The sequence below is a fragment of the Cypionkella sp. TWP1-2-1b2 genome (assembly GCF_049896245.1).
Taxonomy (GTDB): domain Bacteria; phylum Pseudomonadota; class Alphaproteobacteria; order Rhodobacterales; family Rhodobacteraceae; genus Cypionkella.
Genome location: NZ_JAFCTX010000007.1, coordinates 1 through 175,775, shown reverse-complemented (window position 1 = coordinate 175,775; position 175,775 = coordinate 1). Strand labels below are relative to the sequence as shown.

Sequence of the window (175,775 nt, the reverse complement as noted above, 5' to 3'; positions counted from 1 at the left end):
AGCGCCTCATCGACCATGCGCCTTTTGGCCACTGGCATACCCAGACCTTCATCGCGGGCCTTGGCTGTGACGGCCTGATCGCCCCTTGGGTTCTCGACGGCGCGATGAACCGCGACAGTTTCGACACCTACATTGTGCATGTGCTAGCCCCGGCCCTCAGGCCCGGCCAGATCGTCATCGCCGACAACCTGTCCTCCCACAAATCCAGCCGCGCCATCGAACTCCTGCGCGCGCAAGGCAACGACCTCATCTTTCTGCCGCCATATTCGCCCGACCTGAACCCGATAGAAATGGCCTTCTCCAAGCTGAAAACACTCATACGCAAGGCCGCAGCCAGAACGTACCAAGCCCTCTGGACCGCCGTCGGTGCAGTCTGCGATCTATTCCATAGCCAGGAATGCAGAAACTACTTCAAAGCCGCAGGATATGGTCCCGATTGAAGGTGACTTGCTCTAAGCGCGTGACAAATGCCGTCACCGCGATTTGGCAACTTTACAGGACCAGCGCCGCGCCGCATCTTTGGCGCGTGATTTCAACCCGGGGCTTTGACATGCTGCGCCTGTCGCTTTTGCTTATCCTGATGGCTTTGCCTGCGGTGGCGGCTCCATTGTCGGGGGTGAAAACTGCCGAACTGTCAGCGCAACTTTATGCGGCGGGGGTGGCGGCCGATGATCCCCTGTTGCTGATCGCAGCGGCGAAGCTGCGCAAGTCGGTAGCGTTTCGCGGCGAGGGTGAGGCTCCGCTCGGATGGGAGGCGATGCTGGCTGCAGCCGAGGCTTTGGTGGCGGATGATGCGGCGCTGCTCGGACTGATCGGCGATGTGCGGGCCGAAGGGATAAAGGGCGTCGCCTCGGGGCCGATGTACAGCATTGGCACATTGGCAAACGGCGGGGTGGATCGCTTCCCCAGCGTCGGCTTTGCAGCGGGGGATTATGCCGAGATTTATGTCGAGGCGCAGGGCGAGGCCGATCTGAACCTGCGGGTGTTTGACGCGAAGGGCCAATTGGTCTGCGCCGACACCAACCCTAGCCCGATTGCGTATTGTGGCTGGACGGCGGCGGGCAGCGAGGGGTTTGTGATGCAGGTGGAAAACGCGGGCCCGCAGGATACGTCTTACGCGCTTATGACGAATTAACGCCATGGCCCTGAAAGCAAAACTGCGCGCGGGGGTTAAGGGATTGGTCTTGGCGCTGCTGGCTGCGCCCAGTTTCGCGCGCGAGAATTACGCACTGCTGATCGGGGCGGCGGAATACAAGAACCTTGATCCGAAATACTGGCTGAAGGGCCCTGCCAATGACGTGCGGCTGGTGCGGACTTACCTCACCACCTCCAGCCCGGTGAAGTTTGCGGCGCAGGATGTGATTGTGTTGGCGGATGGGGTGCAAGGCGCGCAGGCTCCGACACTGGCGGCGATCCGGGCGGCGGTGGCGGATTTGACGGTGCGGGTGCGGCCCGGTGATTTCGTCTATCTGCATTTCTCGGGTCATGGCTCGCAATCGCCGGCTTTGCACCCTGAAACCGAGTTGGATGGGCTGGATGAGACCTTCATGCCCTCGGACATCGGGCCTTGGGATGATGCGGTGGGCCATGTGCAGAATGCGCTGATTGATGACGAGATTGGCACGATGATCGACGGGTTGCGCGCCAAGGGGGCGGATGTCTGGGCGGTGTTTGACAGCTGCCATTCCGGCACGGTGACGCGGGGGATTGAGGAAGACGATGTGCGGTTGCGCGCGTTACCGCCCGACGCTCTGGGAATTCCGGCAGAGTTGATGCAAGTTTCAACGCGGGCTTTGCCTGCCGCCGAAGCGCCGTTTGATGAAAGCGCAAAGCCCGGCATGGGCAGTTTCGTGGCGTTTTTTGCGGCGCAGACCAACGAGGTGACGCCCGAGAAGAACCTGCCGAAAGGCAAACCGGGGAGGGTGCCGCAGGGCGTGTTCACTTATACTCTGTTCGAGATATTGGCGCAGAATCTGGGGGCCAGTTACGGGCAGATCGGGCAGGAAGTGCTGCGGTCTTATGCCACGAAGCGGCTGGCCACGACGACGCCGCTGTTTGAAGGCGATCTGGACCGGGTGGCGTTTTCGGGGGTAGCGCAGGCGCGGGTTTCGCAATGGAGCGGTGAGCTGGAAGGGACGGAGTTTTCCATCCCGGCGGGGTCTTTGCATGGGCTGGCTGAGGGCGCAGTTCTGGCGGTGATGGCCAAGGCGACCGATGCGGATACAGCGGCTTTGGGGTTTGTGAAGCTGACTTCGGTAGAGACGTTTTCGGCCAAGGGCGTGGCGGTGGACACCGGGCTGCCTGCAGAACTGCCGAAGGGATTTTTACTGCGTAAGATCGGCAGTGATGTGGATTTCACTTTGACGGTGGCTTTGCCGAAGGTGGAGGATTTCGCCGTGGTTGCCGCCTTGACCCAAGCGATGGAGGCACTAAAAGCGGCCTCTGGCCCTCGACTGGTCTATGTCGCTGCGGGTGAGGAAGCCGATCTGCGGTTGGCTGTGATCAACGACAGCCCGCGGCCAGATGCGATCTGGGTGCTGCCGCCGACTGGACTGATTGCGGATTTCGCCAGCACGCCTTCGGTATCTACTACGGATAAGACCCCGCAAGCGCTTGGGGAGGTCTTGGCCGATACCCTGACCACGATGGCGCGCGCGATCAATCTGCAAAAGCTGGGCACGGCGGTCGGGTCCGGCAGTTTGAATGTCGATGTTGAACTGCTGACGGGCAAGGATAAGGCCAGTTTGAAGGTGGCAAAGGCGGCGGAAGTGCCGCGCTTGGTGCCAGATGATCAGGTGCACATTCTGGCGCGCAACAATATGGATCAACCGGTTGATATAAACGTGCTTTATATCGCTGCGGACTACGCGATCAGCCATTGGTTTTCGGGTCGGTTGCAACCCGGTGACACGCTGAAAAAAGGCCTGTTCAAGATCGGCACGGATGTTTTGGGCGATGAGCGGATGATCGTGGTGATGACCCCTGCTCTGCCGCAATCGCCAGTCGAGGATTTGAGTTTCCTCGCGCAAGACGCGCTGGATACCGCCCGCGGCCTTGGCGGCTCGACTTTGTCGGTGGCATTGTCCGAGGCCGGGTTCGGGCAGACCACCCGGAGTGCGACGGCATTGGAGGATGACTCCAGCGGCCGCGCGCCGGGAATCATCGAGTTAGAACTGCGTACGGGATTGGCGGAGTAGGTTCCGGGTATTGCTCTTTTTGAAATACTCCCGCCGGAGGCTTCCTGCACGGATGTCGGATGCGCGCCGCGCGGGGATATTTATGCCAATGTGAAATACAAAGCGCGGCAGAGTTTCCCCTGCCGCGCTTTGTCTTGTCAGACCGAAGTTACAGCACTTCGGACATTTTCACCACGCGGCCCTCGGCCACGGATTTCAGCGCGGCATCGGCCAAGCCCAAAGCGATCAGGCCATCTTCGCCCGAAGGCTCGGCTTTGCCCTTGCCACCCAGCGCCGCGATGAACTGGGCAATCTCGGCGGCATAGGCTTCGGTGTAGCGGGTCATGAAGAAGTCGTGCAGCGGCGGGCGGGTGTAGCCTGCGGCGGTGGCGACTTCGATGGAAACCGGGCGCTGGTTTTCTGCGGAAACCGCACCCAGCGAGCCGTGGACTTCGATGCGTTGGTCATAGCCATAGGTGGCGCGACGCGAGTTCGAGATCATCGCTTGTCGTCCGGATTTGGTCTTCAGCATGACTTGCACCGAGTCATAATCACCCGCTTTGCCGATGGCCGGATCGACCAGCACGGCGGCGGTGGCGACAACTTCGGTGATTTCCTCGCCCAAAAGGAAGCGGGCCATGTCGAAATCATGGATCGTCATATCGCGGAAGATCCCGCCCGAGCGTTTGATATAATCCACCGGGGGCGCACCCGGATCGCGCGAGGTGATCACCACCATTTCCGGGGTGCCGATGGTGCCTTTGTCAATCTCGGCGCGCACAGCTTTGAAATGCGGGTCAAAGCGGCGGTTGAAGCCGACCATCAGCGTGCCTTTGTGGGCGCGCACAACTTCGAGGCAGGCTTTGACGCGGGCGAGCGACAGGTCAATCGGCTTTTCGCAGAATACCGCTTTGCCCGCTTTGACGAATTGCTCAATCAGGTCGGCATGGGTGTCGGTCGGGGTGCAGATCACCACGGCGTCAATGTCTTTGGACGTCAAGATCGCGTCGATGGAGCGGACTTCGCAGCCGTATTGATCGGCAATCGCTTGGGCGGCTGCCGCGAAGGCATCGGCCACGGCAACGAGTTGCGCACCCGCATCGCCTGTGACGGCTTTGGCATGGACCTTGCCGATGCGGCCCGCGCCCAAAAGCCCGAATTTTACTGTCATGTCGTCCTCCTAAAGCAGCAGCCCCGACTGGGTTTGCGTTTGCAGAACTGATATTCTATTTGCCGCCAAGATCAATCTGATATTGCCGAGAACGCGGCATAGCGCGCAAATTCTCGGCAGAAATCGGCAGAAACTAGCGTGTCAAAGGCGCATAGTCTAGAATATATATTCCACAGCGTTATTCCTGCGACCGCAATACCTGCGCCGGGCGGGCGGCAAGCGGGCGCAGGACGAAGATCAGGCTGGCAAGCAGCGTGGCCCCGATGCCGCCCAGAACGATGGTGAGGGCCGACACAGGCTCGAATGCATAAGGGCTGTCCATCACAAAGCGCATCACCGCCCATCCGGCAATGCCGCCCGCGATGATGGCGACGATACCTGCTGCGGCCCCCATCAGCGCGGCGCGTAGGGCGAAGCTAAGCAGGATGCGGGCGCGGGATGCGCCGAGCACTTTCAGCACGGCGGCCTCGTAGACACGGGCGCGCTCACCCGAGGCGGCAGCACCAATCAGCACGACAAACCCGGTGAGCAGGGTTGCCATGGCGGCGATGGTGGTGGCTTGGGCGATGGCGGTGAGCGCTTCGGTGACGCGACCGATGGCGGCTTTCACGCTGATTGCGGTGATGTTGGGATAGGCGGTGGCGATTTCGCGCAGAATTGACGCTTCCGCGCCGGGGTCGGCCCCCGGATTGACATAGACGGTGGCGATGTCGGTGTGCGGCGCGCCGGCGACGGCGGCGGGGTCGAGGGTCAGCACAAAGCCCATACCGGCGTTGGAGAAATCGACGACGCGCAGGCTGGTGATGCTGGCTGTGATGTCGCGGCCAAGGATGTTGATGGTGAGCTGATCGCCGAGTTTCAGGCCGAGTTCTTCGGCTTCCTCTGCCGCGAAAGAAATTTGCGGTGGGCCCTGGTAGTTATCGGGCCACCATGTGCCTGCGGTCAGCTTGGTGTTGGCGGGCTGGCTTGCGGCAAAGGTCACGCCGCGGTCGCCAGACAGCACCCAATGCTCGCCCGCGACGCGGCGCGCGTCTTGGCCGTTGATCTGGGTGATGATGCCGCGCAGCATCGGCGCAGATTCTACCTTGGTGACGGCGGGGTTGGCGGCAAGTTTGGCGCGAAAGCCGTCGATTTGATCGGGCTGGATGTCAACGAAGAAGAACGCGGGTGCGCGGGTGGGCAGATCGCGACTGATCGCCGCGCGCAGGTTGGTGTCGATTTGGCCGACGGCGGCGAGGACGGTGAGGCCAAGACCGAGGGCGAGGACGACTTGCATGGTTTCGGCCCTTGGGGCTCCGATCGACGCAAGGGCGAGGCGCATCGTGACCGATCTGCTTCGGCGCGCAAGGCGGCGGGCAAGGCGGGTCAGGCCCCAAGCGGCGCAAGCGAGCACTATGAGCGCGCCGATCACGCCGCCTGCTGTGCCGAGGGCGAGATTTGCGGTGCCAGACAGTAAGACTGCGCCGCCGACCAAGAGCGCGGCCAATGCCAATATGGCGAGAGCATAGCGCGCGCGGGGCCAGCCGCCTGTGAGGCCGCCGCGATACAGCGCTGCGGCGCGGACCTGTTCGCTGCGGGCGAGGGGCCACAGCGCGAACAGGAAGGCCGAGGTGATGCCGTAGAATGCGGCCTCGATGATCGGGCGGGGGTAGAGGGCGATTTGGGCGGGGAATGGCAGGGCGGCTTGGATGGGTCCGGCGAGGACGATCGGGACCGCAATGCCCAAGATCAGGCCAACGGTGACGCCGAGGGCTGTGAGGACGGCGATTTGAATGAGGTAGCTTTGGAAGATCAGACCGCCGGTTGCGCCCAAGGTGCGCAGGGTGGCGATGGTGGCGATTTTCGCATCCAGGTAGGATCGCACGGCGGCAGCGACGCCTACTCCACCGACCGCAAGACCAGCGAGGCCGACAAGGATCAGGAACGCGCCGATGCGGTCGACAAAGCGGGCGACACTTGGGGCGGCTTTGCGGCTATCGCTCCAGCGCAGGCCGGAATCGCGGAATTTGGCTTCGGCCTCGGTTTGCAGGGTGGCGAGGTCAGCGTTGGGGGGCAGCAGCAGGCGATAGGAGGAATCGAACAATGTGCCGGGTTCGAGCAGGCCAGATTGGGCGAGGTCTTGGGTTTTTACGATGGTGCGGGGGGCGAGGGCGAAACCGCTGGTAGCGGAGTCCGGTTCGCGCAGGATGCGGCCTTGCAGGGTGAACTCTTGCGCGCCGAGTTTGAAACGGTCGCCGAGTTTCAGCCCGATCTGGTCGGCGAGGATGCCGTCCATTGCAGCACCGGTGCCGCTTAGCGCCGTTGCCAGATCGCTGGCTTCAAGCTGCACCGAGCCGAGAAGCGGGTAGTTGTCATCCACCGCTTTCACTTGGGTCAGCACATGCGCAGCGCCGGCCACGACCATCGAGCGGAAATCGACAATCTCGGAGGTTTTTGTGGCGATCTGATCTAGGAAAGCGCGCTCCTCTAACGTGGCGAAACGATAGGTAAATTCCACCTGCGCATCACCGCCCAGCAGCACCGCGCCTTGATCGGTCAGCCCCGCTTCAATCGCCGAACGCACCATGCCGACGCCCGCAATCGCGGCCACACCCAACGCGAGACAGGCGAGAAACACCCAGAAGCCGCGCAGACCGCCACGCAATTCGGCCCGCGCGATGCGGGCGGCAAGCGCGAAGCTCATGCTGGCGTTCCGTCAATGCGGCCATCGACCAAGCGGACCACGCGGCTACAGCGCGCGGCCAGTTCCGGGGCATGGGTGACCAGCACCAAAGTCGCGCCGTGGCGGTCGCGCAACCCAAATATCAGCTCCATGATCGCGGCGCCATTGACAGAGTCAAGGTTTCCGGTCGGCTCATCGGCGAGCAGGATCGCCGGACGCGGGGCGGCGGCGCGCGCCAAAGCCACGCGTTGCTGTTCGCCTCCAGAAAGCTGGGCGGGATAGTGCTGCATCCGCGCGCCAAGACCCACGGCGTCAAGTTCATCTTTCGCGCGGGGGAAAGCGTCTTTGACCCCGGCAATCTCCATCGGCAAAGCGACGTTTTCTAAGGCGGTCATGGTGGGGATCAGGTGGAAAGATTGAAACACCACGCCCATCCTGCCCCGGCGAAACTTGGCCAGAGCGTCTTCATCAAGCCCAGTGATGTCTTGGCCCAAGGCCAAAACCCGACCCTTGGACACCCGCTCCAAGCCCCCCATCAGCATCAGTAACGAAGATTTGCCCGAACCGGAGGGGCCAACCAAGCCTAGGCTCTCGCCTTGCCCGACGCTGAGAGTTATGCCCTTGAGGATATCGACGCGGCCTGCAGTTCCGGCCAAGGTCAGCCAAGCATCCTCTAACGCCAGAACGGTCTCAGTCATGTTTCACTTCCTGCTGCCCCGCTTCACATATGCGCCGCTGCGGGCGTTTCGCAATGTGGCGGCGGGGATTTTTCTGCTGATGTCGCCCGCTTACGCCGAAACCACCGTGCTGGCGCTGGGGGATAGCCTGACGGCGGGCTACGGCCTGCCCAGTGATCAGGGCTTTGTGCCGCAATTACAGGCATGGCTGGCGGCGAAGGGTGCGGATGTAAAAATCATCAACGCGGGCGTCTCGGGCGATACCACGGCGGGCGGGCTGTCGCGCATTGATTGGTCTCTGAGCCCTGATGTTGATGCGGTGATCGTCAATCTGGGCGGTAATGATATGCTGCGCGGGATTGATCCGGCCAGCAGTCGCGCCAATCTGGATGCGATTTTGGCCGAGCTGCAGGCGCGGGGGCTGCCGATTTTGTTGGTGTCTTTGCGCGCGCCGGGGAATTACGGCGCGGATTTCAAGACAGCGTTTGATGCGATGTACCCCGATCTGGCGGCGAAATATGGTGCGGTGTTGGCGGATAACTTCTTCTTCCCGGTGATCAACCAAGAAACCCGCCTGCTCGATCCGGAATATATGCAGGCAGATGGCATTCATCCCAATGCCAAGGGGGTGGCGAAGATTTTGGATACGCTGGGGCCGAAGGTGCAAGAATTGCTGGCAAAGGTGGCCAGCTAGCCGCTCCTCAAGCCTTACGGCTTTCCTCGCTTATTGGGATGGCAATGCGAAGAAAGCAGGCTGCTTGATGAGCGCCCTTGCGTCCGCTGAGGCTTAAGTGAAACTGCGCTGAAAACACCGGAGACGCAGATGAGCCTTCTGACCGACATGACCGAGGCGCTTGGGGCCGCCCACGTGATTACCGGGGTTGATCTGGAGCGCTATCGTTCGGATTGGACAACCCATTACACCTCGGACCCGGTGGCCGCCGTGCGCCCCGGATCGACCGCCGAGGTGGTGGCGGTGATGCAGATTGCGGCCAAGCATGGCGTGGCGGTGGTGCCAGTGTCGGGGCGCACCGGACTGGTTGGTGGTGCGATGACCCATGGCGGGTTGATGCTGTCGGTGGAGCGGTTGAACCGCATCCGCGAGGTCAAAGCCGGTGCGCGGATTGCGGTGGTTGAGGCAGGCGTGGTGATCGACCGTCTGCACGAGGCCGCCGAGGCCGAGGGGCTGTATTTTCCGCTGTGGTTTGGCGCGCGCGGATCGGCGATGATCGGCGGCGTGCTTTCGACCAATGCGGGCGGCTCGAATGTGCTGCGCTATGGCTCGACGCGGGCGCTGTGTCTCGGGTTGGAGGTGGTTTTGCCGGACGGGCGTGTGCTGAACCTGATGAGCCAGTTGCACAAGGATAATTCCGGCTATGATCTGAAACACCTGTTCATCGGGGCGGAAGGCACGTTGGGAGTGATCACTGCTGCGGTGATGAAGTTGGTGCCACGGCCGCGTGCTTATGCGACGGCCACGCTGTCGGCGCGGTCTTTGCCAGATGCTTTGGTGCTGCTCAATCGCTTGCAGGTGGTCTCGGGCGGTTTGGTGGAAGCCTTTGAATATATGCCGGAAACCTACATGCGCAGGCTGGCTGAGGCGCGGCCGGATATTCGCCAGCCGTTCAGCCCCCGGCAAGCGGTGAACATTTTGGTGGAACTGGGCAGCACCCGTCCGGCGGATGGTTTGACGGGTGCCGAGGGGGTTTTGCCGCTGGCCGCGATGCTGGAGGAGGTGCTGGCCGAGATGCTGGCCGAGGGGATGATTTTGGACGCCGAGATCGCAGCATCCGAGGCGCAGCGCCGCGCGATGTGGCAAAGGCGGGAGTTGGCGGCAGAGATCACCGTGGCGCGACAGCCAGCGATTGACACCGACATTTGCCTGCCCGTCGATGCGGTGGCTGTGTTCTTTGAGCGTATTCATGCCCGCCTGCCCGATCTTGACCCGGGGGCAGAGACGCTTTCAGTGGCGCATTTGGGCGACGGCAATATCCATTTCACAGTGTTCGGTTCGGACGATTCTGCGGCTTTGTATGACCGCGTGGTCGGAGCGGTGGAGGATGAGGTGCAGGCTTTGGGCGGCAGTTTCTCGGCCGAGCATGGCGTGGGGCTCTCAAAGCTGGCCTCAATGCGGCGGCGGAAAGACCCGGTGGCGCTGGAAGTGATGGGCCGCGTCAAGGCGGCGCTGGACCCCGAGGGACGGATGAATCCGGGGAAAGTTATTCCTGCGGTTTGACCTGAAACAGGAGCCACCTCGGGCCCCATCGAGGGGCCGCTCGGCGGCGCTGCCGGGGGATGGATATGACGGGGTGCGCTGGGGGATAGGGCGGAGCCTCCGGCGGGAGTATTTTGAAAAGAGCAATTTGGTAGGGGCGCTTTTCGGCGCTTGGGGGCAAGCTTGCGAATGCCGCCAACCGTGGCAACGCCGTTGCGTGGCCCCTCGATGGGGCCCAAGACGGCACACCGGTTTGGTTTCGTGCCGCGTGATCTGGACTTCCCCGCCCTGTCTCGTTAGCGATAGCACGTTGTGTTCGGAAAGCCTGCCTTGTCCGCCCTTGTCCTGATCTTTCGCCAACCCGCGCTGCGCATGATCTTTCTGGCGCTATTGCTTTTGGGCGCGCATAATGCCTCGGTCTACCCCTATCAATCACTGATCGCGATTGAGCGGATTGGTCTGAGCAAGCCCGCGTTTGCGCTGGTTCTAGTGCTGGCCTCGATCATCGCTGTCAGTGCTTCGGTGCTGTTTGGCATCTTAGGCGATCAGCGCGGCAATCGGCGGCGGATTGCTTTGGTTGCGACGATGGCGAGCTTGATCGGGCTGGTGCTGATGATCGCGCTGCCCGGCAAGATCAGCCTGATCCTGTGCCACGGGATTTTGCTGCCCGTTGCCTCTAGTCTATATGGTCAGTTGTTTGCGCTGGCCCGCCTTGCCACCCCCGCCAGCCACAGCCGCGATACGGTGCAGGCGGCGTTACGGTCGGCAATGTCGATCAGCTTCCTCGCGATGTTGGTGTTCTGGACCTTTGGCTTTGCCGCCCGGATTGACGTGCTGGCGATTTATCTCAGCGCGGGAATGGCGAGTTTTGGGCTGGTGGCTTTGGTGTACTTTAGCTGGCCAAGGGATGGGGCTACCGACTGGGCGGATCAGCGATCAGGGTTGAACTTTACACAAGCGTTTAAGGAAATCGCGCATCCGAGCATCCTGTTGCGCTTACTGCTGTTGGGGGCGATCAGTGCCACGGGTATCCTGTATATGGTGCTGATTTCGCTGGTGTTTGAGGACTCACCCGTCCGCGATGCGTCGGATGTCGCGCTCTATGTCGGGCTTGTGGCTGGCTGGGAGGTTCCGTGCCTGTTGCTGCTGTCGCGGGTCGCGGGCAGGTTCCGCCGCGCGAGCTTGCTGGCGGTGGGAGGCGCGGTTTACACTCTGCATCTGCTGGCGTTGCCGATGCTGTGCGATAGCGCTTGGATCTGGGTTATGCCGCTGGTGGCTGGCATTGGCGGCACCGCGATCATCAGCCTGCCAATCAGCTATTATCAGGATTTGATGCACAGCCGCCCCGGCACGGCAGGCGCGATGCTTGCACTGCAAAAATTGGTGTCTGATGTGCTGGGGGCTGCGGCTTTTGCGATTGGCACGACGATGGGCGGCTATGAAACCGTCGCCATCATCGGCAGTGCGCTGGCGTTGCTTGGGGGGGCCGGGCTGCTTTGGGTGGATCGTCAGCACAACCTGCCCGTGCGGCAGAGCTAACTATCGCCCGCGTCTAACCATCATACCGGGTTGCCCCGCGACGATGCGCGTCAATCGGCTGGGTCAGGATCGCCGCGTGATGCGCGCGCTGATCGCAATGCGCGCGTGGGCAAATCCGACAGTTGATGCCGATCTGGGTGATCGTTGCATGCGCCATGTTGAAGGTTTCGGCATAGCCGATCTCGGGCGTGTGTTGCACCGCACAGCCCATCGCCACCGCCAAACGGTTGTCTTGGCTGTGACGCTCCCATGTCGGGCGATCTACGGTGCGGGCGAATACGAAGAACTGGCTGCGATCCGGCATCTCAACAAACTGCGGGATGATCCGCCCCGGCGTGCGGAAGCTGGTGTGTACATCCAGTCGCGGGCAGGCGCCGCCGTATTCGGCCAGATGAAAATCGGTGGCGTTGAAGCGTTTGGAGACATTGCCGCCCTTGTCGATGCGCAGGAAGAAAAACGGCACGCCCATAGCACCCTCGCGTTGCATAGTGGTGGCACGGTGGCAGGCTTGCTCAAAGCTGACGCCAAAGCGGGTGGCGAGATGGTCGAAATCATATTTCGCGGCGCGGGCTTCTTGCAGGAAGCTGGCGTAAGGCATCAGTATGGCGGCGGCGAAATAATTTGCCAGCTCTACCCGCAGCCGGGCGGTGCCGCGCGGATCAATGATGCCGGATTTTTGCACCAAAGTGTCGATCAGCAGGCGCTGTTCCAGCAGGCCCAGCATATGGACCAGTTGGAAGACACGGTTCGGGTGATCGAGAGCTTCGGAGAGCAGGATTTCACGCCGCATCTCGTCATATTGCCGAAGCGCGCCGGGGAGATCTTCGACGCGGACCAGCCGCACTGTGACGCGCAGCTTTTGGGCAAGGCGCTGTTTAAGGGCGGTATAGACATCATCGCGCGGCACGGCGGCGCTGCCCCAGAACGCTTCGGCTGCGGTTTCCAGTGCGGCAAAGTGGTTGCGATTGCGGCGAAACACGTCATGTACCGCCGCCTCGGGCGAGGTCGTGGTCTGCGCGATGTCATTTTGCGACAGCGACATCAGTTGATCGCCGACCGATTGATAGGCGCGATAGAGCGTCAGGAACGCCTGAACCACTGCAGGCGCATGCACAATCGCCGCGCGGATTTGAGCGATTTCTGGTCGAATTTCTGTAAACAAGGGATCACCCATGACCGCGCGCAGATCGGCCAACTGGCTGGTGCTGTCTTCTTCCGCGATATCGCGCCAATCGACACCATAGATATCGAACAACCGCAGCAAGATCGCGACAGATACAGATCTTTCATTGTTTTCCAATAGGTTGACATAAGATGCCGAGATGCCCAAAGCCCGCGCCATCGCGGCTTGGGTTTCCGAGCGTTCCAACCGTAAACGCCTTAAATGCGGGCCAATGAAGGTCTTCTGCATACAGTCGCACACAATCCATAATTTGTCAGGTTTACAATATTACAGATTTGTACTTTTGTAAACTTTCGCATTCACAGCACAACCAATTTTCATTTTGCACAATTTTTTATCAATGCCATCACAAGGCAACAACTGTGGGGGCACATGCGTACTGGCATCAATCATCTTTTCATTCCCGGCCCGACCAACGTGCCGGAAGTCGTGCGGCAAGCCATGAATGTGCCGATGCAGGATCAGCGCGCACATGATTTTGGCGCGGGCAATCTGGGGCTGTTCAGCGATCTGAAAAAGATTTTCCGCACCGCGAGCGGAGAGGTGATGCTGTTCTCAGGCTCTGGCACCGGGGCTTGGGAAGCGGCGATTACCAACACGCTTTCGCCGGGTGATAAGGTGTTAATGGCGCGGCATGGTCAGTTTTCGACCCTTTGGGTTGATATGGCGCAACGGCTGGGGCTGAATGTCGAGGTGATCGACCTCGCTTGGGGTGCGGGCGCGCCGATCAGCGAATTTGCCCGCCGTTTGGGGGCGGATAAGCGCGGTGAGATCAAGGCGGTGTTCCTGACCCATAACGAGACTGCGACGGGGGTAACTTCGTCGGTGGCGGCATTGCGGCGGGTTTTGGATGAGGCAATGCATGATGCGTTGTTGTTCGTCGACGGCGTATCCTCGATTGGCTGTCTGGAATTTCGGATGGAGGATTGGGGCGTCGATCTGGCAGTCACTGGCAGCCAGAAGGGCTTCATGATGCCTGCCGGTTTGGGGATTTTGGGGGTCAGTGAGAAGGCTCTGGCCGCCAGCAAAACTGCCACCGGACGCCGCTGCTATTTCGATTTCGCCGATCAGTTGAAGCACAATGTCGGCGGCTATTTTCCCTACACCCCACCGACGCAACTGCTGCACGGGCTTCGTAAAGCTTTGGACCGTATGCTGGAGGAAGGTCTTGAAAACATCACTGCGCGCCATCACCGACTTGCCGCAGGCGTCCGCGCCGCTGTCAGCGCTTGGGGTCTGCAAACTTGCGCCGAGCATCCGTCGCTGGCCTCTGATACCGTCACCGCCATCCGCACCCCCGAGGGTGTCGATGCCCGCGAAGTGATCCGCATTGGCTATGACCGCTACAATGCCTCGTTCGGCTCGGGCCTTGGGCCACTGGCGGGAAAAGTGTTTCGCATCGGCCATATCGGCGATCTGAACGAGGGCACCTGCCTGACCGCGGTTGCTTTGGCCGAGCTGGCTCTGGTTCAGGCGGGGGTCAGTCTGACCTACGGCTCGGGCGTCGCGGCGGCGCAGACCGTCTTCGCGGCAGCCGCACAACCCATTCACCTTGCAGCAGAATAACCCGGAGATTACCGATGAGCCACACGCTTTACCCGCTTCGCAAACCCCGGCTGCAACGTTCCGAACTGGCGGTTCCGGCCTCGAACCCCACGATGATCGACAAGGCCGCCGAAGGCCCCGCCGATTACGTTTTCCTAGATCTGGAGGATGCGATTGCGCCTTCCGAGAAAGAACAGGCGCGCAAGAATGCAATTCAGGCGTTGAATGACATTGATTGGGCAGGCAAGGGCAAAACAGTTTCGGTGCGGATCAATGGGCTTGATACGCATTATATGTACCGCGATGTGGTCGATGTGATGGAGCAGGCAGGGTCACGCGTGCATACATTGCTGGTGCCAAAAGTTGGGGTCACCGGCGATCTGTATATGGTCGAAGCGATGGTCAATCAGATCGAGCAGGCCAAAGGACTGACCAATCGCGTGGGCCTTGAGGCGCTGATCGAGACCGCGCTCGGCATGGCCAATGTTGAGGCCATCGCGCAGTTTGGCGGGCGGCTGGAGGCTTTGCACTTTGGCGTCGCGGATTTCTCGGCCTCGATGCGGGCGCGCACGACCAATATCGGCGGCTTGAACCCACATTATCCGGGTGATCAGTGGCATGCCTCGATCAGCTGGATGGTGGTGGCTTGCCGGGCGTATGGCTTGCGCGCGATTGACGGTCCGTTTGGCGATTTCAGCGATCCTGAGGGCTATAAAGATGGCGCGCGTCGGGCAGCGGCGTTGGGCTGCGAGGGCAAATGGGCGATCCATCCCAGCCAAGTGGCCTTGGCGAATGAGGTGTTCTCGCCGCCGGATACCGAAGTTACGCGTGCGCGGCGGATCATTGAGGAATTGAAGAAGGCGGCCGCGATGGGCAAGGGCGCTGCATCTTTGGATGGCCGAATGATTGATGCGGCGTCTGCGAAAATGGCAATGAACGTGCTGGTGCTTGCCGACGCGATTGCGGCGCGCTGAAACCAATCGCTTGTCGGTCCCTGCGGTCCCTCTGCGCTGCGAAAAGCGCCCGCAGGAAGCGATGAGCCCATCCGGGAGGAAAACATGGACATTCACGAGTATCAGGCCAAGGAAATTCTGGCGCGTTTCGGCGTTCCCGTGCCGCGAGGTGGCTTGGCTTACAGCCCGGAACAAGCAGGCTACCGGGCGCGGGAGTTGGGCGGCAAAGCTTGGGTGGTCAAGGCGCAAATCCATTCCGGTGGGCGCGGAGCTGCGGGCGGGGTCAAACTGTGTCGCACCCCCGATGAGGTGCAGGCTTTCGCCGGAACTTTGTTCGGCAAGCAGTTGGTTACCAAGCAGACCGATGCCAAAGGCAAGGGGGTTTACCGGGTTTGGGTGGAGGCCGCGTCCGAGATTGCGCAGGAACTTTACCTAGGCTTCGTGCTGGATCGGCAATCAGAACGCATCATGATCGTGGCCTCGGCGCATGGCGGGATTGAGATTGAGGATCTGGCCGAAAGCGATCCGAACAGCTTGCGGCGGATGACGATTGATCCGGCGGTGGGGTTGTCGGAGTTTCAGGCGCGGGAACTCGCGTTCCAGCTGGGGTTGAAGGGGGGCCAGATCGCGCAGATGGTTGCGACTCTGCGCGCGTGCTACCGCGCCTACCGCGATCTGGATGCGGTGATGGTGGAAATCAATCCGCTGGTGATCACCGGCACCGGTGATCTGGTGGCGCTGGATGCGAAAATGTCGTTTGACACCAACGCGTTGTTTCGTAGGCCCGAAATTGCCGAGTTGCGGGATCGTAGCCAAGAAGACCCGCGCGAGTCCACGGCGGGCGATCATGGGCTGTCTTATGTCGGGCTTGATGGCGATATAGGTTGCATCATCAACGGCGCGGGTCTGGCGATGGCGACGATGGATATGATCAAGCTGGCGGGGGGCGAGCCTGCCAATTTCCTCGATATCGGCGGTGGGGCCAGCCCCGAGCGTGTGGTCCGCGCCTTTCGCACAGTGCTGGCGGATGGCAATGTCTCGGTGATTTTGGTCAACATCTTCGCGGGGATAAACCGCTGTGATTGGGTCGCTGAAGGGGTGGTGCAGGCTTATCGCGAGGTCGGGCTGACGATCCCCGTCGTGGTGCGTTTGGCGGGCACCAATGTCGATGAGGGCCGCGCGATCATTGCGGCGTCAGGCTTGCCGCTGATCTCTGCCGACACTTTGGCCGAGGCTGCGGCCGCCGCCGTCGCCGCCTCGACTTCCCGCCCCCGTCAAGCTGCATAGGAGGAACTCATGGCCATTCTCATCACAGAAGCCACCCGCGTTATTGTGCAAGGCATGTCGGGCCGCATCGGCAGCTTTCACGCCGCCGACATGATCAAATACGGCACCAATGTTGTTGGTGGCGTCACCCCCGGCAGGGGCGGCGAGACCCATCTTGGCCTGCCTTTGTTCAACACCGTGCGTGAGGCCGTGGAGGCGACCGGGGCGGAAGCAAGCCTCGTATTCGTCCCGCCGCCCTTCGCCGCCGATGCGATTATGGAGGCTGCCGATGCGGGGATTAAGACGGCGGTTTGCGTGACCGACGGTATCCCCAGTCAGGACATGATGAAGCTGAAGCGGTTTTTGCGCCGCTATCCGGCGGAGCGTAAACTACGGCTGATCGGGCCGAATTGCGCGGGGGTGATTTCGCCGGGCAAGGGCTTTATGGGCATCATGCCACCGCATATCTATTTGGCCGGACGGATTGGCATCATCGGGAGGTCTGGCACTTTGGGCTATGAGGCGGCGAGCCAGTTGAAGGACCTTGGGCTTGGGGTTTCCACCTCTGTCGGTATTGGCGGCGATCCGATCAATGGCTCCAGTTTCCGCGATATTCTGGCGCTGTTTGAGGCTGACCCCGAAACGGATGCGGTGATGATGATTGGCGAGATTGGTGGGCCACAAGAGGCGGAAGCCGCGATCTATGCCCGCGATCATATGAAAAAGCCTGTGGTCGCCTATATCGCTGGGCTGTCGGCACCGAAAGGTCGCAAGATGGGCCATGCCGGGGCGATTGTCAGCGCCTTTGGCGAAAGTGCGCAGGAAAAGGTGGTGTTGCTGGAAGCCGCAGGCATCACGGTTGCGCCGAACCCGTCCAGCATGGGCGAGACAATGGCACGGCTGCTGGCCTCGCGCGCCATGGGGGAAGTCGCTTAAAGCGGTTCAGGTTTATAAGGATCGAAAGTATCTGCTTCTCGCGCTGCGTAAACGCGTTTTCGATGCTGAGCCGCCATAAGAACCCAAGCCGTGCAAATCGCGCGGCTTGGCGGCAAAATAAGATTTTTGTAAGCTGAGGCCTCGGCTGACTTGCTGATTGAAGCCCACAAAGACCCCTTGCGCAGTCTTAGGCCCGTGACAACGCCATGCCGCTTTGATGGAACACATGTGCCTTGTCGCGATCAATGCGCAGACCAACCGGGGTGCCGGGCCTGATACCCTCCAACCCATCGGCTTCAACAATCACCTGCCCCAACGCAGTTTCAATATAGGCGTAAGACGTATTGCCCAGATATTCGACCAGCAAGGCCTTTCCCGCAATATCCCCGGCCCCAGCCGCCACCAGGTGCAGATGCTCGGGGCGGATGCCAAGTTCGACCGATTGCGGCGTTGCCATGATGTGCGCGGGCAACTCCACCCGCGCGGTATCAGCCAGAGTAAGACTTAGCCCCAACGCCGATGGTTCGGCTTGTCCGCGCAGAAAATTCATCCCCGGTGAGCCGATGAAGCTGGCGACAAAGCGATTGGCTGGCTTATTGTACAACTGCCAAGGCGAGCCGACCTGCTGGATTTTGCCCTTTTCCAGCACCACGATCTGATCGGCCAAGGTCATCGCCTCGACTTGATCATGCGTTACATAGATCATCGTGGTTTTCAGATCCTTGTGCAACTTGGCCAGTTCCAGCCGCATCTGCACCCGCAGCATGGCGTCAAGGTTCGACAGCGGCTCATCAAACAAGAACACTTCCGGGTTGCGCACCAAGGCCCGGCCAATCGCGACGCGCTGGCGCTGCCCGCCGGAAAGCTGCGCCGGGCGGCGGGCCATTAGCGGTTCCAGTTGCAGCATCTTCGCCACTCCGGCGGCGCGTTCTTTTTGCGCGGCTTTCGGCATCCCGGCCAGCGACAGCGAGAAGCAGACGTTTTCTTCCACCGTCAAATGCGGGTAAAGCGCGTAGGATTGGAACACCATCGCCACTTTGCGCCGCGCCGGTTCCTCATCAGTGATGTCAACGCCGCCAATCAGCGCGCGGCCTTCCGAGATCTGCTCCAGCCCCGCGATCATCCGCAGCAGGGTGGATTTTCCACACCCCGACGGCCCTAGCAAGGCGGTGAACGAGCCATCCGACACAGTCAGGTTCAGATTGTCGATCACCCGCAGGCCGCCGAACACCTTGCTGATATTTTGCAACTCGACCGAAGCCATCAGGCGCACTCCCTTCGCAAACCATTCATCCCTTAATCCCCGCCGTCAGCATGATCGCCTGCGTCACCCGGCGTTGAAAGATCAGGTAAACCAAGGCCACCGGCAGCCCCGCCAACACCGCCGAAGCCAGATCGCGGGCGTATTTCACCCCGAAGGCATCGGTGACTTGGGTGATCCCAACTGTGACGTTCATCTTGTCTTGCGTGGTCACCGCAAGGAAGGGCCAGAGAAACTGGTTCCACGCACCGATGAAGGTGATGATCGCCAAAGCGGTGGTGATGCCCCAGTTCATCGGCAGATAGAGACGGAACAACAGTTGCATTTGCGTCGCACCATCCATCACCGCCGCCTCGCGAAACTCTTTGGGAACGCTGTCGAAAAACTGTTTGTAGATCATCACGGTGACCGGGGCCAAAAGCTGTGGCAAGATCACCCCGGCCCAAGTGTTCAGCAGCTTGAATTGGCTCATCAGCACGAAGTGGTTCACGATCAGCGCCGGGATTGGCACCATGAAACTGGCAAGGATCAGCCACCACAGCACCCTGCGGCCCGGAAATTCCAGTTGCGAAATGGCATAGCCCGCAGCGGCACTCATCAGCACCACAGCGAAGGTCACCGAGCCCGCCGTCACCAATGAGTTCAGATACCATTGGCCGATCTGGGTGTTGAACAACACATGGGTATAAGCGTCAAACGTCAGTCGATCCGGCCACAGTTCAATACCGGGGCGCACGATGTCTTGCTCGGGTTTCAGCGTTGTGACCAGCACCCAGTAGATCGGGAAGGCCCAAAAGATCGCCGCCAGCACGATCAGCGCCGTCAAGGCACCGGCAGCAAGGTTTATCCGGCGGATGCGGCGGGCGGCGGGGTTGGCAATCGCCGTCATTTCTCACCCCGTGCGCGCAAAAGTTGATATTGCAGCACCGACAGCACCACGATCAGCAGGAACAGGATCAGCGCGACCGTCGCACCATAGCCGCCCTGATTTTTCTGGAAAGCCGAGCGGTAGATCAGTTGCACCAGCACCATGGTGCGATCCGCCTGCCCGCCTTGGGCGAACAGATAGACCTGATCGAAAATCTTCAACTGCATGATCAGTTGGATGGTGGCCACCAGCACGGTGATCGGCCAGATCAGCGGCCAAGTGATGCGGCGGAACATCTGCCAGCGGGTCGCACCGTCCAAGCGTGCCGCCTCGTATATCTCGGACGAGATATTGCGCAGCCCGGCGATGAACAGCAGGATGTTAAAGCCGATCAGCCACCAGACCGTGATCCACGCCACCGTTGGCATGAACAAGGAAACCGTGCGGAAGATCGGCACGTTGCCGCCAACGATCATCGCGATGGGGTATTGTGCGATGCCAAACTGGCTGTCGAGCATCCAGTTCCAGGTGCGATAGACCACAGATACCGGCAAGATATAGGGGATGAAAAAGCAGGCCAGCACCACGCTTTGCAACCAGCCTTTCAGCCGATTGACCCCCATTGCCACAAACAGCCCCAGCAAGGTCGAGGGGATCACCGTCAGTGCCACGAAATAGAAGGTGTTGGTGACGGCGCTGAAAAACAGCTTGTCCTTGAACAGCCGGGCGTAGTTCTTCAGGCCAACCCATTCGCCTTCGCCAATCAACGGGGCCTTGGTGAAGGTCATCGCCACCATTTTCAGCGTCGGATAGACGAACAAGACCGCATAGACGATCACAAACGGTGCCAGCAGCACACAGGCGGTCATCACTTCCGAGCGGCGATATTTCGACATGGGCAACCCCTGAATGAAGGCCGAAAAACCCTGCTGACGCGGGAGGTTACGCCAGCAGAGCCGATAGGTCAGTGGGCTATTCGGCCTGACCGTTCAAATCGTCACGCATGGCTTCCATGGCTTCTTGCGCGGTCATCTCGCCATTCACCGCAGGCATCAGGAAGTTGCCTGCTGCATCGTAGACAGGCGAGGCCACACCCGCCAGAACCGAAGACGGATCAAAGATCGCGGTATTGGCCAGTTTGGCATAGGTGGCATTCGGCTGCATGTTGCGGAACTCGTCAGTGTCCCGCGCCGGGCTATAGGCGGGCAGATGGCCAGCAGTTGCCCAGAAAGTCGAGTTCTTGTTCATCCATGCGATCACTTCCAGCACGGCCTTTTTCTTCTCGGGCGTCATCGCTTTGCCGACGTTGTTCGGGATGGCAAAGGCGTGGCTGTCGGCCCAAGTCGCGGGGTGATCAAAGAACGTCGGCAGTTGGATCGCACCCCATTCAAACAACTCACCCTTGTCCTTCAGGTCGGTCATCGTCGGCACTTCCCAGACACCATTGATGTGCATCGCCGCTTTGCCACCAGTGAACAGCGCGATGGAGGCCGGGTATTTGATCGAGGCTGGGGCATAGCCGTCTTTCACCCAGTTCTGAATCACTTCGGTGGCCTTCACCGCTTTGTCGAGGTTGTCCCCGGCCAAGAAATTCTCGTCGGTCAGGAATTTTCCGTCCTGCTGACCAAACAGCGAATAGAAAATCCGCCACAGCGAGTCGCCCGCGCCATCGTGGATCGAGATGCCGTATTCCGCGCCGCCCTCTTGCAGCTTTTTCAGCGCGGCGGTGAAGTTGTCGATGCCATCCAGCCCGGTTGGCAGCCCATCCGTGCCGATCAACCCGGCTTTGGCCAGCATATCCTTGTTATAATACAGCACCGCGGCGTGCATATCGAAAGGCACCGCGTAAAGCTTGCCATCAACCTGTGCTGCTTGAAAGTTCGCCGCGGCATAGTCTTCGGCCTTCAACCCGACCGAGGCCAGATCTTCCGCCGTAATCTCGGACAAAGTGCCCGTCGAGACGCCCAACGGCAGCCGCGACAGATGATAGGTCATCACATCGGGGCCTTCGCCGACCGCAGCGGCAGTTTGCACTTTGGTGTAAAACGGCACGCCCCATTCCAGCGTGGTGGACTGAATTTCGATGCTGTCGGCATGTTCAGAGTTGAACTTGTCGATCAGCGTCTTCATCCGCGCCCCGTCGCCGCCGCTGAGGAAATCCCACCAGACCACGGTTTCCTTCGCCATCGCCGCTTGCGCCAACATCATGGCAGACACGGCAACCGCACTCAAAAGCTTCTTCATCGCATTTTCCTCCCTGCGTAGTGGGGCATATCGCCCCTGCGCCGTTAGCCCTTGTCGCATCCCGCTGGCGCCGCGGGGCAAACTGTCACGGGAAGATGATTTGGGCCGCGCGCCTCCTCGCACGCAAACCCGGCTCCTCGTTCAACCCAAGATTAGGGATGCTGGCGCGGACGTGTCAACCATCTTTTCCGATATATATCTATTCAGGGGATACTCATTTCATGGGATACTCGTTGCCGATCCGTCGCCGTTTGCGCCGCCAAGCCGATCAGCGCCTCCAGCAGGTATTGCGCCACCGGATCAACCCCCGGCGCATCATTGGTCAGGCGGAAAGTGGTGGCGACCAAACCGCCGCGCCCGATCCGGCGCTCTGCGATCAGGGCGGCGGGTTTATGCGCCCAGCCAACTACGATGCCAGCATGAACCGGGCCGCCATATTCCCAAGCGCGAAAGCCGGTCAGCACATGATGCGGGATCACCCTATCCAGCGACAGATCGACCAAAGGCCCACCCGGCATATCGGCAAACACCCCGTCACGCCTGATCCACGAAAAACCCGCAATCCAATCGCCTCGCCACATCGAGCCATGCCTTGCGTGCAGCACCATGTTCGGCAACTGACCCTCTATGCTGCCGGGAAGCCCCGGAACTTCATCGATAATCGGGATGAACGGTTGCTCCCGCCGAGGTGGATCAAGGCGGATTTTCCCATTCGCATCAGGATGTTCACCTGCCACCAACAGATAGCGCGCACCAGCCTGCATCCGGGCGATATCGGCTGCATCCAGCGCCCGCACCACCGTCACATCTGCCGACTCTGCATCCACCACCATACAACCCAGCGCCGCACAATGCGCCGCAAAAGCCGCGTCCGTGGTCGCGATCTTCGGCAAGCCCTTCGCCGTCGGCTTATTATAAACCGCTATCTCAATCTGGTTGCGCGCAAGTTCTACCCCAGCGCTTTCCAGCACAAATTCCACCAGCAGCATACGGTTGGCCCCCGCTGCGATCTGCAAACCGATCTGCCCCAGTTCCACCACCTGATGCGCTTGCCCCGAGACAGAGATCTCGCCGCTCTGCGCCTCGGCCCGCCAGCGCAGCGCCGCACCGTTCACTGCCTTCCCCCCCGTCGCAAGTGCCAAGCCGAACAGGAACGCCTCTCCCACCCGACCCGCATAATGCGTGACCTTTGGCACGATCACCAAATCAGCGTTAATTTGTGGGAATCGGTCGTGAAACACCCTGGGGTTGCGGTTCATATCCAGAAGTCCATTAGACTCCCAATGCACATCGGTAAATTCGGTGATCACATAGCCGGTGATCTGCGGCCAAGACCGCATCACCTCGATCTGATACTTCAGATTGGCGAATTGATACCACTGCGCAGCTTGAACAAAGCGGTTGAAATCGCCGAACACTGTCGCAAGCCGCAGGGCGTCAAAACGGTTTTCGACGCCATGCGGATAGGCCGTACCCTCCCCCCAAGCGCCGCCGGTTTCCATCCACCATGGTTCGGCCCCACCCAACTGCACCTGCGCCGGGTCGGGCAGCCCCCAGACGCCAAACTCTGATACCACCAGCGGCTCGGACCCGCTGCGCTGGCCATCACTGAACGGTGTGTAGGTCCAATCCGCGCCCGCCGCGAACTCGGCAGTCAGCGCATCCCATTCGCGGCGGCGCTCTGGCACCGAGCGGTAATAATGGAAATCATTGATATCAGTTTTCACATGGAAATTGCCGTGGCAGGGTGAGTTGTCGACCACCAGCCGTGACGGATCGCGCTGCTTTAACCAGTCATATTCTGCTGCCAGCCAAGCCCGATGCGCCGGATCTTCACAGAGCCGGGTGCCCCAATCTTCGTTGATCAGTGTCCAGATCACGATACAGGGCGCGTTGCCGTCGCGTTGCAAAATCCCCTCCATCGTCTCACGCATCCGCCGCGCCGAGCCTGCGGTGAACTGGCCAACATTTGGGATTTCCGTCCAGATCAACATGCCCAAGCGATCCGCCACTTCATAATAGCGCGGGTCCGGCACCTTGATGTGACAGCGCAGCATATTCAGCCCCAGCGCCTTGGCCTTGCGCAACTGATCCTCCAGAAACCCCAACGACGGCGGGGTGCAGATGCCCTCGGGATAATAATCCTGATCCAAAGCCGCGCGCATGTAATAGGGCTGACCGTTCAGGAAAAACTGCCCCGCCCGCGTTTCAAAGCTGCGAAAGCCAAAGCGGTGCAGGGTGGTGTCGCAGGCCAAGCTGACCCGCAGATGATAAAGATTTGGCTGATCCGGCGACCACAGCGCCGGGTTTGTCACCAGAAGTTGCGCCTCGGTTTCCCCAGCCACAAGCCTGCCCTCGGCTACCACCCGGCCCGCTTCATCCAGCACCTCAAGCCCCGCCGCAGCCTGCCCCGACACCTCCAACACAACCGCTACGCTGCCCGAGACTTGCGCCGAGATCGCGCAATGCCGCAGATGCACGGGTGCGCGCAATTCCAGCCTGACCTGCTGCCAGATGCCGCCAATCGGACCATACCAGCTTTGCTTGCCATGTGGGATTTCGGCGAAAGCCGGGACGGTATCGGCATCGCCCGGCACCGAAACCCTCACCTCTATCTGATTGTTATCTTGTAGCATTTCATCCGTCAGCACGAATTCAAACGGCAGATATCCACCCTCGTGCGACCCCAACAAATGCCCGTTCAACCAAACCTCGGCCAGATAGCTGACGGCCCCAAAGCACAGCACCGCCATCTGCCCCGTCAGATCAAACCGGGCAAATTCGCGACGATACACCGCACGCCCCGACGCGTGCCGCAGATCGGCGAATTGCGCCTGCCACGGCCCCGGCACCACCGCCTCACGCCAAGCGCCGCCTTCATGCGAGAACTGCCAAACCCCGTCCAAGCTGATCTGATCGCGTTGTGTCACAGTTGCCTCTTCGTCATGATAATATTTTACTAATAATATTATCACTGGCATCTAACAAGCCGATTCGTCACAAGCATCTCAGACAGCAGCGGACCCAAGTGATGACCAAACGCGCCACGATGAGTGATATCGCCCAAAGGGCCGGGGTGTCGCAGGCCACGGTTTCGCTGGTTTTGGGTGGGGTGAAGAACGCGCGCATCTCGGAAGACACCCGCGAAAAGGTCCGCGCGATTGCTGATGAAATGGGCTATTTGCGCAAACTCGGCCTTGCCCGCTCCAGCGATGTGAAGCTGATCGGCCTGCTGATTGACGAGGTAATGGCCACGCCTTTTGCCACGCAATTCATCGAAGGCGCGCGCTTGGAAGCCGCCCGTCAAGGCGCGCTGGTGGCGATCTATTGCACCGGGGGGGATGCGCAGACCGAGGCTGCGGCGCTAGAGGTTTTGGCGGGCAGCGCCCTGATCGGCGTGCTTTACACCTCGCTGATGACGCGCACCGTGCAGCCGCCTGCGGCACTCGCCAACCTGCCGGCGATCCTGCTGAACTGCCATGCCGCGGGGGCCAGCTATGTCTCGGTTGTGCCCGCCGACGTCACCGGAGCCTATGCCGCAACCGAGGCGCTGATCCATGCCGGGCACAGCCGCATCGCGCATATCCCGGGCGAAAGCTGGGGGGAGGCTGCGCGGGATCGCGTGCTTGGCTACCGCCGCGCGCTGGCCTCGCATGACATCGCCTTCGCGCCGGAGTTGCTGGCGGGCCCGGCTTGGACCGCCGCCTCGGGTCGCGAGGTGACGCTGCATCTACTGGATTTGCCGAAGCCCCCCACCGCGATTTTCTGTTTCAACGACCGCATTGCTTTGGGCTGCTACGAGGCTTTGGCTGAACGCGGCTTGCGCGTGCCCGAGGACGTTTCGGTGATCGGCTTTGACAACGACGATATCGCGGCCACCTTGCGCCCGCCGCTGACCACGATGATCCTGCCGCACGAGGAAATGGCTCGCTGGGCGGTGGCCGAACTGCTGGACCGCGCCGCTTTGGGCCGCCCGCTTAGCCCGGCCCGCATCAAGATCGACTGCGAACTGATCCTGCGTGGCTCGGTAGCTGGGCCGAAAGTTTGACCAGACCAAAAAAGCTGATACATATGGCCAATCTCGCGAAAGGCCACCGGTATGAGCCGCAATTTTCTGATCGTCGACCCGGTTGAAGGTATCGAAACCCTGAAAGCGCTGGCCTCTGCGGTGCGCGTCAGCATCTTGAAACTGCTGCATGATCAAGGTCCGCAGAACGTCAATGCCATCGCCGCGGCGCTGTCGATGCCGCAATCTTCGGTCTCGGCCAACGTGCAAGTGCTGGAGGATGCGGGGCTGATCCGCACCGAAACCCTGCGCGCCAAGAAGGGCAATCAGAAGGTTTGCCATACGCTGTTTGATGAAGTTTTGGTAATGTTCAAGAAAGACCCGGCCAGCGCTGGCGCCGATACGATTGAGGTCGCAATGCCGCTGGGCCTGTACACCAGTTGCGAAGTGTCCGCGCCCTGCGGCTTATGTTCCAGCGACGGCATCATCGGCCTGCTGGATGTGCCCGACACATTCCTTGATCCGGGTCGGATGAGCGCGGGGTTGATCTGGTTCACCCGCGGCTATGTTGAGTATCAGTTTCCTAACAATATCAAACTGATGAATGGGCAGTTGAATGCCGTTGAATTTTCAATGGAGCTGTCGTCCGAGGTGCCGGGCACCGCTGCCGACTGGCCCAGCGATATCACCTTTTCGATCAATCAGACCGAGGTTGGCACCTGGACTTCGCCCGGTGATTACGGCGACCAGCGCGGGGTCTACACGCCGAGTTGGTGGAAGCTGAAAGGCAGCCAATATGGCATGTTGAAATCGATGCGCGTCACCGGCGATGGCAGTTATATCGACGGGCGGAAGATGTCGCCGCTGTCACTGAAAGACCTCGACTTGGGCGCGCATCGCTCGATCCGGCTGCGCATCGCGGTGAAAGACGATGCGCGCCATCCCGGCGGGCTGAATATCTTCGGGCGCGGTTTTGGCAATTACGACCAAGACATCGTGATGCGGTTGATCACACATCGCTAGGGCGTAAGGGGGCTTGACGAACTACCCGATTTCCTGATGTATATCTTAAAACAAGATACTCATATCGCCCCTGCGGGGGCCCGTCGGGGAGGACGGTTCTATGAAGGCCAGCGTTACCGCGCACAAAGACTTCACCATCGCCCAGATCGACGACCGGATTTATTCGGCCTTCCTCGAACACCTTGGCCGTGCGATCTACACGGGCATCTACGAGCCCGACCACCCGACCGCCGATGCCAATGGCATGCGCGGCGATGTGGCAGAGCTGGTGCGCGATCTGAACATTCCCTTCGTGCGCTATCCCGGCGGCAATTTCGTCTCGGCCTATAACTGGGAAGATGGCATCGGCCCGAAGGATCAGCGCCCGGTGCGGCTGGATCTGGCATGGCACACCTCGGACGCCAATCAGGTGGGCGTGCATGAGTTTCAGGATTGGTGCGATACTGTCGGCACTCAGATGATGCTGGCGATCAACCTCGGCTCACGGGGCCTCGATGATGCGCGCAACTTTGTCGAATATGTCAACGGGCCGACCGGCAGCCACTGGGGCGATCTGCGCGCCAAGAATGGCCGGGAGGAACCGTTCAACTGCCGTCTGTGGTGCCTTGGCAATGAGATGGACGGGCCTTGGCAAGTCGGTCACAAGACAGCCGATGAATATGGCCGCTTGGCCAATGAGGTCGCCAAAACCCTGCGCGCTTTTGATAAAGGGCTGGAGTTGATCGTTTGCGGTTCCTCCAACGCCGATATGAAGACTTATCCCGAATGGGAACGCATCGTGTTGGAGCATACCTACGAGTCGGTCGATTATATCAGCCTGCATATGTATTTCGCAAACCGCGCCAAGAATACCGACAACTATCTGGCGCTGAACGAAAAACTCGACCGCTACATCAGCACGATTGAATCGACGATCAAGATGGTGAAGGCGAACAAACGCTCGAAGCGTGATGTCTATATCAGCTTTGACGAATGGAACGTCTGGTATCATTCCAATGAGCAGGACAAGGCGATTTTGCAGGGCAATGCGGGTTGGCCGCACGCGCCGCGGCTGTTGGAAGACATCTATAATTTCGAGGACGTGCTGCAAGTTGGTTGCATCCTGAACACCTTCATCCGCAAATCCAACGTGGTGAAGATCGCCTGTATTGCGCAACTGGTGAACGTTATCGCGCCGATCATGACCGATCCGATGGGCAAGGCATGGCGGCAGACCATCTATTATCCGTATTACTTTGCTTCAATCTTCGGGCGCGGCATGGCGCTGAATTTGGCGGTCAGCAGCCCCGGTTATGCCGCCGAAGTGGCCGAGAATGTGCCCTATCTCGATGTCTCGGGCGTGCATGATGCCGAAGCTGGCATACTGACCTTCTTCGCCGTCAACCGCCACTCAACCGAGGCGCTGGACATGGTGGTCTCGCTGCAAGGTTTCGCAGGCGCGGCGCAGGTGATCGACCATCAGGTGATGACCCATGCTGACGTGGGCGCGGTCAACACCTCAGTCAACCCGATGGCAGTTGCGCCGCAAAAGGCCAGTGGTGCCAGCATTGACGGCGACACCTTGAGCGCCAAACTGCCGCCGCTATCTTATCAGATGCTGCGGGTCAAATTGAGCTGAAACTGCAAAAAGTCTGACCTTAAAGCGGCTTTTTTGCCTGAATCTTATCTGAAAATGTCATCCTTTACGCGAAAATATCCCACAGGGGGTGCGCCCCCACGCGACGCCTCAGCCAAAGAACCCCTCGCCCGCCTGCGTTAGCAGGTCAGCCGCCAAACCTGTGCCCAAAGCCGCCGTATCGGCCTGTGGCCCGCGCACCTCGCCCTTGATCACCCCGCTGCCATCCGGGCGTAGAATCTCGCCGCGCAGCCAAAGCTGATGGCCGTCTTGCACCGCAAGCCCCGCAATCGGCGTCTCACAAGAGCCATCCAACCGCGCCAGAAACGCCCGTTCGGCGGCCAGTTGCACCCCAGTCGGTGCATGATGAATCGCCGCCTGCATAGCTTCGGCGCGCGGATCATCAACCCGACGCTCCACCCCAATCGCGCCTTGCGCGACAACTGGCAGCATGTCCGCCACCTCAATCGGCCGCGCCACTTGCGCCATACCCAGCCGCGCCAATCCGGCCATCGCCAAAAACGTCGCCTGCGCTATGCCTTCTCCCAGCTTGCGCATCCGGGTATGCGTGTTGCCGCGAAACTCGACCAGTTGCAGATCGGGCCGCCAATGCGTGAGTTGTGGCCGGCGGCGCAGGCTATGAGCCGACCACCGCCCCTTGGGCCAAATCCGCCACGCCCTGCGCCACATGTGACACAAAGCCATCCCGCACATCTGCGCGCGGCAGATAGCAATCCAAGCGCAAGCCTTCCCGCTGCAACACCGGCATGTCCTTCATCGAATGCACTGCAATGTCGATTTCACCCGCACCCAGAGCTTCCTCGATCTCGCGGGTGAACAGCCCCTTGCCGCCGAACTCTTGCAGCGCGCGGTCCTGCACTAGATCACCGGTGGCCTTGATCACCACGATTTCAAACGCCTCAAGGGCAGATCAAACGCCGCCATCAGCGATCGGCGCACCTCATGTGCTTACCAGAGGGTCAACGGAGAACCACGGGTGCCGATTTTGAAAGTCCGTGCGGAGGTGGGCAGTGCACATGTCATAGCTCAGACTTAGCCGCGACACTTGCGCCTTTCAACAGGTGGCCTGCGAAGGTGCGCTTGACACGCCGTCGCAGGTAAGGGACGCAAGGGCGCAACCGGAGGCCCCCGATGACCAATCAAACCTCGAAACTGATCCTGCGCGCCCTTGCGGGCGAAACCCTGCCCACCCCGCCCGTCTGGATGATGCGGCAGGCCGGGCGTTATCTGCCGGAATACCGCGCGACGCGGGCGCAGGCCGGGGATTTCCTGTCGCTGTGCTATAATTCGGACTTGGCCGCCGAAGTGACGCTGCAACCGATCCGCCGCTATGGCTTTGATGCCGCGATCCTGTTTGCCGACATTCTGCTGCTGCCGCAGGCCTTGGGGGCGGAGTTGTGGTTTGAAACCGGGGAAGGCCCCCGGCTTTCGAGCATAACCACGATGGCCGAGGTGCGGGCGCTGCGCTCAAAAGACAGCATCCACGATACCCTTGCACCGATCTACGAAACCGTCCGTATTCTCGCGCGTGAATTGCCGCCGCAGACCACACTCATCGGCTTTGCAGGTGCGCCGTGGACGGTTGCGACCTATATGATCGCCGGGCGCGGCACCAAGGATCAAGGCCCTGCGCATGCCCTGAAAGCCACCGACCGCGCCACCTTCGCCGCCCTGATTGATGTGATCACCGAAGCCACCATCGACTATCTCTCGATGCAGGTGCAGGCTGGGGCGGAAGTGGTCAAGCTGTTCGATTCATGGGCCGGGTCGCTGAAAGGCCAGGATTTCAGCGATTTCGCCGTGAAACCCACCGCTCGCATTATCGCCGCGTTAAAGGCCACGCACCCCGGTTTGCCGATCATCGCCTTTCCGCGGGAAGCGGCCGCTGGCTATATCGGTTTTGCGCAAGCCACTGGCGCGGATTGTGTCGCCATCGACAACTCGGTCAGCCCGGAATGGGCGGCGGAAAATGTGCAACCCGGCGGTTGCGTGCAAGGCAATCTGTCGCCCAGCCATATGGTCACGGGCGGGCAAGAGTTGATCGACGCCACCCGCCGAGTCAAAGCCGCCTTCCAAGCTGGGCCGCATATCTTCAACCTCGGCCACGGCATCACGCCGGATGCCGATCCTGAGAATGTGGCGCTGATGGTGGAAACCGTGCGGCAGCAGTAGAAATCCGCCCGGTTCCGGCCAGCCCGTTTTTTGAGGGGGCGCTTACTTGCACGTTGGGCTAAACACCGCAATGTGAATTTTGGAGTCGCTCAAATGCCCCTTCTGCCCGCCCTGCGCCTCGCCGCGCTTTGTGCATTTTTGCCCGCCGCTGCCTATAGTGCTGATCTGATCAGCTTCTGGGACAGCCCGCAGAAAGGCGCCAACGGCTTCAACGCCAAGCCGCAGGATGAAGCCTATTTCAAAGCCTTGGCCGATACCGGGGCAACATGGGTGCGGCTGACCTTTAGCAAGTGGCAGGGCACGGGCCGCGATTTCCTGATTGGCGATGCTAACCATTACACGGGCCTCGTGCCGGAAGACCTCGCCACCCTGCGCGCCACTTTGGATGCCGCCCACGCTGCCCGGTTGAAAGTGGTGATCGTGCCGCTTAGCCTGCCCGGCGCGCGCTGGACGCAGCAGAACGATGGCACGTTCGATGATCGGCTGTGGTCCGATCCGGCCTTCGGCGATCAAGCGGTCCAGTTCTGGGGCGATCTGGCCACCGCATTGAAAGATCATCCCGCCGTGGCGGGCTACAATCTGCTGAATGAGCCCGCGCCGGAAAAGACCACGGGCCTTGCTGAAAACGGAGCGATGCCGGATTTGCAGGCGTGGCAAGCCACCCAGGCCGGAACCCCGCGCGATCTGCCCGCGCTTTATACCCGCATGATCGCGGCGATCCGGGCGGTTGATCCGGTAACGCCGGTGATGGTCGATGGCGGCTACTATGCCAATCCGCGCGCTTTGGCTGCTTGGCCCGCGAAACTGGCCGATGATCGTGTGCTTTATGCGTTTCACATGTATGAACCCTATGCCGCAACCAGTGCGCCCAACATGAAACGCGATGTGCCGCTTCGCTATCCGGGCGTGACCACCGATTATGCTGGGGGCAAACAGGTCTGGGACAAAGCCGCCGTCGCCGCCCATATCGACCACGCTTATGACTGGGCAGCGGCGCAAGGCCTGCCCCCTACCCGCGTGGTCGCTGCTGAATTCGGCTGCATGCGGCTCTGGCCCGATTGCGCCGCCTATCTGACCGACGTGATGGACGCGGTCGAGGCGCGCGGCGGCCATTGGGCTTTCTATTCTTTCCGCGAGGATGAATGGGAGGGCATGGATTACGAATTGCCCAAATCCGTCACTCCGGGTCAGTTTTACTACCTGTCCGAAGAAGGCAAGGCCGACAAACTGCCGAGGGACGGGGAGTTGATGGGTCTGCTGCGGCAACGGATGGGCAAATGAGGTCATCTCACCTGCGTCGCTGACTCGGTCCATCCTTCCAATCACGTTTTAGGTCATAGATATTGACTTACCCCCGCCCCAAGGCAAAAGTCCTGCCAAACTGTTTGGGAGGACTGTCGTGGAGTGGAATAGTGTTCTGGCAACCCGCAATGCGCGGATGAAAGCCTCGGAAATTCGTGAGCTTCTGAAGCTGCTGGATCAGCCCGACATCATCTCTTTTGCGGGCGGCATCCCCGACCCAGCTTTGTTCCCCACCGAAGCCTTCCGCGATGCGTTCTCAGCCGCTTTGACCGGGCCTAAGGCCGGGGCCGCCCTGCAATATTCGGTGTCCGAGGGCTATAAGCCTTTGCGCGATTGGATTGTGGCCGAGATGGGCAAGATCGGCGTGCCCTGCACCGCTGATAACGTCCTGATCACTTCGGGATCACAGCAAGCGCTTGATTATCTGGCGAAACTGATGATCTCACCGAATGATACCGTGCTGGTCGGCTGGCCGACCTATCTCGGCGCTTTGGGCGCGTTCAACGCCTACGAGCCCACCTATGACCGCTTGGACCCCAACACCAACCGCCCCGCCGCCGATTTTACCGCCAAGGCCGCGGCCGCTGGCGGTCGGGTGAAATTCGCCTACCTTTCGGTCGATTTCGCCAACCCGACTGGCGAGACCATTGCGCGGTCGGCCCGCGAGGCGGTGATTGATCTCGCCGATGAGATGAACATCGCGGTGGTGGAAGACGCCGCGTACCAAACCCTGCGCTATGATGGCGAGGCGATTCCGCCGATTCTGGCACTGGAAATCGCCCGCAAAGCCGACATTGAAAATTGCCGCACGCTCTACTGCGGAAGTTTCTCCAAATCGCTTGCGCCCGGTCTACGGGTGGGCTGGGTGTGTGGTGCTTCGGAGGTGATCAGCCGCCTTGTGTTGATGAAACAGGCGGCTGATTTGCACTCGGCGACCACCAACCAGATCGTGACGCATCATGTCGCCTCAACCCAGTTTGACGCCCACGTGGCCAAACTGCGCAAAACCTACCAAGCTCGCCGCGACCATCTGCTGAAGGCCTTGACCCGCGAGATGCCCGAGGGTGTGTCATGGACCAAGCCCGAGGGTGGCATGTTCATCTGGCTGACCCTGCCAGAACGGATGGACGGCGCAGACCTGCTGGCGCAATCGCTGCAAACCGAGCGTGTGGCGTTTGTGCCCGGTCGGGCGTTCTTCGCCGATGGCAGCAATGGCAACACCCTGCGGCTGTCGTTCTCCTGCGGCGATGAGGCCGCGATTGACGAGGGCATGAAGCGTTTGGGCCGCCTGATCGCCAGCCAGCCATGAGCAGGCTTTGGGCGTGAGCGGTCTTTGGGTGCTGGCAGCGCTGGTAGGCTCCATCGGCCAAGTCGCGCGCAATGCGATGCAATCCAGCCTGACGCGGCAAATCGGCACCGTGGGCGCGACGCAGGTGCGCTTTCTGTTCGGCCTGCCGTTCGCGCTGTTATTCTTGACGCTGGTCACGTTCGCCACAGGCGAAGCCATTCCGATCCCCAACCTGCCCAGCCTTGGCTTTACCTTCGCCGGGGCTTTGGCGCAGATCACCGCCACCGGTTTGATGCTGGTGGTGATGAAATCGCAAAGCTTTGCGGTGACAACGGCTTGGCTGAAAACCGAGCCTGTCATCGTGGCGCTTGCCGCCGCCCTGATCCTGCGCGACCCTATCAGCCTGCCGGTACTGTCTGCCATCGTGATCGCCAGCGCAGGCGTCATGCTGATGTCGATCAAACCCGGCACCGCCGTTTGGCAGTTGGGCCGCCCCGCGCTTCTGGGCTTGCTGGCGGGTGGGTTGTTTGGCGCATCGGCCATCGGCTTTCGCGGCGGCATCGTGCATCTGGAAAGTGGCGGCTTTCTGATCCGCGCGACATCCACCCTCGCGCTGACCCTGCTGATCCAGACCACCACGCTGGTGATTTGGATGGCGCTGTTCAACCGCCGCGCTTTAGCCGCGTCGTTCTCGGTCTGGCGCAGCTCACTGTTTGCAGGGTTTCTTGGGGCCTTCGCCTCGCAGTTCTGGTTTATCGGCTTTGCGCTGACCTCCGCCGCCAATGTCCGCACATTGGCGCTGGTCGAGGTGATCTTTGCCACCGCCGTTTCACGCTATGCGTTCAAACAGCCCGTCCGCCGCCGCCAGACCATCGGCATGGCGGTGATCGTGCTGGGTGTTGGGCTGCTGCTACGTCTGCAAGCCTAGGTCCATTTGGCAATCGGCGGCAGGCTCATCAGCACTGCATTGGCATCATGGCCGGATTCGAGGCCAAATTTGGTGCCACGGTCGTAAACAAGGTTGTATTCGGCATAAAGCCCGCGATGGATCAACTGCGCCTCACGGTCAGCCTCGGTCCACGGCGTGGGCAAGCGGCGTTCGGTCAGCGGCACGAAGGCAGGCAGGAAGGCGCGGCCCACGTCCTGCGTCAAAGCAAAATCCTCTGCCCAATCGCCAGTGTTCAGATCATCATAGAAAATCCCACCCACGCCGCGCGCCCGGCCCCGGTGCGGGATGAAGAAATACTCATCCGCCCAAGCCTTGAATTTCGCATAATAATCCGGGTGATGCGCATCGCAAGCCGCCTGCATCTGGCCGTGAAAATGCGCGGTATCCTCGGGGTATTCCAGACAAGGGTTCAAATCCGCACCACCGCCGAACCACCAAGCGTGGGGGGTCCAGAACATCCGCGTGTTCATATGCACCGCCGGGCAATGCGGATTGATCATGTGGGCGACCAAAGAAATCCCGCTCGCCCAAAAGCGGGGATCGGTATCCATTCCCGGCACACCCCGCGCGGCCATCGCCTTTTGTGCGCGCTCGCCCAAAACGCCATGCACTTCCGAGACATTGACGCCGACCTTTTCAAACACCGCGCCGCCGCGCAGCACCGACATCAGCCCGCCACCGCCATCGGCGCGGGCAGTCGGTGTCACCTCAAAGCGCGCAGCTTTGCCGTGGCTTGTCTCAAGCCCCTCAAACGACGCGACAATCTGATCGCGCAATCTGCGAAACCAAGCCGAGGCTTGTGCCTTTTCCGTGCTGAAATCCCCCGCCATGCCCCGCCCTTTTCGCTTATATTCCGCAGCTTTGAGCCGCTGTTATGGCATATCAAACTGGGACGGCTATAGTAAAGCCAGCATCCTATTTGTGAGTCGCCGATGAAACGTATCCTGATCCCCGCCCTGCTGATCTTGTCGGCCTGCGGCACGCCGCAAGAGAACTGCATCAGTGGAGCTACCCGCGACATGCGCGTGGTGGATCGGTTGATTGCCGAGACGGAGGGCAATATCCAGCATGGCTATGCCTATGAAACCGTTACCCTTTCGCGCACCGTTTGGCGGCAATGCGGCTTTCGTGGCGGCAAGCCTGGCAAACCTGATGCGGGTCCAAGCATGTGCTTTGATGATGTGGACTATACCGAGCAACGCCCCAAAGCCATCGACCTTGGTGCGGAATCGGCCAAACTCGATAGCCTGAAAGCCAAGCGCGCAGCGCAGGCCAAGGCTGCGGCTCCGTCTATCAAAGCCTGCAAGGCGCAGTATCCAGAGTAGGCAGCGGCAATTTGACTAAAATTGTCATCCTCTCTGCTCAAGTATCCCACCGGGGTCTGGGGGTGTGAAACCCCCAGCGCGTTGCCAAGGCCACCAGCAGAAATTACCGCGTGCGGATTGGATAAGATGCGCGCGTCACCCGGAACGCCTTGTCGCCGCCGATTTCTTCAACCTGTTTGAACAGTGTCACCAGCAGCTTGTCGTAGGGAAGGTGCCGATTGGCGACCATAAATAGACTGCCGGAAGGGCTTAGACCCTTTTGTGCTGCCTTGATAAAAGCCATGCCCAGCCCGGTATCCACTTCGCGGGCCATGTGAAACGGCGGGTTCATCACCACAGAATCCCATAATCGCGCGGGCTTGAAGGTGGTCGCATCGGCCCAGTGAAACTTGGCACGCGCGTCGGGAATATTGACCTTCGCACAGGTCAAAGCTTCGGCCTCGGCCTCGATCAGATCGAGTTCTTTGACGCCTTCACGGGTCAGAATGGCGCGGGAAAGATAACCCCACCCCGCACCCAGATCAGCCACCCGCGCGCCGAGTTTGGCGGGCAAGGCTTCGGCCAGCAGGGCCGAGCCGCGATCAGGGCCATCGGCGGAGAACACCGCAGGCAGGGTTTGGAAGCCACCCTCAACCTGCAAGGGTTTCGCCGCCCATTCGGCCAACGCCGGGGCCGGTTTCACCACCGCCAGCTTGCCATGGGCTTTCGACAAAGCGTCGCCAACCTCAAGGCCCAACGCCTTGCAGTCCTTTAGCAACGCCTCGACCCCATCGGTCTTTTGGCCATCGACCACGATCACATCCGCACTGATAGCCTCGGCCATCAAAGCCCGTGCTTCGGCCTTGGCCCGGGGCACGCAGACTATGGCGACACTGCCCGAACCTTCGGTGCGATAGCCTTGCGCTGCGAAATAATCGTGATCGGGCTTGAAGCCGGTTTTCACCACCACGCGGGTCTGCGGCAGCGACGACAAATCATCGCCCGCGCGGGGCCGCAGCACCATAATATCGCCCGAAGCAGGCAACACAAAAGCGCCGCTTTGCAGCGCCAATTCCAACCGGGCCGAGCGCATGAAAGCCGCCTGTTCTGACTAAAGGTCTATTCTTTTTCCATCGTGCATTGCAGCGGATGCTGGTGGCGGCGGGCAAAATCCATCACTTGCGCCACTTTGGTCTCGGCAATCTCATAGGAAAACACGCCGACGACTGCCAGACCTTTCTTGTGAACCGCCAGCATGATCTCAAAGCTTTGCGCGTGATTAAGGCCGAAAAACCGCTCCAGTATGTGCACGACGAATTCCATCGGTGTGTAATCGTCGTTCAAAAGCATGACTTTATACAGCGGAGGCCGCTGGGTCTTGCTTTTGGTTTTGGTCAATATAGAGGTATCATTGCCGGGGCCATTCGGCGCATCGGACATCATCAGATCGGTCAGGCCAGCAATGGGGTTCACGCGGATAGGCTCCGTTTGGCAGATTCGCAATTTTGGCTTCGCTCATTTAATATAGCGCATTTCCGGCTTGCGAAAAGACCCTCAACTTGGATGATGCCCGCGCAGGGGGATAATATGCTGACAACGATAGGTTTTGATGCCGATGACACGCTGTGGCAGAACGAAAGTTTCTTTCGGCTTACGCAGGATCGCTTCACGCAGCTGCTGGTCGATTACGTTGATGCGGACCATCTGCATGGCCAGCTTTTGGCAGCCGAGCGGCGCAATCTGGGGCAGTATGGCTTTGGCGTGAAGGGCTTTACCCTGTCGATGATCGAGACCGCGATTGAGGTCACAGAGGGCCGGGTGCCGTCTTTGGTGATTGCCGAGATCATGGCAGCCGGGCGCGAGATGCTGGCGCATCCGATTGAACTTTTGCCGCATGCGCGCGCGGCGGTGAAGACCTTGGCGGCCAGCCACCGAGTCGTTTTGATCACCAAGGGCGATCTGCTGGATCAGGAACGCAAGCTGGCGCAATCGGGGCTTGGTGATCTGTTTCACGGCGTCGAGATCGTGTCAGACAAGACCGCAAAAACCTACTCGGCGATTTTCGCCCGTCATGGTACTGGCGCGGATCAGGCGCTGATGGTCGGTAACTCGCTGAAATCGGATGTGATTCCCGCGATCACTGCGGGGGCTTACGGCGTGCATATCCCGCATGGGTTGACCTGGGCGCTGGAACACGCCGATGCCCCCACGGATGATGCGCGTTTTTTCAGCCTGAGCAGTCTTGCTGACCTGCCCGATCTTGTGGCGAATCTGCAAAACTCCCACAAGCCCTAGGGCGCAAGGCACCATTTCGGCACATAAACCACAGTTTATAAAACCCGGAAGTGCTTTCAGAATGAGGGGTTTTCCTGAATCAGCAGTCATGCTAGTTTTTTGACAAGCAGAATAAAGCTCCCGATCAATGAGGGGCAAACGAGGCAGAAAAATGAGCAAATCGGCAGTATGCCATATTGGGCAGTATGTCCGTCATTTTCTATTGTTGGCAGCGCTTAGCCTTGTGGCCGCTTGTTCCGGCCCGCAAGAATCCAAGGCCGCCCCCTACGCCGCCTTCGTGATGGACGCGCGCACCGGTGAGACGCTGTATTCTGAAAACGCCGACACCCGGTTGCATCCGGCCTCTCTGACCAAAATGATGACGCTGTACATCACGTTTTCCGAGATTGAGGCGGGCAATGTCTCGCTCGACACGATGATCACCGTGTCGAAAAATGCAGCCGCGCAGCCGCCGTCGCGCTTGGGCCTGAAGGCAGGGCAGAAGATTCAGTTGCGTTACCTGATCCGTGCTGCTGCAGTGAAATCGGCCAATGACGCCGCTGCCGCGATTGGTGATTATTTTGAGGGCACGCCGGAAAAATGGGGCGCGCGGATGACTCGCACCGCCAAACAGCTGGGAATGAACAATTCGACGTTCAAAAATGCCAACGGGCTGACCGCGAAGGGCCATCTTTCCACCGCGCATGACATGACGGTCATGGGGCGGCATTTATTCTATGATTATCCGCAATATTACAACATCTTCTCGCGCCGCAGCACTGATGCTGGCATGGCGAAAGTGGCCAACACCAACCGCAAATTCCTCGACAGCTACAAGGGTGCCGATGGCATCAAGACTGGCTACACCGGGCCTGCGGGCTTTAACCTGACCGCCTCGGCTGAACGGGATGGCGTGCGGATCATTGCCACCGTGTTCGGCGGCACTTCGACCCCGATGCGCAATGCCAAGATGACAGAACTGCTCGATCTGGGTTTCCGCAAGGCTCAGAAGGGCGGCGCCGTGCAGCAGCCGGTTGCCCCGGCCTATAGCGCCGATCAGGAATTGGTGGCGCAGGCGGATACCGGTGCCGAGTCTGGAACCGAGATGGAAGAAGAAGGCGGCGGTGGCCCGGCCAAGACGATCAGGCTGGTGATGGCGGTGTCGTCATCACCCCGCCCCAATGCGCGTCCGGTGGCTCAGCCCAGCGATGCGGTCAGCATGGCGGCAGCAGATCAGGCGGTCAATGCGATGGCCGATGACATCGCAGGTGCCTTGGCCGAAGCCACGGCTGAACCTGCACCAGACTCGCTGGAAGCCCAAGCGGTGGAACTCGCCGCTGTTGAAGCCCCGGCAGAGTTGTCAATCAAAGCCACAGCCGCCAATCCGCAATCGGTGCAACTGGTCTCGGCGCCCGCCAAACCCAAGCACAACGCCCCGATCTATGATGAAGCGGTGGTGGTCGCCCAAACCGAACAACCCGCCGCCGAGGAGGTGGTGACCAATGTTTCAACCTCGGGCGGCAAAGGCTATGGCATCAATATCGGCCGCTTCAACAGCTATGGCGAGGCGGATCGGGTGCTGATGAAAACCCTGCTGTCGGAAAACGCCACGCTGGGCGATGCCCTGCGCAAAGTCGTGCAGAAAAGCGCCGGATTTGATGCAAACTTCCTTGGTCTTAGCCAAAAAGAGGCCGATCTGGCCTGTCGTCGCCTGCAAGCGCGTGGCGTGACCTGCTTTACGATGGGGTCGTGATGGATTTCGTGCTGCCGCCTGCTGTGGTGCCTTCGGTGGCAGTGGCAGGCAGCAACGCGCGTTTTGCAGTACGGCGGATCTTCTGCGTCGGGCGCAACTATGCTGAACATGCCCGCGAGATGGGACATGACCCCAGTGCCGAACCGCCGTTCTTTTTCACCAAACCCGGTGATGCGATGGTGGATTCCGGTGCCGCACTCCCCTACCCCAGCGCCACCGCTGATCTGCATCATGAGGCCGAACTGGTGGTCGCTTTGGGCAAAGGCGGCAGCTTTGTGCCCGAGGATCAGGCTTTGGCACTGATCTGGGGTTATGCTGCGGGCAACGATCTGACCCGCCGCGATTTGCAAGCCGAGGCGAAAGCCGCGCGCAGACCTTGGGATATGGCGAAGGGGTTTGACAATTCGGCGGTGGTCGGGGCGTTGCGGCCTGCGGATCAAGGCGCACCAAAGGGCCGTGTCCGCTGTATGGTCGATGGCCGCGTGACACAAGACGCCGATCTGGCCGAGATGATCTGGCCGGTGTCTGGCATTATCGCGCATCTGTCGCGCTTGGTTACGTTGAAGGCGGGCGATCTGATCTTCACCGGAACACCCGCGGGGGTCGGCCCGATTGCGCGCGGGCAGACCTGCGAGGTTCAGATTGACGGGTTGCCGCCTGCGCGCGTGACGCTTTTATAAACCCTGCAGATTCTTCCCCGCTGGGAATGACTTGTGTTTTTTCTAGATTTTTTGGCTCTTTTCCACAAGATATTGTGGTTATTCTATCTCTAAGCGATAAAATGTCAGCCTCGGGGTGCCGCAGCCCTTCGCAAACGATCATTGATCGCGCGGCCAAGACCCTGTTGCGGGATGCGGGCGATCGCAATGCGCCCGCCCTGACCTGCCAAGGCATCGGCTTCGCGCAGCATATGGAACAGGTTCGCTGCGGCCTCGATCAGATCAGCCTTTGCAGAAAGGTTCAGATCGGCATCACCCGGCCCAAAGCCCAAGCGCACCTCACCGGGCAGGCGCGTGTCTGCGTTCAGCCGCACCGCAGCACCTGGGGCATAGTGCGAGGCCAACTGGCCGGGGGCATTGGGTTTTTCCGCATTGCCGCCGCTGGCAAGCGGGCCCAGCATGGTCTCTAAAGCCTCGGTCGCGATGCCACCGGGACGCAAAAGTGCTGGTTCTCCGACCAACCCGAGAATGGTGGATTCCACGCCTACAGCACAGGTTCCGCCATCCAACACCGCGTCAATCCGGCCTGAAAGACCGTCGAATACATGCGCCGCACGGGTGGGGGAAACCCGGCCTGACGGATTGGCAGAAGGTGCAGCCAGAGGCCCACCAAACGCCCGCAGCAAGGCTTGCGCCACCGGATGCGCGGGGATGCGGATCGCAACTGTGTTCAGTTCTGCCGTCACCAGTGGCGACAGGCCCGCGTCTGCCCGCAGCGGCAAAACCAGCGTCAAGGGTCCGGGCCAGAACGCCGCGGCCACCGCTTCGGCGCGGGCATCAAGGATTGCAAAGGTCCGCGCCGCCGCCAGATCCGGCACATGCACGATCAAAGGGTTGAACCTTGGCCGCCCCTTGGCGTCAAAAATCCGCGCCACCGCCAGATCGGAGCGCGCATCGCCGCCCAAGCCGTAAACCGTCTCGGTCGGAAAGGCGACAAGCCCCTGCGCAGCGAGGATCGCAGCGGCGCGGGCAAGGCCTTCGGGCGTGGCGGTAAGGGTTTCTGTTTCGTTCATCTTTTGTGACGTAGCGTAGGGCTTGATGCGCGGGGTGGCAGGAATATTCTTCGCTTGGGCGGTTCTTTACGCCCGATCTCTGGCCTTGCCAACCCTGCCCCCGCCCAATCTGCCCTCGCCCACCCTTCCATTGCCAAGCCGCCTGTCCCGGAGTTTGCTATGCCCTACCGCGCCCCGCTGTCTGAATTTGCCTTTCTGCTGGATGTGGTCGGATTCGCTGAGGTCGCGGCGACGGAGCGTTTCGCCGATGCCAGCGCTGACACGGTGGCCGCGATTTTGGCCGAGGCGGGCAAGCTGTGCGAAACCAGCCTCGCGCCGCTGAACCGTGCAGGCGACAAAACCCCGGCACGGCTGGAAAATGGCGTGGTGCGCACCTCTCCGGGCTTTGCGGAAGGCTACCGCGCTATTGCCACGGGCGGTTGGATTGGCATGGCGGCCAACCCGGAATATGGTGGCATGGGGCTGCCGATTTCGGTGGCCACTTGCGTCAATGACATGATGGGCTCGGCTTGTCTTGCGTTGCAACTGAACCCGTTGATGACGCAAGGCCAGATTGAGGCGCTAGAGCATCACGCCTCGGATGCGTTGAAAACCCTGTATATTCCCAAGCTGGTGTCGGGCGAATGGTGCGGCACGATGAACCTGACCGAACCGCAGGCGGGATCAGACGTGGGTGCGGTGCGGACGAAAGCGGAAGATCGTGGCGACGGCACTTATGCGATCACCGGGCAGAAGATTTACATCACTTGGGGCGATAACGATTTCTCGGACAATGTCTGCCATCTGGTGCTCGCCCGACTGTCGGATGGACCGGAAGGCACCAAGGGCATCAGCCTGTTCATGGTGCCCAAGTTGATCCCGGATGCCGATGGCACCCTGGGTGCGCGCAACGATCTGAAGGTGGTCAGTCTGGAGCATAAGCTGGGCCTGCACGGCTCGCCCACCGCTGTGATGCAGTATGATGGGGCGCAGGGCTGGCTGGTTGGCGAGAAGCACAAGGGCATGGCCGCGATGTTCACCATGATGAACAACGCGCGGTTGGGCGTGGGGATGCAGGGCGTGGCGGTGGCCGAAGCAGCATTTCAGCAGGCTTTGGCTTATGCGATGGAGCGCAAGCAGGGCAAGACGCCGCTGGGGTCTGGTGCGATCATCGACCATGCCGATGTGCGCCGGATGCTGGCGCAGATGAAGGCCGAGGTGTTCAGCGCCCGCGCCATTGGTCTGGCTTGCGCGGTGGCGATTGATATGGGGCGTGCGACGGGTGCGGCAGAGTGGCTGGCGCGGGCGGCCTTGTTGACGCCGATCGCCAAGGCTTATGGCACCGATATCGGCTGTGAGGTGGCGCATCTGGGCGTGCAGGTGCATGGCGGTATGGGGTTTATCGAGGAAACCGGGGCGGCGCAGTTTTCGCGCGATGTGCGGGTGACGGCAATTTATGAAGGTACCAATGGGATTCAAGCGATGGATCTGGTCGCCCGCAAGATGATGGACAATGGCGAGGCCGCATATCGGTTGTTTGACGAGGTGCAGGCGGCGGCAGAAAGCGCGCGGCCCAGCCTGCCTGATCTGGCGGGCGCAGTCTGGACCGCGGCGGAAGCCCTGCGCGAAGCGACCGAAGCGCTGAATACCATGGCCCAGAATGATCGCTTTGCCGGTGCGGTGCCTTGCTTGCGCGCCTTCGCCCGTGTGTTGGGCGGGCATTTCCACCTAAAAGCGGCGCTTGCCGATCCCACCCGCCTGCCCCTTGCGCAGTTTGCCATCAAGCGGTTGCTGCCCGAATACGCGCCTTTGCTGGCGCAGCTGCGCGAGGGGGCCGCCGGACTTTATGCGCTGACGCCTGAGGCTTTGAGCGCGTGAGCAATGCCATCCACCACCCATGGGACGCCCCGCCTGCCGAGGGCGAAGCGGTTGAAATTGCACCGCATATCTTGTGGATGCGTCTGCCGCTGCCGATGGCCCTGGATCACGTCAACATCTACGCGCTGGATGATCGCGACGGCTGGACGCTGGTCGATACCGGGATGTCCAGCCGCCGAACCAAGGCGATTTGGGCGGCGCTGATCGCAGGACCGCTGGCGGGCAAGCCGGTGCGGCGTCTGATCGTGACGCATCATCACCCCGACCATATCGGCCTTGCCGGCTGGTTTCAGGCGCAGGGGGTGGAATTGATCACCACCCGCACCGCCTGGCTTTATGCGCGGATGTTGGTGCTGGATGAGCAGGCGAAAACCACCCCGGAATCGCTGCTGTATTACCAGCGCGCCGGGGTTGATGCCGCCTTGCGCGCGCAAAAGGCCAGCGAGCGCCCGTTCAACTTCGCCGATGTGGTCGAGGCGATGCCGCAAGGCTTCACCCGCATTGCCGAGGGTGACGTGATCAGCGCTGGCGGGCGGCGCTGGTTGGTGCGCTTGGGTCAAGGCCATGCGCCCGATCACGCGACATTGTGGAGCATGGATGACCATCTGATTTTGGGCGGTGATCAACTTCTCCCCGGTATCTCGGCCAATATCGGCGTCTACCCGACAGAACCCGACGCGGACCCGCTGGGCGAATGGCTGGACAGCACGCGCGGCTTTGCGCCCCATGCGAGGGCAGATCACCTTGTGCTGCCGGGGCATAAGCTGCCGTTCATCGGCCTGCCGTTCCGGTTGATCCAGATGGCCGAGAACCACGAAAGCGCGCTGACGCGGTTGCTGGGCCATTTGGCCACCCCGCACACCGCCGCACAATGCTTCGTGCCGCTGTTCAAGCGCGAGATCACCGGCAGCCAGCATGGCCTCGCCCTTGTCGAGACGGTGGCGCATCTGAACTATCTCTTGAAGCGGGCCCAGGTTTCGCGTTCTCTGAATACCGGAGGGGCTTGGGTTTGGCAGGCTCTGTAAGGAGCCACCATGCCCAAGCTTGAGCCAAAATCCGAAGCCGCCCTGAGTGCCGCGGTCGCCAAAGCCGCCGGCCTGCCGCGCGCCCATGCGATCCATGCCGATCCGGCAGCCCCGCTGACCGCCGAGCAACAACCGCTGCCAGCCGCCCTGCAACGCCGCCCCTTGGCCGAGAAAAGCCCCGCCGAATGGGCCTACGAGCGGATCATCCTGTATATCCGCAACTTTGAAAGCCATCTTGACGCCCAGCAGGAAATTGCGATGGGCTTTACCGGATCACAAGCGGGCGTGCTGAAGATCGAAGGCTTGGGGTTTTTTGAACCTGATCTGCTGACCTTTTATGGCCGCGATGAGGACGGCATGAAGACCCAACTGATCCAGCATGTCAGCCAGCTTTCCGTCCTGCTGCGCGCCGTGCCGAAATCGGCGCCAGAATCGCCACCCACCCGCATCGGCTTTCGTTTAGCCACCGGCTGGATGGGCGGCGAGTCTGGCGATGCCTCGGCCTGAAGCGCGACATTTTCTCTGCACCGCAACCCGCTACGCCCCGTGACAGCCGGACCTGAATCGGCTATTGGCAAAACAACAACTCTGAAAGGACGCTCAAATGGCCGAACACAAACCGGGCAGCATGGATACGCACGTGCAGGAAAAAACCTTTGATGGCTTTATCCGCATGGCGACTTGGGGTGCGATCATCTCGGTCGCAATCCTGATCTTCATGGCACTCGTCAACGCCTGATCCTTTCGTGGTTCGGGTTTACACTGAATCGGAAATCCCAATCCTTTACTTCACTCGGCCTCTCGCTTCACTCGAACGCGTTTTGCGATACTTATGCGTTCGTGAAAACCCCAACCGCTTTAGCCCCGGAACCGTAAAATGAACTTCAAGGCCTTTGCCGTTCTGGCGCTTTTGGCGCTATCTGCCTGTTCGGGCGACAAAAAATGGGCGACCGATGCCCAGATGGCGGCCCCCGGTGCGCATTTCGTGGCCGAACCGCCGCGCACCATCACGCTGTTCACGGTGCAAAGCACCCGCAACGGTTCTGGCGCACATTCTGGCCTGTTGATCAACGCCTCGGAGCAGGTGATGTTTGACCCCGCAGGCACTTGGTATCACCCCTATCTGCCCGAGCGTGGCGACGTGCATTATGGCGTCACCCCAAAAATGATCAGCTTCTACATTGATTATCACGCGCGTGAGACTTTCAACGTGATCGAGCAAACCGTGGTGGTGACGCCTGAGATCGCCGAATTGGTGAAACAGCGCGCCGAAGCCTACGGATCGGTGCCCAGCGCGCAATGCGCCCATTCGGTGTCGTCAATCCTGCACGGGGTTCCGGGCTTTGAGGCGATCAGCGGCACCTGGTATCCGAACAAGCTGATGAAGGAATTCGCCCAACTGCCGGGTGCCACCCGCAAAGTGATCACCGATGACGACGCCGATAACAACCACGGCGTTCTGATGGTGCAAGCGGCGGCGGCTGCACCCGCGCCGTAAACGCTACAGCAAAAGTGGCACGCCCAGCAGCGTGACCACTCCGGCGACAGCGGCAATGATCATTTGCCGCGTCGCAAGCCCGATCACAACCGTCACCGCAGCGGCCAAAAGCCGTGCCGCGTCGGGCTCACCGCCGGTTGCCGGCGGCCATAACACGGCGGGCGCGACCAATGCGGGCAGCACCGCAACGGCAGTATAGCGCAGGCTGCGCTGCAACCAGCCCGGCAGCGCGCGATTGCCGAGCAGACCGAGGAATGAGAACCTTATGCCGTAGGTGGCAAGGCCCAGCACCACCACAACGATCCAGAACTGCGTGCGATCAATCATGTGATGGCCTTCTCGCGCCAATATTCAAACCCAGCCCCCGCCGCCATGCCAATGGTGGAGCCTACGAGCAGCCCGGTTCCATAGGGCAGCACCGTCAAAGCAAGCGTCAGCACCACCGATAGCCCCGCCGCCAGCGCATGGGGCCAAGAGCGGATCATCGGTGCTGTCATGGCCAGAAACGCAATCGGCACAGCGAAATCCAAGGCATATTCCGGCGGGATCGCCCTGCCCGCGACCGCCCCGGCCACGGTTGATCCCATCCACAGCGGCAGCACGGGGGTGACTGCGCCAAAGAAATATGCGGTCTTTTCGGGCAGGGTCATGCTGGGGCGTTTGTCATATTCGGCGACCGAAAGCGCGAAACTTTGATCCACCAGCAGATAGGCCATCACCGCCCGCACGCCCAAGGGTGCTGCGCCCAGATGCGGCGCGAGGGTGACAGAATACATCAGCATCCGCAGATTGACCGCCAGTGCCGTTGCCAAAATCACCAGCAGCGGCGCTTGATCTTGCAGCAGATGCAGGGCGGCAAATTGCGACGCACCCGCGAAGACCGACACTGAAAACGCCACGATTTCATAAAGTTGCAAGCCAGCCTCGGATGCCAGCAACCCAAACAGCATCGCAAACGGCACGATCACCACAGCAAACGGCAAGGCGGCACGCACACCGCGCAGATAGCTTTCACGCGTGGTATTCTGGGGGGCAGACATCGCACCTCGGGGGTCTGGGGTGGCTTTACGCCGGATGCGGAACGGCTTAGGCCTTTGCAGGGCGAATTTGAAGGGGTCAAGGTGCGGATTTTTGGATGCGTTATGGCAGGTGGCGCGGGCCGTCGGATGGGGGGCGATAAGGCGGCGGTGCGATTGGCCGGGCAAAGCCTGCTCGGCCACGCCATCGCCCGGCTTGAGCCGCAGGTGGAGCGTTTGGCGATCTCGGCCAACGGCGATTTGGCGCGGTTTGCGGGGTATGGCGTGCCGGTTCTGCTGGATGAAACTCCGCTGGGGCCATTGTCTGGCGTGCTGGCGGCGTTGCGGTGGGCGGCGCCTTTGGGCGCGACTGCTGTGGTGACTTTGGCGGTCGATACCCCCTTTTCCCCCTGCGATCTGGTGCCGCAGCTTTGTCTGGCGGCTGAAAGCGCGCCGGAAGGCCTTGCCATTGCCCATGCAGCGAAAGATCACCCGACCTGCGCGATCTGGCCCGTTAGCCTGACCGAAGCGCTCGCCGCCTTCCTTGGCTCTGGTGCGAAACCCCGTGTGCTGGCCTTCACCGATGCCCACCACGCCGCCCGCGCCTATTTCCCGGATGAGGCCGCCTTTCAAAACCTGAACACCCCGGCAGACCTTGCCGAAGCCGAAGCGCTGATCCGGGGCGCGCTATGAGGGTTTACGGTGTCATTGGTTGGAAAAACTCTGGCAAAACCAGTCTGATGGAGCGTTTGGTGACAGAAATCACCCGGCGCGGCTTCACCGTATCCACCGTCAAGCACGTGCATCACGATGTCGATCTGGACCAACCCGGCAAAGACAGTCACCGCCACCGCGCGGCAGGCGCGTCCGAGGTGGTTTTGGCCTCGGCCCATCGTTTTGCCCTGATGCGCGAACATCGCGGGCCAGAGCCTGATCTGGCGGAAGTGCTGTCGCGCATGGCCCCCGTCGATCTGATTCTGGTCGAAGGCTACAAACGCGACGCCCATGCCAAGATCGAGGTGTTCCGGCAAGAGGCTGGCCACGATCTGATCCAGCCCAATGATCCACTGGTGCGCGCTGTTGCGACCGATATGACGCTGGACGCACTTCCGGTGCCCGTGCTCGACCTGAACAACACCCTGCAAATCGCCGATTTCATTCTCGCCGAGGTTGGCCTTGCAACGCTTTGACCAGGTGATCGTGGCGGACTGGTCGGCGTCCTCGGCCCTGTCCCCCGCCCGTGCCTCTGCTGACGCGATCTGGCTAGGCCACATCGACGCGGATGGCGCGCAAAGCACCTACCACCGCAGCCGCGCCAGCGCCGAAGCAGCCCTGTCGCAAGCGATAGACAGCGCTGTTGTCAAAGGCCAATCCCTGCTGATCGGCTGCGATTTTCCGATGGGCTACCCCAAAGGTTTCGCCGCCCGCCTGACCGGAACCGCCAATGCCCGCGCCGTCTGGGCATGGCTGGCCGCACATATCGAAGACGCCCCCGACAACCGCAACAACCGCTTCCAGGTCGCAGCCCAGATCAACCGCCACTTTGCGACCGCCGCTTCAAAAGGCCCCTTCTGGGGTCGCCCCGCCAGACTGAACCTCCCCGACCTCTCCCCCACAAAATCCATCAATTACAACGCCCTGAACCTCTCAGAACGCCGCGCCGTCGAAACTCTGGTTCCCCGCGCTCAACCGGTCTGGAAGCTTTACACCACCGGCGCGGCTGGCAGCCAAGGCCTGATCGGCCAACCGATGATCCACCGCCTCTCGCAGCACCCAACGGTCGCCGTCTGGCCCTTCGATCCCCCCGCGCAAATCACCTTGGCCGAAGTCTACCCTTCGCTGATCAGCACAGCCGTCACCGCAGACCCTGCGGCGATCAAGGATGAAGCCCAAGTCCGCCTGCTCGCCCAAGCCCTGTTCACCCTCTCCCAGCAAAACCGCCTCGCCCCGCTGCTCGACACTCCGCCCTGCGCGGAAGAAGGTTGGATCCTCGGCGCAGGCCACACCGCCGCCCTGCTGGCCGCGCTGTCATGAACATCACCTACAAGCTCGGCCTGCCCGAAGCCCTGCGCGCCGAGGCCGTGACGCTGTATTGGCAAGCCTTCGGCGGTAAACTGGGCCGCGTGATGGGCCCCACTCCGAAAGCCCACCGCTTCCTCAGCCGCGTGCTTCGCGCCCATCATGCGATCGTCGCCTTGGATGACACCGGCCATCTCCTAGGCATGGCCGGCTTCAAAACCCCCGCAGGCAGCTTTGCGGGCGGCGAGGTTGCCGATATCCGCGCGATTTATGGCACCCTTGGTGCTGCGTGGCGGCTGCCGCTGCTGTGGATGCTCAGCGATGCGGCCGCGCAGGATCACTTCCTGCTCGACGGGATCTGTGTCGCCGCATCGGCCCGCAGTCTGGGCATCGGAAGCGCGCTGATGGCCGCGATCGAAGATCAGGCGCGGGCGCGCGGCTATGGGTCGGTGCGACTGGAGGTGATCGACAGCAACGAACGCGCAAGGGCGCTGTATCAGCGGCTGGGCTACCGTGTCGAGAAGACCCAGCAGCTGGGTTTGCTGCGCTATGCGTTCGGATTTCGCGCTGCGATCACGATGGTGAAATCGGTCTAAAGCTTGATGTCCACGCGTGGGCACGAGATGGGCACATATAAAATCAATGGCTTACAGATGCGCATTGAGGGTTTGTTAATTTTTCATCTGCTCCGCACTGTCCTGCACCCAGAGCGCACCAAGCAGTTGCTCTTTTTGAAATACTCCCGCCGGAGGCTCCAGCTTTATCTGCAATCCTGCGCTCAAAGATCATCCCCCGGCAGCGCCGCCTCGGGGGGCTCGATGCCCCCCGAGGCGGCAACGGGTTCGCGGTCAGTCAAACGTCCCCGTCACCCGGCCAAACAACATGAACGCCCTTGCGGTGCGGGTGTCTGCCAAATCGGACAGGTCTTGATCGCTCGCCACCTTCTCAAACTCGGAAAACACCCGGTCAAAGGTGCGCAAAAAGTGGTGGGCGGCGTCGCGGAACACCGGGTCTTCGCGCATCCGGCCTGCGGTCAGCGCTAGCGACGAGCGGTCGCGGATGCCGCCAAGGGCTGCGATGCCACGGCCACGCTCTCCACCCGCAAATTTGCGCCACAGCTCGGGCCGGGCGCGTTCGGGTTTCAAATCATCCATGAAGACGCCCTCTTGGCTGAGCAGGGTCAGCACGTCTTGGGCGGCACGGATCAGTTTGGCGACGTTGCGGTCTTCCAGCGCCAGACGCAAAGCGCGAAAACCTTCTTTGTCGTCCGGGCTTTCAGGAAATTGCACGGCGCGGGTGAAATCCTGCACCGACAAAGGCGCGCGCATCGACTCCGACGGCGTGCCCAAAGCCAGGCCGGGCTGTTCTGCCTCTGGCTGCAACTGCGGGGCCACCAATGCGGCTTTGCGGTCGGCTGACGGCACGGTCAGCCCAGAGTCGCGGCGCGAGTTGAAGCTGGCAAGCGCGGTTTCGGTGTGTTTGGCGGTGGCGGCAATCTCGTCCAGCTTGCGCTCCACCGATGGCCGCATCCCGCCCTGTTGGCCCGACAGATAGGCCGCGCGCATCGCCTCTACCGTCGCCTGCAACCGCGCCGATTCAGCGCGCAGGGACCGCACCGAGCGCAAGGTCGTCACCGCAGCCCAGATCAGCGCCAGTGGCAGGAAAACTGCCAGGAGGGTCAACACATAGCCGAGCACGCCCGCTTCCACCGGGCCGGTCAGGAAATAGCCGCCGACCGCCAGCACCCACAGCAGGCTCATCACGGCGGCGACCCATTCGGTCGCACTCACCGACGGATCGGCGATGCCGCGCGCGCGCGACCCCAAGCTGCGGGGCGTTTCTTCTGGTTCGGACATGTCGTATTCCCAGAACGGGGTCAGATGTAACGGATCGAGAGGATTTCGTAGCCGCGTGTGCCGCCGGGGGTTTTCACCTCGACCGAGTCGCCTTTGTCCTTACCAATCAACGCACGGGCCAGGGGCGAGCGGATGTTCAGCATGTTGCGCTCGATATCGGCTTCGGGCTCGCCGACGATCTGGTAGGTCTTTTCTTCGCTGGTCTCTTCATCCACCAAAGTCACCGTGGCGCCAAACTTGACGGTGCCGGAAAACTTGCTGGGATCAATGACTTCAGCGAGGGAAATCAGCGCCTCAAGCTCTTTGACGCGGCCCTCGATGAAGCTCTGCTTCTCGCGGGCGGCGTGATATTCGGCGTTTTCCGACAGATCGCCATGCTCGCGCGCTTCGGCAATGGCGCGGATCACGGCGGGGCGTTCCACCGATTTCAGCTGCTTTAGTTCTTCGTCCAGAGCGGTGAATCCGCGCCGGGTCATTGGGATTTTTTCCATTTGTCTCTTCACGCAAATAACAAGGTCACAGCCCGGATGAGCCATGACCTTGCGCCACTCTTGGCTATACCTGAACCGACAGCCGCCCTGATTGCAAGGGGGAAAGCCTGTAATCGGCGGGGGGCCGTCGCCGGGGGTAAAAAATCTGTCGCAGCGGGGAAAGAATGTTGCGTAGGTTCTGCGATTTAGGCTTGGGATGTTGCGTCACGGTTGACCCTGACTGTCGGTTCGGGCAATGACGCAACAGCATTTTGCCCAAGGATTGCCAAGTCGGAGAAAGAGATGTCGCAAGGTATCGCGCGCGAGCAGATGGATTATGATGTGGTCATCGTGGGCGCGGGGCCTGCGGGGCTGTCTGCGGCGATCCGGCTGAAGCAGTTGGACAGCAATCTGACGGTTGTGGTGCTGGAAAAGGGCTCGGAAGTCGGCGCACACATCCTGTCCGGCGCGGTGCTAGACCCGGTGGGGCTGAACAAGCTGATCCCGGATTGGAAGGCCCGCGGCGCGCCTTTGAACACGCCTGTGGTCGAGGATAATTTCTATATTCTTGGGCCAGCCGGGAAGGCGCGGATTCCGAACTGGCCGATGCCGCCGCTGATGAACAACCACGGCAATTACATTGTCTCGATGGCGAATGTCTGCCGCTGGATGGCGGAACAGGCCGAGGGGCTGGGGGTGGAGATTTTCCCCGGCATGGCGTGTTCGGAACTAGTTTACGGTGAGAACGGCGAAGTGCGTGGTGTGGTGGCTGGCGAATTCGGCAAGCTGGCCGATGGCACGCCGGGGCCAAGCTATGAGCCGGGCATGGTGCTGGCGGGGAAATATGTGTTCCTGTCGGAAGGCGTGCGGGGGTCTTTGGCGAAAGAGGTTATCGCCAAGTATGATCTGAGCAAGGGGCATGAGCCGCAGAAGTTCGGGCTTGGCATGAAGGAAATCTGGCAGATTGATCCGGCCAAGCACAAGCTGGGCACGGTCACGCATACGATGGGTTGGCCGTTGGGGTCTAACGCAGGCGGCGGTAGTTTTATCTATCACCTTGAGAACAATCAGGTTTATGTCGGCTTTGTGGTTCATTTGAACTACAAGAACCCGCATCTGTATCCCTATATGGAATTCCAGCGCTTCAAGCATCATCCGATGGTGGCCGCATTGTTGAAAGGCGGCAAGCGCGTAGCTTACGGCGCGCGGGCGATCAGCGAGGGCGGCTGGCAGTCGATCCCGAAGATGGTGGCGCCGGGCGTGGCGCTGCTGGGGTGCTCGGCGGGGCTGGTGAACGTGCCGCGCATCAAGGGCAACCACAATGCGATGCTGTCGGGGATTGATGCGGCAGAGGCTGCCTTTGTGGCGATTTCAGCGGGGCGTTCGGGCGACGAGTTGACCGAATATGAGACGCTGGTGCGCGGTGGCCCGATTGCAGCTGACCTGAAAAAAGTGCGCAACGTCAAGCCTTTGTGGTCGAAGTATGGCCTTGTCGCCTCGCTGTTCTTGGGCGGCGCGGATATGTGGGCGAATACGCTGGGCTTCACCATTCTTGGCACCTTGAAGCATGGCAAAAACGATGCGGAATCAACCGGGCTGGTGAAGGATTACGCACCGATTGAGTATCCGAAACCCGATGGCGTGCTGTCGTTTGACCGTTTGACCAATGTGGCATTCTCGGCCACCAACCATGATGAAAACCAACCCGCGCATTTGAAGTTGAAGGATGCGTCGATCCCGATATCGGTCAACCTGCCGCTGTATAACGAGCCTGCGCAACGCTATTGTCCGGCGGGGGTGTATGAGGTGATCGCGGAAGCAGGCAAAGAACCGCGCTTTCAGATCAACTTCCAGAACTGTGTGCATTGCAAAACCTGCGACATCAAAGACCCGTCGCAGAATATCGTCTGGACCACGCCGATGGGCGGCGGCGGGCCGAATTATCCGAATATGTGACGGGCCAAATATGTAACGGGCCGAATATGTAACGGGCCGAATATGTAGTCCCTCAAACATGTGATCTGACTTTCCCTGTCGGATCAGCGAAGATGCGCGGGCTGGGGGTGATAAGCCTCCGGCCCGCATTGCTTCTCGGCCCGCGCGGCTCTAGCTTTGTGGCAACGCTTACAGGAGCCGCCCCGGATGCCATTTCCCCTGCCTCGCCGCACGCAACTGCTGCTGGCCTCTGCTTTGACAGTTTTGCCGTTTGCCGCACTGGCTGAAACCACGAAGCCGAAGCCCGATGCGACGCAAACCACGGTCAGTGAAGGCCCGGTCAGCGAGGCTGGGGCTTATCTCGCCGCCGGGGTGGCTGCATCGCAGGCCGATTATGCGGCGGCGGTGGAGTGGTATGGCCGGGCTTTAACGGGCGATGCCAGCAATCCGGCGCTGCTGGAAGGCGCTGTGATGGCGCATGTTGGTGTGGGCGATATGGAAGGCGCTGCGAAACTGGCGCGGGATTTGCAGAAAGCCGGGGCGAAAAGCCAGACGGCGACGGTGGTTTTGATCGCGGATGATGCCAAACGGCAGGATTATGCGGCGATTCTGCAAGAGCAGGCTGCGGGTGGATCGGCTGGCGCTGTTCTGGATGATCTGGTGAAGGCTTGGGCAAAGCTGGGCTTGGGGCGAATGTCGGAAGCCAGTGAAGGCTTTGATAAGCTGTCGAAAACCAAAGGGTTAGAGGCGTTTGGGCTGTATCACAAGGCGCTGGCACTCGCCTCGGCAGGCGATTATGAGGGCGCCGAAAACATCCTGTCGGGCAAGGCTGCGGGAAGCTTTCCACTGACCCGGCGCGGCTTGATTGCGACGGTGGAAATCCTCAGCCAGCTGGAGCGCAACTCTGATGCCGTGGCGATGATTGACCGCAATTTCCAGCCCGGCAATGATCTGGAAATCGACGATCTGCGCCGCCGTCTGGCTGCCGGCGAGCCGCTGCCCTTCACCATCGCGCGCAATGCCAGCGACGGCATCGGCGAAGTGTTCTACAGCATGGCCAATGCGGTGAAGGGCGAGGCGGATGCCTCCTACACCTTGCTGCACGCCCGCGCCGCCGCGTATCTGCGCCCCGACAACTCCGAGGCTGAATTGCTGGTGGCGGGCCTGTTGGAACAGCAGGGCCAGCACACTTTGGCGACGGCGGCCTATGCTTTGGTGCCGCCGACCGACCTGAATTTCCATGCCGCAGAAATTGGTCGCGCCAATGCGAGTTTTGCTGCGGGCCACCCCGAAGCGGCTTTGGAAATCCTGCAAGGTCTGGCGCGGGCGCATGGTGATATTCTGGCGGTACAGGTGGCTTTGGCCGATGGAATGCGGCGCGAGAAGCGCTATGACGAGGCTTATAAGGCCTATGATGCCGCGATCAAAATGGTGCCGAACCCCACCCCTGGCCATTGGGTGTTGTTCTACAGCCGGGGCGTTGTTTCGGATGCGTTGCGCCATTATGACGCCGCCGAAGCTGATTTCCGCCGCGCAATGGCGCTCAGCCCGGATGAGCCCGAACTGCTGAACTACCTCGGCTACAGCCTTGTCGATCAGGGCCGCAAGCTGGATGAGGCTTTGGCCATGATCAAACGCGCGGTGCTGATGCGGCCCGACAATGGCGCTATTCTGGATAGCCTTGGCTGGGCCTATTACCGCTTGGGGCGCTATCAGGATGCGCTGTTGCCGATGGAGCAGGCGTCGCTGCGGATGGCAGTGGATGCGACGGTGACGGATCATTTGGGCGATGTGTATTGGGCGGTCGGGCGCAAGCGTGAGGCGGAATATCAGTGGCGGCGGGCTTTGTCTTATGGGCCGGATGACAAGCTGGCCGCTAGGTTGCGCTTGAAGCTGGCGAAGGGGCTGGATGCCGTGCTGGCCGTTGAAGGTGCGGCCCCGTTGAAACCGGTTGAGGCGGCGCTTGCCACGCCGTGAGCTAAAATTGCGGGAGTTTGCTCCGGCCAAGATCAATCTCGCGCTGCATGTGACGGGGCTGCGGGGGGATGGCTATCATCTGTTGGACAGTATCGTGGTGTTTGCCGGGGTTGGCGATTGGATCACAGCTGTGCGCGCTGATCGGTTAAGCCTGACGGTGACAGGGCCGCAAGGGGCGGGGTTGTCTGGCGACGACAACCTTGTGCTGCGGGCGGCGCGGTGTTTGGGCGTTGCGGGGGCGCTGGTGTTAGAGAAGCATTTGCCCGTGGCTTCGGGGATCGGTGGCGGCTCTGCCGATGCGGCAGCGACGTTGCGGGCTTTGTCTGCGATGTCCGGCATGGCGCGGCCGGATGCGGCGGCGGTGCTGGCTTTGGGCGCGGATGTGCCGGTGTGTCTGGCGGGGCGTCCGGTGCGGATGCAGGGGGTGGGTGAGGTGTTAACCCCCCTGCCCGCCTTGCCGGAATGTTATGTCGTGCTGGTCAATCCGGGGGTGGCGGTGGCCACGCCTGAGGTGTTCAAGGCTTTGTCGTGTAGAGATAATCCGGCAATGGAGGCAATGCCCATCTGCGAGTCTGCCATGGAACTGGCCGTATGGCTGCGCGATCAGCGCAATGATCTTGAGGCCCCGGCGATGACTTTGGCTCCGGCGATTGGAACGGTGAAAGCGGCGCTCTGGGCGCGGCCCGGCTGTTTGCTGGCGCGGATGTCAGGCTCGGGCGCGACCTGTTTCGGGCTGTTCGCCAACGAAGAATTGGCGAAGGCCGCCGCAGGGGCATTGCGTGCGGAGGCCCCGGCTTGGTGGGTGGCAGCAGGGCCGGTTCTGGCGTAACCGCCTGCTCTTTGCTCCCTTACGGTCGCGCATCGCGAAACCGCAGCGAGGACGGCTGAAAGGCCGGAGGAGCGGGCTAGTTGATGCGTTCGACCACATAGGCGGCGAGGTCTGACAGCATCGCGCGCAAAGGGTGGTCGGGGAGGGCTTGCAGAGCGGCTTGCGCGCGGGCGGCCCAAGCCAAAGCATCGGCGCGGGCGGCGTCCATCGCGCCGTGGTTGGCCATCAAAGCTAGGGCATGTTCCAGATCGCCGTCGCTCTGCTGGCCCTTTTCGATCACCCGCACCCAGAAGGCGCGTTCTTCCGCATCCGCCTTGGCCACCGCCTTGATCACCGGCAGGGTCAGCTTACGCTCGCGGAAATCGTCGCCGGTGTTCTTGCCGATCACCGCCGCCGAGCCGCCGTAATCCAAGAGATCATCGACGATCTGGAAGGCGATGCCCAAAGCGTCGCCATAGTCGAACAGCGCTTTCACCTGCGCCGGGGTGCCGCCTGCGATTTCCGCGCCGGATTCGGTGGCGGCAGAGAACAACGCGGCGGTTTTGCCGCGCACGACTTGCAGGTAGATGTCTTCCGTCGTCGCCAGATCCTGTGCTGCGGTCAGTTGCAGCACTTCGCCCTCGGCAATGGTGGCGGAAGCGTTGGCGAGGATATCCAGCACCCGCAGATTGGCGGGCTCTACCATCAACTGAAACGCGCGGGCGAACAGGTAATCGCCGACCAAGACGGAAGATTTGTTGTCCCACAGCAGGTTCGCGGTGGGACGACCGCGGCGGCGCGCGCTTTCATCGACAACATCATCGTGCAACAGGGTGGCGGTGTGGATGAACTCGACCGTAGCCGCCAGATGCACATGGAACGGCCCCGCATAGCCCAGCAGGCGCGCGGCAGCCAAGACCAGCATCGGGCGCAGCCGTTTGCCGCCCGCCTCGATCAGATGGGCGGTGACTTCGGGGATGCGCGGCGCATGTTCCGACGCCATCCGTGCCCGGATCATCAGGTTCACCGCCGCCATATCGTCGGCCAAAGCATCGGCCAGCCGATCATGCGGTTTTTGCGCCGCTTCCATCCCGCTCATCACATCCCCTTCAGGTATCGACACGGGCGTGCAACCCCGGGTAAACCTAATCCCATGAAGCTTTTACTGCGCACAACCGACCCCACCGTGATCGCCTTTGCTCAAGTGCTCCTTGAGGGCGAGGGTATAGACAGCTTTGTGCTGGACGTCCACATGAGCACGCTGGAAGGCGGCATCGGATTGTTCCCGCGCCGGATGATGGTGGCGGACCGGGATTTGTTTCTGGCCCGCGCGGTGCTGGTGGATAATGCCATCCCGGACGGGCTGTGAATGGACGATCTGACGCAAGACAAGTTTTTATGCGGAAAATTGCAGCTTTGGCAGCCGCGTCTGGGGTATAGGGCCGCAACCGATCCGGTGTTGCTGGCGGCGGCCTGCCCTGCCCTGCCCGGTCAATCGGTGTTGGATTTGGGCTGCGGTGTTGGCGCTGCGGCGCTATGCCTCGCTGCCCGCGTGCCGGAGTTGCGGCTGTCGGGGCTGGAGGTGCAGGCCGAATATGCCGCTTTGGCGCGGCGCAATGCGGCGGAGAATGGGATTCCGATGCAGATTGAGATTGGCGATCTGGCGGATATGCCGAAAGCCCTGCGGGTGGACTTTGACCATGTCATTGCCAATCCGCCCTATTATCCGAAGGGCGGCACCCGCAGCCCGAACGCGGGACGTGCTGTGGCGTTGCAGATCGACACGCCGCTCAGCGATTGGGTGCAGGCTGCCAGCCGCCGTTTGGCTCCGGGCGGCTGGCTGACGCTGATCTGTGGGGCGGATGGCTTGCCAGAGGTGTTGGCGGCGATGGGAACGAAACTCGGCTCAGCCTCGGTGCTGCCGCTGACCGCCCGTGTGGGCAAGCCAGCGCTGCGCATCATCTTGCGGGCGCGCAAGACCGGGCGGGCGGCATTTCGGCTGCTGGCACCGTTTGTGATCCATCACGGCGCATCCCATGATGGCGACCGCGAGAGTTATACGGCGCGCGCCAGCGAGATCTTGCGCGGCGGAGAATCGCTTTCGGATGAATTCCGCTAATACGACAAAATTAACGCTTAGGTTGTGTGAAGATTTGGTGACACGACTCAGAATCTGTGATGCACTCGAGATGTTGAACCAGCATCAGGAGGACTTGCATGACCGTCGCTTCCCATATCGCTGAACTGAAAAAGAAGCATGAAACCCTCTCATCCCGCGTCGAACAGGCGCAGCGCGCCCCCGCCGTGGATGACCTGCACATCGCCGATCTGAAAAAGCAAAAGCTGAAACTGAAAGAGGAAATTGGTCGGCTGAGCGCTTAAGCCTTTTTGGCGCTGGCCGCAGGGCTTGCTTTCATTGCACTCGCCTTTGCCGCCAGCGCCGCCCCAACTGTGATCAAAACTGCCGCGATCAGAATCGCGCTTGACGGTTGGGTAATCCCAGCAGCCACCAAAGCCAGCGTAGACAGCAATGGTGCTGCATAAGAGGCGACCCCCAGCAGTTGAATGTCGCCTTTTTTCATGCCGATGTCCCAAGTAAAAAACGCCACCCCCACCGGGCCTATGCCAAGAGCGGCAACGCTGGCCCAGCCCAGCGCGCCTTGCGGCCAAGTGGTTGTTTCTAATGCCATATGTGCGAGGGCCGAGAGCAAGGCGGTCGCGAGGCAGAACACGGTGACGGATTCGGTTGGCACGGTGCCAAGCCGACGCGACAGCACGGAATAAAGCGCCCAAGTCACCGCACAAAGGAACGCGAGTGTGAGGCCCAGCACCGAGGCTTGCCCCTCGCCGCCGCGCGCCAGCACGATCAGCGCCGCCCCGGCGAAAGCGATCAACGCGCCGAGGATGTGCAAAGGCCCCAGCCGCTCACCGGGCAGCAGGCCGGAGAGCAGCACTATGAACAGCGGCCAAAGGTAGGCGATCAGGCCGGTTTCGGCGGTGGGGGAAAGCCGGAAGGCGGTGAAATACAGCAGGTGGTAGCCGAACAGCCCCAAGGTGCCAAAGGCATAAACCTTCCACGACACGGTTTTCAGCACGCCCAACCCCGCGCCGGTCATGGTCCAGATCAGGCCAATCGTGCCGCCAATGCCAAAGCACAACGCATTGAGCAGCAGCGGCGGCACCGGAGCCGAGCCGATGGTGAACAAAGCCAGCAGCGCCCACATGGCAATGGCGGTGAGGCCGATCAGCGTGGCTTTGGTTTTGGTCATGGTTGCCCCCTTTTGATTGGGATTTACCTGCCGAATTTACCAAGGTCGGGCAAGCAAAAAGGCCCAGCCGAAGCTGAGCCGTAGGGCGGGGTTTACCCCGCCGCCCGGTTTGGCGGGGCGAACCCCGCCCCATCCTACACCACGAACTGCCCGCCGTTTGCCGAAATCGTCGAGCCGGTGATGAACCCCGCATCGTCCGATGCAAGGAACACCACGATCCGCGCGATTTCTTCCGGCTCGCCCAGGCGGCCCACCGGGATTTGCGGTATGATCCGCTCTTTCAGCACCTTCTCATCAATCGCCTTCACCATATCGGTGCCGATATAGCCGGGGCAGATCGCGTTGACGGTGATGCCCGCGCGCGCGCCCTCAGCAGCCAGCGCTTTGGTAAAGCCCAGATCGCCGGATTTCGCGGCGGAATAGTTCACCTGCCCCGCTTGGCCCTTTTGGCCGTTGATCGAGGAAATGCTGATCACCCGGCCAAACTTGCGATCCCGCATCCCGGTCCACAGCGGATGGGTCATGTTGAAAAGCCCGGTCAGGTTGGTGTCGATGACTTCCTTCCACTGGCCCGGAGTCATCTTGTGAAACATCGCATCGCGGGTGATGCCCGCATTGTTGACCAGCACCGCGACCGGGCCCAGATCAGCCTCGACCTTCGCAATCCCTGCCACGCAAGCGTCATAATCAGCGACCGACCATTTATAGGTGGGAATCCCGGTCTCGGCCGTGAACGCCGCCGCGGCTTCGTCATTGCCCGCGTAGTTCGATGCAACCGTATAGCCTGCTGCCTTCAACGCCACCGCAATCGCTGCACCAATGCCGCGCGAGCCACCTGTAACCAATGCTACTTTTGCCATCTGTTCCTCCTCCAAGGCCGTATTTTGAAATCATGTTACCTAGGTGCGCAAATGGGCGCAATAATATTGCGCCCATTTATCGTATTTTATATCAATATATCGCAGACTTAAGCGCGCTCAATGCACATCGCCACGCCCATGCCGCCGCCGATGCACAGGGTCGCCAGACCCTTTTTCGCACCCGAGCGGCCCATCTCATGGATCAGCGTGTTCAAAATCCGCGCGCCCGAGGCCCCGATCGGGTGGCCAATCGCAATCGCGCCACCGTTGACGTTGACCTTGCTGGTGTCCCAGCCCATGTCTTTGTTCACCGCACAGGCTTGGGCCGCAAACGCCTCGTTTGCTTCGATCAGATCAAGGTCGGCGGCCTTCCAACCGGCTTTCTCCAAAGCCTTTCGGCTGGCGAAAATCGGGCCGACGCCCATGATCGCCGGATCGAGGCCCGCAGTTGCATAGGACGCAATCCGCGCCAGAGGTTTCAAGCCGCGCTTGTTGGCATCGGCTTCCGACATCAGCAACACCGCCGCCGCACCATCGTTCAGGCCCGAGGCATTCGCTGCTGTCACCGATCCATCCTTGGTAAACGCCGGGCGCAGTTTCTGCATCGATTCCAACGTGGCACCGTGGCGGATGTATTCGTCCTGATCGACCACCACGTCGCCCTTGCGGGTCTTGATGGTGAACGCGATGATTTCATCCTTGAACTTGCCCGCTTTCTGCGCAGCTTCGGCTTTGTTCTGCGAGGCGAGCGCGAATTCGTCCTGCATCTCGCGCGAAATCTGCCACTGGTTGGCGACGTTTTCCGCCGTCATGCCCATGTGATAGCCGTTGAACGCATCCCACAACCCATCACGGATCATGCTGTCGATGAAGTTCAGATCGCCCATCTTTTGGCCAGCGCGCAGGTGCGCCACATGCGGCGACAGCGACATGCTTTCCTGACCGCCCGCAACGATGATATTCGCATCCCCCAGTTGCACATGCATCGCGCCCAAAGCCACCGCGCGCAGACCCGAGCCGCAAACTTGGTTCAGCGACCACGCCGAAGCCTCTTTCGCCAGACCCGCGCGGATATGCGCTTGGCGGGCGGGGTTTTGGCCTTGGCCTGCGGTCAGCACCTGACCCAGAATGGTTTCAGCGACTTCCGCCTTGTCGATCCCGGCGCGGGCCACAACGGCCTCAATCACCGCAGCGCCCAGCTCGTGCGCCGGGGTGGCCGCGAAGGCTCCGTTAAAGCTGCCCACAGCGGTGCGTGCCGCCGATACGATTACCACATTGGTCATGACTAGCGCCCTCTTTCAGAAACGATCCGGCAAAGCCCTGCTTCGCCGACCTGAACAATGCCCTAGGTTGACAGGTAGTGAAAAGCAAGTTTTCTGCATGGCCAGATTGACGCAGGGTCAATCCTACCTGTTTCAGGCCGTTTTCCGCGCGGCGTTGCGGTCAAACGCGGGCTTCAGGGTGGCGGCGCCAAACAGATAGCCCTGCATGCAATCCACGCCCATCTTTTGCAGCATCTGTGCCTCGGCCGTGGTTTCCACCGATTGTGCTACGGTAAACATTTGAAAATGCTGCCCAATCGACAAAAGCGCCGCCGTCAACACTTGGTTGTCAGCGTCCTGATGGATGTTGCGGATGAACTGGCCATCCAGTTTCAGGATATCAAAGTAGAAATCCTTGAAATAACGGATCGCCATGTTGCCCGCGCCGAAATTATCCAACGCAAAGGCCACGCCTGCCCCCTTCAGATCATCCATGAAGGCCACCACCAGCTCGGGCACCTGCATCGCCGAGCTTTCGGTGATTTCGAGAATCAACCGCTCGCCAATCGTGGGGGCGACAGAAAGCCCCCGCCGCAGCAGTTGCATCCAGCGCGCATAGCCGATGGAGCGCGCCGACATGTTGATCGACAGCCGCAGATCGGGCACCCGCGCAAGTGCTGCGAGGCCAATTTCCAATGCCGCACAGTCGATTTCGCGGCCAATTTCGTGGCTTTCGACCGCATCCATAAAATCTTTCGCCGGGATCACCCGCCCGGTGGGGTCAAGCACCCGGATCAACCCTTCCTGAAACGCCACGCGGGCGGCATCGCGCGCCAACACCACCGGTTGATAGGCCAATCGCAAACGTTTGCTGTCAATGGCTTGCCGCACCATCGACAGGGTTTCCCGATCACCTGCCGAAATCGCCACGCCCAACGGGCTTGCCACGCCCGCGTGTGCGTCCAGCCGGGGCTTTGGTTTTGGCATGATCATGGCGATGCTCCTGCGCGTTGTCCCTGTAGATGGACACACTGCCGCCACAACGGTAAAAGCCAGCTTAACTATTGGGATTTTAGGCCAATTTTTAATGATTATGAGGGCGAGATGAATGATGAGACCCCACGCTGCGGCTGGTGTGGCAGCGATCCTCTTTATGTCGCCTACCATGATGATGAATGGGGCCGCCCCGAGCGTAATCCGCGCGCGCTGTTTGAATGTCTGATCCTGGAAGCGTTTCAGGCGGGCCTGTCCTGGATCACCATTCTGCGGCGGCATGAGACGTTTCGGGCAGCGTTTGCCGGGTTTGACCCTGTGGTACTGGCGGGCTGGGGTGAGGCGGAAACCCTGCGTTTGTTGGCCGATCCGGGCATCATCCGCCATCGCGGCAAGATTGAGGCCACTTTTGCCGGCGCGCGCGCATTTCTCGCGATTGAGGCGCGTGAGGGGTTTGCGACCTTCATATGGAAGCATGTCGGCGGCCAGCCGGTGGATCGACAGTTGGGTAGTCTGATACAAGCTGTGGCGCAGACAGAGGCTTCGGTCGCGCTGTCAAAGGCGCTGAAGGTTGAGGGGTTCAAATTTGTTGGCCCGACCATCAGCTATGCCTTCATGCAGGCGGTGGGCATGGTGAACGACCATTTGGTAACCTGTCCTTGGCACGGAAAAATGACGGCTTGAGGGCGATACAATCCCGTCACAGAATCGATTCAACCCTCAACCATAGTCAGCCTTGGGGCTATTTTCCCCGTCTGTCCCACCCTTAGGCTGGTATTTCGCAGCCAAGCCCTCGGACCAGTCCCCCGGTCCGAGGGCTTTTTTCATCGCGGATACGGCGAAAGCCTGCGCATCGGCGCGAAACTGCGGGCAGGCTTCCGCTTGGACAGACGCGCGCCCTTCCCGCTGGCTGTGCCGCATGATTAAGCTTGCGGCAAAACAGCAGGAGATCAGCATGGCCTTTGGCAAATCCATCCGCACCTTTTGGGACGGGCGCTGGCATGACGGCGATATGGCGGTGATGAAGGCGGCCGATCATGGCATCTGGCAGGGCACCTCGGTGTTCGATGGCGCACGCTACTTTGACGGCATGTGCCCCGATCTGGATTTGCACTGCGCGCGGGTGAACCGCTCCGCCGAGGCGCTGATGATCACCCCAACCTGCGCGCCCGAGGATATGGCGGCGATCATCCGCGAAGGCTTGCAAAGCTTCGGGCCGGGCCAAGCGGTGTATATCCGGCCGATGTATTGGGCGCTGCACGGGTCCGAGTTGGGCATCGTGCCGATGGCGGGGGCGACGGGGTTTGCAATTTCGCTGGAGGAAGTCGCGATGCCCGATCGGGATTTTGCCACCACAGTGACGCGGACACGGTTCCGCCGCCCGGTGTTGGAGGATGCGGTGTGCAACGCCAAGGCGGGGTGTCTTTACCCCAACAACGCGCGGATGCTGGTCGAGGCGCAGGCCAAGGGGTTTGGCAATGCTTTGGTCGCGGATGCTTTGGGCAATCTGGCGGAAAGCGCGACGGCGAATGTGTTTCTGGTGAAGGATGGCGTGGTGTTTACGCCTATTCCAAACGGCACATTTCTGGCCGGGATCACCCGGGCGCGGCATATTTCCAACCTGCGTGCGGATGGCGTCGAGGTGCGGGAAGCTGTGCTGACCTTTGAGGATGCCCATGCCGCCGATGAGATTTTCCTGTCGGGCAACTTTGCCAAAGTCACGGCGGTGAAGGCGTTTGATGACACCGCATATAAGGATCGCCCGATGACGGCGCGGGCGCGCAAGCTGTATTGGGATTGGGCGGCGACCCAGCGCTAGGCTCCGCTTGCCTTCCCTTTGGCCCGGTTGCATGATCGCGGCGTTAGGGGAGACACATATGCGGAAGTTTCTTGTCGTGCTGGATGACAGCCGGGAATGTCTGAACGCGATGCGATTTGCGGCGCTGCGGGCGGCGCATACCGGCGGGGGGGTGCAGGTTTTGTCGATCATCCCGCCTGAGGAGTTCCAGCATTGGATGGGGGTCGCCGACCTGATGCGGGCCGAGGCGCGCGAGCGGATCGAGGCGCATTTCGAGGTGTTCGCGCAATGGATGCGCGACAAGCAGGGGGTCAATCCTGAACTGATCATCCGCGAGGGCGATCCGGTGGTGGAGATTCTGGCGCAGGTCAAGGAAGACCCGGCGGTGGGGATTCTGGTGCTTGGGGCCGGCACCGATAAATCCGGGCCGGGGCCGTTGGTCACCGCGATGACGCGATCTTCGGGAAGCTTGCCTATTCCGATCACGATCGTTCCGGGCGATATGAGCAAGGAACGGTTGGAGAGCATTACCTGAGGGTGGTCCCAACTCGGGACCATTGATTTTATTGACGGATTTTGAACGGTGTGGGGTATGGTTAATGGAGGTTAACCGTGTTGGTCGTATCCGCGCCCTAGTTTGACCATATGTTTGGGCGATGTTGGAATGACCTTGTAGATCAGCAGGTGGGGGATTTGCAGTTGCGTGTCATGGTGTGGCTTTGCCTTGTGATGCTGACCTTTGGCCTGCGCGCGGGCTATGCGCAGGGAGTGCAACAGACCGAATTCGACGCCCGGCTGCTGAGCCTTCCAGAAAAACGCATCGTGCAAGCGGCGCTGGCATTTTCGGAGGATTATAATGGGTTGCTGGATGGGGCTTGGGGCAAGGGCAGCCAGCGGGCCTTGGAACGATACACCTTGCGGCATCTGAATACGGTCAAGCCGATATTCGCGGATTTGCAAGACTTGCTGGACGCGTTTGAGGTTGAGCGGCAAACCAGCAGCTGGTGGATCAGCTATAGTGACAAAACCGCGATATCCTTTGCCTTTCCAGAAAAGCTGCTGTCGCCCGATCCGAAGCATAGTTCAGAGATTTCAAGCGCATGGAGTTCTGCTGACGGCCGTTTCAATCTTGTGATTGCATATGGCGGGCAGGCCGACGCCCTGAGTTATCACCGCTACAGCTATCAGCATGCCCGCGCAGGCACTGAGCCTTATCAGAGCATCAAGCCGGGCCGCATCGTTACGTCAAGCGAAATGCCGGGAGGGGTATTCTCTTATGTGCGATCTGACCTCATCGGCGATATTTACATGACCATTTCGCTGCTGTCGGGCGCGGAACATGCGGGCAGAGTGGCTTTGCTGAGTGGCAGCATCCAACGCGGGCGCGGCAGTGATCTGACCTTGCCGCCCGACGGCGTGCTGGCAGCTTTGCTGTGGCCTGCCCCGGACCCTGCACCACCTGCCATCGTGAAGTCGCCTGCCCCGCCCGCACAGCCTTTTGGCGGTACGACGGACAGCCCAAAGATCAGCACAGCAGAGCCGGATGAACCGAGCACTGAGGCCACGGGGCCAAGCGGAACTTTGTCGGGGTCGGGCACCGGGTTTTACATCAACAACACCGATCTGGTGACGGCGGCGCATGTGGTGGCTGGCTGCGGATCGCTGAGTTTGGCGGATGGCAGCCCATTGCAGGTCTTAGCCAAGGATGATCGGCTGGACCTTGCGGCGCTGACCGGGACACGTCGTTCGGCGGTGTGGTTGGGGATTGGCGACAGCGTGACGCCGAAGCTGGGCGAGACGGTGATGGCGCTGGGCTATCCCTATCTGGGCAGTCTGGGCCAAGGTTTGACGGCGACGAATGGCAATATCAGTGCGCTACAAGGCGTTGACGGCGGCAAGGACCGCATCATGATCTCGACTCCGGTGCAGCCAGGGAACTCGGGTGGGCCGTTGATCAATGCGGCGGGGGGCGTGGTTGGGGTGGTCGTCTCGCGGGTTGATGATCTGGAGATGCTGAAATCGACGGGCACGTTGCCGCAGAATATGAATTTTGCGGTGCCCGTGCAGCCGTTGAACGCGTTTCTCAGCGGTGCGGGAGTGATGTTTCCGCGCAGCAGCACAGAGCCGATTGATTTGGGCGCAGGCATACCTGATCAGATCACGGCGGCGGTGGTGCCGATTTATTGCTATCAGTAGCGGCTGCTGGCTTGTGGGGTGAGGCCATCTGTCTCAGCCTGTGTCTCGCGCAATGGGGGTATGGTGTCGCAAAGTAAGGTGTCCGCGATGCAGCTTCCCGCCCATGCACAACTGATCGCCCCACAGGCGGCGTTGGCCTATCTGGATAGCCAGAGCGTTGCCCTGCCCGCCCCTGTCAAGGCGTTGCAGGCTTGGCGGGTGGTGATGGCGAAGCCGCTGCCGGGAATGGCGCTTGCGTTTTGGCTGCGGGATGCGATTTCGGCGCGGTTTGGGGTGGCGCGGATTGGCGGGTTTTCCGGGGATAGGGTGGATGCGCCGCAGGTGGGCGATCGTCTCGATTTCTTTTTGATCGAGCATATCGACGATCAGGTGTTGTCACTGACGGCGCGCGACAAGCATCTGGATGTGATGACTTGCGTGACGGTGGAGGGGACGCAGCTGGCGATCACCGCTTCGGTGGTCACACACAACTGGTTTGGGCGGCTTTATATGATTCCGGTGGCCCCTGCGCATAAGGTGATTGTTTGGGCGATGTTGCGGCGGTTGCGGCGGGGCGAGTTGCGGCGGGGCTGACTGCCCTGCGCTGCGCGCATTTCGCAGTTGCAGCATTGTGCGCTTTGCAGTTGCAGCATTGGACCCTATATTCGATGCGGGAGGACAAAAGGAGCACGCTATGAGCCGCAATCCGTCTGTCACCGCTTTTGCAACCAGCTTGGCCAATCAGCCGATCACCGCGATCCGCGCCGCACAGGAGGCTGACGCCTATTTCAAAGCCAGTCCGCTGCCCTGCCCGACAGCCGCGCCAAGCCTTAGCCCGCTTGAGGCGATGTATGCGTATTATTCGGATTGAGTCTGCCTATTCGGAATAGGCCGACCTATTTGGACTAAGCCTGCGCGCGACACCCTGCCGCAGCGCTGATCCTGCCGGGTTTGATTCATATCAACGTCCGGCGGGGCTTCTGGGCAGAGGGTGACCCCGCACCCTAATTTGCGGAAATGAAAATGAAGATCACCCTTCTCGCCGTTGTTGCCACCGCTGCCTTGGCAGGCCCTGCTGCCGCGCAATCTGCGGGCGATATGACGCTTGGCTTTGGTGTCGCGCTCGTCTCGCCGAAAAGCGACAACGGCACCTTGGCAGGTGCCGCTGCCACGGCGAGCGACAGCACCCAGCCCTCGATCACCTTCGAGTATTTTCTGCGCGATAATCTGGGGCTTGAGGTTCTGGCGGCGCTGCCCTTCAAGCACTCGATCTACCTGAACGGCGGTTTTGCGGGTGAGACCAAGCAACTGCCGCCGACAATCTCGCTGAATTACCACTTCGCGAACGCCAGCAAGTTCACGCCGTTTGTCGGGCTTGGGCTGAATTACACCAAGTTTTTCGAGACCAGTTCGCCCTTGGGGGATCTGAAGATCGACGACAGCTTTGGCGTGGCCGTGCATCTGGGCGCGGATTATGCGCTGAGCGACAAGGCGGCGCTGCGGTTTGATCTGCGCTATGCCAAGATCCAAAGCGACGTGAGTTTGAATGGCGCGGGGATCGGCAAGGTTGAGATTGATCCGCTGGTGACGGGGATTTCTTACATCATCAGGTTCTGATTGGGCTTGGCTGCAGGATGAGGCGGCGCGTGGGAAACCTTGCGGCCTTTTTTGCGGGCCTCGGGGTGATTTAGAACGGTTCCAAACTTGACTTCGTAGTACTAAGCGCGCATATCCAACTGGAATAGTCGGAGAAAAGATCATGTTCATCCAGACCGAATCCACCCCGAACCCGGCGACGCTGAAGTTCCTGCCGGGGCAAGCCGTGCTGGAGATGGGCACTGCCGATTTCCCGAGCCTTGAGGCTGGGCAAAAGTCGCCGCTGGCGAAGCGGATTTTTGCGACGGGCCAAGTCACCGGTGTGTTCTTTGGCACCGATTTCATCACCGTGACCAAGGCCGAAGCCGCCGATTGGCAGCACATCAAGCCCGCGATTTTGGGCGCGATCATGGAGCACTTCCAATCCGGTGCTGCCGTGATGGAAGGCGAAAGCCAAGCAGCCCATGCGGCGCATGACGGGCCAGATGCCGATATTGTCAAGCAGATCAAAGAGTTGCTGGATACCCGCGTGCGGCCTGCGGTGGCGCAGGATGGTGGCGATATTACGTTCCACGGCTTTGATCGCGGCGTGGTCTATCTGCATATGAAGGGCGCTTGCGCGGGTTGCCCGTCTTCGACCCTGACCTTGAAGATGGGGATTGAGAACCTGCTGCGGCATTACATCCCCGAAGTGCTTGAGGTGCGTCCGGTTGCTGCCTGATATTATCCTGGCATTTGACACATCGGCGGCGCATTGCGCCGCCGCTTTGTTATTGGGCGGCCAAAATGATGGGCGAGTCTGGCTGAAATCTGAGGCGATGGAGAAGGGACAGGCCGAGCGGCTGATGCCTTTGATCTCGGACCTGCTGGCTGAGGCTGGCGTGGTTTTGGCGGATGTGACGGCGATTGCGGTCGGCATCGGGCCGGGAAATTTCACCGGGGTGCGGATTGCGGTGGCGGCGGCGCGGGGGCTGGCTTTGGGCTTGGGCGTGCCGGCGATTGGGGTAACGCGGTTGGAGGCGGCGGCGTTCGGTCTGCCGCGCCCGGTGACGGTGATCGAGGACGCGCGGCGCGGCGAAAGCTATGTGCAGCGGTTTGAGATGGACGGGCCTGGGGTGGCGCGGATTGTGACGGCTGAGGATTTGCGCACGGTTGAGGGGGCGGTCGCGGGTCGGGGGGGCTTGGACAGTCTGCCGATAGCCGAGGCGATTGCGCGGATTGCTTTGACGCGGCTGGGGTCGGTGCAGCCGCGCCCCGCCCCGTTCTATCTGCGCGGCGCGGATGCGGCACCGCCGAGTGATCCGCCGCCGGTTATTCTTGATCTGGCAGCATCGTGACGCCAGATCAGATGACCTTTGACGAAATGGCCGTCATTCATGCGGCGTGTTTCACCACACCAAAACCTTGGTCTGCGGCAGAGATTGCCAGCACGTTGGACAGCGCCTTGGTGTTTGTGCTGACGGAACCGAGCGGCTTTGTGATTGGCCGGGTGGTGGCGGATGAGGCGGAATTGATCACGCTTGCGGTAGACCCCAGTGCGCGCAAGCGGGGCACGGGGGGGCGGTTGGTGGATGGGTTTTTGGCCGAGGCCAAGCTGCGCGGGGGCGAATCAGTTTTCCTTGAAGTCGCGGCCAATAACCTGCCCGCGCAGAGCCTTTATGCCCGCAAAGGCTTTGAGCCGAAAGGCAAACGTCGCGGGTATTACCAAACCCCTGCGGGCGCGCGGCTGGATGCATTGGTGCTGGTACGGGCGATTTAGCGACCCGTTGCCGCCAAATTACTGACCAAATGGTATATTTCTCACTGTCGTCATGCGGCGGCGCTGTCTGCTTGCGCAAGCGTGCCACAGATTCCTGTTGACCCTCTCGCAAAGCGCTGTCCTAAATCCAGCACGACCCGCCGGGACGATGGCCACACTGGCTGCGCCGAGATGGGAAAACAAAAACGCTAACAACACGTAAACCGGGAGAAAACTATGACCCTGATGAAACACCTGCTGGGTGCAGCAGCGACTTTGGCGCTGACGGGCAGTGCGGCACTGGCGGAACCTGCGATCATCTTCGATCTGGGCGGCAAGTTCGACAAATCGTTCAATGAGGCGGCGTTCAACGGCGCTGAAAAATGGGCGAAGGAAACTGGCGGTACCTATAAAGAGCTGGAAATGCAGTCTGAAGCCCAGCGCGAGCAGGCTTTGCGGTCTTTGGCCGAAGATGGCGCGAACCCGATCATCATGACTGGCTTTGCCTTTGGTGATGTGCTGAACACCGTCGCCCCCGACTTCCCCGACACCAAATTCGGCATCATCGACATGGTGGTCGAGCAGCCGAACGTGAAATCGGTGGTGTTTACCGAAGATCAGGGCTCGTATCTGGTCGGGATGATGGCTGGTCTGGCGTCTAAGACCAACACCGTCGGCTTCATCGGCGGCATGGATATTCCGTTGATCCGGCGCTTTGGTTGCGGCTATGCGCAGGGCGTCAAGGCTGTAAAGCCGGATGCGACGGTTATTCTGAACATGACCGGGACGACTCCGGCGGCTTGGAATGATCCTGTGAAGGGCGCGGAACTGGCGAAGGCGCAGATCTCGCAAAAGGCCGACGTGATCTATGCGGCGGCAGGCGGCACCGGGGTTGGCGTGTTGCAAACGGCAGCGGATGAGGGGATTCTCTCAATCGGCGTCGATAGCAACCAGAACTACATGCATCCGGGGCAAGTGCTGACCTCGATGATGAAGCGGGTGGACAACGCGGTTTATGAGGCGTTCAAAGAGGGCGTCGATCTGAAGCCCGGCATCAATGTGATGGACCTTAAGGCGGGCGGCGTTGGCTATGCGATGGACGAAAACAACGCCAAGCTGGTGACGCCGGAAATGCAGGCTGCTGTCGATGCAGCGGCCGAAAAGATCAAATCGGGCGCGTTGGTGGTGCATGATTACATGTCCGACAACACCTGCCCGGCTGGGTCGTTCTGATGGGGCTTTCGAGCAATGGGGGGCGGCAGGCAACTGCCGCCCTCTCCCCTTATGCGATTGAACTCAAAGGCATCTCGAAGGCCTTTGGCCCGGTGCAGGCCAATAAAGACATTAATATCGCGGTGCCGCGCGGCACGATTCACGGCATTATCGGCGAGAATGGCGCGGGCAAATCGACGCTGATGTCGATCCTGTACGGCTTTTACCGCGCTGATGCGGGCGAGATTTTTATAAACGGCAAGCTGACCCCGATCCCCGACAGCCAGAGCGCCATTCGCGCCGGTATCGGCATGGTGTTCCAGCATTTCAAACTGGTGCAGAATTTCACGGTGCTGGAGAATGTGATCCTGGGGGCCGAGGATGGCCCGATGTTGAACACCTCGCTGGCGAAGGCGCGCAAGGTTCTTGGGGACTTGTCCCGCGAATATGAGATGGATGTCGACCCGGATGCTTTGATCGAAGACCTGTCGGTCGGGCATCAGCAGCGGGTGGAGATTTTGAAAGCCCTGTATCGGCAGGCCGATATTCTGATTCTGGATGAGCCGACCGGGGTGTTGACCCCGGATGAAGCCGACCATTTGTTCAGGATTCTGAACGGGTTGAAGGAACAAGGTAAGACCATCATCCTGATCACCCACAAGCTGCGCGAGATCATGGAGGCGACGGACAATGTCTCGGTGATGCGGCGCGGTACGATGGTGGGGACGGTGAAGACTGCGGACTCATCGCCCGAGGCGTTGGCCGAGCTGATGGTGGGGCGCAAGGTTCTGCTGGAGGTCGAGAAGGTTAAGGCGACACCGGGGGCGGTGGTGCTGGCGGTGGAAAATCTGCGGGTGAAGGACGAGAACGGGGTCGAGCGGCTGAAGGGCGTCAGCTTTGAGATCCGGGCGGGCGAGATTTTGGGCATCGCGGGGGTGGCGGGCAATGGCCAGTCAGAACTGCTGGAGGCTTTGGGTGGCATTGCGCGGGCGACCGGGCGGATCACGCTGAAAGGGGCGGATTTGCCGCTGGTGGGGTTGGCGGCGAATGGGCAGACGCGGCGTGAGGCCGGGATCGCGCATGTGCCGGAAGATCGCCAGCATCTGGGGCTGATCATGGATTTCTCGGCTTGGGAAAACGTGGCGTTCGGCTATCACAACGACCCGAAGTATCAGAAAAACGCGCTGTTCATGGATAATGACGCTTTGCGCCGCGATGCCGAGGCCAAGATGGCGACCTTTGACGTGCGGCCGCCGAATTGCTATCTGGCCGCGAAGAATTTCTCGGGCGGCAATCAGCAAAAGATCGTGGTGGCGCGCGAGATGGAGCAGAATCCAGACCTGTTGCTGATCGGCCAGCCGACGCGCGGGGTGGATATTGGCGCGATTGAGTTCATCCATAAACAGATCATTGCTTTGCGCGACGCGGGCAAGGCGATTTTGCTGGTCTCGGTGGAACTGGATGAAATCATGTCCCTTTCCGACCGGATCGCGGTGATGTTTGACGGCCATATCATGGGCACGGCGGACCCCGAGACCACGAATGAGCGCGCGTTGGGGCTGTTGATGGCGGGTGTGTCGGATGCGGCCACATCTGGCGTGGGCAAATCGGACGTGGGCAAATCTGGCGTGGGCAAATCGGACGCGGGCGGGAAGGTTTGAGATGAAAAGACTACCGCAATGGGCCGATGTGGTGTTGGTGCCGCTGATCTCGCTTTTGCTGGCGGCATTGGTTGCGGCGATTGTGCTTTTGGCGATTGGGCAAAGCCCGACGAAGGCGCTGGGGATCATGGTTGAGGGGGCGTTTGGCTCGGCCAATGGCTGGGGCTATACGCTGTATTACACCACCTCGTTTATTTTCACCGGGCTGTCGGTGATCGTGGCGTTTCATGCCGGGCTGTTCAATATCGGTGGGGAGGGGCAGGCGCAGTTGGGCGGGCTTGGCGTGGCTTTGGTGTGCCTCGCGCTGCCTTGGCCGCATTGGACGCTGGCGCTGCTGGCAGCAACGTTGGGCGCGGCGCTGTTTGGCGCGGCTTGGGCGGCTATCCCCGCGTATTTGCAGGCGAAACGCGGCTCTCATATCGTCATCACCACGATCATGTTCAACTATATCGCCAGCGCCTTGATCGTCTACATGCTGGTCGATGTGCTGCGGCCTGCGGGGCAGATGGACCCGGCCTCGGCGCGGTTCCCGGAAGGCGCAAAGCTGCCCGCAATCAGCGATATGCCTTATATCCGCGAGTTTTTCGCCAAGCTGAACGCCGATGGCACGCCAAAGCTGACCAAAGCTGGCGTGGCGATGTATTCCAACGTGCCTGCGAATGTGACGCTGTTTATCGCGCTGGCGGCTTGCGTGGTGGTGTGGCTTTTGCTGTGGCGGACGCGGCTCGGCTATCAGATCCGCGCGTTTGGCAAATCGGAGGCGGCGTCGAAATATGCCGGGATCAATCCGGTGAAGATCACCATGATCGCGATGCTGATTTCGGGCGGTTTGGCGGGCATGATGGCGGTCAACAACGTGATGGGGTCGGCAGAGCGGCTGTTGCAGAACTCGGCAGAAGGCGCGGGGTTTATTGGCATTGCAGTGGCGCTGATGGGGCGCAATCATCCGCTGGGGGTGTTGCTGGCGGCGCTGTTGTTCGGGTTTTTGTATCAGGGCGGGGCGGCTTTGGGGCTGAACACAACCATTCCGATCGAGATGCGGATCGTGGTGCAAGGGCTGGTGATCCTGTTCACCGGGGCGCTGGATCAGATGGTGCGGATGCTGCTGGTCTGGGTCTTTGGCTTCGGGCGAAAGGCGGTGGCGTGATGGATTATGAGACGCTGATGCAGATTTTGGGATCAACCGTGCGGCTGGGCACGCCGCTGTTGTTGGCCTGCCTCGCGGGGTTGTTTTCCGAACGCGCCGGGATTTTCGACATCGGGCTTGAGGGCAAGATGCTGGCGGCGGCAATGGCTGCGGGGTCGGTGGCGGCAATGTCGGGCTCGGCTTGGGTCGGGCTTTTGGCGGGGATTGGCGCGTCGCTGATTTTCGCGATGCTGCATGGGGTGGCCTCGATCACTTTCCGGGGCAATCAGTTGATCTCGGGCGTGGCGCTGAATTTCCTGTCGTCAGGGATCACGGTGCTGGTGGCGCAGGCGCTGTTTGGCCAAGGCGGGCGGACGCCGCCTTTGGCTGGCGACGCGCGGTTCAACCCGATCACTTTGCCCTACGCGGAAAGCCTCAAAGACGTGCCTTTGATTGGGCCGCTGTATTATGAGGTGATTTCGGGTCATTCGATCTTGGTCTATGCGGCGATGGCTTTCGTGCCGCTGTCTTGGTGGGTGCTGTACCGGACGCGGTTTGGTCTGCGGTTGCGCGCGGTGGGCGAAAACCCGGCGGCGGTGGATACGGCGGGGATCTCGGTGGTGGGCCTGCGCTATGGCGCTTTGGCAATCACCGGAGTTTTGTGTGGCATCGCCGGGGCTTACATGGCGACGGCTCTGCAAGCAGGCTTTGGGCGTGAGATGACGGCGGGGCGGGGCTATATTGCGCTCGCCGCGCTGATCTTTGCCAAATGGCGGCCTTGGCAGGCTTTGGGCGCGACGATGCTGTTCGGGTTTTTTCAAGCTTTGGCCTTGCGTCCCGATGTGGTGGAGCGCGTGGCGCAATTCAAAGTCCCGGTCTCTCTGTTGGATGCGCTGCCCTATATCCTGACCGTGCTGGTTCTGGCAGGTTTTGTCGGCAAAGCCATCCCACCGCGTGCAGGTGGCGAGCCCTATGTGAAAGAACGCTGAGAGGGGGTCCGGGGGATGCGAAATCCCCCGGCGCTTGGCAGTAAAGGATAACCCATGACCGATCAAACAGCGGCTCTTGTCGCCGAAATCCAAGCCCGTGCGGGCAGCGCCCCGGTCAAGCTGGGCCTGATCCTCGGCTCGGGTCTGGGCCATCTGGCGCAAGCGGTGCAAGGTGTCGCGATCCCTTACGCCGATCTGCCGGGGTTTCCGCATGTCGGGGTGTCGGGCCACAACCCCAATCTGGTGATCGGCGATCTGGAGGGCGTGCGCGTCGCGGTGTTCGGTGCGCGCGAGCATTACTATGAGAACGGAAATTCAAGCGCGATGCGGTTGCCACTGACGGTGCTGAAAGCCCTCGGTGCCGAGGCGCTGATTGCCACCAATGCGGCGGGGTCTTTGCGCCCCGATATTCGCCCCGGCGATCTGATGCTGCTGCATGATCACATCAACTTCTCGGGGCTGAACCCGCTGATCGGCGAGAAAACCGATGCGCGGTTTGTGCCGATGACCACAGCGCATGATGCGGGTCTACGCGCCGGCCTGAAAGCCTCGGCCCAAGCCGTCGGCGTGGCCCTGCCCGAAGGCGTTTATGCGTGGTATTCCGGGCCCTCGTTTGAAACCCCTGCCGAAATCCGCGCCATCAAGATCCTTGGCGGCGATGCGGTGGGGATGTCGACGGTGCCCGAAGTGATCCTCGCCCGCTTCCTAGGCCTGCGGGTGGCAGCGATTTCCAGCATCACCAATATGGCCGCTGGCATGAGTGACGAGCAGATCAGCCATGAGCATACCAAGGCGATGGCACCGTTGGGTGCGGCGAAACTGGAACAGGTGCTGCGTCATTTTCTGCGCACGCAACTGTGAGCCCCACAAGGGTTTGACAAGCCTGCCAAACCCGCGCAAGGCTTGAGGAAATCCACTCCTTTCCGGGCCTTGCGCCAATGCAAATCTACCTCCCCATTGCCGAGGTTTCGATCAACGCCTTCCTGTTGTTGGGATTGGGCGGCATGGTCGGATTTTTGTCGGGGATGTTTGGCGTCGGTGGCGGCTTTCTGATCACGCCGCTGTTGTTGTTCGTCGGCGTGCCGCCCGGTGTGGCGGTGGCAACCGGGGCCAATCAGGTTGTGGCCTCGTCTATTTCCGGCGTGCTGGTGCAGATGAAGCGCAAGGGCGTCGATTTCCGCATGGGGCTGGTGCTGCTGGCGGGCGGTTTTGTGGGCTCGTTCATCGGAGTGCAGGTGTTTGCCTGGATGACGGCTTTGGGGCAGATCGACCTGTTTGTGCAGTTAAGCTATGTGCTGTTTCTCGGCCTGATCGGCTCGATGATGTTCGCCGAAAGCACGCGGGCGCTGATCCGCGCACATCGGGCTGGCGCTGCCGCACCAATCCGGCGGGCGCATGTTCACACTTGGGTGCATAAGCTGCCGTTGCAGATGAAATTCCGCGCCTCCGGCCTCTATATCTCGGTGCTGCCACCGCTGGCGATTGGCGCGGGGGTGGGGTTTCTGTCGGCGATCATGGGGGTGGGCGGCGGTTTCATTCTGGTGCCGGCGATGATCTATCTGCTCGGGATGCCGACACGGGTGGTGGTCGGCACCTCGCTGTTCCAGATCATTTTCGTCACCGGTTTTACCACGATCATGCATGCGATCAACAGCCAGACCGTCGATATGATGCTGGCGTTTCTGTTGATCCTGGGCGGAGTGATCGGCGCACAGATCGGCGCACGTCTGTCGACCCGGCTGAAGGCGGAACAGTTGCGCATTATGCTGGCCGTGCTGGTGCTGACGGTCAGCTTCAAGATAGCACTTGATCTGCTGTTGCAACCGGCCGAGTTGTTCTCGGTGACACCCGGGCTGTTGCCATGATCCGCGCGCTGATCCTGCTGCTGGCGCTCACCGGGACTGCCCTGACCAATGCTGCGCAGGCCAATGAGGCTTTGGTCAGTGGCCTCAGCCAGAACCGGGTGCAGATCACCGCGAATTTCGATGGCTCGGAGATTCTGATCTATGGCGCGGTGAAGCGCGACGCCCCGGCCCCCAAAGGCCCGCCGCTGGAGGTGATCGTGACGGTCGAAGGCCCCAGCACCGGGCTTATCATCCGCCGCAAGGAACGCGTCGCCGGGATCTGGCTGAACCGGTCTTCCGTCACGGTCGATGCCGCCCCCAGCTTTTACGCAGTGGCGACCACCGACAAACTGGACAAGATCCTGTCTGGCACCGAGGATCTGCGCCACCATATCACCATCCCGCAGGTGATCCGCGCCGTAGGCATCAGCGATGAGGCCGAGAACGCCCCGGATTTCGTCGCTGCTTTGGAACGGATCAGGCTGGATGAAAGCCGCTACCGCATCGCCGAACGCTCGGTGCAACTAGCCGATGAGACGTTGTTTCGCACCGATATCGCCCTGCCCGCTAACCTGACCGAAGGCAATTACAAGGTGCGGCTGTTCATCCTGCGCGGCGGCGTGGTGCTCGATACCCAAGAACGCCTGATCGCGGTGCGCAAGGCTGGGCTGGAACGCTTTCTCTACAACCTAGCGCATCAGCAACCGCTGCTGTACGGCGTGCTGTCGCTGGTAATGGCGGCGGTTGCGGGCTGGGGTGCGTCCGCCGCGTTCCGGTTGATACGCTGAGACCTCCACGCGCCCGCTTCAAATTGCTCTTTTTGAAATACTCCCCCCGGAGGGTCCAACCTCTCCACACGCGCACCGCATCAGACTATCCCCCGGCAGAGCCGCCGCGTGGTGCCTCGATGGCACCCAAGGCGGCACCCCGGTTCAGCTCAGCGCAACGCCGCAGGCAAAGCCCGCCATAGCGTCAGCGCCCGCAGCACATTCAGCAGCATCAGGGCGGCCCAAAGCCCATGATTGCCCGCCAAGGGGATCAGCACGACAAGCCCCAAAGCATAAAGCGCCACGGCGATCAGCATCGCCCGCAGCATCGCCCCGGTCAACAAGGCGCCGATGAACACCCCGTCCAATATCCAGCTTGCCACGCCCAGCAGCGGCGCGGCCACCAGCCATGGCAGGTAGCGCCCCGCCTCGGCCTGCACATCCTGCGCCGTGGTCATCACCCCAATGATCTGGCCGCCAAACACCGCAAACAGCAGCGCCATCAGAGCCGCCCCGGCAAAGCCCCATCGCAGTGCAATCACTTTGGCGCGGCGGGCCTGCGGCCAGGATTGCGCGCCGACCGCTTGACCCACCAGCGCCTCGGCGGCGAAGGCGAAGCCATCGAGCGCATAGGCGGTCAGTTGCAGAAACTGCATCAGCACATGATTGGCCGCCAGCGTCACATCACCAAAGCGCGCGCCCAAGAACACAACGCTGGTGAACGAGAGTTGCAGCAGCACCGAGCGCCCCATGATGTCGCGGCTGGCGTGGAACATCGCGCGCAGGGGGGCAGCGTGGAACACCCTGCCCCAAGCCTCACGCAGCACCGCGCCGAAACCATCGCGCGCCAGCCACAAAGCCAGCGCCAGACCCGCCCATTCCGCAATCAGAGTCGCGGTCGCGACACCGCCGACGCCCCAGTGCAGCCCCAGCACAAACCACAGGTTCAGCGCTACGTTCAGCCCGTTTTGCACCAGTTGCAGCACCAACACCGCCCGCGTGCGCTCTAGGGCTATCAGCCAACCGGACAGCGCATAAAGCATAATCGTGGCAGGTGCGCCCCAGATGCGGATGCCAAGGTAGGTGCGGGCATAGCCCTCTACTGCGTCAGAGGCTGGCGCGGCTTGAAACGCGGCCCAGAACAGCGGCGCTTGCAGGGCAATCAGCGCCAGACCCGCAGCAGCACCGATCAGCAAAGCCCGCAGCAGCACCGCGCTGCGTTCGGCCAGATCGCCCGCGCCCTGCGCTTGCGCGGCAAGGCCCGAGGTCGACATCCGCAGAAAACCGAAGATCCAATAGAGCGTGGTCAGGATCACCGCGCCCAAACCGACCGCGCCCAACGGTGCCGCCTGCCCGATCTGACCGATCACCGCCACATCGACCGCGCCGAGCAGCGGCACGGTGGCATTGGCGATCACGATGGGAAAGGCGATGCGCAGCAGGCGTTTGTGGCTGATCTCGGCGGTGGTTGCGATCACGCGCCGCCGTCCCCAGCGTCTTCCGGCATCAGGCAATGCACCGAGCCCAGCGCGAAGGGGCGGGCGTGGTTGTCTTGCCAAGCCTCAACCTGCACTGAGGCAAAGCGGCGGCCGGAGCGGTTGACTTTGGCGCGCGCGTAGCAATCGCGCGGCAGACCCGCCCGCAGGTAATCGACGGTGAAATCTATGGTTTTCGGCAGGGGCGGCAGTTGGCCTGCGGCTACTAGTGCGGGGTCGATACGGCCCGCCTCCAGATCGTCCCACAGGCTGGACCATGCCAGACCGATCAGCGCGGTGACTTCCAGAAACGAGGCCGTCACCCCGCCATGCAATGCGGGCAGGCTGGGGTTGCCGATCAGCATTTCGGAATAGGGCAGCCAAGCGGTCAGCTCATCGCCGCGGCGGTCAAAGCGGATGCCGAGGAATTGGATATAGGGCACCGCCTCCACCAATGCCGCCAAAGCGCTGTCGCGGCGGGATTTGACTTCGGCGACAGGTTCGGGGCGCTTCATGGCAACGCTTCCTTCGGTCGTTCCAGCGTGAAAGCGCCGGTGCCCATTGCCACTGGGCGCGCTGTGTCCTCATCAAAGGCCGTCACGCGAACGAAGGCGACCGATCGCGTGACATGATGACATTCCGCCCGCGCGGTGATCGTCTGGCCGGGGGTGGCGGGGCGCATGTAGTCGATGCGCAGATCCAAGGTGGCGGTAGAGGTGGGTGCAGCCGGATGGCTCATCACCGAAGCCCCTGACGCCGTGTCCATCAGCGCCGAAATTGCGCCGCCATGCAGCACCCCCGTTGCCGGATCGCCGACCAGCCGGGCGTCCCACGGCATGGTGATGGTGGCGCGGCCCGGCCCCAGTTCGGTCAACTCCATGCTCAAAGCGCGGGAAAACGGCAGGGCTTGGATGAATTGGCGCGCGATGGTGAGGATATCGGTCATGCCGCCATAATCTCGCGCTGCGCGGCAAGTGCAAGGCCCAGCGTGGAAATCTTGTGGGCTCGGTTCTTTCCCCAAGTTCTTGCGCCCCAGCCAGCCAGCGCTTAATCTCCCGAAAGGGAGGCCGCCGATGACCGAGACTCACCTAAGTTTCAAAGAGATGTGCGCGAAGTTCGAGGTCACGCCCCGCACGTTGCGCTATTATGAGTATATCGAGCTGCTCTCGCCGGAAAAGGATGGCCGCGCGCGGTTTTATGGCGCGCGCGAGGTGGCACGGCTGACGCTGATCCTGCGCGGGCGGCGGTTTGGCTTTAGCCTTGAGGAAATCCGGCAATGGCTGCTGATTTATCGGCAGAAGGGCACGCAGACTCAGTTAGAGCAGTGGTTGGGGCTGGCGGACCGGCAGTTGGCCGATCTGAGCCGGCAGCAAGCCGAGTTGGAAACCAGCATCAGCGATCTGCGGGCGTTGCGTGACACCGCTGCGGCGGAAATCCGCAAATTGACCGAGATTTGACATCACGTCACGCACAACTCTGACGTGACGTTACATTTACGTTAACGTCAAGCACTCTACTATGATGGGCGCAACACCCCCATCTGCCCGGTAGTGTTTGTCGAGGAAGTGCCATGAGCTTGAGCGAAACCGAAACCCTGTCGATCCGCCAGATGTGCGACACCTATCAGGTGACCGCCCGTACCTTGCGGTTTTATGAGGCGAAAGAACTGCTGTCGCCGATCCGGGCGGGCAGCAGGCGGCTTTACACCAAACAGGATCGCGCAAGGTTGCAACTGATCCTGCGCGGCAAGCGCTTTGGCTTCTCGCTGGAGAATATCCGCCAGTTGCTTGATATGTATAACAGAAATGGCAGCAATCAGGCACAACTGGCCCGGACGTTTGATCTGGGCCAAGACCGTCTGGCGCAGATGCAGGCGCAACGCGATGAGCTGAGCATCGCCATCGCCGAGTTGGAAACCGAATTACAAAGTGCCGGGACGGCTTTGGCCGCCTTCCGCGCGGCGGCCGAATAAGGCCCAGACAATTAAGCCCAGACCACGCCTATCACAGACAGCCGAATTGAGGAGTAAGGCCATGACCACCTACACAGCCCCGCTGAAAGACATGCAGTTTCTGCTGCATGATGTGCTCGGGGTCTCTGGCCGCGATATTCCGGGGTATGGCGATCTTGATGCGGGGTTTACCGCAGCGGTGTTGGAGGAGGCGGGCAAGCTTGCCTCTGACGTGCTGGAGCCGTTGAATTCGGTAGGTGATCGGGAAGGCTGCGTGTTGGAAAACGGCGTGGTGCGGACGCCAAAGGGCTTTAAGGCGGCGTTTGACGCGATGAAGGCTGGCGGCTGGACCGCGCTGGATTGTGACCCGGATTATGGTGGTCAGGGCCTGCCTTACGTGATGGCGACGGCGGTGGGCGAGATGTTTGTCTCGGCCAATATGGCGTTCAACATGTATCAGGGCCTTACCCACGGCGCTTATTCGGCGATCCATGTGCATGGCACGGCGGAACAGAAGGCGACCTATCTGCCGAAAATCGTCTCGTGCGACTGGACCGGCACGATGAACCTGACCGAGCCACATTGTGGCACCGATCTGGGGCTGATGCGGACCCGTGCGGAACCGCAGGCGGATGGGTCGCATAAGATCACCGGCACGAAGATTTTCATCTCGGCAGGCGAGCATGATCTGGCCGAAAATATCATTCATCTGGTGCTGGCGAAGGCTCCGGGCGGCGGCGAAGGCACCAAGGGGATTTCGCTGTTCATCGTGCCGAAGTTTTTGGTCAATGCCGATGGCTCTTTGGGCGCGCGCAATGGCGTGAGCGTTGGCAAGGTCGAAGAAAAGATGGGTATTCACGGCAACGCGACCTGCGTGCTGAATTATGACGGCGCGGTGGGCTACCTTTTGGGCGATCTGCACAAAGGCATGCGCGCGATGTTCACCATGATGAACGAGGCGCGGCTGGGCGTTGGCCTGCAAGGCTATGCAGTGGCCGAGGCGGCGTATCAGAACGCCTTGGGTTATGCCAAAGATCGCTTGCAGGGCCGCGATGTGACCAGGGCGCAGAATCCCTCCGGTCCGGCGGACCCGCTGATCGTGCATCCCGATATTCGCCGCAGCCTGATGGATCAGAAAAGCTTTGTCGAAGGTGCGCGGGCGTTTACCTATTGGGCGGCCTTGATGATCGACCAGTCGGTGCGGTCAGGAGATGCAGACGCCGAAGGCTTGGTGTCGCTGCTGATCCCGGTCCTGAAGGGCTTCCAGACCGACCGCGGCTTTGAGATGGCGGTGCAGGCGCAGCAGGTTTGGGGCGGCCACGGTTATATTGAAGATTCTGGCATGTCGCAATTTGTCCGCGATGCAAGGATCGCGCAGATTTATGAGGGTGCCAATGGCGTGCAGGCTTTGGATCTGGTGGGGCGGAAGTTGGCCACCGATGGCGGCAAGCATGTGATGGCATTTTTTGCTTTGATCAAAGGCTTCATCAAGGAAAATGAAGGCGATGCGCGCATGGTGCCCTATCTGGACCCGCTGAAAGCGGCGTCAAAAGATGTGCAGGCGGCGGCGATGTTCTTCATGAATACCGCGATGAAGAACCCCAATGCGGCGCTGGCGGGATCTTATGATTTCATGACCATGACGGGGCATACCTGTCTGGGGCTGATGTGGGCGAAGATGGCGAAGGCAGCCTTTGCGGGGCTGGATGCCGGCGGCGATGCCGATTTCCTGAACGCCAAACTGGCCACCGGGCGCTATTACATGCAGCGGCAACTGCCCGCGACGGCGCTGCATCTGGCGCGGATTAGCACCGGGGCCGATCCGGTGATGGCGCTGGCGGCTGAGGCGTTCTAAGCTTGCGCAAAGGTCACCGGAGTTAGCCCATGCCGAAACGCTTCCGCCTCACCCGCCGCTTTCCGGTTGCCATGACCGAGGACGGCTACCGCCGCCTGAAGAGCTTCGCCAAAGAGGCGGGGCTGGATGAGGGCGAGGCTCTGTCGTTTCTGTTTGAGAATTACTCATCGGTGATCAACCACGTCAATCTGACCCACCGGCTGCGGCTGTTCAATTCAGAGGTAGACGCGCGCAAGACCTGATCGCTTTCACATTGGCCTAAATATTCCACGGGGGTGTGGGGGTGTGAAACTCCCACTCCGCCCTTCCCGGAAAGGGACCACGATGACCGCAAAACTCTACTGCTTTGGCGAATCCGGCAATGCCTATAAGGTGGCGCTGGCGCTGACCTTCGCCGATATCGAATGGGAGCCGGTGTTTGTTGATTTCTTCAACGGTGCCACCCGTACCCCGGAATTTCGCGCGCTTAATGCGATGGGCGAAGTCCCGGTTTTGGTCGATGGCGAGACCACGCTGACGCAATCGGGGGTGATCCTGGATTATATCAGTAGCAAAACCGGCAAGCTGGGGGGCAAATCTGCGGCGGAGCGGCGCGAGGTGTTGCGCTGGCTGTTTTGGGACAATCACAAGCTGTCGACGCAGATCGGCACCGCACGGTTTTTGGCAAATTTCGTGCCGGAAGAAAAGCGCCCTGCCGGGGTCATCCCTTTTCTGCACAGCCGTTTGAAGACGGCTTACACCGTGCTGAACACCCATCTTGAGGGCCGCAAATGGGTGGCTGGTGAAGCGATGACCATCGCGGATTTATCGTGCGCAGGCTATTTGTATTACCCCGAGCCGTTTGGGTTTGACCGTGCGGATTGGCCCCATATCGACGCTTGGCTGAACCGCATTGCGGCGGTGCCGGGCTGGAAACATCCCTATGATCTGATGCCCGGCAAACCGTCTGACCGGGTATAAGGAGTACATCATGACCGACGCTTTTATCTATGACGCCGTGCGCAGCCCGCGTGGCAAGGGCCGCCCGGATGGGGCGTTACACGAGCTGACCTCGGTGGCGCTGTCGGCGAAAATTCTGGATGCGATCCGCGAGCGCAACGGGCTTGTGGGCCATGCAGTAGAGGATGTGATCTGGGGCAATGTCACGCAGGTGGGCGAGCAGGGCGGCTGTTTGGCACGCTCGGCGGTGCTGGCTTCGGGGTTGGATCAGTCGATCCCCGGCCTTGCGATCAATCGTTTTTGTGCCAGCGGCATGGAGGCGGTGAATTTGGCCGCCAATCAGGTGAAGGCAGGCGCAGGGGCGGCCTATATCGCGGGCGGGGTTGAGATGATGGGCCGGGTTGCAATGGGCTCGGATGGGGCGGCGATTGCGGTGGACCCGTCTTTGGCAATGAAGACCTATTTCGTGCCACAGGGGATTTCGGCGGATATTATCGCGACCGAATACGGTTTTACGCGCGAGATGGCCGATGCTTTGGCAGTGGAATCGCAGAGCCGGGCAGCGATGGCTTGGGCCGAGGATCGGTTTGGCCGCTCGGTGATTGCGATTAAGGACCAGAATGGGTTGACCATCCTGGACCGTGACGAATACATGCGTCCGGGCACCGATATGGCGACCCTCGGCGCGTTGAAACCGGCGTTCAAGGATATCGGCGAGACGATGCCCGGCTTTGATAAGATTGCGCTGATGAAATATCCGCATCTGGAGCGGATCAACCATATCCACCATGCAGGCAATTCCAGCGGTATCGTTGATGGGGCTGCGGCCTTGCTGATTGGAAATGCCGAATTTGGCCATGCATATGGGCTAAAGCCTCGGGCGCGTATTCGGGCGACGGCGAAGATCGGCACTGACCCTACGATCATGCTGACCGGGCCGGTGCCTGTGACGGAAAAGATCCTGCGCGATGCCGGGATGGCGATTGGCGACATTGATCTGTTTGAGGTCAATGAGGCTTTCGCGGCGGTGGTGCTGCGGTTCCAGCAGGCGTTTGATGTCGACCCCAGCTTGGTCAACGTCAATGGCGGCTCGATTGCTTTGGGGCATCCTTTGGGGGCGACGGGCGCGATCATCATCGGCACTTTGCTGGATGAGTTAGAGCGCAGCGGCAAGACTGTTGGTTTGGCCACGCTGTGCATTGCCTCGGGTATGGGGGCGGCCACTATCATCGAGAGGCTCTGATCATGCCTGAACTTGCTTTTGCCGCCATAGGAGATCTTTTGACGCAGGCGTTGATCGGCGGCGATTTCAGCATTTACAGCCGCCTGTTTGACTTGCCCGTCAATATGAAACCACGCTTTGATTTGTCGTATGTGATCGAAACCGAGGCGGCATTGCGGGTCGATTTCGAACTTTTCCGCCGCAACCTGCACGGGCACGGCGTGACGGATATTTTTCGCCAAATTGTTGATATCACCACACTCGATCCACAACATGTCAAGGTGCGCGTTCTGTCTCATATCATGGCGCGCGCGCAGCGCATTGTCGATCCGTTTGAGGTCGCGTTCTGGCTGTCGGAGCAGCCCGATGGCTGGCGGATTTATGAAGTTGAAAGCGTCGGCGGCGATGTCAACTGGACGCTGGGGCGGACTGAGACCAAGGCAGAGAAGTCTGATTCCACCGTGAAAGGTGAGGGCGATGCCAAAGCTTGATCTGACAAAAGTGCCGGTGAAAACCGGCTCGATCTATCCTTCGCCCTATGCCGAGATGATGGCGGGGCGCAGCAGTCTGCGTCTGGGCGATGCAGGCGGGTTAACGCAGTTTGGCGTCAATCTGGTGATTTTGCAGCCGGGGGCTTTGTCGTCATTGCGGCATTGGCATCTGGTTGAAGACGAGTTCGTCATGGTGACGCAAGGAGAGTGCGTGCTGGTGCAAGATGCGGGCGAGACGCTGATGGTTGCGGGCGATTGCGTGGCGTTTCCAGCGAATGTGCCGGACGGGCATCACTTCCTCAACCGCTCGGGTGCGGTGGCGCAGTTTCTGGTGGTAGGCTCGAAATCCAAGCGCGAGGTGGCGACCTATTCCGATGTTGATCTGGTGCTGACGGTGGAGGCTGGGCAGGCCAGCTATGCCTATAAAGATGGCAGCCCTTGGGAGGGACCGCGATGATCGTTGATGCAAGACTTGCGCCAGTTGATAACCGCGAAGGGGTCAGTACTTTGCGGCTTTCAGTGGCGGGTGGGCTGACGCACTTTGGCGCTTATGTTGAGACTTTGGCACCGGGGGCGTGGTCTTCGGATCGGCATTGGCACTCGGCTGAAGATGAGTTTCTGTTTGTGCTGGAAGGGCTTGGCTGCTTGCATGATGAGGCTGGGATGCAGGATTTACACCCCGGTGATGCTGTGTGCTGGCGGCATGGCGCGCGGAATGGGCACCGGGTTGGTAACCGCTCGGACGCAGCCCTGCGCTATCTGATCGTGGGGACGCGTGTGCTGGGGGATGTGTGTTCCTACCCGGAGTCGGGGCGCAAACAGGTGAATTCGGCGACCCGTTGGCAGGTGTTGGACGCCGATGGAGCCGAGTTGCGTGGCGGCGATTTACCTGCGGAGTTGCTGGGATTGCCTGCGGTTTGGGGGCAGGATTATGATGGGTCCGTGCGCCCAAATGTGCTGCGCGCGGCAGAGCGGGTTTGGGTGTTGGAGCAGGGTTCTCAGCATCCCGTGCTCGGCGGCGATCTCGGCGATTACTGGCACGCGATCTTGGGCGATGCGGGCGGGCTGTCGCAGTTCGGCGTACATTTGGAACGCTTGCCACCCGGCGCGCGCTCTAGCTTCCGGCATGGGCATGAGGCCGAGGATGAGTTGGTGCTGGTGCTGTCTGGCCATCCGACTCTGATTGAAGACAGCGAAACGCCGCTGAACCCCGGCGATATGGTGTGCTGGCCTGCGGGCCAGCCCACGGGCCATCAGTTGCACAACCGCAGCGAGGCGGACGTGGTCTATCTAACCATTGGCACCCGCCTGCCCCGCGATATCATTCACTATCCCGATCACGATCTGATCACCCATAAAGACGGCGCGGCCCGGCGCTATACCTATGCCGATGGCCGACCCCGCAGTGCAGGAGAGCGCAAATGACTGATTTCACCATGGCCGTTGATGCCGATGGCGTGGCCACGATCACTTGGGATGTGGTGGCCAAGTCGATGAATGTGATGTCAACGGCGGCTTTTGGGCTGCTGAGTGGGTTGGTGGATCAGGCTTTGGCCGATCCGGGCGTGAAAGGGATCATCATCACCTCTGGCAAGAAAGATTTTGCCGGGGGGATGGATCTGAACGTGATTGCCGAAATGCGGGCCGGGGGGGCTGCGGCGATTTTCGACGGCGTGATGACGATGCATAAGGTTTTGCGCAAGATCGAACTGGCCGGGATGGACCCGAAGACCAAAAAGGGCGGCAAGCCGATTGTGGCGGCTTTGCCGGGAACGGCGTTGGGCATCGGGTTAGAGCTACCGCTGTCGTGTCACCGCATCATTGCGGCGGATAATCCGAGGGCGAAGATCGGGTTGCCCGAGATCATGGTGGGGATTTTTCCGGGGGCCGGTGGCACCACCCGGCTGGTGCGCAAGCTGGGCGCGATGATGGCGGCGCCGTTCCTGCTGGAGGGGAAACTGTCGGACCCGAAGGCCGCGAAGACGGCTGGGTTGATTGATGAAGTGGTGTCCCCCGAAAACCTTCTATTTCGAGCCAAGCAGTGGGTTCTCGCCACGGCTGGAGTCATTCCGAACGAGAAAATCGAGGTCTATCCGCGCCAACTGACAGACCCCAAGAATCCCGAGTCCAACCCGGTAACGATGCCAATGGGGAACGATACACTCGTCAAGCCGTGGGACGATAAGGGTTATAAAATGCCCGGCGGCGCGCCGTATCAGCCTGCCGGGTTCATGACCTTCGTTGGCGCAAGTGCCATGGTTCTGGGCAAGACGATGGGGGTGTATCCTGCGGCTAAAGCCTTGCTAAGTGCGGTCTATGAGGGCGCTTTGGTACCGTTTGACGTGGCTTTGCGGATTGAGGCGCGGCAGTTCACCTCGGTTTTGCTGAACCCGTCGTCCTCGGCGATGATCCGCAGCCTGTTCATCAACAAAGAGGCTTTGGAGAAGGGCGCGAATAGGCCCTCGGTGGCCGATCAGTCGGTGAAGAAACTCGGCGTAATCGGCGCAGGCATGATGGGGGCCGGGATCGCCTATGTCGCGGCTTTGGCGGGGATTGAGGTGGTGCTGATTGATGCGGCTCAGGAGAGCGCGGATCGCGGCAAAGCCCATTCGGCGGATCTTTTGGACAAAGGGATTCAGCGCCGCAAAGTGACGGTGGAGAAGAAGGCCGAAGTGCTGGGGCGGATTACGGCGACCACCGATTATGCGGTGCTGAAGGGTTGCGATCTGGTGGTTGAGGCGGTGTTTGAAGACCCGAAGGTGAAGGCCGAGGTGACGGCACGCGTCGAGGCTGCGGTGGGGGCGGAATGTATTTATGCCTCCAACACCTCCACTCTGCCGATCTCGGCGCTGGCGAAGGCGAGTGCGCGGCCCGATCAGTTCATCGGCATCCACTTCTTCAGCCCCGTCGATAAAATGAACCTGGTCGAGATCATCAGGGGTAAACAAACCGGGGATCGCGCGGTCGCCAAAGCATTGGATTTTGTGCGCGCCATTCGCAAGACGCCGATTGTGGTAAATGACGCGCGGTTCTTCTACGCCAACCGCTGCATCATTCCCTACATCAACGAGGGTATTCGGATGGTGGCGGAAGGTGTGGAACCGGCGCTGATCGAGAATGCGGCTAAGCTGGTCGGCATGCCCTTAGGGCCGCTGCAACTGGTTGATGAAACCTCGATTGATCTGGGCGTGAAGATCGCCAAGGCCACCCGCGCCGCGATGGGCGATGCTTACCCGGATGGCGCGGTGGATGCGGTGCTGTTCTGGATGGCCGATCAGGGCCGGATGGGTAAGAAGGCCAATGAGGGCTTCTATGCCTATGATGCGGCAGGCAAACGTGAGGGGCTGTGGGACGGGCTGGCGGCAGAATATCCGCATAAAGCCGACCCGGAACTGACCACGGTGCAGCACCGCTTGCTGATGGCGCAGGTGCTGGAGGCGGTGCGGGCGCTTGAAGAAGGCGTATTGACCGACATCCGCGAGGGCGATGTGGGCGCGATCCTTGGCTGGGGCTTCGCACCATGGTCGGGCGGGCCGTTCTCGTGGCTCGATATCATCGGGGCTGCGCGCGCGGTGGAGATTTGCGAGCGGTTGGTGGCGGAGTTCGGGCCAAGGTTCGAGGCCCCTGCCCTGCTGCGCGAGATGGCAGCCAAGGATGAGCGCTTTTACGGGCGGTTTGGCGCACAAAAGGCGGCTTAGTCGGGATCGAAGCGATAGCCGAAGCGTATGATATCCTCGGCGCTGATGTGCGAGATCAGATCAGCGTCAGCATCCGAATAAAACCCGCGCCAGTCGCGGGCGCGGTCCGATGCGTTGGCTTGCGGCAAGGGCGTCAGGCGAAAGCCGACATGCGCCTCAAACCGCGCCAGATCGGTGTCGAGATGCTCCAGCCGCGCGTAAAGGCTGGCGCGTTCAAACCCCAGACGGTCGCGCATATAGGCGGTATAGGGCCAGAGGCTGAAAGCAGTGCGGGTCTGGGCATGGTTGAGGAAGCCACTGAAATCATGCGACTTTGCCAGACCCACTGCGGGATGGGCAAAGTTTTGCCCGCGCAGCCAGTAATAATAGCTGACCGCGCGATCCCACGGGTTGCGCACCAAGGTCAGGGTGAAGAAATCGGCAATCTCATCATCCGTGGCGAGGCCAGCGATATCGGACAGCGTCGAATGTTTCCACAGCCGTCCCGCTGATTTCACGCCTTTCAGCCGGGCTTTGCGCGCCCGCGCCTTGGGGGTATCGCCGATCAGGATATCATCCTTCATCGCGCGATCTTCCAGCGCAAGGCTCAGCGCTGTGCCGCCGGTTTTGGGGATATGCACGAAGATAAAGCGCCGCCCGTGCGAGATGATCATGGCGTGACCTGCTCAGTGGGGCCGTTTTCGCGGGCATCGAGCCCGCTCCCCCGGCTTTGGCGCTTGGATTTGCTCTTTTGAAAAATACTCCCGCCGGAGGCTTCTGAGATTAGCCGCAGAGCCTCCGGCGGGGATATTTGAGCAGAGAGGATGAGCATGGCGCTAGACTCGGTTGGGCAGGGGTTGCCCGTCAAGATACGCGATCAGATTGGCGACGGCCATCATGCCCATCGCAGTACGGGTTTCCAGAACGGCGGTGCCAAGGTGGGGCAGCAGGGTGACGTTTTCCAAACCGAGTAAGGCGGGAGTGATTTGTGGCTCATGCTCATAGACATCAAGACCCGCTCCTGCGATTTGGCCGATTTGCAGGGCGATGGTGAGGGCGGCTTCATCCACCACATCACCGCGCGCGATATTGATCAGGATGCTATGCGGGCCCATTCGGGCCAACGCTTCGGCTTTGATCAGATGGCGGGTGGCGGGGCCGCCGGGTACGGCGATGACCACGAAATCGGCTTGCAGGACTTGCGCCAGCGAAACCTGCTGCGCGGGGACGCCTGCATCTGTGGCAGATCGGTTGTGGTAGATCACCCGCATATTGAAGCCATGATGGCAGCGCTGCGCTATGGCGCGGCCAATGCGGCCCATGCCAATGATGCCGACGGTTTTGCCCGACACAGGCGCGCCCAGAAGTTGCGTTGGATGCCAGCCCTGCCACTGGCCTGCGCGCAAGATGCGCTCGCCTTCACCCGCCCGCCGTGCGGTCATCAGCAGCAGGGTCAGGGCCACATCGGCGGTGGCATCGGTGACCGCGCCGGGGGTGTTGGTGACGGCGATGCCAAGTGCAGCGGCGGCATTGGTGTCGATGTGGTTGAAGCCGACGCCGAAATTGGCGAGCAATTTCGCCCTTGGGTCGGGCACGTCGGCGAAGACCTCGGCTTTGAACAGATCACCCAAGGTGGGCAGCACCACGTCGTAATCGGTGAGGGCGGCGCGCAGTTCGGCAGCATCAAGCGGCAGGGTGCTTGCCCGCGCCGTCACCTCAAAACGGGCGTGGGCGGCGGCCAGCACGGGGGCGGGCAAAGGGCGGGTGATCAGCAGTTTCATCAAAACAGCTTCCCGCCCAAAGGCACGTCGTGGCCGGGGCCAATCAGCACGACCTCACCCGTCGCATCGGGCACGCCAAGTACCAGCACTTCCGAGATCATTTTGCCGATCTGACGTGCGGGAAAATTGACCATCGCCAGCACTTGCCTGCCGACAAGCGCCTCTGGTGTATAATGTTTGGTGATCTGGGCCGAGGAGCGTTTCTCACCAATTTCGGGGCCAAAATCGAGCCAAAGCTTGTAGGCCGGCTTGCGGGCCTCGGGGTAGGCTTCGGCGCGGGTGATGCGGCCGACGCGGATCTCGACCTTCTCGAAGTCGGCATAGCTGATCTGGGCTAAGGTAGTTTGTTGGGGGGCATCCGTCATTTGCCAAGCTCCCTGCCCCGGTCGGCGGCGGCTTTGACGGCGCGTTGTAGCAGGGGGGGAAAGCCTGTATCCGGGTCCATCAGCACCGCCAAAGCCGCCGCCGTGGTGCCGCCCGGAGAGGTGACGTTGATGCGCAACTGGCAGGCGGGCTCATTGGATTGATAGGCGAGTTCACCTGCGCCACAAACGGTGGCGCGGGCCAGTCTCATCGCGATGTCTGGCGACAAGCCCTCGACCTCACCCGCGGCTGCCAGTGCCTCGATCAGATGGAACACATAGGCCGGGCCCGAGCCGGACACCCCGGTTACAGCGTCAATCTGATGCTCGCCGTCGAGTTCCACCACTTCGCCGACGGCCAGCATCAACTGATGCGCAAGCGCAAGGCCATCAGCCCCGGCATGGGTATTGCCGCAGATGCCAGTAATGCCGCGCCCGACCATCGCGGGAGTGTTCGGCATGGTGCGCACGATCGGGGTGCGGTCGCCTAAAGCCGCCTCAAAGGTCGCGATTGAGGTGCCAGCGGCGATCGACACGAACAGCGTCGTCCCATTGCCCAAGGCTTGCAGCGCGGGCAAGGCTGCGCCCATCATCTGCGGCTTGACCGCCAGCAGGGCGACGGTGGGGGCTGGCGGCATGCCTTGGTTCAGATGCACACCCGTAGCCTTCAGCCAATCGGTGGGGTGCGGCTCGATCACCCAAACGCTGGTTGCAGGTACCCCCGCCGCCAACCATCCGGTCAGCAGCGCCGTGCCCATCTTGCCACACCCCAGCAGAACCAGCCCATCGCGGGCCACCACATCCAGCACCATCAAAAACTCCCCTTTTGCGGAGAGGTTAGTGTGGTTTGCCATGACATTGAATCAAAAATCGCGCTAAATTGCGACTAAGATTTGGGCCACAGGAATCGCAGACAGATCACGCCCGCCCGTAAGCCTCGGCAATCGCGACTTTCATCGCATCGGCGGGAGATTTGTCGGCCCAGGATACCAGCTGAAACGCCGGATAAAACCGCTCAGACGCGGTGATGGCGCCGGAAATCAGCCGATCAATCTGCTCGGGGGCCACCATTTGCCCGCCGGCAAGGCAGAGGCCATAGCGGAAAACCATCAGCTTTTGTTCGGCCCAATAGGTGAAAGCCCCGGTCCAGACCATATCATTGCAGCGGTTCAGCACGTCGTAGAGGGCTGCCATTTTATCGATTGGCGGCTCCATCTCAAAGGTGCATATCAGCCGCAGGGTTTCGTCCTGCGCCGACCACGCGAGGGTCAGCGCATAGGTACGCCACTGGCCCTCGACCGCCATCGCGATCTGATCATCAGTGACGCGATCAAACTCCCAATCATGGTGGGCGGCCAGATTTTCCACGATGTCGATCGGATGAAGATCGTCACTCAGCAGGTAATCTTCGGAAAATGACATGGTCAGGCCTCACTATAAAGCCCCAGAGACGATACCGTCCCCTATGGGCTGGGCGCCCGGCAACCAACAGCGTAACCCGGCATTGCCCTTACTAGATATAGTGTGGCTATGGGGGAAGCCTGTAAAGCAAATTGTGGGGAAATCTTCTGTGGACAAAAGTTTGTGTGTGGCGTGACAGCAAAAGCTGCAGCGTTTGACAGCATAACCTGCAGCAACGCGATTTTGAAGCGCGCTAACGGGACCGTCAAGTCCCGCCTGCAGAGCGTTCTAGCGTCAAACGCCGCCTAGGTCACAGTTCGATATCAGCACCTCCGCCCGCTCCGGTGCCGCCCCTTTTGCCGCGATCGTGTAGGTGGTTTTCACCTCACGGAATCGGAAGGCTTTAAAGGTTTCGCGCACACCTTCAACGTCGTTTAAAGACAGTATGAAACGCCCCTTTAAAGCCTCCAAAACCGTGGCAAGTTCTTCGAACCGTTCGCGACTGAACAGCGCCTTGCCATAGTCGCCCTCGCAGCCCCAATAGGGCGGATCGAGGTAGAACAACGTCTCCGGCCGATCCACGCGGCGGATGAAATCGGCGAAGTCCATGCACGTCACCGTCACCCCCGAAAGTCGGCTGTGAAGCGCTTCCAAATCAGTCTCCAGCGTGGTCAGATTGAACCGCCCCGGCCGATCAGTAGATAGTCCAAAGTTCTTGCCAGAAACCTTGCCGCCAAAGGCCAGCTTCTGCAGGTAAAGGAAGCGCGCCGCACGCTGCAAATCGGTCAGAGTCTCAGGGTCCACATCGACCAGCCGGTTGAAGTTTGCCTGCGTGGTGATCTGGAATCGCAGCATGTCAAGGAAGGCGACGTAATGCTCCTGCAGCACCCGGAACAGGTTGTAGACGTCGCGGCCGCGATCATTGATGAACTCAGCAGACGGACATCGTGTCCGCCGTAGGAAAATCCCGCCCATGCCGACAAAAGGCTCGGCATAGGTGCGGTGCTGGGTGTCGTTGTCGATCAGTGCGCAGATGCGTTTAGCAAGGTTGCGCTTGCCGCCCAGCCACGGGGCAACCGGGCGGACGGGCATGATCGGCGAGAGGGTTTGTGGTTTCACGTTTTGGCTCCGAACGGGTCTGGCGCGGATAGGCGCTCTGGGTTCGGGCTCGATGGCCTCAAGTGATTGAACGCCCGACAGCGCGGGCATTTCACGGAAAGGGCACCAACCAGCGCCCCTGCCTGCATTTTAAATAGCAACCGCGCACAGGCGCAGCAACGAATCTCTTGATCCGGCATGTAGAATCGACCCAAGTTCGCCGCGCCTCTCGAGGGGTGGAGCGGCCATAATTTTGATCTGGTCGGCGGGGGCTGTCTTGGCGGATGTTCCCCGTGCTGGAGGGTGTTGACGCACCCCCCGGCCTCCTTAAAAGGAGACCCGTTTGGTTAGACAGCCACGGCCATCGCCGCCTCAAACAGGCTGTCCATCTGCTCGGGCGAGAAGCCCAGAACCCAAGCCAGCTCATCAATCGTCTGCGAGGTCCGCCGCCATTCTCTGGCGTTCTGGATCGCCTCGCGCATTGCCCAAGGCGTCGACGGATCGACGGCTGTGGCATCGAGTGCTGCGCAGATTTCCGGGCCTGCGGTGAGGCGACCTTGCAAGGGGCTGCACACCATGCCCGCCCGTCGCGTGGCGAGTTCGGCTGCAGCCAGATCTTCGGCAGGTATCTCGGGTTCGGGCAGATATTGGCTGTGTACCAAGGCAATCGCCGCCGCACTGGAGTTGTCACCCTGCGGCAGGGCAATGCGATGCACCCGGCCCGGTGAGGGGTCAGCCTCCTCTTCGGTCACAAGCCACATGCCATCTTCCGTCTGTTGCGTGATCATGATCTGTCCCTAGCTGAATGTGACTTGAAAATCGCGGGTGGCCCCGAGGCGGTTTTCGATTTTGAGCACTGAGCTTTGCACCGCAACGGTGACAAATCCGGCTGTGCCTGTGGTGCCGGTGACATCCGACGTCGAGACGTTCAGGCTGGCCGAAAGCCCGGTAAACCCAGTGTTTTTGATGATCTGAAGCGTTGTGCCTGCGTCAAAGTAGACCTGTCCGCTATAATCGGGCAGCGGACTGGCCGAGTTGCCCGAACAGGTGATGGCGGCAAAGCCGCCGATGCGCGGCACACTGATGATGCCGACCGCGTTGTTGGCAATGGTCAGAGATTGCCCGCCGATGGCATTGCCCGCCAGCGACAATACCCCCGCCGCCGTGGCCTGCATGATCGTCACCCACGGATTCCAGCCCCCCGCTGCGGAGCTGAATCGGTAGTAGGTCGCACCCGTTGCTCCGAAGGCGATTTGCTGCTGTGCACCTGCAACCGTCACCCCTGCCAAGCGCGGGATATGCAGCAAAACCCCTGCCGTCTCCGGCGCGCCGGTGACCAGTGATGACCACGCCTGAAACCCTGCCACCCGATTAGCATTGAGATCGCTCAGCGTGGTGACGCCAAGGTTGTTGCCACCCCAACCGAACGCGCCGACCTTCAGCAATACCCCGACTGTGCTGTCGACCAGGCTTGCTTGCAGCGCGGTGCCGGTAATTGCCAGAAATGCCCCCGCATCATTGCCCACGGCCCCGAGCGAAATCCACGCAGCCCCGGTGCAGGCGAGCAGAATGGTTTGTCCGGGGGCCACGAGCGCTGTGGTAGCGCCATTGACCAACTCGGCCGCATTCGGATCGATGGTGATGATCCCGGCAGCGCCGTTGCGCACTGCGAGTGAGAACCCGGCTCCTGCCGTGGCGGCGGCGGGCAGGCTCAGCGTCCAAGTGCCGTTGGCATCAATGACCTTGCCCTTATCGCCTGCAACGACCGTATAAGCGGTGGTTTTGGCGACATAGCCCGAGCCGAGCGCGCCTATTGTAGCCAGCGCCGTGGCGGACAAACCATCTGCTCCGAGCAAGCCTGAGAGGAAATCGCGCAGGGCCGTGAGGGCCGTTTTGAACTGGCCTTCGGTGACGCCGGAGGCGATGAATTCTGAAGAGGCGGGTAGTGCGGTCATTAGCTGCTCCACATCGGGTTCGCGTCCGCCGTCCACATCGGCGTCGCATCGGTGTTCCACATGTTCGGGATCAGGGTGCCCAAGGCCGCTGCGATCCACGGTCCTGCCGTCAAGCCGACCCCGCGCACCCGGATCAGGGTTTGCGCCGCAAACAGCAGCGTGATGACGTGGTTGGCGGCAGACGTATCGGCGGTCCGGGTCCAGCTGACAGTGGGGCCGCTTGGATCAATGCCCGAGGCCATTTCGATCTGATAAGTTTCGGCACCTGATGCTGGCCGCCACGCCAGCACGGCGCGGCCATTATCGCCGGGAATACGACGCGCCATCAGACCACTGACGAGTGGGATAGTGATCAGGCGGGGCAGATTGCTGGTCCTGATCGGGGCTGCGGTGACGCCATTATCGGCGGTATGCACGGAGGGATCTTCGGTGACTGCCTCAATGCCGACCTCGTAAAGCCCGCGCGGTTTGATCGCGGTGACTTTTGCCAACGTGCGCCAAGTTGCAGCCTTGCCGAACACCACATGGGTGCGCTCGCGGTCAGAGCCGGTGTAAGGCGTCATATCGGGGGTGTCGACCAAGACCACGATCTCAGGCGAGGGTCCTGCCGTCACCAACCACGGCCCGCTGACGCTGCCACCGGCTGCACGCAGGCCGATATAATAGCTGCCGGTCTCAAACGTCATCGGCTCGGTCAGGGTCAGGCGTTTGGTGGCAGCATCCCATGCCACGACCTCGGCATGTGCACCCCAACCCGGCATGTCATGCTGAATAGCGATCAAATCGCCAATCGACGGGATAAAACCCTCCATCTCAGTCGCAAAATGCACGAGGCGGCGGCGATATTTGTTGGCGGCGGCGTGATAGAGGCCCTCGCGGTAGACCTGCGCTCGGGTGGTTGCTCCGAACAACTCCATCTTCACCGGGCGCGCCAATGTGCTGCCCGCAAGTGCTGCGGTTACCCGGCGCGGCGACCATTTGGTTTCGTCAAAATAGGACATATCCAGCGCATCAGCGGTTTGTTCCGACGCCAGCAGATAGTCGATCAAGAACGAGCCCTTCATGATATTGCGCATCGAATAGAGCGCCACGGGCAAGGTCTGCGGGCCATCACGCACCACGCGCAAGCGGCCGCCCTGCATGAAGAGGCGCGCCCGGCCGACCAGTGCGATTTTCGAGATCGCCTCCCACCAGCTGGTAGCGGAATCAAAGCGACCGTTGAAGGTATCGCCGCGCGCTGTCCAGATCGCGTCGAACGCGAGAAGCGCAGGCAAGTCTAAGCGGCTGTCGGGCAGAGATGCGCCATAATCGGGATTGCGTGCTGCGTCGGCAATCGCCCAAGCGATAGAGCGGCTGACGACAGGTGCCGACCATGCCACGCCGTTCCAGACCGGCACTTTGCGGGTGCAAAGCACGCCAACGCGGCGGCTGGCTTGCGCCGAGAGGTTGTTGGTGGCCTTCATCCGCATTGCAATCAACGTGACGGGGCCAAAATCCTGCACCTCTGACAGATAGGCGCGCAGGCCCGCCCAAATCATCTGGTCGCCCCATGTCAGCGCTGTTGTCTGCTCATCGACCCGGTAAGCGCGCACACGGTAGCGACCGGGAGCTGCGGGCACGTCACAGACGAATGTCCTCGCCTGCGGCGTCACACTGCGGTCAGTCACCACCTGTGAGGTCAACTGCCGCCAGATATCGACTGGCAGGCCGTTGTCATCGACTCTGCGCGCCTCGATGATGAATTGCGACGCCAAATCCAGCAGCCCACTGCTGCCACCATCGCGAAACAGCCCACGCGGGTAGACGATATCAATCGCGAGCTTTTGCGCCACTGCCCCCGCGTCGCAGGCCAAAAACCCATCAATACCGCCGACAACACTGCGCACATAGGCGTCACCCGATCCCGATCCGGTGGCGGCAACGATGGTGAACGTATCGGCACTTGGCACGGTGGCGATAGCATAGACCGCCGTTGGAGCCCCGCCGGTGACAATGTAGAGCTGCACCGCCTGCCCCACCACGCGCCCGTGCGCGGTCTGGGTGACGGTGATAACGGTCCCTGAGCGGGTGTAAGTCGCGGATTTTCGCCCGACAAGTTCCTGCCCGGATACCTCTACTGACGTGATGACATTGGTTGGAAACAGCGTGACCTGACCGCCGGGCTGCACCACCTCATAGGTGATTTCTGAGAACTGGCTGATTGGCGTATCCTCGATACGGATCTGTTCGATGTCAAACTCACCGCAGCCAAGGCAAAGCAACTGATAGAGATACTGCTCGTTGCTCGCATATTCCGCGTAGGGCTGTGCCGCGAAATCCGGCCAAGCCAGTAGGCGACCATATTGCACCGGGATCGCCTGCTCAATGCGCGCGCTATTGCCCTGCGCGCCCAACGCATAGGTGGGAGAGGCTGAGGGCAACTGCGGTGTCTGGGCAGGCTTGGGCAGTGGCAATAGCGCGTTGATCGCGGCCTGCCCGATCAGCATGGCTCCCAAGCCCACGGCATTGCCCCAGGTGAAGCTGCCGAAAATCGCCGTCCCCGCCAGCGATTCTCCCAGAAGCATCGCCCCGAACTGCGGTGCAAAAATGGTCAGAGCGATGCTGAGCAACATACGCAAGGGATTGCTGCCGCCTTGCCCGCCGCCACCGCGCGGCAGGATGCAAAACACCAGCTGATCATCGGGACCCAGACGACGACGCCATTCAGAGCGCAGAATCGGGCGACCGTTCAGAATGGCTATGCAGGGAGCCGAGCCGGGAGGGGCCAACCGGCGTACGCGCATGGGGCGGCGAACCTCTTGCACAACTCGGCTGCCCAAAGGGTCCAAAGGATTGTAGACGGTCAGGCACTGCGCTTTCATGCCGTCACCCTTCGATAGGAGCCGACAACGCGGTAACCCAGATCGGCCAAACGCTCGACCGGGGTGTAGATCGCGCCCGCGCCCTCGATGCAGTGCAAAACACCGCCCAAGTTCAGCCAGATCCCGACGTGACAGGGTCGCGCGCCCTGCGCCATCATCACGCCGTCCCTCTCGGCCGGGTCTGACATTGCAGCCCAGCCCTGCCGCTCGCCGGAGTGGTCCAGCGCGTGCCGCGCAGCCCGTGGGTCAGCCCCGTCGATCTCGATCAGCGGCACGGTGATGCCAAAATGCTCAGCCCAAACCCGCGCGCAAAAATGCCAGCAGTTGGCACCTCGTGCCCATTCCGTCCCGATGTAAGCTGATGCCCAATGCGCGGCGCTCATGGCTGCAACCCCGGAAAGGTTTCCAGATCATAGTCGAGCTTCGGGAACCGCAGGTTGACCAGATCCGGGAAGCCCGCCGTTGCTTTCAGTCGCAAAGGTGTCGCCGAGATCGAGAGCAGCGTCAGTTCCATCGGCGGAATGTTCTCTGGCCCAACACTCACGGCATCCGACAGGTAAGCCCGATAAATTACTGTGATTGGCAAAGACGTGACAACTGCCGCATCGACCTGCGCCAATATCTCGCGATCAACATTGTCCATCTCGATCATGCATTGCGGCAACCCAGTGCTGGTCTGATCGGGCGGCACGATGTCAAACGCAAAACCGACGAAGGTGACTATGGCGGAGGGATCTCGCGCCGCCCCTGCCTCGATGCGCGCATCCAGTGCGTTAAAATCACGCACAACCCGGATCGGCGCACTGAAGGCCGGATGCCAAAGCTCCAGCGTATGATAAATCACTTGATCAACCGGGGCCGATGCATAGGCCTCTTGAATCGCCTCAGAGAGCGTCGGATCAGGCATTGCGCACCTCCATCTGGGCCGACACATTCCAGTTCAGCGCAGCCCCGGCAGTGGCTTTGAACGGTGCTTTAAAGCGGGCTTCAACGAACTTGTAACCGCCGCCCACGGCAATCGGCATCTGCACCCAAGCGGTGCTTCCCGCTGCCCCCAAAGCCTTGCCGTTTGTACCAGTGCGCAGATGCAGGTCAAAGCCGGTGACCGTGCGGACGCCGATCTCGGAAATAGCCAGACCTGATATGCCGTCGCCGGCATAATTCGTGGTCGCAGCGGTTGGCATCAAAAAAACCCGCATGTTCGGCACGTTGCCGCCGCTGCCCACCGCGGCCGCAATGGTTAGACGCCACCAACCATTGCCACGATTTTCGAGCAACCGGCTGGCCAGACCGCTCTGCGCACTCATGACTCCATTGATCAGATCAATGTCGGTATAGCGCTGGATGGCAGCACGGTCATAAAACGCGAGGCGGGCAAACTGCCGACCAGCCGCCTGAAGAGACACTTGGAGTTGCAGCGTTTGGTTGTCAGCAGCGTCGGGCAGGTTTAGACGCGTGTAGTGAAGCGAGGTTGCAGCATCCTCAATCACTTGATCAACTATCTCCCCATCTGGGGTAAGTGCGCCGCCAATAGTGCGTGCTGCCCCCAAATACGTCCAGGCCGCAAGGCTTTCGCTGTCGCCCGCAATGCTCCAGACCTCGTCATTCCACCAGGCACGGAAGGCGGCAAACTCGGCATCCTCCATGACCCACGACATATCAACCACGTCGTTGCGTGCGAAGGTGATGCGGCGGGAGCGCTGCGCGCCGATTTCCATGTCGGTGCGCAAGGCTGGATCAACCGGCGACAGCCCAAATCCGGGCATTGAGGGCAGAGGCAGAACATCGGGCCAACGGCGCATGATCAACTCCCCAACCGCGAAAGGCCATAGGTGTTGGCAAGCGCCTCCGGCACCGGACCACGCCCTTGTGCAATGTGCCCGGCGATGGCACCTTCAACGGTCTCGATCATAACGTCGATGATGCGGCTATTGCCGTCAGAGCGCTCGCTTGACGAGGCCTTGGTGCCTGCGGGCGTGGTGATATTGACCACGACACTGCCACCGCCCGAAGCGTGCACCCCAAGTTTACCATCCGCGCCCCGGCTAAGTGGCAAGATCGCCTCCGCTCCCGCCTCACCCATCAGGCCGACACCTTTTGCAAACGGAAAGAACGTCGGGTGATGTACCACAGTGCCAGAATAGGCAGAGATGCCGGGCCCACTGTAAACGCCGCCAACCGCATTGGTCGTGACGCCAGTGCCGCCCGACAAACCACCCGTGATGCTGCCGACCAAACTGTCGATGAAAGGTGTGATGATCGAGGCGGTAAACTTCTGGGCCGCAATCGCAGCCAACTGCTGGATCACAAAGTTCTTAAAATCGGCCATCGCGTCTTTGCCCCTTTTGGCACCCGACAGGAAGTCCGCAAAGCCCTTCTCGAAGTTCGACGACAACTTGTCTGCAAGCGCGGCACTCGCCTCGCTCAGATCGCCAACCAGCCCCTTGACCTCGGCCCGCCATTTGGCAACCGCATTGGCGGCTTTGGGGCCAGCCGCATCCGCGACTTTTTCCAGTTTCGGGATCAGCTCGGCGATGCTGTTGGCGGCTTGATCTTTGGCCGAAGCGATGGCTTTGGTGCCCTCAGCCATGCTCATCAGCCCAAGGTTGACCTTTTCATGTATCGCCGCGATCTTGGCTTCCAGCGTGGCGAGCGCTTTTTCTGCGGCGTCGGTCAGCGCATTGAAGCTGTCAGGGTCAATCTTGCCAGCGCCACCACGTCCTCCGGCACCGCCCGCACTTTTCGGCGTGATATGCATGGACGGATTCCAATAGAGATCGTCGGAAGCCTTTGTAGCCGCATCCATCGCGGTATGGCCAAGCCCATATTGCGCATACTGGTTCGCCATGTATCCGCCGCCGCCCACCTGGTTGCTGGCGATGTATTTCGCAGCTGCTATTTGGGCGGCTGATCTTGCCGCAGCGTCAAGGTTGCCAGCTAACCTGCCAGCTTCATCCGCCCCAGCACCAATCGTTCCAGCGATATTAACACCGGCCAGTTCCAGCGCCGCAAGTTCTGCATCCGTCAGGTTTTGCAAAACCTGAATGGCTTCCTCGTTTAGACCTTTTCCGTTATCGGTCGCGGCAAGGATGGCGTCGCGCAGACGTGCCATCGCATCGGCCGATTCCTGAGGCCCCTTGGCTGCTTCAACAGCGGAAAGAGCGGCGGCAACGGCTTCAATTTCGGGGGTAACTTCTTGAAAATCGATCCCCAGTGCGGCTGCGATATTTCCCAAGGCATAAAGTTTGTTCGTCGCATCGACGGCGTTGTCACCAAGGGTGAGTGCATCCTTGAAATCGCCAAAGAGGCCAGCAATGGCGTGCTGAGACGAAAGAAGTGCCATTTGCGCGCGGGCTTCGGCGATCTTTTGTTGGACTTCCAGCACCTCGCGCGCTGCCGTCGCCATTTTTCCATATTGCTCAATCTGGTTTGAAACGCCTGAGCCGCCGAGATCGTTGCCCACCGCGCGCAAGGTTTTCAGCGACTCGGTCAACGTCTTGAGGGTCTCATCAGCGATTTTGGCTTTGTCATCAGTGCCACCCAAGGCGGACATCAGCAGCGGCAGCGCGATGCCTGCCAGCAAGCCCACCGCTCCCCCGACCGCACCGAATGCAATGCCGATGTCAGGCAACTGGATCGCCAGCGCCTGCACAAACTGGCCCGTCGCCATCGTTTGCTGACCAACCTGCGAAAGCTGTTGGCTAAACAGCCGCGCGCCGTTTCCAGCCAGCATGGAGCCGGAATGCACCTCTGTCAGTTCCCGCTTCAGAACCTGCACCTGCGGCGTGGCCACGCGCGCCCCAGCCCCAATCGCCGGGCCAAGCTTCGCCCCCTGGACCGAGGCTTCTGCCGCAGCCGTCCCCACCGCTTTCAGATCGCCCTTGGTGGCCGCCAGCGCAGCCTTGGCCTGATCATTCTTGACCCGCAGTTCCATCGCAGCAATCAGGTCGGTCATCGGATCATTCCTTCAAAGGTAGCGAATATCCCCATCCAGCGGGGCATCGGTGGCGGAAGCTGGCGCAGTGCGGCACGTGGCAAAGATGCGCTTCAGATCATCGGCCCCGGCATTCACGGCGACGTGCATGGCCCAGATCAGGCGCTGCTCATCGGCTTGCTCGACCTCACGGTGCCCGCGCTGCAACGCCGCGATCTGGCCGAGTGTCAGATCTGCGACACTGGCAAGGCTGTGGCCCCATCGGACAAGTCTTGCGACACCTGCTGACCAACCCAGTGTTGCAGCAGCTTGTGCATCCGCGCGCCCATCGCCGCGCGCTGCGGCAACAGGCGTTGGGCGAAAAAATCAATGTTGACCTCGAACATGGCCGCCACCAGCTGCAGCGCCACATCGGCCTCCAGATCGGCCAGCCAATCCTGCTCGACTCCGGTGACGATCGCGACCGAGGCCAGCACATCGGCGGTATGATTGGTTAAGGCGCCCAGATAATCCCCGGCGATAATCTGCGGCAGGAAAGATTTCGTGGCCTCGGAATAGGGGCCGAGCTGGCGGACCTTCAGCGGGTTGATCGCAATGTGGCAGCGTCAGTCGCTTGGTCGCGGCATCCCAAGCCACCACTTCGGCATGCGCGCCCCAGCCCGGCATGTCGTGTTGGATCGCGATCAGATCGCCGATCGACGGGATGAAGCCCTCCATCTCGGTTGTAAAATGCACCATGCGGCGGCGGTATTTGTTGGCGGCGGCATGATAGAGGCCCTCGCGGTAGACCTGATCGCGGGTGGTCGCCCCGAACAACTCCATCTTCACTGGCCGCGACAAGGTGCTGCCCGCAACTGCCGCCTTCACCCGGCGCGGTGACCATTTGGTCTCGTCGAAATACGACACTTCCAGCGCGTCGGCAGTCTGCTCGGACGCCAGCAGATAGTTGATCGAGAACGAGCCCTTCTTGATGTTGCGCATCGAATAAAGCGCCACCGGCAGGGTTTGCGCGCCGTCGCGCACCACCCGCAACCGCCCGCCCTGCATGAACAGGCGCGCGCGCCCGACGAGGCCAATCTTCGAGACCGCCTCCCACCAGTTGCTGGCGGAATCGAAGCGGCCATTGAACGTATCCCCGCGCGCGGTCCACAATGCGTCGAGCGCCAGCAACGCTGCCAGATCGAGCCGGGCATCTGGCAACCCTGCGCCGTAGCCTGCATTGCGCGCGGCATCGGCGATGGCCCAAGCGATGGAGCGGCTGGCGACCGGCGCTGACCATGACACGCCATTCCAGACCGGGATTTTGCGGGTGCACAGCACGCCTATGCGGCGACTGGCTTGCGCCGAGAGGTTGTTGGTGGCGCGCATCCGCAGCGCGATCAGCGTCACCGGGCCAAAGTTCTGCGTCTCCGACAGATAGGACCGCAGGCCCGACCAGATCATCTGGTGGCCGACGTTGGAGGCTGTTGATTTGGCATCGATGCGGTAGGCGCGCACCCGGTATCGCCCTGCCGCCGCAGGCACAGCGCAATCATAAGACATCGCCTTGGGCGTGACCGTGCGATCTGTCACGATCTGCCCGATCACATTGTACCAGCCAGAGATCGGCAGGCCATTGTCATCGACCTGACAGGCTTGGACGACCAGATGTGAGGCAATATCGGTCAGATCGCCGCTGCCATTGACTTGGTAAAGCCCAAGCGGCCAGACAATATCGACCGCCAGCCTGCGCGCCTGCGTGCCTGCATCGCTGGCGATAAAGCCGTCAATGCCGCCCACCACCGTGCGGCTGTAGATCACGCCAGAGCCCGCGCCGGTGGGGGCCACGACCGTGAACGTATCTGCTGTCGGAACGGTTGCGATGGCATAGATTTCTGTCGGCGCATCGGCGGTGGTGGTGGCCAGTTGCACCGCTTGGCCCACGGCGCGGCCAAGCTCGACCTCGTGATCCTGGACGAGCTGGGATACCTGCCATTCAGCGCCTCAGGCGGGGCGCTGCTGTTCCATCTGCTGAGCAAACTTTACGAGCGCACCAGCGTGGTCATCACCACAAACCTCAGCTTCAGCGAATGGGCCACGGTCTTCGGCGACGCCAAGATGACCACCGGCTTGCTCGACCGCCTCACCCACCGCTGCCACATCTTGGAGACCGGAAACGACAGCTTCCGCTTCAAGGCAAGCTCAGCCGCCGCATCCGCTGCAAAGAAAAAGAAGGAGACAACACACAGCTTGACCCCGGCATGAACCGAAATCCATAATCAGAGGTGGCTCACTTCTCGGTGAAAAACCCGGCTCACTTCTGGATGAAAATCAACAGTCGATAAACTGGCAGGCATGGCCCGCGCTGCCTCTGAGACGCTGGCAGAGGCGGGGTTTACCGAATCCGACCGCTTCCCCCTCAATCGGGCAGCTTTGGCCCTACGCCGGGGCCGCGCATCCGAGACTGATTTTCGCCTGTTGCTGGAAGTGGCGGGGTTAGGGTGATAGAACGCTATCTCGGGTAACAATCAGCCATCGACATTGCTTTCAGTTCCACCATTTCAGGAATGTCGGCAGGATCAATTATTGTAGCAAAATCCCGATCTGCTCTAAACGGAGTAAACACCCCGTAACCCCCGAAGCCGTTCTTCCAATTTACTTCCCCGCAAACTCCCGACTTCAGCGACAAGCGGAGTTTGCGAAACTGAAGCGATCCGGGGTCACTCACATCGGCGGAAACGTGTTCTATCATTGCCTTAATAAAAATTTCCGGGATGTCTTTACCTGAGCCATCTATGATTTCCTGAGCGGATGCCATCGGAGTCAAAGAAGTACCAAAAGCACAGACCAAAAAACGCATTTTCATTCGACTATCCACAAACTGCCCATTGGTTAGTGCTACATGGTGGCTGAAAACAGTCAATCCTTGATCGGGCAAATGTCGATCCTCTCGCTACGTCGCTTCATCCCAATGCACTGAGATTGAGTACATAGAGAGTACAGCAAAAGGATAAGGGGTCAGCTATTTCTAGCTAACCCCTTGAATTCTTTGGTGGACCCAGAGCGATTCGAACGCCCGACCCTCAGATTCGTAGTCTGATGCTCTATCCAGCTGAGCTATGGATCCACTCTTGCGGCTGCGTTTAGCCCCCCCTGTCGGGCATTGCAAGGGCGAATACGCAGCGAAATGCAACTTGATGCGCAATCCCCGCGTAACCCAGAGGCAAACCGCGATCAGGTCGCAGAGTCGATGGTTTTCGGCAAATGCACCAAAAATTCCGTGCCATCCGCGTCACTGCGTGCCAGTTCCAGCCGCCCGCCATGGCCGCGGATCAACTCGGCGGCAATCGCCAGACCCAAGCCGATGCCGCCTTTGCGCGCGCCGCCCTGAAACGCCTCAAACAGATGCTCGCGGGCCTTTTCTGGCAGGCCGGGGCCGGTGTCACCCACCCTGACCCACCATTCCGAGGCGCTTTCTCCGGCGGAGATTTCGATGCTGCCCTCGACTCCCGTTGCCTCAATCGCTTGGCGCGCGTTGCGCACAAGGTTGGACAGCACCCGGAACAGCTGATCGTAATCAGCATGGATCACCAGCGCTTCGGGCACTTCGATCAGGCAGGTCACCGGGCCTTCGCCCGCAAGGCCCTCGCCCTCGGCGACATCCTCGGCCAAGGTCGCCAAGGCCACCTCGCGCAACTGCGGCGGGGGCTCCTCGGCTTTGCCGAACGCCAAAGTCGATTCGCACAAAGCCACGGCGCGGGCGATGGAGCCGACCAGTTTTGGGGCCGCGCGCGCCACCATCGGATCGGTGCTGCCTTCGATTCGGTCGGCAAACAGCTGCGCCGTGGTCAGGATGTTGCGCAGATCATGGCTGATTTTGGCCACCGCCCCACCCAGCTGTGCGAGGCGTTCCTTTTGCCGGAGCGAGCCCGTCAACTGGGTCTGCATCGCGTGCATGGCTTCTTCGGCGTCGCGCAACTCCACCACCGAGGCAGTCGGCTCAATGACCCGGCGGGCATCTTCGGGTGCTTCGGCATAGGCGGTCATATGGTTGACCACCCGGCGGATCGGCAACACGATCAGGCGCTGCACGGCGAGAAACAGAAAGAACGCCGTGACGCCAGAAATCAACGCCGACAACAGCAGAATCCGCCCGCCGTAATCCAGCATAGCGTCGCGCATCGGCGCGGAATCCATCGTGATTTCAATCAGAAGCCCCGCCGATTGCACCGGATAACCGATCACCCGGATGATCTGATCATCGGGATCGAACAGGCAGACAAAAGCATCACGGATCAGCGCCCAATGCCCGGCTTCGCGCAGATCGAAAGTATTCGAGATCGGCGTCGGCAGCGGCGAGGATAGTACCAGTTGGCGCACCTCATTGCGGCGCAGCACGACGTTATAGACCTCGGCATTGGCCAGCAGTTCCTTTTCCAGCGCGGACGTCACCATATCTTCGGCGGCAAGCTGCGCCAAGGACGCGATTTGCGCCTTCTCCAGCCGCAGGGTCAGGAAATCGGCGCGGAACCGGGCGATGGAAGGCACGAAGATCAACACCTCGGCCAGCATGACAAAGGCCACGGTCAGCAGTAAAAACCGCCCCGACAGGGTGTTTATAAATCCGCCCCGCCTTGCTGCCACGCTTCTGGTCATCCTCTGTGTACAAATATCCTTTGGGGGTTAGACAATGGTTTCGCCTCTGGTTCAAGAAACCATTGTCTTGGGGGATGAAAGCCCCCAGCTTGGCCCGTATACGCAGCTTATGGCAAAAGCCGCTGCACCAGCCGCACCACCCGCTTCACAGCTATGTTATCAAAGAGTTTCGGTGAGAAATAGGCCCCTGCTGCACGCTTGGAAATCTCGCCACGCGTCGGATATGGCGCAATCATCCCTGCCAGCGCGCCGACTTTCAAACCCGCCGTCATCGCCAAAGCCCAAAGACCGATCAACTCACCTGCCCCCGCGCCAACAAGGGTGACGCCAACCGGACGGCCTTTCAGCAGCATCAGTTTGAGAAAGCCTGCGGTTTGACCATCGGTTACTGCGCGGTCGTTGTGCAGAAACTCTTGCCGGATCACCTGCACGCCGGGATGTTTTGCGCACGCCTCAACCTCGGTCAGCCCGATCTGCGCCAGTTCGGGGTCGGTATAAGTGACCATCGGCACCACACTGGCCTGCTTGGCGGGCAGACCGAACAGCACTTGCCTGATCACCACTCCGGCATGGGCTCCCGCGACATGGGTGAATTGCAAACCGCCCGCCACATCGCCCACCGCATAAATCCGGCGGTTGCTGCTGCGCAGGTTGGCCCCCACCGTCACGCCCTTATCACTGTAAGCCACGCCTGCGGCTGGTAAATCCAGCGTCGCGAGGGCTGGCGTGCGCCCGGTGGCGATCAGAAGATGCGATCCGGTCAGCGTGGTGCCATCATTTAGCACCGCTTCCAGCCCCTGCGGCACGGGGCGAAGCCGGGCGATGTCGCGGCCCTCCAGCACATTGACGCCCTCGGCGCGTAAAGCGCTCAGCAGCACCGCTACGGCCTCGGGATCAACGCGGCTCAGCACCCGGCTGCGCGCGATCACTGTCACTTTGCAGCCCAAACGCTGATGCGCCTGCGCCATTTCCATCGCAATCGGGCCACCGCCGAGGATCAACAGATGCTCGGGTCGCGCGGTCTGCGCAAAAATCGTCTCATTGGTCAGATAGGGGATCGCCTCTAACCCCGGCAGTTCTGGGATCGCCGGATGCGATCCTGTCGCGATCACAAACCGCCGCGCGCGGATGATCTTACCGCCCGCCTCCACCTCGCGCGGGCCGGTAAAGCGGGCATAAGCGCGGATCACCTGCACGCCAAAACCCTCAAACCGTTCCTGACTGTCCATCGGGGCGATCTGCGCAATCACCGCCGCGACCTGCGCTTTGACGGCAGCAAAGTCGATCTGCGGCTCGGCTCCCTGCACTCCGGCTGCGCCCAGGCGGATCACCTGCGCCGCACGACCCGCTGCCAGCAGTGCTTTTGACGGCACGCAGCCATAGTTCAGACAATCGCCGCCCATCGAAGCGCCCTCGATCAGCACCACGCGCGCACCCATCTGCGCCGCCCCTGCCGCAACCGAAAGCCCGCCCGAACCTGCACCAATGATGCAGATATCTGTTGAAATCCGCTCCATTCAGCCGCCTTTCTTGCGTTTTTTCAACAGGATTGGCAAAGCCGACAACGCCGCAAGTCCCAGCAAGGGCAGCAGCACAGGGGCAGAGAAAATCACCCCCAGATCAGGTCGCTCACCGCGTGCAAACACCTCTCCCAGCCCCGCGCCAACCGAGGTGAACACCAAGGCCGCCGGAATAATGCCGAAAAATGTCGTCACCGCAAACGGCAAAAGCCGCACGCCCACCATCGCGGGCAGCAGATTGGCCAGCACGAAGGGTAGCGCAGGCACCAGCCGCATGATCAACAAAGCCGACCATTGGTTTTCGCGAAGCGCGGTTTGCAGACGCGAGGCTGAGCCGCCTTGCAGCCGCTCGGCCAAGGTCGCGCCAAAACCCGCACGGGCGGCCAGAAAGATGCAGACAGCGCCAATGCTGGCGGCAAGTACATTATAGAATGTGCCAGGGAACATGCCGAACAGGAAGCCCCCCGTCAGCGTGGCGATGGTCGCACCGGGCAGGCTGAGGCCGACAATCACGATGTAGACCGCGATAAATCCAAGGCTGGCCCACAGGAAATGCGCGTCGCGGTAGGCCAGCAAAGCCTCGCGGTTCTCAGCCAAAGCCTCAAACGACAACCGCTCACGCAGAAACACTGCCCCGGCAACAGCGGCGCAGAGAATCAACACAGTCGGGATCAGGCGGGCGCATTTGGTCATGGTCTTCCTTTAGCCCAAGATGGTCGGATTGGCCTGCGCATGCCAGCCGTCTCACGCCAGCTTGATCAGGTCTGCGAAATCGGCGATCTAAAGACGCGGATTTGTAACAGTTTGCCCTGCCCTCTGCGCCAAGATCGGCAAATGTTGCAGAAATCGCGCAGGACGCGCGTTGACTTACCGATGATCCGCCCCTAAAGACCGGGCTTCAAGTTTACGCCGTCGAATCTTTAAGGTTCGCCGTGCCCGTCTGATGGAGACCGCGATGAAGCGCACTTTTCAACCGTCGAACCTGGTTCGCGCCCGCCGTCACGGCTTCCGCGCACGCATGGCAACCAAGGGTGGCCGTCTTGTGCTGGCAGCCCGCCGCGCCAAGGGCCGCAAGAAGCTGTCGGCTTAATTTCTGACTGACCCTGCGGGGTCGGATGCAGGAGTAGACCATGACACCGCCGAAGGTATCGGACATTGGCCCTGTCGCCGAAGCGTCCGAAGCGCCTCCGGCGATTTTCGCTCGTGTTCAGACCATGAAAAACCGCCCCGATTATCTGCGCACCGCTCAGGGCCGCAGGCAAGGCACAGGCAGCTTTTTGTTGCAGGGCCGTGCGCGCGGCGATGATACCGCGCTTGTACGGATCGGCTTTACCGCCTCGAAGAAAATCGGCAACGCGGTGGCCCGCAACCGAGCCAAACGGCGGATGCGGGCCTTGGCGCGAGAGGTGCTGCCGGATCTGGCGCGGCCCGGTTGGGATTATGTGCTGGTCGCCAAACCAGAGGCTACAATCTCGCGTAATTACAAAGACATGCTGGCTGATTTTGCATCCGCTTTGGCTTCGGTTCACAAGGTGCGCACATGACACCTCTGGCGCGCATCTTGGCCCTACCCGTGCGCGCCTATCGCTTGGTACTGTCGCCTTGGGTTGGCCATGGCTGCCGCTTTCAACCCACCTGCTCCGCCTATGCGATGGAGGCGTTAGAGCGGCATGGCGCGGCCAAGGGCGGTTATCTGATGGCCCACAGGATTTGCCGCTGCCATCCGTGGGGTGGGCAAGGCTATGATCCGGTGCCCGGTTCCGACCCCCATTTTGACGCCAAAGGCTAGGGTAGTACGCTGGCCGCTTTGGCGCAGATGGTTAATAAACCATGGAACAAATCATGAAAATCCTCTGCAACTTTGGGGTGAGGATTAACCTTCTGATCAGGGTGTTTGCCTAATCTTGCCGCATCGGGGTGGCGTTGCCCCGCAGCAGATAGGGCCAGGCCGATGGTTTCACGCTTTTTTACCGCAGTCTTCGCAAGGTTCTCCCAGATCAGCGCGCTGATGCGCAGGCCAGAGGCTTTTGTGTTCCTGCCCGCCCTGACCCTCGCCGCATTCTGGCTGGGCGGCGAGCGGATTTTGATCCTGACAGCCCTTGGCGCGCCGCTGCTGTTTGCTATCTCGGGCGCAGTAGGGCCACAGCAAACCCCGCCCGATCAATCGCAGGTGCTGGAAGGGCTGTCGCTGCGCGCCCAAATCGTCGGCACTCTGGACGCGACTTTACGCGAATCACACCTCAGCGGGCGCACCACAGCCTGCTTGGTGCTGCAATTCGATCTGGCAGAGCGGATGGTGGAACAACATGGCCGCGCCGCGCAGACTGAGGTGCTGGCGCGCTCGGCAGAACGGATTTGCGCCTCGTTGCGCGCGGGCGATGTGGTGGCCCGGCTGGAAGGCGGCGGCTTTGCGGTGGCATTGGCCCCGGTGCGGCGGCTGGATATTGAAACCGTGGTACAGGTCGCAGCCCGGCTGCAATCGGCGCTGTCCGCGCCGATCAGCCTGAACGCGACCCGGATCTATATCACCTGTTTGATCGGCTTTTGTCTGGGCAGCCGCGCGCCGGAAGCGACCGGCGCCAGCCTGCTGAATGCTGCCCAAATCGCTGCCGACGATGCCCTGCGCCACGGCCCCAGCGCCATTCGCAGCTTTTCCGAGGATATGGCCGCCACCCGTGCCGACCGCGACGCCTTGCGCGATGAATTGGAACGCGCGCTGGACGAAGGCCAGATCCGCCCGCACTTTCAGCCGCAAATCTCGACCCATACCGGCGCGATCACCGGGTTTGAGGCGCTGGCGCGCTGGTATCACCCGGATAAGGGCTTGATTCCGCACGCCGAATTCCTGCCGATGATCGAAGACGCAGGCCTAAGCGAACGTCTGGGCGAAGTGATTTTATACCACGCCCTTTCGGCCCTCGCCCGCTGGGATCGCGCCGGGCTGAATGTACCGACGGTGGCAGTAAACTTCTCATCGCCAGAACTGCGCAACCCGCGTCTGGCCGAAAAGCTGAAATGGGAGCTCGACCGCTTTGATCTGGAACCCAAGCGGCTGTCGGTTGAGGTGCTGGAAAATGTCGTCGCCCAAACCGACAATGACATCATCGTCTCCAACATCGCAGCCCTTGCGGCCTTGGGCTGCGGCATTGATCTGGATGATTTCGGCACCGGCCACGCCTCAATCACCTCGATCCGCCGCTTTGCGGTGCGCCGCATCAAGATCGACCGCAGCTTTATCACCCGGCTGGATGAGGATCGCGAACAGCAAAAGATGGTGGCGGCCATCCTATCGATGGCCGAGCGTTTGGGGCTAGAAACCTTGGCCGAAGGCGTGGAAACTCCCGGCGAACATGCGATGTTGTCACAATTAGGTTGCGGAGATGTGCAAGGTTTCGGCATCGCCCGGCCGATGCCGGTGGATGAGACGATGGAATGGATCGCGCGCCATCGCGCCAAGGTCGGGGCGATTCCGCGCATAGGCTCACGCACCCGTTAGCGTCAAATCGGCGCGCACACCGCGAATTGCGCGGCAAACCAGATGCCAAGCCCTGTGAATAGGGGAAAACCGCTTGACCTTTGCGCCCCCCTATCGTTGAACCACGCCTGACCCTGAACAGGAATGGTGCTTGTCCCGATGGACGATCAAAACAAGAATCTCATCCTCGCAACCGTGCTTAGCTTTCTGGTGATCCTTGGCTGGTTCGTCGCAGGCCCGATGCTTTTTCCGCAATGGTTTCCCGCTGAGACCCAAGCGCCGCTGACCCCGTTTGCCACCACGCCCGATGCCCCGGCCACTGCGGCCCCGGCAGGCAGCGTGGCCTCGACCGAGCCCTTGCCGGAAGCGCCGCGGCTGACCATTGATACCCCGAAACTGTCGGGCTCAATCTCGATGCTGGGCGGGCGGTTCGACGATCTGTCGCTGAAAACCTACCATGAGACGATCGAGCCAAATTCGCCCACCGTCAAACTGCTGTCGCCAGTCGGCCAAACCACGCCCTATTACGCGGTGTTCGGCTGGGCTCCGGGTGTCGGCTTGACCGCCGACGATGTGCCGGGGGCTGCGACCGAGTGGAAAATCGCCTCGGGTGGCACTTTGTCGGTTGGCCAGCCGGTGACCCTACAATGGGAAAACACCAAGGGTCTGAAGTTCCTGCGCACCATCGCGGTGGACGAGGATTTCATGTTCAGCGTGACGGATCAGGTGCAAAACACCGGAACGGCAGCGGCGAACCTGTATTCCTACGGTCAGATCGTCCGCCAGGGCCTGCCAAAATTGCAAAACATCTACGTGGTGCATGAAGGTCTGGTGCGCCGCAGCGATGGCAGTCTTGAAGAATTGAAATACTCGAAATTCGCCTCGATGACCCCGAATGAGCGCGAAGGTTATCCCGCCGAAGTGACCGAGGCCACCAAGGATGGTTGGATCGGCTTCACCGACCACTACTGGATGACAACTCTGGTCCCCGAACAAGGTAAACCTTATACGGCGGTGGCAAAATATCTGCCCGGATCGGACATCTATCAGGCCGAGGTGCGCCAGCCGCTGATGACGGTTGCCCCCGGTGCGACAATGGAAACCACCACCCGGATGTTCGCGGGTGCGAAAGAATGGGAAACCATCCGTGCTTATCAAGACAAGGCAGGTATCGCAGGCTTCATCGATTCGATCGACTGGGGCTGGTTCTATTTCCTGACCAAACCGATCTTCTTCGTGCTGCACTGGCTGCACGGCCTGATCGGCAACATGGGTCTTGCGATCATCGGCCTGACATTCATCTTGAAACTTTTGGTTCTGCCACTGGCCTATAAATCCTACGTCTCGATGGCGCGGATGAAGGAATTGCAGCCCGAATTGGAAGTGCTGAAAGAACGCGCCGGCGACGACAAGCAAAAGCTGCAAAAGGACATGATGGCGCTGTATAAAGAGCGCAAAGTGAACCCGGCGGCGGGTTGTTTGCCGATTTTCATCCAGATTCCGATCTTCTTCTCGCTGTACAAAGTGATCTTCGTCACGATTGAATTGCGGCAATCGCCGTTCTTTGGTTGGATACGCGACCTTTCCGCGCCCGACACCTCGTCGATCTACAACCTGTTCGGCGCTTTGCCTTGGGGTGCCCCCACGCCACACACTTTGCTGGCAACCATCTTCATCGGCGTGCTGCCGATCCTGCTGGGCGTCACGATGTGGCTGCAACAGAAACTTAACCCGGCCCCCGCCGATCCGGTGCAGCAACAACTGTTCGCTTGGATGCCGTTCGTGTTCATGTTCATGCTCGGCGGGTTCGCAAGCGGTCTGGTGATTTACTGGATCACCAACAACACCATCACCTTCACCCAGCAGTATCTCATCATGCGCAGCCATGGTCACAAACCGGACCTGTTCGGTAATATCAAATCGGGCTTTAGCAAGAAAAAGCCCGTCGAGGTCGCCAAGAAATGACCAAGCGGCTGGCGCAAATTTGCCGCCACCCGATCAAGGGACACGGACGCGAAGCCCTCGCGTCCGTTCGTCTTTTGGCGGGGGAGTGTCTGGCTTGGGATCGGCATTGGGCGGTGGCGCATGGGGCGGCGAAACTTGTACCCGGCTGGAATCGCTGCGTGAATTTCGCGCGTGGGGCAAAGGCTCCAGCGCTGATGGCGATCACCTCTCGCTTAGATGAGGCTACCGCCACTATTACCCTGAACCATCCAGAGCGCGGTGAGATCAGCTTTCGCCCGGATGATCCCGCCGATCTGCCTCGGTTTCTGGACTGGGTCACGCCGCTGAATCCACCTGATCGCGCGCAGCCCGTGGCGATTGTCACAGCGGGGCGCGGCATGACGGATACCGCCCTGCCCGCGCTGTCGATCCTGTCCACCGCCTCACTGGCAGATCTATCGGCGCGGATGGGGATAGAATTGTCGAGGGACCGCTGGCGTGGCAACCTCTGGCTCGACGGGGCCGAGCCTTGGGCCGAATTGGATTGGATCGGCAAACACTTAGCCATAGGCGACGCGGTGTTGCGGATTGAAGAACGCATAGAGCGGTGCAGCGCCACCACCGTTGATCCCGAAACCGGTCGCCCGAACGCGCCGACGCTGCAAGCGTTGAACCAGCATTTCGGCCATCAGGAATTCGGGCTTTATGGTGTGGTTGTGGAAAGCGGGCCGATTGCGGTCGGCGATGAATGGAGATTGGCATGACAAGCCTAGAGTTCACCTTGGCCCCCGAGCCGGAATTTCCCTCGCGTGAGGCCGGCCGCTTGCTGTTCGCAGGCCCGGTTGATTTCGTCAAAGGCGTGGTCGCAATGTCGGGTCTGCCCGAACCGGATCGGTTGGAGGTTTGCTTTGCGGGCCGCTCTAACGTCGGAAAATCAAGTCTGATCAACGCGCTGACGGGACGCAAAAACCTCGCCCGCGCCTCAAATACGCCGGGGCGGACGCAAGAGATCAACTATTTCGCCTTGGGCGAGATGAATCGTTTTCTGGTCGATTTGCCCGGCTATGGCTATGCCGAAGCGCCGAAGCCGGTTGTTGCGAAGTGGCAGGCGCTGCTGAAGGCCTATCTGGCCGGGCGGCAAACTTTGCGCAGGGCGTTTGTTTTGATCGACACCCGGCATGGCGTTAAAGCGGTGGATGAGGAGATTATGGATCTGCTCGACCGCTCGGCTGTGACATTTCAGGTGGTGATGACCAAGATGGACAAGGTCTCGGCGGCAGAGCGCGATGCCAACATCGAACAGGTCAAGGCGGCGCTGGCGAAACATGCTGCGGCTTACCCGGAATTGGTGGTGACCAGTTCGGAAAAAGGTGATGGCATTGAGACTTTGCGGGCGATCATCGCAACGCTGGTATAGGCAGGCGATTTATGCGCAGAAATCGTGCCGGAATTCGCGCGAATTCCGGTTTCAGACGTGCTGGCCACCGTTGATTTGAATTTCGGTGCCGGAGATGTAGCTCGACTGTTCGGAACACAGAAACCAGATCGCGTCGGCAACCTCTTTCGGCTGGCCTAAGCGGCGCATCGGCAACCGATCAACGATCTTGTCGGTGCCGGGCGACAGGATCGCGGTTTCCACCTCTCCGGGGGCTATCGCGTTCACCCGCACGCCGAGCGGGCCGAAATCATGCGCCATCTCGCGGGTCAGCGCCGCCAACGCCGCTTTGGACGTGGAATAAGCGGCACCCGCGAAGGGATGCACCCGGCTGCCTGCTATAGAAGTCACATTCACCACCGAGCCTTGCGCGGCCACCAGTTCGGCTTGCAGGCCGCGGGCGAGGATGACTGACGCGAAGAAGTTGACGTGGAAGACTTGGCCCCAGGTTCGCAAATCGGTCTGAAGCGTGTTCAGCCGCTTGCCGCCCTCACCCTTCGGTGAAATCCCCGCGTTGTTGACCAAAGCATGGAGTTTGCCGTTCAACTTGGCTTTGATTGTCTCCATCGCGGCGATGGTTTTGTTGGGGTCAGCCAGATCAATCTGGATGTGGTTTTCCTCGCCCCCCGGCCACGGGCAACGCGGATCGAAGGGGTGGCGCGAGCAAGTCAGCACCCGCCAGCCTTCGCCGCCGAAGCGTTTGACGGTGGCGTGGCCGATTCCGCGGCTTGCGCCTGTCAACACGAGGGTTTTCTGCTCGGACATCGTGGACTCCTGCTTTGCGCTCAAGCTACGGCATTGGGGGGCGAATGCAAGGGTGTCCGCGCGTGGCCATTTGCGCCGACTTAGCGATTTTAAGCACTTAGCAGGGGGTAATTTACCGAAAATTGACCTGTGGCCAGACACAAAACCTTTGCTTGGCAGGGGGGGCTAAAGGGGCTATCAGGCAAAAAATCCTGGAGTCTTCCCCATGCAAAAGCAGACCCTGACCATGAGTGATGCGATCAATACCGCGAAGATGCTGTCCGAGGCCCTGCCCTACCTGCAACGCTTTGAAGGCGCTGTGGTGGTGGTGAAATTTGGCGGCAATGCGATGGGCGACGATGCCGCGATGGCGGAATTCGCGCGTGACGTCGTGCTGATGCGGCAGGTGGGGGTGAACCCGGTGGTGGTGCATGGCGGCGGGCCGATGATCAACGAAATGCTGGCCAAGCTGGGTATCAAATCGGAATTCGTGCGCGGCAAACGGGTGACCGACAAAGCGACGGTGCAGGTCGTCGAGATGGTGCTGTCGGGTCTGGTCAACAAGCGCATCGTGCAGGCGATCATGGATGCAGGCGGGCGCGCGGTGGGGATTTCCGGCAAGGATGACGATTTGATGGTTTGCGTCGCCGATGACCCGGAATTGGGCTTTGTCGGCCGTCCGGTAGAGATGAACGTGCAGGTTTTGCGCGATTTGTACAACGCCGGGATCATCCCGGTGGTCGCGCCAGTGGCGACGGGAATGGCGGATAACGAGACGTTCAACGTCAATGGCGATACCGCTGCGGGCGCGATTGCCGGGGCGTTGCAGGCGGATCGTTTGCTGTTGTTGACCGATGTGCCGGGGGTGAAAAACGCCGCAGGCGAGGTGATGACGCAGATCACCCCGGAAGAAATCCGGCAGATGACGGCGGATGGGGTGATCTCGGGCGGGATGATCCCGAAAACCGAAACCGCGCTTGCGGCGATTGAGGCGGGGACGCGGGCGGTGACAATTCTCGACGGGCGGATTCCCAATGCCTGCCTTTTGGAACTGTTCACCGATCATGGCGCGGGCTCGCAAATCCGCTCTAGCACACCGCGCGTCAAGCCGCATGTGAAACGCTAAGGCTTTCATAATGGTTTAAATATTCCCGCCCGAGGCTTCTGATGCCAGCCAAAGGAGCCTCCGGCGGGAGTATTTCAAAAAGAGCAATTCGCTTTGGTCATCCGAGGAGCTAGATTGGCAGCTGGAGGATGCAATGAAATATGAAATTTTGCTGCGCTTGTCCGTGTTTTTGGGCCTGTTTGTGGTGTTTGCCGGGCTGGAGACTTTGGCGCCTAAGCGCAAGCGGGTGCTTGCGCGCGGGCGGCGCTGGTTTACCAATGTGTCGATGACGGTGTTGAATACGCTGGCTTTGCGGGCGCTGGCGATTGTGTTGCCATTTCTGGCGGTCGGCGCGGCGGTGGATGCGTGGTCGATGGGCTGGGGCATCTTGAACCGGGTGGTTTGGCCGTTGTGGGTTGAGGTGTTGTTCGCGCTGCTGGTTTTGGATTTTGCGATTTGGGCGCAGCATTGGTTGACCCATAAGGTGCCGTTGTTCTGGCGGTTTCACCGGATGCACCATGCCGACCGCGATATGGATGTGACCACGGCTTTGCGGTTTCATCCGGTGGAGATTTTGGCCTCTATGGTGTTAAAAATCGGGCTGACCTATGCTTTGGGGCCGCAAGCGGTGGCGGTGGTTTTGTTTGAAATTTTGTTGAACGGAACCGCATTGTTCAACCATGCCAATCTGCGGCTGCCTGTGTGGTTGGACGCACTGGTGCGGTTGGTTTTGGTGACGCCCGATATGCACCGCGTCCATCATTCGGTGGTGCGGTCCGAGCATGACAGCAATTTTGGCTTTGCTTTGTCGGTTTGGGACAGGATTTTTCGCACTTATCGGGCGCAACCTGCGGCGGGGCATCAGGACATGGTGGTGGGGCTGCAATGGCAAGACGAGAAACCGGCGCGATTGGGGTGGAGCCTGTGGCTGCCGTTTCGCTAAAGCAGATTGAGGCTTTGGCGGCGCAACATTTTTTGGCGGTGCTCGGTGGGTTTTGTTGTGAGGATGAGGTCGGGTTGCCTGCGGGCACACGCTCGGTTCTGCTGCTCGGGCCAGCCGAGCCGGGGTATTGGGCGCATGTGAAGGCGCAGCCGGAATGGTTGGAATATGCCGTTGCAGGCAAAGCTGATCCAATTGATCGCTGGTCACGGCGGGTGATTGGCGGGATGGCGTGCGATTTGGGCGCGAAGGCGCTGTTTCCGTTTGGTGGCGCGCCTTATCATCCGTTTTATCAATGGGCATTGCGGACCGGGCGGGTGTGGGACAGCCCGGTGCGGTTGCTGGTGCAGGCGGAACAGGGTTTGATGGTGTCGTTCCGCGGCGCGCTGGCGTTGAAGGAACGGGTGGAGGTTCCGGTTGCGGCCTCTCCCTGTGAGGGATGTGCGCGGCCTTGTCTGGATGCTTGTCCGGTGGGGGCGTTGGATGGGGCGGGATATGATGTGCCCGGGTGCCGCGCGTATCTGAGCGGGGCAAGCGGTGGGGACTGTATGAATTTCGGTTGCGCTGTGAGACGGGCTTGCCCGGTGTCGCAAGGCTATGCAAGACTGGTGGAACACTCGGCTTATCACATGGGAACATTCCACACATGAAACGCCTTATTTTGACCCGCCACGCCAAATCTGCTTGGGACGATCCACTTAGCCCGGACCACGACCGACCTTTGAATGACCGGGGCCGCGCGGCTGCGGCGGATCTGGGGCAGTGGCTGGCCTCACGCGGGTATGTGCCACAGAAGGTTTTGTGTTCTGATGCGGTCAGGACTCGGCAGACCTGGTCGGGGATTGCGCCTGCGTTGCCGGCAACTCCGTTGATGGAGTTGAAACCGGCTTTGTATCATGCCGGGGTGGATGTGATGCTGGCGGTGTTGCGGCATGCGCAGGCGAATGTGGTGATGATGATCGGGCATAATCCGGGAATTGCCGAGTTTGCCGAGAAATTGGTGGTGACAGCGCCGCTGAATTCGGAATTTGCGCGCTATCCAACGGGGGCGACTTTGGTGGTCGATTTCGCGGTGGAGGCCTGGGATCAGGTTGGATTTGGGCAGGGGGTGACGGTGGATTTTGTCATTCCGCGTGAGATGGTGGTTTGATCTGACACAAGCGCAGTCGGCTGCCAAATAATCTTCCCAGCGGGGAATGGCTTGTGGTTTATGTCGATTTTAGAATGATTTTCCACAATATATTGTGGTTATATCAGCTTTTTGTTGCGCTAGCGTGAAATTTTCATCACATCCCAGCCCGTCGGGATGGCTTCGCATCATAGCAGTCTTTATAAAAAGGCGCCCATAACAGGGGCGCCTTTTCATTTTTGATTGGGAGTTCAGTGCCCTAGAATCTGCGACAGGAACAGTTTGGTGCGGTCCGATTGCGGGTTGTTGAAGAACTCGCGTGGCTCGTTTTGCTCGACGATCTGGCCTTGGTCCATGAAGATCACCCGGTTGGCAACGGCTTGCGCGAAGCCCATTTCGTGGGTGACGCAGAGCATGGTCATGCCTTCTTCGGCCAGCGAAATCATGGTGTCGAGCACCTCTTTGATCATCTCGGGGTCAAGGGCCGAGGTCGGCTCGTCGAACAGCATGATGCGGGGTTTCATGCAGAGCGAACGTGCGATGGCGACGCGCTGTTGTTGGCCGCCGGAAAGCTGGCCGGGGTATTTATGCGCCTGCTCGGGAATTTTCACCTTTTGCAGGAAATACATCGCGGTTTCTTCGGCCTCGCGCTTGGGCACCTTGCGGACCCAGATTGGGGCCAGAGTCAGGTTTTCGAGGATCGTCAGATGCGGGAACAGGTTGAAGTGCTGGAACACCATGCCAACTTCCGAGCGCACCTTGTCGATGTTCTTGAGGTCTGAGGTGAGTTCAGTGCCGTCGACGATGATCTGGCCCTGCTGGTGTTCTTCCAGCCGGTTGATGCAGCGGATCAGGGTGGATTTGCCGGAACCTGAGGGGCCGCAGATCACGATACGTTCGCCCTTGTTGACGGTCATGTTGATGTCGCGCAAGACGTGGAAAGTGCCGTACCACTTGTTCATATTGGTGATCTGGATTGCGACCTCATCCGAGACTTGCATTTTGCTGCGGTCGATTGCGTGTTCTGCCATGATGTAAGTCCCTTATTAACGGTGATCAGTCTTCAGCTTGTTCTCCAGATACATCGAGTATCGGGACATGCCGAAGCAGACGATAAAGAAGATGCCGCCGACGAAGATGTAAGGCTCCCAGTAGATGCCCTTCCACGCGATGTCGGCGCGCACGATGGTGGTGATGCCGCGGAGCGGATCGGCGAGGCCGACGAAGGACACGAGGGTGGTGTCTTTGAACAGGCCGATGAAGGTTGACACAATGCCGGGGATCGAGATTTTCAGCGCTTGCGGCATGATGATCAGCCGTTGCGCTTGCCAGTAATCCAGACCCAAAGCGTCGGCAGCCTCATACTGGCCGCGTGGCAGGGCGGCGAGGCCCCCGCGCACCACTTCGGCATTATAGGCGGCCGAGAAGATGGTGACGAGGATGACGACGCGCAGGATCAGGTCGAACTTGGTTTGCGGCGGCAGGAAATATTGCAGCAGTAGCGAGGCGGTGAACAGCATGGTGATCAACGGCACGCCGCGGACAAACTCGATAAAACCGACGGACAGGGTTTTGACGAGGAACATATCCGAGCGGCGGCCCAACGCGAGCAGGATGCCGAGGGGCAGCGAGATCGAGATCGAGGCCACGCCGATGACAAAGGCCAGCAGGAAGCCGCCGAATTTGTCCGAGTTGACGTAGGTCAGCTCAAACGGTAGCAGGGCTTGCCATGCCTCGGAGACATAGGATTGCAGGAACAACCACCAAAGGCAGGCGGCGATGAAGCCTGCGCTTGCACCCATGACCGGGCCCAGTTTCGGTGCGACGATGCTATAAACCACGGCCAAAACCATGAAGCCGATCAGCGCCACGATGGGCCCCCAGACCGAGCCGCCCCACAAAAGCCAAAGCGCGACGAATGGGAACAGCAGGGTGACGATCAGTAGCGCGCGGGGTTTGATCGCAGCGATGGCGGTGAGGGCTGCCATCAAAGCGGTGGCGAGGATGGTGGTGAAGGTAAGCCCTTGGGCACCGAGCAGGCAAAGCGCCATCAGGGCCGTGACCACACCGCAGAGTTTGGCCATCGCACTTTTGTTGTCGGCATAAAGCACGGGGGCGAGGGCTGTGAACATCAAAGCAAAGGTCAGGATTGGCCGCCACCACAGGCTTGGCGGGTAGAAGCCGAAGATGAACTGCGACCAACGCTCGCGGATCATCGCCCAGCAAGCCCCCGAAGCGTCGGGGCCTGCGCTTGCGGCGACGATTTTGCGGCAATCGGCCATCGAGTTGGCGTTGCTCCACACCCCGTTTGCCAGCCATGGCCATGACAAAGCAATCAGTTGATAGAGGGTCCAGATCGCCAGCAGCGTCAGGATGGTGTTGAACGGGCCGGAGAGAAGGTTCTCACGCACCCAGCGGATCGCGCCGCTTTGCGAGGCTGGCGGAGCCTGCGGGGCGAGCATGTCGCGGCGGATATACAGGAGGGACATCTTAACGCTCCTTCAGTTTGACAGAGGCGTTATAGGCGTTCATCACCGCAGAAATGATCAGGCTGATGATCAAATAGATCAGCATCATCAGGGTCATACATTCCAACTCGCGCCCGGTTTGGTTCAGGGTGATGCCGCCCAGAGTGCCGCGCAAATCAAGGTAGCTGACGGCGATGCCCAGCGAGGTATCCTTGGTCAGCGACAGATATTGCGAAATCAGCGGTGGGATAATAACGCGCAGGGCTTGCGGCAGGATCACCAGATTCATCGTGCGGTTAGGACGCAGCCCAAGCGCATAGGCGGCCTCGGATTGACCCCGGCTGACGGATTGGATGCCGGCGCGGACGGTTTCGGCGATGACCGAGGCGTAGTAAAGGGTAAGGGCGATGGTGAGGGCGGTGAAGGAATGGGCGATGTTGATGCCGCCCTTGAAGTTGAAGCCCTTGAACACCGGATATTCCCAATGCAGGCCCATCGCGAACAGCAGGGCCACGACGGGCACGAACAGGATCAGCACCGATTTCCACCAGATGGTGGGGCGGATGCCGGTGGCCTCCTGGGTGATCTTGGTGCGGCGGCGCAGCAGGATGTTGGCGTAGATTGAGGCGGCAATTACGGCGATCACCGCGATCAACGACAGGCTGATCGGCATGAAGCCAATGTGCAGGGTGGGCAGCGGATTGGTCAGCAGCGGTGCGGGCACGTTGGTGCCGCGGTTGGTGACGGCAATGGTGTCGAAGAAATTCATATGTGCGGCAGAGACTTGGCCTTCGACGATTTTGAAGGCTTTCGGCTCGGGCCGGGTTTCCGAGAACACCACGTAGACGAGGATGATCCACAAAAGCAGGGGGATGTTGCGGAAGATCTCGATATAAACGGTCATCAGGCGGGCGACGAGCCAGTTTTTCGACAACCGCAGCACGCCGATGATCACGCCGAGCACGGTGGACAGGATGCAGCCGACGAGGGCGACGACGAGCGTATTACCCAAGCCCACCAGCAAAGCGCGGAAATGGCTATCATCATTGGTGTAGGGGATCAGGTGTTGGTCAATGTCGTAGCCTGCGCGGTTCCACAGGAAGCCAAAGTTGATGTCTTTGTCCTTGGCGGCAAGGTTCTCGATCGTGTTGTTGGCCAGCCACGCAACACCCATCAGGAACAAGATCAACACGATGATCTGGATGGTGTAGCTGCGGTAGCGGGTGTCGTATATCAGCATGCCCAACCGAAAGTTTGCTTTCGGTGGCTCGGTCACGAGCGTCATATGTATTCCCCCTGCCCTACCGCTGCCGGACTTTTGCCGGTCGTTTGGGGTGGTCCCCTGCGGTCAGGTGATGTGCCGGATCAAGATGAAGTGATCTTGGTTAACAGTAGGGCGCGGTTTTCACCGCGCCCTGTTGATTGGATATTACCGGAACGGCGGAGCGTATTGCAGACCACCTTGGGTCCAGAGCGCGTTCAGGCCGCGTGCCAGACCGATCGGAGTAGAGGTGCCGATGTTGGTTTCAAAGATCTCGCCATAATTGCCGGAAGCGGCGATCGCGCGTTTGGCCCATTCTTTATCAAGCCCCATCATCGCGCCCATGTCGCCTTCAAGACCAAGCAAACGCTTGACTTCCGGGTCGGTCGTTGAGGTGCCAACGGTGTCGATATTGGCCTTGGTGATGCCCTTTTCTTCAGCTTCAAGCAGCGCGAAATAGGTCCAACGGACGATATCGCCCCAGTTGTTGTCGCCATGACGCACGACCGGGCCGAGCGGCTCTTTCGAAATGATTTCCGGCAGGATGATGTGGTCAGCCGGGTTTGCCAGCGAAGCGCGCGACGCAGCAAGGCCAGACGCGTCGGTGGTGTAGGCATCGCAAGCACCGGCATCATATTGACGCAGCGCTTCCGAGTCGTCACCAACGGTGACCGGGGTGTAGCTGATGTTGTTCGACTTGAAGAAGTCAGCCAAGTTCAGCTCGGTCGTGGTGCCGGTCTGGATACAGACGGTCGCGCCATCAAGTTCTTTGGCGGACGAAACGCCCAGCTCTTTTTTCACCATGAAGCCTTGGCCGTCATAGTAGTTCACCGCGACGAAATCGAACTTGAGGTCGGTATCGCGCGAGAAGGTCCAGGTGGAGTTACGGATCAGCACATCAACTTCGCCGGAAGCCAGTGCGGTGAAGCGAGTCTCGCCGGTGGTGGGGACGTATTTGACTTTCGACGCGTCGCCGAGAACGGCGGCGGCGATGGCTTTGCACAGATCAACGTCGAAGCCTTTGTAAGCGCCGGTTGCATCCGGTGCGCCAAAGCCGGTCAGACCGACGTTCGCGCCGCAGATCAGCTCGCCACGGGCTTTCACGTCATCCAGCGTGCCGGCAAATGCCGAGCCTGCCAGGACGGTGGTGGCCGCGAGTGCGCCGAAGAATACGGATTTTTTCATTCTTACCTCTTGCTGTTTCCGCCCGTTTTTCGGGCGAAGGTTATATGTCCCGCATGTTATACGGGTACGCTCCCCATGACGAACTGCGTCGTCAGTGTCGGTCATACTTGGCATAGCTGTGCAATCGGTCAAGCAAAACTGCCAATATAACGGATTTTACCGCTATCATAACGCTTTGGGGCAGTCAGACAGACAGAATGTGCAAAGAAGCGGCAAGATGGGAGAAGATTGTTACCCGCACAATGCGAAGAATCGTGCCGCTTCGGCCAGTGCCTGCCGTTTAAGCGATTCTAACGCGGCCGCATCTTCGTCGATGCCCCAGAGTTCGTTCTGCCATGTCTCGTCGATTCGGCTTAAACGCCATGCCTCGTCGAGCGAAAGCCTGCCTCGGGTGACGGCGAGCGCGAGGATCAAGGAGCCAGAGATGGCGATCAGATCATGCACAGCGGCGAGTTGAAACGGAGTGAAGGCATGGACATGGGCTGTCAACTTGGCGACCGAGGTTTCTGGTTGGCGGATGTGCATCACGCCAGAGGTGGCGATCAGAGGGGCGCGCAGGGCGGCGGCGGACCAAGCCAGCAGCGGATTCCATGCGTCGGCTTGGCGGTCGATCAATTCTTGCGGGCCAGTGGCGCGGTAGCACAAAAGATCGGTTTCGCCGTAGCGGGCGAGGTCATGCGCCACGGCGGCAAATTGGATCGCCACATTGTCGATGGCAGAATTGGCCGCGCGTGTGGCGGGCATAGTTTCAGGTTTGACGCGGCCTTGTTGGGCGTCCCACTCGGCGGCGATCACCTCGGCCATCGCCATGGTGGGCAGAACCAGCAGACGCTTGGCCGGGGTTTTCACCGCCCGGCCATCAAGGGTTACGGTGAAACCGCCGTCGCAGGCGCTAGCCTCGGCTTGTTTCCAAAAGCGTTTCGCTGTCCACGCACTCAATTATCGGCCCCGCCTATTCAAAGCCCGAAAACGGATCGGCGGGCACTTGGTTTTCGCCCCAATCGAGGGTTTTCCAAGTGCGGGCCATGTGTTCCGGCAGGGGCGCGGTGAAGGTCATCATTTTCTTCAGGATCGGGTGTTCGATGGTCAGCATGCGGGCGTGCAGGTGCAGCTTGCGAGAGATGTCACCGCCGATGCTGGCCCCCCAACCGTCACCCATATTCTCGGTTCCCGTCGGGCCATATTTGCTGTCGCCCAAGATCGGATGGCCCATTTCGGCCATGTGCGCACGCAGCTGGTGGGTGCGTCCGGTGACAGGTTCCAGCGCCATCCACGACAGGCGACTTCCCAAGAACCACAGGGTGAAATAATCGGTCTGCGCGCGTTTGGCATCGGGGTGTTCGGCCATTTTGGCGGGATGGATGCAGATCATCTTCTCGTCGCCATACTTGCCGCCGCCGGATTTTTGCAGGCCGTATTTGATCGAGCCTTGCCGGGGATGCGGCACACCTGCGACGGCGGCCCAGTAGATTTTGCGGGTGAGGCGGTGGCGCAGGGCTTCGGACAGCGCACGCGCAACGCGGTCGGTGCGGGCCAGCATCAACAGGCCGGAGGTGTCTTTATCGAGGCGGTGGACCAGTTTCGGGCGCTCTTTATAGCCGAATTTCAGCGCTTCGGTCAGGCCATCAACGTGGCGGTCGCCTTGGCCGGAGCCGCCTTGGCTGGGCAGGCCAGGGGGTTTGTTGAGGATGATGATATGCTCATCCTTCCACAGCACGGCGTTCTGGATCATCTTTTCGTCCGCCGCCGAATAGCTGCCTGCGCGGCGGGCAACCGGGGCTGCGGCATCCGGCAAGGGCGGGATGCGGATGGTCTGGCCGGGGCTGACGTGATCGGACGCCTTGGCGCGTGCGCTATCGACGCGGACTTGTCCGGTGCGGCACATCTTTTCGACATGGCCTTGGGTGACTTGGGGAAAACGGCGCTTGAACCAGCGGTCAAGGCGCTGCTCGCCTTCATCTTCGGTGACGGTGATCAGTTGAACGTCGCTCATGCGAGGGCTCCACGGGCTAGGGCTGCGCCAAGGGCGACGGCTATGAGAGAGAGGGTGACGGAGGCCAGCGTATAGGCTGCGGCCTGCGGGATTTGGCCGGATTGCCAGAGTTTTAATGTGTCTAGGCTAAAGGCGGAGAAGGTGGTGAAGCCGCCGAGCACGCCTGTCATCAAGAGGGGGGACAGGTTTGAGCGGCTGAGGGTGACAAAGCAGATGCCCATGACAAAGCTGCCCGCGATGTTGACGAGGGCGGTGGCCCAGGGTGCGCCGAGGGTCGAGATGCACAAGTGGCGCAAAACCGAGCCAATGGCGCCGCCGAGGGCGACTTGGGAGAGCGTGTAGAACATGGGTTTTCATTGGGCGCAGGCGGGGGATTTGTCAACTGCCGCTCAGCGCTTGCTGGCGCGCGCTTTTCGCTGGCGCGGGGGGGCAGAGGTTTGACAGGGCTGTTTGATGGCAGGGCTGGGTCGCTCCGCGGGGGATATTTAGGCCAATGTAAAACGGCTAGTCGGTGTTTCTTTTGGCGCGGAGTTTGACGAAATAGTCGATGCGTTTTTTCAGTTCACGCTCGAAGCCGCGCTCGGGTGGGGTGTAGTAGATCGGGCGTTTCATATCGTCGGGGAAGTAGTTTTGGCCCGAGAAGCTATCTTCGGCATCGTGGTCATAGGCATAGCCCGCACCGTAGCCGATGTCTTTCATCAGCTTGGTGGGGGCGTTTCTTATATGCAGGGGGGGCGGCTGGCTTCCCGTTTCGCGGGCACTGGCGCGGGCGGCTTTGTAGGCTACGTAGACCGCGTTGGATTTGGGGGCGAGGGCGAGGTAGACGAGGGCTTGCGCGAGGGCCAGTTCGCCTTCGGGGGAGCCTAAGCGCTCATAGGTGTTCCACGACTCCAAGCAGATTTGCTGGGCTTGCGGGTCGGCCAAGCCTACGTCTTCGACCGCCATGCGGGTGATGCGGCGGGCGAGAAAGCGCGGGTCTTCGCCGCCTTCGAGCATGCGCGCGAACCAGTAGAGCGCCGCGTCGGGATCTGATCCGCGCACCGATTTGTGCAGGGCGGAGATCAGGTTGTAATGCTCCTCGCCTGATTTGTCGTATTTGCTTGCGCGGCGCATCAGGCGGGTGGAAAGCTGGTCGCGGGTCAGCGGTTTGTCGAGCTTCCACGCGGCGACTTGCTCGATCAGGTTCAACAGAGCGCGGCCATCGCCGTCGGCCATCTCGATGATCGCTTCGCGGGCGTCTCCCCTCAGCGGCAGTGCGCGGTTGAGGTCTTTTTCCGCGCGTTGGGCGAGCAGTTCGAGGTCGATCAGGTTGAGGCGTTCGAGGATGATGACTTGGGCGCGGGAGAGCAGAGCGGCATTGAGCTCGAAGCTGGGGTTTTCGGTGGTGGCCCCGACCAGCAGGATAGTGCCGTCCTCCATATAAGGCAGGAAGCCGTCTTGCTGGGCTTTGTTGAAGCGATGGATTTCATCGACAAATAGCAGCGTGCCTTGGCCGTTTTGGCGGCGAATTTTAGCAGATTCGAACATTTTGCGTAGGTCCGGCACGCCGGTAAAGATGGCCGAGATTTGCACGAAGGCGAGGTCGGACGCATGTGCAAGAAGCCTCGCGATGGTGGTTTTACCAACGCCCGGTGGGCCCCAGAGGATCAGCGAGGATAGGCTGTGGGCGGCGATCATTGCACCCAGCGGGCCATCGGGGCCGAGGACGTGGGATTGACCGATCACCTCGGACAGATTGCGCGGACGCAGGCGGTCCGCCAAGGGGCGCGGGGCCTCTGGCACGGGTTTTCCGGGGGTGTCGAAAAGGTCTGACATGTGGGGAGTTTAGCCGGGCTGGTGGGGCGGGGGAAGGCGGATTGCGCCTTAGCGGGGTGGGGGCAAGAGAACCGTGCCAGCGGCAGAAATTGCTCAAAAAACCAGCGTATTTGGAGAACCGTCGTTTTGAGCCCCTTTGCGGGCGGATACACTATCTGAGAAATTGAATAAGGCGATGGTCTTGCAGGAGTGCTGCATCATACATCGCAAATACCGAGCTGGCGAATGGGGTGGAGATCACGTCGTTTCTGTCGGTCATGATTTTGGCTAGACCGCCGGATGAGGCAGGACGGCTCTCGGAATCGATGACCATCACGCCGGGGCCATTTTCGCCCTCAAATTGGATAAGTGCTACTGCACAGCGATTTTCTGCAGCCTCATCTTCCCCCCAAGGACCGACTATCAGATCAAAATTCGCTGGATGCGTGGCAAGTGAGGCACCAGGCGTCCAATGCATGAAGTATGCAGCTAATGTGCCAGCCTGCTTTAAGTGCAAATATCCCCAGACCTTGCGACTCATGCAGCCACAGCAGTCACAGGTCGAAACGTTCTCACCGTCGGGCTCTGCTCTAAGATCGTTTGACTGAACAGAAAGGTGGTCGAAATACAGACGTTCTTGGCTGTTCATATGCCTCACTTGAAACGAACCTTATGGGAGCAAGCTTGAGTTAACGCCTCAGAATCTATCTCAACAGGCTACTTTGTAAAGGCGCTGAACGCATCGTCCGCATAGCTGACCTGCGCCGCCGCCACGAGTCATCATATCCCGCCCTACCGGGGTAGTTCCGTCGCCGCTTCCGCCTGCCCTGCCGCTTGGCGGTGGAGGTCTGCGGGCGGCCCTGCTCCCCATGGGCCGCCGCAGGTTCGTTCAGTGTTTGGTCAGGCTGAAATCCATCTCGACCACCTGGTTGTCGATGGCGTCGATTTCCATCACCGGGCCCATCGCCTTCATCTTGACGCCGACGCGGTCGGCCCAGCGGGGCCAAGTCGCGGCGAGCAGGGTCAGGCAATGGGTGGCACCGAGGCTGCGCACGGTGTCGCCGAGTTGCGCGATCAACTGGGCATGGACGCGGCGGCGGATGGAGGAGGGCACGTCATGGGCGACGAACAGGCGGCTCGATTCCCAGATGTGATCGCCGACCGGGGCCTCATTGGTCAAAAGGTTGGCCGGAATGGTGTCCAGCAGACCGCGCTGCGCGTCGCGGATCATGTAGGTATAGATGCCGCATTTCGCGGTGGTGGGGGTCAGGCGGTTGCCCGCCAGAACCCGGCCCTGATCGTCATGCACGACCACCCAGCGGCTGGCCGGGGTGTCGTATTGATCGTATTCCATCCCCAAAGCCTCGGGCAGATCCCATTTGTTATGGACGATGAATAACTCACGCCGCGCGCGAAGCATATTCGCGAACAGCTCTCCATGATTGTGGAGGTTGGCAAAAGACAGTGTGGTGGTGAGCATTTTGGTCTCCGTTATGTTCAGATGGCAGTCGGAACATCGCGGAGGGGTTTTCAGATCAGCCGGTAATCCTTTGCGCGCTGAATGGCCTCGGCTGTGGTGCGCGCCATCAGGCGCACGCGCGCCGATGTGATGCGCGCTTTGAGCGCACTTTCTGAAATACCCAGTTTCGCCGCAGCGGCAGTAAACCGGTCCCCCCCAGCGATACAGCGCAGAGCCTCGATCTGAGCCTTGGTCAGCTCTTCGGGGGGCTCTGTCACGTCATGCAGCCGGTGCACGATGGTCGCAATGGCTGCAATTTCATGGTCCTCAAATTCGCGGTCAGCCCGCGCAAACGAGGCAATGGATCGGGATTTGACCGGGCCACAGGCAACTGTGGCGCCATAGTTCAGGCCGTATCTGGCGGCCTCATTGAACAGGCCAAACGGGTCTGGCAGGGCACTATCGCTCCAACGGATGGTTCCGGTGGCACTGAAGCCCCAGGCTACCATCGGATCGCGCAGGACGTAGCCTTTTTCGGTGTAGTAGTCGAGCCAGCGCTGGTCATAGGTCTGGAAGGTGAACAACGGCGCTGTGAAACGGATATGGAGGCCGACAAAGTAGCCCGCCGGGGCCATAAGCGAAAGTTGGTGTAACTCGACATCTATACCTAGCTTTACTGACATGTTTTTTTCGATCTCTCGATTCAATTACAACTTTAGGCAGTTCGGAGGGTGGCTACTATACTCGGATCAGCAACATGCTATTTCTATTTTAACATCAATCAGCAGAATGGTTGCGAAGGGCAGCAATGTTTGAAAATTCGCCTTCGCCCTTGCGGTTAACCCAACGTCAACCCGCACGATGGCGTTTGATAGATATGAAAAAACCCGCCGATTAGGGCGGGTTCTCAAGGCGATCTGCGAAGGGCTTACGCCTCAAACGCATCCTCGGCGGCGGTGCGGGCGTGGTCGGCGGCACCTTTCGCGTTCGGGTCACGGTCGACGAATTCGATGATCGCCATCGGCGCCATGTCGCCGTAACGGAAGCCAGCTTTCAGCACGCGGACGTAGCCGCCCTGACGATCCTGGTAACGCGGCCCGAGGATTTCGAACAGGCGCGCGGTGTGGATGTCTTGCTTCAGCTGCGAATGCGCCTGACGGCGGGCGTGCAGATCGCCGCGCTTGGCAAGGGTGATCAGCTTTTCGATGATCGGGCGCAGTTCTTTGGCTTTCGGCAGGGTAGTTTTGATCTGCTCGTGCTCGATCAAAGACCCGGCCATGTTGGCGAACATCGCTTTGCGGTGTTCGTGGGTGCGGTTTAGCTTGCGGTAACCTGAGGCGTGACGCATGGGAATCTCCTATTCGCGTGTTTTACTTTGTCCGGCAGGGCCTACGATTGGTCCCGCTCACCTTGGGGCTTATGCCCGGTTGTTCCCCGCTATTGCAGGCATTTGTAGCGCGGCGGGGTTTCCCCCGCCGTAATTCTTAGAACTGGTCTTCGAAACGCTTAGCCAGATCTTCGATGTTTTCCGGCGGCCAGTCTTCGACTTCCATGCCCAGATGCAGACCCATGCCCGACAGCACTTCCTTGATTTCGTTCAAGGATTTGCGGCCGAAGTTCGGAGTGCGCAGCATTTCTGCTTCGGTTTTCTGGATCAGATCGCCGATGTAGACAATGTTGTCGTTCTTCAGGCAGTTTGCCGAACGCACCGACAGCTCCAACTCGTCTACCTTCTTCAGCAGCAGCGGGTTGAATTCGAGGCCAGCATCTTCGACGCCTTTGCCCGCGGCTTCCGGCTCATCAAAATTGACGAACACGGCGAGCTGGTCTTGCAGAATGCGCGCGGCGTAAGCCACAGCGTCTTCCGGGGTCAGCGAGCCGTCGGTTTCGATTTTCATCGTCAGCTTGTCATAATCCAGCACCTGACCTTCGCGGGTCGGGGTGACTTCGTAGGACACTTTTTTCACCGGCGAATAGATCGCGTCGATCGGGATCAGACCGATTGGCGCATCTTCCGGGCGGTTTTTGTCAGCGGCAACATAGCCTTTGCCGGTGTTCACGGTGAGTTCCATGAACACATCAGCGCCGTCATCAAGGTGGCAGATGACGTGGTCTTTGTTCAAGACTTCGATGCCGTTGGTTTCCGAGATGTCGCCCGCGGTGACAACGCCCGGACCCTTGGCAGAGATCGACAGCCGTTTCGGGCCTTCGACTTCCATCTTCAGCGAGACGCCTTTCAGGTTCAGCACGATGTCAGTGACATCTTCGCGCACGCCTGCGACCGAGGAGAACTCGTGCAGCACGTTGTCGATCTGCACCGAGGTGATAGCGCCGCCTTGCAATGACGACATCAGCACGCGGCGCAGCGCGTTGCCAAGGGTCAGGCCAAAGCCGCGCTCCAGCGGTTCAGCGAATACGGTGGCGGTGCGCTGTGCATCTGCCCCCGGTTTCACGACCAGCTGCGTCGGTTTAATCAGTTCAAGCCAATTTTTGTGGATCATGTGACCGCCTCCATACTTGTCTTCTGCTCATGTCCTAAGCAAAGGACGCCCGAGGTTCAGAAATGCAGAAATCGGGCCGGGCAGACATCGCACGACCCGACCTGTAGTGATGCTTTAGACGCGACGGCGCTTCGGCGGACGGCAGCCGTTGTGCGCAAGTGGCGTCACGTCACGGATCGAGGTGACGTTCAGACCAACTGCGGCCAAGGCGCGCAGGGCGCTTTCGCGGCCCGAACCCGGGCCTTGCACTTCGACTTCGACGGTCTTCATGCCATGCTCTTGCGCTTTGCGGCCTGCATCTTCTGCTGCCATTTGCGCTGCGTAAGGCGTGGATTTCCGCGAGCCTTTGAAGCCCATGGTGCCCGAGGACGACCAGGAAATCGCGTTGCCCTGAACGTCGGAGATCAGGATTTTGGTGTTGTTGAACGAAGAGTTCACGTGAACCACGCCAGCGGCGATGTTCTTGCGTTCTTTTTTCTTCGTGCGGGATGCTTTGGTATCGCGTGCCATATCTAAACGCCCCTCTTATTTCTTCTTGCCAGCAATGGCCTTAGCGGGGCCTTTGCGGGTGCGAGCGTTGGTGTGGGTGCGCTGACCGCGGACCGGCAGGCCCTTACGATGACGCAGGCCACGGTAGCAGCCGAGATCCATCAAACGCTTGATGTTCATCGAGGTTTCGCGGCGCAGATCGCCCTCAACCGTGACGTTCGCGTCGATGAACTCGCGGATTTGCAGCACTTCGGCATCCGAAAGCTGGTTGACGCGACGGGCGCGGTCGATGCCGACAGATGCGCAGATTTGCTCTGCGATATGCGGGCCAACGCCGGTGATATAGGTGAGCGCGATCGGAACCCGTTTCGCGGTAGGGATGTTAACGCCAGCAATACGTGCCAAACGTGTATTCCTTCATGGTTGCGGTTCCGTAGTGCCAGAACCTTTTTTCACAACACCGTCACAGTTGTCTGAGACGATTCGAATCCTTAACGTATAAGGAATCCCGCAAGCGATTCCGCTGCGGGACGCCGTGCTTTATGGGCTTTTGACCAGAGCGTCAAGGGCAGCGGGCGGCTTAATTACGCTTTGTCAAGAACTTTGGCAATCTCGACGGCAACCACGTCCATTTCCGCCATGCCATCGACCTGGCGCAGATTTTTTTTCGCCCAGTAATAGCCGATCAAGGGGGCGGTGTTCTTATAAAACTCGCGCAGGCGCAGCTCAAACACCTCTGGCGTGTCGTCACGTCGCACCGGCTGACCCTTGGCCATCATCTCCTCGGCGCGCCGGACGATGCGGCCCATCAGCGCTGCATCATCAACCACAAGCTCGATCACCGCATCCAAAGTTTGGTCGTGGCTGGCCAGCAGATCGGCCAAAGCATCGGCCTGCGGCAGCGTGCGCGGGAAGCCATCAAAAATGAATCCCCCTGCGGCCGGGTGAGACAGTTTCTCGGCAATCAAACCGATCACGATGTCATCGGTGACAAGCTGGCCTTTATCCATCACTTCAGCCACGCGTTTGCCCATTTCGGTGCCGCTGGTCTTGGCCTCGCGCAGCATGTCACCAGTCGAAAGCTGCACCATGCCGCGTTCATCCACCAAGCGTTTGGCTTGGGTGCCTTTGCCAGCACCGGGTGGCCCGAGGAGGATGATATTTGCCATGGGTCGCCTTTCTGTCAAAGAAAAGGCCCGGCGGGGTGCGCCGGGCCTGAAGTCAGAACCCGATCACCGCCGCGCGGGCGGACGGTTTGCCGTGCTGCGCTTTTTGCCGCGCAGTTGCGATTTCTCGATCAGACCTTCGTATTGGTGTGCCAGCAGATGCGACTGGATCTGGTTGATCGTGTCCATCGTCACCGACACCACAATCAGCACCGAGGTGCCGCCGAAGTAGAACGGGATCGAGAACTGGCTGATCAGGATCTCAGGCAGTAGGCAGACGAGGGCGAGATAGCCAGACCCCAGCACCAGGATGCGGGTGACGACATAATCGAGATATTCCTCGGTCTTTTTGCCGGGACGGATGCCGGGGATAAAGCCGTTCTGGTTTTTCAGGTTGTCGGCCACTTCATCGGTTTTGAACGAGACGTTCGCGGTGTAGAAATACGCGAAGAACACGATCATCGAGACGAAAAACAACAGATACAGCGGCTGGCCATGGCCGAAATAGGCCAGAATCGTTGACATGATCGGGCCAGTGTTGGCACCGGAGAACGTCGCGATCGTGGTCGGCAACAGCAGCAGGGACGAGGCAAAGATCGCAGGAATCACGCCTGCCGGGTTGACCTTGATCGGCAAGTGGCTGGAGCCGCCATCGTAGACCTTCATACCAACTTGGCGGCGGGGGTATTGGATGTGGATCTTGCGTAGCGCCCGCTCCATGAACACAACAAAAGCGATCACGCCGACGACCATCACCAAGACGCCCAAGATCACCGGGGTTGAGATCACGCCCGCGCGGCCTTGGCTAAAGAACTGCGCCAAAGCGTGCGGAATCTCGGCGACGATACCGGTGAAGATGATCAGTGAGGTGCCGTTGCCGATGCCGCGCGCGGTGATCTGCTCACCCAGCCACATCAGGAACATCGTGCCAGCCACAAGGGTGATCACGCAGGAGATCACGAAATACATGCCGGGGGTGTGGGCCAAACCGCCCGCTTCGATGGATTTGGCGATGCCGAAGCCTTGCAGGATCGCCAGACAGACGGTGCCGTAGCGCGTCCACTGGTTCATCTTCTTGCGGCCGGCGTCGCCTTCTTTCTTCATCTGCTCCAGCGCCGGGATCATCGAAGCCAAAAGCTGGATTATGATCGAGGCCGAAATATAGGGCATGATCCCCAAGGCAAAGATGCCCATGCGCTTGATCGCACCGCCGGTGAACATCGACAGCATACCGCCGATGCCCTGCCCCGCGTTGTCCATGAAATTGCGCAACGCGGTGCCGTCAATGCCCGGAACCGGCACATAGGTGCCAAGGCGGTAGACCATGAGCAGGCCAATGGTGAAGAAAATCCGGCTACGGAGATCCGTCGCCTTGCCTAGCGTACCCCAGCTGAGGTTCGCGGCCATCTGTTCGGCAGCTGAAGCCATGCCCAGTTCTTTCTGCGTAAGCCCGATATGGGAAGCGCCGCCAAACCGTTTCCGGTCGGCGGCGCGGGAAACATAAGCCGATGTAAGCGGTCTGTCGACTGCTCACAAGGCGTTAGTTATGCTTTGCGGACCGCTTTGGTAAAAGCTGCCAAGACTGGTGCCACGGTCAAGGTGCCGCCAGCGGCTGCAACGGCTTCAACAGCAGCGGCAGAAGCGCCCGTCACGTTCAGTTTGACCGCAGTGGTGATCGAGCCTTTGTTCAGGATGCGGATGCCGTCGCGCTTGTGGCCGGTGAGGCCTGCGTCAACCAGCATATCCTCAGTGATCTCAACTTTCGCGTCGAGTTTGCCGAGGCCGATGAATTTCTCGATCAGGCCGAGGTTGATCACCGCGAAACGGTCTTGGTTCGGCTTGTTGAAGCCGCGCTTCGGCAGACGGCGATACAGCGGCATCTGGCCGCCTTCGTAGCCGCCAATAGCGACGCCCGAACGCGATTTCTGACCCTTGATACCACGGCCAGCGGTTTTACCCGAGCCCGAACCCGGACCACGCGCCACGCGCTTTTGCTTTTTGGTTGCACCGGGATTGTCGTGCAGTTCATTCAATTTCATGTCGCATACTCCTATGCCGGAAAGCTTCTCCCTGCGACGGGGAGGGCAACGCGGCTGTTTGTGATTCTTATGCCGATAGGTGGGGCATTGCGGGCGTATAGAGGGGATGGGGGTGGGGATCAAGCTGAAACAGCCACGCAGGAAGGGTGGATCGCGTGGCGGACTGGCTATAGGCGCAGGATCGTTAGCCCTGACGGCGTCGGTGTATTCCAGCCGCTTGCGTATTCAATAACCTCGTCCCTCGTCCAATCTGGTTCGGAATGGCTAGCCGTCACAGGCCATCGAGATTTATCGGATGTCAAACCTATAACGATCCAATCAATCGCATCTTCGATGCGCGCAGCATCGGGCCCGTAAACTGAAATCAAATCCACCTTGGCGTCTAAACAATCTTGCACGAACGCAGGCAACAAACCTTCATCAGAGATCGGTAGTTCAAGAACGACCTTACGTTCCACACATTCACCCAATTTCACGATGTGATCCAGCAGGATTAATGCAAGGTGCCCTGCCTTACTGAAACGTCGCAGAAAGCGAGACATTGTCAAACCATTACCTGGACCGATAGAAAATGCTCTGGGAGAGCATTTCCCGGTTCGTTGCTCATAAGGCTGGAAGCCGTCGAGCAAGGGGGCTTATGCCGCAAACTGAGGCTTGAGAAATCTGGCCGCGCCTGACTGGGCTGGCGCGGCAACGCGCCTGCCGGGGGCAGGCAGGCGCGGCCCGATTTGTTTGGGAACAAATCGGGCAAGATGGCCGCTGTATGGACAGAGTGTCCAAATCCTGCGTATCTGCGGGCTGTTTTGCACGGGGGCTGGCATGGCGGTGGATACCAATTATCGGGCGGGGATTAAGCTGCTGTTCAAGAATGAATGGGGCAGCTTGGTCGCGAGTTTTGCGCGGTTTGAATATGCGCTGAAGCTGGCGGGGTATTTGAAGTATGAAAAGCCCGGCACCTCGGCTGAGGCGGGTTGGGCCGGGTTTGCGGCTGATCTAGGGGATGACTTTCTAGCGCATTGCCGGGCGTTGCCAGAGGTTCAGGTGCTGTTCAACGCACCGCCTCGGTTGTTGAAGGTCGATATGGATCGGGCGGTGTCTTGGAAAAAGGCGCGGGCGGTGAATTCGGTTTCGGATTTCTTTTTGGTGGTGCAGGACGTGCGGGGCAGTTTGTTCCACGGCGATACCAAGGTGCATGGCGAGCGCGACGGCGAGCGGATTGAGGCGGCTCAGGTGGTGTTGGATGAGGCTTGGGGTTGGGCCTTGCAGGACAAGGGTAACGCGCGGTTGGTGCGGTTTTGTGAGGCGTTTCGGTTTGCGCAGTAGGGTTTAGCTTCACGGAGACGCTCCACCGCCTATAAAGGAGTAACCTATCCACCCGCGCCCGAACCGAATGAAAACGCTGCGGGGCAGCGTTTTTCGGCGAGTTGCTCATAAGGTCGAAGGCTGTTGAGCAAGGGGTGTTGGGCAGAAGAACAACATTGGGGAAATCGGGGCGCGTCTGACTGGGCTGGCGCGGACTCGCGCCTGCCGAGGGCAGGCAGGCGCGGCCCGATTTGTCTGCGGCCAAATCAGGCAAGAGAAGGATGCCATGCGTTCCAAATGCAAAACGCCCCACCTTTCGGCGGGGCGTTTTTATCTAACCCGAAGGTGCAGCTATCAGCCGCGCTCTTCGATGATCGTTACAAGATGCGAGATCTTGTTGACCATGCCACGGATGGAAGGCGTGTCTTCCAACTCGCGGGTGCGGTTCATTTTGTTCAGGCCAAGACCTTTCAGGGTCGCGGTCTGTTTCGCCGGGCGGCGGGCAGCTGAAGCCACCTGCTTGACCACTATGGTCTTTTTTGCTGCATCCGCAGCGGGGGTCTTCTTCACGGTGTCAGTCATGTTCAAGCCTCCACAACTTCAGCGGCGGGCTTGTTCAGGATCTCTGCCACTTTCTTGCCACGGCGTGCCGCGACTTGACGAGGAGAGGTTTCCGACTTCAGCCCGTCGATGGTGGCGCGGATCATGTTGTAGGGGTTCTGCGAGCCGATGGACTTTGCCACCACATCTTGCAGGCCCAACATCTCGAACACAGCGCGCATCGGACCACCGGCGATGATGCCAGTACCGGCAACAGCCGTCCGCATCACCACTTTACCGGCGCCATGACGGCCTTCCATGTCGTGGTGCAAGGTGCGGGCGTCTTTCAGCGGCACGCGGATAAGCTGGCGCTTGGCCTGCTCGGTCGCCTTGCGGATCGCTTCCGGAACTTCCTTAGCCTTGCCCTTGCCGAAGCCGACACGGCCTTTTTGATCGCCAACCACTACAAGTGCCGCAAAGCCAAAGCGTTTGCCGCCCTTAACGGTTTTCGACACCCGGTTGATCGCGACCAAGCGGTCAGCGAACTCAGGGGTTTCTTCCGGCCGGTTATCGCGGCGATCATTGCCACCACGATTGTCCCGACGGTTATCACGTTCTGCCATTTTTCAACTCCTCAGAACTGCAATCCACCTTCACGGGCAGCCTCGGCCAAAGCCTTGATCTTACCGTGAAAGAGGAAACCGCCGCGGTCGAAGTAGCACACTTCAACACCGGCCTTTTTGGCCCGCTCGGCGATTGCCGAACCGATTTTCGCCGCTGCTTCAACATTGTTGTGGCCGACCACCCCGAATTCCTTCTCCAAGGTGGAGGCGGAGGCGATGGTGACGCCCTTCACATCGTCGATCAGCTGCACGCTGATGTTTTTGTTCGAGCGATGCACCGACAGGCGCAGGCGCCCGTGGGATGTCGCTTTGATTTTGTTCCGAACGCGCTGACGGCGCTTGAGGAACAGGTCTCTCTTGGTGTTTGCCATGATTGTGTCCCTTACTTCTTCTTGCCTTCTTTGCGGAACACGAACTCGCCCTTATAGCGGATGCCTTTGCCCTTGTAGGGCTCGGGCTTGCGCCATTCGCGGATGTTCGCAGCGACCTGACCAACGAGCTGTTGGTCAATGCCTTCCACAATGATTTCGGTGTTCTTCGGCGAGGTCACGGTGACCCCGGCTGGAACGGCGAAGTTGACTTCATGGCTGTAGCCAAGCGACAGTTTCAAAACATTGCCAGCCATCGCAGCGCGGTAACCCACGCCTTGAATTTCCAGCTCTTTCTTGAAACCAGCTGTGACGCCGGTGACGAGGTTTTCAACCATCGACCGCGCCATGCCCCACTGCTGACGCGCACGCTTCGAAGTGCCACGCGGGGTCACTTTGATGCTGCCTTCGTCGATCGTGAGCGTCACGTCGTCGGTTGCGGTGAAGCTGCGGGTGCCTTTCGGACCTTTCACTTCGATGGTTTGACCTGACACGGACGCCGAAACGCCCTTGATCAGTTCTACGGGTTTTTTGCCGATACGAGACATGCCACCCTCCTCAGAACACGGTGCAAAGCACTTCGCCGCCAACATTGGCTGCGCGCGCATTTGCATCTGACATCACGCCTTTCGGCGTGGACACGATGGAGATACCGAGGCCGTTACGCACGGTCGGAATTTCCTTGACGGACATATATACCCGACGACCGGGCTTGGACACGCGTTTGACTTCGCGGATCACAGGCACGCCTTCAAAGTATTTCAGGCTGATCACCAACTCGCCCTGACCGTTATCGGTCTTGGCGCGCTCGAAACCGCGGATGTAACCTTCGCTTACGAGCACGTCCAGAACCCAGGCGCGCAGTTTCGAGGCAGGGGTCGACACGGTCGATTTGCCACGCATTTGCGCGTTACGGATACGGGTAAGCATGTCGCCGATAGGATCGTTCATCATCATTTGGCGACCTCCTTACCAGCTCGACTTGACCATGCCGGGGATCTGGCCGAACGAGGCGAGATCACGCAGCATGATGCGCGAGAGTTTGAGCTTGCGATAATACGCATGCGGACGGCCGGTCAGTTGGCAACGATTGTGCAAACGGACAGCCGACGAGTTGCGGGGCAGCTCGGCCAGTTTGATGGTCGCTTTGAAGCGCTCATCCACCGGTTTCGCTTGGTCGTTGATCACCGCTTTCAGTGCTGCGCGCTTGGAAGCATGTTGCTTCACCAGCTTTTCGCGCTTCACTTCGCGGTTCACCATGGATTTTTTTGCCATTGTCAGGTTCCTCGCGCGATCAAGAAGTGAAGGGCATGTTGAATTGCTTCAACAGTGCCTTCGCTTCCGCATCGGTTTTAGCGGTGGTGCAGATGATGATGTCCATGCCGAGCACTTCATCGACTTTGTCGAATTCGATTTCGGGGAACACCAGTTGCTCTTTCAGACCCATGGCGTAGTTGCCACGGCCATCGAACGAAGTAGGCTTCAGGCCACGGAAGTCGCGGACGCGCGGCAGAGCAATGGTCACCAGACGGTCGAGGAATTCGTACATCCGGTCGCCGCGCAGGGTCACTTTGCAGCCAAGCGGCATTTCTTCACGGACGCGGAAACCAGCAATGCTGTTTTTCGCGTGGGTGATGACAGCCTTTTGACCAGCGATGAGAGTCATCTCTTCCGCGGCTTTCTTGACTTTTTTGGTGTCCTTGACGGCTTCACCAACGCCCATGTTCAGAACGATCTTGTCCAGACGGGGCAGTTGCATCGCGTTCTTATAGCCGAACTCTTCCATAAGGGCGGCGCAGATGCGGTCCTTATAGTCAGCCTTCAGACGCGGGGTGTAGGTGGCTTGGTCGAGCATCAGATCGCCTCCCCGGTGGTCTTAGCGAAGCGAACCTTCTTGTCGCCTTCCATGCGGAAGCCAACGCGGGTTGCTTTGCCTTTGCTGTCCAGCAATGCGAGGTTCGACAGATCAATCGGCATCGGCTTTGCGATGCGACCGCCCTGCGAGGTCTGGCTTTGCTTGGTGTGACGGATCGCCATGTTGGCGCCATCGACGATGGCCTTGTTGGCGGTCGGGTTCACGGACGAAATCTCGCCCTTTGCGCCCTTGTCCTTGCCGGTCAGGATGACGACGGTGTCGCCCTTTTTAAGCTTCGCAGCCATCAGAGCACCTCCGGAGCCAGCGAGATGATTTTCATGAAGTTCTTTGCGCGCAGCTCACGCACCACTGGCCCGAAGATACGCGTGCCGACTGGTTCACCCTGATTGTTCAGGATGACAGCGGCGTTGCGGTCAAAACGAATAGCGGTGCCGTCTTCACGGCGAACTTCTTTGGCGGTGCGCACGACAACGGCTTTACGCACGTCGCCCTTTTTAACACGGCCTTTCGGAATGGCTTCCTTGACCGACACCACGATGATGTCGCCCACGGATGCATAGCGGCGATGCGAGCCGCCCAGAACCTTGATGCACTGAACCCGGCGAGCGCCGGAGTTATCAGCAACATCCAGATTGGTCTGCATCTGGATCATTTGGTTTCTCCCGACCTTTGGGCATCATTGCCCAGGGTTTCGTATTCAGAAAAAGACGAAAGCCGTTGCTTATGCAGCAACGACCACCGTCCAGCGTTTGGTCTTCGAGATCGGGGCACATTCTTCAATGCGAACCTGATCGCCGGTCTTGTAGGTGTTGTTCTCATCATGCGCGCGGTATTTTTTCGATTTGCGCACGGTTTTGTGAAACAGCGGGTGCTTGAAGCGGCGTTCCACCAGAACGGTGATGGTCTGCTCGTTCTTGTCCGAGGTTACGACGCCTTGCAGGATACGTTTTGGCATGGGTCTGCTCCTCAGTTCGCAGCCGCTTGCGCGGCTTTCTGGTTCAGCACGGTCATGATACGTGCCACTTCCCTTCGAACAGCGCGCATACGCGAGGTGTTTTCCAGCTGATTGGTCGCTGCCTGGAAGCGCAGATTGAACGCTTCTTTCTTGAGGGCCACAAGGCTCTCACGCAGCTGCTCGGGCGATTTGCCCAATAGTTCCTTGGCGGTCATGCGCCTGTTCCTTTTTCAATCACCAGAGCGCCCCTACCTTGCGGCAAGGTCACGCTGAACCCGGTGGATCAATGTAAAACCACCGATTCCGAGTCGCCTCGGAGCCGTGGATGGGGTCGTATAGGGGATGGAGGGGGATAGGGCAAGGGGGTTTGTTGGGGGGAATGGCTTTCGCCAATTCCGTCTGTTGCGATCCGACTATCGGGCTACACCCGTTCGTTTCGCAAACTCTGCAGCTGAAGCGATAACGCCCCCGACAATCGCCACGCCGACCGCAGCGAACGTACCATAAAACCAAAGTAGGACAGCGAGACGCATGATTTCATAGCGCATCGTTTCCATTGCACCGGGCGAGCACACATGTTGATCCAAAACGCTTCCGGTGCAACCAAGCGAGGCAAACAGTCCGAAGGATACAAACATCCCTACTACCGAAACCAGCGCCGGTAAGGCCGATATTAAGAGCGTCCATCGTGCGATCCCGCTCTTGCAGAAAAAACTCGCCAAGGTCAGTATCACAGATACAGGCAACATTTCCATCTTAATTCCTCGTTTGCACAGAGATGAGTGTCTGGCAGCAAGCCATCAGGAGCGTGATTTCACGCAACACTAACACCCTACTTCCTTTAATGTCAGTCGCTGCCCTGCAACCTGTCATGCAGGGCCTGTACCAGATTTCGCGAGGTGTGGAACACCGCGAGGATCGTCACATGCTCTGCGCCGACCGCGTAAACAATTAGATAGGGCAGATCGGCGATGCTGAGTTCGCGCGTTTCAGGGTGGCGTCCGGGACGGCCCATTGCGGGAAACGCGGGCAGCTTTTCGGCCGCGCGCACGATGGCGCGGTAGGTGCTTTCGGCGGCGGTTGGATTGTCTTGCGCGATATAATCCACGATGCTTTCCAGATCGCGGGCGGCTGGTTCGGCAATGGCAAGCAGTTTCACCGCGCCCAGCCGTGTTTCGCGGCGATGCCCGCAAAGACCTCGGCGGCCGGAAGCACGCGGCCATCACGCGCGGCGGCTATTCCGGTGGTGATGCGTTCCAACTGCCAGACGTTTGCCGCCAGATATTGCTCGATGGCTTGGTTCACGATGTAATTGCGCGAGCGATCCATCGCGCCCGCCAAGGCATCAATCTCGGCAACCTTTGAGGTGCGGATGGTGATTGGTTCGGAGGCGGCTTGCTGGGGCATGATGTGATCCGTTGTCATCTTTTGTAATCATAGCGCATCATGGAGTAGATCGGAAGGAATATGTGCTGCCCCCTGCCCTGCGGATAGAGGTGCAAAAAGCAAAACCCCCGCTGTTGCCAGCGGAGGCCTTATTCTGAACCGGGTGACGGCCCGCGCGTTTCCGAGGAAACGCGCTACACCGCACGGTCTGCGCGAGAGCGCAGACTTACCAATCTTCCCGTGCCACGACGCGGGTTGTGACCGGAAGTTTCATAGCGCCCAGACGCAGGGCTTCACGGGCGATGATCTCGGACACGCCGTCGATCTCGAACATGATGCGGCCCGGTTTGACCTTGGCTGCCCAGTAGTCGGTCGAGCCTTTACCTTTACCCATCCGCACTTCGGTGGGCTTGGACGAGACCGGAACATCCGGGAAAATCCGGATCCAGACGCGGCCTTGGCGTTTCATGTGGCGGGTGATCGCGCGGCGGGCCGCTTCGATCTGACGGGCCGTCACACGCTCTGGCTCGGTGGCTTTCAGCGCAAAGGAGCCGAAGTTCAGCAGGAAGCCGCCCTTCGCTTCGCCGTGGATACGGCCTTTGTGCTGCTTGCGGAACTTGGTCCGTTTTGGTTGCAACATCTGTCTTCTCCCTTACGCGCGTTCGCGGTCGCGGCGAGGCGAACGCGGTGCTGCACCTTCTTGCGCTTCGGCAAGACGGCGATCATGGGCTTGCGGATCATGCTCTAGGATTTCGCCTTTGAAGATCCAGACCTTCACCCCGATGATGCCATAGGCAGTCGTGGCTTCGGACAGAGCATAGTCGATGTCAGCGCGCAGGGTGTGCAACGGCACACGACCTTCACGATACCATTCGGTCCGCGCAATCTCGGCACCGCCAAGACGGCCACCAACGTTCACACGGATGCCGAGGGCACCCATCCGCATTGCGCTTTGCACGCCACGCTTCATGGCGCGACGGAAAGATACCCGGCGTTCCATTTGCTGTGCAATAGACTCGGCCACCAGTTGCGCGTCAACTTCCGGCTTGCGCACTTCGACGATGTTCAAGTGAACATCCGACTTGGTGAAAGCCGCAAGTTTCTTGCGCAGGGTTTCGATATCAGCGCCTTTTTTGCCGATGATCACGCCCGGGCGTGCAGTGTGAATGGTCACACGGCATTTTTTGTGCGGACGCTCGATGATCACGCGGCTGATGCCAGCTTGCTTGCACTCTTCATGCACAAAGGCGCGCATTTTGAGATCTTCCAGCAGCAGGTTGCCGTAGTCTTTCGATTCAGCGAACCAGCGGCTGTCCCAGGTGCGGTTGACCTGAAGACGCATGCCGATCGGATTGACCTTCTGACCCATTATGCAGACTCCCCGACTTGACGCACAATGATCGTCAGCTCGCTGAACGGTTTCATGATTTTGCCGAAACGACCACGCGCACGCGGGCGCCCACGTTTCATCACCAGGTTTTTGCCAACCCAGGATTCAGCCACGATCAGGCTATCGACGTCGAGGTTGTGGTTGTTTTCCGCGTTGGCGATGGCCGACTGCAGGCACTTCTTCACGTCACCGGCGATGCGGCGCTTCGAGAAAGTCAGATCGGCCAGAGCCTTTTCAACTTTCTTGCCGCGGATCAGGCCCGCTACGAGATTCAGTTTCTGCGGCGAGGTGCGCAGCATACGGCTGATCGCCATTGCTTCGTTTTCCGCCACGCGACGGGGGTTCTTTTCCGTGCTCATGGCTTATTTCCTCTTGGCTTTTTTGTCGGCCGAGTGGCCATAATAGGTCCGGGTCGGCGAGTATTCACCAAACTTCTGACCAATCATCTCTTCGGTCACATTCACCGGGATGTGCTTTTTGCCGTTATACACAGCAAAGGTCAGCCCAACGAATTGCGGCAGAATAGTCGAGCGACGCGACCAGATCTTGATCACTTCGTTCTTGCCCGAGGCTTTCGCGGTTTCTGCTTTTTTCAAAACATAACCGTCGACGAACGGGCCCTTCCAAATAGAACGTGACATGGATTAGCGCCCTTTCTTCGCGTTACGCGACCGGACAATCAACTTGTCCGAAGCCTTGGCCTTACGGGTCTTGTTACCCTTGGTGCCTTTGCCCCACGGCGTCACTGGGTGACGACCGCCCGAGGTCCGACCTTCACCACCACCATGCGGGTGGTCGATCGGGTTCATTGCAACACCGCGCACGGTCGGGCGAACGCCCTTGTGACGCATACGGCCTGCTTTACCGAAGTTCTGGTTCGAGTTGTCGGGGTTGGACACGGCACCGATAGTCGCCATGCATTCCTGACGCACCAGACGCAGTTCGCCCGAAGACAAACGGATCTGCGCGTAGCCACCGTCACGACCAACGAACTGAGCGTAGGTGCCGGCAGCGCGTGCCAACTGGCCGCCTTTGCCTGCTTTAAGCTCGACGTTGTGGATGATAGTACCGATTGGCATCCCCGAGAACGGCATCGCATTTCCCGGCTTCACGTCGGTCTTGGCGCCAGCGATGACAGAGTCACCGATAGCCAAGCGCTGCGGCGCCAGAATGTACGAAAGTTCGCCATCCGCATAACGGATCAGAGCGATAAAGGCGGTACGGTTCGGATCGTATTCAATCCGCTCAACGACCGCTGCAATATCGAATTTTGTGCGCCTGAAATCGACCACACGGTAGAGACGCTTGGCGCCGCCGCCCTTGTGCCACATCGTGATACGTCCGGTGTTGTTCCGGCCACCTGTCTTGGTCAAACCCTCTGTAAGGGCTTTGACCGGGCGGCCTTTCCACAATTCCGAACGGTCGATCAGAACCAACCCGCGTTGGCCAGGCGTCGTCGGCTTATACGACTTAAGTGCCATGCTTTCTGTCTTCCGTCATTGGATGGGTCTTAGATGTAGACCCAAGGTTATAGGGCTCCGTAGATCCCCGAGATATGGCTTGCTTTGGTTGGACCGCAGCTTGCCGATTCCGTAAAAATCCACGGCCCCGGAGAACCGGGGCCGTGGGATTCGCTGCCAATATCAGAGGCCCGTCGAAACGTCGATAGAGTTTCCGGCTTCCAGCGTGACATAGGCTTTCTTCTTGTCGCTGCGCTCACCAGCGCGGCCGCGGAACTTCTTGGCCTTGCCTTTGGTGATCGTTGTGTTGACTGCTTTCACCTTCACGGAGAAGATGTTTTCAATCGCTTCCTTGATCTGCGGCTTGGTCGCATCCATCGACACCTGGAACACAAACGCGTTGTTTTCCTGAGCCATAGTGGCTTTTTCGGTGATCACTGGCTTTTTGATCAGGTCGTAGTGTTGCGGTTTAATGCTCATTTCAGACGAGCCTCCAAAGCTTCGATACCTGCTTTGGTGATCACCAGAGTGTCACGCTTCAGGATATCATAGACGTTTGCGCCCATGGTCGGCAGCACGTCGATGCCTTCGATGTTGCGAGCAGCCAGCGCGAAATTCGCGTCAACGCTTGCGCCGTCGATGATCAGAACGCGTTTCCAGCCCAACTCGGACACATGTTTTGCAAGGATCGAGGTTTTGGCTTCGGCCATGGTGGCCATGTCCAAAATCACCAGCTCGCCTGCTTTGGCTTTCGCAGACAGTGCATGACGCAGACCCAGAGCGCGGAATTTCTTCGGCAGATCATGGGCGTGCGAACGCGGCTGCGGGCCTTTGACAACGCCACCGTGACGGAAGATCGGCGCTTTTTTGGAACCGTGACGTGCGCCGCCGGTGCCTTTTTGCTTGTAGATCTTCTTGGTGGAGTAGGACACTTCGGCGCGGGTCAGCGTCGAGTGGGTGCCTGCTTGCATCCGGGCGCGCTGCCAACGGACGACACGGTGCAGAACGTCTGCGCGCGGGTCGAGGCCGAACAGGGCTTCGTCAAGGTCGATGGTGCCAGCTTTGCCGCCATCAAGTGTGATTACGTCAAGTTTCATGCTTCACCCCCTTCAACTGCCATTTCGACAGCCGGAGCAGTGGTTTGTGCCGCCATACGGATCGCCGCAGGCAAAGGCAGACCAGCCGGAGCCGCTTTCTTCACTGCGTCTTTGATGGTGACCCAGCCGCCCTTGGTGCCGGGAACTGCGCCTTTGATCATCAGCAAGCCACGCTCGGCATCCGTGCGGATGACTTGCAGGTTCTGAGTGGTGCAGCGCACGGCGCCCATGTGACCAGCCATTTTCTTGCCTTTGAAGACTTTACCCGGGTCCTGACACTGGCCCGTAGAGCCGTGTGAGCGGTGCGAAACCGACACACCGTGGGAAGCCCGCAGACCACCAAAGTTGTGACGCTTCATCGCACCCTGAAAGCCTTTACCGTTGGTGGTGCCCGCGATGTCAACGAACTGACCAGCCAGATAGTGATCAGCGGTGATTTCCGCGCCGACTTCGATCAGGTTAGCAGGCGACACGCGGAACTCGGCGATCTTACGCTTTGGCTCGACATGAGCTTTGGCGAAGTGGCCGCGCATGGCTGCGGTGGTGCGCTTGGCTTTCGCCAAACCAGCGCCAAGCTGAACAGCGGTGTAGCCGTCGCGGTCAACGGTGCGTTGTGCCACGACTTGCAGGTTGTCGAGTTGCAGAACGGTGACCGGAACTTGGGTGCCGTTCTCAAGGAACAGCCGGGTCATGCCCAGTTTTTTAGCGATAACGCCAGAACGCATGTTATCTATCCCCCTTACACTTTGATCTCGACATCCACGCCAGCGGCGAGGTCGAGCTTCATCAGCGCGTCCACGGTCTGGGGGGTCGGATCAACGATGTCGAGAAGACGCTTGTGCGTGCGGATTTCCCACTGGTCGCGCGACTTTTTGTCGATGTGCGGACCACGGAGAACCGTGAATTTCTCAATTTTGTTCGGCAGCGGAATCGGCCCGCGCACAGTGGCGCCGGTGCGTTTCGCGGTGCTTACGATTTCTGCGGTGCTGGCGTCCAGCACGCGGTAATCGAAGGCTTTCAACCGAATACGGATGGTTTGACCTTGCATGTGTTCTTCCTTCTGAACGTAGACGGGGCAGTGGCCCGGTCCATAGGTTCACGTTGTTTTCAGTAGTCTGGTCTTGAAAGTCTACGGCGCACCCCGAAAGGTGCGCCGCTGGTGGTGCCTTATAGGCTGCGAGCCCCCTTGAAAAGGGGATTCGCGACTTATTTACTTGATGATTTTCGACACCACGCCAGCGCCGACAGTGCGGCCGCCTTCGCGGATGGCGAAGCGCAGTTTTTCTTCCATCGCGATCGGCGCGATCAGGGTCACGTCGAACTTCAGGTTGTCGCCCGGCATCACCATTTCGGTGCCTTCTGGCAGCTCAACCGTCCCGGTGACATCCGTGGTGCGGAAGTAGAATTGCGGGCGGTAGTTGGCGAAGAACGGCGTGTGGCGACCGCCTTCTTCCTTGGTCAGAATATAGGCTTCTGCCTCAAACTTGGTGTGCGGGTTGACCGATTTCGGCTTGCACAACACTTGGCCGCGCTCAACGCCTTCACGGTCGATGCCGCGCAGCAGGATGCCGACGTTGTCGCCTGCTTCGCCACGGTCCAAGAGCTTGCGGAACATCTCGACGCCGGTACAAACCGACTTCTTGGTGTCACGAATGCCAACGATTTCAACTTCGTCGCCGACGTTGATCACGCCGCGCTCGATCCGGCCGGTGACAACCGTGCCACGACCCGAGATCGAGAACACGTCCTCGATCGGCATCAGGAACGGCAGATCGACCATCCGGGTCGGGGTCGGGATGTAGCTGTCAACCGCAGCCATCAGCGCGCGGATCGAGCTTTCGCCGATTTCCGGGCGCAGGCCGATCATCGCCTGGTGGGCCGAGCCTTTGATGATCGGAATGTCATCGCCGGGGTAATCGTACGAGCTGAACAACTCGCGCAGTTCCATCTCGACCAGTTCGACCAGCTCTTCGTCGTCAACCAGGTCGATCTTGTTCATGTAGCACACCATGTAGGGGATACCCACCTGGCGGCCCAACAGGATGTGTTCACGGGTCTGTGGCATCGGGCCGTCCGAGGCTGCACAAACCAGAATAGCGCCGTCCATCTGTGCCGCACCGGTGATCATGTTTTTCACATAATCCGCGTGGCCGGGGCAGTCAACGTGGGCGTAGTGGCGGGCTTCGGTCTCATATTCGACGTGAGCGGTCGAAATCGTGATGCCACGCGCACGCTCTTCCGGTGCGCCGTCGATTTGGTCGTAGGCGCGGAATTCACCAAAATATTTGGTGATCGCTGCCGTCAAAGTGGTCTTGCCGTGGTCAACGTGGCCAATCGTGCCGATGTTGACGTGCGGTTTGTTCCGTTCAAACTTTGCCTTTGCCATGATGGCCTCCTAAATTTCGAATGCGGCGGGGTGAACCCGCCCTACGGGGTGGTAGGGCGGGGTTACGGCTTGTGTTTTGTTCCCAAAACACAAGCTACCCGCCACACCGGTTATGCGTATTTCTTCTGGATCTCGTCCGAGATGTTCTGCGGAACGGCATCGTAGTGATCAAAAGACATCGCGAAGGTTGCCCGACCCGAGGTCATCGAACGCAGCGTGTTGATGTAGCCGAACATGTTCGCCAAAGGCACCATAGCGGCGATGACGTTCGCGTTGCCGCGGCTGTCCTGGCCGTTGATCATGCCCCGACGCGAGGTCAAGTCGCCGATGACGCCGCCAGTGTATTCTTCTGGCGTGACGACTTCGACTTTCATGATCGGTTCCAGCAGTTTGGCGCCGGCTTTCTTCAGACCTTCACGCATGGCTGCACGCGCCGCGATTTCGAACGCCAGAACGCTGGAGTCGACATCGTGGTAAGCCCCGTCGATCAGCGACACTTTGAAGTCGATCACCGGGAAGCCTGCGAGCGGACCTGAATCCATCACCGACTTGATGCCTTTTTCAACGCCGGGGATATATTCCTTCGGCACCGAACCACCAACCACTTTGGCCTCGAACGAATAACCCTCCCCGGGTTCCGTCGGCGAGATCACCAACTTGACGCGCGCGAACTGGCCAGTACCACCGGTTTGTTTTTTGTGCGTGTAGTCGATCTCATGCTCGCGCGAAATGGTTTCGCGGTAAGCCACTTGCGGGGCACCAATATTCGCCTCGACTTTGAACTCGCGGCGCATACGGTCCACCATGATATCGAGGTGAAGTTCGCCCATTCCCTTCAAGATCGTCTGACCCGACTCGATATCGGTTTCAACGCGGAAGGACGGATCCTCGGCAGCCAGACGAGCCAAAGCGATGCCCATCTTTTCCTGGTCGGCTTTGGTTTTCGGCTCGACCGCGATCTCGATCACCGGGACCGGGAAGGTCATGGTTTCGAGAACAACGGGATGCGCCGGATCACAAAGCGTGTCGCCCGTGGTGGTCTCTTTCAAGCCGCCCAATGCAATGATGTCACCTGCAAACGCTTCCGCGATTTCTTCACGGTCAATCGCGTGCATCATCATCATACGGCCAACGCGCTCTTTACGCTCTTTGGTCGCGTTCATCATCGCATCGCCTTTGGCAAGCTTGCCCGAGTAGATGCGCGTGAAGGTAAGCGAGCCCACGAAGGGGTCGTTCATGATCTTGAACGCCAGCGCCGAGAACGGCTGGTTATCATCAGCCAATCGCGCGATATTCCGCGTTTCGGTCTCATCGCCAGGTTTGAAGCCCATATAGGGCGGCACATCCAAAGGCGTCGGCAGATAGTCGATCACGGCGTTCAACAGCGGCTGCACGCCTTTGTTTTTGAACGCAGAGCCCGCCATAACCGGAATGAACTCGATGGCGAGCGTGCCCTTACGGATCAGCGCGCGCAGCGTATCAACGTCAGGCTCGTTGCCTTCCAGATAGGCTTCCATCGCCGCATCGTCTTGGCCGACTGCGTTTTCCAGCAGGTTCAGACGCCATTCGTCGGCTTCGGCTTTCAGACCAGCGCGGATCGGCTGACGCACCCAGGATGCGCCCAGATCTTCGCCCTCATAGACCCATTCTTCCATGGTCACGAGGTCGATGATGCCTTCCAGCTTGTCTTCCGCGCCAATCGGCAGAACGATCGGCAACGCATTCGCGCCGGTACGGTCTTTGATCATCTTCACACAGTTGAAGAAGTCAGCGCCGGTTTTGTCCATCTTGTTGACGAAGACAATCCGCGGAACCTTATACCGGTCGGCTTGACGCCAAACGGTTTCGGTTTGCGGCTCAACACCTGCGTTGCCGTCCAGAAGTACGACAGCGCCATCGAGCACGGCCAATGAGCGTTCAACTTCAATGGTGAAGTCAACGTGGCCGGGGGTGTCGATGATGTTGAAACGGAACTTGTCAGCGCGTGCGTGCTCCAAGCCCGGATCAATGGTGCGTTCCCAAAAGGTGGTGGTGGCAGCAGAAGTGATCGTGATGCCACGCTCTTGCTCTTGCTCCATCCAGTCCATGGTGGCTGCGCCATCATGAACTTCACCGATTTTGTGCGACTTGCCTGTGTAGTAAAGAATACGCTCTGTCGTCGTGGTTTTACCCGCGTCGATGTGAGCGATGATGCCGAAATTGCGGTAGCGTTCCAGCGGATATTCGCGTGCCATGATGCCCTCTTACCAGCGGTAGTGGCTGAATGCTTTGTTAGCATCTGCCATCTTGTGGGTATCTTCGCGTTTCTTAACAGCCGTACCACGGTTGTTGCAGGCATCCGACAATTCGGCAGCCAAACGCTCTTCCATGGTGTTCTCATTACGCTTGCGCGCGGCGATGATCAGCCAACGGATGGCCAGAGCTTCGCGGCGCTCGGTGCGCACCTCGACCGGAACCTGGTAGGTTGCACCACCGACGCGGCGCGAACGCACTTCGACGGAGGGCTTCACGTTTTCCAAGGCTTCGTGGAAAGCGGAAATCGGTTCACGCTTCAGACGGGTTTGCACCCGCTCAAGAGCGCCATAAACGATGCCTTCTGCGACCGACTTTTTGCCGTCGAGCATCAGGTTGTTCATGAATTTGGTCAAAACCCGATCACCATACTTGGCGTCAGGAAGAATATCGCGTTTTTCAGCGGCGTGACGACGTGACATGTTCTATTTCCTCACTTCGGACGCTTAGCGCCGTATTTCGAACGACGCTGACGACGCTCTTTGACGCCTTGGGTATCCAAAACGCCGCGAAGGATGTGGTAACGCACACCCGGCAAATCCTTGATACGACCGCCGCGGATCAGAACCACAGAGTGTTCCTGAAGGTTGTGCTTTTCACCGGGAATATAGCAGATCACTTCGAACGAGTTGGTCAGACGCACTTTGGCGACTTTCCGCATCGCCGAGTTCGGCTTTTTCGGAGTGGTGGTGTAAACGCGCGTACAAACGCCACGTTTCTGCGGGCAAGATTCCAAGTGCTGCGACTTGGACTTGCGGACGTTAGGCTCCCGCGGTTTGCGGATAAGCTGTTGAATAGTCGGCATTCAGCTACCTCGTGTTGTCCCGTTAAGGGACTGTCAATACTCGCCCCGAGCTTCGGGGCACTGCTTCTCGACGTCTTCCTGTGCGAACCACAAAAAGATAAAACCGCAGACGACACCCCGAGGGGGCGTTGCGGTGGAATTCCAGAGGATCGGGGTTTGAACCCGGATCATGACCACATCAAGCATAGAATCCTTGCGCCCAAAACAGAGAGGGAGCCTTGGATAGCGCGGCTGATAGACAGAGTCGGTCGGGATGTCAACAGGTGCAGGGGTCAGCGGCCGGATGTGGCTTGGTTCAGCATCAGGCGGGCAAGCACGGCGGCGATCAGGCTGACAAGCAGTATGGACAGCAGCACGTCTGATAGGAAATGCCCGCCAGAAGCGACGCGTTGCCATGCGACGAAGGCCAAGATCAGCAGCGTCAGCGCTTGGGCTGTACGATACAGCGGTGGCGCGATCCGGCTGCGATACCGATACAGAATCAGCAAAAGGGCGATGGTCATGGCGGTAGTCCCTGCCCCCTCGCCTGACACGAACGAGCAGTTCCGCGCGCATTGATCGCTGATCTCCCACGCTGGGGTGAAATGCGCGGTGCCGCCGAACTCGGTCACTTGCGTCGGACGAGCGCGGCCCCAATACGATTTGAAGCCCTGATTCACCGCAAGCCCCGGTCCCATCACGAACACAGCCACAATATATCCCCAGAACCAGCCATCAGTTTTGCGCCAGAACGACAGGCACAGCAGAACTGCCGCTACAAAGAACACCACCAGCGTGGCATTCCAGATTTGATTGCGCAAAAACTCGACCCACACATTTTGCTTGATCGCAAAGCCGGTGGCATCATGGAAATAGCCCGATACCGCCAGATCAATCCCCGGCCAACGCCCGAAAATCAGCAGCGTCAGACCGATGAGGCCAATAAGCAGGGCGATGGTCTTATTGCTGGGCATTGGCACATTCCGCAGGCACCAGATAAGCCGCGAGTCCCGACTTGCGATAGGCGCTGCCGGTGGCATCCAAGGCATAGGTGGCGGTGGCGCAGGCGGGGGCGGTTCTGGTGATCCAAAGCAGCGGCCCGGTTAGATCCTTGGGCAAAGGATAGCGCTGTTCATAGTGGTTTTGCGCGCGGCCACTCGGTCGGGGGGCGTAATACGTCAGGCCCTCGGTTTGCCCGGTGTAGAACAGATCGGCCAGCACAGAACGGTTGTCGGCAAGGATCGGCGGGTTGCCCTGCGCGTGGGCGATGGCGATGATCTGACGGCTCATCGCGGCGCGGCCCAACTGCCGCTCAATCAGCGGCGCGCCTTGCCACTGGATGCCGGTGAATATGGTCAGCAGTGGCAGGGTGATGCAGAACACCGCGTTAACAGCGAAGGATGCCGTCAGCCAGCGCGGGCGGTTTTGCAGCAGACCGATGGCGAGGGGGATTCCGGCGAAATAGGCTGCGACAGCCCAATTCGCCTGCGCCGTTCCCAGCAGGGCCTGCACAGTCACCACCAGCAGCGGCGGGATCACGAAGGCGGCTTGAAGGGGGAGTTTGCGGATCGTGAGCAGCACGGCGGCAAAGATCACGGGGCCAGCGACCGCGAACTGGCTGAAGATGAACTCCGCCGCACTGGCGAAATTGAGCACGGCGAGGGGATTGTCTTGCCGCACCCAGCCGACATTATCGACAGTATGCGAGATCGTGGTGAATTGGTGCGAGACATTCCAGATCAGGTTGCCCGAAATCACCACGCCAAAGGCCAACAGCATCAGCGCAGCATTGCGCCAGCCAATCCGGCCGTCAGGGCGCAGGGCTGCGAGGGCCACGCCGATCAGGAAATAAATCGCAGCATATTTCGCCATGAAGGCCACGCCAATCGCAGCCCCGGCCCAAAGTGCAAACTTACGGGCGCGGGTTTCAAGCAGCCGGTGGTGGGCATAGAGAGCGGCGGCAAAGAAGGGGGCCATCACGGTATCGGTGGAGATCAGCAGCGAACCAAGTGCTGCAAACGGCACCGTGGCATAGGCGGCGGCGGTCAGGATTGCAGCACGCGGGCCATACAATCGCGCGGCCCAAGCCCCAAGGATCAGCGCGGTGGCACCATGCAGGAACGCCCCCGGCATCCGCACCCAGAACGTGCTGTCGCTGCCCGCCAGGGTCGTCACAGCGCCAATCAGCCAGCCGATCAACGGCGGTTTGGAGTAATAGCCGAAGGCAAATTCCTGCCCCCAAAGCCAGTATTGTGACTCGTCCACATAAAGATCGGTGCGGTCAAACGCCAGCAAGACCCAGCGCAGCAAAGTGATCGCGGTGACGATCAGAGCCGCCGGGCGGAACCATTCGACTTTACTCAAGCTGGCCATCTTTGCCCTTATGGATCAGCCACAGGTTCCGACTGTAGACGACGACCCCCGGCAACTGGCCAAGGATGATCACCAGATCCAGCTTGTGAATACCGTAAGCCAGCACGATCAGCCCGCCGATGATCGAGAAATACCAAAAAGCGACGGGCATCACCGATTTACCCGCGCGCTCGGACGCGATCCATTGCACGATAAAGCGACCGGTGAACATCAACTGCCCCAGCAACCCGACGGTCAGCCAGATGATATCTGTGGCCGAACTTGCACCCAGCTTGGTCAGCAGATCATGCATCATTTGGCGTCACGCGCAGCAGTATCGGGCACAACCCGCGCCTTCTTCTTACGCCGCAGCAGCCAAGCCACGCCGAACAGATCAACCACACCGACCAAAGCCCGCTGGATGTTGGAGTAGTTTGAACGCCCTGCCCCGCGTGGGCGATGCGACACATCGACATGCGCCACCTGCCAGCCATCGCGGTTGAACAACGCGGGCAAATAGCGGTGCATGTGATCGAAATACGGCAGATCGAGAAACGCCTGCCGCTGAAACGCCTTCAGCCCGCAGCCAGTGTCCCGGGTGCCATCCTGCAACATCCAGCCGCGCAAACCATTGGCGAATTTCGAGGCCCATTTCTTTGACCACGTATCTTGCCGCCCGACCCTTTGCCCTGCCACCAGCCCAATCCGGCCCGTGGTGTCGTTCAGGATCGGCGCGACCAGCTTCGGCAACTCCTCGGGCGGGTTCTGACCGTCACCGTCCAAGGTGCAGATCACCGGGGCCGTCGCGGCCTTCACGCCCGAATGAACCGCAGCGCTTTGGCCACCCGAGCGGTCGTGCCGCACAATCCGCAGATGCGGCATGGTTTTGGCGCGGGCTTGCAGAACGGCCACCGAATTGTCGGTCGAACAATCATCGACAACGATGATCTCAAACGGCTCATGGCCTGACAGCGCGCGGTCAATGCCTTCAACAAGCGCGACAATATTCTCGGCCTCGTTCTTGGCGGGGATCACTACGGAAATACGGGTCATTGGGTTCCTGACCTTGAAGGCCTGCGCTTTGGGCGAGTCTATAGGCCAGCCGCTGCGGCCTTGCAAACTGTCAGGCTGCGGCGCGGGCAAGTTGGCGTAGTTTTCGCTCGCGCAGCAGGGTGTAGATGCCGGTGGCGACCACAATCGCAGCACCGATCAGGGCGTAGCCATCCGGGAAGGTGGCGAAAAACACCCAGCCGAGGATGATCGCCCACAGCAGCGACATATAGCGGAATGGGGCAACAAAGCCGATATCGCCGACCCGCATCGCGCTGACCGAACAGATGTAGCCGACGATCACCATGCTGCCCGCGCCCAGCAGTTGCAAGGCTTGCAAGGGGGTGATCGGCTGCCAACCTTCGATAGCGGACCCGATGAAGCCCATCACCATCACCGCAAAGCCTGCACCGAGGGCGACCACCAGCGATGGCACGGTGCCGCTGAGGCGGCGCACGCTTAGATCGCGGAACACCACGGTGGCGACCGAGCCTAAGCCCAGCACTGACCAGATCGTGAAACCCTGCATCCCCGGGCGGATGATCAGCATCACGCCGAGAAAGCCGATGGTGATCGCCAGCATCCGGCGCCAGCCGATGTGGTCTTTGAAATAGAGGGCGGCGGCGAGGGTGACGGCGAGGGGGGTGACTTGCATCACCGCCGAGAGGGTGGCGAGCGGCATGTGCTTCAGCGCGGTGAGAAACAGGAGGGTGGCGGCCACATCGGCAAGCGAGCGCAGCGCGATCAGGGCACGGTCATGGCTGGCGGCAGGCAGCCGCAACCCGCCGCTGGCATGGGCGAGGATCAGCAGGCCGAGCACAGCCACCGTGCCGCGCAGGGCGATGGTTTGATAAAGCGGGAGTGCGTGGGTCAGGGATTTCATGATCGCGTCGTTCACCGTGAAGGCAAACATCGACAGGTTCATATAAAGCGCGCCGCGCAGGTTGTCTGAAATTACCATTGGTTCCCCCGGTGGCAGGGGTAGCAGGTGGCGATGGCGGGGGAAAGGGGGCGGGTTGGGGTGAGGGGTTGGGGCTGGTCCCAACTCGGGACCTTTTTTATGTGTGTGGATTCAATAGGATGGGTGTGTAGATTTAAGGAATTGTTAAGGTTTGGCGCGCTTTTGCGGGTGATTGTTGAGAGCAAAGGGGCTGACTTACACTGGCGGCAGAAATTTCCCTGGGGCAGCGATTGAAGCACGGTCGCTTTGAACCCTAAGCAGACATTCACTAAACCTCCGGTTTAACAGCTCCACGCATCGCGTGTCGATTTTGCTCAATCAGCTGCGGCAAAATGCGCCATCTGATCCGCATGTGCCTTCAGGAAGGCTGGTCTATCAGTGGCCCGCCCAACGTAGTCTTTACAGGCGGGATAGTTTGCCAAACCATCAAACCGGTCGACGAGACGCAGCACATCCGCCATGAGGATATCAGCCACTGAAAAGCGTCCAACCAGCCATTCACCGGCTGCCAGCACAGTTTCCATATGAGCCAGCCGGTGGATCAGAAAATCGTCGAAAAACTTCCACATCGGCGTTTCGCCGGTCTCACCGGAGAACTTGAAGAAAGACCATGGCTGACTTGCTGCTTCGACCGATGCCAACGCGGCAAAAAGCCATTCTTTGACTTCGCTGCGACCACGCGGATGGGTAGGCATTAGTATCTCGCTGAGTTCGCCAAGGTGAAGAAGGATCGCACCGCTCTCGAAAATCGTGAGATCGCCATCAGTCAACCACGGCACCTGACCGAAGGGCTGATGCGCCAAATGTGCAGGCTGCCGGTCCCTGAAAGCTGTGCTTTCGACGCGATAGGGCAGGCCAGCTTCTTCTAACGCCCAACGCACCCTTAAGTCGCGCACAAAGCCGCGCGGCATGTCTGGAACCCAGTCGTAGGTGGTCAGGATCAACTGGTTCATTGCTGGCTCCAAGGAAATCGGCAGCCTATCGACGAGACCATTCCGCCGCAACCTTCACCTTTTGTTTGGCAGAGTAAAGCACTGCCAATGACCGCGCCGTCCGCAAAGCCAATCTTCGCCGCTGCCACGTGTCATATCATCGTGCCGCATCAAAGGCGTTGGTCGCCGCTTCGGGGTGATCCCGCACCAAACAGCTTTCGCTGCTGGCAGGGCGCAAGGCTGACTGCCCCGCGCCCCACGCTTTGTTACAGCGTCAGCGATGAGATGAAATCGCCGCCAAGGATGGCAAGTGCGATCAGGGCTGCGATGGTGAGTTTGAGGGTGTTACTTTTCATTTCGGCCTCAGAGCAGTTCGGGGAGCACTGTGGCGGCGGCGGCGAGACCGCCTAGACCAAGGGCGACGATGATCCAGTTGATCAGGATTTGCTTGCCGCTTTCGACCGGGAAATCGGGCTTGGCCTGTTCTGGCGGCGGGGGGACGTTGGTTTTGTATTCAGACGTCATGTTGTATCCTTGAATTGCATTGCAGAGCATGACCGCAAAGCTGCGCGCAGACGGTTGGGTCAGATCAGAACTGTTAAATTCAAAGACGGTGGCGCGCGGGCTTGCCAACCGTGTCGGATTGGCTGGTGCCAGGCTGGCGGCAGGCTGGCGCTGCGCAGCAGATGAAAGCCTGTCGGCGGTATCGACGCTTTGTTTTGCGCAGCGTTGTGCAGCGGGATCAGGCGGGCGCGGGTATCGGGCGCGGTTGGTTTGGCCAGCGCATATTTTGGCGCTGCGGTCAAAGCGCTTACAGGTTGCGCACTGATCTGATCGGCAAAGCTGGTTTGCAGCGTCGCCTGTTGATGCTGCAGCAGACCAGCCAGAAACAGCGCCGCAATCCACAGATTGAGACGGCCCAAGGTAAGAGCAAAGACGCGCAGAGCATGTGTCACGAGACGCAGTTTTGCAGTTTTGCGCTGCAGTTTCCAGTGCGGATGGTGTTTGGCGCGGCCAAGCGGCGAAATTCGCCACCCAGAACCGATCGCCCCTTTGCCACGTCGCCCCGGACTTGATCCGCGGCCTCAGGTCATGGCGCAGAAAATGCGGCCCCGGATCAACTCCGGGGCGACGTGGAGAATGTTTGGTTCGGTTTTCATCCGATGCGCGTCGGATGATATGCAAAAGGCCCCCCGATTTCTCGGGGGGCCTTTGCGTTTCAGGTCAGACGATCACTCGTCGCGGCTGTCCGCTGATGTGGCGAAAACCGATGGTGCTGCCACTGCAACCGGTGCAGCCAAGGCCGCCGCCGTTTCAGCTTCCGAACGGCGCGCATCAATCACCACGATATCGCGGTCGGCTGCCACGGCTTTCACCACACGGGTTGCCCCGCCGGTGCCTGCCGGGATCAGACGGCCGACAATCACGTTCTCTTTCAGGCCGACCAGTTTGTCGCGCTTGCCCTGCACCGAAGCCTCGGTGAGAACCCGCGTGGTTTCCTGGAACGACGCCGCCGAGATGAAGCTGCGGGTTTGCAGCGACGCCTTGGTGATCCCCAAAAGGATCGGTTCAGCGGTAGCCAGACGCATCCCGTGCGAAGCGGCTTTGTCGTTGGCCTCGTCAAGCTCGTGCTTGTCGACGTTTTCGCCTTTCAGCAGCGTGGTCTCGCCCGAGTCGAGGATCTCAAACTTCTGCAGCATCTGGCGAACGATCACCTCGATGTGCTTGTCGTTGATCTTCACGCCCTGCAAGCGATACACGTCCTGCACTTCGTCGATCATGTAGTTCGCCAGCGCTTCGACACCCAAGATACGCAGGATGTCATGCGGCGCGGGGTTGCCGTCCATGATGTAATCGCCCTTCTGGACGAAATCGCCTTCTTGCACCGGAATATGCTTGCCCTTCGGGATCATATATTCCTGCGCTTGCAGCGTCTCATCTACAGGCTCGACCGTGATGCGGCGCTTGTTTTTGTAGTCTTTGCCAAAGCGCACATAGCCATCGGCTTCCGCGATGATGGCGTGGTCTTTCGGGCGACGGGCCTCAAACAATTCTGCCACGCGGGGAAGACCCCCGGTGATGTCCTTGGTCTTGGCACCTTCGCGCGGAATACGCGCCACAACGTCACCCGGCACCAGTTCCTGGCCGTCTTCGACCGACAGAACCGCATCGACCGACATCGGATAGCTGATCGGATGGCCACCGTCATTGCGCACAGGCTCGCCGGTTGCCGGGTCCATCACGATGACTTCGGGCTTCAGATCGCCACCTTTCGGGGCCGAGCGCCAGTCAGACACGATCTTCTGCGTCATGCCTGTCGCTTCATCGGTATCTTCGCGCACCGAGATGCCCGCGATCAGATCCTTGAACCGGGCAACCCCCGCCTTTTCGGCGATGATCGGCAAGGTATAGGGGTCCCATTCGAACAGCTTGGTACCACGCTTCACCGCGATGCCGTCTTTGGCATGCAGTTTCGCGCCATAGGTCAGCTTGTGCACGGCGCGGTCCTGGCCCGCTTCGTCCACGATGGCGATCGACATGTTCCGGCCAATGACAATCTGCTCACCGTTCACATTGGTCAGCAGGTTGGCGTTGCGGAACTCGATCTTGCCTTCTTGGCTGGCTTCCAGGAACGACTGTTGGCCACCCTGTGCGATACCGCCGATGTGGAACGTCCGCATCGTCAACTGTGTACCCGGCTCGCCAATGGACTGCGCCGCGATGATGCCGACGGCTTCACCAAGGTTCACCAAAGTACCACGTGCAAGGTCACGACCGTAGCACATTGCGCAGACGCCTTCTTCCGCGTCGCAAGTCAGCGGCGAACGGATACGGGCCGAAGCCACGCCGGCGTTGTGGATCGCATCGGCACGGCGTTCGTCGATCAACTCGCCGCGCGCCACCAACACTTCGCCGGTCAACGGCACGGTGATATCATCGGCAGCCACCCGGCCCAGCACGCGCTCGGCCAGTGATTGCACGACTTCGCCATCGTTCACCGCCACGTCAGCGGTGATGCCGCGATCGGTGCCGCAATCATGCGAACGCACGATGCAGTCCTGCGCCACATCGACCAGACGGCGGGTCAGATAGCCGGAGTTGGCCGTTTTCAACGCGGTATCCGCGAGGCCCTTACGAGCGCCGTGGGTCGAGTTGAAGTATTCCAGAACCGTCAGACCCTCTTTGAAGTTCGAGATGATCGGCGTCTCGATGATCTCGCCGTTCGGCTTGGCCATCAAACCGCGCATACCGCCCAGCTGTTTCATCTGTGCGGGCGAACCCCGCGCACCAGAGTGCGACATCATGTAGACCGAGTTCGGCTCTTTTTCCGCGCCCGCATCATCGTAATGCACGGCGGAAATCGAGGCCATCATGTCGGCAGCCACTTTGTCGGAACACTTCGACCAAGCATCGACCACTTTGTTATACTTCTCGCCCTGCGTGATCAGGCCGTCCATATATTGCTGTTCGAACTCTTTCACCTGATCGCGGACTTCGTTGACGATCGGCCATTTGGTGTCCGGGATCAGCATGTCGTCTTTCCCAAACGAGATGCCAGCCTTGAACGCCTCACGGAAGCCGAGGCCCATGATCTGGTCGCAGAAGATCACCGATTCTTTCTGGCCGCAGTAGCGGTAGACGGTGTCGATGACGGTTTGCACGTCTTTTTTCCGCAGCAGACGGTTCACAAGATCAAACGGGGCTTTGGCGTTCAGCGGCAGAAGGTTGCCCAGACGCAGACGCCCGGGGGTGGTTTCAAACCGCTTCCAGACGATATTGCCATGCTCATCGACTTGACGCAGACGACCTTGGATTTTGGCGTGCAGATGCACCGAACCCGCGGCCAGCGCGTGTTCGACTTCATCAATATCGGTGAAGATCATGCCTTCGCCGGTCATGCCCTTACGCTGCATGGTGGTGTAGTAGAGGCCAAGCACCATATCCTGCGACGGCACGATGATTGGCGCGCCGTTGGCGGGGGAGAGCACGTTGTTGGTCGACATCATCAACACGCGGGCTTCCAGCTGGGCTTCCAGCGACAGCGGCACGTGAACAGCCATTTGGTCGCCGTCAAAGTCAGCGTTGAAGGCCGAGCAGACCAGCGGGTGCAGCTGAATAGCCTTACCTTCGATCAGGATCGGTTCAAACGCCTGGATGCCCAGACGGTGCAGCGTCGGCGCGCGGTTCAAGAGAACCGGGTGTTCGCGGATCACTTCATCGAGGATATCCCAAACTTCGGGACGCTCTTTTTCGACCAGCTTTTTCGCCTGCTTCACGGTGCTGGAAAGCCCTTTGGCCTCCAGACGCGAGTAGATGAACGGCTTGAACAGCTCTAGCGCCATCTTCTTCGGCAGGCCGCACTGGTGCAGCTTCAGCTCCGGGCCGGTCACGATCACCGAACGACCCGAGAAGTCGACGCGCTTGCCGAGCAAGTTCTGACGGAAGCGGCCCTGTTTGCCTTTCAGCATGTCGGAAAGCGATTTCAGCGGGCGCTTGTTGGTGCCGGTGATGACACGGCCACGACGGCCGTTGTCGAACAAAGCATCGACAGCTTCTTGCAACATACGCTTTTCGTTGCGCACGATGATGTCGGGCGCGCGCAACTCGATAAGGCGTTTCAGACGGTTGTTGCGGTTGATCACACGACGATAGAGGTCGTTGAGATCCGAGGTCGCAAAGCGGCCACCATCCAAGGGCACCAGTGGGCGCAGTTCCGGCGGAATGACCGGGAGGACGGTCAGCACCATCCATTCCGGGCGGTTGCCGGATTCGAGGAAGCTTTCCACGATCTTCAAACGCTTGATGATCTTTTTCGGCTTCAGCTCGCCGGTCGCTTCCTTGAGGTCAGCGCGGAGTTGTTCAGCCGTGGTTTCCAGATCAATCGCAGCCAGCATTTCGCGGATCGCTTCCGCACCGATGTTGGCGGTGAAAGCGTCAGCGCCATATTGGTCTTGCGCATCGAGATATTCTTCTTCGGTCAGCTGTTGCTGATAGGTCAGGTCGGTCAGACCCGGCTCGATCACCACATAGTTCTCAAAGTAGAGAACGCGTTCCAGATCCCGCAGGGTCATGTCCAGCATCAGGCCGATGCGACTTGGCAGCGATTTCAGAAACCAGATGTGGGCGACTGGCGAGGCCAGTTCGATATGGCCCATGCGTTCGCGGCGGACCTTTTGCAGCGTGACTTCAACGCCGCATTTTTCGCAGACAACGCCGCGATATTTCATGCGCTTGTATTTGCCGCAGAGGCATTCGTAATCCTTGATCGGGCCAAAGATCCGCGCGCAGAACAGGCCGTCACGCTCGGGCTTGAACGTGCGGTAGTTGATGGTTTCGGGCTTTTTGATCTCACCGAAAGACCACGACAGAATACGTTCCGGCGAGGCCAAGCTGATCTTGATCTCATCAAACGTCTTGACGGGCGCAACCGGGTTGAACGGGTTGGTCGAGAGTTCCTGGTTCATGTCTATTCCTAAGAATGGGGGTTGCGGGGGAAAGGCAGTCGATTTTCGCGCGAAAATCGTTCCCGAAATTCGCGCGAATTTCGCCTAGCTATTCTTCCTCCGCATCCAGGAGTTCCATGTTGAGGCCCAAACCGCGGACCTCTTTGACGAGAACGTTGAACGATTCTGGCACGCCAGCCTCGAAATTGTCTTCGCCTTTGACGATCGACTCGTAGACCTTGGTGCGGCCTGCCACGTCATCCGATTTCACCGTCAGCATTTCCTGCAAGGTGTAAGCGGCGCCGTAAGCCTCCAGTGCCCAGACCTCCATCTCACCCAGACGCTGGCCACCGAACTGGGCTTTACCACCCAACGGCTGCTGCGTGACAAGGCTGTAAGGCCCGGTCGAGCGTGCGTGCAGCTTGTCATCCACCAAGTGGTGAAGTTTCAGCATGTACTTCACGCCCACGGTGACCTTACGGGCGAATTGCTCACCCGAACGGCCATCGAACACAATCGACTGGCCCGAGGTGTCGAACCCGGCGCGGGTCAGCGCGTCGTTCACGTCGGATTCTTTCGCACCGTCGAACACCGGCGATGCAATCGGCACACCTTTGGTCACGTTGCCAGCCAGTTCAAGGAAATCAGCTTCCGAGCGATCCGCGAAGGATTCCTCGTAAGCCTCATCACCGTAAGCATAGCGCACAGCGTCGCGCACCGGGGTCATGTCACCCGAACGGCGATACTCTTTCAAAGCATCGTCGATGCGGATGCCAAGGCCACGCGCGGCCCAGCCCATATGCGTCTCAAGGATCTGCCCCACGTTCATACGGCTTGGCACGCCAAGCGGGTTCAGAACGATGTCAACAGCGGTGCCATCCGCCAGGAACGGCATGTCTTCGACAGGCACAACCTTGGAAACAACACCTTTGTTGCCGTGACGACCAGCCATTTTATCGCCCGGTTGCAGCTTGCGCTTCACCGCGACGAAGACTTTGACCATCTTCATCACACCCGGAGGCAGATCGTCGCCGCGACGGACCTTTTCAACTTTATCGTCGAAACGGTTGTCCAAGGCACGCTTTTGCACTTCGAACTGGTCGTGCAGAGCTTCAACATCCTTCGCGTCAGCCTCACCTTCCAGTGCCAACTGCCACCACTGGCCACGCGACAGCGTGCCCAGAAGTTCAGCGTCGATCACCGCACCCGCTTTGATGCCTTTCGGCCCTTTCACGGCAACTTTGCCAGTGATCAGGGTTTTCAGACGCGAGTAGATGTTACGCTCAAGGATCGCCAACTCATCGTCGCGGTCACGCGCCAGACGTTCGACTTCTTCACGCTCGATTTGCAGCGCACGTTCGTCTTTATCAACGCCGTGACGGTTGAACACCCGCACTTCGACGATGGTGCCAAATGCACCCGGCGGCAGTTTCAGCGAAGTGTCGCGCACGTCCGAGGCTTTTTCACCAAAGATCGCCCGCAGCAGTTTTTCTTCCGGGGTCATCGGCGATTCACCTTTGGGGGTGATTTTGCCGACCAGAATATCGCCCGGCAGCACGTCAGCGCCGATGTAAACGATGCCCGCTTCGTCAAGGTTGCGCAGGGCTTCCTCGCCGACGTTGGGGATATCGCGGGTGATTTCCTCTGGCCCCAGTTTCGTATCGCGGGCGGCGACTTCGTATTCTTCGATATGGATCGAGGTGAACACGTCGTCTTTCAGAATACGCTCCGAAATCAGGATAGAGTCTTCATAGTTATAGCCATTCCACGGCATGAAGGCCACGACGACGTTCCGGCCCAAGGCCAGTTCGCCCAAGTCGGTGCACGGGCCGTCAGCGATGACTTCGGTGCGCAGAACGGTATCGCCCACCTTCACCAGCGGGCGCTGGTTGATGCAGGACGATTGGTTAGAGCGTTTGAACTTGCGCAGACGGTAGATATCCACGCCCGGCTCGCCCGGTTCCAGCATTTCCGTGGCGCGCACAACGATACGCGTCGCGTCAACCTGGTCAATCACGCCAGCGCGGCGGGCCATGATGGCAGCCCCCGAGTCTCGCGCAACCACGGCTTCAATACCGGTGCCCACGAACGGAGCATCAGCTTGCAGCAACGGAACCGCCTGACGTTGCATGTTCGAGCCCATCAGAGCGCGGTTAGCGTCGTCGTTTTCAAGGAACGGGATCAAGGATGCCGCAACAGACACCAACTGCTTCGGCGACACGTCGATCAGGTCGATGGCTTCCGGCGGGTTCAGCATGAAGTCACCGGCTTTACGCGATGAAATCAGATCGTCGGTGAAGCGGCCTTCGGCGTCTTGTGCCGCGTTGGCCTGAGCGACCGTGTGACGCATTTCCTCGGTGGCCGACATGTAGACGACTTCGTCTGTCACCTTGTTGTCGATCACTTTGCGGTATGGCGTCTCGATGAAGCCATACTTGTTCACCCGCGCGAAAGTGGCCAGCGAGTTGATCAGACCAATGTTCTGACCTTCTGGCGTTTCAATCGGGCACATCCGGCCATAGTGGGTCGGGTGAACGTCGCGCACTTCAAAGCCCGCACGCTCACGCGTCAAACCGCCTGGCCCCAGTGCCGAAAGACGGCGCTTGTGGGTGACTTCGGACAGCGGGTTGGTTTGGTCCATGAACTGCGACAGCTGCGACGAGCCGAAGAATTCACGCACCGCAGCCGCTGCGGGTTTGGCGTTGATCAGGTCTTGCGGCATGATCGTGTCGATTTCCACGCTCGACATACGCTCTTTGATCGCGCGCTCCATACGCAGCAGACCAACGCGGTATTGGTTTTCCATCAATTCGCCAACCGAGCGCACCCGGCGGTTGCCGAGGTGGTCGATGTCGTCGATCTCGCCCTTGCCATCACGCAGTTCGGTCAAGGCTTTGATACAAGCGACGATATCGGCACGGTCGAGCGTACGCTGGGTATCCGGGCGGCCCAGATCCAGACGCATGTTCATTTTCACCCGGCCAACCGCCGAGAGATCATAACGCTCGCTGTCGAAGAACAACGTGTCGAACAGCTGCGACGCTGCTTCAACGGTCGGCGGCTCGCCCGGACGCATCACGCGGTAGATGTCCATGAGTGCTGTGTCACGGCCCATGTTCTTGTCGGCGGCCATGGTGTTGCGCATGTAGGGGCCGACGTTGACGTTGTCGATATCCAGCACCGGAATCTCGGTGATGCCTTGATCGAGCAACAGCTTCAGCGAACCACCTTTAGGCTCGCCGTCGCGGTCGTATTCCATCGTCAATTCATCGCCAGCTTCGACCCAAATCTCGCCGGTTTCTTCGTTGATGATGTCTTTGCTGACATAGCGGCCCACGATGTGATCATACGGCACCAGCAGGTCAGTGACCTTACCGGTTTTCGCCAGATCGCTCGCCATCCGCGGCGTCATTTTCTCGCCGGCCTTGCAGATCACTTCGCCGGAATCGGCGTCAACGATATCATAGGTCGGACGGGTGCCACGGATACGGTCCGGGAAGAATTTGGTGACCCAGCCTTTGTTCTTTTGGAACTTGAACATGACAGTCTGGTAATAGGCATCCATGATGCCTTCCTGGTCCATGCCCAACGCATACAGCAGCGTCGTGACCGGCAGTTTCCGGCGACGGTCGATACGCGCGAACACGATGTCTTTGGCGTCAAACTCGAAGTCCAGCCACGAGCCACGATACGGAATGATCCGGCAAGCGAACAGCAGTTTGCCGCTGGAGTGCGTCTTGCCCTTGTCATGGTCAAAGAACACGCCGGGCGAACGGTGCATCTGCGAGACGATCACGCGCTCGGTGCCGTTCACCACAAACGTGCCGTTGCCGGTCATCAGGGGCATGTCGCCCATGTAAACGTCTTGCTCTTTGATATCCTTGACCGACCGGGCCCCGGTGGTTTCGTCGACATCAAACACGATCAAACGCAGGGTAACTTTCAGCGGCGCGGCATAGGTCATGTCGCGCGACTGGCACTCGTCCACGTCGTATTTCGGCTTTTCCAGCTCGTACTTGACGAATTCAAGCACGGCGGTCTCATTGAAGTCCTTGATCGGGAAGACCGATTGGAACGTGCCCTGAATGCCTTCGCCATCCAGCGGCTTGTCGCTGTCGCCAGAGCGCAGGAACAGATCATAGGAAGATTTTTGAACCTCAATCAGGTTCGGCATTTCCAGAACTTCACGAATTTTACCGAAATAACGGCGGATTCGTTTCTGGCCAACGTAAGCTTGCGCCATGTGCGTCGTAACCTTTCAATTTCGCCGGCAGGCTTTCCGTCGGGCCACGGAAGGCGTGCCGATTGGCGAGAGGGGGAAGGTTCTATTCATGCCACCCGTCCCTTAGGGTGGCTCCCGAACCTTAACCGCACCTTGGAATATGCTTTCGCAAAAGCAGACTCCGAGACGCGATAAGCTGGGACGGGGATAACCCCGACCCAGCCATCTAATCAGAACCGAGGCGAACCCCGGCGCAAATTACTTCAGTTCAACCTTGGCGCCAGCGGCTTCCAGAGTTTTCTTGAAGCCTTCAGCGTCAGCTTTGCCAACGCCTTCTTTGACTTTGCCGCCGGCCTCAACGAGGTCTTTGGCTTCTTTCAGGCCCAGACCGGTGATGGTGCGGACTTCTTTGATGACGTTGATTTTGTTCGGACCAGCTTCGGTCAAAACAACGTCAAACTCGGTTTGCTCTTCAACAGGCGCAGCTGCAGCAGCCGGGCCAGCAGCCATCATGACAGCGCCACCAGCAGCTGGCTCGATGCCATAGGTGTCTTTCAGGATGGTTTTCAGTTCTTGCGCTTGCAGCAAGGTCAGGCCAACGATTTGTTCGGCCAATTTGTTCAGATCAGACATTTCATGTTCCGTTCAGTTAAGATGGTTCCAACGAGGTGGGGGTTCAACCCCACGCGAGTCCGAAGATTAAGCGGCTGCTTTTTCTTCGATGGTTGACAGAATGCTCGCGATGTTGCTTGCAGGCGCGCCAATAGCACCAGCGATAGCAGCCCCGGGCGCACCGATGCACGAAACGATCTGAGCGATAAGCTCTTCACGCGACGGCATGGAAGCGACGGCTTTGATACCGGCCTGGTCCAGAACCGTGTCACCCATTGCACCGCCAATGATGACGAACTTATCGTTCGTCTTGGCATATGCTTCGCAGACCTTGGCCGCAGCCACGGGATCTTCCGAATAGGACAACATGGTCATGCCCGTCAGCAGCGCACCCATCTTTTCAGACGGCTTGCCACCAAGGGCGATCTTGGCGAGCGTGTTCTTGGCAACGCGAACGGACCCACCTACGTCACGCATTTTTGCGCGCAGGTCCTGCATCTGTGCAACTGTCATACCCGCGTAGTGGGCGACTACTACAACGCCAGAGCTTGCGAAGATTTGGCCGAGTTCATCGACCACTTTCTCTTTCTGGGCTCTATCCACAGTTTCACTCCAAGGTTGGGGGTTTCCCCCCGGCTCAATTAAGCCCGTCTGATGACGGACATCGGGTCCTTGCTACGGTTCCCGAGCCAAAATCGCATGCTGCGACATCATCTCGTTCCCCATCTCGGGCAGGATATTAAGGCGTTTGCGCGCCACCGGCCGTCTCGGACAGGATGGGGCTTGCGGGTTTGCACCCCCTTCGCCCCACCATCCCTTCCCCGAAGGATTGGGAATTCTTAAAACGCGTGGCGGGGTGAACCCCGCCCTACGGATTTGGGTAGGGCGGGGTTCAGGCCCGATTTTTGCTTTCGCAAAATTCGGGCTTCCCGCCACCCGGATTACTTCGCAGCAGCCGAAGCCAGATCCAAGGCAACGCCCGGACCCATCGTGGACGCCAGCGAAATCTTTTTCAGGTACGACCCTTTCGCCCCGCTCGGACGGGCGCGGGTCACGGCCTCGACGAAAGCGCGGATGTTCTCGGCCAGTTTCTCATCCGAGAAGCTGACTTTACCGATGCCCGCATGGATCACGCCAGCTTTTTCGACTTTGAACTGCACTTCGCCGCCCTTGGCAGCTTCAACGGCGGTTTTCACGTCCATTGTCACGGTGCCAACCTTCGGGTTCGGCATCAGGTTGCGCGGCCCGAGGATTTTGCCCAGACGACCCACCAGCGGCATCATGTCCGGCGTGGCGATGCAACGGTCAAACTCGATTTTGCCGGATTGGATGGTTTCCATCAGGTCTTCTGCGCCAACGATGTCAGCACCAGCTGCCTTGGCTTCATCAGCCTTGGCACCACGGGCGAACACAGCGACGCGCACGGTTTTGCCGGTGCCATTCGGCAAAGCAACCACGCCGCGCACCATCTGGTCTGCGTGACGCGGATCAACGCCAAGGTTCATCGCGATTTCCAGCGTCTCGTCGAATTTCGCCGAAGCCGCACCCTTGATCAACGCAACAGCGTCTTCCACGGTGATCAGCGATTTGCCTTCAAAAGCCTTCTGCGCAACGGCAGTCCGTTTACCAATCTTGGCCATGACTTACCCTTTCACTTCGATGCCGCAGGATTTCGCCGAACCCATGATCACCTGCATCGCGGCCTCAACTGAGTTCGCGTTCAGGTCTTTCATTTTGGTTTCAGCGATCTTGCGGATCTGTGCCAGCGACACAGCGCCAACAACCGCGTGACCCGGCTTAACCGAACCTTTGGCACGGTTACGCTTGCCAACAGGCGGCAGGCCAGCAGCTTTTTTCAGCAGGAAAGAAGCAGGTGCTGTCTTTAGCTCGAGGCTGAACGACTTGTCCTGGTAGTAGGTGATGATGACCGGAGTGGGGGTGCCCAGTTCCAGATCAGCGGTCTTCGCGTTGAATTCTTTCACGAAAGCCATGATGTTCAAGCCGCGCTGACCCAGCGCCGGACCGACCGGCGGGGATGGGTTGGCTTGACCCGCTTTCACTTGCAGCTTCAAGCTGCCGATAATCTTCTTGGCCATGTGGCCTCTCCTTTATCACTGCGAACGCTCGGTATTAAGCGCTGCGGTTTAGTGGTTCGGGTTGTCACACCCTTGCGGGTCGCGCGTCCCTCCCACGCGATGCACTCAAATGTTTTTCGACACCTGAGTGAATTCCAATTCCACCGGGGTGGCGCGACCAAAGATCGACACCGACACCTTCAGGCGGCTGTGCGCCTCATCGACGTCCTCAACCATGCCGTCGAAGCCCTCGAACGGGCCGTCGGTAACTTTGACCTTCTCACCAGTCTCAAACCGGATCAGGTTGCGCGGCGCTTCCAGACCTTCTTCGACACGGTTCATGATCAGGTTCACTTCAGCATCGCGCATCGGCATCGGCTTGCCTTGCGGCCCCAAGAACCCGGTGACGCGATTGATCGAGCTGATCAGATGATAGCCTTGGCTCGACATTTCCATCCGCACCAAAACATAGCCCGGCATGAAGCGACGCTCAGAGGTCACTTTCTTGCCACGGCGCACTTCGATGACTTCTTCGGTCGGCACCAAAACTTCGTCGATTTCCTCGCCCAAGTTGGCTTCCACCACGGCCGTTCTGATCTGCTCGGCAACTTTCTTCTCGAAGTTCGAGAGAACGCTTACCGAATACCAACGCTTGGCCATGCCACTTCCACCTTGTCTGCCCGAGTGCCTCTGCGCCCGAATGTTCTGTATTTTCAAGCGGTTAATCCGCCTTGCCCATCTTGAGCCCCGAACAAAAAACAGCGCGCAACCCGAATCGCTGCGCGCCTTTGTCCTTTGGATTAGGGCGGGATACCGCCCCAGACCGCTTAATTCAAGGAAATTCGCCGATGATCGGCCAGATTTGGCCTGATCGGTTCAGTTCAGAACCCGGTGACGATCATCGTCAGGCCCAGCCGGATCACATAATCCACCAGACTGAAGAACGTCGCGGTCAGCGCTGCCATGATGAACACCATCACGGTGGTCAGCATCACCTCGCGGCGCGACGGCCAAGCCACCTTGGCCACCTCGGCGCGGACCTGCTGCATGAACTGGACGGGATTGATCGTTGCCATTTTCGGATTCCGCGCTTTCTAAGAGGTTCCCGGCGAGATACGCGCATCGCGCCGGGATTTCAAGCGGCAAGCCTTATAGGCCTGCGATGGGTGGCCGAGTGTTACTCCGCAGCCCTACGCGGCACCCGCCTTATTCAGCCGCTCTACGCGGCAGGCGCCAGTTTGGCCGGATGAAGTGGCAAGTATAGCCCGTCGGCAACCGTTCCAGATAATCCTGATGCTCCGGCTCCGCCAACCAGAACGGCCCGGCAGCGGCGAGTTCCGTCACCACCCTGCCCGGCCACAACCCGCTGGCATTTACATCCGCAATCGTATCCAGTGCCACGTCTTTCTGCGCCTCGGACGTATAATAGATGCCCGAGCGATAAGACGGCCCGCGATCATTGCCTTGGCGGTCCGGCGTAGAGGGGTCGTGGATCTGGAAGAAAAACTCCAGAAGTTCGCGGTAGCTGATCACCGCCGGATCAAAATCAACCGCAATGCCCTCAGCATGAGAGCCATGGTTGCGATAGGTCGCATTCGCCACGTCACCGCCCGTATAGCCGACCCGCGTCGCGATCACACCGGGCCGCTTGCGGATCAGATCCTGCATGCCCCAAAAGCAGCCGCCTGCCAGAATTGCGGTTTCCTGTGTCATTTCACATCCTCCACTTGATTGATGTAATCGCCATAGCCTTCGGCCACCATCGCATCACGATGCACAAACCGCAGGCTGGCCGAGTTGATACAATAGCGCAAACCGCCCCGGTCGCGCGGTCCATCCGGAAACACATGCCCCAAATGGCTGTCGCCATGGGCCGAGCGCACCTCGATCCGCATCATGCCCAAACTGCCATCGCGCAACTCTGCCACATGTGCAAGCTCAATCGGCTTGGTGAAACTGGGCCAGCCGCAGCCGCTTTCAAACTTGTCGGATGAAGCAAACAACGGCTCGCCGGAAACGATATCGACATAAATCCCCGGCTCATGGTTATCGAGATACTCCCCCGTCCCCGGCCGCTCGGTGCCACTCTTCTGCGTGACCCGAAACTGCTCTGGCGTCAGGGCGGCAATACGGTCAGCGGATTTCTGATACGTCGTCATGGGGGCCTCCTTTGTCGTAGGCTTAGGAATATGGGCCAAACACGCCCGATTACCAGCCCAAGGCTGTGCCCGATGGCGCGAATGTGTGGGGTTGAAACAAAGCTACCAGTTCTCCTCCACCCGCTGAAACACACTGCCGCGATTTGCCATCCGGGAGGGGTTTGTAGTTAATGGCAGAGGGGAATATTATGTCGCTAACAAAAAATGAGGCGGCACAACATAGTAGGAGAGGACAATTAACTTGAATGATGACGAAGAAACGGGGCCTTCCACTGCCGAACAATTCGCTTTCACTCGTGCGCACGATCTTTTCACCGAACTGACTGAGACAGGCGGCTTACAGTCAGCGCATGTAGGTAGTGGCTTTCTAACGGCCGCTGTTCATGCGCTTTCAAAAGGCATGACAGATGAGAAAATTGCTGAACTTCTGTATCGATATGCCGATGACCGTGCGGTGCGGGGGCGCTAGCAATGCCCGATTGCCCTCGCAGACCAGTTGTCCTGCATGAAACATGCTATCCGCCCGCGCCGCAGAGGCCATCAGGCCCAGCAGCCCGATCAACGCGAATATTATCAGGAAAACAGACCTGGCAGGAGTTGGGGGACTCGAACCCACGACCCTCGGTTTTGGAGTCCGGGTTGTTCCGTTGAAAAATAACAATCTTTTATCCAACCGGGGCAAAAACAGTCTTTGAAGTTTCAATGGGTTACACCCGAAACGCCAACTGAAAAACCCCTCTTCAATAGAAAAGCCCCCGGCGCGACCAAACACCGGGGGCGAAACAATGCACGACATAGGAACAAGCAATGTCGCTTCAAAACGGTATCAAAATACCCCAAAACTTGCAAGCCGCCCGTGATCTGGCCAAGGCTGAAATCCCGGCCTTCCCCTTTCATCTGGTCAAGCGCAAAGGCAAATCCGAAAAGGTTCCGTGCATCACGGATTGGCAGAACCGGGCCACGACCGACGCGGCACAAATCCGTCGCTGGTGGGCGAAGTGGCCTGAAGCCATGCCGGGCGTCCCGATGGGGCCGCGCACGGGTTTTGCCGTGGTGGATATTGACCTTAAGCATGGCAAAGACGGATTTGCGGGCCTTCGGGCTATGGGACTCGATCCTGAAACCCTGTCGCCTGTCATGGTGCAATCACCCGGCGGCAGCCTTCACGCCTATTTTCGCTGGCCTGAAGGCATGGGCAACAGCGCGGCGAGATTGCCGCCCGGCGTGGACGTGCGGGGCGCTGGCGGCTATGTGGCGGCCCCCGGCGCGACCCATGCGGGCGGCGCTTACCGCCTTGTGTCCGGCTCTTTGACCGATGATCTGCCGCCTTGGCCTGATGCCCTGAAGCCGCGCCTGAAGGCCAAGGAAGCCGGCCACGGCGAACCGACCGGGCTGCCGTTCCACGTCATGCGCGCGGCCTTGATGGCCTTGCCCAATGATGGCGACACCTATGCCAGCCGTGACGCATGGCTTGGCATCGGCATGGCTCTGCACGCCGAAACCGAAGGCGGCGAAGATGGGCGCGAAGCATGGCAAGGCTGGTCGCGCCAATGGCCGGGCTATGACGAAACCGCCACCGATGCGGCTTGGGACTCCTTGCATGCCGACGGCGGCGTGACGGGCTGGGCAATCATCCATGAGGCAGAGCGGCACGGCTGGCGGGACACGACTGTGACCCATCTGCTTTGGCTGTCCGACTTCGATCTGATTCCGACGGCTGAAGAGGAAGCCGAGATTGCAGCCCTAGTCGGCGGGCGGGAAGAGGATGAACAAGCGGCCCCGAAATCTGGCGGCCTGACTTTCCTGACTCCGGCAGAATGTGCCACGCTGCCCGCCCGTCCTTATGTGATCAAGGGCCTTTTGGCTGAAGGCGACGTTGCCGCGATCATCGGGGCACCGGGGGCAGGGAAGAGCCTCTTGGCCCCGCGTCTGGGCTATGCCGTAGCGCAAGGCGCGGAAGTCTTCGGACGGCGGACTCGGCAAGGCGGCGTGTTGTATATCGCGGCTGAAGACGGGCATGGGATGCGGGCGCGGCTGTCAGCCCTTCGCGGCGATCATGGCGAAGCCAACGCTTTCCAGCTTGTCGCGGGCGTGTCTGATCTTCTTTCGGACAAGGGCCAGTTGAAAGCCCTTCGCGCCGAAGTGAAGGCCCGTCGCCCGGCGCTGATCTTCATTGATACCCTTGCCGTCGCCTTCCCCGGTCTGGAAGAGAACAGCGCCGAAGGCATGGGGCAAGTCGTCGCGGCGGCCCGTTCGCTGGCCCGCTGGGGCGCTGCCGTGGTCCTGATCCACCATGACACTAAGGCAGGCGACGGGCTGCCCCGTGGTCATAGCCTCTTGAATGGGGCCTTGGACGTGTCGCTTTACCTGAAGCGCGAAGCCGACGTGGTGGCCTTCAAGCCTTCCAAGAACCGCAATGGCACGACGGAACAGGACTTCGCCTTTACCATTGCCACCCGCCGCTTGGGCACCGATGAAGATGGCGATCCGATCACCACGGCTGTCTGCCAAGAGGCCGACGCTTCTGACCTGCCCCGCAAGGCCGACAAACTGTCCCCGGCGGCATCGGCGGCCTATGCCCACCTTCGCCATCTTTCCCCGGACGGCAAGCCCGTTGCCGAAGAGGCTTGGCGCGAAGCCTGTGTGAACGGGCGGAACGTGTCGCAATCTGAGAAGTGGGAGTCCCGGCGCGACACGTTCAAGCGTGCTGTCCGCGACCTGTTGCAGCGGGAATTGATCGAGTTTGGCGACGGCTTCTATTCCCTGAAGGAAACGCCCTACGGCGCGACGGGCAGCGATACCGATGACTTCCCCGACGAAGGGGGACAGCAATGAAGCCCGACAGGCCGACCGACACCGACAAAAGGCCGACAGTCGGCATCTGTCGGCATCGGCAAAAGGTGGGTGTAGGCCGACCGACACCGACAGAGTCCTTAAGGACTGTCGGTCTGTCGGCCCTCCATGCCCCGACAGGGGATAGCTGGGGAACAAAGGGAAGAACGGGAACAAGCGGGTCCTACCCCCGCCCTTGCGATGGGGGGACGCGGAGCCCCGGCTTTTCACGCCCCCACATGAAATTGAAAATCGAGATTCCCATTTTTCCCGATTTTTCCGTTGTTACTGAGAGGAACTAGCCTTGGAAGCGATCACCATTGTCTTCAGAACCTCGAAAGGAATCTGACCATGAAGAACTATGTGCAGGCAGGCGAGAACCTGACTATTCCCGCGCCTTACGCCGTCACCAGCGGCGGCGGCGTCAAATCTGGCCTGATCTTCGGAGTCGCCTCTGGTGACGCTGAATCAGGGGCCGACGTGGACGTCGTAACCAAAGGCGTCTTCGATCTGCCGAAGGTTTCCACAAACGTCTTCGCCATTGGCGCGGCGTGCTACTGGGACGACACCGCCAAGCTGATCACCAGCACGTCTTCGGGCAATACCAAGATCGGCGTGGCAATCGAAGACGTTGGCAATCCGTCGGGCAGCGTCAACGTGCGCTTGAACGGCGCGTTCTAAAACCATGACCCGGCGTCCTTCAACCTTTAAGCAAGCCGATGTGGCGCGGGCGGTGAAAGCCGCCCAAGCCGCCGGGCTGCCAATCAGAACGGTTGAAGTGACACCTGACGGAACTATTCGGGTTATCTTTGCCGACGGGGCCGATTCGAATCTCGAAACGCCCTTTGATAAGTGGAAGGCCAAACATGCGAGTCCAGCTTAAGGGTATCAACCGGATTACGAAGCGACTCGCGGACGGTTCAACCGTAACCTATTTTTATGCATGGAAAGGCGGCCCCCGCCTGCCCGGCAAGCCCGGCGATCCTGAGTTATAGCCGCCTTCAATGAGGCCATTGCGCAAAAGGTCAAAGAGCCAAGCGGAACGCTTCAATCTGTTTTGAACGCCTATCAGGCAGCACCAAAATTCACCGATCTCGCGCCTCGGACGCGGAAAGACTACGTTCGGCAAATTCGCCAGATTGAAGCTGAGTTTGGCGACTTCCCGCTTGCCGCCCTGCCCGACCGTCGCACCCGTGCCGAGTTCCTTGCATGGCGTGACAAGCTGGCGATCAAGTCGCGGCGGCAAGCTGATTACACGTTTTCCACGTTCGCCGCGATCATGGCTTGGGGAACTGACCGGGGGCTTGTTCTGGCAAACCCTTGTGAACGGCCCGGCAAACTTTACCGTTCGGCCCGCGCCGAGTCGATCTGGCTTAGCGATGATAAACTGTCAATCAGCGTCGAATATTGAACAGGTAACAGCGTTCAATATTGATCAGTTTGGGCGCTGATTTTCTTGCGCTGTTTGAAGCGCCAGGAGTCATTTCCGGTTTCGAGAATGTCGCAG

The 175,775-nt window shown here is 60.1% G+C and carries 190 protein-coding genes, 1 tRNA gene and 2 pseudogenes; 81 read left to right on the top strand and 112 right to left on the bottom strand.

Annotated features, from left to right (window positions below; translation table 11 throughout):
* The 3 genes from ACP7AP_RS06875 to ACP7AP_RS06865 form a co-directional block, all read left to right on the top strand.
* Positions 1 to 440, top strand: a 440-nt coding sequence (locus ACP7AP_RS06875; protein WP_426033460.1) for a transposase, incomplete at its 5' end; no start/stop codon positions are given.
* A gap of 110 nt (positions 441 to 550) precedes the next feature.
* Positions 551 to 1,135, top strand: coding sequence for a hypothetical protein (locus tag ACP7AP_RS06870; protein WP_426033459.1), 585 nt, complete (start codon positions 551 to 553; stop codon positions 1,133 to 1,135).
* 4 nt (positions 1,136 to 1,139) lie between these two features.
* Positions 1,140 to 3,197, top strand: coding sequence for a caspase family protein (locus tag ACP7AP_RS06865; RefSeq protein ID WP_426033458.1), 2,058 nt, complete (start codon positions 1,140 to 1,142; stop codon positions 3,195 to 3,197).
* A 148-nt stretch (positions 3,198 to 3,345) separates the two neighbouring features.
* Here the strand turns inward: ACP7AP_RS06865 and iolG are convergent, their stop codons facing one another.
* From iolG to ACP7AP_RS06850, 3 genes are all read right to left on the bottom strand, one after another.
* On the bottom strand, positions 3,346 to 4,347 hold the full coding sequence (iolG, locus tag ACP7AP_RS06860) for an inositol 2-dehydrogenase (RefSeq protein WP_426033457.1): 1,002 nt from the start codon (positions 4,345 to 4,347) through the stop codon (positions 3,346 to 3,348).
* A gap of 178 nt (positions 4,348 to 4,525) precedes the next feature.
* Positions 4,526 to 7,030, bottom strand: a complete 2,505-nt coding sequence (locus ACP7AP_RS06855) for an ABC transporter permease (RefSeq protein WP_426033456.1) — start codon at positions 7,028 to 7,030, stop codon at positions 4,526 to 4,528.
* Complete coding sequence (locus ACP7AP_RS06850) at positions 7,027 to 7,707, bottom strand: ABC transporter ATP-binding protein (protein WP_426033455.1); 681 nt, start codon at positions 7,705 to 7,707, stop codon at positions 7,027 to 7,029. The genes ACP7AP_RS06855 and ACP7AP_RS06850 overlap by 4 nt, the downstream gene beginning before the upstream one ends.
* On the opposite strand from ACP7AP_RS06850, the gene ACP7AP_RS06845 reads away from it, so the two are divergent.
* The 3 genes from ACP7AP_RS06845 (at position 7,706) to ACP7AP_RS06835 (ending at position 11,440) form a co-directional block, all read left to right on the top strand.
* Positions 7,706 to 8,380, top strand: coding sequence for an arylesterase (locus tag ACP7AP_RS06845; RefSeq protein WP_426033454.1), 675 nt, complete (start codon positions 7,706 to 7,708; stop codon positions 8,378 to 8,380). The two genes, ACP7AP_RS06850 and ACP7AP_RS06845, sit on opposite strands and share 2 nt — an antisense overlap.
* Before the next feature lie 129 nt (positions 8,381 to 8,509).
* Positions 8,510 to 9,922, top strand: a complete 1,413-nt coding sequence (locus tag ACP7AP_RS06840; protein ID WP_426033453.1) for an FAD-binding oxidoreductase — start codon at positions 8,510 to 8,512, stop codon at positions 9,920 to 9,922.
* Between the two features lie 309 nt (positions 9,923 to 10,231).
* On the top strand, positions 10,232 to 11,440 hold the full coding sequence (locus ACP7AP_RS06835) for an MFS transporter (RefSeq protein ID WP_426033452.1): 1,209 nt from the start codon (positions 10,232 to 10,234) through the stop codon (positions 11,438 to 11,440).
* A gap of 13 nt (positions 11,441 to 11,453) precedes the next feature.
* Here ACP7AP_RS06835 and ACP7AP_RS06830 read toward each other — a convergent pair whose 3' ends face one another.
* On the bottom strand, positions 11,454 to 12,851 hold the full coding sequence (locus tag ACP7AP_RS06830) for a helix-turn-helix domain-containing protein (RefSeq protein ID WP_426033451.1): 1,398 nt from the start codon (positions 12,849 to 12,851) through the stop codon (positions 11,454 to 11,456).
* A gap of 144 nt (positions 12,852 to 12,995) precedes the next feature.
* On the opposite strand from ACP7AP_RS06830, the gene ACP7AP_RS06825 reads away from it, so the two are divergent.
* The 4 genes from ACP7AP_RS06825 (at position 12,996) to sucD (ending at position 17,323) form a co-directional block, all read left to right on the top strand.
* Positions 12,996 to 14,189: an aminotransferase class V-fold PLP-dependent enzyme gene (locus tag ACP7AP_RS06825; protein WP_426033450.1), complete on the top strand. Its 1,194-nt coding sequence runs from the start codon at positions 12,996 to 12,998 to the stop codon at positions 14,187 to 14,189.
* A gap of 14 nt (positions 14,190 to 14,203) precedes the next feature.
* Entirely contained in the window at positions 14,204 to 15,142 is a 939-nt protein-coding gene (locus ACP7AP_RS06820) for an HpcH/HpaI aldolase/citrate lyase family protein (protein WP_426033449.1), read from the top strand.
* Between the two features lie 84 nt (positions 15,143 to 15,226).
* Positions 15,227 to 16,408 carry a malate--CoA ligase subunit beta gene (locus ACP7AP_RS06815; RefSeq protein ID WP_426033448.1) on the top strand — a complete coding sequence of 394 codons (1,182 nt, stop codon included), beginning with the start codon at positions 15,227 to 15,229 and terminating at the stop codon, positions 16,406 to 16,408.
* A gap of 9 nt (positions 16,409 to 16,417) precedes the next feature.
* Positions 16,418 to 17,323 (top strand): succinate--CoA ligase subunit alpha, encoded by a 906-nt coding sequence (gene sucD, locus ACP7AP_RS06810; protein WP_426033447.1) that lies wholly within the window; start codon positions 16,418 to 16,420, stop codon positions 17,321 to 17,323.
* A gap of 187 nt (positions 17,324 to 17,510) precedes the next feature.
* Here the strand turns inward: sucD and ACP7AP_RS06805 are convergent, their stop codons facing one another.
* The 5 genes from ACP7AP_RS06805 to ACP7AP_RS06785 form a co-directional block, all read right to left on the bottom strand.
* Entirely contained in the window at positions 17,511 to 18,587 is a 1,077-nt protein-coding gene (locus ACP7AP_RS06805) for an ABC transporter ATP-binding protein (protein ID WP_426033446.1), read from the bottom strand.
* Between the two features lie 25 nt (positions 18,588 to 18,612).
* Entirely contained in the window at positions 18,613 to 19,473 is an 861-nt protein-coding gene (locus tag ACP7AP_RS06800; protein ID WP_426033445.1) for a carbohydrate ABC transporter permease, read from the bottom strand.
* Positions 19,470 to 20,348, bottom strand: a complete 879-nt coding sequence (locus ACP7AP_RS06795) for a carbohydrate ABC transporter permease (RefSeq protein WP_426033444.1) — start codon at positions 20,346 to 20,348, stop codon at positions 19,470 to 19,472. The genes ACP7AP_RS06800 and ACP7AP_RS06795 overlap by 4 nt, the downstream gene beginning before the upstream one ends.
* A 76-nt stretch (positions 20,349 to 20,424) precedes the next feature.
* Entirely contained in the window at positions 20,425 to 21,696 is a 1,272-nt protein-coding gene (locus ACP7AP_RS06790; RefSeq protein WP_426033443.1) for an extracellular solute-binding protein, read from the bottom strand.
* A 203-nt stretch (positions 21,697 to 21,899) separates the two neighbouring features.
* Positions 21,900 to 24,626, bottom strand: coding sequence for a glycoside hydrolase family 2 protein (locus tag ACP7AP_RS06785; RefSeq protein ID WP_426033442.1), 2,727 nt, complete (start codon positions 24,624 to 24,626; stop codon positions 21,900 to 21,902).
* Positions 24,627 to 24,727: 101 nt separating this feature from the next.
* Between ACP7AP_RS06785 and ACP7AP_RS06780 the strand changes: the two genes are divergently transcribed.
* The 3 genes from ACP7AP_RS06780 to ACP7AP_RS06770 all read left to right on the top strand — a co-directional run bounded on the left by ACP7AP_RS06780 (position 24,728) and on the right by ACP7AP_RS06770 (position 28,343).
* On the top strand, positions 24,728 to 25,744 hold the full coding sequence (locus ACP7AP_RS06780) for a LacI family DNA-binding transcriptional regulator (RefSeq protein ID WP_426033441.1): 1,017 nt from the start codon (positions 24,728 to 24,730) through the stop codon (positions 25,742 to 25,744).
* 51 nt (positions 25,745 to 25,795) lie between these two features.
* Positions 25,796 to 26,725, top strand: coding sequence for an ArsR/SmtB family transcription factor (locus tag ACP7AP_RS06775; protein WP_426033440.1), 930 nt, complete (start codon positions 25,796 to 25,798; stop codon positions 26,723 to 26,725).
* A gap of 100 nt (positions 26,726 to 26,825) precedes the next feature.
* Positions 26,826 to 28,343: an alpha-N-arabinofuranosidase gene (locus ACP7AP_RS06770; RefSeq protein ID WP_426033439.1), complete on the top strand. Its 1,518-nt coding sequence runs from the start codon at positions 26,826 to 26,828 to the stop codon at positions 28,341 to 28,343.
* Between the two features lie 108 nt (positions 28,344 to 28,451).
* Here the strand turns inward: ACP7AP_RS06770 and hemC are convergent.
* Positions 28,452 to 29,285, bottom strand: a pseudogene (gene hemC, locus ACP7AP_RS06765) (hydroxymethylbilane synthase).
* A gap of 207 nt (positions 29,286 to 29,492) precedes the next feature.
* Here hemC and hemE point away from each other — a divergent pair.
* The 4 genes from hemE to ACP7AP_RS06745 all read left to right on the top strand — a co-directional run bounded on the left by hemE (position 29,493) and on the right by ACP7AP_RS06745 (position 34,051).
* Positions 29,493 to 30,533, top strand: coding sequence for a uroporphyrinogen decarboxylase (hemE, locus tag ACP7AP_RS06760; protein WP_426033438.1), 1,041 nt, complete (start codon positions 29,493 to 29,495; stop codon positions 30,531 to 30,533).
* A 93-nt stretch (positions 30,534 to 30,626) separates the two neighbouring features.
* On the top strand, positions 30,627 to 31,814 hold the full coding sequence (locus tag ACP7AP_RS06755) for a glycoside hydrolase family 5 protein (protein ID WP_426033437.1): 1,188 nt from the start codon (positions 30,627 to 30,629) through the stop codon (positions 31,812 to 31,814).
* 118 nt (positions 31,815 to 31,932) lie between these two features.
* The gene (locus ACP7AP_RS06750) at positions 31,933 to 33,144 is read left to right on the top strand and encodes a PLP-dependent aminotransferase family protein (RefSeq protein WP_426033436.1); all 1,212 of its coding nucleotides are present in this window, start codon (positions 31,933 to 31,935) and stop codon (positions 33,142 to 33,144) included.
* Between the two features lie 13 nt (positions 33,145 to 33,157).
* A complete protein-coding gene (locus ACP7AP_RS06745; RefSeq protein WP_426033435.1) occupies positions 33,158 to 34,051 on the top strand; it encodes an EamA family transporter in 894 nt (297 codons plus the stop codon).
* Here the strand turns inward: ACP7AP_RS06745 and hemF are convergent.
* Positions 34,048 to 34,902, bottom strand: coding sequence for an oxygen-dependent coproporphyrinogen oxidase (gene hemF, locus ACP7AP_RS06740; RefSeq protein ID WP_426033434.1), 855 nt, complete (start codon positions 34,900 to 34,902; stop codon positions 34,048 to 34,050). The two genes, ACP7AP_RS06745 and hemF, sit on opposite strands and share 4 nt — an antisense overlap.
* A 102-nt stretch (positions 34,903 to 35,004) precedes the next feature.
* On the opposite strand from hemF, the gene ACP7AP_RS06735 reads away from it, so the two are divergent.
* Positions 35,005 to 35,397, top strand: coding sequence for a hypothetical protein (locus tag ACP7AP_RS06735; protein WP_426033433.1), 393 nt, complete (start codon positions 35,005 to 35,007; stop codon positions 35,395 to 35,397).
* Positions 35,398 to 35,500: 103 nt separating this feature from the next.
* Here the strand turns inward: ACP7AP_RS06735 and ACP7AP_RS06730 are convergent, their stop codons facing one another.
* Both ACP7AP_RS06730 and clpS read right to left on the bottom strand, forming a co-directional pair.
* Positions 35,501 to 36,469, bottom strand: coding sequence for a class I SAM-dependent methyltransferase (locus tag ACP7AP_RS06730; protein WP_426033432.1), 969 nt, complete (start codon positions 36,467 to 36,469; stop codon positions 35,501 to 35,503).
* Positions 36,470 to 36,495: 26 nt separating this feature from the next.
* The gene (gene clpS, locus ACP7AP_RS06725) at positions 36,496 to 36,816 is read right to left on the bottom strand and encodes an ATP-dependent Clp protease adapter ClpS (protein ID WP_426033465.1); all 321 of its coding nucleotides are present in this window, start codon (positions 36,814 to 36,816) and stop codon (positions 36,496 to 36,498) included.
* A gap of 147 nt (positions 36,817 to 36,963) precedes the next feature.
* On the opposite strand from clpS, the gene ACP7AP_RS06720 reads away from it, so the two are divergent.
* The 3 genes from ACP7AP_RS06720 to ACP7AP_RS06710 all read left to right on the top strand — a co-directional run bounded on the left by ACP7AP_RS06720 (position 36,964) and on the right by ACP7AP_RS06710 (position 40,083).
* Positions 36,964 to 37,671, top strand: a complete 708-nt coding sequence (locus ACP7AP_RS06720; protein WP_426033431.1) for an HAD family hydrolase — start codon at positions 36,964 to 36,966, stop codon at positions 37,669 to 37,671.
* 151 nt (positions 37,672 to 37,822) lie between these two features.
* Complete coding sequence (locus ACP7AP_RS06715; RefSeq protein WP_426033430.1) at positions 37,823 to 39,403, top strand: serine hydrolase; 1,581 nt, start codon at positions 37,823 to 37,825, stop codon at positions 39,401 to 39,403.
* Positions 39,403 to 40,083 carry a fumarylacetoacetate hydrolase family protein gene (locus ACP7AP_RS06710; protein ID WP_426033429.1) on the top strand — a complete coding sequence of 227 codons (681 nt, stop codon included), beginning with the start codon at positions 39,403 to 39,405 and terminating at the stop codon, positions 40,081 to 40,083. The genes ACP7AP_RS06715 and ACP7AP_RS06710 overlap by 1 nt, the downstream gene beginning before the upstream one ends.
* A gap of 104 nt (positions 40,084 to 40,187) precedes the next feature.
* On the opposite strand, the gene ACP7AP_RS06705 is transcribed toward ACP7AP_RS06710, so the two are convergent.
* Complete coding sequence (locus ACP7AP_RS06705; RefSeq protein WP_426033428.1) at positions 40,188 to 41,135, bottom strand: L-threonylcarbamoyladenylate synthase; 948 nt, start codon at positions 41,133 to 41,135, stop codon at positions 40,188 to 40,190.
* Positions 41,136 to 41,294: 159 nt separating this feature from the next.
* Between ACP7AP_RS06705 and ACP7AP_RS06700 the strand changes: the two genes are divergently transcribed.
* The 5 genes from ACP7AP_RS06700 to ACP7AP_RS06680 all read left to right on the top strand — a co-directional run bounded on the left by ACP7AP_RS06700 (position 41,295) and on the right by ACP7AP_RS06680 (position 45,515).
* Positions 41,295 to 42,992, top strand: a complete 1,698-nt coding sequence (locus tag ACP7AP_RS06700) for an acyl-CoA dehydrogenase (protein ID WP_426033427.1) — start codon at positions 41,295 to 41,297, stop codon at positions 42,990 to 42,992.
* A complete protein-coding gene (locus ACP7AP_RS06695) occupies positions 42,989 to 44,017 on the top strand; it encodes an MBL fold metallo-hydrolase (protein ID WP_426033426.1) in 1,029 nt (342 codons plus the stop codon). Before ACP7AP_RS06700 ends, ACP7AP_RS06695 begins: the two co-directional genes overlap by 4 nt.
* A gap of 9 nt (positions 44,018 to 44,026) precedes the next feature.
* Positions 44,027 to 44,524 carry a DUF6173 family protein gene (locus tag ACP7AP_RS06690; RefSeq protein ID WP_426033425.1) on the top strand — a complete coding sequence of 166 codons (498 nt, stop codon included), beginning with the start codon at positions 44,027 to 44,029 and terminating at the stop codon, positions 44,522 to 44,524.
* A 97-nt stretch (positions 44,525 to 44,621) separates the two neighbouring features.
* Positions 44,622 to 44,756 carry an aa3-type cytochrome c oxidase subunit IV gene (locus ACP7AP_RS06685; RefSeq protein ID WP_426033424.1) on the top strand — a complete coding sequence of 45 codons (135 nt, stop codon included), beginning with the start codon at positions 44,622 to 44,624 and terminating at the stop codon, positions 44,754 to 44,756.
* A gap of 138 nt (positions 44,757 to 44,894) precedes the next feature.
* Entirely contained in the window at positions 44,895 to 45,515 is a 621-nt protein-coding gene (locus tag ACP7AP_RS06680) for a hypothetical protein (protein ID WP_426033423.1), read from the top strand.
* A gap of 3 nt (positions 45,516 to 45,518) precedes the next feature.
* On the opposite strand, the gene ACP7AP_RS06675 is transcribed toward ACP7AP_RS06680, so the two are convergent.
* Both ACP7AP_RS06675 and ACP7AP_RS06670 read right to left on the bottom strand, forming a co-directional pair.
* Positions 45,519 to 45,842 (bottom strand): AzlD domain-containing protein, encoded by a 324-nt coding sequence (locus tag ACP7AP_RS06675; RefSeq protein WP_426033422.1) that lies wholly within the window; start codon positions 45,840 to 45,842, stop codon positions 45,519 to 45,521.
* Positions 45,839 to 46,555, bottom strand: a complete 717-nt coding sequence (locus tag ACP7AP_RS06670) for an AzlC family ABC transporter permease (RefSeq protein WP_426033421.1) — start codon at positions 46,553 to 46,555, stop codon at positions 45,839 to 45,841. Before ACP7AP_RS06670 ends, ACP7AP_RS06675 begins: the two co-directional genes overlap by 4 nt.
* An 81-nt stretch (positions 46,556 to 46,636) precedes the next feature.
* Between ACP7AP_RS06670 and mobA the strand changes: the two genes are divergently transcribed.
* Genes mobA through ACP7AP_RS06650 form a run of 4 tightly spaced genes read left to right on the top strand, consistent with a single transcriptional unit; the run spans position 46,637 to position 49,146 of the window.
* Complete coding sequence (mobA, locus tag ACP7AP_RS06665; protein ID WP_426033420.1) at positions 46,637 to 47,224, top strand: molybdenum cofactor guanylyltransferase MobA; 588 nt, start codon at positions 46,637 to 46,639, stop codon at positions 47,222 to 47,224.
* Positions 47,221 to 47,721: a molybdopterin-guanine dinucleotide biosynthesis protein B gene (gene mobB / locus ACP7AP_RS06660; RefSeq protein ID WP_426033419.1), complete on the top strand. Its 501-nt coding sequence runs from the start codon at positions 47,221 to 47,223 to the stop codon at positions 47,719 to 47,721. Before mobA ends, mobB begins: the two co-directional genes overlap by 4 nt.
* A complete protein-coding gene (locus ACP7AP_RS06655) occupies positions 47,708 to 48,565 on the top strand; it encodes a molybdopterin guanine dinucleotide synthesis (protein WP_426033418.1) in 858 nt (285 codons plus the stop codon). Before mobB ends, ACP7AP_RS06655 begins: the two co-directional genes overlap by 14 nt.
* A complete protein-coding gene (locus ACP7AP_RS06650) occupies positions 48,562 to 49,146 on the top strand; it encodes a GNAT family N-acetyltransferase (RefSeq protein WP_426033417.1) in 585 nt (194 codons plus the stop codon). The genes ACP7AP_RS06655 and ACP7AP_RS06650 overlap by 4 nt, the downstream gene beginning before the upstream one ends.
* A 252-nt stretch (positions 49,147 to 49,398) precedes the next feature.
* Here the strand turns inward: ACP7AP_RS06650 and ACP7AP_RS06645 are convergent, their stop codons facing one another.
* Together ACP7AP_RS06645 and greA are read right to left on the bottom strand one after the other, a co-directional pair.
* Positions 49,399 to 50,406, bottom strand: a complete 1,008-nt coding sequence (locus tag ACP7AP_RS06645; RefSeq protein WP_426033416.1) for a hypothetical protein — start codon at positions 50,404 to 50,406, stop codon at positions 49,399 to 49,401.
* 20 nt (positions 50,407 to 50,426) lie between these two features.
* Positions 50,427 to 50,897 carry a transcription elongation factor GreA gene (gene greA / locus ACP7AP_RS06640; protein WP_426033415.1) on the bottom strand — a complete coding sequence of 157 codons (471 nt, stop codon included), beginning with the start codon at positions 50,895 to 50,897 and terminating at the stop codon, positions 50,427 to 50,429.
* A gap of 282 nt (positions 50,898 to 51,179) precedes the next feature.
* Between greA and ACP7AP_RS06635 the strand changes: the two genes are divergently transcribed.
* The 3 genes from ACP7AP_RS06635 to ACP7AP_RS06625 all read left to right on the top strand — a co-directional run bounded on the left by ACP7AP_RS06635 (position 51,180) and on the right by ACP7AP_RS06625 (position 55,617).
* Entirely contained in the window at positions 51,180 to 52,832 is a 1,653-nt protein-coding gene (locus tag ACP7AP_RS06635) for an electron transfer flavoprotein-ubiquinone oxidoreductase (RefSeq protein WP_426033414.1), read from the top strand.
* A gap of 186 nt (positions 52,833 to 53,018) precedes the next feature.
* On the top strand, positions 53,019 to 54,788 hold the full coding sequence (locus tag ACP7AP_RS06630) for a tetratricopeptide repeat protein (protein WP_426033413.1): 1,770 nt from the start codon (positions 53,019 to 53,021) through the stop codon (positions 54,786 to 54,788).
* A 7-nt stretch (positions 54,789 to 54,795) separates the two neighbouring features.
* Positions 54,796 to 55,617, top strand: coding sequence for a 4-(cytidine 5'-diphospho)-2-C-methyl-D-erythritol kinase (locus ACP7AP_RS06625; protein ID WP_426033412.1), 822 nt, complete (start codon positions 54,796 to 54,798; stop codon positions 55,615 to 55,617).
* A 76-nt stretch (positions 55,618 to 55,693) separates the two neighbouring features.
* Here ACP7AP_RS06625 and ACP7AP_RS06620 read toward each other — a convergent pair whose 3' ends face one another.
* Entirely contained in the window at positions 55,694 to 56,695 is a 1,002-nt protein-coding gene (locus ACP7AP_RS06620) for a polyprenyl synthetase family protein (protein ID WP_426033411.1), read from the bottom strand.
* A gap of 54 nt (positions 56,696 to 56,749) precedes the next feature.
* Here ACP7AP_RS06620 and ACP7AP_RS06615 point away from each other — a divergent pair, with 54 nt between their 5' ends.
* The 3 genes from ACP7AP_RS06615 to ACP7AP_RS06605 all read left to right on the top strand — a co-directional run bounded on the left by ACP7AP_RS06615 (position 56,750) and on the right by ACP7AP_RS06605 (position 57,978).
* On the top strand, positions 56,750 to 56,965 hold the full coding sequence (locus tag ACP7AP_RS06615) for a DUF2007 domain-containing protein (RefSeq protein WP_426033410.1): 216 nt from the start codon (positions 56,750 to 56,752) through the stop codon (positions 56,963 to 56,965).
* Positions 56,966 to 57,715 (top strand): tRNA1(Val) (adenine(37)-N6)-methyltransferase, encoded by a 750-nt coding sequence (locus ACP7AP_RS06610; protein ID WP_426033409.1) that lies wholly within the window; start codon positions 56,966 to 56,968, stop codon positions 57,713 to 57,715.
* Between the two features lie 98 nt (positions 57,716 to 57,813).
* Positions 57,814 to 57,978: a YdcH family protein gene (locus tag ACP7AP_RS06605; RefSeq protein ID WP_299482265.1), complete on the top strand. Its 165-nt coding sequence runs from the start codon at positions 57,814 to 57,816 to the stop codon at positions 57,976 to 57,978.
* On the opposite strand, the gene ACP7AP_RS06600 is transcribed toward ACP7AP_RS06605, so the two are convergent.
* The 4 genes from ACP7AP_RS06600 to ACP7AP_RS06585 form a co-directional block, all read right to left on the bottom strand.
* Complete coding sequence (locus ACP7AP_RS06600) at positions 57,975 to 58,865, bottom strand: DMT family transporter (protein WP_426033408.1); 891 nt, start codon at positions 58,863 to 58,865, stop codon at positions 57,975 to 57,977. The two genes, ACP7AP_RS06605 and ACP7AP_RS06600, sit on opposite strands and share 4 nt — an antisense overlap.
* 134 nt (positions 58,866 to 58,999) lie before the next feature.
* A complete protein-coding gene (gene phbB, locus ACP7AP_RS06595) occupies positions 59,000 to 59,725 on the bottom strand; it encodes an acetoacetyl-CoA reductase (protein ID WP_426033407.1) in 726 nt (241 codons plus the stop codon).
* A gap of 107 nt (positions 59,726 to 59,832) precedes the next feature.
* Positions 59,833 to 61,008, bottom strand: coding sequence for an acetyl-CoA C-acetyltransferase (locus tag ACP7AP_RS06590; protein ID WP_426033406.1), 1,176 nt, complete (start codon positions 61,006 to 61,008; stop codon positions 59,833 to 59,835).
* 132 nt (positions 61,009 to 61,140) lie between these two features.
* A complete protein-coding gene (locus ACP7AP_RS06585) occupies positions 61,141 to 61,980 on the bottom strand; it encodes an EAL domain-containing protein (protein ID WP_426033405.1) in 840 nt (279 codons plus the stop codon).
* A gap of 111 nt (positions 61,981 to 62,091) precedes the next feature.
* Here ACP7AP_RS06585 and ACP7AP_RS06580 point away from each other — a divergent pair, with 111 nt between their 5' ends.
* The 17 genes from ACP7AP_RS06580 (at position 62,092) to ACP7AP_RS06500 (ending at position 76,907) form a co-directional block, all read left to right on the top strand.
* Complete coding sequence (locus ACP7AP_RS06580) at positions 62,092 to 62,664, top strand: DNA-3-methyladenine glycosylase I (RefSeq protein WP_426033404.1); 573 nt, start codon at positions 62,092 to 62,094, stop codon at positions 62,662 to 62,664.
* Positions 62,665 to 62,935: 271 nt separating this feature from the next.
* On the top strand, positions 62,936 to 63,799 hold the full coding sequence (locus tag ACP7AP_RS06575) for a branched-chain amino acid aminotransferase (RefSeq protein ID WP_426033403.1): 864 nt from the start codon (positions 62,936 to 62,938) through the stop codon (positions 63,797 to 63,799).
* Positions 63,800 to 63,857: 58 nt separating this feature from the next.
* Complete coding sequence (locus ACP7AP_RS06570; RefSeq protein ID WP_426033402.1) at positions 63,858 to 64,313, top strand: universal stress protein; 456 nt, start codon at positions 63,858 to 63,860, stop codon at positions 64,311 to 64,313.
* Between the two features lie 158 nt (positions 64,314 to 64,471).
* On the top strand, positions 64,472 to 65,974 hold the full coding sequence (locus tag ACP7AP_RS06565) for a S1 family peptidase (RefSeq protein WP_426033401.1): 1,503 nt from the start codon (positions 64,472 to 64,474) through the stop codon (positions 65,972 to 65,974).
* Between the two features lie 87 nt (positions 65,975 to 66,061).
* Complete coding sequence (locus tag ACP7AP_RS06560) at positions 66,062 to 66,547, top strand: DUF2867 domain-containing protein (RefSeq protein ID WP_426033400.1); 486 nt, start codon at positions 66,062 to 66,064, stop codon at positions 66,545 to 66,547.
* Between the two features lie 100 nt (positions 66,548 to 66,647).
* Positions 66,648 to 66,824, top strand: coding sequence for a hypothetical protein (locus ACP7AP_RS06555; protein ID WP_426033399.1), 177 nt, complete (start codon positions 66,648 to 66,650; stop codon positions 66,822 to 66,824).
* A gap of 146 nt (positions 66,825 to 66,970) precedes the next feature.
* A complete protein-coding gene (locus ACP7AP_RS06550; RefSeq protein ID WP_426033398.1) occupies positions 66,971 to 67,570 on the top strand; it encodes an OmpW/AlkL family protein in 600 nt (199 codons plus the stop codon).
* Between the two features lie 142 nt (positions 67,571 to 67,712).
* Complete coding sequence (locus ACP7AP_RS06545; RefSeq protein ID WP_426033397.1) at positions 67,713 to 68,270, top strand: NifU family protein; 558 nt, start codon at positions 67,713 to 67,715, stop codon at positions 68,268 to 68,270.
* Positions 68,260 to 68,886 carry a tRNA (adenosine(37)-N6)-threonylcarbamoyltransferase complex dimerization subunit type 1 TsaB gene (gene tsaB / locus ACP7AP_RS06540; protein WP_426033396.1) on the top strand — a complete coding sequence of 209 codons (627 nt, stop codon included), beginning with the start codon at positions 68,260 to 68,262 and terminating at the stop codon, positions 68,884 to 68,886. Before ACP7AP_RS06545 ends, tsaB begins: the two co-directional genes overlap by 11 nt.
* An 11-nt stretch (positions 68,887 to 68,897) precedes the next feature.
* Positions 68,898 to 69,308, top strand: a complete 411-nt coding sequence (locus ACP7AP_RS06535) for a GNAT family N-acetyltransferase (protein ID WP_426033395.1) — start codon at positions 68,898 to 68,900, stop codon at positions 69,306 to 69,308.
* Positions 69,309 to 69,524: 216 nt separating this feature from the next.
* Positions 69,525 to 70,520, top strand: a complete 996-nt coding sequence (locus tag ACP7AP_RS06530; RefSeq protein WP_426033394.1) for a BMP family lipoprotein — start codon at positions 69,525 to 69,527, stop codon at positions 70,518 to 70,520.
* Positions 70,520 to 72,160 carry an ABC transporter ATP-binding protein gene (locus ACP7AP_RS06525; protein WP_426033393.1) on the top strand — a complete coding sequence of 547 codons (1,641 nt, stop codon included), beginning with the start codon at positions 70,520 to 70,522 and terminating at the stop codon, positions 72,158 to 72,160. Before ACP7AP_RS06530 ends, ACP7AP_RS06525 begins: the two co-directional genes overlap by 1 nt.
* A gap of 1 nt (position 72,161) precedes the next feature.
* Positions 72,162 to 73,307, top strand: coding sequence for an ABC transporter permease (locus ACP7AP_RS06520; protein ID WP_426033392.1), 1,146 nt, complete (start codon positions 72,162 to 72,164; stop codon positions 73,305 to 73,307).
* Positions 73,307 to 74,275, top strand: coding sequence for an ABC transporter permease (locus ACP7AP_RS06515; protein ID WP_426033391.1), 969 nt, complete (start codon positions 73,307 to 73,309; stop codon positions 74,273 to 74,275). Before ACP7AP_RS06520 ends, ACP7AP_RS06515 begins: the two co-directional genes overlap by 1 nt.
* 54 nt (positions 74,276 to 74,329) lie before the next feature.
* Positions 74,330 to 75,136, top strand: coding sequence for a purine-nucleoside phosphorylase (locus ACP7AP_RS06510; RefSeq protein ID WP_426033390.1), 807 nt, complete (start codon positions 74,330 to 74,332; stop codon positions 75,134 to 75,136).
* A gap of 77 nt (positions 75,137 to 75,213) precedes the next feature.
* Positions 75,214 to 76,140, top strand: a complete 927-nt coding sequence (locus tag ACP7AP_RS06505) for a sulfite exporter TauE/SafE family protein (protein WP_426033389.1) — start codon at positions 75,214 to 75,216, stop codon at positions 76,138 to 76,140.
* Positions 76,137 to 76,907 (top strand): TIGR02186 family protein, encoded by a 771-nt coding sequence (locus ACP7AP_RS06500; RefSeq protein WP_426033387.1) that lies wholly within the window; start codon positions 76,137 to 76,139, stop codon positions 76,905 to 76,907. Before ACP7AP_RS06505 ends, ACP7AP_RS06500 begins: the two co-directional genes overlap by 4 nt.
* Positions 76,908 to 77,056: 149 nt before the next feature.
* Here ACP7AP_RS06500 and ACP7AP_RS06495 read toward each other — a convergent pair whose 3' ends face one another.
* Genes ACP7AP_RS06495 through ACP7AP_RS06485 form a run of 3 tightly spaced genes read right to left on the bottom strand, consistent with a single transcriptional unit; the run spans position 77,057 to position 79,307 of the window.
* Positions 77,057 to 78,364, bottom strand: a complete 1,308-nt coding sequence (locus ACP7AP_RS06495) for an MATE family efflux transporter (RefSeq protein ID WP_426033385.1) — start codon at positions 78,362 to 78,364, stop codon at positions 77,057 to 77,059.
* Complete coding sequence (locus ACP7AP_RS06490; protein ID WP_426033383.1) at positions 78,361 to 78,876, bottom strand: PaaI family thioesterase; 516 nt, start codon at positions 78,874 to 78,876, stop codon at positions 78,361 to 78,363. Before ACP7AP_RS06490 ends, ACP7AP_RS06495 begins: the two co-directional genes overlap by 4 nt.
* Positions 78,873 to 79,307: a PaaI family thioesterase gene (locus ACP7AP_RS06485; protein WP_426033381.1), complete on the bottom strand. Its 435-nt coding sequence runs from the start codon at positions 79,305 to 79,307 to the stop codon at positions 78,873 to 78,875. The genes ACP7AP_RS06490 and ACP7AP_RS06485 overlap by 4 nt, the downstream gene beginning before the upstream one ends.
* Positions 79,308 to 79,434: 127 nt before the next feature.
* Between ACP7AP_RS06485 and ACP7AP_RS06480 the strand changes: the two genes are divergently transcribed.
* From ACP7AP_RS06480 to ACP7AP_RS06435, 10 genes are all read left to right on the top strand, one after another.
* Complete coding sequence (locus ACP7AP_RS06480; protein WP_426033379.1) at positions 79,435 to 79,818, top strand: MerR family transcriptional regulator; 384 nt, start codon at positions 79,435 to 79,437, stop codon at positions 79,816 to 79,818.
* A 113-nt stretch (positions 79,819 to 79,931) separates the two neighbouring features.
* Positions 79,932 to 80,333: a MerR family transcriptional regulator gene (locus ACP7AP_RS06475; RefSeq protein WP_426033377.1), complete on the top strand. Its 402-nt coding sequence runs from the start codon at positions 79,932 to 79,934 to the stop codon at positions 80,331 to 80,333.
* A 61-nt stretch (positions 80,334 to 80,394) separates the two neighbouring features.
* Positions 80,395 to 82,167 (top strand): acyl-CoA dehydrogenase C-terminal domain-containing protein, encoded by a 1,773-nt coding sequence (locus ACP7AP_RS06470; RefSeq protein ID WP_426033375.1) that lies wholly within the window; start codon positions 80,395 to 80,397, stop codon positions 82,165 to 82,167.
* A gap of 29 nt (positions 82,168 to 82,196) precedes the next feature.
* A complete protein-coding gene (locus ACP7AP_RS06465; RefSeq protein ID WP_426033373.1) occupies positions 82,197 to 82,409 on the top strand; it encodes a hypothetical protein in 213 nt (70 codons plus the stop codon).
* An 82-nt stretch (positions 82,410 to 82,491) separates the two neighbouring features.
* On the top strand, positions 82,492 to 83,127 hold the full coding sequence (locus tag ACP7AP_RS06460; RefSeq protein WP_426033371.1) for a glutathione S-transferase family protein: 636 nt from the start codon (positions 82,492 to 82,494) through the stop codon (positions 83,125 to 83,127).
* Between the two features lie 10 nt (positions 83,128 to 83,137).
* On the top strand, positions 83,138 to 84,349 hold the full coding sequence (locus ACP7AP_RS06455) for an acetyl-CoA C-acetyltransferase (RefSeq protein ID WP_426033369.1): 1,212 nt from the start codon (positions 83,138 to 83,140) through the stop codon (positions 84,347 to 84,349).
* A 2-nt stretch (positions 84,350 to 84,351) separates the two neighbouring features.
* Entirely contained in the window at positions 84,352 to 84,819 is a 468-nt protein-coding gene (locus ACP7AP_RS06450) for a hypothetical protein (protein WP_426033367.1), read from the top strand.
* Positions 84,806 to 85,276 (top strand): cupin domain-containing protein, encoded by a 471-nt coding sequence (locus tag ACP7AP_RS06445; protein WP_426033365.1) that lies wholly within the window; start codon positions 84,806 to 84,808, stop codon positions 85,274 to 85,276. The genes ACP7AP_RS06450 and ACP7AP_RS06445 overlap by 14 nt, the downstream gene beginning before the upstream one ends.
* Positions 85,273 to 86,244 carry a cupin domain-containing protein gene (locus ACP7AP_RS06440; protein ID WP_426033363.1) on the top strand — a complete coding sequence of 324 codons (972 nt, stop codon included), beginning with the start codon at positions 85,273 to 85,275 and terminating at the stop codon, positions 86,242 to 86,244. The genes ACP7AP_RS06445 and ACP7AP_RS06440 overlap by 4 nt, the downstream gene beginning before the upstream one ends.
* Positions 86,241 to 88,517 carry a 3-hydroxyacyl-CoA dehydrogenase NAD-binding domain-containing protein gene (locus tag ACP7AP_RS06435; protein ID WP_426033361.1) on the top strand — a complete coding sequence of 759 codons (2,277 nt, stop codon included), beginning with the start codon at positions 86,241 to 86,243 and terminating at the stop codon, positions 88,515 to 88,517. Before ACP7AP_RS06440 ends, ACP7AP_RS06435 begins: the two co-directional genes overlap by 4 nt.
* Here the strand turns inward: ACP7AP_RS06435 and ACP7AP_RS06430 are convergent.
* The 17 genes from ACP7AP_RS06430 to ACP7AP_RS06350 form a co-directional block, all read right to left on the bottom strand.
* The gene (locus ACP7AP_RS06430; RefSeq protein ID WP_426033359.1) at positions 88,514 to 89,170 is read right to left on the bottom strand and encodes a sulfotransferase family 2 domain-containing protein; all 657 of its coding nucleotides are present in this window, start codon (positions 89,168 to 89,170) and stop codon (positions 88,514 to 88,516) included. The genes ACP7AP_RS06435 and ACP7AP_RS06430 overlap by 4 nt on opposite strands.
* 162 nt (positions 89,171 to 89,332) lie before the next feature.
* A complete protein-coding gene (locus ACP7AP_RS06425) occupies positions 89,333 to 90,277 on the bottom strand; it encodes a 2-hydroxyacid dehydrogenase (RefSeq protein ID WP_426033357.1) in 945 nt (314 codons plus the stop codon).
* Positions 90,277 to 90,642: a tRNA-binding protein gene (locus ACP7AP_RS06420; protein ID WP_426033355.1), complete on the bottom strand. Its 366-nt coding sequence runs from the start codon at positions 90,640 to 90,642 to the stop codon at positions 90,277 to 90,279. Before ACP7AP_RS06420 ends, ACP7AP_RS06425 begins: the two co-directional genes overlap by 1 nt.
* Positions 90,639 to 91,451 carry a pyrroline-5-carboxylate reductase gene (proC, locus tag ACP7AP_RS06415; protein ID WP_426033464.1) on the bottom strand — a complete coding sequence of 271 codons (813 nt, stop codon included), beginning with the start codon at positions 91,449 to 91,451 and terminating at the stop codon, positions 90,639 to 90,641. Before proC ends, ACP7AP_RS06420 begins: the two co-directional genes overlap by 4 nt.
* A gap of 106 nt (positions 91,452 to 91,557) precedes the next feature.
* Positions 91,558 to 92,061 (bottom strand): YbjN domain-containing protein, encoded by a 504-nt coding sequence (locus ACP7AP_RS06410; protein WP_426033353.1) that lies wholly within the window; start codon positions 92,059 to 92,061, stop codon positions 91,558 to 91,560.
* Positions 92,062 to 92,334: 273 nt separating this feature from the next.
* Positions 92,335 to 93,132: a DNA adenine methylase gene (locus ACP7AP_RS06405; protein WP_426033351.1), complete on the bottom strand. Its 798-nt coding sequence runs from the start codon at positions 93,130 to 93,132 to the stop codon at positions 92,335 to 92,337.
* Positions 93,133 to 93,155: 23 nt separating this feature from the next.
* Positions 93,156 to 93,287, bottom strand: coding sequence for a zinc finger domain-containing protein (locus ACP7AP_RS06400; protein WP_426033463.1), 132 nt, complete (start codon positions 93,285 to 93,287; stop codon positions 93,156 to 93,158).
* A 198-nt stretch (positions 93,288 to 93,485) separates the two neighbouring features.
* Entirely contained in the window at positions 93,486 to 93,926 is a 441-nt protein-coding gene (locus tag ACP7AP_RS06395; RefSeq protein WP_426033349.1) for a hypothetical protein, read from the bottom strand.
* Positions 93,927 to 93,935: 9 nt separating this feature from the next.
* Positions 93,936 to 95,093 carry a hypothetical protein gene (locus ACP7AP_RS06390; RefSeq protein ID WP_426033347.1) on the bottom strand — a complete coding sequence of 386 codons (1,158 nt, stop codon included), beginning with the start codon at positions 95,091 to 95,093 and terminating at the stop codon, positions 93,936 to 93,938.
* A complete protein-coding gene (locus ACP7AP_RS06385) occupies positions 95,093 to 97,954 on the bottom strand; it encodes a host specificity factor TipJ family phage tail protein (protein ID WP_426033345.1) in 2,862 nt (953 codons plus the stop codon). Before ACP7AP_RS06385 ends, ACP7AP_RS06390 begins: the two co-directional genes overlap by 1 nt.
* A complete protein-coding gene (locus ACP7AP_RS06380; protein WP_426033343.1) occupies positions 97,951 to 98,337 on the bottom strand; it encodes a hypothetical protein in 387 nt (128 codons plus the stop codon). The genes ACP7AP_RS06385 and ACP7AP_RS06380 overlap by 4 nt, the downstream gene beginning before the upstream one ends.
* Positions 98,334 to 98,861: a DUF1833 family protein gene (locus ACP7AP_RS06375; RefSeq protein WP_426033342.1), complete on the bottom strand. Its 528-nt coding sequence runs from the start codon at positions 98,859 to 98,861 to the stop codon at positions 98,334 to 98,336. The genes ACP7AP_RS06380 and ACP7AP_RS06375 overlap by 4 nt, the downstream gene beginning before the upstream one ends.
* A complete protein-coding gene (locus tag ACP7AP_RS06370; RefSeq protein WP_426033340.1) occupies positions 98,854 to 99,684 on the bottom strand; it encodes a phage head spike fiber domain-containing protein in 831 nt (276 codons plus the stop codon). The genes ACP7AP_RS06375 and ACP7AP_RS06370 overlap by 8 nt, the downstream gene beginning before the upstream one ends.
* 74 nt (positions 99,685 to 99,758) lie before the next feature.
* Positions 99,759 to 101,909 carry a hypothetical protein gene (locus tag ACP7AP_RS06365; RefSeq protein WP_426033338.1) on the bottom strand — a complete coding sequence of 717 codons (2,151 nt, stop codon included), beginning with the start codon at positions 101,907 to 101,909 and terminating at the stop codon, positions 99,759 to 99,761.
* A 12-nt stretch (positions 101,910 to 101,921) separates the two neighbouring features.
* Entirely contained in the window at positions 101,922 to 102,095 is a 174-nt protein-coding gene (locus ACP7AP_RS06360) for a hypothetical protein (RefSeq protein WP_426033336.1), read from the bottom strand.
* 20 nt (positions 102,096 to 102,115) lie between these two features.
* Positions 102,116 to 102,274: a hypothetical protein gene (locus ACP7AP_RS06355; protein ID WP_426033334.1), complete on the bottom strand. Its 159-nt coding sequence runs from the start codon at positions 102,272 to 102,274 to the stop codon at positions 102,116 to 102,118.
* Entirely contained in the window at positions 102,255 to 103,799 is a 1,545-nt protein-coding gene (locus tag ACP7AP_RS06350) for a host specificity factor TipJ family phage tail protein (RefSeq protein WP_426033332.1), read from the bottom strand. Before ACP7AP_RS06350 ends, ACP7AP_RS06355 begins: the two co-directional genes overlap by 20 nt.
* 15 nt (positions 103,800 to 103,814) lie before the next feature.
* Between ACP7AP_RS06350 and ACP7AP_RS06345 the strand changes: the two are divergent.
* Positions 103,815 to 104,132: pseudogene (locus ACP7AP_RS06345) on the top strand (ATP-binding protein); the annotation flags it as partial.
* Between the two features lie 90 nt (positions 104,133 to 104,222).
* Entirely contained in the window at positions 104,223 to 104,372 is a 150-nt protein-coding gene (locus ACP7AP_RS06340) for a hypothetical protein (protein WP_426033330.1), read from the top strand.
* Positions 104,373 to 104,379: 7 nt separating this feature from the next.
* On the opposite strand, the gene ACP7AP_RS06335 is transcribed toward ACP7AP_RS06340, so the two are convergent.
* The 5 genes from ACP7AP_RS06335 to ACP7AP_RS06315 form a co-directional block, all read right to left on the bottom strand.
* The gene (locus tag ACP7AP_RS06335) at positions 104,380 to 104,805 is read right to left on the bottom strand and encodes a hypothetical protein (protein ID WP_426033328.1); all 426 of its coding nucleotides are present in this window, start codon (positions 104,803 to 104,805) and stop codon (positions 104,380 to 104,382) included.
* 112 nt (positions 104,806 to 104,917) lie between these two features.
* Positions 104,918 to 104,994, bottom strand: a tRNA-Arg gene (locus ACP7AP_RS06330).
* Between the two features lie 107 nt (positions 104,995 to 105,101).
* Positions 105,102 to 106,523 carry a sensor histidine kinase gene (locus tag ACP7AP_RS06325; RefSeq protein ID WP_426033326.1) on the bottom strand — a complete coding sequence of 474 codons (1,422 nt, stop codon included), beginning with the start codon at positions 106,521 to 106,523 and terminating at the stop codon, positions 105,102 to 105,104.
* Positions 106,524 to 106,630: 107 nt separating this feature from the next.
* Positions 106,631 to 108,040: a dihydrolipoyl dehydrogenase family protein gene (locus ACP7AP_RS06320; RefSeq protein ID WP_426033324.1), complete on the bottom strand. Its 1,410-nt coding sequence runs from the start codon at positions 108,038 to 108,040 to the stop codon at positions 106,631 to 106,633.
* Positions 108,041 to 108,736 (bottom strand): TVP38/TMEM64 family protein, encoded by a 696-nt coding sequence (locus tag ACP7AP_RS06315; protein WP_426033322.1) that lies wholly within the window; start codon positions 108,734 to 108,736, stop codon positions 108,041 to 108,043.
* A 262-nt stretch (positions 108,737 to 108,998) separates the two neighbouring features.
* On the opposite strand from ACP7AP_RS06315, the gene rpmH reads away from it, so the two are divergent.
* The 7 genes from rpmH (at position 108,999) to yihA (ending at position 114,879) form a co-directional block, all read left to right on the top strand.
* Positions 108,999 to 109,133 (top strand): 50S ribosomal protein L34, encoded by a 135-nt coding sequence (gene rpmH, locus ACP7AP_RS06310; RefSeq protein ID WP_008032609.1) that lies wholly within the window; start codon positions 108,999 to 109,001, stop codon positions 109,131 to 109,133.
* Positions 109,134 to 109,173: 40 nt separating this feature from the next.
* Complete coding sequence (gene rnpA / locus ACP7AP_RS06305) at positions 109,174 to 109,587, top strand: ribonuclease P protein component (protein ID WP_426033319.1); 414 nt, start codon at positions 109,174 to 109,176, stop codon at positions 109,585 to 109,587.
* A complete protein-coding gene (gene yidD / locus ACP7AP_RS06300; RefSeq protein WP_426033317.1) occupies positions 109,584 to 109,832 on the top strand; it encodes a membrane protein insertion efficiency factor YidD in 249 nt (82 codons plus the stop codon). The genes rnpA and yidD overlap by 4 nt, the downstream gene beginning before the upstream one ends.
* A gap of 162 nt (positions 109,833 to 109,994) precedes the next feature.
* On the top strand, positions 109,995 to 111,539 hold the full coding sequence (locus ACP7AP_RS06295) for a putative bifunctional diguanylate cyclase/phosphodiesterase (RefSeq protein WP_426033315.1): 1,545 nt from the start codon (positions 109,995 to 109,997) through the stop codon (positions 111,537 to 111,539).
* A gap of 138 nt (positions 111,540 to 111,677) precedes the next feature.
* Positions 111,678 to 113,483: a membrane protein insertase YidC gene (yidC, locus tag ACP7AP_RS06290; protein ID WP_426033313.1), complete on the top strand. Its 1,806-nt coding sequence runs from the start codon at positions 111,678 to 111,680 to the stop codon at positions 113,481 to 113,483.
* The gene (locus ACP7AP_RS06285; protein ID WP_426033311.1) at positions 113,480 to 114,226 is read left to right on the top strand and encodes an MOSC domain-containing protein; all 747 of its coding nucleotides are present in this window, start codon (positions 113,480 to 113,482) and stop codon (positions 114,224 to 114,226) included. Before yidC ends, ACP7AP_RS06285 begins: the two co-directional genes overlap by 4 nt.
* Positions 114,223 to 114,879: a ribosome biogenesis GTP-binding protein YihA/YsxC gene (yihA, locus tag ACP7AP_RS06280; protein WP_426033309.1), complete on the top strand. Its 657-nt coding sequence runs from the start codon at positions 114,223 to 114,225 to the stop codon at positions 114,877 to 114,879. The genes ACP7AP_RS06285 and yihA overlap by 4 nt, the downstream gene beginning before the upstream one ends.
* A 51-nt stretch (positions 114,880 to 114,930) precedes the next feature.
* On the opposite strand, the gene ACP7AP_RS06275 is transcribed toward yihA, so the two are convergent.
* Entirely contained in the window at positions 114,931 to 115,662 is a 732-nt protein-coding gene (locus ACP7AP_RS06275; RefSeq protein ID WP_426033307.1) for an SDR family NAD(P)-dependent oxidoreductase, read from the bottom strand.
* A 226-nt stretch (positions 115,663 to 115,888) separates the two neighbouring features.
* On the opposite strand from ACP7AP_RS06275, the gene argB reads away from it, so the two are divergent.
* The 4 genes from argB (at position 115,889) to ACP7AP_RS06255 (ending at position 118,836) form a co-directional block, all read left to right on the top strand.
* Positions 115,889 to 116,767 (top strand): acetylglutamate kinase, encoded by an 879-nt coding sequence (gene argB, locus ACP7AP_RS06270; RefSeq protein ID WP_156317474.1) that lies wholly within the window; start codon positions 115,889 to 115,891, stop codon positions 116,765 to 116,767.
* 133 nt (positions 116,768 to 116,900) lie between these two features.
* The gene (locus ACP7AP_RS06265; protein WP_426033305.1) at positions 116,901 to 117,689 is read left to right on the top strand and encodes a sterol desaturase family protein; all 789 of its coding nucleotides are present in this window, start codon (positions 116,901 to 116,903) and stop codon (positions 117,687 to 117,689) included.
* Positions 117,632 to 118,336 carry a ferredoxin gene (locus tag ACP7AP_RS06260; protein ID WP_426033303.1) on the top strand — a complete coding sequence of 235 codons (705 nt, stop codon included), beginning with the start codon at positions 117,632 to 117,634 and terminating at the stop codon, positions 118,334 to 118,336. Before ACP7AP_RS06265 ends, ACP7AP_RS06260 begins: the two co-directional genes overlap by 58 nt.
* Positions 118,333 to 118,836 carry a SixA phosphatase family protein gene (locus ACP7AP_RS06255; protein ID WP_426033301.1) on the top strand — a complete coding sequence of 168 codons (504 nt, stop codon included), beginning with the start codon at positions 118,333 to 118,335 and terminating at the stop codon, positions 118,834 to 118,836. The genes ACP7AP_RS06260 and ACP7AP_RS06255 overlap by 4 nt, the downstream gene beginning before the upstream one ends.
* Before the next feature lie 230 nt (positions 118,837 to 119,066).
* Here the strand turns inward: ACP7AP_RS06255 and ACP7AP_RS06250 are convergent, their stop codons facing one another.
* The 19 genes from ACP7AP_RS06250 to ACP7AP_RS06160 all read right to left on the bottom strand — a co-directional run bounded on the left by ACP7AP_RS06250 (position 119,067) and on the right by ACP7AP_RS06160 (position 135,712).
* On the bottom strand, positions 119,067 to 119,846 hold the full coding sequence (locus tag ACP7AP_RS06250) for an amino acid ABC transporter ATP-binding protein (RefSeq protein WP_426033299.1): 780 nt from the start codon (positions 119,844 to 119,846) through the stop codon (positions 119,067 to 119,069).
* Positions 119,847 to 119,861: 15 nt separating this feature from the next.
* On the bottom strand, positions 119,862 to 121,304 hold the full coding sequence (locus ACP7AP_RS06245; protein WP_426033297.1) for an amino acid ABC transporter permease: 1,443 nt from the start codon (positions 121,302 to 121,304) through the stop codon (positions 119,862 to 119,864).
* Position 121,305: 1 nt separating this feature from the next.
* The gene (locus ACP7AP_RS06240) at positions 121,306 to 122,568 is read right to left on the bottom strand and encodes an amino acid ABC transporter permease (RefSeq protein WP_426033295.1); all 1,263 of its coding nucleotides are present in this window, start codon (positions 122,566 to 122,568) and stop codon (positions 121,306 to 121,308) included.
* 144 nt (positions 122,569 to 122,712) lie between these two features.
* A complete protein-coding gene (locus ACP7AP_RS06235; RefSeq protein WP_426033462.1) occupies positions 122,713 to 123,729 on the bottom strand; it encodes an amino acid ABC transporter substrate-binding protein in 1,017 nt (338 codons plus the stop codon).
* 231 nt (positions 123,730 to 123,960) lie between these two features.
* On the bottom strand, positions 123,961 to 124,668 hold the full coding sequence (locus ACP7AP_RS06230) for an ATP12 family chaperone protein (protein ID WP_426033293.1): 708 nt from the start codon (positions 124,666 to 124,668) through the stop codon (positions 123,961 to 123,963).
* A 13-nt stretch (positions 124,669 to 124,681) separates the two neighbouring features.
* Complete coding sequence (locus tag ACP7AP_RS06225; protein WP_426033291.1) at positions 124,682 to 125,722, bottom strand: RluA family pseudouridine synthase; 1,041 nt, start codon at positions 125,720 to 125,722, stop codon at positions 124,682 to 124,684.
* Complete coding sequence (gene crcB, locus ACP7AP_RS06220) at positions 125,719 to 126,069, bottom strand: fluoride efflux transporter CrcB (protein ID WP_426033289.1); 351 nt, start codon at positions 126,067 to 126,069, stop codon at positions 125,719 to 125,721. Before crcB ends, ACP7AP_RS06225 begins: the two co-directional genes overlap by 4 nt.
* Positions 126,070 to 126,226: 157 nt before the next feature.
* Positions 126,227 to 127,537, bottom strand: coding sequence for a replication-associated recombination protein A (locus ACP7AP_RS06215; protein ID WP_426033287.1), 1,311 nt, complete (start codon positions 127,535 to 127,537; stop codon positions 126,227 to 126,229).
* 151 nt (positions 127,538 to 127,688) lie between these two features.
* Entirely contained in the window at positions 127,689 to 128,165 is a 477-nt protein-coding gene (locus ACP7AP_RS06210) for a hypothetical protein (protein WP_426033285.1), read from the bottom strand.
* Positions 128,166 to 128,405: 240 nt separating this feature from the next.
* The gene (locus ACP7AP_RS06205) at positions 128,406 to 128,996 is read right to left on the bottom strand and encodes an acyl-homoserine-lactone synthase (protein ID WP_426033283.1); all 591 of its coding nucleotides are present in this window, start codon (positions 128,994 to 128,996) and stop codon (positions 128,406 to 128,408) included.
* Positions 128,997 to 129,046: 50 nt separating this feature from the next.
* The gene (locus ACP7AP_RS06200; RefSeq protein WP_426033461.1) at positions 129,047 to 129,658 is read right to left on the bottom strand and encodes an autoinducer binding domain-containing protein; all 612 of its coding nucleotides are present in this window, start codon (positions 129,656 to 129,658) and stop codon (positions 129,047 to 129,049) included.
* 245 nt (positions 129,659 to 129,903) lie between these two features.
* Positions 129,904 to 130,323: a 50S ribosomal protein L17 gene (gene rplQ, locus ACP7AP_RS06195; RefSeq protein WP_284326641.1), complete on the bottom strand. Its 420-nt coding sequence runs from the start codon at positions 130,321 to 130,323 to the stop codon at positions 129,904 to 129,906.
* Between the two features lie 136 nt (positions 130,324 to 130,459).
* Entirely contained in the window at positions 130,460 to 131,476 is a 1,017-nt protein-coding gene (locus ACP7AP_RS06190; protein ID WP_426033281.1) for a DNA-directed RNA polymerase subunit alpha, read from the bottom strand.
* Between the two features lie 114 nt (positions 131,477 to 131,590).
* Positions 131,591 to 131,986 (bottom strand): 30S ribosomal protein S11, encoded by a 396-nt coding sequence (gene rpsK, locus ACP7AP_RS06185; RefSeq protein ID WP_054006341.1) that lies wholly within the window; start codon positions 131,984 to 131,986, stop codon positions 131,591 to 131,593.
* A gap of 15 nt (positions 131,987 to 132,001) precedes the next feature.
* Positions 132,002 to 132,370 (bottom strand): 30S ribosomal protein S13, encoded by a 369-nt coding sequence (rpsM, locus tag ACP7AP_RS06180; protein ID WP_299480831.1) that lies wholly within the window; start codon positions 132,368 to 132,370, stop codon positions 132,002 to 132,004.
* A 179-nt stretch (positions 132,371 to 132,549) separates the two neighbouring features.
* Positions 132,550 to 133,134, bottom strand: coding sequence for an adenylate kinase (locus tag ACP7AP_RS06175; protein ID WP_426033278.1), 585 nt, complete (start codon positions 133,132 to 133,134; stop codon positions 132,550 to 132,552).
* 63 nt (positions 133,135 to 133,197) lie between these two features.
* Positions 133,198 to 134,559, bottom strand: coding sequence for a preprotein translocase subunit SecY (secY, locus tag ACP7AP_RS06170; protein ID WP_426033276.1), 1,362 nt, complete (start codon positions 134,557 to 134,559; stop codon positions 133,198 to 133,200).
* Between the two features lie 116 nt (positions 134,560 to 134,675).
* The gene (rplO, locus tag ACP7AP_RS06165; RefSeq protein ID WP_426033274.1) at positions 134,676 to 135,170 is read right to left on the bottom strand and encodes a 50S ribosomal protein L15; all 495 of its coding nucleotides are present in this window, start codon (positions 135,168 to 135,170) and stop codon (positions 134,676 to 134,678) included.
* Positions 135,171 to 135,337: 167 nt separating this feature from the next.
* On the bottom strand, positions 135,338 to 135,712 hold the full coding sequence (locus tag ACP7AP_RS06160) for a hypothetical protein (protein WP_426033272.1): 375 nt from the start codon (positions 135,710 to 135,712) through the stop codon (positions 135,338 to 135,340).
* A 277-nt stretch (positions 135,713 to 135,989) separates the two neighbouring features.
* Here ACP7AP_RS06160 and ACP7AP_RS06155 point away from each other — a divergent pair, with 277 nt between their 5' ends.
* Positions 135,990 to 136,493 (top strand): hypothetical protein, encoded by a 504-nt coding sequence (locus tag ACP7AP_RS06155; protein WP_426033270.1) that lies wholly within the window; start codon positions 135,990 to 135,992, stop codon positions 136,491 to 136,493.
* A 333-nt stretch (positions 136,494 to 136,826) separates the two neighbouring features.
* Here ACP7AP_RS06155 and rpmD read toward each other — a convergent pair whose 3' ends face one another.
* The 44 genes from rpmD to msrB form a co-directional block, all read right to left on the bottom strand.
* Positions 136,827 to 137,054: a 50S ribosomal protein L30 gene (rpmD, locus tag ACP7AP_RS06150; RefSeq protein WP_426033268.1), complete on the bottom strand. Its 228-nt coding sequence runs from the start codon at positions 137,052 to 137,054 to the stop codon at positions 136,827 to 136,829.
* Positions 137,055 to 137,056: 2 nt separating this feature from the next.
* On the bottom strand, positions 137,057 to 137,635 hold the full coding sequence (rpsE, locus tag ACP7AP_RS06145; RefSeq protein WP_054006334.1) for a 30S ribosomal protein S5: 579 nt from the start codon (positions 137,633 to 137,635) through the stop codon (positions 137,057 to 137,059).
* A gap of 11 nt (positions 137,636 to 137,646) precedes the next feature.
* Entirely contained in the window at positions 137,647 to 138,006 is a 360-nt protein-coding gene (rplR, locus tag ACP7AP_RS06140; RefSeq protein WP_426033265.1) for a 50S ribosomal protein L18, read from the bottom strand.
* 11 nt (positions 138,007 to 138,017) lie between these two features.
* Positions 138,018 to 138,551 (bottom strand): 50S ribosomal protein L6, encoded by a 534-nt coding sequence (rplF, locus tag ACP7AP_RS06135; protein WP_322320305.1) that lies wholly within the window; start codon positions 138,549 to 138,551, stop codon positions 138,018 to 138,020.
* Positions 138,552 to 138,561: 10 nt separating this feature from the next.
* A complete protein-coding gene (gene rpsH, locus ACP7AP_RS06130; RefSeq protein WP_304927946.1) occupies positions 138,562 to 138,960 on the bottom strand; it encodes a 30S ribosomal protein S8 in 399 nt (132 codons plus the stop codon).
* A 12-nt stretch (positions 138,961 to 138,972) separates the two neighbouring features.
* Positions 138,973 to 139,278 (bottom strand): 30S ribosomal protein S14, encoded by a 306-nt coding sequence (gene rpsN, locus ACP7AP_RS06125; protein WP_284326654.1) that lies wholly within the window; start codon positions 139,276 to 139,278, stop codon positions 138,973 to 138,975.
* Positions 139,279 to 139,297: 19 nt separating this feature from the next.
* Entirely contained in the window at positions 139,298 to 139,858 is a 561-nt protein-coding gene (rplE, locus tag ACP7AP_RS06120) for a 50S ribosomal protein L5 (protein WP_426033262.1), read from the bottom strand.
* The gene (gene rplX, locus ACP7AP_RS06115; RefSeq protein ID WP_054006327.1) at positions 139,858 to 140,163 is read right to left on the bottom strand and encodes a 50S ribosomal protein L24; all 306 of its coding nucleotides are present in this window, start codon (positions 140,161 to 140,163) and stop codon (positions 139,858 to 139,860) included. Before rplX ends, rplE begins: the two co-directional genes overlap by 1 nt.
* Entirely contained in the window at positions 140,163 to 140,531 is a 369-nt protein-coding gene (rplN, locus tag ACP7AP_RS06110) for a 50S ribosomal protein L14 (RefSeq protein ID WP_013066055.1), read from the bottom strand. The genes rplX and rplN overlap by 1 nt, the downstream gene beginning before the upstream one ends.
* 69 nt (positions 140,532 to 140,600) lie before the next feature.
* Positions 140,601 to 140,834 (bottom strand): 30S ribosomal protein S17, encoded by a 234-nt coding sequence (rpsQ, locus tag ACP7AP_RS06105; RefSeq protein WP_426033259.1) that lies wholly within the window; start codon positions 140,832 to 140,834, stop codon positions 140,601 to 140,603.
* Positions 140,835 to 140,845: 11 nt separating this feature from the next.
* Positions 140,846 to 141,049: a 50S ribosomal protein L29 gene (gene rpmC / locus ACP7AP_RS06100; RefSeq protein WP_054006325.1), complete on the bottom strand. Its 204-nt coding sequence runs from the start codon at positions 141,047 to 141,049 to the stop codon at positions 140,846 to 140,848.
* A 632-nt stretch (positions 141,050 to 141,681) separates the two neighbouring features.
* A complete protein-coding gene (locus ACP7AP_RS06095) occupies positions 141,682 to 141,993 on the bottom strand; it encodes a type II toxin-antitoxin system RelE/ParE family toxin (RefSeq protein ID WP_426033256.1) in 312 nt (103 codons plus the stop codon).
* Positions 141,990 to 142,241, bottom strand: a complete 252-nt coding sequence (locus ACP7AP_RS06090; RefSeq protein WP_426033254.1) for a CopG family ribbon-helix-helix protein — start codon at positions 142,239 to 142,241, stop codon at positions 141,990 to 141,992. Before ACP7AP_RS06090 ends, ACP7AP_RS06095 begins: the two co-directional genes overlap by 4 nt.
* A 205-nt stretch (positions 142,242 to 142,446) precedes the next feature.
* Positions 142,447 to 142,860, bottom strand: coding sequence for a 50S ribosomal protein L16 (gene rplP, locus ACP7AP_RS06085; protein WP_054006322.1), 414 nt, complete (start codon positions 142,858 to 142,860; stop codon positions 142,447 to 142,449).
* A gap of 12 nt (positions 142,861 to 142,872) precedes the next feature.
* A complete protein-coding gene (gene rpsC, locus ACP7AP_RS06080) occupies positions 142,873 to 143,589 on the bottom strand; it encodes a 30S ribosomal protein S3 (RefSeq protein WP_426033252.1) in 717 nt (238 codons plus the stop codon).
* Positions 143,589 to 143,969, bottom strand: a complete 381-nt coding sequence (gene rplV, locus ACP7AP_RS06075; protein ID WP_054006320.1) for a 50S ribosomal protein L22 — start codon at positions 143,967 to 143,969, stop codon at positions 143,589 to 143,591. Before rplV ends, rpsC begins: the two co-directional genes overlap by 1 nt.
* 3 nt (positions 143,970 to 143,972) lie before the next feature.
* Positions 143,973 to 144,251: a 30S ribosomal protein S19 gene (gene rpsS / locus ACP7AP_RS06070; protein WP_299509900.1), complete on the bottom strand. Its 279-nt coding sequence runs from the start codon at positions 144,249 to 144,251 to the stop codon at positions 143,973 to 143,975.
* A 3-nt stretch (positions 144,252 to 144,254) separates the two neighbouring features.
* Positions 144,255 to 145,091, bottom strand: a complete 837-nt coding sequence (rplB, locus tag ACP7AP_RS06065) for a 50S ribosomal protein L2 (protein ID WP_054006318.1) — start codon at positions 145,089 to 145,091, stop codon at positions 144,255 to 144,257.
* A 162-nt stretch (positions 145,092 to 145,253) separates the two neighbouring features.
* The gene (locus tag ACP7AP_RS06060; protein WP_054006317.1) at positions 145,254 to 145,550 is read right to left on the bottom strand and encodes a 50S ribosomal protein L23; all 297 of its coding nucleotides are present in this window, start codon (positions 145,548 to 145,550) and stop codon (positions 145,254 to 145,256) included.
* Positions 145,547 to 146,167 carry a 50S ribosomal protein L4 gene (gene rplD, locus ACP7AP_RS06055; protein WP_426033249.1) on the bottom strand — a complete coding sequence of 207 codons (621 nt, stop codon included), beginning with the start codon at positions 146,165 to 146,167 and terminating at the stop codon, positions 145,547 to 145,549. The genes ACP7AP_RS06060 and rplD overlap by 4 nt, the downstream gene beginning before the upstream one ends.
* The gene (gene rplC / locus ACP7AP_RS06050) at positions 146,164 to 146,892 is read right to left on the bottom strand and encodes a 50S ribosomal protein L3 (protein WP_426033247.1); all 729 of its coding nucleotides are present in this window, start codon (positions 146,890 to 146,892) and stop codon (positions 146,164 to 146,166) included. Before rplC ends, rplD begins: the two co-directional genes overlap by 4 nt.
* A gap of 14 nt (positions 146,893 to 146,906) precedes the next feature.
* On the bottom strand, positions 146,907 to 147,215 hold the full coding sequence (rpsJ, locus tag ACP7AP_RS06045; protein ID WP_054006329.1) for a 30S ribosomal protein S10: 309 nt from the start codon (positions 147,213 to 147,215) through the stop codon (positions 146,907 to 146,909).
* A 162-nt stretch (positions 147,216 to 147,377) separates the two neighbouring features.
* Positions 147,378 to 148,553, bottom strand: coding sequence for an elongation factor Tu (gene tuf / locus ACP7AP_RS06040; protein WP_305346545.1), 1,176 nt, complete (start codon positions 148,551 to 148,553; stop codon positions 147,378 to 147,380).
* Between the two features lie 110 nt (positions 148,554 to 148,663).
* The gene (gene fusA / locus ACP7AP_RS06035) at positions 148,664 to 150,787 is read right to left on the bottom strand and encodes an elongation factor G (RefSeq protein WP_426033244.1); all 2,124 of its coding nucleotides are present in this window, start codon (positions 150,785 to 150,787) and stop codon (positions 148,664 to 148,666) included.
* A 9-nt stretch (positions 150,788 to 150,796) separates the two neighbouring features.
* The gene (rpsG, locus tag ACP7AP_RS06030; protein ID WP_426033242.1) at positions 150,797 to 151,267 is read right to left on the bottom strand and encodes a 30S ribosomal protein S7; all 471 of its coding nucleotides are present in this window, start codon (positions 151,265 to 151,267) and stop codon (positions 150,797 to 150,799) included.
* 11 nt (positions 151,268 to 151,278) lie between these two features.
* Complete coding sequence (gene rpsL / locus ACP7AP_RS06025; protein WP_054008058.1) at positions 151,279 to 151,650, bottom strand: 30S ribosomal protein S12; 372 nt, start codon at positions 151,648 to 151,650, stop codon at positions 151,279 to 151,281.
* A 272-nt stretch (positions 151,651 to 151,922) separates the two neighbouring features.
* Positions 151,923 to 152,603, bottom strand: coding sequence for a phosphatase PAP2 family protein (locus ACP7AP_RS06020; protein ID WP_426033240.1), 681 nt, complete (start codon positions 152,601 to 152,603; stop codon positions 151,923 to 151,925).
* Complete coding sequence (locus ACP7AP_RS06015) at positions 152,590 to 154,002, bottom strand: ArnT family glycosyltransferase (protein ID WP_426033238.1); 1,413 nt, start codon at positions 154,000 to 154,002, stop codon at positions 152,590 to 152,592. Before ACP7AP_RS06015 ends, ACP7AP_RS06020 begins: the two co-directional genes overlap by 14 nt.
* Positions 153,986 to 154,297, bottom strand: a complete 312-nt coding sequence (locus ACP7AP_RS06010; RefSeq protein ID WP_426033236.1) for a lipid-A-disaccharide synthase N-terminal domain-containing protein — start codon at positions 154,295 to 154,297, stop codon at positions 153,986 to 153,988. Before ACP7AP_RS06010 ends, ACP7AP_RS06015 begins: the two co-directional genes overlap by 17 nt.
* Positions 154,294 to 155,034 (bottom strand): glycosyltransferase family 2 protein, encoded by a 741-nt coding sequence (locus ACP7AP_RS06005; protein ID WP_426033234.1) that lies wholly within the window; start codon positions 155,032 to 155,034, stop codon positions 154,294 to 154,296. Before ACP7AP_RS06005 ends, ACP7AP_RS06010 begins: the two co-directional genes overlap by 4 nt.
* A 70-nt stretch (positions 155,035 to 155,104) precedes the next feature.
* Complete coding sequence (locus ACP7AP_RS06000; protein WP_426033232.1) at positions 155,105 to 155,992, bottom strand: DMT family transporter; 888 nt, start codon at positions 155,990 to 155,992, stop codon at positions 155,105 to 155,107.
* A gap of 314 nt (positions 155,993 to 156,306) precedes the next feature.
* Positions 156,307 to 156,945 carry a glutathione S-transferase family protein gene (locus ACP7AP_RS05995; protein ID WP_426033230.1) on the bottom strand — a complete coding sequence of 213 codons (639 nt, stop codon included), beginning with the start codon at positions 156,943 to 156,945 and terminating at the stop codon, positions 156,307 to 156,309.
* A gap of 342 nt (positions 156,946 to 157,287) precedes the next feature.
* A complete protein-coding gene (locus ACP7AP_RS05990) occupies positions 157,288 to 157,449 on the bottom strand; it encodes a hypothetical protein (protein ID WP_426033228.1) in 162 nt (53 codons plus the stop codon).
* 59 nt (positions 157,450 to 157,508) lie between these two features.
* Positions 157,509 to 157,880, bottom strand: a complete 372-nt coding sequence (locus ACP7AP_RS05985) for a hypothetical protein (protein ID WP_426033226.1) — start codon at positions 157,878 to 157,880, stop codon at positions 157,509 to 157,511.
* Positions 157,881 to 158,156: 276 nt separating this feature from the next.
* Positions 158,157 to 162,389 (bottom strand): DNA-directed RNA polymerase subunit beta', encoded by a 4,233-nt coding sequence (gene rpoC / locus ACP7AP_RS05980; RefSeq protein WP_426033224.1) that lies wholly within the window; start codon positions 162,387 to 162,389, stop codon positions 158,157 to 158,159.
* An 88-nt stretch (positions 162,390 to 162,477) separates the two neighbouring features.
* Positions 162,478 to 166,611, bottom strand: a complete 4,134-nt coding sequence (gene rpoB, locus ACP7AP_RS05975) for a DNA-directed RNA polymerase subunit beta (protein WP_426033222.1) — start codon at positions 166,609 to 166,611, stop codon at positions 162,478 to 162,480.
* A 237-nt stretch (positions 166,612 to 166,848) separates the two neighbouring features.
* Positions 166,849 to 167,223, bottom strand: coding sequence for a 50S ribosomal protein L7/L12 (gene rplL, locus ACP7AP_RS05970; RefSeq protein ID WP_054008068.1), 375 nt, complete (start codon positions 167,221 to 167,223; stop codon positions 166,849 to 166,851).
* A gap of 66 nt (positions 167,224 to 167,289) precedes the next feature.
* Positions 167,290 to 167,805: a 50S ribosomal protein L10 gene (rplJ, locus tag ACP7AP_RS05965; RefSeq protein WP_426033220.1), complete on the bottom strand. Its 516-nt coding sequence runs from the start codon at positions 167,803 to 167,805 to the stop codon at positions 167,290 to 167,292.
* A 338-nt stretch (positions 167,806 to 168,143) separates the two neighbouring features.
* Positions 168,144 to 168,842 (bottom strand): 50S ribosomal protein L1, encoded by a 699-nt coding sequence (gene rplA, locus ACP7AP_RS05960; RefSeq protein ID WP_426033218.1) that lies wholly within the window; start codon positions 168,840 to 168,842, stop codon positions 168,144 to 168,146.
* Between the two features lie 3 nt (positions 168,843 to 168,845).
* Complete coding sequence (rplK, locus tag ACP7AP_RS05955) at positions 168,846 to 169,298, bottom strand: 50S ribosomal protein L11 (RefSeq protein ID WP_426033216.1); 453 nt, start codon at positions 169,296 to 169,298, stop codon at positions 168,846 to 168,848.
* A 105-nt stretch (positions 169,299 to 169,403) separates the two neighbouring features.
* Positions 169,404 to 169,937 (bottom strand): transcription termination/antitermination protein NusG, encoded by a 534-nt coding sequence (gene nusG, locus ACP7AP_RS05950; protein WP_426033214.1) that lies wholly within the window; start codon positions 169,935 to 169,937, stop codon positions 169,404 to 169,406.
* A 221-nt stretch (positions 169,938 to 170,158) separates the two neighbouring features.
* Positions 170,159 to 170,353, bottom strand: coding sequence for a preprotein translocase subunit SecE (gene secE, locus ACP7AP_RS05945; RefSeq protein ID WP_054008073.1), 195 nt, complete (start codon positions 170,351 to 170,353; stop codon positions 170,159 to 170,161).
* Positions 170,354 to 170,483: 130 nt separating this feature from the next.
* Positions 170,484 to 170,990, bottom strand: a complete 507-nt coding sequence (gene msrA, locus ACP7AP_RS05940; RefSeq protein WP_426033212.1) for a peptide-methionine (S)-S-oxide reductase MsrA — start codon at positions 170,988 to 170,990, stop codon at positions 170,484 to 170,486.
* On the bottom strand, positions 170,987 to 171,436 hold the full coding sequence (gene msrB, locus ACP7AP_RS05935) for a peptide-methionine (R)-S-oxide reductase MsrB (protein WP_426033210.1): 450 nt from the start codon (positions 171,434 to 171,436) through the stop codon (positions 170,987 to 170,989). The genes msrA and msrB overlap by 4 nt, the downstream gene beginning before the upstream one ends.
* Positions 171,437 to 171,677: 241 nt before the next feature.
* On the opposite strand from msrB, the gene ACP7AP_RS05930 reads away from it, so the two are divergent.
* The 4 genes from ACP7AP_RS05930 (at position 171,678) to ACP7AP_RS05915 (ending at position 175,679) form a co-directional block, all read left to right on the top strand.
* Positions 171,678 to 171,905, top strand: a complete 228-nt coding sequence (locus ACP7AP_RS05930; protein ID WP_426033208.1) for a hypothetical protein — start codon at positions 171,678 to 171,680, stop codon at positions 171,903 to 171,905.
* 338 nt (positions 171,906 to 172,243) lie between these two features.
* Positions 172,244 to 174,271 (top strand): AAA family ATPase, encoded by a 2,028-nt coding sequence (locus ACP7AP_RS05925; protein ID WP_426033206.1) that lies wholly within the window; start codon positions 172,244 to 172,246, stop codon positions 174,269 to 174,271.
* 348 nt (positions 174,272 to 174,619) lie between these two features.
* Complete coding sequence (locus ACP7AP_RS05920) at positions 174,620 to 174,949, top strand: DUF2190 family protein (RefSeq protein WP_426033204.1); 330 nt, start codon at positions 174,620 to 174,622, stop codon at positions 174,947 to 174,949.
* A gap of 376 nt (positions 174,950 to 175,325) precedes the next feature.
* A complete protein-coding gene (locus tag ACP7AP_RS05915) occupies positions 175,326 to 175,679 on the top strand; it encodes a hypothetical protein (protein ID WP_426033202.1) in 354 nt (117 codons plus the stop codon).
* The last annotated feature ends 96 nt before the right edge of the window (positions 175,680 to 175,775 follow it).

Bases quoted from the DNA above. Each gene is read 5' to 3' on its own strand.
- ACP7AP_RS06870 (WP_426033459.1), top strand. From the start codon at position 551: ATGCTGCGCCTGTCGCTTTTGCTTATCCTGATGGCTTTGCCTGCGGTG.
- ACP7AP_RS06865 (WP_426033458.1), top strand. From the start codon at position 1,140: ATGGCCCTGAAAGCAAAACTGCGCGCGGGGGTTAAGGGATTGGTCTTG.
- iolG (WP_426033457.1), bottom strand. From the start codon at position 4,347: ATGACAGTAAAATTCGGGCTTTTGGGCGCGGGCCGCATCGGCAAGGTC.
- ACP7AP_RS06855 (WP_426033456.1), bottom strand. From the start codon at position 7,030: ATGAGCTTCGCGCTTGCCGCCCGCATCGCGCGGGCCGAATTGCGTGGC.
- ACP7AP_RS06845 (WP_426033454.1), top strand. From the start codon at position 7,706: ATGTTTCACTTCCTGCTGCCCCGCTTCACATATGCGCCGCTGCGGGCG.
- ACP7AP_RS06850 (WP_426033455.1), bottom strand. From the start codon at position 7,707: ATGACTGAGACCGTTCTGGCGTTAGAGGATGCTTGGCTGACCTTGGCC.
- ACP7AP_RS06840 (WP_426033453.1), top strand. From the start codon at position 8,510: ATGAGCCTTCTGACCGACATGACCGAGGCGCTTGGGGCCGCCCACGTG.
- ACP7AP_RS06830 (WP_426033451.1), bottom strand. From the start codon at position 12,851: ATGCAGAAGACCTTCATTGGCCCGCATTTAAGGCGTTTACGGTTGGAA.
- ACP7AP_RS06825 (WP_426033450.1), top strand. From the start codon at position 12,996: ATGCGTACTGGCATCAATCATCTTTTCATTCCCGGCCCGACCAACGTG.
- ACP7AP_RS06820 (WP_426033449.1), top strand. From the start codon at position 14,204: ATGAGCCACACGCTTTACCCGCTTCGCAAACCCCGGCTGCAACGTTCC.
- ACP7AP_RS06815 (WP_426033448.1), top strand. From the start codon at position 15,227: ATGGACATTCACGAGTATCAGGCCAAGGAAATTCTGGCGCGTTTCGGC.
- sucD (WP_426033447.1), top strand. From the start codon at position 16,418: ATGGCCATTCTCATCACAGAAGCCACCCGCGTTATTGTGCAAGGCATG.
- ACP7AP_RS06805 (WP_426033446.1), bottom strand. From the start codon at position 18,587: ATGGCTTCGGTCGAGTTGCAAAATATCAGCAAGGTGTTCGGCGGCCTG.
- ACP7AP_RS06800 (WP_426033445.1), bottom strand. From the start codon at position 19,473: ATGACGGCGATTGCCAACCCCGCCGCCCGCCGCATCCGCCGGATAAAC.
- ACP7AP_RS06795 (WP_426033444.1), bottom strand. From the start codon at position 20,348: ATGTCGAAATATCGCCGCTCGGAAGTGATGACCGCCTGTGTGCTGCTG.
- ACP7AP_RS06790 (WP_426033443.1), bottom strand. From the start codon at position 21,696: ATGAAGAAGCTTTTGAGTGCGGTTGCCGTGTCTGCCATGATGTTGGCG.
- ACP7AP_RS06780 (WP_426033441.1), top strand. From the start codon at position 24,728: ATGACCAAACGCGCCACGATGAGTGATATCGCCCAAAGGGCCGGGGTG.
- ACP7AP_RS06775 (WP_426033440.1), top strand. From the start codon at position 25,796: ATGAGCCGCAATTTTCTGATCGTCGACCCGGTTGAAGGTATCGAAACC.
- ACP7AP_RS06770 (WP_426033439.1), top strand. From the start codon at position 26,826: ATGAAGGCCAGCGTTACCGCGCACAAAGACTTCACCATCGCCCAGATC.
- hemE (WP_426033438.1), top strand. From the start codon at position 29,493: ATGACCAATCAAACCTCGAAACTGATCCTGCGCGCCCTTGCGGGCGAA.
- ACP7AP_RS06755 (WP_426033437.1), top strand. From the start codon at position 30,627: ATGCCCCTTCTGCCCGCCCTGCGCCTCGCCGCGCTTTGTGCATTTTTG.
- hemF (WP_426033434.1), bottom strand. From the start codon at position 34,902: ATGGCGGGGGATTTCAGCACGGAAAAGGCACAAGCCTCGGCTTGGTTT.
- ACP7AP_RS06735 (WP_426033433.1), top strand. From the start codon at position 35,005: ATGAAACGTATCCTGATCCCCGCCCTGCTGATCTTGTCGGCCTGCGGC.
- ACP7AP_RS06730 (WP_426033432.1), bottom strand. From the start codon at position 36,469: ATGCGCTCGGCCCGGTTGGAATTGGCGCTGCAAAGCGGCGCTTTTGTG.
- clpS (WP_426033465.1), bottom strand. From the start codon at position 36,816: ATGTCCGATGCGCCGAATGGCCCCGGCAATGATACCTCTATATTGACC.
- ACP7AP_RS06720 (WP_426033431.1), top strand. From the start codon at position 36,964: ATGCTGACAACGATAGGTTTTGATGCCGATGACACGCTGTGGCAGAAC.
- ACP7AP_RS06715 (WP_426033430.1), top strand. From the start codon at position 37,823: ATGAGCAAATCGGCAGTATGCCATATTGGGCAGTATGTCCGTCATTTT.
- ACP7AP_RS06710 (WP_426033429.1), top strand. From the start codon at position 39,403: ATGGATTTCGTGCTGCCGCCTGCTGTGGTGCCTTCGGTGGCAGTGGCA.
- ACP7AP_RS06705 (WP_426033428.1), bottom strand. From the start codon at position 41,135: ATGAACGAAACAGAAACCCTTACCGCCACGCCCGAAGGCCTTGCCCGC.
- ACP7AP_RS06700 (WP_426033427.1), top strand. From the start codon at position 41,295: ATGCCCTACCGCGCCCCGCTGTCTGAATTTGCCTTTCTGCTGGATGTG.
- ACP7AP_RS06690 (WP_426033425.1), top strand. From the start codon at position 44,027: ATGCCCAAGCTTGAGCCAAAATCCGAAGCCGCCCTGAGTGCCGCGGTC.
- ACP7AP_RS06685 (WP_426033424.1), top strand. From the start codon at position 44,622: ATGGCCGAACACAAACCGGGCAGCATGGATACGCACGTGCAGGAAAAA.
- ACP7AP_RS06680 (WP_426033423.1), top strand. From the start codon at position 44,895: ATGAACTTCAAGGCCTTTGCCGTTCTGGCGCTTTTGGCGCTATCTGCC.
- ACP7AP_RS06675 (WP_426033422.1), bottom strand. From the start codon at position 45,842: ATGATTGATCGCACGCAGTTCTGGATCGTTGTGGTGGTGCTGGGCCTT.
- ACP7AP_RS06670 (WP_426033421.1), bottom strand. From the start codon at position 46,555: ATGTCTGCCCCCCAGAATACCACGCGTGAAAGCTATCTGCGCGGTGTG.
- mobB (WP_426033419.1), top strand. From the start codon at position 47,221: ATGAGGGTTTACGGTGTCATTGGTTGGAAAAACTCTGGCAAAACCAGT.
- ACP7AP_RS06650 (WP_426033417.1), top strand. From the start codon at position 48,562: ATGAACATCACCTACAAGCTCGGCCTGCCCGAAGCCCTGCGCGCCGAG.
- ACP7AP_RS06645 (WP_426033416.1), bottom strand. From the start codon at position 50,406: ATGTCCGAACCAGAAGAAACGCCCCGCAGCTTGGGGTCGCGCGCGCGC.
- greA (WP_426033415.1), bottom strand. From the start codon at position 50,897: ATGGAAAAAATCCCAATGACCCGGCGCGGATTCACCGCTCTGGACGAA.
- ACP7AP_RS06635 (WP_426033414.1), top strand. From the start codon at position 51,180: ATGTCGCAAGGTATCGCGCGCGAGCAGATGGATTATGATGTGGTCATC.
- ACP7AP_RS06630 (WP_426033413.1), top strand. From the start codon at position 53,019: ATGCCATTTCCCCTGCCTCGCCGCACGCAACTGCTGCTGGCCTCTGCT.
- ACP7AP_RS06620 (WP_426033411.1), bottom strand. From the start codon at position 56,695: ATGAGCGGGATGGAAGCGGCGCAAAAACCGCATGATCGGCTGGCCGAT.
- ACP7AP_RS06615 (WP_426033410.1), top strand. From the start codon at position 56,750: ATGAAGCTTTTACTGCGCACAACCGACCCCACCGTGATCGCCTTTGCT.
- ACP7AP_RS06610 (WP_426033409.1), top strand. From the start codon at position 56,966: ATGGACGATCTGACGCAAGACAAGTTTTTATGCGGAAAATTGCAGCTT.
- ACP7AP_RS06605 (WP_299482265.1), top strand. From the start codon at position 57,814: ATGACCGTCGCTTCCCATATCGCTGAACTGAAAAAGAAGCATGAAACC.
- ACP7AP_RS06600 (WP_426033408.1), bottom strand. From the start codon at position 58,865: ATGACCAAAACCAAAGCCACGCTGATCGGCCTCACCGCCATTGCCATG.
- phbB (WP_426033407.1), bottom strand. From the start codon at position 59,725: ATGGCAAAAGTAGCATTGGTTACAGGTGGCTCGCGCGGCATTGGTGCA.
- ACP7AP_RS06590 (WP_426033406.1), bottom strand. From the start codon at position 61,008: ATGACCAATGTGGTAATCGTATCGGCGGCACGCACCGCTGTGGGCAGC.
- ACP7AP_RS06585 (WP_426033405.1), bottom strand. From the start codon at position 61,980: ATGATCATGCCAAAACCAAAGCCCCGGCTGGACGCACACGCGGGCGTG.
- ACP7AP_RS06580 (WP_426033404.1), top strand. From the start codon at position 62,092: ATGAATGATGAGACCCCACGCTGCGGCTGGTGTGGCAGCGATCCTCTT.
- ACP7AP_RS06575 (WP_426033403.1), top strand. From the start codon at position 62,936: ATGGCCTTTGGCAAATCCATCCGCACCTTTTGGGACGGGCGCTGGCAT.
- ACP7AP_RS06570 (WP_426033402.1), top strand. From the start codon at position 63,858: ATGCGGAAGTTTCTTGTCGTGCTGGATGACAGCCGGGAATGTCTGAAC.
- ACP7AP_RS06560 (WP_426033400.1), top strand. From the start codon at position 66,062: ATGCAGCTTCCCGCCCATGCACAACTGATCGCCCCACAGGCGGCGTTG.
- ACP7AP_RS06555 (WP_426033399.1), top strand. From the start codon at position 66,648: ATGAGCCGCAATCCGTCTGTCACCGCTTTTGCAACCAGCTTGGCCAAT.
- ACP7AP_RS06550 (WP_426033398.1), top strand. From the start codon at position 66,971: ATGAAAATGAAGATCACCCTTCTCGCCGTTGTTGCCACCGCTGCCTTG.
- ACP7AP_RS06545 (WP_426033397.1), top strand. From the start codon at position 67,713: ATGTTCATCCAGACCGAATCCACCCCGAACCCGGCGACGCTGAAGTTC.
- ACP7AP_RS06535 (WP_426033395.1), top strand. From the start codon at position 68,898: ATGACCTTTGACGAAATGGCCGTCATTCATGCGGCGTGTTTCACCACA.
- ACP7AP_RS06530 (WP_426033394.1), top strand. From the start codon at position 69,525: ATGACCCTGATGAAACACCTGCTGGGTGCAGCAGCGACTTTGGCGCTG.
- ACP7AP_RS06525 (WP_426033393.1), top strand. From the start codon at position 70,520: ATGGGGCTTTCGAGCAATGGGGGGCGGCAGGCAACTGCCGCCCTCTCC.
- ACP7AP_RS06520 (WP_426033392.1), top strand. From the start codon at position 72,162: ATGAAAAGACTACCGCAATGGGCCGATGTGGTGTTGGTGCCGCTGATC.
- ACP7AP_RS06515 (WP_426033391.1), top strand. From the start codon at position 73,307: ATGGATTATGAGACGCTGATGCAGATTTTGGGATCAACCGTGCGGCTG.
- ACP7AP_RS06510 (WP_426033390.1), top strand. From the start codon at position 74,330: ATGACCGATCAAACAGCGGCTCTTGTCGCCGAAATCCAAGCCCGTGCG.
- ACP7AP_RS06505 (WP_426033389.1), top strand. From the start codon at position 75,214: ATGCAAATCTACCTCCCCATTGCCGAGGTTTCGATCAACGCCTTCCTG.
- ACP7AP_RS06500 (WP_426033387.1), top strand. From the start codon at position 76,137: ATGATCCGCGCGCTGATCCTGCTGCTGGCGCTCACCGGGACTGCCCTG.
- ACP7AP_RS06490 (WP_426033383.1), bottom strand. From the start codon at position 78,876: ATGAAGCGCCCCGAACCTGTCGCCGAAGTCAAATCCCGCCGCGACAGC.
- ACP7AP_RS06485 (WP_426033381.1), bottom strand. From the start codon at position 79,307: ATGACCGATATCCTCACCATCGCGCGCCAATTCATCCAAGCCCTGCCG.
- ACP7AP_RS06480 (WP_426033379.1), top strand. From the start codon at position 79,435: ATGACCGAGACTCACCTAAGTTTCAAAGAGATGTGCGCGAAGTTCGAG.
- ACP7AP_RS06475 (WP_426033377.1), top strand. From the start codon at position 79,932: ATGAGCTTGAGCGAAACCGAAACCCTGTCGATCCGCCAGATGTGCGAC.
- ACP7AP_RS06470 (WP_426033375.1), top strand. From the start codon at position 80,395: ATGACCACCTACACAGCCCCGCTGAAAGACATGCAGTTTCTGCTGCAT.
- ACP7AP_RS06465 (WP_426033373.1), top strand. From the start codon at position 82,197: ATGCCGAAACGCTTCCGCCTCACCCGCCGCTTTCCGGTTGCCATGACC.
- ACP7AP_RS06460 (WP_426033371.1), top strand. From the start codon at position 82,492: ATGACCGCAAAACTCTACTGCTTTGGCGAATCCGGCAATGCCTATAAG.
- ACP7AP_RS06455 (WP_426033369.1), top strand. From the start codon at position 83,138: ATGACCGACGCTTTTATCTATGACGCCGTGCGCAGCCCGCGTGGCAAG.
- ACP7AP_RS06450 (WP_426033367.1), top strand. From the start codon at position 84,352: ATGCCTGAACTTGCTTTTGCCGCCATAGGAGATCTTTTGACGCAGGCG.
- ACP7AP_RS06445 (WP_426033365.1), top strand. From the start codon at position 84,806: ATGCCAAAGCTTGATCTGACAAAAGTGCCGGTGAAAACCGGCTCGATC.
- ACP7AP_RS06440 (WP_426033363.1), top strand. From the start codon at position 85,273: ATGATCGTTGATGCAAGACTTGCGCCAGTTGATAACCGCGAAGGGGTC.
- ACP7AP_RS06435 (WP_426033361.1), top strand. From the start codon at position 86,241: ATGACTGATTTCACCATGGCCGTTGATGCCGATGGCGTGGCCACGATC.
- ACP7AP_RS06430 (WP_426033359.1), bottom strand. From the start codon at position 89,170: ATGATCATCTCGCACGGGCGGCGCTTTATCTTCGTGCATATCCCCAAA.
- ACP7AP_RS06425 (WP_426033357.1), bottom strand. From the start codon at position 90,277: ATGAAACTGCTGATCACCCGCCCTTTGCCCGCCCCCGTGCTGGCCGCC.
- ACP7AP_RS06420 (WP_426033355.1), bottom strand. From the start codon at position 90,642: ATGACGGATGCCCCCCAACAAACTACCTTAGCCCAGATCAGCTATGCC.
- proC (WP_426033464.1), bottom strand. From the start codon at position 91,451: ATGGTGCTGGATGTGGTGGCCCGCGATGGGCTGGTTCTGCTGGGGTGT.
- ACP7AP_RS06410 (WP_426033353.1), bottom strand. From the start codon at position 92,061: ATGTCATTTTCCGAAGATTACCTGCTGAGTGACGATCTTCATCCGATC.
- ACP7AP_RS06405 (WP_426033351.1), bottom strand. From the start codon at position 93,132: ATGCCCGTCCGCCCGGTTGCCCCGTGGCTGGGCGGCAAGCGCAACCTT.
- ACP7AP_RS06400 (WP_426033463.1), bottom strand. From the start codon at position 93,287: ATGCAGGCAGGGGCGCTGGTTGGTGCCCTTTCCGTGAAATGCCCGCGC.
- ACP7AP_RS06395 (WP_426033349.1), bottom strand. From the start codon at position 93,926: ATGATCACGCAACAGACGGAAGATGGCATGTGGCTTGTGACCGAAGAG.
- ACP7AP_RS06390 (WP_426033347.1), bottom strand. From the start codon at position 95,093: ATGACCGCACTACCCGCCTCTTCAGAATTCATCGCCTCCGGCGTCACC.
- ACP7AP_RS06385 (WP_426033345.1), bottom strand. From the start codon at position 97,954: ATGAAAGCGCAGTGCCTGACCGTCTACAATCCTTTGGACCCTTTGGGC.
- ACP7AP_RS06380 (WP_426033343.1), bottom strand. From the start codon at position 98,337: ATGAGCGCCGCGCATTGGGCATCAGCTTACATCGGGACGGAATGGGCA.
- ACP7AP_RS06375 (WP_426033342.1), bottom strand. From the start codon at position 98,861: ATGCCTGATCCGACGCTCTCTGAGGCGATTCAAGAGGCCTATGCATCG.
- ACP7AP_RS06365 (WP_426033338.1), bottom strand. From the start codon at position 101,909: ATGACCGACCTGATTGCTGCGATGGAACTGCGGGTCAAGAATGATCAG.
- ACP7AP_RS06355 (WP_426033334.1), bottom strand. From the start codon at position 102,274: ATGTTCGAGGTCAACATTGATTTTTTCGCCCAACGCCTGTTGCCGCAG.
- ACP7AP_RS06340 (WP_426033330.1), top strand. From the start codon at position 104,223: ATGGCCCGCGCTGCCTCTGAGACGCTGGCAGAGGCGGGGTTTACCGAA.
- ACP7AP_RS06325 (WP_426033326.1), bottom strand. From the start codon at position 106,523: ATGACCAGAAGCGTGGCAGCAAGGCGGGGCGGATTTATAAACACCCTG.
- ACP7AP_RS06320 (WP_426033324.1), bottom strand. From the start codon at position 108,040: ATGGAGCGGATTTCAACAGATATCTGCATCATTGGTGCAGGTTCGGGC.
- ACP7AP_RS06315 (WP_426033322.1), bottom strand. From the start codon at position 108,736: ATGACCAAATGCGCCCGCCTGATCCCGACTGTGTTGATTCTCTGCGCC.
- rpmH (WP_008032609.1), top strand. From the start codon at position 108,999: ATGAAGCGCACTTTTCAACCGTCGAACCTGGTTCGCGCCCGCCGTCAC.
- rnpA (WP_426033319.1), top strand. From the start codon at position 109,174: ATGACACCGCCGAAGGTATCGGACATTGGCCCTGTCGCCGAAGCGTCC.
- yidD (WP_426033317.1), top strand. From the start codon at position 109,584: ATGACACCTCTGGCGCGCATCTTGGCCCTACCCGTGCGCGCCTATCGC.
- ACP7AP_RS06295 (WP_426033315.1), top strand. From the start codon at position 109,995: ATGGTTTCACGCTTTTTTACCGCAGTCTTCGCAAGGTTCTCCCAGATC.
- yidC (WP_426033313.1), top strand. From the start codon at position 111,678: ATGGACGATCAAAACAAGAATCTCATCCTCGCAACCGTGCTTAGCTTT.
- ACP7AP_RS06285 (WP_426033311.1), top strand. From the start codon at position 113,480: ATGACCAAGCGGCTGGCGCAAATTTGCCGCCACCCGATCAAGGGACAC.
- yihA (WP_426033309.1), top strand. From the start codon at position 114,223: ATGACAAGCCTAGAGTTCACCTTGGCCCCCGAGCCGGAATTTCCCTCG.
- ACP7AP_RS06275 (WP_426033307.1), bottom strand. From the start codon at position 115,662: ATGTCCGAGCAGAAAACCCTCGTGTTGACAGGCGCAAGCCGCGGAATC.
- argB (WP_156317474.1), top strand. From the start codon at position 115,889: ATGAGTGATGCGATCAATACCGCGAAGATGCTGTCCGAGGCCCTGCCC.
- ACP7AP_RS06265 (WP_426033305.1), top strand. From the start codon at position 116,901: ATGAAATATGAAATTTTGCTGCGCTTGTCCGTGTTTTTGGGCCTGTTT.
- ACP7AP_RS06260 (WP_426033303.1), top strand. From the start codon at position 117,632: ATGGCAAGACGAGAAACCGGCGCGATTGGGGTGGAGCCTGTGGCTGCC.
- ACP7AP_RS06255 (WP_426033301.1), top strand. From the start codon at position 118,333: ATGAAACGCCTTATTTTGACCCGCCACGCCAAATCTGCTTGGGACGAT.
- ACP7AP_RS06250 (WP_426033299.1), bottom strand. From the start codon at position 119,846: ATGGCAGAACACGCAATCGACCGCAGCAAAATGCAAGTCTCGGATGAG.
- ACP7AP_RS06245 (WP_426033297.1), bottom strand. From the start codon at position 121,304: ATGTCCCTCCTGTATATCCGCCGCGACATGCTCGCCCCGCAGGCTCCG.
- ACP7AP_RS06240 (WP_426033295.1), bottom strand. From the start codon at position 122,568: ATGACGCTCGTGACCGAGCCACCGAAAGCAAACTTTCGGTTGGGCATG.
- ACP7AP_RS06235 (WP_426033462.1), bottom strand. From the start codon at position 123,729: ATGAAAAAATCCGTATTCTTCGGCGCACTCGCGGCCACCACCGTCCTG.
- ACP7AP_RS06225 (WP_426033291.1), bottom strand. From the start codon at position 125,722: ATGAGCGACGTTCAACTGATCACCGTCACCGAAGATGAAGGCGAGCAG.
- crcB (WP_426033289.1), bottom strand. From the start codon at position 126,069: ATGTTCTACACGCTCTCCCAAGTCGCCCTCGGCGGCGCCATTGGCTCG.
- ACP7AP_RS06215 (WP_426033287.1), bottom strand. From the start codon at position 127,537: ATGTCAGACCTTTTCGACACCCCCGGAAAACCCGTGCCAGAGGCCCCG.
- ACP7AP_RS06210 (WP_426033285.1), bottom strand. From the start codon at position 128,165: ATGAACAGCCAAGAACGTCTGTATTTCGACCACCTTTCTGTTCAGTCA.
- ACP7AP_RS06205 (WP_426033283.1), bottom strand. From the start codon at position 128,996: ATGCTCACCACCACACTGTCTTTTGCCAACCTCCACAATCATGGAGAG.
- ACP7AP_RS06200 (WP_426033461.1), bottom strand. From the start codon at position 129,658: ATGTCAGTAAAGCTAGGTATAGATGTCGAGTTACACCAACTTTCGCTT.
- rplQ (WP_284326641.1), bottom strand. From the start codon at position 130,323: ATGCGTCACGCCTCAGGTTACCGCAAGCTAAACCGCACCCACGAACAC.
- ACP7AP_RS06190 (WP_426033281.1), bottom strand. From the start codon at position 131,476: ATGATCCACAAAAATTGGCTTGAACTGATTAAACCGACGCAGCTGGTC.
- rpsK (WP_054006341.1), bottom strand. From the start codon at position 131,986: ATGGCACGCGATACCAAAGCATCCCGCACGAAGAAAAAAGAACGCAAG.
- ACP7AP_RS06175 (WP_426033278.1), bottom strand. From the start codon at position 133,134: ATGGCAAATATCATCCTCCTCGGGCCACCCGGTGCTGGCAAAGGCACC.
- secY (WP_426033276.1), bottom strand. From the start codon at position 134,559: ATGGCTTCAGCTGCCGAACAGATGGCCGCGAACCTCAGCTGGGGTACG.
- rplO (WP_426033274.1), bottom strand. From the start codon at position 135,170: ATGAAATTGAATGAACTGCACGACAATCCCGGTGCAACCAAAAAGCAA.
- ACP7AP_RS06160 (WP_426033272.1), bottom strand. From the start codon at position 135,712: ATGTCTCGCTTTCTGCGACGTTTCAGTAAGGCAGGGCACCTTGCATTA.
- ACP7AP_RS06155 (WP_426033270.1), top strand. From the start codon at position 135,990: ATGGCGGTGGATACCAATTATCGGGCGGGGATTAAGCTGCTGTTCAAG.
- rpmD (WP_426033268.1), bottom strand. From the start codon at position 137,054: ATGACTGACACCGTGAAGAAGACCCCCGCTGCGGATGCAGCAAAAAAG.
- rpsE (WP_054006334.1), bottom strand. From the start codon at position 137,635: ATGGCAGAACGTGATAACCGTCGGGACAATCGTGGTGGCAATGATCGC.
- rplR (WP_426033265.1), bottom strand. From the start codon at position 138,006: ATGGCAAACACCAAGAGAGACCTGTTCCTCAAGCGCCGTCAGCGCGTT.
- rplF (WP_322320305.1), bottom strand. From the start codon at position 138,551: ATGTCTCGTATCGGCAAAAAACCCGTAGAACTGATCAAGGGCGTTTCG.
- rpsH (WP_304927946.1), bottom strand. From the start codon at position 138,960: ATGATGATGAACGATCCTATCGGCGACATGCTTACCCGTATCCGTAAC.
- rpsN (WP_284326654.1), bottom strand. From the start codon at position 139,278: ATGGCAAAAAAATCCATGGTGAACCGCGAAGTGAAGCGCGAAAAGCTG.
- rplE (WP_426033262.1), bottom strand. From the start codon at position 139,858: ATGCTCGACCAAGCCACCTACACCCCGCGTCTGAAGGCTGACTATAAG.
- rplX (WP_054006327.1), bottom strand. From the start codon at position 140,163: ATGGCTGCGAAGCTTAAAAAGGGCGACACCGTCGTCATCCTGACCGGC.
- rplN (WP_013066055.1), bottom strand. From the start codon at position 140,531: ATGATCCAGATGCAGACCAATCTGGATGTTGCTGATAACTCCGGCGCT.
- rpsQ (WP_426033259.1), bottom strand. From the start codon at position 140,834: ATGCCAAAACGTATCCTGCAAGGCGTCGTAACCTCGGACAAGAACGAG.
- rpmC (WP_054006325.1), bottom strand. From the start codon at position 141,049: ATGACCGCCAAGGAACTATTGGGCAAATCGCCCGAGCAGCTGCGTGAG.
- ACP7AP_RS06090 (WP_426033254.1), bottom strand. From the start codon at position 142,241: ATGCCCCAGCAAGCCGCCTCCGAACCAATCACCATCCGCACCTCAAAG.
- rplP (WP_054006322.1), bottom strand. From the start codon at position 142,860: ATGTTGCAACCAAAACGGACCAAGTTCCGCAAGCAGCACAAAGGCCGT.
- rpsC (WP_426033252.1), bottom strand. From the start codon at position 143,589: ATGGGTCAGAAGGTCAATCCGATCGGCATGCGTCTTCAGGTCAACCGC.
- rplV (WP_054006320.1), bottom strand. From the start codon at position 143,969: ATGAGCACGGAAAAGAACCCCCGTCGCGTGGCGGAAAACGAAGCAATG.
- rpsS (WP_299509900.1), bottom strand. From the start codon at position 144,251: ATGTCACGTTCTATTTGGAAGGGCCCGTTCGTCGACGGTTATGTTTTG.
- rplB (WP_054006318.1), bottom strand. From the start codon at position 145,091: ATGGCACTTAAGTCGTATAAGCCGACGACGCCTGGCCAACGCGGGTTG.
- ACP7AP_RS06060 (WP_054006317.1), bottom strand. From the start codon at position 145,550: ATGAGCATTAAACCGCAACACTACGACCTGATCAAAAAGCCAGTGATC.
- rplD (WP_426033249.1), bottom strand. From the start codon at position 146,167: ATGAAACTTGACGTAATCACACTTGATGGCGGCAAAGCTGGCACCATC.
- rplC (WP_426033247.1), bottom strand. From the start codon at position 146,892: ATGCGTTCTGGCGTTATCGCTAAAAAACTGGGCATGACCCGGCTGTTC.
- rpsJ (WP_054006329.1), bottom strand. From the start codon at position 147,215: ATGCAAGGTCAAACCATCCGTATTCGGTTGAAAGCCTTCGATTACCGC.
- tuf (WP_305346545.1), bottom strand. From the start codon at position 148,553: ATGGCAAAGGCAAAGTTTGAACGGAACAAACCGCACGTCAACATCGGC.
- fusA (WP_426033244.1), bottom strand. From the start codon at position 150,787: ATGGCACGCGAATATCCGCTGGAACGCTACCGCAATTTCGGCATCATC.
- rpsG (WP_426033242.1), bottom strand. From the start codon at position 151,267: ATGTCACGTCGTCACGCCGCTGAAAAACGCGATATTCTTCCTGACGCC.
- rpsL (WP_054008058.1), bottom strand. From the start codon at position 151,650: ATGCCGACTATTCAACAGCTTATCCGCAAACCGCGGGAGCCTAACGTC.
- ACP7AP_RS06020 (WP_426033240.1), bottom strand. From the start codon at position 152,603: ATGCCCAGCAATAAGACCATCGCCCTGCTTATTGGCCTCATCGGTCTG.
- ACP7AP_RS06015 (WP_426033238.1), bottom strand. From the start codon at position 154,002: ATGGCCAGCTTGAGTAAAGTCGAATGGTTCCGCCCGGCGGCTCTGATC.
- ACP7AP_RS06010 (WP_426033236.1), bottom strand. From the start codon at position 154,297: ATGATGCATGATCTGCTGACCAAGCTGGGTGCAAGTTCGGCCACAGAT.
- ACP7AP_RS06005 (WP_426033234.1), bottom strand. From the start codon at position 155,034: ATGACCCGTATTTCCGTAGTGATCCCCGCCAAGAACGAGGCCGAGAAT.
- ACP7AP_RS06000 (WP_426033232.1), bottom strand. From the start codon at position 155,992: ATGGTAATTTCAGACAACCTGCGCGGCGCGCTTTATATGAACCTGTCG.
- ACP7AP_RS05995 (WP_426033230.1), bottom strand. From the start codon at position 156,945: ATGAACCAGTTGATCCTGACCACCTACGACTGGGTTCCAGACATGCCG.
- ACP7AP_RS05990 (WP_426033228.1), bottom strand. From the start codon at position 157,449: ATGACGTCTGAATACAAAACCAACGTCCCCCCGCCGCCAGAACAGGCC.
- rpoC (WP_426033224.1), bottom strand. From the start codon at position 162,389: ATGAACCAGGAACTCTCGACCAACCCGTTCAACCCGGTTGCGCCCGTC.
- rpoB (WP_426033222.1), bottom strand. From the start codon at position 166,611: ATGGCGCAAGCTTACGTTGGCCAGAAACGAATCCGCCGTTATTTCGGT.
- rplL (WP_054008068.1), bottom strand. From the start codon at position 167,223: ATGTCTGATCTGAACAAATTGGCCGAACAAATCGTTGGCCTGACCTTG.
- rplA (WP_426033218.1), bottom strand. From the start codon at position 168,842: ATGGCCAAGATTGGTAAACGGACTGCCGTTGCGCAGAAGGCTTTTGAA.
- rplK (WP_426033216.1), bottom strand. From the start codon at position 169,298: ATGGCCAAGAAGATTATCGGCAGCTTGAAGCTGCAAGTGAAAGCGGGT.
- nusG (WP_426033214.1), bottom strand. From the start codon at position 169,937: ATGGCCAAGCGTTGGTATTCGGTAAGCGTTCTCTCGAACTTCGAGAAG.
- secE (WP_054008073.1), bottom strand. From the start codon at position 170,353: ATGGCAACGATCAATCCCGTCCAGTTCATGCAGCAGGTCCGCGCCGAG.
- msrA (WP_426033212.1), bottom strand. From the start codon at position 170,990: ATGACACAGGAAACCGCAATTCTGGCAGGCGGCTGCTTTTGGGGCATG.
- msrB (WP_426033210.1), bottom strand. From the start codon at position 171,436: ATGACGACGTATCAGAAATCCGCTGACCGTATTGCCGCCCTGACGCCA.
- ACP7AP_RS05925 (WP_426033206.1), top strand. From the start codon at position 172,244: ATGTCGCTTCAAAACGGTATCAAAATACCCCAAAACTTGCAAGCCGCC.
- ACP7AP_RS05920 (WP_426033204.1), top strand. From the start codon at position 174,620: ATGAAGAACTATGTGCAGGCAGGCGAGAACCTGACTATTCCCGCGCCT.